Annotated in this window: 147 protein-coding genes (2 of these 147 running past the window's edge); 40 read left to right on the forward strand and 107 right to left on the reverse strand. The window is 42.7% G+C overall.

Going from position 1 to position 230,686, the window contains the following annotated elements; translation table 11 throughout:
* From GVK91_RS08000 to GVK91_RS08015, 4 genes are all read right to left on the reverse strand, one after another.
* Positions 1 to 224: the start of a FecR family protein gene (locus tag GVK91_RS08000; RefSeq protein WP_153847137.1), read on the reverse strand. The gene continues 877 nt to the left of window position 1, outside the view; only the first 224 of its 1,101 coding nucleotides appear in the window; its start codon is at positions 222 to 224; its stop codon lies off the left edge, out of view.
* A 70-nt stretch (positions 225 to 294) separates the two neighbouring features.
* Positions 295 to 873, reverse strand: coding sequence for an RNA polymerase sigma factor (locus tag GVK91_RS08005; protein ID WP_153847138.1), 579 nt, complete (start codon positions 871 to 873; stop codon positions 295 to 297).
* 125 nt (positions 874 to 998) lie between these two features.
* Positions 999 to 3,428 carry a hypothetical protein gene (locus tag GVK91_RS08010; protein ID WP_200845561.1) on the reverse strand — a complete coding sequence of 810 codons (2,430 nt, stop codon included), beginning with the start codon at positions 3,426 to 3,428 and terminating at the stop codon, positions 999 to 1,001.
* Between the two features lie 28 nt (positions 3,429 to 3,456).
* Positions 3,457 to 5,487: a DUF5054 domain-containing protein gene (locus GVK91_RS08015; protein WP_159727804.1), complete on the reverse strand. Its 2,031-nt coding sequence runs from the start codon at positions 5,485 to 5,487 to the stop codon at positions 3,457 to 3,459.
* A gap of 208 nt (positions 5,488 to 5,695) precedes the next feature.
* On the opposite strand from GVK91_RS08015, the gene GVK91_RS08020 reads away from it, so the two are divergent.
* Together GVK91_RS08020 and GVK91_RS08025 are read left to right on the forward strand one after the other, a co-directional pair.
* The gene (locus tag GVK91_RS08020; protein ID WP_153847140.1) at positions 5,696 to 7,885 is read left to right on the forward strand and encodes a hypothetical protein; all 2,190 of its coding nucleotides are present in this window, start codon (positions 5,696 to 5,698) and stop codon (positions 7,883 to 7,885) included.
* Between the two features lie 160 nt (positions 7,886 to 8,045).
* Positions 8,046 to 9,077: a TlpA disulfide reductase family protein gene (locus GVK91_RS08025; protein ID WP_235032814.1), complete on the forward strand. Its 1,032-nt coding sequence runs from the start codon at positions 8,046 to 8,048 to the stop codon at positions 9,075 to 9,077.
* Positions 9,078 to 9,232: 155 nt separating this feature from the next.
* Here the strand turns inward: GVK91_RS08025 and GVK91_RS08030 are convergent, their stop codons facing one another.
* From GVK91_RS08030 to GVK91_RS08050, 5 genes are all read right to left on the reverse strand, one after another.
* Positions 9,233 to 11,098 carry a RagB/SusD family nutrient uptake outer membrane protein gene (locus GVK91_RS08030; protein WP_153847142.1) on the reverse strand — a complete coding sequence of 622 codons (1,866 nt, stop codon included), beginning with the start codon at positions 11,096 to 11,098 and terminating at the stop codon, positions 9,233 to 9,235.
* Positions 11,099 to 11,122: 24 nt separating this feature from the next.
* Positions 11,123 to 14,284 (reverse strand): SusC/RagA family TonB-linked outer membrane protein, encoded by a 3,162-nt coding sequence (locus GVK91_RS08035; RefSeq protein WP_153847143.1) that lies wholly within the window; start codon positions 14,282 to 14,284, stop codon positions 11,123 to 11,125.
* Positions 14,285 to 14,517: 233 nt separating this feature from the next.
* The gene (locus tag GVK91_RS08040; RefSeq protein WP_153847144.1) at positions 14,518 to 15,366 is read right to left on the reverse strand and encodes a metallophosphoesterase; all 849 of its coding nucleotides are present in this window, start codon (positions 15,364 to 15,366) and stop codon (positions 14,518 to 14,520) included.
* 23 nt (positions 15,367 to 15,389) lie between these two features.
* On the reverse strand, positions 15,390 to 17,198 hold the full coding sequence (locus GVK91_RS08045) for a RagB/SusD family nutrient uptake outer membrane protein (protein ID WP_159727808.1): 1,809 nt from the start codon (positions 17,196 to 17,198) through the stop codon (positions 15,390 to 15,392).
* A gap of 19 nt (positions 17,199 to 17,217) precedes the next feature.
* A complete protein-coding gene (locus GVK91_RS08050; protein ID WP_153847146.1) occupies positions 17,218 to 20,472 on the reverse strand; it encodes a TonB-dependent receptor in 3,255 nt (1,084 codons plus the stop codon).
* A gap of 692 nt (positions 20,473 to 21,164) precedes the next feature.
* Here GVK91_RS08050 and mgtA point away from each other — a divergent pair.
* The 3 genes from mgtA to GVK91_RS08065 all read left to right on the forward strand — a co-directional run bounded on the left by mgtA (position 21,165) and on the right by GVK91_RS08065 (position 25,500).
* Positions 21,165 to 23,717: a magnesium-translocating P-type ATPase gene (mgtA, locus tag GVK91_RS08055; RefSeq protein ID WP_159727810.1), complete on the forward strand. Its 2,553-nt coding sequence runs from the start codon at positions 21,165 to 21,167 to the stop codon at positions 23,715 to 23,717.
* 376 nt (positions 23,718 to 24,093) lie between these two features.
* Positions 24,094 to 24,669: a Crp/Fnr family transcriptional regulator gene (locus tag GVK91_RS08060; protein WP_088162307.1), complete on the forward strand. Its 576-nt coding sequence runs from the start codon at positions 24,094 to 24,096 to the stop codon at positions 24,667 to 24,669.
* A 132-nt stretch (positions 24,670 to 24,801) separates the two neighbouring features.
* Positions 24,802 to 25,500: a type 1 glutamine amidotransferase domain-containing protein gene (locus GVK91_RS08065; protein ID WP_153847149.1), complete on the forward strand. Its 699-nt coding sequence runs from the start codon at positions 24,802 to 24,804 to the stop codon at positions 25,498 to 25,500.
* A gap of 122 nt (positions 25,501 to 25,622) precedes the next feature.
* Here the strand turns inward: GVK91_RS08065 and GVK91_RS08070 are convergent, their stop codons facing one another.
* The 5 genes from GVK91_RS08070 to GVK91_RS08090 form a co-directional block, all read right to left on the reverse strand.
* A complete protein-coding gene (locus tag GVK91_RS08070; protein WP_153847150.1) occupies positions 25,623 to 26,498 on the reverse strand; it encodes a hypothetical protein in 876 nt (291 codons plus the stop codon).
* Positions 26,498 to 27,688: a copper amine oxidase gene (locus GVK91_RS08075; RefSeq protein ID WP_153847151.1), complete on the reverse strand. Its 1,191-nt coding sequence runs from the start codon at positions 27,686 to 27,688 to the stop codon at positions 26,498 to 26,500. The genes GVK91_RS08070 and GVK91_RS08075 overlap by 1 nt, the downstream gene beginning before the upstream one ends.
* Positions 27,689 to 27,758: 70 nt before the next feature.
* On the reverse strand, positions 27,759 to 29,426 hold the full coding sequence (locus tag GVK91_RS08080; RefSeq protein WP_159727812.1) for a DUF5018 domain-containing protein: 1,668 nt from the start codon (positions 29,424 to 29,426) through the stop codon (positions 27,759 to 27,761).
* An 18-nt stretch (positions 29,427 to 29,444) separates the two neighbouring features.
* On the reverse strand, positions 29,445 to 31,148 hold the full coding sequence (locus tag GVK91_RS08085) for a RagB/SusD family nutrient uptake outer membrane protein (RefSeq protein WP_159727814.1): 1,704 nt from the start codon (positions 31,146 to 31,148) through the stop codon (positions 29,445 to 29,447).
* A 23-nt stretch (positions 31,149 to 31,171) separates the two neighbouring features.
* Positions 31,172 to 34,381, reverse strand: coding sequence for a TonB-dependent receptor (locus tag GVK91_RS08090; RefSeq protein ID WP_159727816.1), 3,210 nt, complete (start codon positions 34,379 to 34,381; stop codon positions 31,172 to 31,174).
* 313 nt (positions 34,382 to 34,694) lie between these two features.
* On the opposite strand from GVK91_RS08090, the gene GVK91_RS08095 reads away from it, so the two are divergent.
* Positions 34,695 to 35,924, forward strand: a complete 1,230-nt coding sequence (locus GVK91_RS08095) for an ROK family protein (RefSeq protein ID WP_200845562.1) — start codon at positions 34,695 to 34,697, stop codon at positions 35,922 to 35,924.
* Positions 35,925 to 35,961: 37 nt separating this feature from the next.
* Here GVK91_RS08095 and GVK91_RS08100 read toward each other — a convergent pair whose 3' ends face one another.
* The 16 genes from GVK91_RS08100 to GVK91_RS08170 form a co-directional block, all read right to left on the reverse strand.
* The gene (locus GVK91_RS08100) at positions 35,962 to 37,803 is read right to left on the reverse strand and encodes a carbon starvation protein A (protein WP_182331127.1); all 1,842 of its coding nucleotides are present in this window, start codon (positions 37,801 to 37,803) and stop codon (positions 35,962 to 35,964) included.
* A gap of 10 nt (positions 37,804 to 37,813) precedes the next feature.
* A complete protein-coding gene (locus GVK91_RS08105) occupies positions 37,814 to 38,980 on the reverse strand; it encodes an AGE family epimerase/isomerase (protein ID WP_153847155.1) in 1,167 nt (388 codons plus the stop codon).
* Between the two features lie 135 nt (positions 38,981 to 39,115).
* The gene (locus tag GVK91_RS08110; protein ID WP_159727818.1) at positions 39,116 to 40,054 is read right to left on the reverse strand and encodes a DUF4434 domain-containing protein; all 939 of its coding nucleotides are present in this window, start codon (positions 40,052 to 40,054) and stop codon (positions 39,116 to 39,118) included.
* Positions 40,051 to 40,770 (reverse strand): GDSL-type esterase/lipase family protein, encoded by a 720-nt coding sequence (locus GVK91_RS08115; protein ID WP_159727820.1) that lies wholly within the window; start codon positions 40,768 to 40,770, stop codon positions 40,051 to 40,053. The genes GVK91_RS08110 and GVK91_RS08115 overlap by 4 nt, the downstream gene beginning before the upstream one ends.
* Positions 40,767 to 41,456 carry a GDSL-type esterase/lipase family protein gene (locus tag GVK91_RS08120; protein WP_159727822.1) on the reverse strand — a complete coding sequence of 230 codons (690 nt, stop codon included), beginning with the start codon at positions 41,454 to 41,456 and terminating at the stop codon, positions 40,767 to 40,769. The genes GVK91_RS08115 and GVK91_RS08120 overlap by 4 nt, the downstream gene beginning before the upstream one ends.
* A 5-nt stretch (positions 41,457 to 41,461) precedes the next feature.
* Entirely contained in the window at positions 41,462 to 42,778 is a 1,317-nt protein-coding gene (locus GVK91_RS08125) for an MFS transporter (RefSeq protein WP_153847159.1), read from the reverse strand.
* Between the two features lies 1 nt (position 42,779).
* Entirely contained in the window at positions 42,780 to 44,207 is a 1,428-nt protein-coding gene (locus tag GVK91_RS08130; RefSeq protein ID WP_159727824.1) for a DUF5009 domain-containing protein, read from the reverse strand.
* Positions 44,208 to 44,231: 24 nt separating this feature from the next.
* Positions 44,232 to 46,082 (reverse strand): FAD-dependent oxidoreductase, encoded by a 1,851-nt coding sequence (locus tag GVK91_RS08135; protein ID WP_159727826.1) that lies wholly within the window; start codon positions 46,080 to 46,082, stop codon positions 44,232 to 44,234.
* 127 nt (positions 46,083 to 46,209) lie between these two features.
* The gene (locus tag GVK91_RS08140) at positions 46,210 to 47,001 is read right to left on the reverse strand and encodes an alpha/beta hydrolase family protein (RefSeq protein WP_153847162.1); all 792 of its coding nucleotides are present in this window, start codon (positions 46,999 to 47,001) and stop codon (positions 46,210 to 46,212) included.
* Positions 47,002 to 47,250: 249 nt separating this feature from the next.
* Positions 47,251 to 49,749 (reverse strand): sugar-binding domain-containing protein, encoded by a 2,499-nt coding sequence (locus tag GVK91_RS08145; RefSeq protein ID WP_200845563.1) that lies wholly within the window; start codon positions 49,747 to 49,749, stop codon positions 47,251 to 47,253.
* A 28-nt stretch (positions 49,750 to 49,777) separates the two neighbouring features.
* On the reverse strand, positions 49,778 to 51,691 hold the full coding sequence (locus GVK91_RS08150; RefSeq protein WP_153847163.1) for a family 43 glycosylhydrolase: 1,914 nt from the start codon (positions 51,689 to 51,691) through the stop codon (positions 49,778 to 49,780).
* Between the two features lie 109 nt (positions 51,692 to 51,800).
* The gene (locus GVK91_RS08155) at positions 51,801 to 52,478 is read right to left on the reverse strand and encodes a DUF3823 domain-containing protein (protein WP_159727828.1); all 678 of its coding nucleotides are present in this window, start codon (positions 52,476 to 52,478) and stop codon (positions 51,801 to 51,803) included.
* A gap of 12 nt (positions 52,479 to 52,490) precedes the next feature.
* Positions 52,491 to 54,341: a RagB/SusD family nutrient uptake outer membrane protein gene (locus GVK91_RS08160; protein ID WP_153847165.1), complete on the reverse strand. Its 1,851-nt coding sequence runs from the start codon at positions 54,339 to 54,341 to the stop codon at positions 52,491 to 52,493.
* Position 54,342: 1 nt separating this feature from the next.
* Positions 54,343 to 55,362 (reverse strand): hypothetical protein, encoded by a 1,020-nt coding sequence (locus GVK91_RS27365; RefSeq protein ID WP_200845564.1) that lies wholly within the window; start codon positions 55,360 to 55,362, stop codon positions 54,343 to 54,345.
* A gap of 49 nt (positions 55,363 to 55,411) precedes the next feature.
* A complete protein-coding gene (locus GVK91_RS08165) occupies positions 55,412 to 57,466 on the reverse strand; it encodes a SusC/RagA family TonB-linked outer membrane protein (protein ID WP_200845565.1) in 2,055 nt (684 codons plus the stop codon).
* A gap of 362 nt (positions 57,467 to 57,828) precedes the next feature.
* Entirely contained in the window at positions 57,829 to 61,905 is a 4,077-nt protein-coding gene (locus GVK91_RS08170; RefSeq protein ID WP_159727830.1) for a two-component regulator propeller domain-containing protein, read from the reverse strand.
* 292 nt (positions 61,906 to 62,197) lie between these two features.
* Here GVK91_RS08170 and GVK91_RS08175 point away from each other — a divergent pair, with 292 nt between their 5' ends.
* Entirely contained in the window at positions 62,198 to 64,489 is a 2,292-nt protein-coding gene (locus tag GVK91_RS08175; protein WP_159727832.1) for a family 20 glycosylhydrolase, read from the forward strand.
* Positions 64,490 to 64,574: 85 nt separating this feature from the next.
* On the opposite strand, the gene GVK91_RS08180 is transcribed toward GVK91_RS08175, so the two are convergent.
* Positions 64,575 to 67,019: a PIG-L deacetylase family protein gene (locus GVK91_RS08180; protein WP_159727834.1), complete on the reverse strand. Its 2,445-nt coding sequence runs from the start codon at positions 67,017 to 67,019 to the stop codon at positions 64,575 to 64,577.
* Between the two features lie 540 nt (positions 67,020 to 67,559).
* Here GVK91_RS08180 and GVK91_RS08185 point away from each other — a divergent pair.
* A complete protein-coding gene (locus GVK91_RS08185; RefSeq protein ID WP_153846202.1) occupies positions 67,560 to 67,799 on the forward strand; it encodes a hypothetical protein in 240 nt (79 codons plus the stop codon).
* Between the two features lie 13 nt (positions 67,800 to 67,812).
* On the opposite strand, the gene GVK91_RS08190 is transcribed toward GVK91_RS08185, so the two are convergent.
* A complete protein-coding gene (locus GVK91_RS08190; protein ID WP_153846203.1) occupies positions 67,813 to 68,526 on the reverse strand; it encodes a LytTR family DNA-binding domain-containing protein in 714 nt (237 codons plus the stop codon).
* Positions 68,523 to 69,584: a sensor histidine kinase gene (locus GVK91_RS08195; RefSeq protein ID WP_070568077.1), complete on the reverse strand. Its 1,062-nt coding sequence runs from the start codon at positions 69,582 to 69,584 to the stop codon at positions 68,523 to 68,525. Before GVK91_RS08195 ends, GVK91_RS08190 begins: the two co-directional genes overlap by 4 nt.
* A 233-nt stretch (positions 69,585 to 69,817) precedes the next feature.
* On the opposite strand from GVK91_RS08195, the gene GVK91_RS08200 reads away from it, so the two are divergent.
* The gene (locus tag GVK91_RS08200; RefSeq protein WP_153846204.1) at positions 69,818 to 70,795 is read left to right on the forward strand and encodes a hypothetical protein; all 978 of its coding nucleotides are present in this window, start codon (positions 69,818 to 69,820) and stop codon (positions 70,793 to 70,795) included.
* Here GVK91_RS08200 and GVK91_RS08205 read toward each other — a convergent pair.
* The 8 genes from GVK91_RS08205 to GVK91_RS08240 all read right to left on the reverse strand — a co-directional run bounded on the left by GVK91_RS08205 (position 70,779) and on the right by GVK91_RS08240 (position 81,366).
* Positions 70,779 to 71,465: a class I SAM-dependent methyltransferase gene (locus GVK91_RS08205; protein ID WP_075993530.1), complete on the reverse strand. Its 687-nt coding sequence runs from the start codon at positions 71,463 to 71,465 to the stop codon at positions 70,779 to 70,781. The genes GVK91_RS08200 and GVK91_RS08205 overlap by 17 nt on opposite strands.
* Positions 71,466 to 71,672: 207 nt before the next feature.
* Positions 71,673 to 74,411 carry a DNA ligase D gene (ligD, locus tag GVK91_RS08210; protein WP_159727837.1) on the reverse strand — a complete coding sequence of 913 codons (2,739 nt, stop codon included), beginning with the start codon at positions 74,409 to 74,411 and terminating at the stop codon, positions 71,673 to 71,675.
* A 224-nt stretch (positions 74,412 to 74,635) separates the two neighbouring features.
* A complete protein-coding gene (locus GVK91_RS08215; RefSeq protein WP_159727839.1) occupies positions 74,636 to 75,847 on the reverse strand; it encodes a GTP-binding protein in 1,212 nt (403 codons plus the stop codon).
* 128 nt (positions 75,848 to 75,975) lie between these two features.
* The gene (locus tag GVK91_RS08220; RefSeq protein ID WP_159727841.1) at positions 75,976 to 76,554 is read right to left on the reverse strand and encodes an RbsD/FucU domain-containing protein; all 579 of its coding nucleotides are present in this window, start codon (positions 76,552 to 76,554) and stop codon (positions 75,976 to 75,978) included.
* Positions 76,551 to 79,265 carry a GH116 family glycosyl hydrolase gene (locus GVK91_RS08225; protein WP_159727843.1) on the reverse strand — a complete coding sequence of 905 codons (2,715 nt, stop codon included), beginning with the start codon at positions 79,263 to 79,265 and terminating at the stop codon, positions 76,551 to 76,553. The genes GVK91_RS08220 and GVK91_RS08225 overlap by 4 nt, the downstream gene beginning before the upstream one ends.
* A 217-nt stretch (positions 79,266 to 79,482) precedes the next feature.
* Positions 79,483 to 80,079, reverse strand: coding sequence for an outer membrane beta-barrel protein (locus GVK91_RS08230; protein WP_159727845.1), 597 nt, complete (start codon positions 80,077 to 80,079; stop codon positions 79,483 to 79,485).
* A 25-nt stretch (positions 80,080 to 80,104) separates the two neighbouring features.
* A complete protein-coding gene (locus GVK91_RS08235) occupies positions 80,105 to 80,722 on the reverse strand; it encodes a hypothetical protein (RefSeq protein WP_159727848.1) in 618 nt (205 codons plus the stop codon).
* Positions 80,723 to 80,916: 194 nt separating this feature from the next.
* A complete protein-coding gene (locus tag GVK91_RS08240) occupies positions 80,917 to 81,366 on the reverse strand; it encodes a protein-disulfide reductase DsbD N-terminal domain-containing protein (protein ID WP_075993535.1) in 450 nt (149 codons plus the stop codon).
* 349 nt (positions 81,367 to 81,715) lie between these two features.
* On the opposite strand from GVK91_RS08240, the gene GVK91_RS08245 reads away from it, so the two are divergent.
* Positions 81,716 to 82,240, forward strand: coding sequence for a ClbS/DfsB family four-helix bundle protein (locus GVK91_RS08245; protein WP_276521427.1), 525 nt, complete (start codon positions 81,716 to 81,718; stop codon positions 82,238 to 82,240).
* A 53-nt stretch (positions 82,241 to 82,293) separates the two neighbouring features.
* A complete protein-coding gene (locus tag GVK91_RS08250; protein WP_112376008.1) occupies positions 82,294 to 82,446 on the forward strand; it encodes a lmo0937 family membrane protein in 153 nt (50 codons plus the stop codon).
* Between the two features lie 92 nt (positions 82,447 to 82,538).
* On the opposite strand, the gene GVK91_RS08255 is transcribed toward GVK91_RS08250, so the two are convergent.
* The gene (locus GVK91_RS08255) at positions 82,539 to 83,045 is read right to left on the reverse strand and encodes a pyridoxamine 5'-phosphate oxidase family protein (RefSeq protein WP_159727850.1); all 507 of its coding nucleotides are present in this window, start codon (positions 83,043 to 83,045) and stop codon (positions 82,539 to 82,541) included.
* A 182-nt stretch (positions 83,046 to 83,227) separates the two neighbouring features.
* On the opposite strand from GVK91_RS08255, the gene GVK91_RS08260 reads away from it, so the two are divergent.
* The gene (locus GVK91_RS08260; protein WP_159727852.1) at positions 83,228 to 84,481 is read left to right on the forward strand and encodes a putative DNA modification/repair radical SAM protein; all 1,254 of its coding nucleotides are present in this window, start codon (positions 83,228 to 83,230) and stop codon (positions 84,479 to 84,481) included.
* Complete coding sequence (locus GVK91_RS08265; RefSeq protein ID WP_159727854.1) at positions 84,481 to 85,239, forward strand: TIGR03915 family putative DNA repair protein; 759 nt, start codon at positions 84,481 to 84,483, stop codon at positions 85,237 to 85,239. The genes GVK91_RS08260 and GVK91_RS08265 overlap by 1 nt, the downstream gene beginning before the upstream one ends.
* 32 nt (positions 85,240 to 85,271) lie before the next feature.
* Here GVK91_RS08265 and GVK91_RS27370 read toward each other — a convergent pair whose 3' ends face one another.
* The 10 genes from GVK91_RS27370 to GVK91_RS08310 form a co-directional block, all read right to left on the reverse strand.
* A complete protein-coding gene (locus GVK91_RS27370; RefSeq protein ID WP_167512259.1) occupies positions 85,272 to 85,445 on the reverse strand; it encodes a hypothetical protein in 174 nt (57 codons plus the stop codon).
* Positions 85,446 to 85,951: 506 nt separating this feature from the next.
* Positions 85,952 to 87,703, reverse strand: coding sequence for a RagB/SusD family nutrient uptake outer membrane protein (locus GVK91_RS08270; RefSeq protein ID WP_153846214.1), 1,752 nt, complete (start codon positions 87,701 to 87,703; stop codon positions 85,952 to 85,954).
* A gap of 2 nt (positions 87,704 to 87,705) precedes the next feature.
* Positions 87,706 to 90,939: a SusC/RagA family TonB-linked outer membrane protein gene (locus tag GVK91_RS08275; protein WP_235032815.1), complete on the reverse strand. Its 3,234-nt coding sequence runs from the start codon at positions 90,937 to 90,939 to the stop codon at positions 87,706 to 87,708.
* A 178-nt stretch (positions 90,940 to 91,117) separates the two neighbouring features.
* The gene (locus GVK91_RS08280; RefSeq protein WP_159727856.1) at positions 91,118 to 92,323 is read right to left on the reverse strand and encodes a FecR family protein; all 1,206 of its coding nucleotides are present in this window, start codon (positions 92,321 to 92,323) and stop codon (positions 91,118 to 91,120) included.
* A 143-nt stretch (positions 92,324 to 92,466) separates the two neighbouring features.
* Complete coding sequence (locus GVK91_RS08285; RefSeq protein ID WP_159727858.1) at positions 92,467 to 93,033, reverse strand: RNA polymerase sigma factor; 567 nt, start codon at positions 93,031 to 93,033, stop codon at positions 92,467 to 92,469.
* A 249-nt stretch (positions 93,034 to 93,282) separates the two neighbouring features.
* On the reverse strand, positions 93,283 to 94,149 hold the full coding sequence (locus GVK91_RS08290) for a helix-turn-helix domain-containing protein (RefSeq protein ID WP_159727860.1): 867 nt from the start codon (positions 94,147 to 94,149) through the stop codon (positions 93,283 to 93,285).
* Positions 94,150 to 94,189: 40 nt separating this feature from the next.
* The gene (locus GVK91_RS08295; protein WP_153846218.1) at positions 94,190 to 94,576 is read right to left on the reverse strand and encodes a hypothetical protein; all 387 of its coding nucleotides are present in this window, start codon (positions 94,574 to 94,576) and stop codon (positions 94,190 to 94,192) included.
* A 9-nt stretch (positions 94,577 to 94,585) separates the two neighbouring features.
* Entirely contained in the window at positions 94,586 to 95,077 is a 492-nt protein-coding gene (locus tag GVK91_RS08300) for a cytochrome c family protein (RefSeq protein ID WP_153846219.1), read from the reverse strand.
* Between the two features lie 42 nt (positions 95,078 to 95,119).
* The gene (locus tag GVK91_RS08305) at positions 95,120 to 95,974 is read right to left on the reverse strand and encodes a FixH family protein (RefSeq protein ID WP_153846220.1); all 855 of its coding nucleotides are present in this window, start codon (positions 95,972 to 95,974) and stop codon (positions 95,120 to 95,122) included.
* Positions 95,975 to 96,057: 83 nt separating this feature from the next.
* Positions 96,058 to 96,435 (reverse strand): hypothetical protein, encoded by a 378-nt coding sequence (locus GVK91_RS08310; protein ID WP_153846221.1) that lies wholly within the window; start codon positions 96,433 to 96,435, stop codon positions 96,058 to 96,060.
* A 134-nt stretch (positions 96,436 to 96,569) separates the two neighbouring features.
* Here GVK91_RS08310 and GVK91_RS08315 point away from each other — a divergent pair, with 134 nt between their 5' ends.
* Entirely contained in the window at positions 96,570 to 97,274 is a 705-nt protein-coding gene (locus tag GVK91_RS08315) for a hypothetical protein (RefSeq protein WP_153846222.1), read from the forward strand.
* Between the two features lie 221 nt (positions 97,275 to 97,495).
* The gene (locus GVK91_RS08320; protein ID WP_159727862.1) at positions 97,496 to 98,182 is read left to right on the forward strand and encodes a class I SAM-dependent methyltransferase; all 687 of its coding nucleotides are present in this window, start codon (positions 97,496 to 97,498) and stop codon (positions 98,180 to 98,182) included.
* A 168-nt stretch (positions 98,183 to 98,350) separates the two neighbouring features.
* Here the strand turns inward: GVK91_RS08320 and GVK91_RS08325 are convergent, their stop codons facing one another.
* The 3 genes from GVK91_RS08325 to GVK91_RS08335 form a co-directional block, all read right to left on the reverse strand.
* Complete coding sequence (locus GVK91_RS08325; RefSeq protein WP_159727864.1) at positions 98,351 to 99,244, reverse strand: HAMP domain-containing sensor histidine kinase; 894 nt, start codon at positions 99,242 to 99,244, stop codon at positions 98,351 to 98,353.
* Between the two features lie 366 nt (positions 99,245 to 99,610).
* A complete protein-coding gene (locus GVK91_RS08330; RefSeq protein ID WP_159727866.1) occupies positions 99,611 to 100,000 on the reverse strand; it encodes a hypothetical protein in 390 nt (129 codons plus the stop codon).
* 41 nt (positions 100,001 to 100,041) lie between these two features.
* Entirely contained in the window at positions 100,042 to 100,398 is a 357-nt protein-coding gene (locus GVK91_RS08335) for a PKD domain-containing protein (protein WP_159727868.1), read from the reverse strand.
* 180 nt (positions 100,399 to 100,578) lie between these two features.
* Here GVK91_RS08335 and GVK91_RS08340 point away from each other — a divergent pair, with 180 nt between their 5' ends.
* Genes GVK91_RS08340 through GVK91_RS08350 form a run of 3 tightly spaced genes read left to right on the forward strand, consistent with a single transcriptional unit; the run spans position 100,579 to position 103,966 of the window.
* Positions 100,579 to 101,673, forward strand: a complete 1,095-nt coding sequence (locus tag GVK91_RS08340) for a zinc-binding dehydrogenase (protein ID WP_153846226.1) — start codon at positions 100,579 to 100,581, stop codon at positions 101,671 to 101,673.
* Positions 101,673 to 102,956: an MFS transporter gene (locus tag GVK91_RS08345; RefSeq protein WP_227550191.1), complete on the forward strand. Its 1,284-nt coding sequence runs from the start codon at positions 101,673 to 101,675 to the stop codon at positions 102,954 to 102,956. Before GVK91_RS08340 ends, GVK91_RS08345 begins: the two co-directional genes overlap by 1 nt.
* Complete coding sequence (locus tag GVK91_RS08350) at positions 102,953 to 103,966, forward strand: metallophosphoesterase (protein ID WP_159727870.1); 1,014 nt, start codon at positions 102,953 to 102,955, stop codon at positions 103,964 to 103,966. The genes GVK91_RS08345 and GVK91_RS08350 overlap by 4 nt, the downstream gene beginning before the upstream one ends.
* A gap of 134 nt (positions 103,967 to 104,100) precedes the next feature.
* Here GVK91_RS08350 and GVK91_RS08355 read toward each other — a convergent pair whose 3' ends face one another.
* Positions 104,101 to 106,524 (reverse strand): mechanosensitive ion channel family protein, encoded by a 2,424-nt coding sequence (locus GVK91_RS08355; RefSeq protein ID WP_159727872.1) that lies wholly within the window; start codon positions 106,522 to 106,524, stop codon positions 104,101 to 104,103.
* Between the two features lie 167 nt (positions 106,525 to 106,691).
* Positions 106,692 to 107,708: a zinc-binding alcohol dehydrogenase family protein gene (locus GVK91_RS08360; protein ID WP_153846229.1), complete on the reverse strand. Its 1,017-nt coding sequence runs from the start codon at positions 107,706 to 107,708 to the stop codon at positions 106,692 to 106,694.
* Positions 107,709 to 108,221: 513 nt separating this feature from the next.
* Here GVK91_RS08360 and GVK91_RS08365 point away from each other — a divergent pair.
* The gene (locus tag GVK91_RS08365) at positions 108,222 to 109,085 is read left to right on the forward strand and encodes an AraC family transcriptional regulator (RefSeq protein ID WP_159727874.1); all 864 of its coding nucleotides are present in this window, start codon (positions 108,222 to 108,224) and stop codon (positions 109,083 to 109,085) included.
* 44 nt (positions 109,086 to 109,129) lie between these two features.
* Here GVK91_RS08365 and GVK91_RS08370 read toward each other — a convergent pair whose 3' ends face one another.
* The 14 genes from GVK91_RS08370 to GVK91_RS08435 all read right to left on the reverse strand — a co-directional run bounded on the left by GVK91_RS08370 (position 109,130) and on the right by GVK91_RS08435 (position 132,262).
* Positions 109,130 to 111,181: an alpha-glucuronidase gene (locus GVK91_RS08370; protein WP_200845566.1), complete on the reverse strand. Its 2,052-nt coding sequence runs from the start codon at positions 111,179 to 111,181 to the stop codon at positions 109,130 to 109,132.
* A 23-nt stretch (positions 111,182 to 111,204) separates the two neighbouring features.
* A complete protein-coding gene (locus GVK91_RS08375; RefSeq protein ID WP_159727876.1) occupies positions 111,205 to 112,176 on the reverse strand; it encodes a glycoside hydrolase family 43 protein in 972 nt (323 codons plus the stop codon).
* Positions 112,163 to 113,335, reverse strand: a complete 1,173-nt coding sequence (locus GVK91_RS08380; protein ID WP_235032817.1) for an endo-1,4-beta-xylanase — start codon at positions 113,333 to 113,335, stop codon at positions 112,163 to 112,165. The genes GVK91_RS08375 and GVK91_RS08380 overlap by 14 nt, the downstream gene beginning before the upstream one ends.
* A gap of 13 nt (positions 113,336 to 113,348) precedes the next feature.
* Positions 113,349 to 114,761 carry an MFS transporter gene (locus tag GVK91_RS08385; protein WP_153846232.1) on the reverse strand — a complete coding sequence of 471 codons (1,413 nt, stop codon included), beginning with the start codon at positions 114,759 to 114,761 and terminating at the stop codon, positions 113,349 to 113,351.
* Between the two features lie 170 nt (positions 114,762 to 114,931).
* Complete coding sequence (locus GVK91_RS08390; RefSeq protein ID WP_200845567.1) at positions 114,932 to 116,995, reverse strand: hypothetical protein; 2,064 nt, start codon at positions 116,993 to 116,995, stop codon at positions 114,932 to 114,934.
* Positions 116,996 to 117,112: 117 nt separating this feature from the next.
* Positions 117,113 to 119,014, reverse strand: a complete 1,902-nt coding sequence (locus GVK91_RS08395; RefSeq protein WP_200845568.1) for a sialate O-acetylesterase — start codon at positions 119,012 to 119,014, stop codon at positions 117,113 to 117,115.
* Between the two features lie 11 nt (positions 119,015 to 119,025).
* Positions 119,026 to 120,402 carry a glycoside hydrolase family 43 protein gene (locus GVK91_RS08400; RefSeq protein ID WP_159727882.1) on the reverse strand — a complete coding sequence of 459 codons (1,377 nt, stop codon included), beginning with the start codon at positions 120,400 to 120,402 and terminating at the stop codon, positions 119,026 to 119,028.
* A gap of 6 nt (positions 120,403 to 120,408) precedes the next feature.
* Positions 120,409 to 121,968, reverse strand: coding sequence for a glycoside hydrolase 43 family protein (locus GVK91_RS08405; RefSeq protein WP_235032819.1), 1,560 nt, complete (start codon positions 121,966 to 121,968; stop codon positions 120,409 to 120,411).
* A gap of 28 nt (positions 121,969 to 121,996) precedes the next feature.
* Positions 121,997 to 124,453: a glycoside hydrolase N-terminal domain-containing protein gene (locus GVK91_RS08410; RefSeq protein WP_159727884.1), complete on the reverse strand. Its 2,457-nt coding sequence runs from the start codon at positions 124,451 to 124,453 to the stop codon at positions 121,997 to 121,999.
* A 120-nt stretch (positions 124,454 to 124,573) separates the two neighbouring features.
* Entirely contained in the window at positions 124,574 to 125,407 is an 834-nt protein-coding gene (locus GVK91_RS08415; RefSeq protein WP_153846235.1) for an esterase family protein, read from the reverse strand.
* A gap of 70 nt (positions 125,408 to 125,477) precedes the next feature.
* On the reverse strand, positions 125,478 to 126,440 hold the full coding sequence (locus GVK91_RS08420) for a transketolase family protein (RefSeq protein ID WP_153846236.1): 963 nt from the start codon (positions 126,438 to 126,440) through the stop codon (positions 125,478 to 125,480).
* Positions 126,441 to 126,468: 28 nt separating this feature from the next.
* Positions 126,469 to 127,326: a transketolase gene (locus GVK91_RS08425; RefSeq protein WP_200845569.1), complete on the reverse strand. Its 858-nt coding sequence runs from the start codon at positions 127,324 to 127,326 to the stop codon at positions 126,469 to 126,471.
* Positions 127,327 to 127,333: 7 nt separating this feature from the next.
* Complete coding sequence (fsa, locus tag GVK91_RS08430; protein ID WP_153846238.1) at positions 127,334 to 128,002, reverse strand: fructose-6-phosphate aldolase; 669 nt, start codon at positions 128,000 to 128,002, stop codon at positions 127,334 to 127,336.
* Positions 128,003 to 128,182: 180 nt separating this feature from the next.
* Positions 128,183 to 132,262, reverse strand: coding sequence for a hybrid sensor histidine kinase/response regulator transcription factor (locus GVK91_RS08435; RefSeq protein WP_159727886.1), 4,080 nt, complete (start codon positions 132,260 to 132,262; stop codon positions 128,183 to 128,185).
* Positions 132,263 to 132,702: 440 nt separating this feature from the next.
* Between GVK91_RS08435 and GVK91_RS08440 the strand changes: the two genes are divergently transcribed.
* From GVK91_RS08440 to GVK91_RS08475, 8 genes are all read left to right on the forward strand, one after another.
* A complete protein-coding gene (locus GVK91_RS08440; RefSeq protein ID WP_227550196.1) occupies positions 132,703 to 135,885 on the forward strand; it encodes a SusC/RagA family TonB-linked outer membrane protein in 3,183 nt (1,060 codons plus the stop codon).
* A gap of 10 nt (positions 135,886 to 135,895) precedes the next feature.
* Positions 135,896 to 137,791: a RagB/SusD family nutrient uptake outer membrane protein gene (locus tag GVK91_RS08445; RefSeq protein WP_120332425.1), complete on the forward strand. Its 1,896-nt coding sequence runs from the start codon at positions 135,896 to 135,898 to the stop codon at positions 137,789 to 137,791.
* A gap of 27 nt (positions 137,792 to 137,818) precedes the next feature.
* Positions 137,819 to 140,698: a SusC/RagA family TonB-linked outer membrane protein gene (locus GVK91_RS08450; protein WP_159727888.1), complete on the forward strand. Its 2,880-nt coding sequence runs from the start codon at positions 137,819 to 137,821 to the stop codon at positions 140,696 to 140,698.
* Positions 140,699 to 140,719: 21 nt separating this feature from the next.
* Positions 140,720 to 142,483 (forward strand): RagB/SusD family nutrient uptake outer membrane protein, encoded by a 1,764-nt coding sequence (locus GVK91_RS08455; protein WP_227550197.1) that lies wholly within the window; start codon positions 140,720 to 140,722, stop codon positions 142,481 to 142,483.
* A 16-nt stretch (positions 142,484 to 142,499) separates the two neighbouring features.
* Positions 142,500 to 143,525 (forward strand): DUF5627 domain-containing protein, encoded by a 1,026-nt coding sequence (locus tag GVK91_RS08460; protein WP_153846241.1) that lies wholly within the window; start codon positions 142,500 to 142,502, stop codon positions 143,523 to 143,525.
* A gap of 23 nt (positions 143,526 to 143,548) precedes the next feature.
* The gene (locus tag GVK91_RS08465) at positions 143,549 to 145,234 is read left to right on the forward strand and encodes an endo-1,4-beta-xylanase (RefSeq protein ID WP_153846242.1); all 1,686 of its coding nucleotides are present in this window, start codon (positions 143,549 to 143,551) and stop codon (positions 145,232 to 145,234) included.
* A 31-nt stretch (positions 145,235 to 145,265) separates the two neighbouring features.
* Complete coding sequence (locus GVK91_RS08470) at positions 145,266 to 146,996, forward strand: RICIN domain-containing protein (RefSeq protein ID WP_159727890.1); 1,731 nt, start codon at positions 145,266 to 145,268, stop codon at positions 146,994 to 146,996.
* 71 nt (positions 146,997 to 147,067) lie between these two features.
* A complete protein-coding gene (locus tag GVK91_RS08475) occupies positions 147,068 to 147,919 on the forward strand; it encodes a sialate O-acetylesterase (RefSeq protein ID WP_159727892.1) in 852 nt (283 codons plus the stop codon).
* 123 nt (positions 147,920 to 148,042) lie between these two features.
* Here the strand turns inward: GVK91_RS08475 and GVK91_RS08480 are convergent, their stop codons facing one another.
* The 7 genes from GVK91_RS08480 to GVK91_RS08510 all read right to left on the reverse strand — a co-directional run bounded on the left by GVK91_RS08480 (position 148,043) and on the right by GVK91_RS08510 (position 158,370).
* A complete protein-coding gene (locus GVK91_RS08480) occupies positions 148,043 to 149,185 on the reverse strand; it encodes a TlpA disulfide reductase family protein (protein WP_153846245.1) in 1,143 nt (380 codons plus the stop codon).
* A 36-nt stretch (positions 149,186 to 149,221) separates the two neighbouring features.
* On the reverse strand, positions 149,222 to 150,673 hold the full coding sequence (locus GVK91_RS08485) for a PKD-like family lipoprotein (protein WP_153846246.1): 1,452 nt from the start codon (positions 150,671 to 150,673) through the stop codon (positions 149,222 to 149,224).
* Entirely contained in the window at positions 150,674 to 151,486 is an 813-nt protein-coding gene (locus GVK91_RS08490) for a DUF4843 domain-containing protein (RefSeq protein WP_153846247.1), read from the reverse strand.
* A 12-nt stretch (positions 151,487 to 151,498) separates the two neighbouring features.
* Complete coding sequence (locus GVK91_RS08495) at positions 151,499 to 152,992, reverse strand: RagB/SusD family nutrient uptake outer membrane protein (RefSeq protein ID WP_120332417.1); 1,494 nt, start codon at positions 152,990 to 152,992, stop codon at positions 151,499 to 151,501.
* Between the two features lie 43 nt (positions 152,993 to 153,035).
* A complete protein-coding gene (locus GVK91_RS08500) occupies positions 153,036 to 156,407 on the reverse strand; it encodes a SusC/RagA family TonB-linked outer membrane protein (RefSeq protein ID WP_159727894.1) in 3,372 nt (1,123 codons plus the stop codon).
* Positions 156,408 to 156,519: 112 nt separating this feature from the next.
* Entirely contained in the window at positions 156,520 to 157,716 is a 1,197-nt protein-coding gene (locus tag GVK91_RS08505) for a FecR family protein (protein ID WP_159727896.1), read from the reverse strand.
* Between the two features lie 66 nt (positions 157,717 to 157,782).
* On the reverse strand, positions 157,783 to 158,370 hold the full coding sequence (locus tag GVK91_RS08510; protein ID WP_153846251.1) for an RNA polymerase sigma factor: 588 nt from the start codon (positions 158,368 to 158,370) through the stop codon (positions 157,783 to 157,785).
* Positions 158,371 to 158,655: 285 nt separating this feature from the next.
* On the opposite strand from GVK91_RS08510, the gene GVK91_RS08515 reads away from it, so the two are divergent.
* Positions 158,656 to 160,344: a trypsin-like peptidase domain-containing protein gene (locus tag GVK91_RS08515; RefSeq protein WP_159727898.1), complete on the forward strand. Its 1,689-nt coding sequence runs from the start codon at positions 158,656 to 158,658 to the stop codon at positions 160,342 to 160,344.
* 20 nt (positions 160,345 to 160,364) lie between these two features.
* On the opposite strand, the gene GVK91_RS08520 is transcribed toward GVK91_RS08515, so the two are convergent.
* The 3 genes from GVK91_RS08520 to GVK91_RS08530 all read right to left on the reverse strand — a co-directional run bounded on the left by GVK91_RS08520 (position 160,365) and on the right by GVK91_RS08530 (position 166,977).
* Entirely contained in the window at positions 160,365 to 161,999 is a 1,635-nt protein-coding gene (locus tag GVK91_RS08520; protein WP_153846253.1) for an alpha-L-fucosidase, read from the reverse strand.
* A 250-nt stretch (positions 162,000 to 162,249) separates the two neighbouring features.
* Positions 162,250 to 163,854: a RagB/SusD family nutrient uptake outer membrane protein gene (locus GVK91_RS08525; protein ID WP_153846254.1), complete on the reverse strand. Its 1,605-nt coding sequence runs from the start codon at positions 163,852 to 163,854 to the stop codon at positions 162,250 to 162,252.
* A gap of 15 nt (positions 163,855 to 163,869) precedes the next feature.
* Entirely contained in the window at positions 163,870 to 166,977 is a 3,108-nt protein-coding gene (locus tag GVK91_RS08530; protein ID WP_159727900.1) for a TonB-dependent receptor, read from the reverse strand.
* Between the two features lie 597 nt (positions 166,978 to 167,574).
* Between GVK91_RS08530 and GVK91_RS08535 the strand changes: the two genes are divergently transcribed.
* Positions 167,575 to 167,787 carry a hypothetical protein gene (locus GVK91_RS08535; protein WP_153846256.1) on the forward strand — a complete coding sequence of 71 codons (213 nt, stop codon included), beginning with the start codon at positions 167,575 to 167,577 and terminating at the stop codon, positions 167,785 to 167,787.
* A gap of 88 nt (positions 167,788 to 167,875) precedes the next feature.
* On the opposite strand, the gene GVK91_RS08540 is transcribed toward GVK91_RS08535, so the two are convergent.
* Positions 167,876 to 168,799 carry a hypothetical protein gene (locus GVK91_RS08540; protein WP_153846257.1) on the reverse strand — a complete coding sequence of 308 codons (924 nt, stop codon included), beginning with the start codon at positions 168,797 to 168,799 and terminating at the stop codon, positions 167,876 to 167,878.
* Between the two features lie 235 nt (positions 168,800 to 169,034).
* Between GVK91_RS08540 and GVK91_RS08545 the strand changes: the two genes are divergently transcribed.
* Entirely contained in the window at positions 169,035 to 169,514 is a 480-nt protein-coding gene (locus GVK91_RS08545; RefSeq protein WP_153846258.1) for a hypothetical protein, read from the forward strand.
* Positions 169,515 to 169,589: 75 nt separating this feature from the next.
* On the opposite strand, the gene GVK91_RS08550 is transcribed toward GVK91_RS08545, so the two are convergent.
* Positions 169,590 to 172,991, reverse strand: a complete 3,402-nt coding sequence (locus GVK91_RS08550; protein WP_159727902.1) for a family 43 glycosylhydrolase — start codon at positions 172,989 to 172,991, stop codon at positions 169,590 to 169,592.
* Positions 172,992 to 173,245: 254 nt separating this feature from the next.
* On the opposite strand from GVK91_RS08550, the gene GVK91_RS08555 reads away from it, so the two are divergent.
* From GVK91_RS08555 to GVK91_RS08565, 3 genes are all read left to right on the forward strand, one after another.
* Positions 173,246 to 175,975 carry a DUF5695 domain-containing protein gene (locus tag GVK91_RS08555; RefSeq protein WP_200845570.1) on the forward strand — a complete coding sequence of 910 codons (2,730 nt, stop codon included), beginning with the start codon at positions 173,246 to 173,248 and terminating at the stop codon, positions 175,973 to 175,975.
* Between the two features lie 405 nt (positions 175,976 to 176,380).
* The gene (locus GVK91_RS08560) at positions 176,381 to 179,425 is read left to right on the forward strand and encodes a SusC/RagA family TonB-linked outer membrane protein (RefSeq protein WP_159727904.1); all 3,045 of its coding nucleotides are present in this window, start codon (positions 176,381 to 176,383) and stop codon (positions 179,423 to 179,425) included.
* Positions 179,426 to 179,446: 21 nt separating this feature from the next.
* Entirely contained in the window at positions 179,447 to 180,988 is a 1,542-nt protein-coding gene (locus tag GVK91_RS08565) for a hypothetical protein (protein ID WP_153846261.1), read from the forward strand.
* A 109-nt stretch (positions 180,989 to 181,097) separates the two neighbouring features.
* Here GVK91_RS08565 and GVK91_RS08570 read toward each other — a convergent pair whose 3' ends face one another.
* The 5 genes from GVK91_RS08570 to GVK91_RS08590 all read right to left on the reverse strand — a co-directional run bounded on the left by GVK91_RS08570 (position 181,098) and on the right by GVK91_RS08590 (position 188,531).
* A complete protein-coding gene (locus GVK91_RS08570; protein WP_159727906.1) occupies positions 181,098 to 181,754 on the reverse strand; it encodes a response regulator transcription factor in 657 nt (218 codons plus the stop codon).
* Between the two features lie 84 nt (positions 181,755 to 181,838).
* Positions 181,839 to 182,666 carry a protein-glutamate O-methyltransferase CheR gene (locus GVK91_RS08575; protein ID WP_159727908.1) on the reverse strand — a complete coding sequence of 276 codons (828 nt, stop codon included), beginning with the start codon at positions 182,664 to 182,666 and terminating at the stop codon, positions 181,839 to 181,841.
* A complete protein-coding gene (locus GVK91_RS08580; protein WP_235032821.1) occupies positions 182,663 to 183,016 on the reverse strand; it encodes a response regulator in 354 nt (117 codons plus the stop codon). Before GVK91_RS08580 ends, GVK91_RS08575 begins: the two co-directional genes overlap by 4 nt.
* Before the next feature lie 41 nt (positions 183,017 to 183,057).
* Complete coding sequence (locus GVK91_RS08585) at positions 183,058 to 186,678, reverse strand: response regulator (RefSeq protein ID WP_159727912.1); 3,621 nt, start codon at positions 186,676 to 186,678, stop codon at positions 183,058 to 183,060.
* Positions 186,679 to 186,815: 137 nt separating this feature from the next.
* Entirely contained in the window at positions 186,816 to 188,531 is a 1,716-nt protein-coding gene (locus GVK91_RS08590; protein ID WP_159727914.1) for an FAD/NAD(P)-binding protein, read from the reverse strand.
* 207 nt (positions 188,532 to 188,738) lie between these two features.
* Here GVK91_RS08590 and GVK91_RS08595 point away from each other — a divergent pair, with 207 nt between their 5' ends.
* Together GVK91_RS08595 and GVK91_RS08600 are read left to right on the forward strand one after the other, a co-directional pair.
* Positions 188,739 to 189,206 (forward strand): PA2169 family four-helix-bundle protein, encoded by a 468-nt coding sequence (locus GVK91_RS08595; protein ID WP_183043821.1) that lies wholly within the window; start codon positions 188,739 to 188,741, stop codon positions 189,204 to 189,206.
* 556 nt (positions 189,207 to 189,762) lie between these two features.
* A complete protein-coding gene (locus tag GVK91_RS08600; protein WP_159727918.1) occupies positions 189,763 to 190,635 on the forward strand; it encodes an AraC family transcriptional regulator in 873 nt (290 codons plus the stop codon).
* 49 nt (positions 190,636 to 190,684) lie between these two features.
* Here the strand turns inward: GVK91_RS08600 and GVK91_RS08605 are convergent, their stop codons facing one another.
* From GVK91_RS08605 to GVK91_RS08655, 11 genes are all read right to left on the reverse strand, one after another.
* Positions 190,685 to 192,175, reverse strand: coding sequence for a tetratricopeptide repeat protein (locus GVK91_RS08605; protein WP_159727920.1), 1,491 nt, complete (start codon positions 192,173 to 192,175; stop codon positions 190,685 to 190,687).
* A 446-nt stretch (positions 192,176 to 192,621) separates the two neighbouring features.
* Positions 192,622 to 192,969 (reverse strand): hypothetical protein, encoded by a 348-nt coding sequence (locus tag GVK91_RS08610; RefSeq protein WP_200845571.1) that lies wholly within the window; start codon positions 192,967 to 192,969, stop codon positions 192,622 to 192,624.
* Between the two features lie 584 nt (positions 192,970 to 193,553).
* Positions 193,554 to 193,721: a hypothetical protein gene (locus GVK91_RS08615; protein ID WP_159727922.1), complete on the reverse strand. Its 168-nt coding sequence runs from the start codon at positions 193,719 to 193,721 to the stop codon at positions 193,554 to 193,556.
* Positions 193,722 to 193,771: 50 nt separating this feature from the next.
* Positions 193,772 to 195,337 carry a fimbrillin family protein gene (locus tag GVK91_RS08620; protein ID WP_159727924.1) on the reverse strand — a complete coding sequence of 522 codons (1,566 nt, stop codon included), beginning with the start codon at positions 195,335 to 195,337 and terminating at the stop codon, positions 193,772 to 193,774.
* Positions 195,338 to 195,781: 444 nt separating this feature from the next.
* Complete coding sequence (locus tag GVK91_RS08625) at positions 195,782 to 196,660, reverse strand: SMP-30/gluconolactonase/LRE family protein (protein WP_159727926.1); 879 nt, start codon at positions 196,658 to 196,660, stop codon at positions 195,782 to 195,784.
* A gap of 85 nt (positions 196,661 to 196,745) precedes the next feature.
* A complete protein-coding gene (locus GVK91_RS08630; RefSeq protein WP_159727928.1) occupies positions 196,746 to 197,537 on the reverse strand; it encodes an SDR family NAD(P)-dependent oxidoreductase in 792 nt (263 codons plus the stop codon).
* Between the two features lie 12 nt (positions 197,538 to 197,549).
* Positions 197,550 to 198,716, reverse strand: a complete 1,167-nt coding sequence (locus GVK91_RS08635; RefSeq protein WP_159727930.1) for a mandelate racemase/muconate lactonizing enzyme family protein — start codon at positions 198,714 to 198,716, stop codon at positions 197,550 to 197,552.
* Positions 198,717 to 198,728: 12 nt separating this feature from the next.
* Positions 198,729 to 201,635, reverse strand: coding sequence for a glycoside hydrolase family 2 TIM barrel-domain containing protein (locus GVK91_RS08640; RefSeq protein ID WP_159727932.1), 2,907 nt, complete (start codon positions 201,633 to 201,635; stop codon positions 198,729 to 198,731).
* Positions 201,622 to 202,329, reverse strand: coding sequence for an RraA family protein (locus GVK91_RS08645; RefSeq protein ID WP_200845572.1), 708 nt, complete (start codon positions 202,327 to 202,329; stop codon positions 201,622 to 201,624). Before GVK91_RS08645 ends, GVK91_RS08640 begins: the two co-directional genes overlap by 14 nt.
* Positions 202,330 to 202,351: 22 nt before the next feature.
* A complete protein-coding gene (locus GVK91_RS08650) occupies positions 202,352 to 203,983 on the reverse strand; it encodes a sodium/solute symporter (protein WP_153847857.1) in 1,632 nt (543 codons plus the stop codon).
* Between the two features lie 10 nt (positions 203,984 to 203,993).
* Entirely contained in the window at positions 203,994 to 206,963 is a 2,970-nt protein-coding gene (locus tag GVK91_RS08655) for a glycoside hydrolase family 2 TIM barrel-domain containing protein (protein WP_159727934.1), read from the reverse strand.
* Between the two features lie 216 nt (positions 206,964 to 207,179).
* Here GVK91_RS08655 and GVK91_RS08660 point away from each other — a divergent pair, with 216 nt between their 5' ends.
* From GVK91_RS08660 to GVK91_RS08670, 3 genes are all read left to right on the forward strand, one after another.
* Positions 207,180 to 208,058, forward strand: a complete 879-nt coding sequence (locus GVK91_RS08660) for an AraC family transcriptional regulator (protein ID WP_153847855.1) — start codon at positions 207,180 to 207,182, stop codon at positions 208,056 to 208,058.
* A gap of 449 nt (positions 208,059 to 208,507) precedes the next feature.
* Entirely contained in the window at positions 208,508 to 211,624 is a 3,117-nt protein-coding gene (locus GVK91_RS08665; RefSeq protein ID WP_153847854.1) for a TonB-dependent receptor, read from the forward strand.
* A 12-nt stretch (positions 211,625 to 211,636) separates the two neighbouring features.
* Positions 211,637 to 213,199, forward strand: a complete 1,563-nt coding sequence (locus GVK91_RS08670; protein WP_153847853.1) for a RagB/SusD family nutrient uptake outer membrane protein — start codon at positions 211,637 to 211,639, stop codon at positions 213,197 to 213,199.
* An 80-nt stretch (positions 213,200 to 213,279) separates the two neighbouring features.
* On the opposite strand, the gene GVK91_RS08675 is transcribed toward GVK91_RS08670, so the two are convergent.
* Positions 213,280 to 214,191, reverse strand: a complete 912-nt coding sequence (locus tag GVK91_RS08675) for a S9 family peptidase (RefSeq protein WP_235032822.1) — start codon at positions 214,189 to 214,191, stop codon at positions 213,280 to 213,282.
* A 46-nt stretch (positions 214,192 to 214,237) separates the two neighbouring features.
* Positions 214,238 to 217,144, reverse strand: coding sequence for a glycoside hydrolase family 2 TIM barrel-domain containing protein (locus GVK91_RS08680; protein WP_200845573.1), 2,907 nt, complete (start codon positions 217,142 to 217,144; stop codon positions 214,238 to 214,240).
* A 295-nt stretch (positions 217,145 to 217,439) separates the two neighbouring features.
* On the opposite strand from GVK91_RS08680, the gene GVK91_RS08685 reads away from it, so the two are divergent.
* Complete coding sequence (locus GVK91_RS08685) at positions 217,440 to 217,805, forward strand: lipocalin family protein (protein ID WP_153847852.1); 366 nt, start codon at positions 217,440 to 217,442, stop codon at positions 217,803 to 217,805.
* Between the two features lie 186 nt (positions 217,806 to 217,991).
* Here GVK91_RS08685 and GVK91_RS08690 read toward each other — a convergent pair whose 3' ends face one another.
* The gene (locus tag GVK91_RS08690; RefSeq protein WP_153847851.1) at positions 217,992 to 220,241 is read right to left on the reverse strand and encodes an alpha-L-fucosidase; all 2,250 of its coding nucleotides are present in this window, start codon (positions 220,239 to 220,241) and stop codon (positions 217,992 to 217,994) included.
* A 328-nt stretch (positions 220,242 to 220,569) separates the two neighbouring features.
* Complete coding sequence (locus GVK91_RS08695) at positions 220,570 to 221,256, reverse strand: hypothetical protein (RefSeq protein WP_235032824.1); 687 nt, start codon at positions 221,254 to 221,256, stop codon at positions 220,570 to 220,572.
* 196 nt (positions 221,257 to 221,452) lie between these two features.
* On the opposite strand from GVK91_RS08695, the gene hepC reads away from it, so the two are divergent.
* The gene (gene hepC / locus GVK91_RS08700; protein WP_159727938.1) at positions 221,453 to 223,447 is read left to right on the forward strand and encodes a heparin-sulfate lyase HepC; all 1,995 of its coding nucleotides are present in this window, start codon (positions 221,453 to 221,455) and stop codon (positions 223,445 to 223,447) included.
* A gap of 121 nt (positions 223,448 to 223,568) precedes the next feature.
* Here the strand turns inward: hepC and GVK91_RS08705 are convergent, their stop codons facing one another.
* From GVK91_RS08705 to GVK91_RS08720, 4 genes are all read right to left on the reverse strand, one after another.
* Positions 223,569 to 224,579, reverse strand: coding sequence for a LacI family DNA-binding transcriptional regulator (locus GVK91_RS08705; RefSeq protein WP_153847848.1), 1,011 nt, complete (start codon positions 224,577 to 224,579; stop codon positions 223,569 to 223,571).
* Positions 224,580 to 224,711: 132 nt separating this feature from the next.
* On the reverse strand, positions 224,712 to 227,390 hold the full coding sequence (locus tag GVK91_RS08710; protein WP_153847847.1) for a DUF4962 domain-containing protein: 2,679 nt from the start codon (positions 227,388 to 227,390) through the stop codon (positions 224,712 to 224,714).
* A 21-nt stretch (positions 227,391 to 227,411) separates the two neighbouring features.
* Positions 227,412 to 228,770: a sulfatase gene (locus GVK91_RS08715; protein ID WP_159727941.1), complete on the reverse strand. Its 1,359-nt coding sequence runs from the start codon at positions 228,768 to 228,770 to the stop codon at positions 227,412 to 227,414.
* A 155-nt stretch (positions 228,771 to 228,925) separates the two neighbouring features.
* Positions 228,926 to 230,686: the 3' portion of a RagB/SusD family nutrient uptake outer membrane protein gene (locus GVK91_RS08720; RefSeq protein WP_159727943.1), read on the reverse strand. 120 nt of this gene lie beyond the right edge of the window; only the last 1,761 of its 1,881 coding nucleotides appear in the window; its start codon lies beyond the right edge, outside the window; its stop codon occupies positions 228,926 to 228,928.

The raw sequence follows: 230,686 nt of genomic DNA on the forward strand, positions 1-230,686 counted from the left end.
ATACTCATCCATCTTATTTTAGTTTTTTTGGCAACCTGCACTTCAATCCCCGCTTTGATTCGGTCTTTCATTGCTTCCCGATAGACATTATCCTTCCAGTCCCAGGAATCTCCAGCAGGATATTTTAAGATCAAGTGTTCCAGCTTTTTTATTTCTTTCACAGACAGACGCTCTGAAGCGTAGTCGGATAGAACTTTTTTAAGTTGTTCATCTTTACTCATCATCTCTTTTCTCAGATTTTTTAGGTCTATATAGAAAAGAGCCTTAAGTGGCGGTTAGGTAGTAGAAAAAAAATTAAAAAAGTAAATCGGTAAGCAAGATTGCCAAAAGTAGCGGTTGGTACTCCTTATCCACCTTAAGACGAATAAGCTTCAAAGCATTACTAATCTGCTTCTTAACTGTTTTATCCGATATATTTAATTTTTTTGCAATTTCCGAATAAGTCATCTCAGCATGGCGGCTCAGAATGAAAATCTCCTTCATTTTATGAGGCAACTTATCAATTTCCTTCTCGATCAGATCATCCAGTTCCTTAAACACAATCCATTCTTCAATTAAGGAAGATGCTTCTTTGTATTGGTTTGCGTAAAAGTCACGATAATTATCGCTGACAAGTTTTCGTCTGAGCTTTTTGAATGCTAAGTTCCTGCCCATGATAAAAAGAAAAGATTTGACCGATTTTATTTCGGGAATCTTTTCTTTCATTTCCAGCAGATCTAAAAATGTTTGTTGCACCACATCAGCCGCTTCATCTTCATCCAAAAGAATGCGCATCATCTGTTTGAATAGGCTCTCCCAATACTCCTCATAGAGTACCGCGACATCAAATTCAACAGTTGATTCGGCTTTGTCAAGGATGGTAGATCGGCGCATACTGCGAATGAAATTTTTATTGGTTACAGCACAATCTTAACAAACAAAATTTTCATTTCAAAATCAATTTTCATATTCCTTATTTAAAACTCCTCAATACTCCAACCTTATTTCCACTCAACGCCCTACTTCCGTACTAAATTCAATGGTTCTCCTGTCATGCGAGTATTGTACCTTACAATGACCTCTGGTTTTTCCTCGCCGTGTGTATCACAAGAAAATGCTACTGCGGAACCACCTTTTGGCAGCATGGCCGTCCCCTGTACAGTCAGATCAGCAATAAAACCATAATTCTTGTCTGTCAATAGTGCTTTTCCTTTATGATCCAATAGGATATACTGGTCCTTTTCTAATTTCCCTAAGATTTTAACAATCCCTTTATCGGTTTTAAAAGATGGGTTTTCGATGATACCGTCACCTTCTACTTTTATCCGTAGGGCAAATGAACTCTCTTCCGGAGACTCCCAAGACCAGTCTGCTCCCCCTGGTTGTCCCGGCTGCATCGAAGATAGATCACAATGGAACCGTTTAGAGACATATAAAGGATACAACATGAATTTGGTCTCATCCATCTTCTCCAAATGCCATTCGGTCTTTGGATCCTTCAACCTGAGCTTTTGTTCGGCCGTAAATACATCGGTAAGCCGCAATTGATCCCAATTTTTCATACTTTCCAGGAGCTGATCGATCTGTCCATGCTGCTGTAAAGTCTTCATATCGATACTCATGGCATATCCTGAGTCAAAACCTGCAGATTCGGAAAGTGCCCATTCAAGATCTTCAAGAGAAGTAGCCTCAAATTTACGATCTGCCAAACGCACCAAAAACCAGCCCAGCATGCGCGGAAACAGATTCCGCTGAAAGTAAGCCTGATTCTTGATCCGATTTTCGACCTGCCCTGCACGCATTTCTTCGCCCCAAGGCTCTCCCCAGTTCATCCGGGTATGGATATGCCATAGGTAATGATCGAGACGACTAGCATCATTGATGAGACCAGTTTTATTTTCAAGACCCTGATAGAAATCAGAAACAAATTTACCCGTTGCATAGTAATCCTGTCCGGTATACATACAGCCTTCAAGACCATCAAATGAAATCTGCTTCACTCCCGTTTTATTAAAAATGGCCGCTAATCTCTTAGCGTACTCATCCTGAAGCGTTACATCTGGGAATAAGGTCTTATAGGGATAGTCCCACAATTTATAAACGACTTTTTCTACCCCGTGGCTTGCCTTATGGGTACCAAAAGCACCCCGTACACAATTTGTCAATACCCATTGTTCGCCTTTCTTTTCGGCCTTAGCATAGGTAATCAGTTCATCTTCGATCTGGAGTGTATTGAGTGTCAAAGGCAGCGAAAATAACTCGCTATGTTGAACTATAATCTGCTGTTGGCTATCATCCAGTGCAGTCGTAAGCTTTAATTCGCCCTGTTTAAGCAAATGCTTGCTGGGGACTGGTGTCACATAAGGATCGTTTGTTGTCGTAAAATTAGAAAGTGTATGTATACCGATATTGATTCCTTTCTGTGCCGCCCTATCGACTAACTTCTTCATACCCGCATCGGATTCTGTGCTCAATTCTTTGCGCCATTCAAAATGCCCCCAGTTCAGGAAGGGATCGGGATGGTAGAGATTTTTAAATCCCGCACGTTTTGTTTTTTCCAGTGCAAAATCCAGATTGGCCGCAGAGAAATTGGTGATCAGATAGGAGCCCATAGCGTTACGAGATACCTTAGCCCATTCTCCTGCCATCATTGGATGGGGTAAGCCCTGCTCCACTTCAACTTTTCCTATCCGTGACAATATCTGACTTCTCTTATCTCCGAAAAGTGCCACTTTGGCTCCTACAATTAATCCATCGGGACCTTCAACAGGCAAGGTCATCATATTGTTCAATCCTTTCACCTGTTGCAATTCCCTCTCACTCCGGTTTTTGGCAGACAACTGAAATACAGCTCCGTTCCCAGCATCTACTGCTGCAAAATGATCAAAGGAAATACTGGCCACCGAAAGATTACTGTTCTGTCCTTCGTAGCCAAATTTTGTACTGTAGGCCCCAACACAATCTTCTGGAATACCTGCTACAGTTTTAACATGTAATGACTGCATACCGAATGCGAGATCCTCCCCTTGAGCTACACCGACCACTTCACCCACCACTTCATGAAGCTTGATCTTAACCGGCCCAAATACCAACAATTTATAGGCAGGTGACACCTTTACGACCTCATATGTTATTGCTTCCTTTTGTTGGCCCACCTTCAGTTCCACAGATTGCCCATCTTCCATAGTGAGCGAAAAGCGATCACCATTAACCTTTAGTGCTTTCGGTTGTATAATTTTTTTGTCTTTATAGACCGATACGATCGGGTATTTACCCACCTCCAAAAGCTCTTTACCATCTACCTTAATGGAGGTATAAAATCCCTGTTGGTCAAAATGTACCTGTGTCAGAGTTGTTTTTACTTCTTGCGCCAAGACAGAATTACCAAATCCAGCAATCAATAGGCCAGCGATCAGTGTACTTTTTTTTATCGTAACTAATTTATTCATTTGTAAATAACCATTCATAGTGTTTGTTTCAATTGGATGATAATTGTATTGTCGTCGATTTGCTGTTATTCGGTATCAGTTCAACATCGAACCTATAATTCACTGTTCCACCAAACCACATGCTAAAGTTTGTTCCCCAAACATTGTTATACAGACAAAAGTGCAGGCCTCCATGTAAATCAGGTTGGTCTGTGGAATAGTTCAACAAATCCCGTTTGCCAATTGCGACCAGCAAGGCATCTTTGCTACGGATACGAATTTTACCTGCATCCGTTACAATATCCACATAGTGATCTAATCCATGCATCTGTCTATTCCCGCCTTCAACAACATCCAGTACACGAACAGGCTGGCCTACTTTCTCAACGAGCATGTCCACCACCCGTTCCGGATAGAAGCTTAACCAATAAGCTTCCGGGAGACGATTGGCAGGTTTATCCACCAAAGTATAACTCAGTTCGATATGCTTTGTTGTATCGTCGAAACGGTAACTGCTATAGATTTGTTTAGGAAGAACCTGTTGTTCAATTTTCCCAGCCCCAGTTAAACTCAATTGGCCATATAGCTCATTTTTAGCTTTATTATAGACTGATTTTTGAAGGGTGGCCACCAAGGTACGGCTTTCCGCCATATCCAGAGTCAAGCCCGGTTTTCCAAAATCCCGGATTGCCCAGTCTACTTTTTGGGTGATATAGGAATCCCTGAAACGTTCAAAATCTCCTGTCGAAAAACTCTGATAGCTGAGCTCTCCCATTTTCATCTGAAAACCTTTTTTATTTAGTTGAAACGATCCGTCTTTTGAAAATCGCTGTGACGCATCCACTCCTTCAAATGTAGGCTTAGGAATCAATGCTAGTTGCTTTAGGATACTTTCCGCCTCCGCGCGCAGATCTTGAGGCAGATAGTGTAGCGATTGATTGATATGAGCTTCCTTTTCGGCCCAGGAGGTTTCTATTTTTTTAAACTCAGGTAATGCTAACGCTTGCGTAAAGTCTGAAAAACGATACTTATCCCAATGTTGCAAATGTGTCTTGACATCCAATCCCCAGGTATGTTCTGCAACCAGCCCCAAGTTGATTGCAAATTGAATTGCAGCATCGCTATCCGGTTTTATACGCCCATCTTTCACCCAGGTTTCATAACATCTAGCCAATGCCCTAAACCGGGCCATCATCAGGGGAGAACTACCGAAACCATGTATCCAGGTATCACCAATCTCTTGTGTCACCAATGGCAGTTTATCCTTCATGGGACGCAAAACCGCAGCTACATCACTCAATGTCGAAGCTTGCAATGTAGCATTAGGGTAGCGTTTCTGAATAGAGGCATAGATTTCTTTAACCTGTTGTATAGTATGTGGTCCGTGGTTATCCCCGGTGAAAGCAATGACCACAGCCGTCTTTCCATCAGGCAATAGCATATCACTACCATAATCCTTTTGGTACATCAACGTCACTTCACTACCATCAGGACTTTTCCAGCGACACAACGCTGGTACATTAGGAACCTTACTTGCGGGATTCACACCGATCTGCAAAAAATCTATTCCATTCTTTCGAAGCAAGGGAACAATCCCTCTTGTATGTCCCGGAACATCGGTCATCTTTGCGGCGCTTGTTTGTTTACCATACTTTTGATCCAGCTTCTTGGACAATTGCAACATTGTCCCAAACAAGGCTTTGTTGAGGGATTCCGATTCTACGGTGTAGGGAATTGCATTCCAGACAATATCTCCGCGACCAATCGCAGCCTCCAATTTTGCTTTATTTTCCGGACTCGCCTGCTCCAAATAAGTCGCAATCAACCAAGAACCTGTGGTCCAGACATACCGCTCTTTGGCTCCTGAATTCCGAAGTTCTTCCGCCACAGCAATGGCTTTGGGAATAAATTCGTTCATATAACGCTGCTCTACAACAGAACTAAGTTCGGTAAATCCGATATCGAGATGTGTCTTGAAGATCAGGTGTACCTTTTGCACAGCATCATTCGGTGTCTGTCCAGCGGCAAAAAAGGTCGTGAGCACAAAGAAACAAGAACAATAAAATTTTCTGCGTTTCATGGATAATAGTAGGTTTATCTTAATATCAACTATCGATTATTTCTTTTGAAGACGACCGAATATCGCCTATCCCTAGTCAGAAAATAAGAATAATAGAAAAAAGCGCTCTTTTACCTCTCAATTTCAAGGTTCGCACTAGGGATATGCCGCGTTCAAACGACTCATCATATAGGCTTTAACATCAGAAACATTCCTTGTATAAATCAATATGAAACGTATTAAAATATTATTCTTTCTATCGGCATTTTTTTGTCTTTTAAGTGCCAACGCAGCATCTCGCCCTCTGTACAGATTCAGCACGAAATACATGACCTTAACCATCGATGAGCGAGGTTACATCGTTAATATTATCGGAAAAGGCAACAAAAAAGATTACGCGGTAAAGGGACACGCCTCCCCGCTCCTTACGCTGGACAAAAATGGTAAACGTTTGTTCCCCCAGACCGCCAATTATGAATCCACAAAAGGAATACTAACGTTGAATTATCCCGATTCCTATAGGGCAACAATAAAAATTGACCAGCAGGGTGATTACCTAAAATTTCAATTTCAGTCGCTGAACACTGGGGCTGAAATTAACAATATTATATGGGGACCCTATCAGACCAATATCCATAAAACAATTGGCGAAATTATTTCTGTCGCACGGGACGATGAATACGCTGTGGGGATTATGGCATTGGATGACAATACGACGAGCGGGCCTCCAGTTGCCGGAGATATGGGACAAGGTTCTTATATCATCCATAGCCCCGACCCTGTTAAATTTCCGATTCCATCTTCGTTGAAAGCAGGACAACGATTTCGCATCGGCGGTGATGGGATCAATGACGTAGCTTTTTACTCCCATCCCGAAGAATACTATCGATTTATGAACGGCAATGGTGCTGAATATATGCCGGAATATGGAATCTCGCTCACCTTGCATTCGCGCAATAGACGTAAAAAACAAACCATCTTCTTCCCTCACTTCAATGATTTCCCATCGATAAAATCACCTAGGCATATGGATGTTGAACCCATACCTGTTGATTTCAGCACATCTGGAATTGCGTTCTACGCATGCCCTGATACAAAAGGATTGGATGTCATCGAGCAGATTGTACTCAACGAAGGGCTACCTTATGTTACACGCAATGGAAAATGGGTACGCCGGCCAGAGAATTTTAAAGTTGACCTCGCCTGGTTCGGCAAGCATGACAGCTTAGTTTCTTATGCCAATCAACTCAATCTAAAGGCAGTGCAGGACGAAGGTTTAGGCGAATATTATGTTAATCCAGCGGATCCTTGGGCGGGCAAGAAAGTGATCTTAGAGGGCAAAAAACAGCCTATTACTGCACTAACAGCACAAACCAATCCCCAAGGGATTGCCTATGGCCTGCATACGCTGACAGAATTTATCCAACCCCATAGTAGCGACGTACATCCTTATGCCAATGACAGCCTTTGCACCGTACTCAAGACCATATTGGCCGTAAATATTGGCCCTAATGATAGCTCAATTATAGTCCAAGATACCTCCTATCTCAATGAACATGGCGGTTGGGATGATAATGGCACCAACGTACTAAAAATCGGCAAAGAACTACTGAAATATAGAGGAGTAACGCGAAAACCGCCTTATATGCTGACCGGAGTTGAACGCGGAGCCTTCAAAACCATTGCCACAGCACATCAACAGGGCGATACCCTCGCGAAATTACAAGTGAATTGCTATTCAGGATTTATCCCCGACATGAGACTGCAAGACAAGTACGCGTACTTTTACGCAAAACTGCTTCGCGATGGCGGAATGAACTATATCGACTTTGATGGTTTTGAGAGCTTCGTCTACACAGGACATGGGCAGTATGCCTTCAAGCGGTTTATGCGCAAACTTTTCGATGACTTTAAGTCTTTGGGTGGCGACTACCTTCAGGTGATGGGATCTTGTGTGTTTGAAGGTAACTGGCATTACATGACCACCTGCAATATTGGTGGCGGCGACCACATGTTCAATCCCCGCACCAATAAATGGGGTATTGAAGGAAAAGATATCCGGTATTCGTGGGCTTCTAATTACTTTCCGCCGACTTTCGGCATACAATACCTTAAACCGGACTGGACTGTGCAAATGGTCGAAAATCTACAGGCAAAAGCCATTGCTTGGGATGCGACTTATATGTTTGGGATCAGCGAGGATGTTGTCGAAAAAAATCCACATAAGAAGGAGATTTTCACCACATTCCGCGCATGGGAAAACGCACGTGAAGCAAACGTGTTCTCTCAAAAACTTAAATCCGAAATGCAGAAAGAGGAAAACCAATACCATTTGGAGCAGATCGGTACCAAGGTATGGAAACTCTATTTGGTAGACAGCTCAGGAAAATTCCATTTAAAGAGTCATTTAAAAAAATAGTTTATACGCTAATTGCCAGTAAGAATGCTGATCTATCCGCATTCTTACTGGCAATTTCAAGAGGTGATTCCTAATTAAAAATCTTAAAATAATGCGAAATATCATCCTATTGTATTTTCTCTCGATGTTTATCAGTAGCCCTATTTTGGCACAGACCCAAATGTATTCTATCAAAGGAGTACTAAAGGGTTTAGGAAACCAGAAAGTCTATCTAACAAATAAAAAATCGGGATATTCCAACGCTACAAAACTAAAAATTATTGATTCCTGCTACAGTCAAAGTGACACCTTTTATTTTAAAGGAAGCGTATCAGGGCCAGATTTCTATTCGATAGAAGTGCCATCAATTAATAACAGCTGGGCAACTTTTATTCTGGAAAACTCCAATTTCACCATAGTCGGTGAAATTGATTCATTATACAAAGCATCAATTACAGGTGGTCCTCAACAAATCGCTTATCAAAATTATAAAAACTTAATTGATAGACCATTTTACAAAAACTACTTTTCATATAACGAGAAAGCGGCGAATGAAAAATCAAACGTCTATAAAGATTCCTTGGATATACTACTAAAAAAGTTTAACGAAGACTTTTTAGGCTTTGTGCAATCTAATCCAGATATGTTTATTGGACTTCATGAACTCTATTCCTATGCTGGTATGAAAATGTTATCCCAGTCAACGCAGCTATCTTCCTTTAAGTCTTTAAGCCCAGAACTACAAAAAAGAGGAGTAGAGAATGGAATCGACGTCCTTTTTAATGGTGGATTGAAAGTTGGGGACTATCTACCAAATTTTACCATGAACGATAGAAATGGTAAAAAATTCAAACTATCGAACAACTATCGTAAATATGTTTTAGTTGATTTTTGGGCAAGCTGGTGTGGACCTTGTATTGAGGAACTAAATAAGGTAGCGAAATGGTACAATCGGAAAAATTCTAACACCTTTGAGATCATAGGTGTTTCCATAGACGTTAATCGAAAGCACTGGGTTAGCGCAATTGATACCCATCAATACCCTTGGTTACATGTTTCAGACTTAATGGGATCTAGTAGTAGCTTTTTTAATCAATGTGGAGTTAGATCGATTCCACAAAACTTTTTGATTGATCAAAACGGAAGAATCATTCGAGTTAATATTAAGTCGGAAGAACTATTAATTTTTCTGAAAGAACAGCGAGTATACTAACTTTAATTTATCGTTAGAGAATATAAAAATCTACTATTCATCGCATACGAAAAGGGCTTGTACAACTGACATGTACAAGCCCTTTTATTATTTTGAAATTTGATTTCTATGAAGCGATACTGAATCTATCCAAATTCACAGAAGATAAACTGTTGCTATTGTAAAGGATCGAAGGTTCCCCCCCATTCTTTATTTTGCGGCAGCTGATCCGGTTCAATCGAAATCTGTGCTGGGTTTAGCGAATTGAACCAATGATTGAGGCTAAGCTTATAGGATTGATTCGTTGAGCCCGTTTTATCTAAGTTTTGGATAAGGACGGCTGAGAACTTCGCTCGCACAGTAGCGGTCATAATGTTATCAGTGTTCCCTGGTAGCGCTTCACCTTTATTTAACATCAATAATAATCCTTTTCTTGTGTTCTGAGCATTCAAAATATCATAACGTTTCCATCTTCTCAAATCACTGTATCTAAACCCCTCAAAGGCAAGTTCAACCTGACGCTCATTGATGATTACGTTACGGATGTCTCCTTGCCCAATTGCACTGATTCCATAATTTGTTGCTGCTCCCGGGGCAATTCCAGCCCGTTTACGGATAGCATACAGTGCGTTTAAAGCTTCGTTACTGCGTCCCGTCTCATTAGCCGTTTCAGCAAGATTTAAAAGGAGCTCCGCATATCGCATTGGTGAAAACCAGCTTTTGGCGTTAGCGGCTACACCAACAAGTGCATTTCTGTCCAATAAAGTATCTAAGCCCTTACGCTGGAAAAATCCCGTTACACCATTTTCATCCCCATTTTGAACCAATGGTGAAATTCCTGAAAACATATTAATATCTCTAGCTGGGAGCACAGTATTGGGCGTTGCTGCCGACTTCCAGGTCCAGGCTTGCCAATATGTACGCGACCGAGGTGCGGTCATACCAAGCACATTAACATCAGGAGTTGGGTATACCGTACCGCCACACCAAATCGTCGCGTAAAAACGATCGTCGCGATTGGTATAAAAATCTGTTAAAAATTGCTTATTATAGGCAGGATCTGATAATTGATTTTGATCAAATTGCATTGGGCTACCATCCCTTTTGGGATAAGCAATCAATAGCGGAAAAATAGGCTGATCATTATTTGTACTTCCATTTGTAAATGAGAGCGGTCTAATTGGAGCGAAATTCATGTAGTTATCCGGGTAATAATATTGTTTGGTCATAATCTGTTCTTTATTTCGTGAATACCAGATTAACCTATAATTTTCAAACAAGCCAAACCCTCCAGCATCTGCCGCCTGTACTGCCGCCTTAGCCGCGTTATAGGCGTTGGTCCATCTCCCTTGATCATTTGTCGCATTAAATAATGGACTAGCATACCATAAAAGGATTCTCGCTTTAAGACCTAAAGCTGCAGCACGATTAATTCTACCATAGTCTGCCCCACTATAATTTGGAGGTAGGGCAATAGCAGCCTCATCTAAATCCTTTATTATCTGTGCGACACATTCAGAAGTCTTACTACGTGGAACTCGCAGTGAATTGATATCACTTCCATCCTGTGTGTGCAAGATCAACGGCACTCCTCCAATTGAACTGACCATATCCCAGTATTTCCAGGCACGCCAAAATTTAGCTTCGCCTATAAGCCTACTTTTGGTGCTCCCACTGATTACGGTTTCTGGTAGATCCGCTAATTGATCCATAAAATAATTCGCTTTGTCAATATACGTATAATCCAACCTTGTAAAATTGGTTGCAACATCGACGATTCCTTGTTGAAAACTACCGAGATTCCCTCCAGATCCATTGATACCTTCATCTGCACCGGCTCCACTTCCGAGAGGCCAATTTGGCATAAGGCCGCCATATATATCGTTCAAGTAAGCCTTGATCAATACCGAATCTGTCCAGACATTTTTTGGATTTATAGCACCCGTATTCTCATAGTCCAGTCCTTTTGTACAAGATGAAGCTCCTAACACCGTGAGTAGAACCCCATAAAAAGCCAACTTAAATTTATTTACATATTTCATTTTAATTTCCTTTAATGTTAAGATTTAGAATGTTACACTGACCCCAGCATTGAATGATTTAACAATCGGGAATGAAGTCCCTCCATCCATCTCCGGATCATAGAATTTCTTATTGAATTTACTGATCACGAATAGGTTAGAACCCGACACATAGAATCGGATCTTATCCGCGTACTTTTTATACCAATGTTGTGGAAGGTTGTAGGCAATATTCAAAAATTTCAAACGGACAAAACTGGCATCAGCCAACCAAAAATTACTTCCACTTGTGTTGACAGTCCTTACATCATCATTTGCACTATAGCGATAAGGCAACCAAGCACCCGTATTTTCAGGACTCCAAGATTCATTTGCCCAAGGACGCCACATCCGGTTCCATTCTACGCCGCCACTCAAATTATTAAACGATTTTTTATACCCCAATGAACCGTTAAAGTTGGCGGTAATACTTAAGCCTTTCCAATCCGCACCTAGATTTAGTCCAAAGACTTTAGGATTATTGCTTTTATTCAATACCGTGATATCATTCTCGTTAATGGTATTATCACCATTAAAATCTTTGTAGGCAAATTGTCCAGGTTTAGGCGCATTACCCTTAAAATTATATCCTGGATGAGCAGCCAACAGCGCATCAACATCGGCCTGTGTCCGAAGCATGTGATCTACCGTATAACCCGTAATCATATTTGCCGACCGACCGTTACCGATCAAATTCTCATAGTCATAGGTGATATTTAAATCTCGTATCGTATACCATGAATTACCATACGTAAAGTTTAAACCAACATTATAATTCAAATCTCCTGTTCGGTTAAAATAGTTTAAACTAAGATCTATGCCATTCGCTTTCATTTCCCCATAATTGACGGACGGTAGCGGTCGGCTGAATGTCGGTGGAGTAGACTGGATTCTCGTGCTTAAAATATCATAGGTACGCGTAGCCCAATATTCAGCCGTGGCATTGAAATGTTTCAAGAAACTAATATCAACACCGAAATTTTTGTTCAGATATTTCTCCCAGGTAATATCTACATTTGGTAGAACATCATATCTTATCCCTGGATTAAGTGTCGGCGTCTCACCAAAAAAAGCACTGTTTCCACTTACATATTTATCTTCATATTGCCAACGCTTGGCATTTGCATCATCTCTTCCTCCATTTGGATCAATTGCGACAAAATCATTACCTGTCAATCCGACCGATGCTCTTACTTTCAACGATTCGATGCCATTTACATGACTAAAGAAATTTTCTTTAGAAATCACCCAAGCTGCAGAAACAGAAGGGAAAAATCCCCAACGTTTATCTTTTGGAAAGTTGGCCGAACCATCATAGCGATAGGCAAAATTAGCGACATACTTATCTGCATAATCGTAGGCAAATTGTCCGATATAGGATTTACGGCCCACTGTCGGCAGAAAACCATACGTGTTACTAATGCTCTTGGTAGGAGTACCATTTACAACTCCCGATCCCCCCGTAGAAGCCCACCATTGATCCGTCATATAGATTGGAAAACCATTGATGGTTGCATTTATACCATCATAGCTTCTTTCCTGGCGTTCGTAAACCAATGCCGCGTTAACATGGTGTTTCCCAAAATCTCTTTCAAAATTCAGTTGTAAGTTTGTCTGCTCTTCTTGATTCCAGGAAGCTAGCTTCTGTATACTCGGTGTGTGATAAGTAAGACGCTGCCCTACGATAGTATTCAAATCCCATATGACAGGTTCTATCTGTGCTAATTGGTAATAGGTAAAAGGGTGTGAATATATTTTCTGATTGCTGTTATTGAAGGTTTTGATATATCCTACTTTAGCGCTTAAGCCTTCAAGAAATGGCATTTTATAGGTTAGATTCAAATTCGCTATCGCTTTCAAACTTTCCGATCTATTATAGCCGGAGAGACCTTGTGCTTCACCAGATTTATTGGAAATCCAGAAATAATCTACAGGTAAACCGGTTGCTGTGAAGGAAGGCATATAAGGTTGCCATAGTAGCAATTTAGGATACATATCTCCAGACCAGTCACCTTCAGGCGCGTTAAATTTATTATTGTTTAAGCTTAAGCCTGCAAACACAGACAGGTTTTTGGTTAAATTTCCTGTGATATTACTTCTAACATTGTATTTTTTTTCGTTCGTATTCTTGATAAAAGTCTCTTGATTTACATAAGAAGCTCCGATAAAATATTGAAGTTTGTCTGTACCGCCAGTAGCGCTTAAGTTATGGGTGGTGGTAGAAGGATTAACATACACATCTTTTAAGTGGTCAAAACCATATCCCACACCGCCACCAAAATCTGTATCTTTAAAATAAGCTTTTGCAGTTTCAGTCCAAGGCGTATTTGCTGGTCCTCCTGCCTCGCCCCAGATTCTGTTTTGGATCTGTCCCCACTCCATAATATTGGTTAGTTCCATATTTTTCCCACGGACATCCTTTCCTGTATTTACGGAATAATTAATGGAAACTCGCCCGGCTTTACCACGCTTGGTCGTAACCAAGACAACACCTGCACCTGCACGGGCACCGTATGCTGCTGTTGTTGCTGCGTCTTTTAAAATAGAAATTTCTTCAATTTCATTGGGACTTAGATTATTAAATTCAGCAGCATCAATGGTTACTTTCCCATCAATCACATAGAGGGTTGGTGAAGCGTTCCATGAACTTGCAGTTCTAATTTTAATGTTCGGTTGTTCTCCAGGCTTACCACTCGGTGTAGATACATATAAACCGGCCATACGCCCCGCCAATAGGTTTCCAACTGATGTTGTCGGAATCTCCGCATCTGTTTCCTTAAATTTAACAGAAGCCACCGATCCCGACAGAAGTCCTTTCTTTTGGGTTGTGTAACCAACAACTACCGTCTCATTTAACTCAATAGTAGATGCAACCATTTCAATAACGACACCTTGTCGAGCCGTTACAAGCAGTTCTTGATATCCAAGCATGGTTGTTTTGATATTTGAACCATCCTTAACAGCAATGGTAAACTTACCGCTTTCATCAGTTTTAACTGAATTATTACCCTTCCCAACATTGGTAATAGTAGCACCAGCAAGGGGAACTTTTGATTGGGAATCGATTACCGTACCCGATATTTTAACCTGAGAAAAAACAGGATAGGCATGCAGTAACATGAAAACAATTCCGAGCAACCGCAGATGCTTTTTGAAGATTTCTTTCATAATTTTTAGTTTTTGGTTTAAAGGCTCATATTTTATAATATGTCCATCAAAGCAAAGAAAGGCTGAATCTCTTTCCTAAACCACGCTAATCTTATCAAAGACCTATGTTATTTTTACCTATCAGAGAGCACATTACTGTCGGATTTTTGCCGCTATTGCAAAAAAACGCCCGCCACACATTGAAGTGGGCGGGCGATCATTTTAAACTACCTACCTAATATATGATCATCTTTTTATTTCCCTTTTACCGTCCAGCCGTAATCAATGTATTCCCATTTAAACTGGTCGCCATTGATATCAACCTTGAGGTAACCTTCCTGGGTACCGTTGAAGGCTCCACCCCACCAACTCGCACAGATCGCTCCCGCAGTAATAAACTGTACACCTTTCACCTTGATTTCTTCATAGAGATGCTGATGTCCTTGTAAAACAAGCTTCAAATTGTGACCTGCAAATAGATCCAAAATCGCTTTTTGGTTGGTAAATGTATCTGCATCCGTATAGTGTCCATCCAATACAGGATAATACAGAGACAAGAACGGTACGTGTGCAACAACAACAATAGGTTGCGTTTTTGGGGTTTCATCAAGCACCTGTTTCAGCCAGGCCTGCTGTTCTTCACTCACACAGTATTTGCCATTGCATATTTCCGTAGAGTTTAACACGATAAAACGCCATCCCTTATGCACAAAGCTGTGGTAGCTCTTTCCAAAAACCGATTCGAAAAGTCCAGCTCCATCTTTTCCGTCATAATGCCAGAAACGATCGTGATTGCCAATGGCATAATACCATTTCAACTTCGATGCATCAACCTGATCCTTATACTTTTGAAACATACTCTTCGCTAAAGGCAACTGTTCCGCCTTATAAGCGTCTACATCCACATTGTCTCCACCGTTTAGGACGAAGTCTACTTTTTTGCTTTTGGCATTTTGAATTGCTTTATCAAGACCTTCAAAACAATGTGTTTCTGCACTGGTGTTAAGGTGTAAATCGGTAAAAAACGCGAATGAAAATTTCTGTTGAGCATGTACTAAGACTGTTGTAACGAACAGACTTATCGTTAAAAAAATTGATTTCATGTATATTGTATGTTATTTATATATTACTTCCAACCAAATACCTGTTTAAGATTTGGATTGAGAATGATCTGTTTTGCAGGAACCGGACGATAATAATACATCGGTTCTACAAATCGACGGACATTGACATCTGTTACCATTGTTCCACCATTGACCCCATTTTTAAGATAAACACCGGCATTACCACCAAAATTTCCAATGGTATAGTAAACAAGTGGTACGCCCAGTGAATTCTTTTCTCGATCGCTAGGAATAGTCTGTCCATCAGGAATCAATTTGATATCGGCAACACCATCCCCTGTCATGTCGTAATTACCCACTCCCGGAAAATACATACCTTCCGGAATACGTTCAAGCAACTTACCCACATTCCAGCGCATTAGGTCATCATAACGCGAATTCTCAAAGGCAAACTCAACACGTCTTTCGCGTCTAATTTCAAAAATCACCCCCCGGAAGGCTCCCTTCACATTCGGGTAATCAGCAGCCAATTTAGGATCAGGATTTGCATTTGCTACATCCATTTTAAGCTCGGGCATTCCTACTCTTCTTCGCAACAAATTAACAGACTTGTCGAGATCAGCTTGTGTCAACGTTCCTAGTTCAGCCTTTGCTTCAGCATACATCAATAGAACCTCAGCGTAACGGTGCACTGGAAAATCAACTCCATTCATAATAATTTGATCGGATGAATTGACATAGCCTTTCAACTGGTGATAGCCTGAAAAGTTTTTGTTTAACTTTTGCACGTAATTTGATTTATCGGGCTGTCTCAACCATTGTGGATAGACCAAAGTTTGCATCAGACGAGGATCACGATTTTCAAATTCCTGAACATACAGTTTCTTATCGTAGTTAGGAACATCCGTAAAACGCGAACCATCTTTCATCAAATAGGTCTGTATCAAGTCTCGTGAAGGCGATTGTTCATAATCACCAAAAACATAACCGTTAAGCGCCTGCCCTCTATTTTTGTTTTGATCAAAAGCATTCAATAAGATCACTTCTTTATTTTGGGAAAGATCTTGTGATTCAAATAATGCAGCATAGTCCTCGTTCGGCTTTCCGGTAGAATAAATACTATATTTATTGGTAGCGATGATTTGTGAAGTTGCTTTCTCTACAATGTCAAAGTAATTCTTTGCCGTTTTGTCTAAATTTAACTCACTGTGGTACAATCGATAGGTCCCTTCATGTAAGGCAATCTTAGCCTGCATCAACAATACAGCATCTCTACCTGGCGTTCCAAGCGCGACTTGTTCTTTAACATTTTTTGTCGCAAAGTCCAAATCCGCCATGATGCTATCGACAACCAATGTACGAGGAGACTGCGCATCGCGTAAAGCTTCATCGCTTGGGGTTAATGTTTTGCTATACCAAGGCACATCCGAATACTGCTTTACCATGCCATGGTAAAAAATAGCGCGATAGTAACGTGCCAAACCTGCATAGTGGTTTTTAACATCCGCAGCTACATTCGCACGCTGATAGTTTTCTAAAAAGTAGTTTATTGTGCGTAAACGTCCCCAGGACCAATCGCCTCCAGCTGTTTCTGATGTTGGCTCTGTTTTGCTGGTCATCATTGTCTTAAGCGTTACGGCTGCGGTTGTAGCCGCATTGTCCGAACTCTGATCTCCTACATAAGTCCAACGATCGTTCATACTCAACATCCCATTGATATACAGCGAAAGATCCTCTTCGGTATTAAAGAAAACCTCAGGTGTAATCGAAGTTTGGGGAAAGCGATCCAAAAAATCCTTTTGGCAAGCTGTCATTGTTAATATAAAACCGCCGCTTATAATTCCCAATATTATTTTTGATTTGACATTCATCTCTGTGTACTGCTAATTGTTAAAAATCTAAGTTTAAACCAACTGAAAACTTACGTTGGAATGGATAGGCCCAGGCACTACCATCGGTTCCGTTGTTGATCGCTTCGGGATCCACATATTTTTTGATCTGTGAGAATTCAAATAAATTTTCTCCCGAGAAGAAGACGCGCAAACGTTGAATTTTCCATTTTTCCAACAACTCATGTGGCAAAGTATACCCGAAAGTGATGTTCTTCAAACGTAGATAAGAGCCATTCAACATATACTGCGTATTGGGAATAGCCAATCCTTTTCCATCATTGACATCGGCTAACCAAGATTGTAATACCGGATAGCGTGCATCATGATTAGCATCTGCTAAGCCTGCATTTAAGTATGCCTGGGAGTGTTTTGCACGTTCTTCTGGTGTATCACTGGTTTCTCTATAAAAATCCAAATGCCATGGGTATATATTTGCGTAAGGTTGCTGATAAGGTCCCCAGAACAAATAATGCCGCGGATAGAAATCTCGTTTTAATACCCCCTGTAGAAATACAGAGGCATCAAATCCACCCCAGTTCATGTTGAGGTTAAAACCGACACGATAACGATCTGCAGAATTACCAATTACCTGAAGATCTTTCAAATTCGTTTCAGTCAGCCCTCTTTCAATTTTACCATTTCCGTCGATATCCTTAAATTTTGGCCAACCATTCACAATATTTAAAGCTCCCCAAGGTACTATGCCTGATTCATCCAATGCTTTGATTTCATCGGCACTTTTAAACAGCCCATCTCCTTGTAGACCATAGATTGTACCGAATTCATAGCCATTGAAATACGTCGAAAGAAGACGTTCATCATTTTTGAATTTTGTAATCTTAGCACGGGAATCAGACAAAACAACCTTTGCATCAAAAGAAAAAGGCTTATTTGCTAATTCAAATTGATCCTTATAAGTCACTGAAAGCTCCCAACCCTTTGTACGCAAATCAGCGGCATTCTGCCTTGGCACGCTTGTTCCCAATACACCTGGAAGCTCCTGCCCTGCAGTCAACATTCCGGTTGTATTGCGGATATAATTATCGTAGCCCACAAAAAACTTATCATTGAATAGCCCCAAATCTGCACCGAAGTTTAAAGTCGACACATTTTCCCATGTATATGAGTTTGGATCAATTGTCAACGGAGGCGCCCCATTCACGACATATTGTTGATTTCCATTAATGAGATACCCCGAAAGGCTGGTTCCCATCGTCTGGATATAAGAGAAGTCGCCTACATTTTGATTTCCCAAACTACCGTATGATGCTCTTAACTTAAGATTGGATACTTTCGGTTTTAGTGATTCGAAAAAGGATTCATTACTAACGATCCAGGCCCCTGAAACGGACGGGAAAAATCCCCAGCGACTTGCCTTAGGAAAACGGGAAGAACCGTCGTAACGACCTGTACCTTCCAAAATATAACGCTCATTAAAAGTATAATTCAATCGCCCAAAATAGCTTCGCGTCGCATAAGAACTATAACCAGCATTGAGTGTCATTTCTCCCGTCGTCAATCCCAAATAAGGTAAAGTAGAAGAAATTAGATTATTTCGGTTGACATAGGTAGACGAATAAATATATTCTTCTTGGTTATACCCCACCATTGCACCAAAATTATGTTTGCCAATTGTTTTGTTGTAATTCGCATATAGATTAAATACCGTATTTTTCATATCGGCTCGCGATTCATTCACATAGCCGGTTCCCCCCTCTTCACGGATGTCGTTCGGACCAAAACCAATCTTGAATTTTTTAGCATAACCATTGCCTTTGTAGTATTCCCTTTTAATACTTGCATCGCCAGAGATTTTTAGATCGCCGTTTAAAAATGTGCCTGTCGCATTGAACGTATTTTGGAAACCAAACATGTCTCCATTACTTTTTCCGCCATCAGATAAACGAGCTGCTAATCGTCCCGCATCTGTATTTGCCCACGTGCCATCTGGATTTTTAGCAACCTGAATAGGTGTTAAATAATAAATATCGGTCAAACTTGCCGCTGGACTCTCTCTGTGGGTATTGTACAAATTAGTATTATTATCCAATTGCAACCATTTAAATGGTGCAATATTTATCTTTCCACGTAGTCCTTTGCGTGTCCAATAGTCGGCTGCCAATTTACTCAAACCGTTTTCCTTCGTATAATCACCGGACAAATAATATTTAAAAGGAAGTTCATTCACCTTCGCTCCACCTGAAAAAGTCAAATTGTAGGACTGAGAATGTGCAGAGTTATTTAGAAAATACTTATTCCAATTGTTATTTCCCATATAAGCCCAACGCTTTGGATCTTTGGGATCTATACGCACATCTTCTATACTAGGGTTATCAGAACGTTCCTTTGCCCACTGATAATGCTCATCACTATAATTGACATAGTCCCAGGGGGTATTATTTGTCGATAATTCCAAAAGTTTAGAGAAGATATACGGATCAGTGACTGGATCGGGCATTTCTGTTGGTTTTCCCCAAGCCGAATTTGTATTAAAAGAAACGGATTGCTTACCTAGTTTTCCGGATTTAGTGGTAATCAAAATCACACCATAGGTCGCTCTGGCACCATAAATTGCTGATGAAGCTGCATCACGTAATACCGTGTATGATTCAATATCAGTGGGATTTAAGCGAATTAAATCATTAGCATCAGTAGCTGGAATGCCATCAATTACAAACAAAGGTGATCCACCATTAATGGAAGTAGTTCCACGAATATTGATATTTGGAATTCCCCCTGGTGTACCATTACCATAGGTAATATTCAAACCCGGACTTACCCCCTGTAATCCTTGCATCACATTGGAAATAGGCCTAGATTCCAATACTTTGCCCGAGATCTGATCAACAGCACCTGTAAGGTTTTTCTTTTGCTTTGTACCAAAACCAACCACAACAACCTCGTCCAAATTAGCCAAATCTTCCTCTAACTGTACATTCAGTTCTTTCTGCCCTTGATAGGTTAACTCTATACTTTTATAGCCGACCGAAGTAAATAGCAACACTTGATTTTTTTTGAGTTTATTCAACTCGTAGGTTCCTTTGTTTGACGTCGACATACCCGAATTCGGAATGTTCTTTATGGAAATCGTCACCCCTCGAATGGGCTCTCCTTTTCGATCCGTTACCTTACCATGCGTTTCAAGGTCCTGTGCATGAACCACGCCTGCAAGACAAACAGCTCCAACTACCAGCCCCAGCCGATACCTGAAATTGCGATTCCTCCCTAAGGATTGAAATTGTTGTTTTTTCATAAATATTTGTTATTATTAATTGAAAAGCAAAATAAATATACTAATATTAAATTAATATTAATCAAAGGTTATATATTGGTTTAAATTTAGTTTTCTACAGGTAATATTTAGTAGATCGGCACCCAGGTCTATCTTCCTTAATTGAGTAGACGACTGAAGGACTGGCATCCCTAATCCGTTTTGTGTTTTTTTTTTAATATTTTATGTGGTACAAAAACGAGTACAGCGACGCTGTTCAAAAAAATAGATGAACTTTACTGAATTCGTCCCAAAGAAAAGAAAGGCTTTGTATCTACAAGGAAGAGCAATCGCCCGGTCAGAGCCACCTCGATTATGTATTGAAGACCGATTTATAAATATCCCGACCTATGTTGTTAAAATTACTTGGAGGTATTCTAGGATCGTGGAGAAGGCAAAAAACAAAAAAAAACACCCGAAAGCATGGGGTACTCCGGGTGTTTTAGCCATATTATTAACCTATTTTATGAAAAGTGCCCTTGAATGGGCAACACTAAAATAGAAAATAACTTTGTATAAACAAAATAAAATCAAAAAAAAAACATTTTTTCTAAATCACTAAACCGGTTAAACATTGATTTGGCCATCTGAAATACCCGTTAAGATAATTCAATATAATTCCCTAAATTCAGGTTAAATAACCTGTATACTCTTACATCACTAACAAGGCCACGATGATAGAAAAGAACCAAGGTACACGTAATAGCCATTTAGATTCCTTCTGGAGCAAGTCATCCGAAGAACTACTTCATGAACTCAATGCGAAGGAAAGCGGTATATCCGAAAACGAAGCCAATTTGAGGATCACCAAATATGGTCCCAACAGACTGAAAGAAAAAAATAGTTCAAGTGCATATTTATTATTTTTTAATCAATTTAAAAATCCCATTACACTTATCTTAATCGCCGCAGCTGTTCTTTCCTCTTTGCTTCAAGATCGCACAGATGCAATCATTATTCTGCTCATTGTAGTCATTAGCAGCTGCTTGGGATTTTGGCAAGAATATGGAGCATCCAATGCCGTTGCCAGATTACTAAAAATGGTACAGGTGACAGTGACAGTTATTCGAGACGACCATGAGATAGCAGTAAGTATAGAATCAATCGTTCCGGGGGATGTCGTCGTACTGTCTGCCGGTGATATTATTCCTGCCGACTGTATCCTTTTGAACTCCCAAGAGTTGTTTGTTGATGAAGCTGCATTCACAGGAGAAAGTTATCCCGTTGAAAAACAAAAAGGGAAACTAGAAACAAATACGCCTCTTTCCAAACGTTCTAATACTTTGTTTATGGGGTCAAGTGTCATCAGCGGAAAAGCGACCGCGCTAGTCATTGCAACAGGATTGAATACCGAATTTGGGAAAATATCCGCACGCTTAAGAAACAACGCGCCCGAAACTGAATTTGAAAGAGGTATCAAAAAGTTCGGTTTTTTGCTCATGCAAATTACCTTGATACTGATCCTGGTCATATTTGCATTGAATGTATTTCTCCATAAACCAGTTCTTGATTCCTTTCTATTCTCCCTGGCCCTTGCGGTTGGACTTACACCACAATTACTTCCAGTTATTATTACGGTCAATCTTTCTACTGGAGCAAAAAAAATGGCTGCGCAGAAAGTCATTGTCAAACGCCTTTCCGCAATTGAGAACTTCGGCAGTATGAATATCTTATGTTCAGATAAAACCGGCACAATCACTCAGGGGAAAGTAAAGCTTTACAAAGCGTTCGATATTAATGACACTGAAAATGAACGCGTAAGCAACTATGCGCTCTTCAATGCCGCTTTACAAACAGGCTTCAAAAATCCTATTGATGCAGCAATTATAACCGGATTAAAAAGTGAAGGACAACAATTTCCCGCTATATTGGACGAGATTCCTTACGATTTTATACGTAGACGGTTAAGTATTTTGGTTGAGCTTCAAGGATTCAAGATGATCACCAAAGGAGCCTTTCAGGAAATCCTCGCCATATGCAATCAAGTGCAAACTGGCAGCGATAGCATTGAACCACTAACCAGCGAACTAAAACAGACCCTAATGCAACTCTACGAACAGTATAGTAGAAAGGGTTATCGTACATTAGGAATTTGCTGGAAAACCACAACAACAAACTCCATTTCAAAAGAAGAGGAAAGCAGTATGATTTTTCTTGGCTTTGTTACCTTCTTCGACCCGCCCAAGGAAAGTGCTATTGCCGCAATAAATAACTTGAATTCCCTGGGTGTCAAGTTAAAAATAATTACCGGCGACAATGCGCTGGTAGCCGAAAGTCTTGCTAAACAAGTGGGAATCGAAACCCCTATTGTTGTCACCGGAAGTTCATTGCGAGGAACCAGCAGTGAAGCCCTCGCAACAAAGGTATTGCAAGCTGATATATTTGCTGAAGTGGAACCCAGCCAAAAGGAACAAATTATTCTAGCACTAAAAAAAACAGGACAGGTAGTTGGTTTCATGGGGGATGGCATCAACGATGCCTCGGCACTACATGCAGCCGATGTAGGAATATCAGTAGACACCGCAGTAGATGTTGCAAAAGAAGCCGCCGATCTTGTATTAATGGATCAGGATCTTGATGTACTCGCCAACGGTATAAAGGAAGGACGCAGAACCTTTGCAAATACAATGAAATATATCTTTATGGCAACGAGTGCCAATTTTGGGAATATGTTTAGTATGGCCGGAGCATCCTTATTGCTGCCCTTTCTACCGCTTTTACCAAAACAAATTTTATTAACCAACTTACTTACAGATGTTCCTGAAACGACCATAGCAACAGACAATGTCGATGAAGAGTACATCAAAAAACCGCATCGCATTGATATTGGTTTTATCAAAAAGTTTATGTTTATCTTTGGTTTACTGAGTTCGGTATTCGATTATTGTACATTTGCGGTACTGATTTTAGTTCTGAAAGCCAATGAACAACAATTTCAGACAGGTTGGTTTCTAGAATCCGTTGTATCTGCCGCACTTATTGTCCTTGTCGTTCGCACCCGACTGCCCTTCTTTAAGAGCAAACCGAGTAAAGCTCTTCTATTTTCGAACTTAATCGTGATTTCATTTGTTTTACTTCTACCTCTCAGCCTATTGGGTGATATATTTAGTTTTGTGAGGTTGCCATTTCAATTCTATGTTTATATGGTGTTGATTGTTGCTGTCTATGTATTTACAGCCGATTTTGTAAAGCGTTGGTTTTACAAGAAAATGGCGTCGGGATATTAGGTACCTGATATCCCCCATAAAGTAGGACTAAAATATTCCAGGCGATCCCTTCGGCTCAATCTCAAAGAGGACCGAACGAGTAAGGATTGTGAAATTCTATCTTTTTTAGGAAGTTCCCTTTTTGTTTGGGCACAAGTTAAAATCTAATTGATATTATCTTAATATATTACAGGGAGATTACAGGGGGTTAACAGGGGGTTAACAGGGGTATAACAGGGGGTTATCAGGGGTATATCCCCTACTAACCCCTTGTTAACCCCCTGTAAAAGTAGTGTTATTCCCCTCTTAATTTTGAATCTGAGGGGAACTTGATGCAGGCCTTCGCTATCATTGTGAGATTTTGTTTAATTTTAAATCGATCAAGTAACTATTAGCTATGACCGAGCGTGAAATTCTGAGACAACATATCGACAAGACCGTCCAGTTAAACGACGAACAATTCGACTACTTCTTTTCTTTTTTTAAACCGATCTCCTTTAAAAAGAAACAAATGATTATCCGTCAAGGAGACCTTGTGGAACAAGAGTATTTTGTGCTCAATGGCTGTCTAAAGACCTATTTCACCAATGATGAACAAAAGATGCATATCTTACAGTTCGCCACAAAAACCTGGTGGGCTTCCGATTATAATGCATTGCATAATCAAGGCCCAGCTACGGTCAATTTAGATTGTGTCAGCGATGCAGACACTCTTTGCTTATCGAACGAGGACCGTGAAAAAGTATGTAAGGAAATTCACGAAGTTGAAACCTTTTTTAGATGGCGTTCCAATAAAGGATATATTGGGCTACAAAAAAGAATCATGTCACTGCTGAACAACGATGCTCGAAGCCGCTACGAGGAACTCATGCAGCAATATCCCGAACTCTATAATCTCGTTCCCAAACATTTGATTGCAGCATATCTGGGTGTTTCCCGCGAAACACTGAGCAGGCTATACCAAGCCAAATAATGTGATCTATATCACAAAAGCAAAACCATTCGCTAAATTGTGATGTATATCACATAGGGCTCTGGCAATTTATCCCCTACTTTGTACTATCGTTTTAAACATATAATTTTTTAACAGACTTGGTTATTTAATATGAAAAAAGACAAATTAAAAGTATTGGTTGTATTGACATCACATGACCAATTGGGAGATACAGGAGAAAAAACAGGTTTTTGGATAGAAGAATTTGCAGCGCCTTACTATGTTTTACAAGATGCAGGAGTGGACGTTACAATCGCATCTCCAAAAGGAGGACAGCCACCGATAGACCCTAAAAGTGCACTTCCGGATTTTCAAACTGAAGCAACCAAACGTTTTGATGCCGATAAGGAGCTTCAAACAAAATTGGCAAATAGCATTCCTTTGGATCATATCAATGAGCAGGATTATGATGCTGTTTTCTATCCTGGGGGCCATGGCCCTTTGTGGGATTTAACCAACGACAAGACATCCATTGCATTGATCGAATCATTTTGGGCCCACAACAAACCTGTCGCTGCCGTATGCCATGCCCCAGCTGTATTTCGCTATGTCAAGGATAGTAATGGTCAGCCACTAGTCAAAGGCAAAAAAGTTACCGGATTTTCAAATAGCGAGGAAGAAGCGGTTCAACTAACGGATGTTGTTCCCTTTTTAGTGGAAGATGAACTCGTAAAATTGGGTGGTCAGTACAGCAAAGGGGAAGATTGGCATAGTTATGTAGTCAAAGATGGTCATTTCATTACCGGGCAAAACCCTGGGTCTTCGGAAGAAACTGCTAAAGCTTTGTTTGCGCTATTGAGCAAGGTATAATAAACAATTAGCTAAAATCAACAAGGTTATTTCCTTTCAAGGAAATAACCTTGTTGATTTTTATATAGGTAGCAGCAAAGTACAAACTGGCTTTGGCCGTTTATATTTTTTGCGAGCAATATTTAAAAACCAGCTCCATTTATCTGTACATTCTCCCCTCCCTTTTTGAGGTTGGCTGCATCCTGTTGGATTTTAAAATATTGTGCTTCTGGGCAGGCCATCTGCGTCATCCGTCCCGCATGCATAGGCACTTCGATCACTTGCTTTGCATCATAGCGGAGTAAAGTGGTGTAGGACCAAATCGCTTCCAATACTTTCGTTTTTGTTGCCTGTACAGGTTTGCCTTCATTGGCCACCTGATCGATAGCGTTCACCCGCTTAAACTCACCCAATCCACCCAAGGTATATCCTGCACTTTCAAACGTAGCTTCATATTTCTTGCCGTTACCCTGTATAGCAAATTTTAACATCCCTGGACCAACAATTTCCAATGTCATCAGCACCTTTTCTCCAGGATACCAATAATATTCGTCCTGTGCGGGTGCATTTTGGTAAAGACTTGTCTGGCCAGAGCTATGTGCAGCTCTTCGTAAAAATGGTCTGAAAGCCCGTCTGTCTTCGGTCACATTTCCTTTTTCATCCTTAACAACTTCCCAGGTAAGACCAATATCAGTTTCCTGTCCCCCCATGTTACCGCCCATATAAACGGAGGGATTATCCAGGTATTGCTTGGGTTTGCTCGGGTTCAACCGCGCCGGATCAAATTCCATCTTTGGTAAGGTAACTTCGGCCTTAATGCCGACCCAAACATCTGTACTGGAAACGACTTTTCGATAGTAGGCTCCTTGAAAACAAGCTTTTGAAGAAGCCGGACGCACCTCATTTTTGAGATACTCATTCCCATCAACACCAACAACCGGAAATTCTGGTTTAACAAATTCATTTTTTGCACTACAGGCGGTCAAGCCTAGTAAAAAAAGTAAGAGTATGTGTTTCATTATTTCTTCGGATCAATGGGTACAAAAATTAATGGGGTCGGTAAGCAGGAAGCTCCCGGAGGAGAATAGGTAAATTCAATTTCCTGTATTTCCTTCTTCGGGTCGGGCCAATAAGTTTCGATGAGAATTGCCTCTGGATAACCTTTTGTAATCAGCGCATTTTTGGGATATTGCATCACTGTCTTTTGACCGTCTTGCCCCACAAGTTCCATTGTCAGCCCCATACCACCACACCATTGGTTGTCACCAGATCGGCTGTTCCAGCTGACCAAAGCCAATCCTTTTCCGTCTGTACTCTTCCATTTGATCTTTGTTTTATACAGCACACCGTAGTTTCCGGCATTCTTGGCAAATTCCTTTTTCGCACCAATCGTTCCCGTGATCCATGGATCGTCCTGCCCGTCGGCAACAATCAGCTGCACTGCTCCCTTTTTGGTGTCAAGCGTATCTTTCGGATTAATCTGATAATTGGAAATTGGAAAAATACCACGCCCAGCGTTTGCGTGACTATGTGGAATCAGCGTCTTTATCCGCGGAAACACTTTTGGTCCAGACTCATTTGGGGCAAATTGTATGACAGAGATCTGCGCCGGCTGGTCCACCACAAATTCATAGAATCCATGGACAAGTTCATCGTATTGTACCAGCTGTTTTTCCAGTTTTTCATCGATAGCCATCACTTCCCCCGGTTTAAGCACTTTCACCTGATTGTTTACAGCAGATAAAAAGTAGTCCTCAAGCCCCTTCTTTCCAATTTCAAAGTAGTTTGAACTCGGTTTTTGTGAAGCATACTTCAACATGCGAAAATGCATATTTTCATGCCCCAGGTTTTTTATGACCGCCGAAATCTTACGGGGCATTTTTTGAGGTTCTTTGACACCATTGACGTTATAGACATACAACCTAACTGCTCCGGGATCAACCGTCTCCTGTAGTGCAATGGCTTCCGGAACACGGATATACTCGGGATCATCAGATATGATATACTGCGGCCCCGGTAATACGGTCTTTGTGTAAGGCAACTTGGGGAAATCCGTTTTTAGAAAATCCTCCAACAAAACGATATCGCCTTTATTTGCGCTGACAATCTTTTTGGACACGCTACTTAAATCATTTTTTTGTGCAAATCCAACTTTACACGAAACTAAACCTAACATCAACAATAAGCTTGTTTTGATGTGCTTGTTCATAATTTTATTTTTTTACGAATGAATACAATGTTCCTCCACTGCACACAAGCTGCGTGAAGGAACGATTATTTTAATTTGAATCGGCATAAATTGTAAACTCCTGCGCAACGAGATAACCAAAGGTCGTCAACATATACACCTGAAGCCTTTGTCCATTTTCTGAAGTTCCCATACAGATGTCGCTGGTTGCATTACCATTGGTACCGCCAGTAAACAGTTCGGACTCATAAACACGTAATTGGTTATAGGTAGGTGAACTCAGTGTGGTACCAATGCGGGCTCGATCGCTAATATCATAAACATACATCTGACCAATCTCATTGCTTCCAAACAATTTGACCTGAGCCAAAATATCTGCATTGTTAAAACGCTGAAAGGCGATACCACCATTCATAGCAGTACCTGTAATTGCCGGGAATGCTGCTAGCCGCCCCCATGTAATTCCCGAAACATAAGCAAGTTCGGCGTTAGTGCTCGCGATCAGTTCGGCGTTAGCGCCGACCCCTAAAGGAAGATATTCCGGTAGGAAGCCTAATGATGCCGCACCATCCTTATATTCCAGGACATCGGCAGCGGTAGATTTTATCTGGCCATTTTCGACTGTCCAACGCAGGAGGTAACGACTGGTTGCAACCGAAGCGAGTAACTGACCGTTTCCGTCCATATCCCCTACCCAGTTAAGTTTACGACCGATATTGCCATCGCCGGCAGCTACCCCAGCAGGTTTGCTATAAGGTAGATCCAATAGCTTGGCAGGACTGGTATCAAAAACATCTTTGTATTTGTATAGCACAAAGCTCTGTCCATTCGGCGTATAAGTTCCTAACATAAATCGACCTTTTTCATCGCTCACGCCTTGGAAGATCAAACGGCCTGCCGGGAAAGGATTTGTTAGGTTATGGGAATAAGCTCCTGTGAAACGGTTGTACACCTTAAATACAGATGGTGAAGTCCGGCTCACAATCACCAAGTAATCGCCACTCACAAAACAGGACGTTTCACTATTAGCCGTGAAGCCCAAGTCTGCCGCTTTCTTCAGGAACAAGCGCCGGTTAATGCCCACCCCTTTATCAAGTTTGACAGGTTCTTTGACAACCAATTTGAGCTGCCGCTTGATATTTCCGGCTCCAGAAATCGTCAGGGGTACTTCTGCACCGTTGGCTAAATTGACCTGAGCTCCGCTTGCTATAGAACCACTGGAATGTTTATTAATAACGTAACTCAGCGTAGATTGTGAAAGATCCATACCCGGCACCACATAAAACGTCACCGTATTCCCGTTTAAGATCCCCTCAACCTCATTTTCCTTTTGTTCGCTGTCTTTAAATGTAATTTTGATTCCCGAAATATCCGTATTGCCTTTCTTCTCGGCAATGACCACATAATCCTTTGCGTCACCGTTTCCCGCGGTAACAGTAATTTTCTTGGGTGCCGTCAAGTCTGTAAATCCATTTAATCCCGGCGTCACCTGGGCATCAGCCGGAACGGAAGCACGCAACATCAGTCGCGAAAGATCTACTTCATTGTCCGAATCGATCGGATAATAATAATCTACGTGCAAATACACCGTATCATTGCTGATCGTACTCAAGAAGAGGCGATCTTGCCCTTTCCCATCAATCGTAGCGTAAAAATCCATCAATTGATTTTTCACATTCCGCTCCAGATAATTAGGTTTTTGACATCCTCCCAAAAGGATCGCACAGGCCCATAAACTGTAAAATTTTATTTTGTCCATTGCTAGTCTTTCATGTTTTTACCAACCTTTAATTTGAGTCAAAGCGCCGTTCAACTGCACTTCATTTTCAGGTATGGGCAGATAATATAATTTTGTACTGAAACTTCTGTTGGTTGCGTCTGCTGAGACAACTTCATACGTTAATCCTGTTGCGTTCGGACTGATCTTATGCCCTGTAAACTTCACATTATCCAACAGGAGGTGAGCTTTTCTCCAACGGCGCAAATCCCAGAAACGATGTCCCTCAAAAGCCAGTTCAACTTTGCGCTCGTGCTCCACTGCAGCCATTGCCTGATTATTGTTGGCAAGGCTAAGGGCATTAAGTCCACGCTTCTGGCGAAGCTGATTGATGTAGGTAGTTGCAGTCGCAAAATCGCCCAATTGCGCTTTCGCTTCCGCCATAATCAACAAGACCTCGGCATAGCGCATTTCGATCCAGCTTTGTGTACTCTTATTTTGAACGAATGTGGTATTTGTAGGATCAAGCATTTTGCGTACATAGTATCCCGTAACGGTACGTTTGGGGTCGCCACTCGCGCCAAATGTTGTAAATCCTTCTATCGCATCGGTCGTCGACGTATTCAGCGTTCTTCCTTTCCAGGTTGCACCATTGTATAAGATCGTCGCATAGAAACGAGGTTCACGATTTGTATAGGGAGCCGCTGCCTGCGCAGCATTCTGCCAGGAGAATTTGGATCCGTCGGCCATTTCAAATTCATTGACCAATTCCGCGGTTGGTACACCATAAACCAATGTATTACCCTGAGCATCTCGAGGTGGGGCATAGCCCAGATCGTATTGATGCGTGACATCAGGTGCTGCAAAATCTACCCGGAAGATTGCTTCCTTTGTATTTTTATTGGTAAAAATGCTTGCAAAATTATCGTCCAAGGCATAGAGTCCCCCATTAGCCATATCGATGACTTTCTGCGCTGCATCGGCTGATTTTTTAAAATACTCCGCGCTCCTCGCCTGTGAAATGCCCGTCAAAGGATCCTGATTGAACTGCTTGAGATCATATTTAGCAATAGAGCCTGCATACAGTCCTACACGTGCCATCAAGGTATAGGCCGCGCCCTGGGTAGCCCGACCGGCAAGATTATTGAGCGGAAGATGATCCGCCGCAAATTGGAGATCCTCCAGGATAAAATCATAAACGGCTTCCTCACTCGAGCGTTCGTGATCTTTTTCAGTATACTGATCCATACTCTTGAATAGAATCACGCTTCCATGGATCTTTGCCAGCCAGAAATAGGCATATGCTCTCACGAACCTGCCCTCAGCCTCATAAACCTGCTTTTGCGCATCGGAAAGGCTGGACTTGGTGTTAATCCCATTGATCATTTCATTGATACGACGGATACGTTCATATCCGCTCGCCCAATAATTCAGCCCCACGCTTGCGGAAGAAAACTGGTTTGAGTTGGATACAAGAATATTGACGGTACCATTCCCAGCCGTATTTGAGGTAAATTTCATTCCATCGGCTAAGGCATCCATTGCATTGTCATAGCCTAAATTGGGAAATTGACCAAACTGGAATTTTTTAAATTCAGCATAGATACCCGACACATATAGTTCGGCCGAATTGGGGTCAGCCCATACTTTCTCTTCTGCGATCCGGTCCTGTGGAATTAGATCGACAGAACAACCTTGCAACGCCATAAACAACAGGCCTAAAAATGAAAGCTGCCGACAGCTGGTATATAGAGTTGATTTCATCTGTAATAATAATTTTTAGGAGATTAAAAAGTAACGCTTAAACCAAATTCAAAAATCCGTTGCTGCGGATAAAATCCATTATTGACATTTGGCATTTCGGGATCGAGGTATTTCAAGTAATCCCATGTGAAAAGGTTTGAGCCCGAAGCAAACACGCGTACATGTTCAATCTTCGCTGCATTCAGCAATCCTTTCGGGAAAGTGTAGCCCAACTGCACGGATTTAAGACGCAGATAATCTCCTTTTCTGATCCATCCTGAATTGGCATTTGCATTGTTCGTCGACATACCTGTTGCTTTATAAGCACTCATACGTGGAAATTCGGCATTCGGATTGTCTTCGCGCCATGAGTTTTCAACCAAGAAATAAGGGGAGTTTCCATAGTTATAAAAAGGTCGCGTAAAAGGTGTATTATCCTCTACCCCTGAAGTTCCTGACGATCCTTCGTAGGCTCCTGCTAGGGCAACATCAACACGTGCAGCACCTTGCAACAATGCTGAGAAGTCGAAGCCTTTATAAGCCATATCTAAATTCAAACCGAATGTTAATTCAGGCACATTGGAGCGTCCAATATAGGTCATATCATCTGTTCGGGTAATCCGGCCGTCGCCATTCAAATCTTTAAATTTGAAAAAACCGGGAGCCATAAATCCTGAACTTGGTGAAGGTGTATTGCGTGCTTCCTCCCAGGTCTGTACCATCCCCTCTTTGACAAATCCAATTTTTGTTCCGATAGATTTGCCAATGAGACTCTGCCAAGAAGGGATGCCGTTCGCTTCATCCAGTTTCAGATACCTGTTTTTCGCCCAGTTGATATTGCCGGTTACGCCCAGTTTGAATTCACCAAAACGGTCGTTATAACGCAATTGAGCATCAAAACCGCGGTTATCAACTTCGCCAATATTGGCCAAACTCGGAAAATAACCACCCATCGACGCTGGATAAAGGTTTCCTACCTGTCCCAGAATACCGGAAGTATAACGGTAGAACCATTCGAAATCAAAACCAAATTTTCCATTTAAAAACCGTGATTCAAATCCAACATTGGATGTGGTGGATTCTTCCCATTTCAATAGTGGGTTTTGAGGTGCATTGGTATATAAGGCTTTGACCGGCTTGCCGTCTATGACAATGACTGGTGTTGTATTTTGCGAAAGGGTATTAATGTAAGGGAAACTACCCAGTTGTGCACGATCGTTTCCTGTACGCCCAATAGACCCTTTTAATTTAAGGAAATCTGCAAAAGGGACAGCTTCCTTAAAGAAAGACTCATTTGAGACAACCCAACCCAATCCAATGGCCGGGAAAGATTTCCAGCGATTTTCCTTGGCAAAGTTAGCGGAGGCATCCCAACGCGACACCAACTCCACCAAATAACGATCGCGGAAAGCATAATTCAGCCGCGTCACAAATCCCGCCCGTGCAGATTCTGGATCGCTGGAGCCTGTAGACTTGATAATGTCTTCCTGGGAAGCCGAACCATAGTTTATTTCCTGAATAATACTGATCGGAAAATTACTTGCGCCGGCACCAAATTGATTACCATGAGTTTTTGCATATTCATATAAACCTAACACACCGATGCTATGATCACCAAAAGTCCGGTTATAATTTAAACTGGCCTGCCAGGTGCTGCGATAGTTTGCAGCAAAGCTCTGACGAAGAGAAGTCTTCGTGATTCCAGGCAAAGTGGTCATGGCCACAAAGTCGCCTGCAACCTGGTCCCGCTGTCTTCCCATCGTCGGATAGGGTGTCAGCCAAGATTTGGATTCATCCGAATTATAGTCGTATGCGCCCTGGACTTTTGCCAGTAAACCTGTTACTCCTGGAACTCTAAAATCGATGTTTGCTGTTCCCTGAAAGATATTGCTTTTGAGCTTCTGGTATCCCGAATTTGCAACGGAAGCAATTGGGTTGACCCATCCTGCTCCGGCCTGATATGCTACCGGAAGTCCATTTGGGGCATACATAGGCAGATTCGGCAGCATTCGAACAGCTTGGTAAAATGGATTCATATAGGCCGAGTTATCGGGTGAAATACCGGGCAAATTGGTATTCTGATTACGCAAACCAATGTTCAAACCAACCGTCAGGTATTCGTTAAGCTCACTTTTAAGGTTTGTACGGATATTGTAGCGTTTAAAATTGGTATTGTCGATCACCCCGTCCTGGTTCATATGGCTGACCGAAGCAAAATACTGCGTTTTGCTCGCTCCACCAGAAATTGTTGCGGCATGATGTTGCGAATAGCTATTATTATCTGCCAATAGGCCAATCCAGTCTGTATTCCCAAATAACGGATTGGTATTGGTTCCATTTGCCACAGCATCGATGAGTTCCTGCGTGTAGATGTAAGGTGCTTCAGTTTGCTTCGTATTGCGGAGAAAATCATTGTCCAGTTCTGTTCCTTTGTTATACCAGTTCATATAATCCGGTCCATTGAGGAATTTTGGAAAGCGGGTATTTTGGCCAATGCTGTATCCAAAGTCATAGGTTACTTTGGTCTGCTCCTTTCGTCCATTTTTTGTTTTAACCAATATAATACCATTGGCGGCCTGTACACCATAAGCGGCCGTGGAAACTGCATCCTTTAAAAAGGAAATCGTTTCTATCTCACTTGGGTCAAGATAAGCCAAGGTAGAAAGCGGTCTTTCGATATCGTCGACAATCACCAAAGGACTTCGATTACCACCATAAGTTCCTACCCCGCGCAGATACAAGGTCGCATTATCTGCCCCCGGGCGTCCTGATTGTTGCAATGCCGTCAATCCGGGAACACGTCCTACAAGTGCATTGGTCAAATTCATCGACGGGGCTTTCTTGAGCTGATCACCTCCGATCTGTACGACAGATCCAACGACGTTGTTCTTCTTTTGCGTACCATAAGCCACAACAACGACCTCGTCAATCTGACGTTCATCGGACTGCAAAACAAAACTTTGTGTACCGGCAACTGTGATCTTCCGCGACTGCGACAAATAGCCGATATAACTAACCTGAAGTTCGGCCGGAAGTCGGTCTACCTGCACGGTAAAACTCCCTTTTTGATCTGTACGTGTTGTTACAGAAGTCCCCACTACTTTAACCGTCGCCCCAGCAATAGGCTGTTCATCGCGATTTCGTATGGTACCATTTACAATGGATTGAGCAAAGCTTATTGCGGATTGCATAAAAACAATAAGTAATCCCAATGCCTTAAAAAGATACCTGCGTTTTACATGTGTTGGTTTCATAATTTAGGAATGAAAAAATAGTGTTATGTTAAAAAAATAGTATTTATGGTCACTCGGTTACCTACACCATGATCAGACGTTTTCCATTGGATAAAACACGCAACGTTCTGACACGGACAAGGCAACGTATTTTGGCTTACAATTATTAGGTATATTATTTATACAACACTAAATAAGAAATAAAATTTTAAATATTCAAATTATTTCTAATTTTTTTTATTAATTCAAACAGACTAAAGAAGAAAAAACATAAACTTAATTTGCGATGATGAGATATTTACTATATTTACCCTGAAGTTAACGTAACAAAGTTATGGGTATAAAATTTTTGAGTGACTTACATGATGCGAGCTATAGCGGTGTAGCGTATAAAAACATTTTACTTAAAAAGGAAATTTTAACCTTTTTTGCGACCAAAGGTCCCTCGACAATTCCTGAGTTAAGTAAGGAATTCAACATTAGCATTCCCAAGATTAACGAATGCATCAATGAACTCATCGAAGACGCATTGGTACAGGACAATGGAAAATCGACTTCGGGAATTGGCAGAAAACCGAATTCCTACGGTCTACTTCCAAATGCAGCATTTTTTGTCGGTGTTCAAGTAAGCCATGATCATCTCAGTATCGTGGTCATGAATATGAAAAAAGACATTATTGCCAGCCAGGAGGAAATTCCACATCGTTTGGAGAATAATCAGGAATCACTCCAGAATATATGCCGGGAGATCAATCAATTTATTGCCACACATCAGATTCAAAAGGATAAAATATTGGGTGTAGGTATCAATCTTTCTGGTCGCATCAACTATCGAACAGGTTATTCCTACAGTTATTTTAATTTTTATGAAGATCCTTTATCGAAATATTTCGAACAGGAGCTGCAATTGCGCACCTATCTTGAAAACGATAGTAAGGCGCTTGCTTATGGCGAATTTTCCAGCGGAATTTTAAAGGACGAGAAAGATGCACTCTTTGTCAATGTAGACAACGGTATCGGGTTGGGTATTTTAATCAACGGAAAGATCTATTATGGGAAATCGGGTTTCTCGGGTGAATTTGGACATATTCCCATTTTTGACAACGATATCATCTGTCGCTGTGGAAAAAAGGGTTGCCTCGAAACGGAAGCATCTGGTTTTGCACTTAGAAACCGTGTAATAGCAGCACTGCAAAATGGCGCAACGAGCATCCTAACAAAAAAATTCAATGACCTGGAAGATATCCGGCTCAGCGATATTATCATTGCTGCAAAAAAAGATGACAATCTCGCTATTGAGTTGATCAATGAACTTGGGGAAAAATTAGGTCGTGGGCTTGCTACATTGATCAATATTTTCAATCCAGAAATTATCATCGTAGGTGGTATTTTAGCCAAGAGTGAGGAATACCTGATGTTACCGCTGAAGAATGCAGTCAATAAGTTTTCATTATCCATTGTCAACAAGGACACCAAACTTGCTTATTCAAATAATGGGGAAAAACTTGCGGCCTTTGGAGCTTGCCTTCTCATTCGGGACCGTCTGCTTTCTATTATCGATTAAGACATAAGGCGTGGATTTCAGTGAAATCCACGCTACTTTATCTTTCTACAATCTCCTTCACAACCTCTCCATATTGATCTTTCACCTGCTCTTTCCTTTGTGCAAGGTATATCCACTTCTTAAACGTTCCGATAAATACTATCGCCATCAATGACATCGCTGCTACGGCCAAGCCCGCCAGTAGGTACTGTCCTTTGGGCACATATCCTTGTACCACCTGAAGATAGCCGGCCCAAAATGTAATCACGGCCATAAAGACACCGGGAACGGCTGCAAACAAGACATATTTTCGTCTATTCATCCGGATGAGCATCGTTGTACATACAATCAGACCACAGGCGGCCAAGAGCTGATTGCTAATACCAAATAATGGCCAAATGCTACTTACGTTACCGGTATAAACCAAATATCCCCAGGAAAACGTAAACAGAGCGCTGCAAATCCATACACCTGGTTTCCAGTTTTTATCGCTAAATTTAGGAAAAACAGTTCCAAGCATTTCCTGTAGAAAAAAACGCCCTACCCTGGTACCTGCATCAATCGCTGTAAGAATAAAAACAGCTTCAAACATAATCGCGAAATTATACCAATAGGCCATTATATCGTTCATAAAAGGAACCTTATCGAAGATATGAGCCATCCCTACAGCCAACGACACTGCTCCGCCCGTCCGACCGTGCAGATCTACACCTATTCTGTCTATAAAATGCGGTAAATCCACAGCCGAAAGATGGGGGTGCTGCGCTAGAAACTGTGCATAATCGGCTACCGGCGTATTGATTGCAAAATAATCACCAGGCATCAACGTACAAGCTGCAATCAATGCCATCAAGGCAACAAAGCCTTCAACAAGCATGGCGCCATACCCCACAAACAAGATCTCGCGTTCATTACCGATCATTTTGGGTGTTGTCCCGGTTGCGATAATAGCGTGAAATCCCGATATGGCTCCACAGGCTATCACAATAAAGATAAAGGGCAAGACAGGTCCTGAAATTACGGGTCCGCCACCATGGATAAATGAGGTCAAGGCGGGCATCTGAATTGTTGGTGCAACAAAAAATATCCCTACCGTCAGCATAATAATTGTACCTATTTTGAGATAGGTCGAAAGGTAATCTCTCGGAACCAATAATAGCCAGATGGGCAATACTGAAGCGAAGAAACCATATACAGCAATACCGATAGAGATCGTTTTCACATCCCAGTTGAAAAGTGCATGAAAAGTTGGAAGCTGCATCAGGTGATGACCGGCTATAATACCTGCAATAAGCAAGATACCGCCAATGATACTCGCCAAGGTCACCGAGCCCTCCCGATAGCGCATCATCAAGCCCATTAAAATAGCAATGGGCATTGTCAGTACAATCGTAAATAAAGACCATGGTGCCTCGTGCATTGCACTAATACAGGCCAGCGATAATCCGGCCAACGTTAGGATCAAAATGAAAAGTACGGCAATACCAGCAATAGCGCCAATAGGTTTACTGACCTCCTTGGAGGCAATGGTTGCCAAACTTTCCCCTTTATGTCGTACAGAAGCGAAAAGCACGACCATATCGTGCACACCGCCACCTAATACACAACCAATTAATATCCACAGAGCGCCCGGCAGATAACCAAACTGTGCCGCGAGAACTGGACCAACTAGTGGTCCTGCAGCAGCTATCGCCGCGAAATGATGGCCAAACAACACTTTTTTATCGGTTTTCACATAATCATGTCCATCAGCAAACTCCACCGCCGGTGTCTGGCGACTTCCATTCAACCTGAGCAGCCTATTTGCTAGAAACAAGCCATAAAAACGATACGCGATCGCAAAGATCAATATCGCTGCGAAAACTAAGGTCAACGCATTTATTCCATTGAGAGCATCCATACCAGTTAAGTTACACGATTATTTTTGCTTTTTCAAACACCTCATATACCTTCCATAAGGCACGAGGCACATGAAAGCATCCCTTCCATTTTCCGCCTTTGAGATCGAGCAATACCTCACCTCTTCGATTGAGGTAGCCAAACCATTCGCCATGTTCGGGGTCCCTAAAATGCGTCCAGGTATATTCATGAACCCGTTCGAACCAACGTTTAGCCTCTTCATTTCCCGTTAGTACCCAAGCTTTCGCCATACACACCAGTGTTTCACAGTGCACCCACCATAACTTCTGGTCCCATTCCAACTGCTGGGTCGGTTTACCCTGCGCATCCATAAAGTAGAATATACCTCCATATTTCTCATCCCATCCATGCTCCAACATACGAAGACCAATACGCATGGCTTTTTCAATCAACGCTGGTCGCTGCAATCTTTCTCCCAGATCCATCATAAACCACATGGCCTCTATCGCATGTCCCGGATTGAGCAATCTTCCTTCAAAACTATCCAGCAATGAACCATTGGGACTTACATTTTCAAAGACAAGCCCCTGCTCCTCTTTATAAAATACATCCATTACCTCGACCACGATATCCTCGATCAATTCCTGCACCAGCTTAGGTTCCAATAAATGCTCCAGTTCAATGGAGAGATTGCTCAAGATCATAGGCAACGCAAAATTCTTTGATGGACGTGTCCCTGGAACAGCCTTATCGTATATGCCCTTGGTATGTGTTCGACGTTTCAATATATTATGAAAGGTATCTTGCGCAATTTCTGCGTAACGCTGCTCCTGAGTTGCTGTATACAGGGCACCAAATCCCATGGCAGCAAAGCAATCGGAAAAAATATTGTAGGGCTGCACAAGTGCCTTCCCTTGTCGATCAAGTGAAAAATACCAGTTCCCCTCTTCGTCACGTCCATGTTTTTCCATAAAGCTGGCACCATGAACTGCAATATCCAACCAGGATGACCGTGTTTCAATTTTGTTGTAAATACTCGAAAAGAGCCAAACTTGCCGCCCCTGCAGCCACATAAACTTATCCGTATCAAAAACTCCACCTCTTCTATCCAGACAGGTAAAATAGCCACCATACTCCCTATCGAGCGAATGCTCCGTCCAGAAAGGAAGAATATGATTAAATAATTCGTCTTTATAAATTGTACTATAATGATTCATATATAAATGAATTTGCTCTTTAAAGGCCATTTAAAATCTCTGGCCTACTCTTATCAATAATGCTATTTCTTGTTCTCTGACTTTTTCGAGATTGCTTTTGTCTTCATTTCGCGTGCTGTAAACACGCGATCCCTATCACCAATTGTGGTTCAGTGCATGTTCCCGGTACCGATTGTAAAGGTGTCCTGCCTGTAAATAAGCGGATTGTGGACTCATAAAGTGAGAAAATTCAAAAGTAATAGCCTTATCATAACCCGCCTTTGCTGCAGCCTCAAGTTTTAGCCTTAGTTTATCAAACTTGATCGGCAAGAATTTGATCGGCATATCCCGGTCAAAAGATTCGGCATTCGTCCAACAGGCCATACCATATTTATCAGCCAATTTCTTATTGACCTCAAAGAAATCGGGAAGCTCATCGTAATCAATGTGTCCATCCTGAAAGGCCACTGCGTCGACAGCTCCTTGTATACCTTCAAAAATTTCGCCCCATTCCCGTTCGTGTTCCAATACCGAAACTGCATCGGCTTTACTAAGCTCGGGAGAAGCGGCAAGCACAGCTTTTTTTCCATCAATCCAGGGTGATATAAATGTCGGCAAGCCCCCACTGACGGCCTTGCACTGTAACCCAAGTGTACGAAAAGCATGAACAGCCCCTTTGGTTTTACGACTGATTTCCGTACTGATATACCATCCACCGAAGCTTTTATAATGCCCATATTTAGCCCAAACCTCTTCAATTACATATTGATTGGCATCGATTTCGTGACTCAGATCTCCTGTCTCCCAATAAATACCGCTGTCATAAAGTCCAAAATAGAATTTCATCTCATACTTGTCTGCAAGCTGCAGATAAAGCTCTACAAGATCCAACGATGGTTTAAAACAGCCATATTTGTCCATCAGATAAGCCGATGGATAGGTTATAAATTTACGATAGCCACTGCGAATCATAATAACAGTGTCTATACCAATTGCCTTCATATATGCAAAATCCCGATCCCACTCTTCCGGACCCCAATTCTGGTGCGGAATATCGTGGGAAATCTCGTCAATAAATGTTCCTGTAATTCTCATAAATATTTCTTTTCTTTTAATAATTGCACCCATTTTATATAGGCACTGGGTATCAGATGCACACCATCAGCTGAGTAAATTGCGTTAAGTTTTCCCTCATTGTCCTGAAAAAGTGGGCAGAGGTCGACAAATGGAATATTTTCATCTGCTGCAAGCTGTCTTAGTTTTTCATTTAAGATCGGAACCAACACATTTCTACCTTTTGTATAAGGCTCTTTTGTTAATCCTTCATTGATCGGTAGAGCACTCTGAAGATAGATAAGGGTCTTTGGTGAGATCTTTTTTATTCGTTTAATGATACGCTTGTAGTTATTGACCGACACTTCCTGTGGAAGCTTTCGGAATTGGTCATTAATGCCATCCATCAGAAAAATTGCCCGCGGACGTCCGCGCAACACCTCATCTATACGCGCAAGAATCCCAAACGAATTATCTCCGCCTATCCCCCTGTTCAGTACAGGATATCTTGAATCTGCAAGCAATTCCTGCCATTCTGCCCGTTCAGTAATACTATTTCCCAAAAACACGACTGCTCCTTTAATTGTTGGACTTTGTTCGAAATAGGCCATTCGTTGTTGATAATACCAGTTGGCGTAACTGCTATCTATTTTAGTCTCCTGAGCTGAGAGGGACTGGGAAAATACCGATAGATATATTCCAATTAGGAAGCAACCTTGGAAAACACGATACAGCTTAAAAAATTCCAATGATCTCATAATAGTTTTTGCTGTTTTAAATAATTGGCCCAAATTAAATAGGTGGCTTGCTTCAGATGTAAGCCATCAATTGTTAGCTCAGCTTTTAGTTCCCCTTTACCATCCACCAATATCGGCTGTAAGTCTACAAAACGAACTTGATGTGCCGTACACAATTCTTTCAAAGCTTTGTTCAGTAGCACGATCTTGTCATTCCGAACCTCTTCATAGATTTTTGGCAGTAAAGATTCATTCACAGGTAGAAGTCCCTGCACAAAAAGCGCTGTATTTGGCGACTGCTTTTTAACCTGCTTTATTATCCTTTCTATATTCGTTGAAATAATGAAAAGCGGTATTCCTCTTTTCATGTCGTTCACCCCACAGAGCAGAAATATTTTTCGTGGTCTGGATGCTAGTATCTCGTCTAGTCGTGCTAAAATACCATAAGTCACATCACCGCTAATCCCACGATTGATCACATGCTTCCGCTGGAGGATTTCTTGCCATTTTCCACCTTCGGTAATGCTATTGCCAAGGAAAACGATTTCGTCCTTCTGATTGGGCATCGCTTTAAAAAACTCAAGCCTTGCGCGATAATGCTGATTATCAAACGTAGAATCAATACCCTTTGATTGTGCTAAAGTCAATGCCGGTAAAAAAAAAGGCAACAATATGGCCTTCCAGTTCCTATAAGAAAGTATGTTCATATGCATTAATTATTTTCGTCGGTATGCTCTTTTTCGGGTTTTCGCAATGGCACCCACCAGGAAACCAAAAAGGCTGGAATAGTAGAAATCAACACCCAGATAAAAAATTCTTTATAGCCCAAATAATCACTCAGCCAGCCGCTGATCATCGAAGGAATCATAAATCCCAGATTAACAAGTCCACTTCCGAAAGCGTAGTGTGCCATCTTATATTTGCCTGGGGCAATATTTTGCATGATAAAAAGAATAATTCCGATAAAGCCAAAACCATATCCAAAGTACTCGATGGCGACAGCAGCAGCTATGAGATAAAGGTTTGTCGGCAATGTGATCGCGAGAAATGCATAAGCTACAAATGGAACATTAAAGAAGGCACAAAGGATCATAAGTGTCCTCCGGTCTAAGCCCTTTTTGGATACAAAATGCCCTGCGACAATCGACCCCAATACAAAAGCTATGGCACCAAATACACCATAAAGCAATCCAATTTCCGAAGTACTGAGGCCCAGACCACCTTCGGTACGTTGCGCTTTAAAAAATAAGGGGGTGATCTTAATGGCCTGCCCTTCAGCAAAACGATAAAAGACAATAAAAAGTAAACTAAACCAAATATTCTTTTTCTGAAAAAAAGTTATGATAACGTCTTTAAGCGTATCCATTCCCTCCTTTAAAGAAGTGGATTTGGGTGCTTCATCGTGAGCAGGTAAAGCACGTATGCTGTACAATCCAATCCCCAACATAATAAATCCATAAGCAAACATCACCACCATCCACGCGGATTTAATGCCGATTTCCTGCTCCAATTGCCCCGCCAAATAAACGAGTACGCCGCCAGAAAACACTTTGGCCACATTATAGAAGGCACCTTGCCAGCCGACATATTTTGCCTGTTGTTTTGCATTCAGTTCATTCAAATATACCCCGTCGGCTGCGGTATCATGTGTGGAACCACTGAATGCGATCAGTGTCAATAAGGCAATGGAGAAGCTAAAGAAATGATCCAACTGTAGCGTAAGACCAAGCAGACCAAAGAGTAGCCCCGTGAGTATCTGCGTGGTATAGACAAAAAATTTCTTGGTCTTATACAGCTCCAAAAAAGGCCCCCATAAGGGTTTTATTGTCCAGGGCAGCATAATCAATGAGGTCCAAAAAGCAATCTGTGCGTCCGATACCCCCAAATTTTTATACATAATGGAGCTCGCACCCGAAAGGGCAACAAAAGGTAGCCCCATGGCAAACCATGTTGTGGAGATCCAAAAAATAGGCGGAAGTGCCTTACGCCCTTTGCGAAGCTCCACCGTTTGTTCTAATAATTCATTCATTTTATGACTTCCAATAAAGTTTTAACCGGCTGCTCACGATCGTCAACAGCGCCACGATTCCAGTGAATAATACACCGCGCATCACTCCCCCAAAAACACCCTGTGCCCCCATCTGATCAAGAGCGCTCTGTAGTCCCGTAAGCGCCAATAGTGGGATCAACAATAGATTTCCTGCGGTATAGGCGACCATCGGATTTTTACCAACCAGTGCTATACCTCGAAACAGCGATTTTCCAAAAGCAAGTTTCTCGATACAACACAGCATTGTTAGCGCATAACAGGCTAAGCCCGTACAGACAAAATAATAGCTGTATGTGGAATAATCCTTTTTTATTCCTCCCTCATACGCTTCGAAGATCAGTCCTAAAAAAAGCAGATAGCTTCCGAGCACAGCCATTTTTGCCTGCAGTGTCAGTACTTCGCCCCTCCGAAAAACACCTGAACAGAAGCATAGCGAAAAGATCAACATCAGGGTAAGTCCGATATTGATATCGAGATAGCGCATGTATAGATTGAAGACATTCAGCCCAATTAGAAGTGCACAGAGCAAGCCTTGTAATGCCAGTTGAGACCGCTGCATCCTGGGTTTGTCGGCCAACGACGTATCAGCAATAATCCACTCGCCGACAACTGTAGCCGGAAGGATAATAAAGAGGTATTTGAGGTAATAAAATTGATAAAGCCAAGTCGCAGGGCTGAGTTTGTAGATAAATTCGTTGATACTACCGACTTCTTTGGATCCCAAAAAAACGCCCATAATAAATGGTAAAATCGCCATACGTAACCAGATGGATTCTGCCGTCAGCCACCACCACAGCGTTCCAAACAAAGCCATATTGGCCAGTACCAGAATAATAATATCTGTCTTCTGGAGGGTAAATCTATCCGTTGGTGCATACAACAGATATAGCATCCCTACAGATAGCAACAGGGCCACTATGTGAACAAGTCTCGCGGTCCGCATCGACAAATAGGACTTTAAATCGGCATAGAGCGCAAAGAGCAGTGCAAACCCCACGATTGACAAGAGATACTGCGACGCAGCAGGCTCTCCACTCATAACCCAAGCGCGCATATAAAAAGAAAATAAGGCGAAAAAGAATAAGGCAACAAAACGCTTAAAAATTGCACCCACGATAGGCAAAGCGTTTAGGTTAGCCACTTTTTTCCGCATAGCCAATGGGATGGCCGCCCCCATCGTAAAAAGGAAAATCGGAAAAACCAGATCTACCCAGGTTATACCTGCTATACTGGGATCAAATACATGTTTGGGCGGTGGCACCTGTGCATGGTACATCCAGGCAGGAAGGTTTCCAAATGAAATGCTCGATGAAAGCACCATTAAAAGGATGGCAATTCCCCGCAGAACATCCAAACTATCGTTTCGCTGCTGTGGAGTCGCTTTGGAATTTGGTAAAATTGGTATCATCTCGTTTTTCTATGCGTTCGGAAATCAATTTTTTGTTGCTATAAATTGGCCGGTAAAATCCACCGGCCGTTCAAACGGCTTTAGGATATGATCCAACACAACCGCCACTTGAGCCCTTGTTAACACTTGATTTTCTTTTGCTGCAATGGCGGACCAGATTTTATCTTTATTCAAAGTGGGATCGACTTGGAGCAATAGAGCCGCAAAAAATTCTGCTGTGACATCGGCACCCGAGCCAGCAACTTTATCGGCCGCTGGATAATAACTACGCATACCGTCGATCAGGTCTACTTCGCTTATGCGGTGTTCGGGATAGAACCAAGTCTGATTGGCCCATTTGTAGGGCACCCCTTTTCCTTTAAGAATCCCGGTTGCTCCAATACGTTGGATTGCCTGAAAACGACTATCTTTTGGATCAACATCGATAAAGGGCATGAGATAGGCATGATTGTCCAAAAGTACTTGCTGTACCTCCCTTAATGAAAGATCTTTAGGAGTAACAGCTTGTTTTGCAGACAGCGCTGCCAGTACTCCAGCAGCTTGACCAATACCCAATACAACTGGCTGAAGGCGGGTGGCCCCAGCCACAATATTGCTCACACTGATGCTTTTTTCAGCAACAATAAAATCCGCTATTTTCTCAGGAATCAAACTTCCAAGGGGCACATTGTAAGATGGTACCCGAATCTTAACAAAATCAATTTTGGGTGCATCCGGGTTCTTCAGGTGATGATGATCGATGGTATAATCGCCTACTATCCCACCTGTGCGGTACAAAGGCAGCTCCTGCTGATAAGGGCTCTGCACATAAGGCAATGTAAGCTGCACCAAGCCTTTGGCACGTCTAGACTCGCGATGATAAGCAATAAAGGGAAGTTTATCGACCGTATCATATTCATCATCGGCAAGCCCCAAGTTTTTAAAACCAAGCTGATTTTGAAGATGATATACAAAACGTAAGGTATGATCTTTCGCCTTTTGCAATTCCACCGCCCTCGCCTTTGGCGACATTTCAATAATATTCAGGTAGATATCATTTCCATCTTTAGGCCAGTTTATCATGTATTTTCCATTCGGCAATTTGCCATAGGTAATCATTTGATCACAATTGATGATAGGCGTATTGCTGTGTGAAGCAGGATCTTTAACATCACAGGCATGTTCAAACTCTTTAGGATCATAACCTTGAGGTTTCTTTAGCAATCTCTTTGGATCGGCACCATAGTCTTTCAGGATAGCGACATAAGTAAGGTCTTGAATTATTGAATTGGCCTTTTCGGGAGCAAATTCTTCTTTCGTATCGTAGCGGCTATCCATACCGATGCTGTAAGCAACACCTGCACGCGGCAAGAGATCCCCTAATTCCGTCGCATCGACTAAAATAGAAGCGTTTACGGTTTTCTTTTTTCCTTCCTGTTCAATGGCAACGGTCCAGCCTTTAGGCTGTTTTTTCAGGTCTAAAAGGGTACTTTTATACCAAACGGCAATATTTTTTTCGGCTCCAACCATCTTTTTTAGCAAGCGGTTACCGACCGAAGGCTCAAATAGCGTATTGCTTACCCAACCTGTTTCCACTGCTTTTGGACCACCATAATAGGCATAAAGTTCTGCCCTAAATTCGCCCCATATTCCCGAAGGCATACGATGGTTACCATCAATAGCGGAGACCCCAGCGGCAGTGAGCATACCACCCAACCAGCTTGTCTCTTCCACCACAAGGACCTTACTTCCCAAACGGGCGGCTTGCAAAGCCGCAGAAACACCACTTGCTCCTCCTCCTACAATCAAGACATCGTATGAAGCAACAGCCTGCCCCTGCGAGGAGAGTGTGACAGAAATCAATAAAATAGAAAAAAAAGATTTAAACCAATTCATATGAAGTTAATTGCAGTAAATAATTTAAAAAATACGCACCAAATACCGGCGTAAGAACCACAGATACACTATTTTGTTGCCGGACTAAAGGATCAGTATAAGGTGAATAAAACATATAGGTTATCGATTAATGGATCAGACGATTAAAATATGCGAAATGAACCGGAATGGTTTTGGCCCAATAGCCAGAGGTATGAGCGCCGGGCTGCGCAATGTAAGTGGCTTTGATCTTGAGTACATCACAACTATCCCGAAGGGACTTATTGGCCCCATATAGATAATCTTCAGTACCACAATCAAAAATAAATGTCTTTTCACTCCCAGCGATCTTATGGACATTATGGATGACACTAAAACGATCGAATAATGGATTTTGATCGCTGTACTGACCTAAATGTTGGGCTAGACTTGTCTTCTTGAAAGCCGAATGTCTCAGATTGACAACTCCCGAACTGCTACCAGCACTTTTAAAAAATGATGGATAGTTAAAAAAGAGCCAAAGTGCACCATGCCCCCCCATACTCACACCCGTAATAAATGAGTTGTCCAGATCCGTATGATATTTGCCCTGTATGTAAGGCATTAATTCCCCTGTCAGGAACCGACCAAATTGTGCTCCGCCTTTTTGTGGACTGTCTAAAAACCAGCTCGTCCGAAGACCGTCAGGGCATACCACCACAAAGCCATATTGATCGCTCAATGCCTGAAAATCGACAAATTTTGAAAGACTTTTATAATTTGCCCCATGACTATGCAGCACATATACAACAGGTAAGGCACGGTTGTCCGGCTTCATCTTTGGTATATAGACGTAGCCGGAATCTACTCCAGAAAGATGAGCAGACTGTAACGTATAAAGCTCTTGTCCTTTGGCCAACATTGTACCAACGGCACATAAAAGGCATATGATTAAACGCATGGATATAATTGAGTCAGTCTTTAGATTTATAGTGAAGCTAAATTAATAATAAAATTTATAATAAAAAAAGTATTTAATAATTTTTTTTATTTAATAAGGTTGGATTACGTTATTTTATAAAGAACTATATAAAACCGTAATTTTTCCAATAGTGGAATGAACATCCGATAAGATTTTGGCATAAAAAAAGCACCGGATTTTTCCGGTGCTTTTTTTATGCCAAAAGTTCAATAAATACAAGTGAGTTAATTATTTTATGCTATAGGTTACGTTTGCCATAGTCAACCAAGGCGAGGTAAATCGTATATTAATTGTATCGCCCGATTTGCCCAAAGCCTGAACATACACGATCATTTTTCCATGATAAACGCGCTGTTTATTATCGGTATAGTCGCCCATATCTGCATTGTTCCCCGCTTCCATACCCAGTAATCGAGCATGTCCAGCAATATCACAAGTGATTTCATCTTCCGAAAGGACCACAGGAAGTCCCTTGTTATCCACCACTTGCAAGGCAACCTGCAAAATGCCATCGCTCTCAATCGCTTTCCCTCCTATCACCGTCGCCTGGATCGCCGCCGGACGTTCACTGGATTCGATAGTGTGCCGAACTACTTCTTTTTTATTCGTGTCCAGACCAACAACCTCTAGTTTACCAGCTGCATAGGGAATATCCCAAAAGATGATACCTGTCTTCTCATCGTAATTTTTCTCTTCGCCAACAACTTTACCATTGAGCTCCAATCGCGCCTGAGGGCTATTGGTGTAACAGACCACCCTGATTTGCTGTCCCTCCTGATAGTTCCAAATTGGCCAGGCATCCATGGAGGGCGCTTCATTTTTCCGTTGTCCTTGCTCGGATTCCAACGCAGACCAAACATCGGTAGTCGTTGCTCCGCCCTTCAATGGATAGGTTCCCAAATAAGCCATTGGTTTATCGGACCACAGCGATTGACGATAATAACCCCTCGGTTTAATAAAACCTGCGAAATCCAGCAGTCCTGAATAAAATCCACGTGAAGGCCAACGCCCCGACTCTCCGAGGTAGTCAATACCTGTCCACAAGAACTGGCCAAATATATGCTTGTTGTCACGCACCGCAAGCCATGCCGGAAGATCATGTCGATTTTCACTTCCAAAAATAACGCGTGCTGGATAACGCTGATGATCCAGTTGATAACGACTTTCGGTATAATTGTACCCTGCAATATCAAGTGCTCCAGGATAGGCTGTTTCATTAGACATAGCCACACCTGCGAGGCCTGCAGTAACGGCTCTGCTCTTATCGTATCTTTTTACTGTAGCAACCAGTCTTTTGGCAATATCCCCAAGGCGCATCGCATCTGGTGCATCCTTTTTGTATCCGCCATACGAAGCCTGTGTAAAACCACCCTCCTTTTTCTCGCCGTTAAGGACAGGATGTGAATAAGGGTCATTTGGATAATCCACTTCGTTCCCTATACTCCAGGCGAAAATCGAGAGGTGATTGCGATCCCGTTTGACCATATCTGCGAGATCCTGCTCGCCCCAACTTTCAAAAAAGTCATACGATCCCTCAAAACCGGGGGTCCCGACATTCCAGCCCTGCAGCCATTTCCGTTTTGGAAATTCCCATTCATCAAATGCCTCATCCATAACCAACAGCCCCAACTCGTCACATAAGGTGTAAAGCGAGGATGCTTGCGGATTATGACTGGTTCGAATGGCATTGACACCCAAAGATTTCAATGTCTGCAGCCGCCGACGCCATACCTCGGTATACATTTCAGCACCCAGCACACCGGCATCGTGATGTAGGCATACGCCTTTGACTTTCATCCATTCGCCGTTTAAAGCAAAGCCCTTGTTTGGATCAAATGTAAAAGTTCGGAAGCCCGTTTTGATTGCCGACTGATCAATTTGCTTTCCATTTTGCAATACGCTTGTCCGCAAGGTATATTGATTGGGTTGATCCAAGCTCCACAATTTAGGGTTTGCAACCGTCAATTGCTGCTGTATCGTCGCTTTAGCGGTAGCATCAATCTTCACTTTCTCCGATTTATTAGCGACAACCTTCCCTGCGGAATCAATCAACTCCTGCACAACGGTAACCGCACTGCCGTTGGACGTGCTATTGACAACGGTCACTTCGGTATTTAACATTCCTTTCCCTTGCTTTAGCTCGGGATAGGCATATACTCCCCATTGATCGATATGCAACGCATTTGCCTTTATAAGCCAAACGTCACGATAGATGCCCGATCCCGTGTACCATCTTGAATCGGCACTTTTACTGTGGTCGACCTTAACAGCGATGGTATTTTCTTTTCCAAACTCAATATATGGTGTGATATCATAAGAAAAGGATATATAGCCGTTGGGGCGTTTTCCAACAGATTTGCCATTGATAAACACCTCGCTTCGGTTGTATACGCCCTCAAAATAGATAAATATTTTTTTGCCCTGATCTGCCATAGGTATCAGGAGCTGTTTTTGATACCAGCCAATACCGCCCGGTAAATAGCCTGTCGCGCTGGCTAAACTTGGACTGAGCGGGTATTTTACGCCCCAATCATGGGGCAAACGGACCTGCTGCCACGCTCCACGCTTCGTTTCTGCACTGGCCTGCCCCTCGATATCACCCAAATGGAAACGCCAGTCTGAATTGATCGCTTCGGCCTCACCAAATCCAGCCTGTGCATATAGGCCACTGATGCCCATACCAATAGAAACAGCTAAGACTGATAGTTTTTTTATGAGATTATTCATTTTACTTTTTTGCATTAGGTTCAAGTGATTAAAGCGTTGGAACAACAGGCAACACATGGCCCTGATCATCAAAATACAAACGATCCATGCATACCTCCCGGTTAAATCCTGCTGCGTCGCCCATATCAATACCTTTGGGATAATTGAATCGATGGTAAACAATATACCATTCGTCTTTACCGGGAATCTGCAAAATCGAATTATGCCCAGTGCCATAGATCCCTTTCGCAGGATCTTTTTGTAAGACTAAATTATTAGCAGGAACTGTGATCGCTCCATCTGGGGAAGTTGCAGTTCCATAGCGTACCCGATAATTTTCACTCCGGGTATCGTCTTCTGACCAAAAGAAATAATAGCGTCCTTTACGGTAGACAACATAGGCACCTTCGCGGAATGTCTTATCCGGAGTGAGTACCTTGACTGTATTTTTTTTGATGGAAACCATATCTTTGTTGAGTTCAGCAACAGCTAGGTAACCATTTCCCCAATACAGATAGCTTTTTCCCGATTTGGGATCGTTAAACACCGCCGGATCAATCTCCTGCCCGCCATTGACACCCTCAGGCTTAAAATCGATCAGCGGTTTTCGCGAGTCCTTAAAAGGCCCGGTAGGTAAATCAGCTACCGCAACACCGATCTTTTGCGCTGCTGTAAAATAATAATAGTACTTATAATCGTTCTTGACTTTCTTTTCCGTGATTGTAGGTGCCCATGCATTTCGAGGTCCCCAGGCAACATCTTTTTTCAGGTCCAAAATCACCCCTTCATCTTTCCACTGATTGAGATCGGAAGACGAGAAGGTCTTGAAATAATAGCCCCCCCAGCCATCAAAACCATCACTCGTTGGATAGATATAGTATTTTTTTGTTTTATTGGAATAGAGTACATCCGGATCGGCATAAAAGCCATCTAAAACGGGATTCTTTCTGAATGCGAATTCCATATCTTTGGGTTTCCCCCATTTGGAGGTCAAGTCCAAAAGTTCTTGTCTTGAAATAGGAATAATGGTCCCATGACGTGGATGGAAATCCATGTCAATTTGATGGTCGATTACTTTAAAACGATCAAGGTCTTCGGAGGTGCAGAATTGGTACTTCCCTTTACCATAGACATCATACATAAGGATATATTGATCCGACTGATTGAGTTTAAAGACACTGGATCCTTCCACAGCATCATTGGTCTGCTGTTTATAACCCGGCTGTTCAATCCATTTCCCCGAAGTCAGTGAATCGGTTATCGCCAGCTTAATGCCATTGCCATGTCCTTCAGTTTTGTAGAAAAGGTAGAACAAGCCATTCTTTGCAATAATATCGCCATCGATACAGGATTTACCATTTTTTGGAAGAAACAGCACTTTAGGTTCGGTTTCAAAATCTGTAAACTCCTTATTAGCATAAGCATAGTAGATGATATCCGGACCATTTCCGTGCTGCATGGACCAGTATACCATGTATTTACCGACCGAAGGGTCATATATAGTCTGTGGTGCCCATACTCTCTTCAACGCTTCCTGGCCTTTGAAGCGCTGCTGGATATCAATTGCCTGATGAGACCAATGCACAAGGTCTTCGGATTTTAGCAGGATCAAACCCCGATTGGAATCCCAGCCTTTTGAGGAGGTCATGTCGGTGAGCACCATATAAAATGTTTTTCCATCTTCGCCACGGAGAATATGGGGATCCCGTACACCGCCAGTCTTGCTAATCACCTTCGAATCCAAGATGGGCTGGTTTTCATTCAAGGCTCTGTAGGTATAGCCATCTGTGCTGATCGCAAAACAAACAGCCTCATCTGCGACAGCATTACCTTTGAAATAGGCAAATAAATAACCTGCAAAATCTTTGTCCGTAGGTCCGCTGCGATAAGCCTGAGCAAAAACGCCGCATGTAGCATGTATTAAAAATAAGGTAACTAAGATTGAAATTTTGTTTTTTTTCATGAAGGTTTAGTAGAATAAATAAGCATTAGACCATTTTTTTGCATCGATGAAAGCCACGGAATATGATCCCGTGGCTTCGTAATCCGGCAATTTTACTTGCTATCAGCACCTATTTTAAAGCTATTTTTTGAACTGCTGTATAGTAGTACTCTCCGGATACCGTAGCTTTCACCCCTATTCGGGCAAACACATAATCGAGGTTTTTCAGGTTGTCCGGCAATTCACCGACGATACTTGTTGGTTGACCAAAAGCAACATTCGCCAAATTGGCATCCACACGCAGCTCGCGTTGTACCTGATCTGTTAAAACAGATTTACCGAGGTATAGACGCACAAACTCCAAATTTGCCGTACCTACTATTCTATTAACCGTAAAGCTAGCAGTAATACTGTTATTATTTTTTTGAAAAGACTCATTTGTCACCGTGAAATAGGGTGTTACAGGCACATCAATTGTCGTATTGCCCTTCACTTGCACCAATACCGTATCGGTTGCCTGTTGTAGCCATGGTGAATCTCCTTTCCGCACCAATTTGTATTCGCCATCAAAAAGACTAACAGAAAAAGAGCCGTCCTGATCAAAATATACGGGTATTGCTGAGCGAAGCGGATACCCATCCTGCCATAATTCCAATTGAGGCCCATTATTCCGAACGCCAATCGCCTTTCCTTCATAAACAACGCGTCCAGAAAGCGTTGATTTTGGGGCTTCAAAATTATCATATTTACAACCTACAACGAGTAGGCTTGCAAAAGCTACCAATAAGCTTAAAAATTTTATTTTCATGGTACAACTAGATTAATGGAATGGATTTCTAACTATTTTAGGATTTTTATTAATGACATCCTGACTAATGGACGCATAATAATTGGCCATACGGAAAAAGCGTGCCTTTCTGAAACGCGCAGGTCTTACCCGTTCATAGATATACTTACCGTCATCGGCATGCCCTGGACGCACGACACGATAAGCATATAGTCCATATACAACAGCGTTGGGATCATTTTCCGATCCGTCCCACACCAAATGTGCAATACGCCATCTTTTAAGATCATAGTAACGATGATCTTCGAAAGCAAGTTCGACACGGCGTTCGTTCCGGATAATATCCATTGTTAGGTTACTAACGCTATTGGCCGGAAATCCTGCTCTTTCGCGCAATTTATTGACGTAAGTTCTTGCGTCCACAGTCTGTCCCAGCTCAAATGCAGCTTCTGACGCGTTGAGATAAATTTCACCAAGACGAAACCACGGCCACCAGTTAGCAGCCGATGTACCCCGTGTACTGGCTGCCGGCGCATCACTGACAAATTTACGGATATAGAAGCCGGTGTTGCTGACGTCCTGTGCGTCATAAAGCGGTCCATCAAAGCCGGTCCACAAACCACCACTCGCATAATTCTGTCCCAGTTGTGGCGCTGCAGTAAACTGGTAAGCTCCATTCGTCCCCCAAGTTGCCACTCCAGCTTGAATACTCACAGCACGTCCGCGGAAAGAAGTTCCCGGATAAATCACCGTCCCAAACAAACGAGCATCTTTATTCGTAAAAATATCGTTGATATTTTGGTAGGCTACGTAATTTCCTGCGCCGTTTTTATCATGTAGTGTACCTTTGCTACCGTCTAGATAATCAAAACTTTCTACAAGACTCAATGAAGGAGAAATCGTCGATGATGACTCATTGTCTTCGGTCAGACTTCTGACGATATTGTCATAAGCAAAGCGGTGAACTTTTAAACTCGTGACAAAATCCTTGGCAAAGATGACTTCAGCACCAGTTTTCTTATTAAGCATATCATAAAAATTGGCACCTTTATCGGCATTCTCATTATAAAGCGCATAGGGGCCATTCATAATTTCCTTGGAAGCAGCCAGCGACTTGGTATAATACCCCGTCGCCATATTGGCTGGAATCCCCACTTCTCCTCCGGCAGTCGTTATCGGTGAGGCCATTAGATTATTATATTTCGCGATGGATGCCGCATAAAGCATTGCCCGACTTTCCAAAGCTAATGCCGTATACTTGTTGGCTCTGGTCTTACTGGCATTATAGACGGCAAGATCTTCCTTGATCTCTTCCAATTCTTTGTAAATAAAATCGTAGACTTCATACTCCTTGGCACGTGCCACCTGCAATGGTGTTGGATCACCGCTAAAGTCATAAATGAGCTGGGTTGTAACGATCGGAACCCCACCCATGCGTTTGACGAGCTCGAAGTAAACAAAGGCCCGGATGAAGCGTATTTCGGCTTTATACTGCTTGCGTTGTGCATCAGACAATTGTGTACTGAATTGATCGATATTTTCTAGGGAAAGATTCAGATCCCGAATCAGTCCATAATCCCAATAGCGACCGTAATCGTCACCAAACTGATAATCATTACGCCAGTTTTGATCGCGATGTCCCGACCACATGGCATCATCCAATTCGGTCATTCCTCCTGTATTGAAAACACCATGTAGCGTTGGCATTCTGTCGTAATAATTGGCGACGAGTGAAGTTAACAGTTTCGGGTCATTCCAAAGCTGTGCATCGGTAATCAATGATTTTGAATCCCGGTCAAACCAATCGTCGTGATTGCAGCTGCTCAACGAGGACAAGGTCAATAAAGCAACTCCTATATATGTAAGTTTAAATCGTAGTTTCATGTTAAAAAGTCATATTAAATCCAACCATAAATACCCTTTGCTGTGGGTATACTACTGCTGCTCTCGCTTCGATCTCAGGATCAATCTGGTAGTCTTTGACATTGTCAAACGAAATCAAATTTGAAGCATTGATATAGAACCGTATTTTTTCGGCCTTTATCTTTTGAATCCATGCTTTTGGCAGATTGTATCCAATCTCCAGATTGCGGACACGCAGATAACGTACATTAGTCAACCAAAAATCACTATTTCGACTATTGGGACCTGAGTTGCCGTTACGAATCGCAGGGTAGCGTCCCGGAATCCATTCACTGTTTGGATCATAAGGGTCTTTGCGATGCCATCTATCTTCAAGTAGATAGGCTGGAGAATTACCCCCACCGTGGAAGGCATTACGTAATTCATAATCCTGAAACCAGGATTGTATTGCACCACCAGCAAGATCGATATTCAAGTTGATGCCTTTCCAGTCGAGACCAATACGACCACCAAAGCTCATCATCGGTGCCCAGCCCGTTTGGTAACCTATTGGACGTTGATCCATATCGTTAATGACACCATCTCCATTTACATCTTTATAAATTAAATCACCAGGGAGTTGGGACCTATTGTTCTGACCATCATTATTGATCGGATGGTTGCGGATCTCTTCTTCCGACTGAAATCGTCCGACGACTTGGTATCCCCACCATACTCCACCCCAGCGATCCTCAATGGAATTGCGATACTCATTCCAGGAGTTGCTGAAACGAGGTTTATAGGTTTCTAACTCCCGATAACGTGAAAAAGTCATATTTCCACTGACAACATAGTTTAACTCGCCGACCTTATCGGTATAGGTAATGATACCTTCCGCACCATAATAGCCGTTCTTACCGAGGTTTTCATTGGGAAGGTCATAACCGATTTCGGCTGGTAATAGGACATCGTATCGTTTGCCAGGATATCCAGTACGGATAATTTTAAAGATATCGGCCGTCAATGTCAGCTTATTGTTCAGCAGTGTCGCATCGATACCCATGTTATAATTGGTATTTTTAACCCAGGAGAGGTTGCGAACTGGTAAACCTCTAGGCTGTACCCCGGGGTAAATAGGCTCCGTCTAAGACAGCACTTCCAGCCGCCCAATTATATCCGGCAAGGTAATCATGCATTCCCACGCCCTCTTCAAGTCCTGTTTGTCCGATCGAAGCACGGATTTTAAGGTCACTAACCACGGATTTTAAGGGTTTAAAGAATCCTTCATCCGAAATACGCCAACCTACCGATGCTCCCGGAAACAATCCCCAGCGCTTACCTTCATAATATTTAAAAGATCCATCATAACGGCCCAATACTTCCAGAAGATACTTGCCCTTGTAGTTGTAATTGATACGGCCAATATATCCAGCCCGAGCCTCGTAAGCCCATTCATCGGCCAAACTATTGAGCTCCGACAGTCTTAACAACGGAATATAATTGTTTGAAGGATTTGCGCCCAATGCCTTATACGTCCGGTCCCAATCTGAACGCTCATAGCCTAACATTCCCGCGAAAGTGTGATCGCCAATCTGCTTGTTATAATCGATCTGGAACTGTGCAAAGCGGGAAACAATCTCCCTCGTGGTATCGTAACGCCAGCCAGCATCACTTCCGCCAGTTCGCTTATAAGCATTATTTTCGTATCGATATACATCATAGGTATATTGGAAGCCTTCAAATTTATTGTTGGTATAATTGTAAGAAACAGTTCCTTTTGCCGACAAACCAAAATTTGTCTTATAGGCCGCAAAGAGATTCACATTTCCAGCAAGGTATTTATTGTCTTTATAGCCGGCAATATCGCGGCTAAAGAGAGCCGGGTTATAGGGAAAATCATTGGTATGATTGATATATTCCGGATTGTCATTTGCGTAGGGACCTACAGTCGGCCTATTTTTCATAATAGCCAAAATAGACGAGAAGTATCCATCCCCACCTGGTAAGCCAACATCCTGTGTTCCTTCATGTCTTCCTGAAATCTGTGTCCCGACAGTAAGTCCTTTGAGTACCTCAGCTTCCATATTGGCCTGGAAATTGGTTCGCTTATAATTGAAATCCTTGATCATTGCATCCTGATTGAGGTGGCCCAATGACAGGAAGTAATTGGACTTTTCATTTCCACCGGTGACATTGGCATTGATGTATCGCTGTGGAATATTCTTACGGATCACCATGTCATAATAATCATAGCCTTGGTAGCCGGGCTCTGTCCCTGCCTGCCATTTCGCCAACTCCTCGGGTGTATAAACCGTCTTCGGGTCGCGGTTTTCATTCTGTGCGGCCTCAACTAATCCACGTGTGTATTGTTTAGCGTTTGCCATGGTCGGAAAACGTGTCAAATTTTGCCAGCCTTGGTAGCCATTAATATTGATTTTTGCACTTTCTCCTTTTGCGCCTTTTTTGGTGGTAATCAATACAACACCTCTGGAAGCACGGAATCCATATACTGCTGCTGCGGCATCTTTCAAAATAGAGATACTCTCAATATCTTCGAGATTCAGCGAATTAAAGATATCTGCGCCGGAGCCATTCTGTGTACCAACCCAATCAGTACCTTCCTGACCTCCATAAGCAACACCATCAATTACATATAAAGGCGAGCCCATATTCCGGATTTCGATCGCTGCACCACGACCGGGACGTGCGTCTTTGGCACGCACTGAGATCCCCTGCACCTTTCCTGCCAAAGCCCCAGCAGTCGTCGTCGATGATGACCGTACAATATCCTCTGATTTAATATTGCTTACCGCCCCTGTAATATTACGTTTGGACTGTTTACCATAACCAACAACGACGACATCCTCCAATACATTTTCATCTGCCTCGAGCTGGATTTTTAAATTTGTTGTTCCATCCAATGGAACTCGACGAGTCTTATACCCAACAAATGACACGACGAGCGTTCCTTTGTTAGCATTCAGCTCAAATTTCCCCGATTTGTCTGTTGAGGTTCCCTTCCCCCCTTCAAGGAGGAGTACACTCGCACCAACGATAGGCTCGTTTGCTTTGTTGAAAACTTGTCCCGTAACCTTCTCCTGCGCATACAGCAAAGTTGGCATCACGCTCAACATGGTGTAAAAAGAAGCAATCTTTAAGTTTTTCATAAATTTCAATACGAATTAAACAGTAAATAATACAATCTAGCTGGACAAGACAATATGATGGTAAACTACGGTCTACTTTGGTTATTTCTTTTGCATCGTTGCCACCCCTACCTAGATTTATAATTGGATTAATACCTCAAACTTAGCCGATATTGCAACACTCCATCGTACACAAATCCGTCAAAAAACATATATTTTTTAGTCAAAAACAGCTTTTTAAACATATTTAAGGCATATTTTATGTTTTTTTTCAAACTGATCTCGTTTTGATCGAAGTATATTAGACAGCAGCTTTATACGAAAAAACTATGCCCCTATCTATGTTGAAATAGTAGGGGCATACTTATCTGATGCGGATTGTTTTAATACACTACGCGGGCTTTATTGTCGGATCGTTGATATTCGGAAGGTAGTTGGCCAAACTCCTCTTTAAAGCATTGCCGAAAATAAATCGCACTATTGATTCCGACCATAAATGACACTTCGGTCACGTTATACTTCCCAGTCCGAAGTAGATCTGCCGCCTTATGGATACGTATCTTACGTACGAGCTGATTGATATTTTTTCCTGTGATGCCTTTCAATTTCCGATAAAGGGTAGACTGACTCATATTCATGCGATCAGCGAGGGCAGCAGCATCCAAGACCTCATCCTGCATATGCTGCTCGACGATCTGCATAAAATCCTGAACAAATTCATTTTCACGCCAGAGTTCCTCCGGAGGCTTTTGTTCTAGTTCTATATTGGTAGTTGAAAAAGATGGTTTTGTATTTAAACTTTCCAAAATCAGTTCATTGATCTGTTTCTGTCGGCTCAATAGATTGTCAATACGTTTGAAAAGTAAAGCTGCTGTAACTGGCTTGATCAGGTAGGAATCTATCCCTAGATCATAACCTCGTTGCCGGTCTGCATCGGTATTTTTTGCTGTCAATAGCAACAGTGGGATATGACTTGTACTACGTTCCTGTTTCAATTGCTGTACAAGCTGAAAACCATCCATATCGGGCATCATAATATCACTGATCACCAAATCGGGCACCCTAGCCATCGCCATTTGATAGCCTACAGTTCCATTTTCGGCGAGCACCACGTCATATTGTCTTTGCAATGTACTTCCCAGATATTCACGAAGTTCCAGATCATCCTCAACCAATAGCACTAGCGGACGTTGCGAAGAAACAGGCAGCTCGCCATTCTCAACAGGTAATCGATCGGTTTTCAATTTTACCGTAAAGGTGGTACCAAGGCCAAATGTACTATTCACATCAATCTTTCCATGATGGATCGCCACAAGTTCTTTCACCAAGGCCAGACCAATACCCGTACCCTGAGTACCTGTGTTCGCAACCTGATAATATTTTTCAAAAATCCTACCGATATCTTCTTTGTCAATACCTACTCCAGTATCTTCTACAGACAACACCGCCCAATGATCCAAATCCGATTCTTCGTAATGCAAGCTTAGTTTAATATAACCTGACTCGGTATATTTATAGGCATTCGACAATAAATTATCTACGATCAATTGTACGATTTCGGCATCAAATAGCGTACGTGAATCCCTCACAGGGAGTTCAGACAACACCCGAAGACCAGGTTTGTGATTCAATGTTTTATATTTATGGGCAAGATCTACGAGCATTTCTCCCAAAGACCCAGCTTCCGGTACAAAGGGTTTAAACTGCGATTCTACCTTCCTAAATTCCAACAACTGGTTGACCAATGTGAAGAGTCTATTAGCGCTTTTCTGTACCGTCTGAACCAGTTCGCGATGTTTTTCAGTAAGCTGCTGCTCTTGGGACAGGTCGTCAAGGGGGCCTAGAATCAACGTCAAAGGTGTCCGTAGCTCGTGCGTTATATGCGTATAGAAATTCAGGCGTTCTGCATGTAACTGTTCGTCCTGCACATGTTGCCGCTCTTTCAGTTTTAGTTCGGATTCAGCTTTCATTTTTTTGAAATAGAAAGAAATGATAATATATCCAATTAGCAGCACAAGGAGCAGATACACGATCTTGGCGGATAAACTGAGATAAAAAGGTGGCGCAATTTTGATCAATAGATGCTGGTAGTCCTGCGACCATTGCCCATTTTTCATCCGGGTGCGAATCAGCAGCTCATGTTCACCATAGGGTATATTACGAAAATCGAGGTTGGTCTCGTTTCCCAGAAAAATCCAGTCATTATTAAGCCCTTGCAATTTATAGCCAAACTCGACCAAACCGTCTAGAGCAAAGTCCATAACAGCAAGTTCGATGCGAAAGCTATTTTCATCATAATTGAGTTCAATTGCCTTTGTCGGCGAGGGATATTTATCGACCTGTGTACCGGACTCTCCGGATCGAAAAACAATAAATCGGCTAATACTTAGGGGTGAGGTTGGTAAATTGGACGGGATTGTGGCTGGGTTGAAATAACACATTCCTTCCTGCATCCCAAAATACAGTCGACCTTCACTGTCTTTTCCTACACTTGCATTGATAAAACCTCCCAAAGGCAAACCGAAAGACTGGTCATATTGTAGAAAACGTCTTTCTTTCGGGACATAGCGTAACATCCCCGATTTGGTCGAACACCAAATATTTCCGGTCTGATCTTCTGCGAGTCCATTGACAAAAAGCCATGCATTCCCTCCCGGAGGCATCAATAGAGACAGATCACCAATCTTCTTACCCGCTTCCTGTACGGCCAGTCCTTGATTTGTAGCCACCCAGATATTGTTATTTCTGTCCCGCAACAAATGATTAATCGTGTTATTTTGCAAGCCATTACCCTTGTCCATTTTTCGAAGCAGTTTATGCTGGGGATCGTAAACATAGAGTCCTTGCCCATAAGTTCCGACCCACATGTTGTGTTGGCCATCTTCCATCAACGTTCGGGGTGCATAATCGCCAAGCATTGGTTTGTTGATCAAAAGCTTCTGGACATGCCCCTTTCCTTCATCATATATAAATACCCCTTGATGTGCTGCAAACCAGATCTGTCCTAAATGGTCCTCATAAATCGCCCGTACCTCCGTCAAAGGCTCACCTAAATCAATGGTTTTCCAAACGGACGATCCAGCATATTGAACGGCAATTCCACCTTTACGTAATCCGAGCCAAACATGTTGATGCTGATCCTTAAAAGCTGTTAGAAGGAAATCGTCTGCCCCACCATTCTTTTTGGTAATCTGCTTCAATAAACGCCCTTCCGCATTCATTTCGACTAGACCTGAGCCTTCAGTGGCCAAACGTATTGTCCGATTTTCACCCACCAATACATTGCTCACTGTTGCCAGTCGATCCGGCAGCATATTGTCTGATGGAAAGACACTAAAGAAGGGGGCAATATGACTAACAACTCCCAAGCCACCACCATATAACGCTAGCCAAACGTTTCCAAACCGATCGGGAGTAATATGCTGGACCATCGCATTATTGCCTTTCCCCAGATCAAAACGCTCTACATGCTGTACGGCCTCAATATGCTTATCATAACCATAGCTCGGCTGCAGTAAAAAGAGTTGCGACGATTCTGCCCCTATCCACAACGTATGACCAATTTCCTTAATCGCATATACAAAAGGTTCATTTCCATTTTTTGCCAATCCTGCCAAAGAAACCTGCTGTAGTTTACCGGAAGCTGGATGATACACAGCCAGCCCCTTTCGGGTCCCTATCCACATATTGCCGGCTTGATCACAAAACAAGACTTTAATTTCATTATCCGGTAATTGTCCGGAGGTATTGTGATTAGTTAGTCGTTTCAAAGAATGGCTAATGGGATCCATTATTGTTAAACCTTCGTTAACATGCCCTATGTAAAGCATTCTTTTTTGATCTTCGGCCAGAGACCAAATGCTATTTTCGGGAAGACCCGGAAAATTCTTTTTATTGAAATGACTAAATTCCCCCGTTACCGGATCAAAATGCTGCACCCCTTGATGGTAGGTCGCTAACCACAATTTCCCATCCTTGCCTTCGATCATATCCGTAATATCATTCGTGGCTATAGATTTTGGATTAGCTGCATCATGTGTATAATAACTGAATCTATTTGTGCCTAGGTCAAGCACATTCAGCCCATTGGATCTTGTTCCGATATACACTTTCCTGCCTGCATACAGTAGCGTATTAATTTCATTGCTATTGACCGATTGACCGTCCTGCTTATCGGCAGCATAATACGATTTAAAAGACTTTCCCGCATAACGGTTCAGCCCCAGCTCTGTGGCTACCCACATAAATCCTTCATCGTCATGCACGATATCCAGTACCTGCTGATTGCTTAAGCCATCTTGAAGGGAAAAAAAATGGGCACTATTGGGCTGTCCATAAACATGGGCCAACTGCCAAAAAAAACCAATGATAATGAGAAAATTTTTCATAGCTCCGCCACCACCTAATAAATTAACAACACCAACCTGTTCTCTTGGATGAGATCCTTTGCCGACTATCATTCGCCCCAACCCATTTGCAACTTTTTACAAAATTGTCGAACACCGCAACAACTATACAATGAAAATATTCAGGATATAAACACAACATAGGCCCATTCAAATAAAGGTTATTTTCAAGTTAAAGATAAGAATAAATATATAAATGTCAAACAAACATTTATAATAATACCAAGAGGAGTATTGCGCATAATCTCACGGAATATTGATCAACTAAAATTACCTGCCAATACCTGAAATATTGGTATATTGCAACAAAATCTAATAACACTTGTGAATCACAAAAAACACGTTCATGAATAAAATCTTCTCAACCTTACTCCTATCCTGTGCCCTGTACCTGCCGACACTAAATTTTGCGCAACAAAAAAATGCACTTCCTCAACTCATTCCATTTCCGCAGCAGTTGGAGGCTAAGCCAGGCCTTTTTCAGCTAAAGGGGCAAGAATTGGGTTACTATATTGATCCATCCCTATCTTCTAAATCATTATCGGGATGGATCGACCATTCCCTATTCGGGAAACTGAACAAAAAAAACGTGAAGCAAGCCAGCGCCACGTTGCAATTGATTAAAAATCAAGGGCTCTCAAATGAGGGGTATGAATTGATAATAGATCAAAAAGGTATCCAGATCATCGCCGCATCTGAAAAGGGTGCATTTTATGGATTACAGACAATCCAGCAATTATATTTACTCTCAGGAACAACAGCTAAGCTTGCTCTTCCCTATGTAACGGTCAAAGACGAGCCAGCTTTCCAATGGCGAGGTGTCGAACTCGATGTAGCCCGTCATTTTTTTCCAAAAGATTATATTTATAAATTTATCGATCTACTTGCAACCTACAAGTTCAACAAATTTCACCTGCACCTGACAGACGATCAAGGTTGGCGCATAGAAATCAAAAAATACCCCAAACTAACCGAACAAGGGGCTTGGCGGACGTATAACAATCAGGATTCTGCCTGCTTTGTGAAAGCCAAGGAAAATCCCGACTTTAATCTGCCCAAGGAACTGATCCGCACAACAAACGGAAAGGAAGAATATGGCGGTTTTTATACACAACAGGATATCAGAGACATTGTTGCCTATGCGGGCAGCCGACACATAGAAATCATTCCGGAAATAGATATGCCTGGGCATATGATGGTGGCTACAAAGGCCTATCCCGAACTCCTATTGGACAGTCAGTCCGCGGGCTGGGGAAAACAATTTTCTGTACCGATCAGCCCCTGGAAAGAAAGCAGTTATACTTTTGTTGAGAATGTACTAAGCGAAATCATTGAGCTATTCCCATCACACTATATTCACATTGGTGCCGACGAGGTAGAAAAAGATTCCTGGTCAAAATCAGCAGCTGCGCAAGCTTTTATGAAAGAAAAGCAAATACCTAACTTACATGATCTGCAAGGTTATTTCGTCAAAAGAGTGAACAATTTTATCCGTTCAAAAAATAAACAGAGTATCGGCTGGGATGAAATATTGGACGGCAGTTCCGATACCAGCATGATGGTCATGTACTGGCGTGGTTGGGTAAAAAATGCACCTATGGAAGCCGTTAACCGTGGTCACCGGGTCGTTATGACACCTACAAATCCGCTTTATTTTGATTACCTTCCAAATAGCAGCAGCCTAGATGCCGTGTACAATATGAGCGTGGTCCCTTCGGATATATCCAGCCAAAAAGCACATTTGATCCAAGGTGCACAAGCCAATATCTGGACAGAAATGATCCCCTCCACTGCGCGGTTAGAGTTTATGATCCTCCCACGTTTAAGTGCTTTATCGGAACGCGTATGGACCAACAAATCCCTCTATGATAGCTATAGAAATCGAGTAATTGCACACTTTGGACTCTGGAACAAAATGGGTTTACGGTATCGTATGCCAGACCTTAACGGTTTCGCTGAAACACAGGTAATTGTCGACGGACAATCTACACTAAAAGTTTCGAATGAACTTCCCCAAAATCCAATACACTATACTACCGATGGTAGTCTTCCAACAAAGCAAAGCCCAGTGCTTAACGGCTCTCTTGTCGTTAAAAAAGAAGGTCCTATTCGTTTTGCGACAATCTCGCCTTCGGGTGCAAAAAGTGAGCTCTATCAGGTTGATTTTAAAAATGATACTTGGAAAAAGGGTATAAAAGTTGATGAAAGCACCGTGGCCCCGGGCCTTACAGCGACATTTTTCAATGGAACTTTTACCAATACTTCCGCCATTTCGGGTCCCGAAGTGCGTCAGGAAGTGATAAGCAATGTAGCGCTAAGCGATACCATCAAAATGCCTTCTTTTGGTGCAAAAATAAGAGGATACCTCTACGTCAAAGAAAAAGGAATTTATAATTTCTACTTCACTTGTGATGATGGTGGTGTCCTGCGGATACATGATCAGCTTGTCGTTGATAATGACGGACAGCATGCACCGATTATGAAAAGTGGACAGATTGCGTTAGAAGCAGGCTACCACCCAATTGCTGTAGATTTCCTTGAAGCTGGAGGAGGTTTCACCTTAAAACTTCAATACAATGTCAATGATTCAAAAGTGATCGATATTCCCAAAGCGTCTTTTTTCCATAAAAAGGATTAAAAAAAATCGACATAAAATAGCAGTGATACCATCCCCAGTGCAGTCAATGCTCACTGGGGATTTTTTTACCCCACAAGATTCTGGTCTAACTCGAAGCTAGGGATAACATATTCGCAAAAAGACGATATGCCCCTGCTACTCCTGCTGGCAGTTGTCTAAACAGCGACAGGCTGTTATAGATATAATAACCTTTTCCTTTTTTGTGCAGTAGCAATAACCCATCTTCCGTACGATTATCTCCATTTTGCCCACGCAGTATCGGTTCAAAATCCGAAGCCCATTTTTGAGGTAAAAAAAGTGCCCGGTCCTGCACCCAATTTTGAAAATCATGCTGTCCGATTACATTAGGGTAGTTCAATATGCGATGGGAAGGGTTCAAAAATGATATATGGCTTTCTGTATCTGTAATTCTTTCCGGGGAAACCGCTAAAGGATAAGCCCCAACCTCCGTCAAATGCAAATCATACGGCGTATTATACTGCCCTATCAATACACCGCCCTGCTCAACATAGTCACGAAAAAGCTGATGAAATCCCGTAATTAGGGGATGGCTATTGTATATTCGTATTCCCAAAACCACTGCATCAAAGCCTGAGAGATCCATTCCCCCAATTGACTCAAATGGAATAATCTCCAAATGACCAACAAGCTGGCGTAAGCTCCCTGCAAGTTCATCGTTCACCCCCGAAATATAAGCAACTTTCTGGGCCGTAATATTCACGGGTAAATTTAGCACCCGCAATATGCCCTTGGGAAAGTAAGTTACTTGATTAACATGTGGATAAATAATACTTCTGGATGTGAACGGATACCGCCCTGTAGTCGTCTCAATCTCAAAGCCGATCTCTTGAATATATTCCTGCTGCGCATGCGACCTCAACTCAAACTTAAGCTTCTCGGTTACATTACCCGCTATATTGAGCTCAATTTCTTTCGGAAATACATCGAGCCCATCCGGTAGCGTAAGCTTAACCTTTATAGATAAGGATTCGGAGACATTAGATTGTAGCTCTAAAGCAATTAAACGTCTGGTCGCATTGGAGAGCACCACGATGTCCGAATCAAAAGTTGCTGTCACCGGAGGGGCCACCGCAACAGGACTACCAGCATGTTTCACAGGCAACTTAACCGCGATCGGCAAGCCGGCAAACTGCAGTTCCAAATGAACAGACAATTCAGTTCCAAATTGTGTCAATACAACATCAGCAGGCGATGCCGGCGCATAGTTATGTGCATCGCCCTCAGCACTAAGCCAAGTTGGAAAAGAAGGTAAAATCGTATCCAGAAGCTGACCATTTAAATGGATCGTCTTCGAAGGTGACAAAGTAAAGTCTTTTTGCTCTCCGTTACGAATAAATCGAACTTTCACCCTGGTCAGCTGTAGATTGGATTCCGATGGGATATGCGCATTCAGGACCATATTAACCTCGGTCCCTGGTACCCAAAGTTCCTCAATAGCCTGTACTTCCAAAGATACACCAGCAAAGTCGAGCAGAAGACGCTCTACCTCCGCTCGTTTTTCATGGATAACATGCCCCTCGGGAACAATCCTCATCCAAAATAAAATCGTTCCAAGCTCCAAGACAAGTTCTGCTGCATCTGACTCACATTTTGCAATGAGGTCGTCCACCAAGCGATTAAATACGAGTGAATAAGAATCTTGAGCAGTATATTGTGTAAAAATAGCGTGCTGTTTCTCCGAACTGATCGGTGTACCTTTTAATAATTCAAAATATTCGGTGCTAGGCTGATGCCGAACCAGACTTCCCATGGCCTGAGAGCGATGTCTATTACGGCTTTCTGCAGCAATCTCACCATAATGAAAGCCCAAAGAGCCGTGTCTCGCTGGAATATCCAGCGAAAAATACGCTGGCAAAGGCCTTACTTCTCCACCGATATCCTTAACACCACTGTCCTGATATACATTCCACAACAGCTGCCGAGCCTGCCAAGGCTCCAATTCGGATAGCTGTTCTATATAAGCTGATGGATCAGCGGCCAGATCAAAAGCCTTTGCCGCTAGAATTGCTGAGGCCTGATGATGTCCATGTGAGTCCGGGACATCCGGTGAAAAACGTGTTACAATTACAGTAGGGCGAAAATAACGGATGGTCCAAACCATATCGGCAAGTACACCGTTTTCATCCCATCGTGCCAGCGTTTCATCGACAGATTTTGCAAATCCAAAATCCTTAGCACGTGTAAAGAACTGTTTTGTTCCCTCAATTGCACGAGCGGCAAGTGATTCCTGCACCCGAAGTACACCCAGATCCAGTCCCTTTTCTGTGCCAATAAAATTCTGTCCTCCCTCACCACGCGTCACGGAAAGATAGGCCGTATCGACCAACTGGTGCTGAGCCAAAAAGGTCAACAATTTATTGTTCTCGTCATCCGGATGAGCACCGATATATAAAACACGATCAGACATTTTAAGCCTACATAACGCACGCATCATCATTTGTTCTTTACGCGAAAAAGCCTGATCTAAATGTTGTTCGTGTGTCTGTTGTGCTAAATATTCCAATGCCATATCCTTCCTACTAAATATTTCTACGGCTCAAATATAGGAATATTTTTTAATAAACTACTAAATAGGTAGATTATATATTTTAATAAAGAATTAGTATTAATTATAATGGAGGATTAGCGTTAAAAACAAAGATGTTGCTCGTAAAAAAACACTAATCTAATCGTGTCAATACACCTTCTTTATGGGCGTAAAATTCATAGCTGGCTCCTTTTCTAAACTGCATAACCTTTTCGATATGGATACTACTATGGTTTTTGCTGAGGGTAAAGTATTTTTGCCGGAGCTGAAAACTAAAAGCTACTTAACTGTAACACCTGACAAAGATGCCTCCCCTTTCTGTAGAAATTTAGAATTGATAGCCGCTGGTATTTATTTTTGAACTACATCCTGCGTACACTGCCTGCTCAATCTTGTTTTGTATAAAAATTAAATGCTTTCGTATAATATCGATTTCCCGGTGTCACCAGAAGCATAGATTTGTAAGGATAACTCAGGTGATTGGGGAATCAAATGATTTTGAACGCAAATAAATTAGTAGCGATGAAAGTTAGGCAAGTGATGATTTTTAAAAGTTCAGTGAAGACCAAAGACAAGAAAAATTTTTTGATGCAATTGGTCAAGACCCATCTTCCACAAGTACAAGATGCTACGGTTGATATTGATGATGAGGATGCTATTTTCCGGTTCGAAACAGAAGAGTGTTGTGTCGACTATCTGACAAATTTCCTACGTAGTTATGGTATCCAAGTTGATTTTCTGGATCGCTTTGTGATGGCTTAAATCAGCCATCAGATCAGAGGAGTCCTCCGGTATATTGTTTAAAGAAAGATTCTCTATAGATCTCACCAATCGGGATTTCAAACTTATCGATGTAAACAGTATGGTTATCAAAAGAATCAATAAACGATAAATTAATCAGATAGGATTTGCTGGTACGCGCAAACAGGCTCACCGGAAGTTTCTGGTGAATTGTCTTCAAATTCATTGCAGTAATCAGTTTATTGTTCCGGGTATAGATGACCACATAATCTTTGAGTGCTTCTATAAAGCGAATATCGGTAAATGCAATTTTATAGAATTTCCTATCCGATTTAATAAAAAGTGCGTCCTCACTGGCCTTCTCAACCGTACTTTGGTTTTCTTTTAACGCTAGTAATTTTTTATAGGCTATTGCTTTATCGATCGCTTTTGCCAAACGGTCTTTATTGATCGGCTTCAACAGATAATCTATTGCATCCAATTCGTAACTTTTCAGTGCATATTGCGCATAGGCAGTCGTCAGGATAACCAGCTTGTCATTGGGAAGAGACTGTGCAAAATCGAGTCCATTGACTGTCGGCATCTCGATATCCAAAAAAAGTAAGTCCACCGGGTTTGTCTTGATACATTCCAATGCCGATATCGCATTGGAAAATGTACCTACTATCTGAATAGACGAAATTTCTTCGATTAAATTTTTCATTTCTTCCCTAGCCAGGGGTTCATCGTCTACAATAATGCAATTCATAAGGGAATAGTAAGTTTAACGCTATATAATGTCTCAGTTGTTGACACAGACAGTTCATAATCATTTCTATACAGCAGATCCAGTCGTCTTTTGGCATTAGCCAATCCCAGTCCGCTATATTTGCTTCGGACAAATGAGTTGTCGGGATCTTTCGAATTTTCACATTCAAAACAAAGTTGTTGATCCGTCTCAGAAAAATGGATTGTGATGAAAGTATCAGCATCACCGGCGCTGAGACTATGTTTAATCGCGTTTTCAACAAAGGCCGTAAATAGATGCGGCGGTAGAAATACACCTTTTTTTTCCAATTCTATTGGGCAAGATATACGCGTTTTTAGGTTATCGCGACGTATTTCCTCCAATTTCAGGAAATTGCTTATAAAGTTGATTTCGGACTTGAGAAGTGTCTTATCATCGTTATTTTCATACAGCTGATATCTTAGAAAATCTGATAACTTCATGATGACCTCGGTAGCCATATTCGGATCTTTTCGAATTAAAGCTTTAACGTTGTTCAGCATGTTGAATAAAAAATGTGGCTGAATCTGATTTTTTAAGGAAACAAGCTCTGTGGTCAAAGCCAGATTTTTCAGTTCAGAAATACGCTTATTGTCTTCCAACCAACGTTTAAAAAGCTTAAATGTCGTGGTGGTTAGAATAATCGGAATACAGATAAATAATGCGGCGATTAGCCCCATAGAGTCCGACTCCGGTTTTTTTATAGCGGGAATATGAATGGAATAGATGTAATTTGCAATGTACATGACCACCAGCAAACTGGCCGTTACCAGCAGTATCAATGCTAAGACATATAACTCATATTTAGCCTTAAAGAAAAACTTGGGTATCAGTACATACATATTGGCGTAAAACATGCAGACGAATACAAACCATAGGATAATAGAAAAATAAAACCGATAACTACCCTGAAAATGAGAACTCGAATTTGCATTTGCAAAGAGCAACAGTAAACCGATCAGAAAAAACACATGTCGCAGTGGCCTGAATTTATTTTCTGTAAAATACCTTAAAACAATGCTATTATTGAAGTCTTGCATGCATTAGAATGATTTTAACCTAAATAACAAAAATAAAGCTTTTCTTGGCAAGAATCCGATCTCTTATACGAAGACCTGTTTTTTTTATACCAAAACTGGGAGATGATTTTTAACGTTCCTTTTCACTGTTCCCCTAAATTGGACTTTTGTATAAAAACAAGACCTGTTGGTCTAAAAAAAAAATACCACCTACAAATTTCGGCTATCCTTACAATGATTTTAATCATACATTTATGCAAAAAATACTTTTAGTGTTTGTACTATTGTTTCGTATATCCACTTCAATCGCACAGACTAAAGATAGCGTACAGCAAAAAGTGAGGGCTGTTGTTACTGACAAATTCCCCATAACACGGGTCCTCAATTTGACCTATGAATCCAATACAGGATACAGTTATTCATCAAAACTCCAAGGTCAGGATTTACCTAAAACAAAAGTAGAATCGATGTACCAAGCCGGAGGTAGTATCAACATTAATTTTTTAAAGAGCAGAACCTGGAACTTGGGTACCAATATTGGCTATCAGTTCACTTCTGTAAACTCCAATCGTTTAGACCCCATCGCACAATCCACCATACAGTCAACCCATCAATATCATTATCATTACGAATCACTTAATCTTACCCGTTATTCACGTTTATGGGGCAAAGTAGCATTTTATACCGCAACGATTGCTGCCAATGGGAGTGAAAAAGCAATAGAACGCATTAATGGGATATTATCTGCTACTGTGGTACTAAAAGCTACGCGGGAGATTCAAATGGCGGTGGGCCTCATCGGCTTTATAGATCCGGCAGCCATTATTCCGGTTTTCCCAACCTTTGCCTACAAGCAACAATTTGCCAATGGGATGATACTTGATGTCATCTTACCTAAAGGAGCCTACCTTCGAAAAGAGGTCTTGCGGAATGGCCGCGTTTCAATAGGTTCCGATTTAAATAGTACGATCTTTTACCTCTATAACTTTCAGGGCGCTGAAAAAGTATATACCTTCAGTCAGATGGAGATCAATTCGGGTCTGACTTATGAACATAACCTGGGCCGATCTTTTATTGCCACCCTTAAATCAGGACTAAAAACCATACCTCGTGCACGCGTATTTGAAAAAAACAAAACCCAGCGCGATTATGTATGGGAAGCAAATCCCGATCCTTCGTTTTATATTAATGCGGGGCTTTCCTTCAATCCCTTTGCTAAGAAAAGGAAATAATATCTTTTTTTCGGGTTATCCACCCCATATAAATCGATGATTGAAAGAATCGAACAGGAGGTTCAAATCCGGCTTCTTCACAGAGCTCGGCTAATCGTTCTTCCGAGACATGCAACAATTCATGCTCGATTCTTCGCAATCTTTGAGCGACCTGTGTTTCATCTATCCCCTTGGGCAGAAGAAGTCTCAACAACTGCAAGTTTTGTTGAATCTGCTCCTTATTGCCCGTAATATCTAATAATAACAAGGGTGCTTGCGACATCATTCTCTTGGAAATATCTTGGAGCATAACCAATTTTTCGCCATTGTCTTCTAAAAAGTGTAATACAAGCAAAAGCGTCGCAGCACCATATTGTTTCTCCTCGTCCAAATCACTTACCACACCTTCGACAAGATGAACATTTTCGTCCGCTTCAAATTTTTCCAGGGCCTGACTAATCATCTCAGGCGACGGATCTACCCCGGTTATTGTCCAAGATTCTGCTGTGTCAACAAAACGTTCTATTTCATTTCCTGTGCCACATCCTACCACCAATAAATCCTTATTTTCAGTTTCTCGGAGGAGCTTCGGCAGCTGATCTAAAAAATAATGGTAATTGGGAATCCAGCTCTCAACAAATTGGTCATAGCCACTTGCGCGCTCATTTTCAAACAGTTCTACTTTATTCATCTAGCTAACAATAATCGTTCAATATAAAATCAGTATGCAGTTAAAAGCTATACCTTTTCTGCTTTCCAAATATACATCCAAAGTCATCTATTTAAAACTATTCTAAATAACTGATGATTATTCTGACAATCTCGTTACTTATATTTCACCGAATAGATCGGTCAATGAGTTTCTATATTCAGGTTATATCAATACTATTTTTTTGAACTATTTTTTTGAGAGTGTATCAATTACTTTTTTCAGATCGATCCCTTTCCCCAATACAGGTTTAAAGATATCCCCCAGCTCATGCATTCTTTCAATCGCATTAAACAAGGTGAAATCACTAATTTTCAACCCTTTTTTAACTTCATCCCAATGTAATGGCATGGACACTGTCGCTCCAGGCTTGGGACGTACTGAATATGCTGCAGCAATGGTAGCATGTGGTCTATTTTGAAGAAAATCAAGATATATTTTACCTTTCCGATCACGAACAGTTCGCTCTAAACTGGTATATTCGGGTAGCTCCGCATGAATCAGGGTGACAATAATATGCGCAAACTCCTTGGACTGATCGTAATTATATTTATTTCCTAATGGTATATATATGTGAAGTCCCGTGGAACCACTTGTTTTACAATACGAAGGTACCCCCATATCATCTAAAAGTTGTTTGGTGAGCCGGGCGGTTTCAATAACCTGATCAAATGTATTTTTATCCGGATCCAGATCAATGATACAAAAGGTCGGATTATCCGGTTTTCTGACGGTACTACTCCAGGGATTCATTTCGATACAGCCAAGATTAGCCATATATAACAATGTAGCCTCGTCTTTTCCGACCAGATAATGCCGATCACGGCCATCGGCCTCACTTTGGTAAAGATAAGTTTCTGCCCATTCCGGTACTGTATCAGTAACATCCTTGAAATAGAACCCTTCTTCTTTGATACCATTTGGGTATCGATTCATGCTTTGTGGTCGATCTTTAAGGTATGGTAAAATAAAAGGTGCAGCCTGCTCATAGTAATTAATTAAATCGCGCTTGGTGATCTTTTCGTCAGGCCAAAATAGTTTATCGAGGTTGGTAAATTTTAACTCATGTCCATTTACCTTCTGAACCTGGGTTTTGTCTTTGGGGTTTAGCATTGTTTTATAGTTTTTCTTATCCGAACTGCCTTCCTTACTATTCTTTCGCATCCCATCTCCCTCTTTTGATTGTTTGCCAATAATCTCATTAACGGCCTGCTCTTCTTCCAAAATCACTTTTTTGGCATTTTTATCGTTACGCATGCCGTCAAATGAGGGATGTCGCATAACGCCGTCAACGGTCATTTCTGTAAAGCTCACTTCGCAAACCAGGTTGGGATGTAGCCAGGTGACAGCGGTATGAGGAGGGCTGGGTCTAAATCGTGAGGATTTGTTGATATCGGGTTCGTCATCAAACGGGCTATTTTTTGTGACCAAGGGTTTGAACTGCGCCATCAGCTCTTGTTGTAATTTTGCACTGAATCCTGTTCCGACCTTTCCGGTATAAATAAGCTTTTTATCTTCATATAGGCCTACCAATAGGCTACTAAACAGCTTACTGGAGCCTTCGTTCTTTGTAAAACCGCCAATAACAACCTCCTGACGCCTATTAGCCTTGATTTTCAACCAGTCAGATGAACGCTCATGTATATGGTAAACGCTTTCCTTGCGTTTGGCCATAATACCCTCAAGACCGAGTTTTTTGGCTTCATTCAAAAATTCAACGCCCGATGTATCGAAATGTTCACTCAATAAAATCAAATCGTTTTGCGGCATTACTTCCTTTAAAATCGCTTTTCTTTCCAATAGCGAAAGACCTTTTAGATCTTTTCCATCGTACCAAAGGATATCAAATACATAATATACCAAATCGCCATCCGCCTCACTTCTCCAGTTTTGTAGGGCCGCAAAATTGGCCGTTCCATTTTTTTCCAATACAACGATCTCACCATCGAGTATGGCATTGATCGCGATGCTTTTCAGGGTATCATATACTGGATAAAACTTTTCATTGAAGCTTTTGTCATTTCTGGATTTTAGTTCAATTTTGCCATTTTTGATAAAGGCAACAGCACGATAACCGTCCCATTTCACCTCGTATACCCAATTTTGATCATCAAAAGGCTTGTCGATCAGCGTCGCCAGCATGGGCTGCACCGCAGTATAAAAGACTTGCTTCGGTGATTTCTTTAGCAAGTCGGTGATATTATACGCTTGTTTCAGCGTCTCAGCCGTTTTCTTTTTAGGCAGTTCTTCCAATTGGCCGCTGATTATTTCAGCAGCATTCCAACTTTTCTTGCTTTTATTTTTTGATATACTATTCTTTTTAACAACAGGCTGTCCATAGACTTTATCGGGCGATTTTTCCATTTCTGCTATCGTCTTTCCCGACAATACGGATTTATCCTTTGCTATAACATCCTTGCTTGTTGCATATTGATCTTCCAACTTCATCAGTAGCCATTCATTTCCTCCTCTTCCGTATGCTTTTACCAAAGCAAATTCTCCCTTCAATTTTTCTCCATACAATCTGAATTTGAGCTTTCCGCTATAAAGCTGATGTCGAAGATTCTTATCCATTTTTGCAACATCATTGGTTTCAGGAGCTAAAGCTTCATAGCTCCCTTCATCCCACACGATAACTGTACCACCACCATACTGTCCTTTTGGTATGATACCTTCAAAATTCCGGTAATCGTAAGGATGATCTTCAACCATCATGGCCAAGCGTTTGACAGATGGGTCCATAGATGGCCCCTTAGGAATCGCCCAACTTTTGAGCACCCCGTTCATTTCAAGCCGAAAATCATAATGCAGATGCGAAGCATCATGCTTCTGCACGACGAACCACAATTCCTTTCCGCTTGATCTACCTCCAAAGGGTTCCGGTGTTTTTCCTGCGGAACGCTTTTCGCGATATTTTGACAAACCCATACGCCTGTTTTTAATCGTAGCTAACTTTCTATCTTAACACAACCATAACACAAAAAAAGTTTGTTTTTTTAAATGTTCGGATTGATAAAGGTTCAGCATAGTTTTCGGGCAAGATCTGACAAATCAGCATAAAAAAGGCCAAGAAATCAACCCCTGGCCTTCGAAAAATACAATATCTAACCTACATTACTTACTTTTTTAACCGATGCAGATCGCAAATAGTTTTAAATATTTTTAGGAAATTCGTCTTTCCACCAGGTAAAACGCCAGTCATCGCCTTCTTCTTCGGTCAACAGGCATTCTTCCAGCTCCGCCAGATATTTTTCTTTATCCAGATCCTGACCTATAAATACCAATTCATTTTTTCGATCTTCCCATTCCGGATGCCAACGTTTAAGAAGTTCAGCTCTGATTTCGGCATAACTGGGATACTGATAGCGCTGCTCTTCGGGCATGCTACTCCACCATGAGCCTGCACTTTCCAACCTTACGCTACCACCTGCCTGACTAAAACTGATGGCCAAATGCGGGCGGGAGGCCAACCACAGGAGACCTTTGGCCCGTATGATATTGTGCGGGTAGCGCTCGTTGAGGTAACGGTGCAGTCGTTGTGGATGGAAGGGCCGTTGCGATCGAAAAACAAAAGATGAAATACCGTACTCTTCTGTTTCGGGTGTATGTTCATTTTCAAGTTCCCTGATCCACCCTGCCGAAGATGAAGCTTCATCAAAATTAAAAGAGCCCGTACCCATAATTTCCCGGGGATCGACGCGTCCAAATTGTGTACGGATACGCTTTGCACCTGGATTGAGCCGCCCAATTGCAGCCTCCAGGGTACCCAAAGTTTCCTCAGATACCAGATCGGCCTTATTCAGGAGGATAACATTCGCAAACTCGATCTGATCAGTCAACAGATTTACGATCGCCCTATTATCACAGTCGTCGTCCGTTAATTTTCGATCTAATAAGGTGTCGGCGCTTCCAAAATCTTTGGCAAAGTTGAAACAGTCCACAACTGTTACCATGGTGTCAATATAGCTGAATGTAGACAGGTCAATCGCATTATCATTACCAACATAACTGAATGTCTGGGCAACAGGGATAGGCTCCGAAATACCAGTACTTTCGATAAGAAGATAATCAAAACGGTTTTCTTTCGCTAGTCGCTCCACCTCCACCATCAAATCCTCTCTTAATGTACAACAAATACATCCATTGCTCATCTCTACTAATTTTTCTTCCGTTCGTGAAAGTACATTTTCGCGCTCAACAGCCTGTGCATCGATGTTCACTTCGCTCATATCATTGACAATGACGGCCACCTTCTTACCCTCCTTATTGTGTAAAATATGATTCAATAGTGTTGTTTTTCCTGCGCCTAAAAATCCACTTAAAACGGTGACAGGCAATTTAGTTTTTTGGGAAATGCTGCTCATAGTAATTTCGTTTTCACAAATGTAAAAACAATAATACTTAAATGCAACACTGTTGCTTTATTATTGTACGCACTAAACAAAAAGTCTTCCAAATGCCATTAAAAACTTATCAATGATTAAGATAAGTTTCATTTCACCTGATCAGCAAGACGTTGCCTTAAGATACGTTCACGATCAGCATCCCAATACTTGCAGTCCAGTTCGATAAACAAGGAACTGTAAGGCAGAGTTGACTCGGTCTTCAGTACGACAACACCAAAAAGCTGTGCTGCTTTATCCATTTTCGCAAATACTTCTTCGTGCATCAGCGGGGTTAATTTTATGTTCGGAAGTAATTTCTTTAGACTCTCCTGATATGCTTTTAAGCCTGGCGCGATGGTTTCATCTAAGTATCCAAGCTCCTTATCTTGGTAAAAAACAGGCCTTATATGTGTTTGCTTATCGAGTAGTCGCAATGCGGTATCCAATACCTCAGGCATCTTTCTTCCCGTATTAATAATCAGCATATTTTTGGTAGCAGGAGCCGGATAGGCCTTATCAACAATCAATATCCAATTGCGGTGACCTAACAAAGGTAATTGCTGCGAAAATAAATCCTTCCAGTCTGGTTTTAACGGCGGATCACCCAAATGACGTGGCGATGATTCACAAGCGACCATCACAGCAAGCATCATGAAAAGAAGCAAATTATTTATCCATTTTTTCATAGCCATTGTATTATTAGTGTATCTCCATTTTTTAGCATGACTTGCTCCTTAAAACTAAGGATCAGACGTCCATCAGTGCGTTTCAGCGCAACCAGTTCAATCGACCTTTCATTTTGCTTTACAATGAGTTGTTTTTTATTGAGCGATAGGTCATCCGCATCACCTAGATGAAATTCATGAAGCATCAATTGACCATATTTCAAGGTCAGTGTACACTGACATACCCCTTTAGTTTTTCGCTTCTGGGCATATGTCCCCCATCCTTTTGCTGTTGTGAAAGGCGCCTTGAAATCTGCTTTTCCTAACTTAGGGGCAAATCCAATCTGCCCTTTCGGCCCATGATAACTAAAACCGCAGGCGCTGATAAAGGTTCCATAGCTTGCCATGGCACGTGCATAATGATCGCTGCATTCAATCTCATTAAAAGGATTTCTCTTGGCAGCATGATGGCGATCGTGGATCACCCTTGTCAATGTTAAACTTTCGTCAACCATGCCTTCAGCCATCATATGTGCAGCGACCTGATGTTCAAAGCCACTCATACATTCATGGAAATAACCTAATTGCCAGGTAGTATTGTCGCCATAAGCCTTGTCTTCATTTTTTGGATTAGTGTTCATAACCATGCCCCCCTCCCCAGCCAAGGCATAAGGCCTTCCGCCAAGATGCGTTTTTATATAGGGGCCAACATCCATGGTAAAGTTATATTTCCAGAGTGCTTTCAATGCAGACACCACGTTCTCCTGACGATTGACCCCCGGCATGTCCACTTGTCTGCACCAGGCCTGACCATACACCTGGTCAATATGACAGGTATTATAAGAGCCTAGCATCTTTCGCCCCTGCAGCATATCGGGACGATGAATATAATACTCTCCATTAAAGAGTTTGCTATCCATATTTTCAGATCCCTTCCTAACGTATTCCAAACACAATTTTTGAAACGTTTTATCACCTACTTCCTTCGCCATCAATGCAGCAGCCTGTATTGCTGCGAGACATAATCCGACAATCCAGGCAATTTCACCTTCCCAGACCGCATCAAGTGTATTTTCCATTGGCGTATCGGTCATACCATCCTTGTTTTTATCCTGATCAAGAACAAATTGGACAGCCTTCTTAAGTTTAGGCCAGTTTCGCTCAAGAAATGTGCTGTCGCTGCTCATCTGATGATCGCGATAGAAGCGTAGAATAACACCAGCCTGCCCATCAATAGCCGGTCTTTTTTCATATTCAGCACGAAAGATGATGGCACCGGTATCAGACTGAAAGCCAACACCTAGATCCGTCACTTCACGTAGATTACGTTCAAGATCCGGAAATATCCTGCCCATGGACTGCCCATATTGCCAAACGTGCGTACAGGTACCGGCACATGCCCCTACTCCTTCCCAGCCCCAAAATCTTCCCGAAGCAAAACGCATGGTGTTTGCTGTGGCCAGTGTGCCTATATTGACAAAAGTGCGATCCATAAACCAGTACGGCAGTGTTGTATCATTCCAGGTCTGCTGCCATGACATGGTTTCCCTCTCGAGTTTTTCACGATTGTTCAAATAATAATTGATTACTTCGGCCGCATTACTAAACCTGGCACCATACCAATAACCCGATTGCGCATCCTTGAGGTGAAGTTTCAGTTTAGGGTGTGGATTGTTAAAATACCAGGATATTGCATAAGAAATTTGGCTTGTCGCCTTCGCTTTTATTGTCCGTTTTACCGTAAAGGCACCTACTTGCAAATCCGAAAAATCGACGGTCGAATCCACCCTATCTGCCTTTACCTCCTGCGGTTTTACAGGCCATTCCTGTAACCTCGTCGTGGGTTGCGCTTCTATATCAATACAGGTAAAAGCCATTGATCCATGGTCGCCAGCTTCCATGGCTTGAGTAGGAACCTGATCGCAACTAAAAAGCAACACTTGAGTATCGGCATGTTCCGCGAGGAAAGAGCGTTTGTGTACAGTATCAAAATCTTTCCGTCCTTTATGTACACCATTTTCCATCCAGCCCGTGACCGTTACATCGACCGGCGCGTCGCCCTTGTTCTGCAATTCGATATGTATGGTGGTAAGTGGCAAAGAAGAGTTATCCTGATCCAAAGGAATAAATGGTGAATAGGCTACCAACACCACATCCAATGGAAAATCGATACTGCTATAGGTTATTAGACATGTTGGATATGTTGCTTCAAATGCAACCTCATCCCAGTGGTTTTCCCTAAGCTCCTTGATAACCTGCTTTCCGTCGACTAAGGTCGAAATCGCAAAGCCCTGTTCCATACTCCGCAGGTTGTCTGCTATAGCAGGCTCAATATAAGCAGATCCATCCCTCGGCCGTACAGTGACCAATTCTTTTCCATTGTTCCATTGCACATTTTTGGGCTCTATCCCCTCGCGCTCACCATCATAAGCCGTATTAAATATCTGCCACAGCCATAGCCGACCATCACCTCCTATATAGACCGTACCCGAATGTAAACCACCTACAGGCATTCCAATGTACCGAAGCTCGTTTTTACTTTTTCGATAGGTGATTTTTTCTCCCTTTTCATACAGCGAATCAAACCATTGCCTGCTGAGACCTTTTACCTCTGGAATGTTGTGAACAGGTTTTTCCCAGGCAAATACGGTATTTGACCATACAGGAAATTTGCTGACCAATACGCTCAGGCTAACTAAACTGGCTTTCTTAAAAAAACTTCTTCTGTCCATTCGTTTATAATTTATTGCCGTCCCGAATTGAGTGGAAGGAACTATTGGTTTGTCTGCACAAGATATTGAAATATCCTTGATATCCAGCAATAAACATCCCCACAACAAATAGTAAATCATTAAAAAAGTTAAAGCCGCCTGATGTAGCAAAATCAGAGCGGCTCAGCTTACAGCACAGGAAAGTCTGTAAAGGTTACCTACCAGTGGAACTATTAGCTTAAAACAAACGCACTTTAAATCCCAGTTGATACTGGTCAATATGTGCATCCCAGTTGTCTACGATTTTATTATTCTTTTTGAACTGTCGGTATCTAAAATACAGCGCGCCAAGGTCTATCCCTAATGCGTAGCCTATCCGTGTACGACTGTTGAACGCTGGTTTTCCATCATTGAGTTTATAAGCGTCGTCATTGAGCAACATATTAAGGTCTAGACCGCCCAGGATGGAAAATTTTCTTGTAAAATTAACTTTAAGGTACACCGGAGTGTTGAGATATTTCAGCGAACGAGTCCCTTTGGACAAACCTCCGGAAAGGGAAGCTGTGTTGTCATTAACACGTATTCTGGTTAAATTATAACTAGGTTCAACTTGAATATCCATTTTGCTATTAAGCCCAAATATCAAATCTCCACCCAATTGATATCCCATTCTATTGGCGCCAAATGCATTCCCACTTGCACGCGAAATATTACCACCAACCCGAAGTCCAAACCCTATTTGTCCGTAACATGCGGTCTTGAAACCGAACAATCCCACGATCAAAAAACAAACTAGTGTACAATGTTTCAACTTTAATCGATCTATCTTTATCATTTTTACCATAAAACACATCATTACATTAGACCAATAACTGTTTTCCTGTAATTTGCAACTTCACAAAATAGGCTATATTATTTTTCTTTATACTTTCCTTCAATATTCGGGCTTCCAGTGTAAAGTAAGCATGATTTCGCAAGAAGACTAGGGTAAGAGCATACCAGATGCGCTCATCGACCACCTGATTTTTCCTATAATTTACCTCCAGATACATCCTTTGATTAAGGTCAACAAAACTTTTACTCCCCAAATGAAATGAGACCGCATCCACAACTATTTCCTCCAGCAGATTTTCTGGCTTTTTCGAGGGCCTTGTTGCAAAAATGCACATTTCAACTTTTTTGATTACGGACTCTGCAACCAAATGTTCCTGTAAAAAACACCTTGCTGCAGATGCGCTCCTCTGACGGGTTCCTTTTACCCCTTCAAATAGATAACCTATATCCTGAAAATAAGCGGCACAATTTACGACGAATTTATCTTCGACCGTCAAGCTATACTTTTCACTCAGGATAACTACCGCATTTACAATATCACGAACCCTATCAATCGTGTGAAAACACAGTTGTGGATTGTGGTTCTCGCGGTAACTCTGCACTAAAAAAAGATCTGCCTGCTGAAGTAAGTTTGTGTAATCCATTTAAACAAAACTAAAATTCCGTAAAAAATAGATTTAACATATTATACCAAAGGGGCTATTTTTTATACCAAAGGGCCTTTAAACAAAAAAGGCCAGGTAATCATACCTCGCCTTTATCCTTAAATTTTCCTTTTTCTATCAATTATCCCAAGCACCAAATCGCTTTAGATGGTTAATTGCTGTTATTTATGACATTATTTGATCGTTACAGCAAAAGCATATTCATCGGGAGGAAGACATTGTGAAGCGTCACAAGCTTGCCATTCCACTGTACCTTTTACTGTTGCAGTTCCTTTGTTGAGCGAAACTTTTTGCTGAAAGATCACTTCATTTGTAAAGTATCCTACATCCATTTTGAAAACCTCTTCGTGTTTAATCTTTGGTTTTGGTTCAGCAGTCTTACCTACCAACGCATAATCAGCGGCTTTACTGAAATTGAAAGATGTTGGAATTGGTCCTCCGTCTTTTACATTTTGAGAGTAAATGTGCCAACCATCTTGAATGGTAGCCTTCACGTAAACCATAGCTTCCTTGTTGTTCAATTTTTTGCTGGCCACAGTCCATTTTACAGGTTTATGGATCTGAGCGAATGCGCCCGAAACGGCGAACATAACCACGGTCACTAACAATAAAATCTTTTTCATGTTTGTATCAATTTTTCAGTTTATTATTTCATCGGCAGCACATTTCATACGTATTTTTTCTATAAAAAACACCACTTAAATGCTTACAACAATATTCGCTATAAACAGAATAAAACACAACATGATCACAATAAAACAATAAATTTTATCAAAAAAATACTAATTAAACCATATTTTTTACACTTTTAGAGGCTCAGTTTTTTCAATTCCAGTAATATATTCAAAAAAGGCTATCAGACTAAAACAAAGGGCATTGTCAAACATTGTCTGTTGCGAGCTTGTGAACGCGTTCTGCTCTACAACTCCATCCCGAGCTAATCAATTTTACATAATAATCTGTATCTTATGCATGATTCACATTTATGCCATGGCTATACCAACCACAAAAGACGAACTCCTTCAAGCTATACGTACAAATTACAGCAAGCTTGTCTGTGAACTTTCCGATATTCCAGTCGATCAAACTAATCTTCTTATACTCCAGGGTCATGCTAAAGGAACAGTAATGAGTATAAATAATCTAATTTCCTATTTAATTGGCTGGGGTGAGCTGGTTCTCAAATGGAATAAGAAAAGTGAAGATGACAAAGAAGTTGATTTTCCGGAGACTGGTTTTAAATGGAATGAGCTAGGCAAACTGGCTCAAAAATTTTATCAGGATTATGCCGACCTCGATTTTACGACTTTGTGCGCAAAACTAGATCAAACTGTTTTAACAATTGTGGAACTCCTTGAGCAAAAAACAAACATGCAGCTGTATGGTGTAACCTGGTATGGAAAATGGACCTTAGGCAGAATGATTCAATTTAACACCGCTTCACCTTATCAAAATGCAGTCGGGAGAATCCGCAAGTGGAAAAAAGAGAAAAAATAGTAAACCATCGCTGGATAAATATTGTTATTCAATAAACACATATAATCATTACTATGGGAAATCTATTATATACTATCGCTGTTATTTTGGTCCTGATATGGGCAATCAGTTTTTTTGGCGGATTTGTTGGCGGAGGGCTAATTCATATTCTTTTGGTTATCGCTATCATTGCAGTGCTTCTGCGTGTAATTAAAGGAAACGCGTGAAGAGTGTAAGCAGTTTATTGATTACGATAAAAAGCTCCTCATTTTTAATGCTGAGGAGCTTGTATTTGCTGTAAATTCTTCAGCTAAGCAACTTAAATATTCAGATCTCCTTCTTTACCTATATCTTCCGTTTCACCTGTTAGTCTAACTTTTAGCATCTTAAACAGGTTGACAATCATATTGGAGTCTGAATCCCAATAATGAGCATCTTTAGGCGTAACACGCAACAATCGGATATTGGGATCCTCCTTACCTTTCTCAAACCATCCTTCCATCATTTTGTTCCAGTAACGATTTATCCTTTCCTGATCTCGCGAAAGACTCGCTTTACCATTTATACTTAGAAAGGTGTAGTGTTTTGGGTCCGCATAAAATAAGGAAGCTTTTGGGTTCTGTGCAATATTCTTAAAGGTATCGCTCTCAGCAGAACAAATAAACCAAATATCTCCATCTTCGTCTACTTCTTGTCTACTCATTGGAACCCCATGTGGATACTCCGATTCAGCTGGGAATGAACACACTGTTCCCACATCGATTTGGTCTACAATTGCTTTAAGCTTATCTAAAGCTTCTTTGTTATTTAAATTATTCTCTGCCATAATATGTCGTTTATTAAGGAACAGTATCCTGTAGAAAATCGTTTATTTTTTTAGCAAATTCAGGCTATCTTCAGCAGTGAAAGGGGAAAAGTACGAATAAAAAAAGGCAAATCAAGTAATTTTACGCACTTTTAATACTAATAATATTAGTAATTTTACATCGGAATATTAGAGAATAAATCATGTTTGGTTTTGATGATAAATTGCAAATATTAGCTGATGCCGCTAAATATGACGTAAGTTGCAGCTCAAGCGGAAGTAAACGAAAAAATAGTGGTGGTATAGGTGATTCATCGACTAGTGGCATTTGTCATACCTACACCGAAGATGGTCGCTGCGTCTCCCTGCTAAAAATTTTAATGACTAATTATTGCATCTACGACTGTTCATTTTGTGTGAGCCGACGAAGCAATGACGTACAACGGGCAGCATTTTCGGTGAAGGAAGTTGTCGAATTGACCATGAACTTCTACCGTCGTAATTATATTGAGGGTCTTTTTTTAAGTTCGGGTATTTTCAAATCTGCCGACTACACCATGGAACGCTTAATGTTGGTCGTCAAGAAACTTCGGACGGAAGAACGGTTTAATGGTTACATCCATCTCAAGGCCATTCCGGGTGCGAGTGAATCGTTATTAAAAGAAGCAGGCCTATATGTTGACCGGATGAGTGTGAACCTCGAAATTCCCACTGAGGAGGGACTCAAGCTAGTTGCTCCCGAAAAGGATCATCAATCCGTTCGCGAGCCTCTAGCGATTATTAAAAATGAAATCCTCAACCTTCGGCAGGATAGAAAAAAAGACAAGAAAACACCCTTGTTTGTACCAGCAGGCCAAAGTACACAGCTGGTTATTGGAGCAACTCCAGAGAGCGACCTACAGATTATGCAGGCCGCCAATACATTCTATAAAGATTACAATCTCAAACGGGTTTATTATTCGGGTTATATTCCAATCAACGCGACCGATTCCAACCTTCCCCAAATTGGGACATCACCACCTCTTGTACGTGAAAACAGACTTTATCAGACAGATTGGCTACTTCGGTTTTATGGTTTTTCGCTTCATGAAATACTCAACAGCACGCATCAACATCTCGATCTAGAAATAGACCCTAAGCTTGCTTGGGCGTTACGCAACCCGCATTTTTTTCCCATCGACATCAACAGCGCTACGTATGAGTGGATTATCCGAATCCCCGGTATTGGCAGGCAATCCGCAAACAAAATTGTACAGTCACGCAAATATGGAAAATTAAAGGAATATCAACTTCGAAAAATAGGAATTGCCTATAATCGTGCCAAATATTTTATGGTTTGCCAGGATACACTCATCGCTGGAGGCTTCCACTATCCCGAAAACATCAGAAAGTCTATTCTTGAAACTAATCCCCGTGCACAGGTCACGGCTTCCAATACCCAGCTAACACTTTTCTAATGGACTATATTTTTGACGGAAGTTATTCCGGATACCTCTGTTGTGTATTTGAGGCCTTTGAACGGAAAGAATTTGATAGCATTCCTACAACAGAAAAGTCTATGGAAATTAATATTTTTTCGGAGAAGCGACAGGTTCATACTGATGTAAAAAAAGCCATGCGCATTTTAGTGGGAATGGAAAAGATACTCGGAGCACAAGAAACAAAAATTTTTTATCTTAACTTTTTGTCCGATAATCAATCGGAATGGCTCAATGGATTTCGACTGATCGTTGAACTTTTTCGAAGGGGAAAATTGGATATACGCAATTATGGATACCCACCTATACTCCGTATCCATCAGACGATCAAAAAGATCAGCCGCGAACGACACCGCATGAAAGCTTTTATCCGATTTGTCAAGTCTAACGATAATCTCTACACAGCCATCGTTGAACCCGATTTCAATGTGATTCCTCTGGTTGTAGACTTCTTTAAAAATCGATTCGCCGACCAGTGCTGGTTAATTTATGATATACGGCGAAACTATGGCTTCCATTATGATGGCAAAAATATCTTGGAGGTATCCAACAACAATACACATGAGGCTCAAGATCCATATCAGCTAGAAGTGGATCTCGACCCTCAAGAAAAAGATTATCAGCATCTCTGGAAGACTTATTTTAAGAGTACCTCTATTGAATCACGCAAAAACCTGAAGCTTCACTTAAGACATGTTCCCAAACGTTACTGGAAATATCTCGTCGAAAAACAATAAGTCCCGAATTAGCGAAAATCCTATTCATATCATTATTTTGATCCGCCAAACAGCTTGCTCACCAACCAAATGACAATAGCGACGACGACAACAACCAATAGGATGCCCGACCACACACCAGCTTTAAATATACCTTCAATTGCTGCACAGCTCGACACGAGCACCAATAAACTCGACATGAGCGCAAATGGAATTATCTTTTTCATAAATACCTGTTTTAATTATTAATTGGAAGTATGACAATACTGGCCTTGAAAATGTTTTACAGCAATGACGTTCATGTACTTTTTACATCTCACTGCGGATACGTCCGATACGTTCACTGCATTAAATACTTGAGTAGTCCGTATTTTTTTGTCATAAAGTGAATGCGCTACGTTATTTACACCCTAAAAATACGGTTAAGGGACCAAGGGAAGCTTTTGGGTACAGCATTTGATTCTGTTTACCCAAATAGCAAATTAGAATTTAAACAATAATTAACTAAAGATATGGACACTATACACCAAAAAGCACAAAAAATAGGATTGGAAAAAGGTTATTATCTATTATTAATGGCTATATTGGATTTACCTGTTGATGGTAAGGAAAAATCGGAAAAGAAAAAATAAGGTTGGTTCACCAAGATACACAAAGGAAATCCAGCGGTCTCAATAGTATTTGATACTCCCCTATTAAGGAATAGGGGAGTATTTTATTAAGGACCCCGTTTTTAATAACCTTCGTTCTGTTTAAAATCCTTCGTCACATCCATGACACTTTGTGGAATGGGAAACAGACGCCTGAACGGTTGTGTTGCCGGTTTGGCACTATAAGGCAGATCATACTTTCCGAAACGTATCATTTGTGGGCGGCGAAGCAGCTCCCAGTACGTTTCAAAAGCAATTTCACGGTAAAGATCGCCCGCATTTAAAGAGGAAATTGTCTTCCCAGGTTCACTTCCATAGAGTGACTCCCTCGTGCGTGATGAACGTAATTTATTAATATCATTGAGCGCCAAATTCACTTCTCCTTTTCTGAAATAAGCTTCGGCACGCATTGTGTAAATTGCACCAAGGCGCACCAATGGAATATCGACATTACTTGAGCCATTGCCGTCTCCGGGATCGTATTCATATTTAAAAACCCGAACACCACGATTGATTTGATCTTGCTTAAAGACAGCCTGTTTGGGATCGTCAAAATTGAGTTCTGGAGTAAATACCATCTTTGTACCAGCGCTTTTCTCCATAGACAATTGCGATACCTTAATACGTCCGTCTGCGGTCATTTCAAAAGCCCCATTTGCAGTCAGCTTTGGCCCATACTGTTGGCCTTCAATAATCCCGCGGTTAAAATGAAACCACATCAGATTTGTCCCCGGTACAATATCTGTCGATGGAACACTTTGCTCCCGATCATTATAAAACCAAGTACCGTCGCCATATTGATACTTTCTTGAGAAACGTGGATCATCATGATTTCCATTCCACGTCGCATAAAATTCAGGTGTGATACAGGCTGCATTGGTACCACGATTTACCGGAGTAGGTCGCTGGTTACGTTCGACGCAGACATAAGCAAAAGAATTGGATCCATTTCTGATCTTATCGATTTTCTGTGTAATTACCCAGATTAGCTCTGGGCCTTTCTCATTTTTAATGGAAAAGCTATTAAAATAGTTGCTTTCCAAACGGAATTTTGAAGAATTGATCAGCAGTGAAGAATAATAGATGACCCTATCCATATCTGTTCCATCACCAGAAGCAGCTTTCTCGGTAAATTCATAGGTATTTGCCATCCTGTTTTTAAAAACAGCGCGATTGAGATACATCTGTGTTAATAAACCGTAGGCTGCTTCTTTGGTAAATCGACCATTGTGGGTGGATTGATCGCCCAATGAAGCCAAATCAGGAAGTAAGCTCTCGACTTCTACAATCAGTTCATCAATAGTGGAGGCCGCCTTTTTTATTTCCAAAGGTGCCCGTTCATTCAAAGGGTCTCTATAAGGAACCTGACCATACAAATCCAGAACCGTATACATATAGAATGCCAGTAGTCCTTTGGATTCTGCAAGAAAGAGCTTTTTTTGTGGGATATTTGACTCAGTCACAGCTTTAACCGCCGTCATTGCTCGTGTGATTCCATTGGTTAACATATTCCAATTGTCCGTGACAATGGCATTATCTGGTGTCCAGGTAAATTCATGCATCGAACGCCATTTACCGCCATCCCCCCAATCGCTTCCACGGGTTGCCAAAATAGCTTCATCAGTGGTATATTGCTGGAGGGCAAAAACACCACCATGATCAACAAAAGTTCCTTTTCCCAGACGATCATAAGCCGCGGCCAATGCGCCTTCGGGATTTGAAGCATCGTCACCAAGAACCTCATCGAGTACCTGTTCATCCAACTTTGTACAACTACCTAAAAGCAACATAAAGGATAGGCAGAGGATATATTTATTAAAAAAAATCTTTTTCATCACTAAAATTTAATCGTTGCACCAAATAAAAATGTCTTCGCCGAAGGATAGGCCGTATAATCAACCCCCAGTGACTGGTTGCCGTTACTTACACGCGGGCTGTTGATTAACGGATCATATCCCGAATATTTTGTTACCGTCCATAGGTTCTGTCCCGTTACGTACAATCCAACAGATTGAACCCATTTCTTGCTGACCAAAGGTATCGTATAGCCTAAACGAACAGAATTAAGACGAATAAAATCAGACTTTTCGAGGTAAAGCGTTGAAATCTGCGGGTTATTGGAAGGACTGATATTGGGCGCATAATACCTATTGGACACGTTTCTATCCGATGCCAGATTATTAATATTCAAGGCATTCATCGCCATATTATTAAAATTATAACCGCCCAACTGTCCAATAAATGAAAAAGAAAAATCAAATGCCTTATAGTACATTTGGCTGTTCAGACCGTAGGTAAATTTAGGTAAAGCCCCTTCGATAATTCGACGCTGGTCACTATATTGGTAATTACCTTTATCATCTACTCCTTCATAATCCCATAAATAAAAGGAGCCGGCAGCATATCCGCTCTTATAAATATTGACGTTCACACCAGATTGCCCCGGTCCTGCAATAGCGCCAGAAAGAATTTCGGATACTGGCAAATCTTGGATCTTATTTTGCAGTGTAGCGCCATTGACATCCACTGTCCAGCTAAATCCTTCCTTATTGATCAACTTTGATCCGAGTAAAAACTCAAATCCTTTATTCACCAATTTACCATCGATATTGACCCAAATATCGGCCGTAGGACTCAATACCTGCGAAGGGATATTTAATATTGCATCTGTGGTGGTTTTATTGTAGTATTCCAATGTTCCGTACAATTTACCTTTCCACAAATCAAAATCAACACCGAAGTTTGTTTGTGTCACAACCTCCCATTTTAAATTTGGATTGGGTGTACGATTGACAGATACGCCGTTGACCAGTGCAAGATCGTCATTCATGTAATAGCCATTGCCAGCTGCCAAGGAATAACTCGCTTTGGTGATCTTATTCTGCACTTCTTGATTACCCGTATTCCCCCAACTGGCCCTGAATTTCAAGTCAGTCAGCCAATTGGTCTCTTTCAGAAAGTTTTCCTTCGCGATATTCCAGCCCAAGGCAAATGAAGGAAAATAGCCATATTTGTTATTCTTTCCGAACCGGGTCGATCCATCGGCACGCAAGGAAGCTGTCAACAGGTAACGATTGTCATAACTATAGTTTACACGTGTAAAATAGGACTGCAGTTCATTCACCTGAGAAAAACCTGTCGCTGTTGTTGGACGCCCAGCGTAGCCCGGATTATTTTCAGGAAGTACACCTTCCCCCTTATTTGCGATACCATCAATGGTATAACCATTTCCTCCATTATCAAATTTCTGATAGGAAAATCCCGCTAAAGCTTCAATTTTATGTTTATCGATCAGTTTACTATAATTCAGGTAATGCTCGAGCAGAGTATTTTTCGAATTCTGATTATATTTCATGAATCTTCCTCGGGGATTGAGGTCGGTAATATTGGGGAAAATAGTGGTATTCCGTTCACCCATGGCGCGGTCAATTCCCAAATTGAACTTGTATACCAGCCCATCGATAATGCGAAAAGAAATATCCAAATTACCCAATGCACGCAGTGTCCGCGTATTATCCCGATAGATATCCAACAGATACATCGGGTTGTAATGCGCATTCATATTAAAATTTGTAAAATTCCCTTTGTCATCAAATACCGAACGGGTGGGATTAGCCATCAAGGTATGTGTAATCAATTGGCCAAATGCCCCCGTATTGTCGCTTGTCGGTACACCAATATCTTTGGTTTCACTAGCCGTAAGGTTAAATCCAACCGTAAGCCTTTTATCATCCAAAAACGATTCGGAAGCATTAACACGAGCAGAAGTTCGTCTAAAATCACTGTTCTGTACAATCCCCTGCTGGTCCATTTGTGCGGCAGACACATAATAATTACCTGTACTACTTGCTTTTGAAAAGGAGAGGGAATTGTTCCTTGTTTTTGCCGTACGATAGACCACATCCTGCCAATCGGTGTTACTACCGTGATCAAAAGCCTTATCTTTTATTGCACTGCGGTATTGTTCGGCAGACATCACATCTACTTTATGAGCCACCGAAGAAAATCCCAGATACGAATCAGCCGTTAGATTGGCCTCCCCCTTCTTGCCTTTTTTTGTCGTAATAATCACCACGCCGTTAGAACCTCTCGCCCCGTAAATTGCCGCTGCTGAAGCATCTTTAAGTACCGTAATGGATTCGATATCGCTTGTATTCAGAAAATTCAGTGGATTTTTAGGTCTACTTGAACCAAAACCGATATCCTGACCACCAGGACTCACATTTTCATTGCTCAAGGGTACTCCATCAACAACAAATAGCGGTGTACTGCCACTGCGGATAGAACCTACCCCTCTAATCGTTACATCCACGCCACCGCCTGGCTCGCCGCTGTTCCCTACTACACGCACGCCGGGAACTTTACCTTGAATTAGATTATCGGCCGAGATGACCGCTCCCTGTCTGAAACTCTTTTCATCCAACTGATTGACAGAACCTGTTAGATCCTGCTTCGTCTGCTTTCCATATCCCACAACGACAACCTCATCCATTGCATTGATCACCGTATCCAATTGAACAGTCAATACATTGTTATTATTGACAGCGACATCTTTAGCCTGGTAACCTACGATCGTAAACTGAAGAACAGGATTTTGGCTTTGTACCTCAATTCGGAAGCTCCCATCCGCTTGGGTACTGGTCTTATTGCCCATTCCTTTTTCTGTTACCGTTACAGCAGCAAGACCCTTACCGTCTACCGATTTGACTATCCCTGTGAGCTGCCGTTTCTGAATATTCATCCGAATGTCTTCTGTTTTCGACAAGGCAACCGCGGTGCGATTCAATACAATATTATTATCTACACGCTTGTAATCGATCTTGTATCGCTTACAGATGTCTTCCAATACATCGTTAAATGGTACATTTCTATAATTTACATTGACAAGCCTATCTTCCGAAAAGATGGACTCGTTAAAGAAAATATTAACACCACTTTTCTTTTGTAGGTCTTTGAGAACGGTAGATAGTTTGGCATTTTTCATGGATAAACTTACCTTTTGCGCGTAAGTCATCGCTCCGACATGCATATTTGCGGCAAATAAGAGCGGCAAAGCAATAGACAATTTCATTGAAATTGGAATTTTAAAGCATACGTTTTCCTTCATCGGGAAAACGCGAGCCCGATTTTTTTTATAAATTTGCATTGGTTGATAAATTAATAATAAGCGACTTGATCTATCAATCTAGGATTTATCCAAAATCCATCAATTAGACAGGAGTGCTTCCAACACTCCTGTTTTTTTCCTGTTACATCACCTCTACCCTCCTTTCCTTCCGCTCAAAGCGGACACCCCCGGCTAGAGCGATTGTTTTCAACAGTTTATCGATATTTTCATATCGGGATATAGAACCCGAAAAACGAACTTTTTCCAAATTACCATGATAGCGGATTTCGACGTCATACCAGCGGCTAATTGCCTCCATCACCTCATAGATCGAAGCATTGTCAAAGGCAAAATTTCCATTTTTCCATGCCATGAAGTAAAAAGGATCAACCACAGCTTTGGTAAATACAGCTTTCTTGATATCGTATCGTGACTGTTCATTGGGTATCAGGAACTTCTCGCCAACTTGGGCTCCCGCATAGGTCAATTTCACTTTTCCTTCAGTAAGTGTAGTAACAACCTGCTGATTATAACTGGAGATATTAAAAGCTGTCCCTAGCACCTCCAACGACTGCCCACCCGTTTTCACTATAAAAGGAACGCGTTTGCCTCCATTCATGACCTTTGTGACCTCAAAGTAAGCTTCACCTTCCAGATCAACCTCCCGAATCTGCGCCCGAAAATTGATGGGGTAGCGAATTTTCGTCATAGCATTGAGCCACACCTGTGTACCATCGGGAAGCACCAATTTGTACTCACCGCCTTTAGGTGTCACAATCGTATTATACACCAATTTATTTTCAGCTTGCCCCTGCGGGAAATGGTAGGTAATTTTTCCGTCTTTGGTTTTACGAACAGTAAACGATGTGCGCACGATGGTAGTATCTCCAATGATTTTCTCAAGATCGACAGCGGTTCCATCATCAAATAGGATCTGAGCTGTCTGCCTTCCCGGTACCACGGCCGAATCTTGGCTGGCCAATCTTCTTTCGACAGTCTGTATAGAGGGTTGCTGCAAATAAAAATATAGTGAAGCTACAAAAGCGCCTAAAATAACAGAAGCTGCCACTTTAAGCCACAAACGCCTTGGCTCTACGACGCTATCCACGGCGGGAATAGCTCCAATTTTCCTATCCGCCCTTATACGGGATAAAATGTGCTGAAATTGTCGCTCTTTGTCGATAGCTGTCTCCTCGACAACATGCTCTCCCTTTTCCCACTGCTCTTCCAAAGCAGCAATAAACTTAGGGTCATTTACCAACTCCCGAATCCGTTTGATCTCCGCCGCATTACAAGAACCTCTTCTATATTTTTTGATCAGTTCGTTGTACTCCTTATTTTCATTCATGCTTTCTTTGCTCTTCTATACTAACTAATCGAACGAAAAAGAAAGATGTACCAATGGAATTGTAAAGTATTTAAAAAATAATAAAAGCGGCATCAACCCTTGGCTGTCCAGGTTACTATTACTTACGTTAAAGATGCTTTATGCTACAAAAAAAACAGAAAAATCTTGTCCAGACGAAGACGGACAAATTTACTTGCCAGGGCCAGATGATTGCGCACCGTATTTTTGGATAGCCCCACCTGTTCGGCAATATCTTGATAACTATGATCTTCCAGCTTATTAAGACGATAGATACGCTGCTGCTGTTCAGGAAGTTCTCCGATGATTTTTTCCAATTCTTGTTGAAGCTCACGGTAGTCCAGTTGTTGTGCCAATGCCTGTCCAGCTTCTTCCCAATCCGCATGTTGATCGAGTTCATATTGATCACGCAATACCTTTCGCCTAAATCCAGAAATAGCCATACGTTTGGCAACGCGATATAAAAAGGGATAAATTGATTCCGGAGTGTTTATTTTTTCACGATAACGATGTAACTGCACAAAGGCTTCCTGTGTAATTTCTTCTGCCTCTTCCAACTGACCTGAGAAATATAATGCGCGTGAAAAAATCTGTGGCTGATATTTTTCAAACACACGTCGAAAAGCCTGCTCATTTCCTTGCTGGAAAAGAGTGAACGTATTTATTTCAATAGGCATTTCCTTTAAACTCATCGGTTGTTTCTTATCGTAAAAAAATATGGATAAATAAACGATGTCCATTTAACTTTACTGTTAAGCGAACATAAATTTATCTCAATACTTTTTGGTAATAGAAGATAATTGGTTGAATCTTACTACTAAAATATAAAAAGGAAATGGAAAATACACTTTTATTCTTTTTGTGAAGATCCAGGAAGATGCTACAATGGAAAAATAAAGCCTTTTTCAACTACATGAAAAAGGCTTTTAGTCATATTTACATCAACAATTTTTCCTAAACTCCTCAGGACTCATTCCTTTATTTGCTTTAAAAAATGTACTGAAATATGGTACATTTTCAAAACCAAGTTCAAAGGCAATTTCTTTTACAGTTTTAAAAGTATGATAAAGCAGTCGCTCGGCCTCCAATAGTATGCGTCCACGGATAATAGTACCGCAGCTCGTCGATCTTTTTTTTCGACAAATCCGATTAAGATAGTTGATCGATATATTCAATTGCGCTGCATAAAATGACGGATAACGCTGCTGCGCATAGTGACTATCAACCAAAGATTCGAAACTTCGGATTTTATCGTCATCTTCCTCCTGCTTTACAGCCACATGATCGACCACGATTTGCCGTCCCAAAATCTGGAGCAGCATGGTTAAGTAGCGGCTCAATACACCGTGAGCACTCAACTTGACTGGATTATAAGCTGTTTCCATCAAACTTACTATATGTAGACAACTGATCATATCTTCTTTTGAGAGCACAAAAGCGTGCTTACATCTACTCCTTAAAAAATGAAAGAAGTTTCTTACGGCAGTGTTCTGCCTTTCCATGAAAAAAGATTCTGTAAATAAGACACTGTATCCTTCTACAGACGAACCTGCCTGAAAACTACACACACAATTTGAATTTATGCTGATTATATCATGGCCAGCTATAATCTGTACGCTCTGATCCGCTACCATAGACAGTTCACCACTCTTGATAAACAAAAGGGTATAAAAAGATCTTAGATGGAGCGTATTTTGATTTGCTTTAGCTTGTAAAAAAGCTGCTATAGGCATAATAACGATTCCCTTCGAAGCGGAATCAATATCTTCTAATTTTAGAAAATCTAGTTTCTCTTTTCGTATTACCATTTCTTTATGATTATTCTGTAAAAAAATATTTGTGGAATAATCAAATGATTGGCGGTCTAAAAATTTCAGGTAGTATACCTCCGAAGGTATCGGAGGCAAAGTCTTTCGGATAGACAGTCTTCACAGCAGGTACTATTGGAGAGCACAGCAAGATTTCCTTCACATACTGCACAAAGACCAATATTTCCATCCCCTTCATTTTGGCGAGCACATTGTTCACATCCTTTTGTTCAACTGTTTTTTCGCTAAGGAAACAGAAGCCTTTACAGCTCACTGCCGGTTCAAAACGATTGACACAGAGATTTTGCTCGATATACGTGCGATTGCACTCAAATTCAATAAATGCCCACAACAGATTGGTTGCCTGCACACATATTGCCCAAGCCATTGTCATACAAAACCACCATCTACAGCGCTGAGACTTCATTGATCCGATCTATTTTGTTGTGCTATTACGTTCGCGCAAATATTCTAAAATGGCACGTGCCTCTTCCTGCTTCAAGCCCAAACTAATCATTGGCGAACCATATTCCTTACTAAGTACTTTCGCGTCGGCATCCTTCTCCAGCATGGTTGCCGGATCCAGCATCATGTTCATAATCCACTCCGGGGTACGACGTTTGATGACAGCGTCCAGCGATGGGCCTACCAATGTGCGATCAAAACTATGGCACATTGCACATTTCGACACAAATAGTTCTACCCCCCTATTTGCAAGCTGCGCATCAAAGGGTTTGTGTTCAAAGGAGGTAATGGTTCCTACACCTTTGGATCCCTCTGTTTTATAATCGAGCATGGCCGCGGGCTCAGCTACGGAAGGTTGCTGGGCACCATCTTCTTTCTTGGCTTTTGTCCCCTCATTTCCGCTACACGCCAGTATAGCTACAAAACCGAAACAGCCCAGGATTACGTTGATTCTCTTTTTCATTTTTATTGTTTAAGTATATTGGTAAAATAAATTCTGTTTGTGTTAAGTGACCTGCACCAGATATTTTATATCATCCTGATTTGATTTTTTGCCCTCTTTCCATAGTTCGACAATGACTTCCCAACGACCAGGCATAGAAAAATTAACCGTGCCTTCATAGTAACCATTACCTGTACTTTCAGCAGCAAAATTTTCCGAAGACCCCGTTTCCGTAGTAGGCCTATTGGTCTTTAGTTTAATGACATAATGATCTAATACCGGAAAATGATGACCATCCATTTTATTCATTAAAAATCGGATCGGATGCTTTCCCTGCTTTACGCTATCAGGCAATAGGCAGGAAATAAATATGCGGCTATCATCTCTGGTTCCTGAGCTCATTGTTCGCATGGTTGCTGCTGCAGTAACCGGAATCTTGATGGCAACTGTATCTTTTATGCGATTGTGACTACGTATCGTATGTAATTGCCAGCCCTTTCCCATCTGCGGGATATCTGCCATAATAAAAACCATTGGGCCTCTATACCAGCCTTCGCCGAGCGCGACGGGATGTTCAAAGGGGCCACCATGCTTCATACGTCCCATACTCATTTCTGGATAGAAATCAAGGGATTTGTCATTGATCGGATTTCCCGAAGTATCTCTTAAACGCAGATAAATGGTATGATATTTATTGTTGAGTTTGGCATCCGCATATATGGTATAATTGGTAAAATCCCAAACCGTATCCGCTACACGGACCAGATCGGACTCCTTAGGCAGGATAAAATCCGTAGCATTCTTACCGTTCTTTTTTGAATGATCGGCAGTACAGGATGAAGTTGAAAAAGCAACTGAAAACGCGAGTAGCAGTAATATCACGCCCCCGACAGTCCCTACACGGGAATATAAATTCATATGTATTGATTTAAATCTTTTGAAAATAGACAGTACCTGCCATCAGTCAACATGCCGACAGCCCGTACGAAAAGCAAAATGACTTAAACCAAAGGTGGATGAAAAATAGTAAAGATTGGTCTATAGCTATAGTTTGTCTGATATGCTGGAAGTAAGGTCTCCGCAGCTGCTTCTTCAAAAAAAGCGATATCAAGGTTAAAACATTGCTGATTATTGATAAATACAACGTCGATTATACGAGATTCCAGATTCTTTTGTTCCTTCTCCTCATGTTCACGCATTTTCTTCATCAAAATACATTGTCCTCTACAGGAAAGTGCCTTTTCGTTGAATCGATTGATACACTCATTCTTAGCGATATAATCTCTGTTAAATTCAAAAACAGTCCATAGCCATACCGACGAGAAGCTCTGCAGGAGCATCAGCGGCAGTAGAATCCATATCAATTGTTTCGCTTTCATGTATCGCTAGTGCAGCAAATATACTAATTATTGACATACCAGCAACGAACTGCCTCTTTTCAAAACGCCCAAATGTTTTCTAAAACATCAAGAAGTTTTAGTACATTTAGCTAAAAATCACGTGCTTTGAGCAAATGAAGTTTAATCCTCTTTTAGTCATTAAATTATTACTTGGGCTGTTTATCTGCATCGGAATAGCTTTGACCATATTGATGATGGTTCATAACAGCAAAGTTGTGGGAGCTTATGTCGTTTCTGGACTTTTCATACTATTCCCAGGTATTATCCTGTACGGTATGACCGTTGGATTTCGAGTATCCGAGAAAACCATAACACAACAGATCGCCCAACAGGAAAGTGTAACATCCGATCATAAAGGCCTATCCTATCAAATCCCTTTGCTAAAAACAACCCAATTTATCTCCTGGGAAATTATCGAGACCATTATCTACAGCAACTACCACAGCGACGACCAGGCGCAGTTCAGCTTTTATCTGACACAACCGGCATTGCAAATCGCGTCAGAAAAGCCAGGATGGATAGCGAAAGTCCTTTTACCCTTGATAAAAACAAGTAAAAAGGTCGTTATTTACGAAAATTGCATCAATTTTCGCGAAATCCCGAAAATGCTAGAAAAACATTTTTCCTCCATCAACCCTGTTGACATAAACGAAGTCCATGGAAAAGGAACACTACTGAGCTCAAAGACCACCTTAAGGGAAAATACGGTTCAGATCGAAGAATATTGGAAACCTAATCCAAATTTTGAGCCTGAAAAAGTCATTTATGATCGATACAACCGGACGATTGATGAACTAAAACAATCAAAAAACAGCTAAAATTTGTTTTCCTCGGCAAAATCACCCACGTCATCGTGTAATATTCAACAGGTATTGCTTATTATTTATTACTACGTTGGTGCATTGGCTTGATGATATTTATGTTCGCAGCTGAGGCAAGCAGAATAAAAATCCAAAATAAGCTGATCGGAGATATGACATAAATTCCAGCAATTTTTGCTGATAAAATGGATAAATTTGTACCCGTTAACATTATTACGATGATTAAAAGAATAACAGCATATTGGAATGACCGTAGTAGTTCCTGGCGCAAGGAAAGGCATGAAGCTTGGTCCCGGCCGGAGACCGAACGCTGGCTTGCGTTTTTCAAGTCCATCCGTAGCCAGACTACGGGCAATAAAGTACTTGAGGTTGGTACTGCTACCGGATATTTTGCCAACATTATGACCCTTGCCGGTTTTGAAGTTACTGCCGTTGACCTCTCCCCGCAGATGATTGAATATGCAAAACTCGTCAGCCAAGAACTAGAACTTCGCGTAGACTATCGGGTCATGGATGCGCAAGTACTACAATTTGAAGCCAACACCTTTGACTTCGTCTTCACCAGGTTGATGACGTGGACCATCCCCGATCTTGAAACATGCTACCGCGAGATGGAACGTGTACTCAAGCCGGGCGGAAAACTGATCAACCTGGATGCCGATTTTGGGAAAACGGTCTTTAGTACCGAAAGGCACGATGAATGCCCATCGGGCGCTATCGATCAGATCAATGACATCAAATCGGCATTGGACATCAGTGCGCATCAACGTCCTGCTAAAGACGTCGAACTATTGGAAGCAGTTGGATTTGGTTCTATTGAAGTCGATATGGATGCCCAAAATCGTATTCTTGAACTCCCTTTCGAAACTGAAGGACTTTTTATGCTAGGGGCTATCAAAAAGTAAAATTTGTTCAACACCTTTGATGTGTTTTTCGTCTGGAAATGCTGGAAAACAATCGGTTTACTAACCTTTCATACCAACCGATCTTTCATGATAAACTAAGTTTGTCATTTAAATTTTCATAAAAAAAAGCCCGATATAGATCGGGCTTTTACAGTAAATTGATTGTTATCAAGAGACAGCCTGATAAGCCTTCCGCGGAAACGAGATCCGAACAGAAATGCCTGTACCATGCTGATTCTCGAACTGCATTTTTCCATCAATCCGTTTGATCAAATCCTTACAGAGGGAGATACCCAATCCTGCACCATTTTTGCTCTCAGATTTTTTACGGTCCCAGCTATTGACAAAATTTAGATTATGGAGGACTTCCGAAGTAAGTTCTTCGCCATCATTGCTGACGATAAGTTCCCATCGATCGCTCCGATCATCGATCAATTGCAGTGTAATGGTACCGCCGACTCGTCCATATTTAATGGCATTGCTGATCACATTTCTAAGTACAAAAGCAAAGATTCCCTTATGGGTATCCACCCAAAAATCCTGGCTCACTGAATTTATTATCTGTATATTGAAACGTTGGATTTCTAGCGTATAGATCCCTAATACCGCGTCAATTTGAGCACAAATATTGCAGTTCTCAGTATTTTCAAGCTTATCTCGAAGTTGTGATTCTGTCCAGAGTAAAACCTCTTCCAACATCGTACGCGATCTGGCCACCTGTCCTTTTAGATTTAAAAAGATAAGTTTGAGATCCTCCTTATCGACTAAAGAAATATCATCAATCGCCAACAAAATTTCGACCGATGCAAATGGTGCTCTGAGATCATGTGAGGCAATCGATAGGACTTTAGTCTTGAAACTCTCGGCAATTTTTAATTCCTCATTATAATGGTGAATACGAATTGCCTGTTCACTGAGGATACTGTTTGCGGTCGTCAATTTGAGCTGCTCGACCTTTAACAACCGATTTTTTCGGATTAAAAAGTAGATCAGTACGCCTATCAGCGTTTTACTGATGACTATTCCAACAATAAGTAAGGTAATAATAGTTTGGCTTTGCACAATTTTTAGGTAATAAATTAACAATAATGACTTATGGAATACCAAAGCTAAACAATCACATGCTAATTAAAAAATTTACCTTAAAAAAAATTACACTTACCTCGATTCTTTCTTAACTCATTCAAAAAAAAGGCTAGATCAATATTGACCTAGCCTTTACAAAAAACTATCCTCTAATAGACGTATACCTTATATACCTTTGGTTTAATGAACAATAGCTCAGTAAAATAGTTTTAAGTATTTGATTTTTGTTTATTCGCCAAATAAACCTATCTATTTTTAAATCCATTTCGGCGATGCTGCACTTTCAGCAAAGACTTCCTAAATTTCCAAAGCCTGCCTAAAGTCTACTGAATATGCTCAAAATTATTTGCAATTGGGTATGGCTGTCATCACATCAAGGGACATATCCATCGCTTTCTTGGCCCACTTTTTCAGATTGTCCAAATCAGCTGCTTTTAACGCCTTATTTCCAAAGATTACCGCATTAAGTGAATAATTTTTGGCATTCGCACAATTGCAATCTGGAATTATACTGTAGGCAGAAGCTTCTTTTGCTTTGCCTACAGCGTCTTTAAGCAATACTTTGGCATCATCCAGTGAACCAGCCTGATAGGCTTTTTTAAAGCTCATAAAGGCCATCTCGGCATAGGTAGATGCCATGCCGCAGCCCGTATTTACCTTTTTGTTCTCCTGGGCCATTACCGAAAAAAACATGCTCAGCAAGAGCATCGTAAAAAAATATTTCTTTTTCATGATAAGGGTATAATTATAGGGGTATATCTAACTTAAAAACGCTATTTTATCGTTACTGTTTCTTTAATATCGAAAGAGCAATGTCCATTGTTCAATCCTACCTTGGCAATGGCTGTATACGTCCCCGCTTTTGTGTAGGTATGACTCGCATCTCGTCCTGTAAAATCTTGCACCGTGCCATCACCAAAGTCCCATCGAACCGCATTGTCCACTGTCTCCTTGCCTGGATACGTAATGTTAAAATCAATCTTTGAAGCATTTGAGTCTGAAGCCTTGTGCTCGACATCAATTAGAATAGATTGACCGAAACAATCCACCACGCTCTTCTCAACTTTATCACCGCAGGCGGAAACTGCTATAAGCCCCAAAAACAGGAGGCTCTTTTTTACAAGTTCCATAGAATAATCTGATTACACTTTTTTTGACAAGATAACAAGATATCCGTCACAACGTTTTCACTTTGTCCATTTTTTGTCTTGAAAAAAAATGACACATAATTCACAAAAACTTAATCATTTAAAAATACAGTATAAATAAACTTTGTTTAGTATTACAAAACTTATGTATTTTTATATAAAATGAAAAACCTAGCAACATATTACGTATTTGATCGCGCCAATACAGCGCTCTCCAAAGTGATTAAACCTATTCCACCTTTGCAGGATGGTGAAATTTTGGTCAACATACGTTATACCACACTCTGTGGCAGTGATCTTCATACCTATTGTGGGCTGCGCAACGAACCACGTCCTACAATTTTAGGTCATGAGATTGTAGGCGTTATCGCCGCGATTTCTCCTGATCATAGCGGACTTGATACACGAGGCAATCAGCTACATATTGGCGACCTGATTACCTGGACTGTTTTTTCCAGCGATCCGAATAGTGTCAACTATCAGCCGGATATTCCGCAGAAAAACGATAAGATCTACAAGTATGGTCACCGTCAGATAACCGAAGCGGATGACCTTCATGGTGGATTGGCCACACATATCATCTTACGGCCGCATACCTGCATACGAGTACTTCCAAAAGATATCTCCCCCGCAGTAGCCGCCACCATCAACTGTGCTGTTGCCACTTCGGCCGGAGCCCTTCGCCTGGCAGGAACCATTACGAAAAAAAACATTCATGTCGCAGGCATTGGATTATTGGGTCTGGTTAGCATTGCCATGTGCAAGGAAATGGGTGCCAAAAGTATCATAGCTTCTGACATTAATCCTGCACGTTTAGAACTTGCCAAGAAATTTGGTGCGACTGCTACAATAGATCTGCGTGAAACCACATCCAGCACAGCATTACAAGCTACAGTAATAGATCGATTTATCGACATGAGCGGCTCGCCAGAGGCTATGGAACTCGGCATCGAAACTTTGGCGCTCCATGGAAATGCTGTTTTCGTAGGTGCTGTGTTTAAGCAGCGCGCTACTGGGATAGACGCCGAAAAAGTGATTCGAAAGATGCTCACGATTAAGGGGCTGCACAATTACAACTATACCGATTTCTCCGCGGCTGTAGATTTTATCATCGAAAACTGGCAAAAGTATCCCTTCGAATCATTGATCGAACGCGACTTTCCACTGGCCGAAGTCAATGAAGCGATAAGCTATGCATTAACGCACAAACCAATACGAGCAGGTTTATTCATCAACCCCTCAACGGAGCAGCTTTAATGGAAAGAAAATTTAGAAAAGACCAGTGGAAAATGTTGTTTGTAACCATGTTTTGCTACTTATTCTTTTACACAGGGCGACACAATTTTGGATGGGCAGCAAGGGGTATTGCCAAAGAGCTAGACATCAGTTTTCAGCAAGTAGGCTGGATCAGTTTTGCAATGTTAATGGGCTATGCGATAGGCCAGCTCATCAATGGAAATCTCGCAGATCGATGGAGTCCCAAGATTATGATTGTCGCTGGCGGGGGGCTATCTATTCTCTGTAATCTCGCCATCAGTTTTGCCAGCTCCTATATTGCTATTTTGGTCCTTTGGACATTAAACGGCTATTTCCAGTCCATGGCCTGGGGCTCTGGAGGTAAGCTTATTTCCAACTGGTGGAACAGTTCCGAACGTGGCAAGGCCTTTGGCTTTTATACCATGGCTGCCGGAAGCTCTTCTGTTTTGACCTTTTTGATGGCCTTGTTACTCGTCCAACAGGAACAAAGCTGGCGTACACTATTTCGCTATCCCATCTTATTTCTTGCCGGGTCATTAGTGGTCTTTCTATTTGTAGCATATAGCGATCCCAAACGAAAAGGATATACTTCTGCTGAAGAAAAAGAAGGAATAGCGAAGCAGGAAGACGCACAGGAAAAGGTTTCAGCATCGGAAAAACAAGACAACTGGAAGCAGTCCTATCTACACGTATTTCGGCATCGCAACTTTATGATCGCTTCGCTGGCCATTGGATTTCAAAGTATGGCACGCTACGGTTTAATCTTTTGGGTGCCGATCCACTTTTTAGGGAACAACTATAAAGAATCCTCAGGCAACATGTGGCTTACACTGCTCATCCCAATTGGAATGGCTCTCGGAGCCCTATCTTTTGGGTACATTTCAGACCTCGTCTTTAACAAAGATAGAGGTAAATCTATTGCCGCAGGTATGATGATCAGCTGCATTATTGCTCTTCTCATTTATTGGTTACCTATTCACAACCACCTTCTGATGGGTATGCTCATGTTTACCTCAGGTTTCTTTGTATACGGTCCACAAGCCAATTTCTGGACCTTGAGTCCAGACCTATTGGGAGCCAGGCTCGTCGGGACAGGCATTGGTGTAATGAATATGTTTGCGTATGTATTTGCTGCTGTCGGTGAACCTTTGTTTGGTAAGCTGATCGATTACACGGGCAATACTGCCAATATATTTCTTTTCGTTGCGCTAATATGTGCGATATGTGCAACAATCATTAGTTTTGTCCAAAGCCCAAAATCAATATCAATTAAAAAACCATGATAAACCGAAAAAAATTCCTAAAAATTGGCAGCCTGGGTATTTCGGGACTTTTAGTTCCCGCCGCATTCAGCTTTGCAAAAACACGTACAGACCTAGACTCTGCAGCATCTGAGAACTTGGGAGCGAGACAGCAAAACCTAAAATTCGGTATTATTGCCGACCTGCATTATGACCTTATGCATGATGGTGAACGTCGTGCTCAACTTTTTATCGATGCAATGAACCATGAACAACCCGACTTCATTATTTCCTTAGGCGATTTCTGTGTCCCAAAATCCGCCAACAAAAAACTGATGGCTATATGGGCACAGTTTAAGGGTAAAAAACACTACGTACTGGGCAACCACGATACCGACGGCGGATTTACCAAACAGCAGGCTTTGGCTTTCTGGGATGCAACATCCCCCTATTATTCTTTTGACGATAAAGGTTTCCACTTTGTGGTGCTGGACGGCAATGAAAAAGATCCCGAAAATAAGATTGAAGGCTATCCACGTACCATTGGAAAAGAACAGCTTAATTGGTTAAAACAGGATCTCCAACAGACAAAACTCAGAACGATTATTTTTTGCCATCAAGGGCTCGATAATACCATGGGCGGCTTAGATAATGGCATGCAGGTACGCTATTTACTTGAACAGATCAACAAGGAAGCGGGTTTCAACAAAGTCATTCTCGTTTTGACAGGACACCATCACCTCAATTATCACAATGAGATAAACGGCATCCACTACGTACAGATCAATAGCTCTTCGTACTATTGGGCAGGCGAAACCTTTGAGAGCAAAGCTTTTGATGCAGCGTTCTATAAAGATCATGGCATCTTAAAACGCACATTGGTTTATCAGGATCCCATTTGGGCAACGGTATCGATTGGTAAGAAAGATATTACGATTCAGGGAACGGAAACCGTTATAGCAGGCATTCCACTCGACCAAACCGGAATTGATGTTTACAAAGACGTCTATCCCATTACTTCCAAAGTCGACTCCCGTAAACTGATGTACTGATGCAACAATCAGTGAATAGCCTGGTAAAAATCCCCTGATCTAAAAAAAGAAGCCGCTTTCCATAACGGAAAGGCGGCTTCTTTGTACTTCTTTCTTTCGACATCTTCAAGCAGAGCAACCCTAATGATTGGGTTCTACTTTTGTTCGCTATCGGTCTGATCGAGGACTATCTGTTGAATCGGCAAAGCCATATCGATACCTTCATCAGCAAAAGCTGCATAAATTTTGGTTAATAATCCGCTCTTGACACCGCCACTATCTTTGGATATTCTGACCCAAAAATAGAGTTCGACCACCACTGCCTGCGAGCTCACCTGCACAAATTGCACAGCAGTGCCACCTGAAGAAAGAATCTGCTCGTCCTCGTCCATTATTTTTTTGAGCAGCTGAGTTACCCATTCAAGGTCTACCCCATATTTTAACTCAAGTCGAATACTGAGACGTTTTTTTGCACCACCCTGGCTCCAGTTCATCACATGTGCATTGAGCAGATCCCCATTCGGCATAATCAGATCGGCCCCCTCTGCTGTCGCAATTACACTGCTGCGAAATCCGATAGATTTCACTTTTCCCGATCGCCCACCGATCTCAATTAGATCATCAACATTCACAGGCTTTTCAAAGGCAATGATCAAACCACTCACAAGATTGTTGACAAGCGTCTGCAAGCCGAAACCTATTCCTACACCCAACGCCCCTACGATAATTCCGATCTGCTGAACCGGAATCCCCAGCGCAGAAAAGGCCAGAAAAAATCCAATCACGATAATCGTGATCCGAACGAGCAAAATCCAACTTCCCAGTCTAAATTTATGCTGAGCTGCCCCTTCCTTTTTCTCCCATTGGGAGTCCGCAGCAAAATAGGAAACGATCTTCGAAAGCACCGTTGCACAGACCATAATTAATAGAAACACCGCGAGGTTATTGACGGAAAACTGATAGTTACCCAAACGGTGTTCGGTTTCCAAAAAGTCTCTCAAGGGATCTGCAAGGAACCTGAATTCGTAGAAATTTCGGCCAAAGAGCACAAACCATCCAACAATCAATACCGCATAGAAAAAAACCGGGGCTCTTTTGCCCACCCTATTATAATTGATATAAAATAATCTTCTTTCCTGCTTCTGATAGACCGAAGAAGCCAATTGCAATCCCTCATTGACCAATCGAATCACCCACAAAAACAAAATAAAAACCACGGCATTTGTCAATCCCGCCACCAAAAGCACTTTACTAAGGTTAAAACGCCCAAAAAGGTTCATTATAATGGACGCAAATTCCAGGAAAACCATAAATGCAATTGGAAAAAGTATCCAGCGTTCTTTGATCTCGTCGCGACGTTCCTTATTCAAGAGCGCCAGCAGACCGACCAGGCAGGAAAGGCTAGCAATGGCAAGAATCAACCAACGTTCCGATCGCGAAGGTTGAAGCACGAGGTTATCTAATCCGGCTAAAATAAATAGGGTCAGAATGGAAAGCCATATCGCCATCCAATACCCTGTTATTGCCGGTCTAAAAACGAGGGATAAAAAGACCGAGGCAACAGTCAATATGGTGATCGTAAACACAAAAGGTGGCGCGGGAAATATAAATTGCATGACGCACAATCCGATGATTAACCCGCTCAGAAGCGGTCGGCGCAACAACAGACTTGACTGAACCATATTTTTATCGTTGATCCTCCTGCGCAATACATAGACATAGGAAACTACGACCAGGGTTGCCAAAAAAAAGAAAAGCAGTTTTCCCAGATGCGCTCTCAAATAATAAAAATAGAGCCATTTTGCTTTCACGAATGAGAAGAAGAGGATTTCATTCATCGGTCGTTCAAACTTACTTGGGAACCAAATATTGACAAAGTTGCGAGCTATCGTTCGGTTAGAGAGCCGGTTCTGGTAATAGAGCACCTCCTCCATATCCGATTCCAGCCGTGCCAGCTCGATATTAATTTTATTCTGCAGTTCGTGGACACTGTTGATCCGCTCTGCCAATTTCAGCGTAATGGGTGAAATCTCCCTTGCGATCACCCGAATCCTCCCCATATACCGGGCAAGATTAGCAGAATCCTTGGAGATGACAAAAAGTGCGGGGTCATTGCTCAACGAGTCGAGATCCAATTGATAATTTGTGATCCTATCCTGATAACGGTCCATATCGCGTTTTAAACTCCTTACCTCTATGGAAAGTGCGTTCAAGATGTTGAAGGTCACTGTAAGGTTGCGCGATGATTGGGCAGAACCCTTGTTTTCAAAGACACCATCTTTTGCAATATCATGTAAGACGATCAGCTCCTTCAGCCCCTGGTCCACGTTCAACGAATCGAAACCTTTGCGCAGAAAGGAACGCGATTGGCTCGCCAATAACTTAATATCCTCCAATACCCGATTTTGGCGGATGGCTGCACGGTCCATTTCCAAATCCCGGACACTCCTTTTAGCCGATTCTTTAAAAAATCGTTCCGTCTTGGCGACAAATCCCTGTTGAAGAGAATCTTGCGGATTACCAAATAGCACCTTTGAAAACAGTATGATGAAGAAACACGCTAAAAATTTCCTACTCATTGCCATTGAAGTTTATTTTTTTCCTTTAGGTATTTAAATTGTACTATGAACACCTAAATGTACATATATTGCTTTAATATTGTTTCATTATCCTTCATTTAACAGCAAGATATTTTATAGTTATCTCCCCCTCAATTCGATCTTTCACAAAGCCATAGCCGTTTCGGTCAAAACGCTATCAGTAGCCTAAAAACACGTCCGGGTTCATTTAACCATGATTCCAAGGCCAATTGCGCATCTTCCACCCGAAAAACACCCGTTATCAGTTCTTCGATCGGGCAGGTTTTCATTTTCAAGTAATTCATTACAGCAGCAAAATCCCTTGCCGTAGCATTGCGCGACCCTCTGATATCAAGCTCTTTTTTGACAAAAAATTGTGTATCAAAAGGAATCGCTTCCTTTGCATACCCGATATACAGCACTCTGCCTGTATATGCAGCGGCAGCAATGGCCGCCAGGTATGTTTCCTTTCGGCCAACGGCTTCGATAACAACATCAGCTCCCATGGACTGAGTCAACACATCCAACCTCGCATGCAGATCTTCCGTAGCGCTATTAATCGTATACTTTGCACCTAATTTTTTCGCTAGTTCGAGCTTTTCAGTACTCACATCCACAGCAATGATTGTAGCCCCCCGTAATACCGCCCGAATGATCGCCCCCACCCCAATCATACCACATCCAAATACCAATACAATATCGCTGTCTGTTACCGATGCTCGGTCAACGGCGTGGAAGCCCACACTCATAGGTTCCACTAGAGCCAATTCTTTGGATGAAAGTTGTCCCCCAGCGATGATCTTTTCAACAGGTAAGACAAGATATTCGGTCATGGCGCCATCGCGCTGCACCCCCATGGTCTCGTTGTAACGGCAAGCGTTGGGCCTATTATTTTTACATGCGGTACAAACACCACAGTTGGAATACGGGTTTACTGTAACGTTTGTACCAACCTTAAGATCAGTTGTTACATTACTCCCCAATTCCACGACCGTTGCCCCAATTTCATGCCCTGGTATGACCGGCAAATTGACCAATGGATTCAACCCCCGAAAGGTATTCAGATCTGAACCGCAGAACCCAACATAATCTACCTTTACGAGGACATGCCCATCTTTAACAGTCGGCTGCGGAATATCCATGATTTCCACACGTCCTTCTTTCACTATTTTTATTGCTTTCATTTATAAATGGCATCAAGATTTAAATAACAATTGCGTTGATTATGAATTGGATCAAAGCTCATATCGGAATCGATGAGATTTCCTGTTTTGGAATCTTTACTAGTATCGTATAGTCAAAAATAATTATATAGAATGGAGAAAGGAACTACATTAGCGATAAAAACTAACACGATATCGATCCATCCCCATTATATATCACAAAACCTCTCTTTCAAAAATCTCAAATAAGGGAAGGTTATCAACGATCAGATAAATTGCTTTATGCTAAAAAGATATTTATCAGATAAGTTCAGCTACTCGTAAAGCTGTTATGAAACCATAGCCTTCAAAAAAAACAAAACTCTCGGAATAATTCCACAAAAAACATACAACGATCTCTTAGAAATGCGTTGCTTGCGCAAAAAAAACACATTATCGACAACTGTAGGTAAAAAGTGCTATTTTTTTTTGAGAAAACGAGTATTATTGTATCTGAGATTAATATAGTATGTAACTATTTTTCCGCTTCGCATAATGATAAATAACGAAAAGAATAAACTCGATTTTACACTATTGAATATTGGCTATGCGGAACATCTGGCAGATTGGAACTTTCAAAATATTAAGAGTCCCTTTGCAAGAATACATTATGTATGTGAAGGTGAGGCATCTATTATTTTAAAGGATGAAATCATTAAACTTCGACCTGGCCATCTCTATCTTACACCAGCCTATATCCATCATAGCTATGCCTGTTCAGCTAAACTCTCGCTCTATTACATCCATATCTATGAAAATCCCGAAAGAAGGTCAAGTATTTTTGATCGTTACACTTTTCCAAAGGAGATCAAATCTGATCAGCTATTGGAGACTGTCATCCAGCATCTCTATGCCTCGAATCCAGGTCGTGAGTTAAAAATTTACGATCCAAAGGGCTACGATAATTCATCAGAATTAATGAAAAACATGGCACTTCAAACGGCTTCGCCTTTCGCCAGAGCCTCCGAAAACCAAGCGATCATTCATTTGTTGATGAGCCGATTTCTAGCAGAAGCGACCAACAAAATACCACAAGTAGAAAAACGACTTCTGCGTGTACTCGATTACATAGACGAAAATATCAATCATACGATTTCAATCGAACAACTTGCCAATCTGATTTTTATCTCCAAAGATCATCTGATCCGACTTTTCAAAAAACACATGAATGCCACACCGGTACATTACATCAATCAAAAAAAAATAGAAAAAGCACAGTTGATGATGTTAATCGATGAAGACAATATCCAACAGCTGTGCTTTAAATTGGGCTTTGAAAATATATCTTATTTCAACAGACTCTTTAAAAAAATAACGGGCGAAACACCTACGATTTATAAACGTCGAATAAGCAGATAAAGCAACCCATTATGAATAAGATCTTGAAGACATTGCTTTCGTTGCTAATTATGATGCCCCATCGGCAGCTTAATTTTCTTTAACTCCTCCAAATTATGTATTGGTCGCTCCAACTCGTAAGGAATCGGCTGACGCGAAAAACACTGAAAGTACTGTAGACAAGCATCTTTCCACCAAACTGCATCTCTAGCTTGGATTCTCAGTTTAGCTTGAACAGCCAAAAAACGTGGTCGATCAATATATTTTTCCATACGATCCCAAACTTTTTGAAACTCCCTCACTTTTTGGACACCGTGGTCATAACGGAAACATAATTCGGTCCAAAGCGTATTGCCGCTATTCATTCGATAATTCCAGGAAACATGATAAAACCACAATAAAAGATTTTCCGGACAGGTGGATATATTCCCATAAATCTTGTCCAATGGTGGATTATATTGTGTTACAGCACGACTTCCATTAACCGTTCGGTCAAAGCCCAATCCCACGCTATCCGCATTATGGTAATACCATGGCATCCAGTCTGGACGTCCCCCCGGAATATCTCCCCAAGGTTCTGGGCCGTAATGATGCTCAAAAGCAAAAAGGTGATGCAGGCCTAAAGGCATCATATAATCGACTGCTGCCTCCCGTGATTCAAGCATCAGCTTCTTTATAGGTTCTACAAACTCCTGGACTCCCGTAAAAGTCATTCTTATCCACTCATCCGCTATCTGAACCGACGACAGGTTATTGTTCCAAGCCAAACGACCAAAGGCATACCAGTTGGCTTGGGCAAAATGATGCCCCGTCCAATTGGTATCCAAACCAATATTGGCGACAGCAGCGATTGCAGTTTTACGTCCCAAATGCCCCCTACTGTCGGTCAATTTTGACACCGTTTGCCCTTTCCCATTGGCATAGGTATCACTATCCAATACTTCCTTAAACAAAGGAGCCAAATAGACCAAATGATTAGAAAAGCCTAGATATTCCTGTGTCAATTGAAATTCGAGCATCTTTGCTGTATTTGGCATCGCACCCAACAAAGGATTGAATGGCTCTCGGGGCTGAAAATCTATAGGCCCATTTTTTACTTGAAGAATAACATTGTCCCGGAACTCGCCATCAAGGGGAACAAACTCTTGATAAGCCTGTTTGGCACGGTCATCTTTAGTCGGATGATAGACAAAAGCCCGCCAAAACACTATACCACCATAAGGACTTAGCGCATCGGCAAGCATATTTGCCCCATCCGCATGGGTTCTTCCGTAATCTTGCGGTCCTGGTTGTCCTTCAGAATTTGCTTTAACCAAAAATCCACCGAAATCCGGAATTAATGCATAAATTTCTTTGACTTTGGATTTCCACCAGCGCTTAACTTCCTGATTTAAGGGATCTGAATTGGTTAAACCGCCTATGTTTTGAGGTGAGGAAAAATTGATTGAGACATATACTTTAATGCCATATTTACGAAAGACATCCGCCAATGCTTTAACCTTTTTCAGATAATCCGTCTTCAAGAGATCCGACGAAGCATTCACGTTATTCAATACCGTCGCATTAATTCCTATTGAAGCATTGGCTCGTCCATATTGTTCATATCGGGGTGAAAGTTTATTCGGCAACTCCTCCCAGTTCCATAATGAATGCCCGGCATAGCCGCGTTCTATTGTCCCGTCGAGATTATCCCAGTGGTTTAAAACCCTGATATCATAGGCAGGTATTTCAACCAATCCCGAGCGGGGTATCCCTGCTCCCGTTTCCTGAAGACGTAATAAATGATAAACAGCATATAATATACCCACAGATTGGCCTGCAATCATATAAACCTGATTTTCGTGTTGGCTTATCTGATAGCCATCTTTTAAATCCTTTCGGCTAGGATCTAATTTTAAGATGACATCCCCTCCCTTCCAGTAACATTGCAGTTCCTGTTTTGCCAATGCCAAGGTTACATCGGTTGATTTTCCTTTGATAACCTGGATGGTGCCTACAGGTTTTACCTGTTTTGAAAACCGCAGCCACAATTGGCTGCCATCCTCCGACCGTAAAGTAGCGGGGAAAATAAAAAGCAACGCCAACAATAAGAAATGGAAATACATAGTATACCTCATCCGTAAAAAAACAAATACATCTTTTAAGAAGACAATCCATCTATTGGCTTAATATGACCATTCTCATCATACGTCAACTCAATAACTTTCATGCTTCTGAGCCAGGTCTTTCCTCCAGATGGAACCGAGTCGTGATAAAATAGGTACCACTTGCCCTTGAATTCCACGATGCTGTGGTGTGTGGTCCAACCAACAACAGGCGATAAGATCACCCCTTGATAAGTAAATGGTCCATAAGGATTGTCTCCGATGGCATAACAAATCAAATGGCTGTCGCCTGTAGAATAGGAAAAATAATACTTACCTTGATATTTATGCATCCAGGAAGCTTCAAAAAATCGCTTTTCCGTATCCCCATGCTTTAATGGTTTGCCCTCTTTATCTAAAATAACTAGATCCCGCGGCTGTTCCGAAAACTCCAGCATATCAGCAGACATCTTGACAACCTTAGGCGACAATGCAGTTTCATCAGATTTTGGCAATTCATTGGGCGAAACAATCTTATTATTCCGATAAAATTGGAGCTGTCCACCCCATATACCACCAAAATATAAATAATAGGAACCATCTGTATCTTTATAAGCACATGGATCAATACTGTAGCTTCCCTTAATTGGATTATCCTGCGGCACAAATGGTCCATAGGGTTGGTCTGCCATAGCGACACCCAGTCTAAAAATATCGTTTTTGTCTTTCATGGAGAAATACATATAGTACTTCCCATCTTTCTCGGCTACATCGGAATCCCAAAGCTGACGACCGGCCCAGGGAATGTTTTTTACGTCCAATACCTTTCCATGATCAACAACCGCCGCATTGATATCTTCTAGGGAAAATACATGGTAATCCTGCATATCAAAATGGTCGCCGTTATCATTTTCGGGGATGCCGCTTTCCCTATCGTGAGAGGGATAAATATAAATTTTGTTTTCAAAAACATGTGCTGAAGGATCAGCCATGTAATCTCCCGGATATAAATACTTACTTTTGTTCATTTTTCTTATTTCTTTTTTTTTTTTGAGTCAACGCAATAATATCCTTTACAAAAGGTTTGGGCTGATAATTCCGGTCAAATAACAACGGATAGTCTGTACGTCCCGGAATAGGCCAGCCATTCTTCCATGAGTCTCCATCGCCAACACCCCACAATGTCACACGTGATATTTTATCCCGATGTTTGAGATATAAATTAAAAAACGCTACATATCTCGCTCCCAACTCATTCATTTTCGCTGCAGGAAGTCCTTTTTCGTACGGATTCATCGCTTTACTGTAGGCATGACGCTCCCCTATTTCCGCTCCCATATTGGGACGTACATGCGGTAGGACCGAAATATCCATTTCCGTCACCATTACCTTCGCACCAAGCCCCGCAAATCCGAGTATGGTTTTTTCGACTTCATCGACCGATGGATTGTCCAATGCATTATGTTCCTGCATACCAATTCCAGTGACCTGCCCACCGGCAGCCTTTACCTGTTGCACCATGCGCATAATACCCTTTCTTTTTTCGGGGATAGCAGTTGAATAATCGTTATAATATAATTCTGCATTTGGATCTGCCTCATGCGCAAATTTGAAGGCCAATTCAATAAATTGCGGCCCGATGATCTGGTAGAATTTGCTTTTACGCCATTCTCCATTATCCAATATGGCCTCATTCACCACATCCCAACCAAATACCCTTCCTTTATAACGGGAAACAACGGTTTGTATATGCTTCCGCATGCGTTCGATAAGTACCTCTCGGGTGACCTCTTTCCCATTTTTATCGACAAAAAACCAAGCTGGTGTCTGCGAATGCCAAATCAGCGTATGACCGATAATTTGCATTTTATTTTTTTCTCCAAATGCGACAAAGCGGTCCGCATCCTTAAAATCGAACTCACCTTCCCTTGGTTGCAAAAACATACTTTTCATACAATTCTCGGCAACTATGGAGTTGAACTGCGTTTTGACCACCGCGACCGCTGCCTGATCGCGCTCCCATATCTGATCAAGGTTTAATGCTGTTCCTATAAAAAATTTATCCTCAAATGCATCTTTCAAGGTCAATGAATCAGGAGCCCCCTTCAGGTTCTGCAAAGTGGCTGAAGCAGCAGGACCAAATAGTAAGGCTGCTACCGCCACAAAAATAGTTTTTAACATCTTCATGGTTTATTTTTGATTAATAAGTATGTCTTGATTCTATATCTTGGTTGATTTTGTCGATCGTTATATCATCCAGTTCGTATTTGGAGATAACATACATCGCGAGCACCAAAAGTACTGCAGGAATAACAGCCACCAACCATAGAATTCCCTTTTCAGCCAATGCAGATTGGCTTACGGCATTATCTTTATCAAATTCAACATAAGTCAGTACCAATCCAGGGACGACTCCTCCCAATGCCATTCCAGCCTTATAAAAAATACCTGTCAGTGCATTGACAATGCCCGAAATACGCTTACCGGTTTTATATTCGCCATAGGATATGACTTCAGGTACAAGTGCCCACATATACCCCGTAGCAACGATTACACCAGTTGATTTGATAAACTGAGCAGCCAATACCAGTCCAATACTACTCTTGAGTGTCTCGGCGGATGAAATTATGTACAACATGAGCATTCCAAGGATAGCGACAGTCAGAAAAACATAGAACATTTGCTTCTTTCCTATTGTACGTTTGATAGCCGGCACCAATGGCATAAAAATAAAAGCAGGCAGGGAGCCCAGAGCCATAAAATAAGGCAGCATATCCGGAGCATGTACATTATAGATCATGTAGTAGGATCCTGCCGAATTACCGATGGCCATCATCGCAAATGCTGTAATGAAAAAAAAGGCCAAAATACGCAAAGGCCGATTGTGCTTAAATTCTCGCCATAGATCAGATACGTGTACATTATCAGTATCCTTTTCATCCATAATAACCCGTTCTTTTGTTTGTGAGAAACAAAAAATCAGAAGGGCCAATCCGACTAAAGCATAGATCAGCATCGTTGTAAACCAGGCTTCGGCCGAAGCTTTTGAGTTTATCTTTCCATCCGGAGCGAGATACTGTACGACCAGCGGTACGCCATACCCAACAGCCAGCCCGCCCACGTTCGCCATAAACATGCGCGTCGATGTTAGTTTTGTCACCTCGTCCGTATCTCTCGTCAAAGAAGCATTTAAAGCACCATAGGGAACATTTACTAAAGTATAAAGCATTGATAGGCCAACATAGGTAATATACGCGTAGGCCAAAGAACCCGAAAAGCCATTCCAAAAACACAGAATTGCAAACCCCGTCAATGGAATTCCTCCCAACACCAAATAAGATCTGTATTTTCCCATCCGTGGATTTCTCTTATCGACAAATGCGCCTACAATGGGATCCCACAACACATCCACGATTCGGACAATGAGAAACATGACTCCTGCCGAAGCAGCAGAAATTCCATAAACATTGGTATAAAAAATCAGGAGGTACATCGAAACAGTCTGGTAAATAAGATTCTGTGCAAGATCACCAGCGCCAAACCCCACCCGTTGTTTCATTGAAAGTTTGTAAAAACCTTTAATAGGCTTTACCTCTGTTATACTTTGATCCATATAATTGGTTATTCGATTAGTTGAATTACAAGGGTAAAACTACAAGTAGCTTTCTACCGGGAACCAATACAAATGTTTTATATTCCAATAAAAATGTTTAAAAAAGGCTGTCCATTTTCATTGGACAGCCTTTTTCTACATGTTTGTAAAACCGCTTACCGGCTAACGATTCAATTCTTTACATACTTTACAAGATAGCTTTTGGTTTGCCCTTTGTAAACACAATCAATCTGTGCGTAATCGGTAAACGAGCTTCCTTGTTTAATTTTGATCTCAACTTCAGGGTTATTTGCCATAGCCTTCACCACAGGTATCTTCTTGTCGTTGGTTTCCATTGGAAAAGTAACTTCATAATGGTTGTAACCAACGATGCCGTTCTCATCGGTAGATCGCACAGGAATCGAAGGCAACATTAGTTTTTTGCCATTCACTGTAATCGTAACCGAAGGCGGTACCGGACGTTCAATTTTTTTGTCTTTCGAACTAAATCCCAATCCTATAAAATCAAAAAGCGGCTTGCCCTCTTCACCCTCAGCGACCAGAAACAAAGCATGTTTGCCATCCAAGTGATCGACATAATTAGAAACATCGACCGTAAATTGCTTTACTGTTGTCGCCGTATTTGCGGGAACTGTTATTTGAGCAATACGCTTTCCTTTCCAGGTTTCATTATCCCAAGGGCTATCCAGCCACACATTGACCTTAAATGAAGCTTGTGTTTTTGGTGTAATAAACAGATTGAAGGTCGTACGATTTCCTTTTTTTGTTCCCTCAAACGCCTTTAATCCAAATTTATCCTGTTTCAGGCCACCAAATCCAAAATATTTAAAACCTGCGATAGTTCCATTTTTCATATTTGTCACAGGCATATGGTTATCCCATACGTCCCATGAATCCTGTTGTAAACTGATATCTGAAAGATAACAGGCATATCCAGCCGAGTAATACCGATAGGGGTCTAATCCATAGAAATGGAATCCTTCCGATGTCACCTCTGCACCTTTATATTCTTTTCCCTGCTTATCTTTGATGGTTAAATTTTCTTGAAATGGGTCAAAAGCTCGGATAGCAACCATCCCACCATCTTTTACGCTTTTTTCATCCCACGAAACTCTGATAGGTTCTACTACCGCTTGACGTGCAAAGCCAAATCCGCGTGGCGGTCTATGGTAAAATACGTACCATTGTCCATTGATCAATTCGATACTGCCATGGGTATTATGCCCCGCATTGCTGGTTTCGATAGCCGATCCGTCTTTATTTAATACTGGAGCACGCGAATCGACCAAAACACCACCACTCTTCCAAGGCCCCAATGGCGAATCTGCCACCGCGTACCGCAAGGTTGAATTTGAGCTCCCTACCCCATATTCAGGACCTGAATACCCACTGTATACCGAAACATATTTGTTGCCGACTTTACGAATTGATGAAGCTTCAAAAAAATTAAAAGTTCCTAAATCCTCGCCCTTAAAAATATTAGGATAGGCGGTACCTTTTGGATCACGCAATTCACCATATCGTGCACTTGCTGGCAATAGATAATTAATAATTTCGGTACCTGGTCGTAGCGAATACATCGTTTTCTGATCTAACTGTGCCGCCATCGAGCGTTGAAAACCCCAAAAACCGTATGCCCGGAATCCAATTTCATAATCAGGATCTTTGGGATCCGTCACATATTCAATGTAAACGGCCGGATCAAACCCTAAGATACTTCCGGGCAAAGTACGCTTACCGTCTTCCGTGAGGTTTATAGGTTTAAAGGGGCCATTCGGTCGATCGCCTTTGACTACCATTGCTTCACGTTTATCTCCTCTGCTGTGTGGAAACAAGTAGTATTCTTTTTTTCCATCTTTACGTTTGACCTCTACAAGATCTGGGGCATACATCACATCCCATTTTCCATCAATCGGATAGCTAAAAATAGCACCCTCGTCTCGCCAGCTCGTTAAGTTTTCAATCGGCGCTGACCACATCCGAATGTCAGGCCCACAATAACTCGTAAAACGTAAATCATGGGAACCAATGATATATGCGCGATATTTCCCTGGCTGGTCAGGATCTTCAAAAACACGGGGTTCACCATCAGGGAGATGCTCCCAAAGTGGTAGGTATGGATTACCTATAGACTGGTGCACAAACCCCTTACTGAGATCCTTCACCATATTTTGCTGCTGCCCCAACGCCCGTGTTGTTGATAAAATTCCCGTAACGGATAATAACAATATCATTGTCCGTTTTTTTAAAACAATATTTAGTCCCTTCATAAATTGATTATATTAATTACTTAAATTGCTGAATTATATTTTACACTATTCAATTGATTTTTTTGCTTCGAACTACTCATGCTACCAATTATCGGTACGAAATGGCCCAGCTAGCATTCCTTCCTTGTTGACTAGATTTGCATCTTCGGGATTATTGCTCCATGCATAGCGGACTGCCTGTGGATTGCTGATCTTTGGATGACTCAATACAACCTCATTCCCACGTATAATTGCATTCGCCCATACAAATTTTCGGTCTGAACCTGCAATCGCAAAATGTTGCAATTTTTTACCATGACCGATAGCCAGTCCCTTTCCAATTTCGTTGAATGAAACGACAACTTGATTTCCATCGGTCCGCATATGTTTAAACCGTGGGCCGGAAGCGACTACTTGTTCGCCATACAACATCTTACGCGCGCATAGAAATAATCGCTTTGCCATATCCTTCTTATTTAGCGGATGTATATCGTTCCACTCACCAAGATCATAAGTCACGGCAAGCGCTGTTAAAGGAACCTCTTTGCTAACCTCAAATTGAGCCTCCCTGATCCTTGCCCAGTTAGACTCCGTTGGTAACGTATCTTTGGCCATAAAGTTGGGCAGCTGCACCATCAAAAAAGGAAGCTGAGGCTGACCAAATTGCGCGCGCCAATTACTGATCAAACTAGTAAGATAGCTTTGATAATAGGATGGATCACCCGCATTTGCTTCCCCTTGATACCAGAGAACACCTTTTATTCCATAGCCGCGCAATGGATAGATCATTCCGTTATACAGGCCTGAACCAACCTGCCCCAAATGCCGCAGGCGGCTTTTATACTTTTCAACTTCTTCCTGGTCGATCGCAATTTGCCAACGCCATTCGCCTGCAAGATCAATACATACATCGTCCAATCTAATCTTATAGGATTTATCGGGTGTAAATCCGCCATCCCCTCCATCCGATCGCAGGCGCACGGTTAAATTATTTCTTCCTGCATGAAGTATCCCTGCAGGAATATCGTAAATCCGCGGCGGGTAACGGTAGGCAGTAGAACCTACAAAATGACCATTGACATACACCGAATCGCTATCGATCGAAGTCCCCAAATACAACTTGGCATGCCGCCCTTCTTTAGCTTCCGGAACAGTGAAATTCTTACGGTAATAACGTACCCCTTTAGTAGTTCGCTGCGCTTTTTCCCAGTATTCAGGCACCAGCACCGTTGGCCAATCCGAATCGTTATATTCTTCTTCCGTCCAATAATCCGCTCCCAGATCTCTTTCGGCCAACCGAAGGCTATCGACAGCATGTTGATCTAGCAACAATTCGGGAAACTTTTTCAGATATTTCTGATCAATCCAGCGCTCTATTCCTGATCCGCCGAGACTAGATACGATCATTCCGACAGGAATACCATTATGCCGATAGGACTCCATAGCATAAAAATAGGCCAATGCCGTCCAATTCATAACATCAGAGGCGATTCCCGAATGCCATCGTTCACCAGAAGGTATATCTTCCTGTCTATCCACTATACTATTTTGTGTCGGCACCTTGAAATAACGGATCATATGATTATTCGATTCATTTATTTCAGGAAAACGTTCGACAAGCCGCTTAATCGGTGTCTCCATGTTGGACTGGCCCGAACAGAGCCAGACATCGCCAATTAACACATCCCGAATAACAATGTCATTGATCTCCATGAGATAAGGACCACCGTAATGCTGTGGCGGGATATGCACAGACCACTTACCATCCCTCCCTGCTTCTGTATAATAGTATGCACCTCTAAAACGAAGAGTAATCTTTTCGCCTTTCGCTGCCCATCCCCAAATATTGAGATCGATATCCCGCTGTAGAACCATCTGGTCCCCCAGGATTGCTGGCAACCGTACACTGGCAGCACATGGTAGTAGTCCGAGAAGCCAAACAGTAACCAGCGTTAGACGACTAAAAGATGAAAAACAAAAGAAATTTTCTATTCTAAAAAACATATTCTACCACTTTACCTTCCAAATTTCCAACAATCGAAAAACAGAATATTCGACGGAGCCTTGCCTTTAAAAACAAAGTATAAATCATGTATTCCCTTCACTTTATCGGCTAGTACGGTCTCCACTGTAGTCCACCGGTCATCGCCCCCTGTCATAGGAACTTGTATGGTAGCTAATAAAGCCCCGTCGATCGCTCCCGAACGAACCTCCATGCTGACTCCACCGTTATGTGTTGTTCCCACCCGTGCAAAAAAAGTGCGGGCACCTTTCTCACCAAAGTCAACATTTTTCACACAGGTATAAGCTCCATCTTTCCTTGCCTTTATAAAAACACCTACTTTTTCACGCTGATAGGATTTAACATGCTCGGACCAAGCAATCATTTCGGCCTGATGAAGTTCGTAAGGGTTTACGTTTGCTAGCCCCTGAGTAATTCCTGCAGTCATTTTCATCGGCGGGATACTGCCGTCTGGATTAAAGTTTAATTCCTGAACAGCAACAGAGCGCGTGAAACCTCCCCCGCCGGGTAAAGCTCCATTGTGATAAAAGAAATAGGTCTTCCCTTTAAAATCGACAACACCAGGATGGTTTGTAAATGCTTTTCCTTCGGCTGACATAACTACACCACCATACTTCCAGGGTCCTTCGGCTTTTTTGCTGGTCGAATACCCAATAACTTCAGGTAAAGGGCCTCCCGGCCAAAAAAGATAATACAAGCTGTTTCTTTTGTACAACCAGGGACCTTCCTCGTAGGTTGTAGGTCGTTTCGGATCTCCCGCTCTTTTTCCAAATGATGCTGCTGTCATCGGAACCTCAACGATATCACCCGCATAAGAGATCATATCTTCATTCAGCCTGACATATTTCAGCTGAGGATTCCCCCAGTACATATGTGCCTCACCATCGTCATCAATAAACACAGTCGGATCGATATCGCCCCATTCACTCTGTAGTAATGGTTTTCCCAAGGGATCATGAAAAGGTCCCAACGGACTATCAGCAACTGCAACACCGATCGCACCACGATTGTTGAGTTTAGAAATAACAGGCACATATAGATAAAATTTACCATTCTTTTCAACACATTGCGCCGCCCAAGCATCCCCTTTTGCCCATTCAAAATCTGTATAAGAGAGAATCGCACCATGGTCGGTCCAGTTCACCATGTCATTGGTTGAATACACCCGCCAATTGTTCATATTAAACCAGGTGGATTCTTCTTCATCCTGCGTGGTATAAAGATAAAGACGGTTATTATACACTAATGGTGCCGGATCCGCCGTATAGGATGTCTGTACGATCGGATTTTGTGCTTTTAACGTATTTATTGAAGGCAAAAACAGGAATTGGAATCCAAACAGAAATAACGTAAAAAATTGTTTTCTCATATCATCTTAATTTATGGTTAAATGGAAGTAATCAAAATCTACGTAGCCACTAGCCTCTTTACTTGCATAGTTAAAAAGTCCGAACCGATACCCCATAAAATGAGGAATGGTGTAACTCATTTTTAGCACGTTACCTATCATCTTCCAATGGTGTCCATCGGTGCTATAAAAAAATTGGGCCGTATCTTTTTTGTTTGAAAAATCGCAGTTTGCTTTAAGAAATATACGCTGCTGTTTGAGATTGATCTTCGCCAGTTCTTGTGGCGCCCCCGTCATCGCATTAATCATTACCAACGATTTTGTATTTCCTTCCATCCGGACTCCTACTAAACCATAGTTTTTTTGCAATAGCGATATTCCCGCAAAATCACCATCTTTCATGTTAGAAACCTCTATAGCAATAGCGGCGCTGCAGCTCGGGCCGATGGTGCGTTGCGTCAATGTATTTTTAGCTGAAAGAAAGTCATCAGTAAGGTCGCCGGTTCGCAGTCTCAAAAAGCCACTGCGTTCGGTCACTGACCAAAGATCAACAACTGGGTTATGGTTCCATTGCCATGCCAGGGGAAGGGCGGCTTGTCCGGCTTCCCGGTCAAAATCATCCGAGTCAACAATTCCGGGGCTTAAGCTTTTATTTGCGGGAAGATCCAATGTGGCCGGGACTTTTCCGTCAATACCAAGCACTGGCCATCCATCTTCCCATTTGACAGGAACCAAAAATGGAATTCGGCCTACAGCACCATAATCCTGAAAAAGATAAGCATACCATTTTCCGTTGGGCATATCAATCAGACCTCCCTGTGCCACACCCTGATCCTGCAAAACCACTTTCCCCTCATACGAACCTTCCAATTGGCTCGCCCGATGTACAATCACCGTGCGCATTCCTCCCGCTGGCCATGAAATATTAAAAAGATAATACATACCATTGATCTTAAACATTTGGGATCCTTCAGCAGGTAAACCGGCTTTGCCTTCTTTAGGCTTGGCGGGTAAAGAGGCATCGTCTATCAATACGCGTTGTGTTCCTGCTTTAACACCTGAAAAATCAGGCAATAATTCAGCAATATAGATACGTCCCCCACCCCAGATCATATATATTTTCCCCCCGTCAAAGAATAAGCTATGATCGTGCATCATCGGCTGAAATTCTTTCGAAACCCAGGGGCCATGTTCAATATCTGCTGTGTGGTAGACATGCGTTTTTCCTGTATTGGCCGAAAATGTACTGACATAGTACCGCCCCTCATGAAAGCGCAAACTGCTTGCCCAGGAGCCGTGCCCATACGCATTTTTATGGTTTGACAGATTGAGTTCATCCTGATCGCCAAGACGATCGTACGCATAATTAATCAACGTCCAATTGACCAGGTCTTTGGACTTCATAATCGGGACACCGGGGTTCATGTGCATGGTCGTACTGCTCATATAATAGGTATCACCGACGCGTATCATGGACATATCGGGCACGTCAGCAAAGATGATTGGATTATGGGCTTGCTGCGCCAATGCTCCCAAAAACGGGATCATTAAGGAGAAGACAAAAGCGCCGATTTTCATTCTTAACATATTGACAGGATTTATTAGTCGCATTAATTTAGTAAGCCTTAAATGTATAATGTTTTCCAGGCAAGGTTTGTACATCGTATTCATAATAGCTTGGTAATTCAATTCCTTTCAGCTGTGAATCTGCAGATTGAATACTTACTGGTGTTATTACAGGAGCTAAAAGGGTATTAGTCTGATCGCCTCTTGCGATTTGAAGTTCAGATCCTTTCAATGGCGAAGCTGTCCGTAGCCGCAAATTACCGCCTAAAGGTGAAAAGACCATTGCCTCCTTTATCTTCCCTTTTTTCCATTGCATTTCAATTTCAAATCCACCGCGCGCCTTGATACCCTTTACCCAACCCTCTTTCCATTGATCGGGAATCGCTGGCAGCAGATGCACAGCGCCATCGTGGCTTTGGACCAGCATCTCCGCAATACCCGCTGTTAAGCCAAAATTACCGTCAATCTGAAATGGAGGATGTGCCGTAAAAAGATTTGGATAGGTACGTCCATCGGGATGGTTTTCATCGGAAATGCTCAGCATTTTCTTTATAATTTCGTAGGCATGGTTTCCATCCAATAAACGGGCCCATAAATTTATTTTCCATCCAATTGACCATCCCGTCGCAAAATCACCTCGATATATCAATGAATTACGTGCAGCCTCAAACAATTTAGGCGTGCGGAACGGTGAAATTTGACTACCTGGAAACAATCCGTATAAATGGGATACATGCCGGTGTCGATTTTGAGGATCATCCACATCTTCCAGCCATTCTTGTAACTGATTAAATCGACCGATATGCATTGGTGGAATCCGCCGTGCCGTTGCCAGCAATGTATCCCTATACATTGCATCAACATCCAGCGCTTCTGCCGCCAAAGCGGTACGGGTAAGCATGTCGTAGCATAGTTGATTATCCATGGTCACGCCTGCCGCAAGTGGCCCTTGCTCGGGCGAAATTGAGGGACTCAGGACGAGCCATTTTTCAGCTGGATAACCGCGATGCACGACAAGCGCAGACAAAAGAAAGTCGCAAGCTCCCTTCATAACCGGGTAAAGTTGCCTCAAAAACTCTTTATCTCCCGTAAAAAGATAATGCTCCCAAAGATGTTGGGACAACCACAGCCCCCCACTTGGCCACATTCCGGCAGCCGCAAAATCAATCGGACTCGTCACGCGCCAGATATCGGTATTATGATGGGCCACCCAGCCACGCGCATGGTACAATGTCTTCGCGGTTTCTTCACCACGTTCACTGAGTTCTTTGATCATGGAAAATAACGGCTGAAGCGTACTGGAAAGGTTGGTGACCTCAGCAGGCCAGTAGTTCATTTCGGTATTTATATTGATTGTATATTTACTGTCCCATGCTGGTTGCATGGATCGGTTCCAGATTCCTTGTAGATTAGCAGGCTGGCCACCCTCTTGTGATGAGCAGATGAGCAAATAGCGCCCAAATTGAGCCAACAAGGTCACTAAGGCCGGATCCTGTGTACGGGCAAAGTCTGCAATACGCGCGGACAGCGGCAACTGTTGTTCGCTATTGGCATCCCCCAAATGCAGCTGGAATCGATTAAACTGTCTGCTGTAAGCAAGGGTATGCTGGTGTGAAGCCTGCTGATAGTCTTTGTCCATGGCCTTTTCCAATCTTTCTGCAGCCAGCTTATAGGGATCAGCTCCCAGTTGTTTATAATTTTGAAAATTACTCGCAATTGAAATATAAAGACAAACGGAACTTGCATCTTTTATATCAATCGATTCCTCTTTCACGACAAGCTGTCCATCGGTATGCTTTACTCCCGTATGAATCTGATAAACAACCTGCCCTTTAATACCCTCGTGATCGGATCCTCGTCCTTCTAAAATAAGCTTATCACCGGTTTTGTAAATAGTATGCTTCGACTCATTCTCATAAGTTAATGTGAAATTGAGTTTCCCCTTCTTGCTCGACTTTATTTTCATAACAATGGCATCATCAGCAAACGAAGTAAAAACTTCTCTGGTAAATGTTACCCCATCTACTGTATAACGCGACAACGCAACTGCCCGTTCAATATCCAGTTCGCGATAATAGTGCCGGTACCGTTCATGCCCAGGGAATCGCAGCAGAATATTTCCTGCCGTTTGATAGGGCATGCCATGTGTCTTAGTGAAGAAGGTTTCATTTGCAAGCTTATCGGCTTCAGCTGGTTTCCCATCGAATATATAATTCTGAATAGTTTTTAATGCCGCGCCGCCTTTCTTATTATCGTTGCGATAAGGACCTCCCGCCCAAATTGTTTCCTCATTAAGCTGCATACGCTCACAAGATGGAATTCCATAAACCATCGCGCCCAACCGACCATTTCCAAGCGGTAAAGCTTGTTCCCATACCTTTTCGTCTGCAGGCCGATCATACCATAGGGTCAATGCCGATCGCTTTTGGGCAAACAACACTGTAGTATGCAGTGACAAGATCGCAATGAATAGGCTTATGTACTTCCAAATAAATTTTTCAATCATTTTTCTTGATAGTATTTTTTGCAGTTTCGGAATTAATTCCCAGAGCTAACAAACTCATTTTAAGAACGGCCAAGGCAAACCTTCGAATTGTTTATTGCTATTATCAAATTAGTAAGGCCTTTATTTCTTATCCTTAAATAGCAATTGCGAAACATTATAGAGATCATTTCTCCATACATTGAAATCATGCCCGCCCGACTCCAGATAGTAAATATGAGGCACCCCATGTTCCGAAAGGTACTCATGTGTGCGCTTACTTATATTGAGCAAACCATCCTGGTCACCACAGGAGATCCACAGCAGTTTTAATTTATCTTTAGCTTCTTTCGGAACAGGCAGTAATTCCTGTGGCATCTTGGTATTGGGCGCGGAGGAAAAGCCGCCCACCCAGGCAAAAGTATCGATATGGCCAAGTCCAAAATTCAGGGCCTGTCCACCGCCCATAGACAATCCAAAAATCGCGCGGTGCTCGCGATCCTTGATAACGGGAAACTGCTTTTCAACAAATGGAATCAGGTCATCGAGCAGATCTTTTTCAAAAGTTGAAAACGCCGCTACCCGATCCGGTGCCATCACATTTCCACCAGCACGGTCATCTTCCATGGCGCGGCCATTGGGCATAATCACCAACATAGGTTCCATTTTTCCTTCTGCATACAGGTTATCAAAAATAACCTGAGGATTTCCATGTCTGAACCATTCCCGTTCATCACCGCCAATTCCGTGCAAGAGATATAATACGGGATATTTTTTTGCGGCACTGTATCCCGGCGGGGTATATAGCAGTGCTTTCCTCTTAACTCCTACAGTTTTTGAAGGATAAACAAGGGAATCTATTTTCCCAGTTGATGTCAATTTTCGCTCAACATCAAATCCCTGTGGGGCAGTCTGCTGCGCCTGGGCCACTAGGCTGGCGGAAAAAACGCACAACATGGTGCAGATCATCTTTTTCATATTATAATTGGTTTAATAGCAAATAGATAGCGAGGCTATCACCCATGACGGGACAACAGCCCAATTTCAACTAAATCACCACTTTCCTTTTGAGTACTCTTAATACCGCAGCTACAATAGCATCGGCGTTTAAGCCATATTTATCCATCAGCGCACTTGGCGGTCCCGATTCACCGAAGCTGTCGTTTACAGCCACATATTCCTGCGGAGTAGGCATTTTTTTTGCCAACAGTTGCGCTACACTATCTCCTAGTCCACCGATACGATTATGCTCTTCGGCTGTAACAACACAGCCCGTTTTAGCGACAGAAGTCAGTACGGCTTTCTCATCTAGTGGCTTGATGGTATGGATATTAATGATTTCGGCATCAATACCTAATGTTTCCAATTCTTCCCCGGCACATATGGCTTCCCAGACGAGATGTCCAGTTGCCAAAATAGTCACAGTTGTACCCGGATTGAGCATCAGGGCTTCGCCGATCACAAATTCCTGATCTTCCGGGGTGAAAACCGGCACCACGGGTCGTCCAAACCGCAGGTAGACTGGCCCCTTGTGTTTGGCAGCAGCTAGCGTTGCAGCCTTCGTCTGATTATAATCGCAAGGATTGATAACCGTCATCCCTGGAAGCATTTTCATCAATCCAATATCTTCCAATATCTGATGGGTCGCCCCATCTTCACCCAACGTAAGGCCGGCATGCGAAGCCGCTATTTTCACATTTTTATCCGAATAGGCAATAGATTGACGAATCTGATCGTATACCCGACCCGTTGAAAAATTGGCAAATGTACCAGTAAAAGGTATTTTTCCACCGATGGTAAGTCCAGCTGCAATACCCATCATATTTGCTTCGGCAATGCCGATCTGAAAAAAACGTTCCGGAAAGGCCTTGATGAAATCGTTCATTTTGAGCGAACCGATCAGGTCTGCACAGAGTGCAACCACATTTTCATCTTCCTTTCCTGCTTCCAGCAAACCGGCACCAAATCCAGAACGTGTGTCTTTTGATTCTGTATATGTATATTTTTTCATGTTAATCTATTTCAAAATCGTCCTACGATTAGGCGATATAATCACCCAATGTTTCTGCATTCTGGTTTAAGGCCATAGCTAGTTGTTCATCACTGGGTGCTATGCCATGCCATTTATGTGAGCCCATCATAAAATCAACCCCATTTCCCATTTCGGTATGTAGCAACACCATTACAGGCATTTTAGTTCCGGTCGAAGCTTGGGCCTTTCGTAGTCCTGAAATCACAGAACCAATGTCATTACCGCGCATAACCTCTATAACCTTCCAGCCGAATACCATCCATTTGCGGGGTAGGTCGCCCAGCGAAAGGACATCGTTGGTAGCCCCATCAATCTGCGCACCATTGTAATCTACAATAGCAATCAAATTGTCCATTTCGTTGTGAGCTGCATACATGGCCGCTTCCCATACCTGCCCTTCCTGCAATTCGCCATCGCCCATAAGCACATAAACCATGCGGTTATCTTGATTTAGTTTTTTGGCTTGAGCAGCACCAATAGCGACAGAAAGACCTTGCCCCAAGGATCCCGAAGCGACACGGATACCTGGCAGTCCTTCATGCGTAGTCGGATGTCCCTGCAGTCTTGAATTGAGTTTTCTGAAGGTGGCAAGTTCATCGATTGGAAAATAACCTGCTCGCGCCAACACACTATAAAATACCGGAGAGATATGACCATTGGAAAGGAAAAACAGGTCTTCCCCGAGGCCATTCAAATCAAACTGATCGTTTCGCTGCATCAATTCAAAGTATAAGCAGACCAACAATTCGGTGCAGCCCAACGATCCTCCCGGATGCCCCGACTGGCAACCATGCACCATGCGGAGTATATCCCTTCGGACTTGCTTAACAATCGCTTCTAAATTATGGATACTATGTCTTGTCATGACCATCTCAATTGTTACTTTGTGCGGCAACGCGTTTATGATCAGCTAAAAATTGAGCAAGGCCACTGTCCGTCAACGGGTGTTTTAAGAGGGAAAATATCGCCTGCAAAGGTCCAGTCATCACATCCGCACCAATTTTGGCACAACCCAAGATATGCGCACTATGACGTACCGAAGCCGCAAGAATCTGGGTAGGGAAAGCATAATTATCGTAGATCGTCCGAATTTCGCGAATCAGGGCCAGTCCATCGACAGAGATATCATCGAGCCTACCGACAAAAGGAGATACATAGGTTGCTCCGGCTTTGGCGGCCAAGAGTGCTTGCCCGGCAGAAAAGACCAGGGTGCAATTGGTTTTAATTTGTTTTGTACTAAAATATTTAATTGCTTTAATGCCGTCTTCAGTCATTGGAACCTTAACAACAATCTTATTGTCTAAGGCCGCTAAAAGCAAACCTTCCTCAATCATCGCGTTAAAATCAGTTGAAATCACTTCAGCACTTACATCACCGTCTACAATATCACAGATAGCTTTGTAGTGCGCATGTACAGGAGCTGTTCCTGTAATACCCTCTTTGGCCACCAGCGAAGGATTGGTCGTTACACCATCTAGGACACCTAAATTTTGAGCCATACGAATCTCACTGAGACTTGCCGTATCGATAAAAAATTTCATTTTTTTTAGTTGATTAGTTTTGAATTCGCTAGATCTCCAGCGATTGGTTATAAGACAAAACTATAGCTTTCAACCAGATAGGATTGCAACAAATAAAAAAAAGAAGGGTAAAAATGTTTAAAACAGATTACCCTCCTAAAAAACTGACCTAAAACGACCTTTTAAACAACAATATTATGCTTAGTGCACGGATGTATTTTTATGCGATTGGATATATTCACTTGGCGTCATTTGATATTTTGCTTTAAAGACTTTTGTAAAATAGTTTGGATTGGCAAATCCCGTCTCATAAGCAATTTCAGAAATAGACTTATCGCTTTTTTCCAGCAAACCTGCCGCCTTTTCTAGTTTCACAGAGCGTATAAAATCTACGGGAGACATGCCCGTCAGTTCCAGCAGCTTATTGTAAAGGGAGGCTCGGCTCATCGAGGTGTGGGCACTTAGCGCTTCGACCGATAACTGCGGATTATCGATATTATCGTGTACATAATTGAGTACTTTTTGTAAAAATTTATCTTTTTCGGACCTGATCGTCATTTCGGGCGCTAAAATAGACACCTGTTTACTATAGACTTCCCTGAACGCCTGGTTCAGCTGAAGCAAACTGTTAACCTTCGCTACCAGTACATCCATATCAAAAGGTTTGGTCAGATATCCCACCGCACCCGATTCAAGCCCGCAAACAAGACCATTATCGACCTGTGAGGCCGTCAGCAGTACAACAGGAATATGTTTTGTCCGTTTATCCTGCGCCAGCTTCTGTGAAAATTCCATACCATTCATATATGGCATCTGAACATCGCTCACCACAAGGTCAGGGTGATGAAAAAGTGCTTTTTGCCAGCCATCCTTTCCATTAGTAGCCTCGATAATCTGATAATACTCCTTTAAAGACTCGCTGAGGTAATATCTAAAATCTTCATCATCTTCAATAACCAACACAAGCGGGCACTGTCTAAGCTCCACAGGTTGTATCTCCGTAACTACCTCTGGTTCAACCCCTCCCTCATATACCGACTCAGCTTGATCCAGCCATAGATCAAATTTAAAGGTACTTCCGCTGTCGGGTTGACTGTTAACCGAAATCTCGCCATGGTACATCTGAACAAATGACTGTGCAATTGACAGTCCAATACCTGAACCCTGACTTGCCACCTTGCCCTCAGTATCATGCTGAAAAAAACTCTCAAATATCGATTGTTGCAGTTGCTCGGGAATTCCGATACCAGTATCGCGCACTTCAAGGGAAACATGCAGTTTCTTGTCGACAAGGCTTATAGATGATATACTTACAGCGATATCCCCACCCTTTTTGGTAAATTTAAAAGCGTTATAGATTAAATTAAATAGAATGCGCTCAACCTTATTTCGGTCAAAACGACAATACAATTTTTCCTGGCATGGAAAAAAAGAATAATCGATACCTTTTTGCAGCGCCATATCCTGAAATGAACGGTATACTTCCTGTACAAAAGATACCAATTCACCATCTTCATCCTGCACTTTCAATTCATGGTATTCCATTTTACGAAAATCCAGTAATTGGTTGACCAAATTTAAAAGCCGCCGCGCGTTACGGCTTACCAAATTTAGTTGATCGCCCAGTTTGCTATCTTTATTTTTGGCAATCAAAGCATCCACGGGCCCTGTGATCAAAGAGATTGGGGTTCGGAATTCATGACTTAAATTTGTTAAGAATCGGATTTTCATTGCATCTATTTGATGCTTTGTCTCGGCATCTCTCTTTTGCTGTTCAATGAGCTGCCTCGCCTGGATACGCTCTTGTTCAATCGCAAATTTTTGTTTTAACTTTTGAATCCCGCGATGTCTGATCCACAGCAGCCCCCCCAATACTGCTAGCACATAAAATAGATAAGCATAAATGGTGCGCCAAAACGGTGGAGCAACATGTATCGCAATCGATTTGATTTCCTTGTTCCAAATACCGTCGTTGTTGCTTGCGCGAACCTCAAAAACATAATCTCCCGGATCCAAATTTGTATAATAGGCACTATTTTCCTTTCCATTTCGAATCCAATTTTTGTCAAAGCCGACAAGTCGGTACTCGTATTGGTTATCCTCAGGTACAGTTAGATTTAGCGCGGCAAAAGAAATTGAAAAATTTTGTTTGTATTTCAGGTTGATGCGATCGGCAGTCAACAGCGACTGCTGTATTGGCCCCTTCTCCGTGGGCTGAGCGATCACATTGTCAATTTTTAAATCCGTCAGTGCGACCTTCGCAGGATTGCCATTTGTTTTTAAATGAGCCGGATAAAAATGGTTAAACCCTTTCTGCCCACCAAAATAAATTTCTCCATCGTCCGTTTTTAGTGACGCACCGAGCATAAAAGCACCTTCTTGCAATCCCACAGCATTAGAATAGTTTTTGAACTTATTTTGCACCGGAGAATAACAACTCAATCCTTTGTTTGTTGAAAACCAGATCCTCCCTTTATCGTCCTCGATAATACTCTGAATAGCACCATTTACTAATCCATCTTTCTCAGAAAGTGTCTCAAATAGTGTTTTCCCTTTTCGCAGCAAACCTACTCCATTGCCATTTGTTCCAACCCATAAATTTCCATTTTTATCCGTATGCACGGCTAATATATAATTGCTTGGGAGCTTATTTTTTGCTTTGTCATACAGTGTAGTCTGTTGTTTCAAAGGGTCATACATCACCAGGCCCGAGCCGTAAGTTCCAATCCACATATTATGTGCCTGATCTTCCGCTAGCGCACGTATAAAATTTCCAGGTAGCTCTATTCCATCGTTTGAGTGCTCTTCCCTCTTGTATTTTTTGACGATAGCGCTTCCTTTTTGAATGATGTTCACGCCGCCGCCATTTGTCCCAACCCAGGTATTCCCCCGAAAGTCTACTTTTAAACAAAAAATATCGTTATTATTCAAATTATCTTCCCTGTTACCAACAGTATATCTTTTTAGATTTCCATTAAGCAGATCATAACAGATAACCCCTTGCTGGTAGGTACCGATCCAAAGCTGATCGTGTTTTCTTTCCAAAGTCAACACCGTTAGATCTTTAGGTAAGTTGGCCGAAAGTTCAACAGACGACAGTTTATCTGTCAATCGGTCATATTTCCAGATACCACCACCATCAACGCCCAAAAAAATCTTATTCTGATAAGCCGCGAAAGAAGTTACTATAGCTGGGTCACCGGTCATACCCTCCAAAAAATCTAAACTTTTTAATCTAAATTGGCTTAAATTGGTATCGAATTTATTTAGCCCTCCCTGAAAGGTACCTATCCAGTAAATTCCGCTATTATCGACAAAAATAGACCGTATCGATTTATGAGAAAGACTATGAACATTACTTGGATCCGGCTTAAAGGTCCGAACTGTTAAATCCCTGGTATTAAGCACATCCAGACCATTGTCCGTTCCGATCCATAAGTCCTGCTTTTGATTGTAACATAAGGTGTAAATGCGGGGACTGCTTAAAGCTCCTTTCCCTTCTCCTGCGCTAAATTTATTGAACTGCGAATCGCCCGGATTCAAATATTTAAGGCCAAGCATAGATCCGACCCAGATACGGCCCTGATCATCTTCAACAATGGAACTAATTTCAATTCCATTTCCATATCCTTCCTTTTCCGAAAGAACTTCAAAACGTTTTATGGTCTTTAGGTCTGCCGATATGCGGAATATGCCATTCTCTGATGACACCCACATGTTGTTCTTTCGGTCACGAAAAACACTGCCCGTTACTTTACCGGCAAAAGCTTCTACAATACGTCGATAAGTTGGATCCATTCTCTTTTGTAGATCATTGACGTCCAAAATATACAAAGCACCATATGAAGCGATCCAGATATTTCCACTTGCATCCTTATCAATTGCATTAATTGCGGTACTGAGCCATTTACCATCTGGGGTAAGATTGTACGACCTGATCCGGTCTGCTTCCCGATCATAATAACTTAATCCCCCTCCATTTGTACCTATCCATATTCTTCCCTTCCTGTCTTCACATAAGGCCGAAATATGGTTTGCCATTAAACTATTCTCTTTGTTGGCATCATAGCGGTAGACATTGTAATGACGTCCGTCGAAGCGATTAAGCCCATCCTCTGTTCCTAACCAAAGAAAACCATAACTATCGCGGTAGATACTATAGATTGTATTGGAAGAAAGTCCATCCTTTGAAGAATAGCGTTGAAAAGTTACAGGCTGGCTTTGTCCATAAGAAAAAAACGTCAGCATCATCCAGGTGAATACCACTAAAGTTCGTATCATATATTTAGGTATGTAATCTTCAATACAAAAAAATCTGTATTGAACTGTCAACTAAATTATCAAATTAATCCCTACTAAACTAGTCTCTACAATCATTTGACCCATGTAAGCGGTATTTTTTGACATTCTTATCCTTCATTTAAACATTCTTGCTATCCACCAAATTTTCCAATGGCTAGCTTTGGTATACAATTATAAACTGCTTTGAAAGGCATTTCCAATATAGGGAAAACTATATGCAAACAATGCAACCGGTTGCTATATAGTTATAAAAAATTTAACCAATTATTATACAGCATATGACAGTACCTGATGATCCATGACTGTCCCTTAGATTTTTTATCAAAATGAACAAAGGGAACACCGATACAAACGTATCTAGCCAATTAGAGAAAATTTAACCAAGAATTCTTCAACCTATTTATCAATCCACAAATGCGATGATGATTACATGTACAATCACACGAGTAAGGCATTGGAAAAAGCTATGGGGTATAGCTAAGCCATTCACTTTACTGCTGTTCCTGCTTTATGTGGGACAGGCAACACTCTATGCTCAGGCCAAAAGGCAGATAAGGGGCATTGTCGTCGATAGTAACCATAAAAAAGTGAGCGGTGCATCCATCAGGGTAAAAGGCACCTCGCTAGCCACGGCTACCGATGAAAATGGAGCTTTCACGATCCAAGTCCCTACAGATAATAATTTGTTGACTATCTCCAAGCTAGGATATGGCCAACTCGAAGTGGATATCCACAATAAGAACACGGTAGAAGTACAACTGAGCGATAAGTCTATCGAGATCGAGGAAACCGTTGTCGTCGGTTATGGTCGTCAGAAAAAAGAAACCGTTGTAGGTGCCATTGCGCAAACTTCGGGTAAAATCCTCGAACGCGCAGGGGGTGTTTCCAGTGTAGGAGCCGCATTGACCGGTAACGTGCCCGGGGTTATTACCACGGCCAGTACAGGTATGCCCGGCGAGGAAGATCCTCGTATTGTGATCCGGGGGCGCAGTACCTGGAATAATACCGACCCTTTAGTCATGGTGGACGGAGTGGAACGACCACTATCTGCCGTTGATATCAGTTCCATCGAAACTGTTTCCGTCCTCAAAGACGCCTCTGCAACTGCTGTCTATGGTGTTAGAGGGGCCAATGGCGTTATTTTAATCACCACCAAGCGGGGTAAAGAAGGGCAAATGCTGATACGCGGTACCGTCAACAACATTGTAAAAACCGTTTCCCAACTTCCGGGAAAAATGGATTCGTACGATGCTTTGATGCTACGCAACAAGGTTATCGAATATGAGTTAGGCATTTCTCCTTCCAGTTGGGCCAACTATCTTCCACAAGACGTCATCAATAAATACCGTTTTCCCGCTGACCAGACGGAACGCGAACGTTATGTGAATACCGACTGGGCAAAGGAATTATTTAAAAGCCACGCTTTTTCACAAAATAGCAGCGTCAATATTGCTGGTGGTACACCCTTTGTCAAATATTTTGCCAATGCGGATTTTCTTTACGAAGGCGATATGTTCCGCCAGTTCGAAAATGCTCGCGGTTATAAAGCAGGCTATGGTTTTAACCGTCTGAATGTACGGTCCAATTTAGACTTCCAGCTTACTCCCACAACCAAATTTTCAACCAACCTGGCAGGGTCTCGCGGTGTCAAAAAAAGTCCATGGGGCGGCGGCAACGATTATTCCTATTGGATCGCTGCCTATACGGTAGCTCCAGATGTTATTTATCCACGCTATTCAGACGGTACTTGGGGTTACTATGCCTTAAACACACAAGCCGGAATAAACTCTGCCCGTGTGCTGGCACTAAGCGGAACCGAATACATCACCACAAGTCGTATTACAACAGATTTTACGCTCGAACAAGATCTTAAGTTTTTAACGAAGGGGCTTAACGTTCGTGGGACAATCTCACTGGACAACACGTTTGTCGAGGGCGGCCGCGGTATCAATGATGCCAACAACAGTACACAAAGTAAATGGATCGATCCCAATACGGGATTGCCAACCTATCAGATCGCTTTCGATGGTACAAATAGATTTGACTTCGTCGAGGGCATAAACTGGACAACCGGTGCCGGACAGGTCAGAGACTGGTCTACCTATCGAAGATTATTTTATCAATTGCAGTTAAATTACGCAACGACCATCGCTAAGAATCACAACATCACTGCCATGGGTTTATTCAACCGCAATCAGACCGGAACAGGGAGTATGATTCCCTCCTATCGCGAAGACTGGGTATTCCGCACCACCTACAACTACAAAAATAAATATATGCTCGAGTACAATGGAGCCTATACGGGATCAGAAAAATTCGGTCCTGACAATAGATTTGCCTTTTTCAATTCCGGTGGGATAGGCTGGCTAGTTACTGAAGAAGAGTTTATGAGGCCTATCTCGTTTCTCAATATGCTCAAGTTACGTGCGTCCTATGGTGACATCGGTGACGATAGTGGCGGCCGTCAATTTCTGTACCTAACCCAATGGGCATATGGGGGCACCGCTGGCATGGGGGTTGAAGGCCGCTACTCCTACTCCGACGGCAATACCAGTCCTTATATCTGGTACAAGGAAAGTGCGCTTGGCAATCCAAATATCCGCTGGGAAAAAGTTAACAAATTTAATATCGGCCTCGACTTCGGTCTGTTCAATAGCCAGATAACCGGTAAAGTCGACTTTTTTAGAGACCGGCGGACAGATGTTCTGATTAGCGGCGCCAACCGAGCCATTCCTTCCTACTTTGGGATGGAGGCACCTACAGCCAACCTAGGTAAGGTACAGAATAAAGGGTTTGAAGTAGAACTGAAATTTAACAGACAGCTCAATACCGACTGGAGAATATGGGCTGATATCAATTTTACCTATGCCAAGGATAAAGTTATCAATGCCGATGCACCCGAGTTGCTGCCCGAATATCAGAAACCGGATAACAAACAAGTGAGTCAAACCTATTCTTATGTTAGCTCCGGATATTACAATACTTGGGACGAACTTTATTCGAGTACCGCGCACGAAAGCAATGACCTAGCGAAACTACCCGGCAATTATCATATACTGGATTATAACGGGGATGGTATTATCGATGCTAAGGACAATATTCCCTACGCCTTTCCTTCAGTTCCACAGAACACTTATAATTATACCATTGGATTTGATTGGAAGAATTTCAGTGTCATGACCCAGTGGTATGCCGTAAATAATGTCACCCGGCAAGTTGTTTTCAACAGCTTCTCGGGCCAACTTAACCTCGCTTATGACGAAGGTTCCTATTGGTCAAAGGACAATGTCAACGCAGACGTACCACTACCACGCTGGTTATCACAGTCGAGTACTTATACACCCGGTAGCCGGTATATGTTTGATGGTTCCTACATTCGATTGAAAACAGCCGAAATTGCCTACAATTTTAATCGAGAATCCAGCGTAATCAAACGACTTGGGCTTCAAAACCTTCGCATTTTTCTAAATGGCAACAACTTAGTTTTCTGGTCCAAAATGCCAGACGACCGTGAATCCAATTATGCCGGTACGGGCTGGGCATCACAGGGCGCCTACCCTACGGTAAAGCGGTTTAATCTAGGTGCAAACATTACATTTTAATCCTACCACTATGAAAAAGTATTTCAAGGTAATCTTTATATCTACTGTGATCTGGTCTTCAACATCCCTACTCTCGTGTAAAAAATACCTGGATAAAGAAGAACAGTCCAATGTGTCCTCCAAAGAAGCATTTAAAAACTTTATTAACTTTCAAGGTTATACAGAAGAGTTATACAGCTGTGTTGTCAACTTCAGCAACAACTACTGGACCAACTCGTGGAACTGGGGTGAAGATGAAATGACCTCAACGGCTGGCAATTATCATTTCGTTCACAAAATCGACAATGGTAATTTTTGGGGTTGGCAAAGAGAATCCGACGGCTGGGGCTCCGGCTGGATGGATCAGGGTGATTTTACCACCATCAATGGGGATGTATTTGCCAACCGTGCCTTCCGCGATTTATGGAGCGCGGCCTGGTTTGGCCTGCGAAAAGTCAGTCTCGGACTAGAAAATATCGACAAATTAACCGAAGCCACCTCCGAAGAAAAGAACCTGATCAAGGGGCAATTGTTATTTTTCCGAGGTTGGTTTCACCACCGATTGATGGAATATTTTGGCGGGATGCCGTACATCAATTATGTACTTCCAAGTGACGAAAAGCTGCGGTTGCCAAGATTGAGCTACCATGCCTGTGCGGATCTTGCTGCGGCCGATTTTAGAGAAGCGGCCAATCTATTGCCGATCGACTGGGACAATACCACTGCCGGAAAACGTACCCTGGGTAAAAATCAATTGCGCATCAACAAAATCATGGCCCTTGCTTATCTTGGCAAAAATTATCTTTGGGCGGGAAGCCCTTTGATGAATTTTCAGTCTACCGGGAATAAAACCTATCATACTGACTATTGTAAAAAAGCAGCCCAAGCCTTTGGTGAACTACTTTCACTTGTCGAAAGCGGACAGACAAATTACGCCCTTGTTCCTATGGCCAATATTCACTTGAATTTTTACACAACAGGCCAAAATTGGGCCATGCCTGGCAGTACAGAAGCTATATTTAGAGGGCCCTACATTGACGCATGGGTATCGAATTATGGTACCAGTAAACAGTACATTCCGCTGGTCGTCTCCGACGGAGACGCATTGAAGTTTATTCCAACAGCCAATTATGTCGACTACTATGGCATGAAAAACGGTTTACCGATCAAAGACATTACCCAGTCTGACGCAGAATCAGGTTACAATGCCGAATACCCTTGGAAAGATCGCGACCCACGCTTTTATAAGGATATCATTTTCGATGGAACAAAAGTCGTCCAAGGAAATACACAGGACGAAAAAAATCGATACGCTAACCTTTACAGTAATGGAAGCTATCGAGATATCCAGTCTGGCAGCCAGACAGGCTACGTGTTACGTAAATTTGTCCCTATAACAGCCAACAAATATGATCAAGCCTATAATTATGGATCCAATCTTCATATTTACGTGCCCTATATGCGTTTATCTGATGTCTATCTGATGTACGCCGAATCCGCCATGATGGCTTCCAACTCAGCTACAGGCAAAGCGGACAATTACGGTAAAACAGCAGTTGATGCGATCAATATCGTTCGGGATCGGGCTGGCGTGGGTCATGTAGATGCCAAATTTCTAGGTTCGGCTAACGCATTGTTACCTGAATTACGGCGGGAACGAGCTGTGGAGCTCGCTTTTGAAGGTCATCGTTTTAATGATCTTCGACGCTGGTTGCTGTTGACCGAATCACCTTACACCTTAAAAAAATCGGTTGTTTTTGATCGGGCAGGAACCTTCAACACCGTAGATCCATCCCAAAACCGCGTCGTCAACATTAAAGAAAATGTGCTTTTGGAACGGAAGTTTACAAGCAAACATTACTGGTTGCCCCTAAAGGTCAGAGATGTCAACATGTATCCCGAGTTCTATCAGAACCCAGGCTGGTAACAAGTTTTTCATTTAATCATTTAAAAAATGAAGTACAAAAAATTAAGAATAGCACTATGTCTTGGATTAAGTTGGATAGCTACCGCTGAAGGAATGGCGAAAGAATCACTTAATCCAACCATTAGACAACATAAAAATATTTTTCCGGAGCGCTCGACATTTGTTGGTCCGGACAGTATTGGCACCGATAGTACGACACTTGTACAGGTCGCTTTCCGAAAAGTTCAGAAGAAGGACCTCATGGGCAATGTACAATCCATCAATGTTCCACAATTGCTCGACAAGAGTTACAACACCAACAGTCTGGAAAATCTAGATGCCTTTATTCCGGGATACAACGGTAATATTTGGGGTATGGGTGGTTATTTGGTATTAGTGGACGGATTTCCGCGTGATGCCAATAACGTTATGCCAACAGAAATCGATCAGGTCAGTGTATTGAAAGGCGCCAATGCCATCGCTCTTTATGGTAGCCGAGCAGCCAAAGGCGTAATTAGCATCACGACAAAACGCGGAAAATCCGGAAGTCAACAGATAAAAATTAGAGCCAATAGCGGTATCAATGCGGCTATGAGCTATCCGCAATATCTTGGCTCCGCAGAATATATGACATTGTATAACGAAGCTCGACAAAATGATGGATTATCACCACTCTATAGTGCCGAAACAATCTACCAACATGCAGCCGGAACAAATCCTTACCGTTATCCCAACGTGGATTACTATTCATCGGACTATATCAAAGATCACTACAATCGCTACGATGCCACCGCTGAAATCTCGGGAGGCAATCAACGTGCACAATATTATACCAACTTTGGATTTTGGTCTGAAGGGTCCCTCCTCAATTTTGGACAGGCGAAAAAAAATGGTGGCGCCAATAGATTCAATATGCGCGGTAACATCGATGTGAAAGTCAATGATCTGATCTCCCTGAACGTCGATGCAGCAGCCAGTTTTTATATTTCCAAAGGGGTAAATGCGGACTACTGGGGTGCAGCGGCAACCGTGCGGCCACATCGCTTCTCTCCACTCATTCCTATTGATATGATCGAAGAAGGTGACGTCAACTCGATGGTGTATGTCAACAACAGCAATTTTCTCATCGATGGCAAATATCTCCTTGGGGGAAGTCAGCTGGATCAAACCAATGCCTTTGCAAACGTTTATGCCGGCGGCACAAACCGCTATCTAAATCGGCAGTTTCAATTTAATACGGGTTTAAATTTTGATCTAAAAAACATCTTGGAAGGTCTGGTTTTCAAAACCAACCTGGCTGTGGATTATCAGTCAAATTACAACCAATCCTATAACAACAATTATGCTGTTTATCAGGCATCGTGGAACAACTATGATGGAAAAGACCTTATCAGTAGCCTCACAAAATATGGTGACGACCGTATTTCAGGCATCCAAAATATCAGTGGCAGTACCTATAGACAGACCATCGGTCTCAATGGGTCCCTAAACTTTAACCGTACCTACGGTAATGACCACCATGTATCGGCAATCCTATTGGCCAATGCGTTCCAGATCGCTGCCTCCGGCAGCTACCACAAAACCAGCAATGCCAACCTAGGGCTGCAGTTGGGCTACAATTATTCAAGCAAATATTATGTTGACTTTAGCAGTGCTTACAGTCATTCCGCCAAATTACCACAAGGGAATAGAAGAGCCCTATCTCCTACTTTAGCGCTCGCCTGGCGTCTATCTAAAGAAAATTTTTTGGTCGACAGCAAAGTCGTCAATGAGTTAAGATTATCCGCCTCGGCAGGTATATTAAACACGGATCTGGATATTAGCGACTATTACCTCTATCAGGGGTATTATACCTATAACGACGCAGCATGGTATAGCTGGCGCGACGGTGACCTCGTCCATACCTTTGACAGACGCAGGGGTGACAACCCCAACATGAAATTCCCGAAACGCAAGGAATTTAATATCAACCTCGAAGGTGGGCTCTACAACAACCTGATCACCTTTAATACGTCCTACTTTGTTAATCGGATGAGCGGCGGGTTGGTACAGGCGGCAACACAGTACCCAATGTATTTTATGACTTACTGGCCGGTTTATTCTGACCTTCCCTATGTCAATTTTAACTACGACGAACGCCGGGGTGTCGACTTTGGCATCAACCTGAACAAACAGATCAACAAAACCTTCGTATCACTGGGTTTCAACGGGATGTACTATACGACCAAGGCGGTAAAAAGGGACGAACTCTATGAATTTGCTTACCAAAACAGAGCCGGAAAACCACTAGACGCCATCTGGGGCTTACAGCATGATGGTTTTTATAACAGTCAAAGTGAAATTGACCAAGCTGCCTTTTCAACATTTGGAGAAGTCAAGCCTGGAGATATCAAGTATAAAGATCAGAATGGTGATGGTACCATCGATACCCGCGACGAAGTATACTTAGGCAAAGGCGGATGGGCCGGTGCCCCACTGACATTAGGTTGCAACCTGACAGTCAAATGGAATAATTTCACATTATTTGCCGCGGCAACGGGACAGTTCGGAGCCAAAGCGATGAAAAACAGTTCTTACTTTTGGGTAGATGCGGAAGATAAATATTCAGTGGTCGTACGTGACCGCTGGACAGAATCGACCAAGGAGACCGCAACTTATCCGCGCCTTACCACCTTTAACAGTGACAACAACTTTCGAAGCTCAGACTTTTGGCTCTATAAGACCGATCGCATCAACCTATCCAAAGTGCAGCTGTCTTACGATTTCCCAAAGCGTCTATTCAATGCTAAGTTTATACACGAACTGGGTATTTATGCCACGGGATCCAACCTACTAACCATCGCCAAAGAAAAGGAAACGATGCAATTGAATATTGGACAAGCACCACAAATGCGTTTTTTCAACATCGGACTGAAGGCACTATTTTAATCTTTACTATCTAAGACGAGAATGATGAAAAGAATACTAACCATAGCCATCCTAAGCAGCTTACTATTTTCTTCCTGTGAAGATATGTTTGAGCCGGCTCTTGAAAATAATCTTGAAATTGAAACAGCCAATAGTCGCCCCCTTTACGCACAAGGGCTACTTTTAAATGGATACAACCGGGTTCCGGCTAATAGCTATAGCTTTGATGATGTCGCCACAGACAATGCTGTGAGCAACGATAAAAGCAATACTTACCTTAAAACAGCAACCGGACAATGGACAAGCATCAACAATCCTTTCGACCAATGGCGCAATAGCTATGCAGCCATACAGTACCTCAACAATTTTTTATCCCTAAGTGATAAAGTAGAATGGGCCTTGGATCCCAAGGTCAGTACGATGTTTAACGATCGCATGAAAGGTGAAGCTTATGGTCTCCGGGCACTATTTATGTTTCACCTGTTGCAATCCCATGCCGGAAAGTCGAGTACCGGTGAGATACTTGGTGTGCCTATCCTGCTGACTCCCGAAGATGTCAATTCGGATTTTAACCACAGTCGTGCACCGTTCGAAGCCTGCATGCAGCAACTTTACGATGACATCAAAAAAGCAGAAGACCTGTTGCCTATGGATTACGAGGACATCGGTGCAGACAGTCAAGTTCCGGTCAAATACGCAGGCACAATCAATAAAGACGACTACAACCGTGTATTTGGAGCCTATTTCAAACTCCGCATGACCAAGCGCATCGCGCAGGCAATTCGTGCCCGAGCAGCGTTAATGGCGGCAAGTCCGGCATACAGCGAGGGCAGCAAAACAACCTGGGAGCAAGCCGCCACCTATGCGGGGCAGGTCATCCAGGCCAAAGGCGGACCAAGTGGTATTGATCCTAAAGGATTCACCTGGTACAATAAAGATGTGGTCGATGGCTTAACCTCCGGATCCAATCCGGCCGAAATACTTTGGCGCACCGACAAAGGAAATAGCAACAGCATGGAACAGGACCATTTTCCGCCAACATTGTTTGGCAGAGGACGTCTCAATCCAACACAGAATCTGGTCGATGCCTTTCCCATGGAAAATGGCTATCCCATTGACGATGCCAATTCGGCTTACAATAAAACCAATCCGTACGACAAGCGGGATCCCCGATTGAAGACTTACATTATTGTCAATGGTGCCACAGCAGGCGTAAGCAACACGGCTATCAATACCGCTGCCAATAGTCCAACAAACGATGGGTTAAATAAGGTCGAGACATCTACTCGGACGGGCTATTACCTGAAAAAGCTGCTGCGCCAGGATGTAAACCTCAACCCTTCATCTTCTACACAACAAATGCATTTCAATACACGTATACGGATGACAGAAATGTATCTGGCCTATGCCGAAGCCGCAAATGAGGCCTGGGGGCCTACTGGCATGGGTACTTTTACCTTCTCGGCCTACGACATCATCAAGGCTATTCGCAGACGGGCGGGTGTAGGAGCCAACAATGGCGATCCTTACCTAGAACAGGTAAAAAACAACAAAGAGCAAATGCGGCAGCTAATCCGCAATGAGCGGAGACTAGAACTTTGTTTTGAAGGGTTTCGGTTTTGGGACCTGCGTCGCTGGAAGTTGGATATCAACGTTGCTGCAAAAGGAGTCAGTATAAGCAACAACAGCTATACCGAGATTCCGGTAGAGAATAGGCTTTATGAAAACTTTATGTACTACGGTCCGATCCCGTACAGTGAAGTACTCAAATACAGCAATCTTGTACAGAATACGGGATGGAATTAACATTAATACACGCATAATGAAAAAGATCAATCTTCTTTACGCCATGGCTTTGGTAAGCCTGGCGTCTTGCAAAAATAACGACTGGGAGTTCCCAGATTTCGAATTTCAATCGGTATACTTCGCCTATCAGACACCAGTCAGAACGGTAACCCTAGGCGAAGACATTTTTGACAACAGTCTCGACAACCAGCATAAGGTGAAAGTCATGGCAACCACTGGAGGAGTATACAACAATGCAAAAGACATCCGTATCGATTTTGTTGTCGACAACAGCCTTACGAATGGCCTTAGCTATCCAAACGGCCAGGCAGTTTCCGCATTGCCCAACAATTACTACCAGCTTGGCAGCAATCAAATTAACATCCCAAGTGGTAGTCTCACAGCCGGTGTTGAAGTGCAACTGACTGACGCATTTTTTGCCGACCCAAAATCCTTGGAAACCTATTACGTACTTCCTCTAAGGATGACAAAAGTGGTTAACGCCGATTCCATCCTCTCCGGTAAAACTTCGCTACAGACTGCCAATAGGGCTATTGTATCCGATTGGGATGTCGCACCAAAAGATTTTATCTTTTATGCACTCAAATATATCAATCCCTGGCACGGCAATTACCTGCGTCGGGGTACCGACCAAATTGTCGGCAAAGGTGCCAATAATAGCTTGACAAAAAATATCGTCAGACATCAGGCCTACGTAGAAAAAGACGAAGTCAAAAGCGTCACGACGGCAGCGCTAAAGAAATCGATCTTACCCCTTTCTTTTAAAGGAACTGATGATGTCAATATCAATGTCAATCTGAACTTAACTTTTGATGACGACAACAATTGTAGCATTAGCTCGGCAAGTGCTGGCATCTCCGCTACAGGAACCGGTAAGTTTGTCAAACGGGGCGAAAAAAACAGCTGGGGTAATACAGACAGAGATGCACTTTATCTTTCCTACACGATCGATATGACACAAATGAGTGTCACCAGCAAGGATACCCTCGTGATGCGGGACAGATCTGTAAAAATGGAAACATTTACACCCATCAAAAAGTAGTATCAATTCTATAACGAACAACGATGAAAAAAATCAATAAAACTATCGTCATCCTACTTTCGCTCGGCACCGCCTGGAGTTCCTGTTCCAAATATCAGCCACTGGATTACGCCGTCGATAAACCGGAGAAAGTACTGACGCAGGAAGATATCAATGCTTACAACCCATTAAAAAGTTATCTGGATAAGCAAGGCAACCCCGGATTTAAGCTCGGTGTTGCGCTCAATATGAACGATTATTTTAACAAAGGAATCCTTTACCGCTTAGCTAACCGAAATTTTGAAGAAATGGTCATGGGCTATGAAATGAAACATGGCTCCATTGTGCAGGCCGACGGAAGTCTCAATCTATCACGGGTCGAACAGCTTATCACAGCCGCACAGGAAAACAACATGGCGCTATATGGCCATACCCTTTGCTGGCACTCGGGACAGAATGCGGCCTATCTCAATAAGTTAATTGCCCCTGTGGTGATACCAGGTTCGGGAGGTCCAGCCCTGGCGGGGCACGCTTTAAAAATGAGTAACCCCTCTGTTGTCAATGCCTGGGAAGCACAGACCGCCTATGATATCAACCCGACGGAAGTGGGTAAAGAATATGTATTGAAGATTGTCGCACGAGGCAATAAAGCGGGCAACATTGACATCGATCTGCAGACCACCGCCAATTACACCGGCGACAACATGGGCTCATTAGCATTAACGACAAGCTACAAAGAATACGAACTTAAAGTGACTGCAACTGCCGCGCGTAACCGTTTTATTATCAATTTTGGCCAATACGATGGAACAATCTTCATCGACAAGGTTGTGCTTACAAAAACTGGCAGTTCAACAAGCCTCATTGCCAACAGTGATTTTGAAAACAATATTGACGGTTGGTTCGGTTGGGGAAATAATTCATCCCGAGCGCAGTCCGCCAATGGTGAAGGATATGGCAGCCCGGGAGGTAGCACGATTGAGAAAACACCTGCCGAGAAAGACGCCATACTCACAAAAACTCTTGAGACGTTTATTGCTGGCATGCTCGAAAAAACCAAAGGTTATATCAAAGCCTGGGATGTGGTCAACGAGCCCATGTCCGACTGGCCCGATCAATATGCCTTGAAGACAGGAGTTGGAAAAACCGACCTGGCTGATGATGAGTTCTACTGGCAGGATTACTTAGGTAAAGATTATGCCGTGAAAGCTTTCCAATTTGCCCGCAAATATGGCAATGCAAATGACCTCCTTTTCATCAATGACTATGGTTTGGAAGGCAGTGGCAATAAATGTAAAGGACTGATCGCGTATGTCAGCTACATCGAAAGCAAAGGCGCCAAGGTGGATGGGATCGGTACCCAGATGCACATCGACATCAACACAAGCAAAGACAATATCGTCAGTATGTTTAACCTATTGGCCGCCACCGGCAAGCTGATCAAAGTGTCTGAGCTCGATATTGGTTTGGGAAATGGCATAAAGACTAGCAATGCAACGACTGAAATGTATCAGCAGCAGGCCGACATGTACAAATTTGTCATTGAAAAATATCTTGAGATCATTCCCAAGGATAAGCAATATGGTATTACCATATGGAGCCCACTGGACAGTCCGGACCAAGAGAATTCATTTTGGAGACGTGGGGAACCCATCGGTTTATGGACCGAAGGATTCGTTCGAAAGCCAGCCTATCAGGCGGTTGCTGAGGCATTGTTAGCTAAAAAATAAGATCATTAATCACCCTTTAAATATGTAAATTATGAGAACAAACAACATGTGGTTATTGCTGATCTTTTTATTAGCTATTTTTTCCAGCTGCTCGCGGCTGGAAGAAAAAACATTGACCAGCGAATCCGAAAGAAGTCTTAAATCCAATGTTTCCGCGCAAGCCGTTACAAGCTGGCCGCGGCCAACCCCGACCCTACATGTCGGAGGCAAGTACCTCAAAGATCCCTGCGACAATAATATTGTCCTGCATGGGGTAGCCATTACGCCAAGCCCTTGGTTCAATGGCTGCCAGTATGGTGCCAACTCCGGTTACTGCACCTGGGATAATTACAATGTTCAGGGTGCGCTCAATTACAATAAAGCAGTCGTTGACAAACTCAGCAGCGCGGCCGACGGTTGGTATCTCAATTATATCCGTCTGCACATCGATCCGTATTGGACCAATGATCCAGGCGCTCCTATTCCTGAAGACGACATCTCAAGATTTAACTATAATCGCTTGGTTACCTATACTGATCAGGTCATTATTCCACTAATCAACCATGCCCGCAGCCGGGGCATGTATGTGATCTTGCGTCCTCCTGGCGTATGTCCACACCGTATCGCAGTCAATGATGCCTATCATACCTATCTTAAGACCGTATGGACTTTTCTATCGCAGCACCCATCACTAAAGAATGCAGACAATGTGATGTTTGAATTGGCTAACGAACCCGTTGAGATTCTGGGAACAAATGGCAACTGGGGGACGACCGGCAACGAGCATTTTGCTGCGTTGAAAAATTTCTTTCAGCCCTTGGTCAATATCATTCGTAATAACGGTGCCAACAATGTATGCTGGATACCAGGAACTGGCTGGCAGTCCCATTATCAAGGCTATGTCAATAATCCGATTACGGGTGGCAACATTGGCTATGCAGTACATATCTACCCCGGGTATTGGGGTGGTGTCAATACCTATCAAGCTTTTCAAAATGCCTGGAATACAAATGTTAAACCTATTGCAGACATTGCACCCATTGCCATTACAGAGACAGACTGGGCTCCACAGGGATATGGCACATTTGGTACGGGATCAACCGGTACCGCTGGCGGAAACGGTTTTGGTGCAAATTTAAAATATATTGTGGATCAGTCCGGCAATGTAAGCTGGAACCTTCTCGCCCCCGACGATCTGCTCCACAAAGGGGATCCCAACGCCGGGACAGCTTTTAACAATGATTGGGAAGCCTGTGCTGCTCCCGCTAAACAGTGGTTTCAGCAGTATGCTGCCTCCAATTACCCCATGTCTAACTGTACAGTTACTAGTCTGGTCAATAATGGCATTTACGAAATCGAATTCCAGACCGATGCCAACAAGGTACTTGATTTAAAATCAGGTGAAGATGCCAACGGTGCAGTGCTCAGACCGTGGACCAGAAATGGCGCAAATGCACAGCGCTGGGTCGCTATAGATGCCGGTAACGGATACTGGCGCTTTGTTTCAAAAGCAAGTGCAAGCAATCGCTGCATTGATCTGACGAGTAATAGCAATGCGCTCGGAACTGCCATCCGGCTTTGGCAGAACTATAGCAATGATGCTCAGGCCTGGAAGGTAACTGCTGTAGCCAATGGCTATTACAAAATTACCTCAAAGGTAGATGCTACACGCGGTTGGGATGTACCCAACTGTACCATGGACGGCAATTCCAATCTTCAGCTTTGGGATTACTATGGTACCTCCTGTCAATTATTTAAGTTCAAATTTATTGCCATGAACTAAACACTATCTTTTCGCGGTAAGCCATACTTACCGCGAAATAGGTTAATTTTAAAAACATAAAAAGCTTCACGATGCGACAAACACAATTTAAAATGCTGCTACTGATCTTCTTGGTATGTTGTTTTACCGGAACAACAGCTTGTGCCCAAGACAAGAACTTCCATATCTACCTTTGTTTAGGACAATCCAATATGGAGGGACATGGACAATTCGAACCTCAGGACACCATCACCAACAGCCGGTTTCATGTGCTGGCGGCAGTAGATTGCCCCGAATTGGGACGGCAGTACGGTAAGTGGTATCCTGCCCGGGCACCACTTACGCGTTGCCACACAGGCCTTACACCTGCAGATTATTTTGGCAGAACGCTTGTAGAAAAGCTTCCCAAAAATATCGAGATCGGAGTCATCAATGTTTCGGTAGGTGGTTGCCATATTCAATTATTTGATCAAGATAGCACGTCAAGCTATGTCGCAAAGGCACCCGAATGGATGAAATCCATGCTTGCAGCTTATGACAATAATCCTTATGAAAGGCTTGTCGTCCTGGCCAAGATGGCACAGCAGAAAGGTATTATCAAAGGTATTTTACTTCACCAGGGGGAATCCAATACCGGCGATCGCGAATGGCCCAATAAAGTAAAAAAAGTCTATGAAAACCTCTTGCACGATTTGCACCTGAAAGCCGAAGATGTACCCCTACTTGCTGGTGAACTCCTATCGGCCGAAGCAGGGGGTAAATGCGCAAGCATGAACAGTATCATCCAAACATTGCCCGCTACTATCCCAACTGCACATATCATTTCTTCTGCGGGTTGCCAGGGTATCGGCGATGGACTACACTTCAGTCCTGCCGGATACCGGCAGCTGGGTAAAAATTATGCGGCAAGCATGCTTAAATTGCTGACGAAAATAAAAAAATAAAAAAAGCTAGGGAGTCAATCCCTAGCTTTGAATGACAAGCAGCTAGCCGCCCGAATCACTAAACCGTTCTTTTCTTATAATTTCCTTCGTTATCTTTAAAAGAGATAACAAAACGCTCGATCATTAATTTCCAAAAATTTTGGCCAACTCCTGGTGTAACAGTTCACCTTTTATATTGATAGCGACAATGTTTCCTTTAGGATCCACTAAATAATTTTGTGGTACAGCACGTACGCCATACAATACCGCAGCCTCATTGCTCCAGCCTTTTAGATCTGCGACATGGATCCATGGCAAACCATCATCTTTGATGGCTTTTAACCAGGCATTTTTTCCTTTGGTATCATCTAGCGACACTGCAAGGACCTCCAATCCTTTACTTTTGTATTTGTTATAGGCCTTTAATAAGTTGGGGTTTTCAGCACGGCAAGGACTACACCAGCTTGCCCAAAAGTCGATAAGCACATACTGGCCTTTAAAATCGGATACTTTGATCATTTTCCCTTCCGTATCCGGCTGGGAAAAATCGGGTGCCTTATTGCCGATTTTTACACTTCTCTCCGCTAGAAAACGCGCTTCCAACTGTCGCGCATTGGTCATTTGACGCACTTCTTTGGACAGCTTCAAAAACAAAGGTTCGATCTCACTGAGCTTTCGTTTGTTGGCCGCATCAATAAGGGCGTCCACCGCAAATATTGAATTGGGATTTTTGGCAGCAAATGCAAGCTCTTTTACCCGGCGAGCTTCAAAACGCGCCTCAAACCTTTCATGAATAGCCTTATACTGCTCGCTGGCATCGGGAGCATCTTGCTTTACGGCCGCAAAGGCCTTATTCCCCGCATCAATGATATCCATGAAACCACCACCAATTTCATTTAAATAAGCGACATAGGCGTTATGCAACGGCGACCCTTTTATGGCAGCAGTACGCAATGAATCCTTGATGGTCATATTGTAAGTTTCATTGCCTAAATAGAAGTATAAACGGTCGCCAATATTCTGTGCGACTAATTTCCCCTTACTGTCTTGATCAAAAACCATCCTGGAGTAAGACGGCTCCTCTACTGTTCCTTTGAAACTAAATCTGCCGTCCACGATAGCCGATGAATCCGATGCCGGAAATCCATCTCTTATATAATCCAGATACACTTTCTTGCCATTGAAAGCTTTTGGTGCACTTCCCTTGATCTGGAAGCTAGCTTGCTGCGCAAAGGATGTCATAGGCAAAAATGCCAGTGCTAAGGCAACTATTTTTAAATTTTTCATATTTTTTTGTTTGGTTCAATTTTTATATTATTCCTTTTAGTTACGCCAGGTCATATCCACAGGATTTCCGGGAAGACCCTCAATTGTTTTGAGCAACTCGCCATTTTTCCCAACACGGATATCCATATAATACAGCGCTCCTTCTGCCCCAGCAATCAGGGTATTCTCATCGTCCTCTAATTTGAGCATGCTTATATCCGATTTGATGGTTGTTTTCAATAGATCGACTTGCTGATTGAGCGGGTTGTAGCGAAATACCTGATTTTTGTAGGCCACATAAATATACCCATTTCGGGTCGCCACCAACTTTGTTTCCGCATTGATCCATTCTTGTTTTATAAAGATCTTCTTATGTATTGCGGTGATCATAAATGGTCCATTAAAATTTGCATTGAACTTCAATTCATAAATATGACCACTCCCGTCCTTCGTATAAGCATAGGTATCCGTATTATTGATCTGCACCATTTTGATCAGATCCATGCCTACCTGTGTTGGATCAAAAATTTCAGTACTGACGGGACTATACTGGGTACCAAAATACATAGGGCTACCGTAAATATTGATTCGGACAAACTGCTTTTTATTTTTTTCGAAAGCGATTACGCTATAATTATTGTCTACTGTTGTCAATACTACTTCTGGTGCTAACGCGTAGTCCCCATCCGCATAAGTTCCAAACATGCCGTAGGTGTTCGATTGATCCCAGGTGTTTGTAGTTCCCCCATAAAATTTGTCATTGATTACCCCCATCATTACCCCTTGAGGATGGGCGAACAAACTTCCCACAGCAATCGTTGACGGTGCCAAAAAAAAGTTATCGTGCAGGGTACCGGGTTTTACCGCCTCCTTAACAAGATTGTTTACATCTAACCGCACGCCGGCCTGTTTTGATATAATCCAGTAACCCAAGGGGGTATTTCCCGTAAACTGGTTTTTTAAGTAATGGATATGCATAGGATCCACCGGTAATGGTTCGCCGTTGATCGCCTCATAAATATTGGGCTGTACAGTATTATCGGGCTTTATAAACGAGAGTTTACTAACCCCGTTTTCGACAGATAACACAAGTGACCCACGCGAAAAAGCTGTCGTTCCCTGGATCTTAAAATTATAGAAATATTTCATCCCATTGCCCGTATTGGTCACCGTAAGGCGCGCCGTATATCTTTTGGCCTGAAGCCCGAAAACGATACGCAGCGCGGGACCTTCGTAGTGGTTAGCTTCGGGGACGAGTGCCTCTGGCACATCGATTCGCCAGTTACATTTCACTGAAGCCGCATCGATGCCGGTAATTTTTGGGGTTATAATAAGGCTGTCCCCCACCGATGCTTCATACAAAGTATCTAACCCTGTGATCTGCGGCCCATCAGGCATATCGATGGCATAATTTCCCTTGTCCTTATAACAGCTTTCGAAAGCCAATAGGGTTAAAGGCACAATAGCAAAAAATAGTATTGCTCTCAATCTGTTTAAATTTCTTTTCATCTATCTGACTTCCTTTCCTGATTCATCTATAAAATAATACTTACCCGAAGCGCTATTTTTCCTTAATAAGATGCTTCGGTTTGGATTGTCCACATGATAGAATTGGTAGGTCTGTCCATTATCGTTGCTGCTCAGCACGTATTTTTTTTCTGGATGATCCTTGACCCATTTAAATGGATCGTTGAGCATCATGAGCAAGAGATTTGCAAAGTAGAGATTTTTGGGTGCATCGAGCCCGACCGTCGAAAGCGAACGTTGTTCGGTGACAATTAGGAAGAGCTGATGTTTTACCCGCGAATAATTATCGAGCCACATGGTCCACCAGGCAGGCTGTTCCAATTGGGCCGAAATAATAATTCGCGCCCGTATCAGTGTTGGGTTTTCAACCCCAAAGTCATCACTAGCCTTAAGTTTTACGAGCAGTGATACAGATTGACTTTCAAGCGCGCTTATATTATGCACAACGATAGGCATAAAGGCCCGACCGGCATTACTTTCCAATGGATATTCTGATTTCAACGGATCATAGTGCAGGTCTGCACGCGCCGTTGATGAATCTTTTTCCACGAAAGCCTCAAAATGCCGAGTGTGCTGGTCACGGTATCCCATTACTTTGACAGGAACAAAAATGGTATCCTGCGCCTTGGTCATATCGTAGGCAAAAGTATATACAATGCTATCCCGATCAGCGTCGCTCAAATCAAAATAAACATTTGCCGACCTGTCGTAGGTCGCTAAAACTGCCTTTTTGCAAGAACACAACATCAGCAGTGGTAGTAGCAATAGCAGAAGTAATAAAGTATCTTTTTTCATTTTGGTTACGATTTACCGTTGTCCATAGATAATTTCATCATCCGGCAACGGCCATACATAAATTTGTTGACTGGCCGGAATTGTAGTGCCTTGCTGTCCGACAATTGGTTCATTGAGCCGTTTATACGCGAAAAACAATTGTCCTTCGGCAAACATTTCTTTCCGATATTCCTTCAGTAGTTCGGTTCGGAGTTTGGCGTTTGTCGAAATATCCACTTTCTGACCAATGCCTCGATGTTCACGGACCTCGTCAAGCCATGCTGCAGCCTGAGCGGGTGCTGTTTCGTAGCTACATTCGGCGGCGATATAGTAGATTTCACTCAAGCGGATCGCCGGAGCTACCAAATAATGAAGATTGGCAGCAAAACTGTCACCCAACGTATTCCGGCGATATTTGTGAATAGATGATATAAAGGAATTTCCAACGCTTACTGTTCCAAACCATTGTGTATAGCGCATGTCACCGCCACCGGCTCCTGCAACCTCGTAGATGGTTTTTGCCTCATCCTGATCCAAATAGATCGCGCTGTTGTTGTCCTGAAACCAGTCATTGTTATAGGTGTTGTTCATAGCCGGGATATACCAGGCAAACAACAGTTCTTTATAGAAAATCCGATCCTTTTTATCCGCATCGACAGCAAGGAAATCAGTGGCATTGGTCCATGGAAATTTTTTGGCATCAATCACTTCACGTGCGTTCAGCAATGCCTTTACTTTGTCTCCGCTGTAGAGATAGGTGCGTGCCAGCAGTCCACACACGGCATAATAGTTAAGCCGGTGCCTTCTATTCTGTAAAAAGAGGCTCTTGTCCTGTAGCTCCGAATTTTTCAACGTGTCACCGACAGTGGGATAACCAACCACATAGGATTTCAGGCGGATGGGGTCAACTTTCAGCAATTCTTTGGCTTCTTCCAGATCTCGGATTACTGAATCCAATAGTTGGGACACTGTGGACAATTTGGTAGACTTATTGGAATAGGTCGTTACATATGGAATGGCTTCGATTTTGTTATTTACAACCGGAGCCGGACCAAATAGGCGCAAGGCATCAAAATGCAGATATGCTCTCAAAGCCAGCGACTCACCTTTGATCAATTGATAATTGCTTCCCGTAAACAATTGTTTTTTACGGTCGATTTCCTCCAGTATCAGATTGGTATTAACAATACCATTGTATAGACCTTTCCAGATATTGTCCTTTCGACCAATAAAATTACCGTCATTAAATTTAAACAACTTTGTCTGCTGATAACGCAACGGATCATTGCTTGATAATGCATAGTTCTGGACCAATACCTCCGGTGTTCCAATGGTTAGCTCCTTACCATAGAGATCGTCTTTTGCACAACGCGTATATACCCCAATCAGGGCTTCCTTGAAACCATCTTCGGTGGAGAAGAGAACTGATTTGTCAATTTCGCTTTCTGGTTGTATATCGAGCCACTTGGAGCAAGAAAGCGTACTCAGGGCTGTGAACAGTATTAAAACTATAGTTAAATTCTTCATCTGTACATATTTTTTCCATCCTTCGGATGGGATTTACCATCTTTTATAATCCTGCCTGTAGGGTAAAAGTCACACTTCGGGCAAATGGATACGTAATTCCACGTTCCACTTTCACCGAAGACCAACGAAAGATATCATTTGCAACAAGGCCGACACGCAGGCTTGACAGCGCCAATTTTTTCGACAGCGCTTTCCCTGCATCATAAGAAAGATTAAGAGACTGTAGGGCAAATAAGTTGTCCGGCATAATAAAACGCGAGGACACTCTTGTCTGTCCCAAATCCTGAATACTTTTGTAAAAGGTAACATCGCCAGGATTTTTCCATTTTTCCTCCAGAACCCTGCTATCCACATTGTAGCGTGGATCGGCATTTTCGACACGGTCTACCAAGGTTTGGTTATAGGTTTTACCTCCTATCCGCGTTTGGAAATAAGCGACCATCATAAATTGCTTATAGCGAAGTGTCCCTCCGAAAAATCCTTCCATTGTTGGTGTAGCTACCCCAACGACATCAATATCCCTTGCATCCCAGTCATACGACAACGTCCCGTCTTTTTTAATAAAAACTTCCTTTCCATTCTCGGGATCGATACCCAAAGAAGGAACGGCATAGATAGCGTCGAGGGATTGCCCTTCTTTATAACGAAGCAAAGGAACAGCCATTAAATCAGTTCCCTGCTGAGCTTCGTCGACACGTTCGTTGTAGCTCTTCAATGCGTTTGAAATACGGACGATTTTATTTCTGTTCCGCACCAAATTCGCCAATAGACTCAGAGTCCATTTTTCGTTTTTAAGGGCAATCCAATTGGCATTGAGCTCAAATCCTTTATTTTCAAGGTCCCCCAGGTTTTCTTTATAAGAGCTAAATCCGGTAGAAGGTGCCAGGTTAATATCAGCCAAGATATCACGGGCTATCTTATGGTAGTAGCGTGGCGAAAGGGTCAGACGATCGTGCCAAAGGCCTAGATCAAGACCAACATCGGTACTTTGGGTCTTTTGCCAGGTCAGGTTTTCATTGCCATAGTTACGCACGATACTTCCCAGCCCCGATGAGTACCAATTGCTTTTATCGTAACTATAGGTTGTCCGCGACATGTAAGGATCGAACTGCACAGATCCCGTCAGCCCCAGTGTTGCACGCAGCCGCAGCTGGCTGACAACATCGTTGGCGAACCATTTCTCCTTGTGCATATTCCAGCCGATACCAGTCGACCAAAATGGTGCGGTGCGCTTATTTGCCCCAAATTTTGAGGAGCCATCAATTCGGACCGTTGCATCCATCAGATAGCGATTATCATAGGAATAGTTAGCACTTAAAAAAGCTCCAAACAACCTGGAGGCACCCAAACTGCTCGACGGGCTCGCATTCTCAGCATATCCCTTGGCAAATCCTACACTTGTAAACCGATCATTCGGAAATCCGATCGCTTGAAATGAACGCTCGTCATAGCTTTCTGTCCGTATATTGGTTCCCCCCACCACATTGAAGCTATGTCTATCAATCGTACGCATCCAATTGAGACGTATGTTTGCATCCCAGTACAATTCATTGTTTGTATAACTGGTATAACTACCCTTTTCGTCTGTTTGTGCCGTAGGATAGAAATAAAAGTCATTAGCTAAGGGCGAGCGGAAATTATCATCGGTATTCAAACGTTTCAACAAACTTACCTGTCCCCGGAGACGCAGCCCATTACTCAGGTCAAAATCCCCCGAAAAATTGTTCAGCAGTTCGGTATAGCCCAATTTATTGAAGCTATTCAATGTCGCATTATAGAGTGGATTCAAGACGTATTCCCGTTGTGCACTACCTGAGTTTGCAACCCTTGTCCATACATCCGCCTCCTGTATAATATTGCCCTGATCATCTGTCATGCGGTAGTAAGGATTCATTCTTACATAATCCGCAAAATTTCCATAGGGCGATTCACGCCCGTCTACCACGGTTACGGCAAGCTCATTCTGAAATCTAAATTTATCCTTTAGGTTATAACTAAAGTTTAGCCCACCCGAATATTGATTTCTTCCCGATCCCTTCATCACACCGGGTCTGGTCTGATAACGCATGTCTACGCCATAGCGGAAACTTTCCGACCCACCTTCTAGATAGAGACCATGCTTTTGTCCGACCGCGGTCCGTACTGGCTGTGACAGCCAATAGGTGTCAACACCGCCAAGCACATTTGCTAGTTTCTGATAATACAGCTCATCCAATGCATCCTGTGGTTGGCGCTGAATTGTTGCATCATACAACCCAGCCAGTTTTTCATAGGCCAATTTATCAGCAGCATGCAATACATCGTATCCTGTCAAATCCGGCATATTTATATTGCTCTCATGCGTATAAGTCAATTGCAATTTCCCGTCCCTGGGCATCTTAGTCGTTATTACCATCACACCATTGGCCGCTCTCGAGCCATATATGGCTGTAGCAGCAGCGTCTTTCAAGATCGTGACACTTTCAATACGGGTCATATCCAGATCGAGAACCTTCTGTACACTCACTTCGAAACCGTTTAATATAAAAGCCGGCATATTGATAGTTGTAGTGATATTATCCCTCCGCAGCACTTCGTTCCCGCCAGTAGGCAAAGATGAAGATCCGCGCACATTGATATTCGGCAAGGCATTGGGATTGGATCCAGCAAGATTATTGTCGAGCAATTTAAACGATGGATCGAATACCTGCATGGCTTGGAGGACGTTTTGCGGATTTACCTGTCGCAGCTCGTCGCCACTTTTCGTAATCGCCGTTCCTGTGTAGGAATCTTTTTTTAGCACTTGGTACCCCGTTACAACGACCTGCTCAAGAGCATTCGCTTCTTCCTCCATCACTACACTGTACTCATCCTTGTTTTCGGCCAAAGCGAGCGTGAAGTTTTTATAGCCAACCCTACTGAATGTAAGCGGTTGCATAGTACCGACAAAAGAAAAATGCCCATCTTTATCGACCACTGCGATGGTATTGCCCACCTGTGAAATATTCACGTCGGAAAGCGGCTTTTGGTCTTTCCCAAGGACTTGTCCACGAATCTGCTTCTGGGATGGTTTTTCTACCTGGGGGAGGCTTTTGGGCTCGGATTTCCGTGAACTGGCTTTCCTTTCGAGAAAAATTGTCTTTGATTCAATCGTGTAGCCGATTTCCTGCTGACTTAAAATTTTATCAAGAAATAATTTAAGGGGCATTTTGTCCGCTTTAATTGAAATTGACTTTGCCGATTCCAATATCTTTTTGGCTCCGAGCACCTCATAGTTCGTCTGAAGTTTGACCGCCTGCAGCACATCCATCAGTGGAACATTGTGCCCGGCATAGGTAACGGTTTGCGCATTTACCTTATGGCCCAGCTGGAGTAAGACAGCAAAAACGAGCCATAAAAGGGGTTTGGTCGCTTGTGAAAAACAACTTAATTTCATTAATTCTAGTTAGTTTAGTTAGGTTAGATTGCAGGATCCACTGATTAGATGAAAGGATCCACTGTCCAATTTGTTAATTCATATCGTTTGGTGAAGTATAATTTTTCGTTCTTTATTGCCCTCCTTTCTGTGCTTTAGGATCATTTTTTTCAATAATGAGTTTCCCATTTTCCGTCAAATGGTACGACAGATCCTGGTCTTTTAATATTTTAAGGATAGTTGATAACTTGCTCGTTCTGAATGTTCCACCGAAAAAGGAAACATCAGGCACATCGCCCTTATACACGACATCTATGGCATACCATTGGGACAGTTCATCCATCACTTGTCGAAGTGATTTTCCGTCAAAATTAAATTTGCCATATACCCAAGCCATTTCTTGTTGTACGTTTACCGGATGTTTGGTCAACTCTGTACCTGTGTTGACAGACTGATCGCCGGGCAATAAGGTTACTTTTTGACTTCCAAGCAGCGTCGTTACCATTACTTTACCTTCTAACAAAGTGGTCTTTGTAGGTACCGATGTCTGATAGGCATTGATATTGAAGTGCGTTCCAAGTACTTGTACTTGCTGGTTTTTGGTATGAACTATAAAAGGCTGATCCTTCTTTTTTGCAACTTCAAAATAAGCCTCTCCACGGAGCGTTACCTCGCGTTTATCTTTAGCGAATACTGTCGGATAAGAAAGTGTCGTCCCGGCATTTAGTTTAACCAGGGTTCCATCGGGCAGAGTGACTTCGTAGATACCACCCCGTGGGGTTTCGATTCTGGCAGACACCGCAGCATTGATCGGTGCAACTTCATGTCCGTCTTCATAGCGTATGCCGCCGCCATCGATAACAACTTGTTTTTCGCCTTTATTCAAAGCATATTGCCTACCGTCCGAGAGTGTGATAACAGCCTGATGGGAAGCTGGAAGCCGATCATTTACAACCTCCCGCTGCGTTTCAACCAGCCGGTTGCTATCCTTATTCCAATACCAAACCACAGAAAGAGCCAGCAGCACACTGGCGGCAGCAACGTAAGGCAATAGACGTTTCAGGAGCCCAGGTCCTTTCTTTGAAGTATGGAAGGAAATTTTAGCTTTTAATGACTCAAAATTACGTCGCGTTTCAAAATCCTGTAGACGCGTATAAGCATCACGCTGCAGCTTCTCATCAAGACAACGTTGATAGATCTGTTTGTTCCTTTCGGATTCCTGTAGCCAACTCTCCAAAAAAAATCGATCTTCGCCTGTTAGCGTTCCCTGCATTTTTTGGAGAATGAGTGCACTGATACGGATGAGTTTTTCTTCTTCTTTAGGATCCATTTTGAGCTATTTCATCTATAGATACCACACCGATTGAAAAAAGTACCAAAAACAATTAAAAAAAAATTAAATTTTCCCAAAAAGAACGATTAATGACAATAGGTAATTAAAGGAATCTCGTCTCAAATGCTGCCGCAGCAGACCCAGGGCACGTAATTTTTGGTTTTTTACCGTCTGAATATTAATCTGCAGTAGATCAGCAATCTCCTGATTACTGTTGCCTTCGAGGTAGCTCAGCTGTATTATTTCCCGTGCTTTGGGTGGAAGTTTTTGAATGGCATCGTAGAGTTCGGCCATTGTTTCGGCATAGACAAGCTCATGCAAATGGGATTTTTGATCCTGTTCCTGCTGCTCCACATAGCTATCGACCCGATTTATCCTTCGCTGCCGGGCAGTCTGCTTATTGAGTCCTACATGGCGGGTGGCCTGATAGAGTGCCGCTTTCAGATGGGATAAACTTTCAAAACTTCGTTTGCTCTGCCATAACCGTATAAATCCCTCCTCGGCAATGTCTTCAGCTTCTTTGCTTTCCTCTACAAAGCTCGATGCATATAAACAAATACGACTGAAATAACGGTTATATACATAAGCGCAAGCGCGCTCCTCCCCATTTAGGAAATCTTCAAGCAGCTCTTTCTCGCTCGTATACTTCATGGGTAGATTCGTTTAGCTAGCGGTTAATCTTTTCGTGGATAAAGATAACTAAAAAGAATGGATACTTCCTATGATTGGCCTATCCCTAAATTCTTCCTACTATTTTTTCAAAATTTCCACTCGTAAACCATAAATTTTTCGGCAAAGCGCATTAAAAACTAAGTAAAATCAATAATATATCCAGAACTAACCACTTACCCTTGTTTGTTTATTAACAATTCCACTAACTTTGAACCGTGGTCTTCTAAAACCAAACCTAATCCGATAAATCAACCTATTCGCAATATGATACCTCGTTCCAAAAAATTCGCTATAAGCACATTTCTCCAATATCTTATTAAGACAATATTATACTTAATTACCTGCTCCACCTACTGCTTTGCGCAGACGGGGCGGTCAGCAGTTCATGAGATACCGAGATCTGTCATTGAACGTGTTCAGACGGCTTCCATAAAGATGTTTGGCATTGACAGTTTGAGCGGACAGCAAAACAGTGCTCCCTTTAGTGGGGTAATTGTCCATTCGGACGGAACAATTCTTACTGTGGCACATGCTACAAGGCCCGGCAATTTCTATCGCGTTATTTTCTCCGACGGAACGCAAGGGATTGCCAAAGCGCTCGGAAGGCTAGTCGTTGATCAACAAAGTAACTTGCCCGATATTGCCATGATGAAAATGCTAGGCCAGGGCCCCTGGCCTTATGCTGAAATGGGCTGGTCGTCATCCATCACTGAAAACCAGCTTTGCTTTGGGCTATCGTATCCCGAAACACTACCTTTCAACATTCCTTTTCTACGGACGGGACGCATTCTAAAGAAATTGGACAACTTTGGGTTTATTCAAAGCAGCAGCATAATGGAACCCGGTGATTCCGGAGGTCCATTATTTGATGCCCTGGGCCGTGTAATCGGTCTTCACAGCCGTATAGATGGTGCTGAAGGCATCAATTTTGAGGTTCCTATAAACAGTTACCGGAGTTATTGGCAGTCGCTGACCAATCCAGTTGTTATCAGCAGTTATCCTGTATCAACCGATTCAATCGGTAAAGATCCTCAGCAAAAAAAACTATTTAAATTGGGGATCAAAAAACCTGCGAAACATCCGAAAACAAATTTTCAGCCCATCCAGATTAGCAGTACATTAGATGGCGACAGCATACTGCTATTAGGTACAGCATTTAATTTGGGAAACAATAAACAGGTCATCTTATCCAAAAGTAGTCTTATTGGCGAAGCACCAATCGTCAAAATAGGTAACAGGATTCATGTATTAAGAATTCTGCTCAGAGACGAAAAAAGCGACTTGGCAGCGCTCGTCAGTGATCATCAATTTCCGTCAGTCGATGTATCGAAGGTAGCCCGGCAAAGTATTTCTGATTCTTTTGTTGGTTTAAACCTGTGGTCGCTTCTTGGAGACGATCAGCGTAAATTCGGTGTACTGGGCATGTCATCCCAAACCTTCCCACGTTTACCTGTTCCCGGAACTTTCGATGCACAAATGCAGGAAATAGAAGGCCTTCCGACCTTAACAAAAGTAGATAGCATGGGTGCCGCAGCCCGGGCTGGACTTCGTGTCGGCGACCGTATGCTTACACTAAATAATCGCGATGTGTCAAGCGCCATCAAAATAAATGCGGTGATGCAGCAATTTTCTGCCGGCGATACGCTGCAGGTTCAATACCGACGTGGAGCTGCAGATCTATACACAAATGTAATTCTTTCTAATTGGCCCGTCAGGGAAAATCCACACCCTGCAAACAATATTCCAAAAGGAAAGTCAGTTCGCAGGGATAATTTTTTGCGTGTATTTCTTCATGACTCACGCATTCATGCCGACGAATGTGGAAGTCCGGTAGTCGATAGCAAAGGTAACTTTATCGGGCTCAATATAGCCCGATTTAGTCATACAGCTTGCCTGGCGATCCCAAGAGATACCATCCTAGCCTTTTTATCCACAGTCGAACACATGCTCTAGCACAAGAAAAGATAAAGTCATTAGGAAATTTTTAGTACCGTTGCGATACTGTTTTGAACAAAACTATCGGGTATGGAGACCACTAGATCATTATCGAGTTGTTGAAACGCTATACGATCGTTAGTTCCGAGTAACTGTACCTGACCAACTTTTCTCGAATTGGGGGCTAAACGACCCAATGACTTTATTCGGAGCTGCTTTTTGGTCAACGTTCCCATTATAAAAGCGTACATGACATTTCCTTTTGTCGTGAAACGCACATCATCGCCGGTAAAAGCTTTTCCCTTCCCTTCATTAAAGCCCTGCACATGCAGTGAAGGAGCTTCCTCCTGTGCAGGCCCCTCACCAAAAATATGCCATGGTCTTGTTCCTATGATTGCTTCACTGTGAACTGCCATCCAGCCTCCTATTCCCGTTACGACCTCCTTTGCACGGTCGTCGATGGAACCGTCACCGCGTAATGGTACACTTAACAATAAGTTGCCGTTTTTACTGACGACATCAATCAGCATATGAATTACGGTTTTAGCCGATTTATAGTGATTATTCTCATAAATCCGGCGATCATAGTGCCAAGAACCGATACAGGTACAGGTCTGCCAGGGCTGCGGTTCAATGGTGTTGCTCTGTCCACGTTCAATATCCCATACCAGGCATTTTCGTTGTTGTTCATTCAGGATTTTTCCATTGATTACCACATCAACCTTGCCTTTATTTGCCTGCACGCTTTTATTATAAAAATCGGCTGCGATCTCCAGGCCAACATTGCTTATTGGATAAAGTGGCAGCACCGTATCGTCAAAATAAACGATATCGGGTTTGTAATTGTTGATCAATTCCAGGGTCCGGGCCTTAAAGTTTTCGCAATAGGCCTTTGTTGGCACACTTACCCCTGAATTTACATCCCAATGCCATTGCCGATGAACGGTGTTATCATCCTTACTATCCAAACTAAGCGCATGATCCTGTGCATAAAGCTCCTGCGGATCGTATGCTGCCCACCATTTTCCTGCGCCATCCTTTTTCGTTAGTTTCCCATCATAGGGTATACCGGCAAACTTACCTTCTTTATCACTCCGTTGTGCCGTTTCATACCAGGTCCAGGCATGTGCCGCGTGTACGCTGACACCAAATTTCAGCCCTCTTTTTTTTGCAGCGCTTTCCCAACCCTTTATAATATCTTTCCTGGGGCCAACATTTACACTATTCCATTTATGGTGGCTGCTGCGATAAAGGTCCAGATTATCATGATGATTGGCCAAAGCCATAAAATACTGGGCTCCGGCATTTTGATACAGTTCCATTAACTCTTCCGGATTCCAATTTTCGGCTTTCCACTGATGGATAACATCTTTAAAACCAAACACCGAAGGGTGTCCATATTTTTCGACGTGATAATTATACTGATCGGATCCCTCCTGATACATACCCCGCGCATACCAATCGCCGCGCTCGGGCTGACACTGCGGGCCCCAGTGCGCCCAGACACCAAATTTGGCATCCCTGAACCAATCAGGTACCTGATAATTTTCAAGTGAGCGCCAGTCGGGATGAAAAGGTACTCTTCCCAAATAGGTGTGTGCAGCGCTAAATTTGCCAAGGAAAAGCGTCGGAATAGTTGCACCGAGAAATTTAATTGCTGTTCTTCTGTCCATTATACAATGATCTTCGATCAGAATGCCTCGACACAAATTGCACGACAAAGGCATCCGGTTTATAATTTGTTATCTACTTGAATACCAAAAATACCTGTATTGGATCAGGAAAGAAACTACATAATCGATCAATACTAGTACAATATCGACACAGGATTCTTTTTGTTCAATGGAACAAAAAAAGGTGCCCTAAAAAGGACACCCCACCTAAAACTAACTATGAATAAATAAAAACATCTATTTTCCCAGATCAATTGTTCATGTCGTTCCCTTTCAAATTTTTGTTATTGTCCAGTTCGGCCTGTGGGAAGGGATAATACATGGCTTTTGCCGACCAGCCCGCTTTCTTTAAAGGCTCAAGCCAGGTAGGGTCAGCCATGCCCCAGCGCAAAAGGTCAAAATACCGCTGATATTCTCCCAAAAATTCGACAAATCGTTCATGCACGATAATACTTTTTATAGTATTCAACGCAACACCGTTTTTCACCAAACCTTTTGCAATCAGTCCATCTACGTCGGGAATTGTCCCGTTGGATTTTTGATACCAGAGATGCGGTTGCTCATCGGGGACGATATTATTGGCTCGTTTACGCACAAGATTGATGTATTGCTTTGCTCCAGCGATATCGCCACGTTCGTTAAGGCACTCCGCATAAAGAAGCAGAACATCACTATATCGGAAAATCCGGTCGTTGTTGCCGTTATCAAAATCCGCTATCTGAACATCGGGGCAGTATTTTCTCGTACCATAGAGATCCTTATTGGTCGCCAGATTTTTCATCCAGTCAGTATATGTGCTCACCTTACCGTCCAGCTGAGTAAATTTTGCACCATTCTCGCACCACAGCGTCATAAACTTTCTAGGATCTCCATCTTCAAATTCATCGTGGGCCATTTTATTGGGGGCCAAGTTCCACCAGGCACCACCCGTTCCGTCAAACATTCCGATTTCCTGCCACCGCCATGAACTCGATATATCGTCCCCTAGCCAACCTGGGCCATTGTAAAGTTGCACCTCGAAAACCGATTCTTGATTATTCTCTTTCTTTTCCAAAAAATTATCGCTGTATGCGGACATCAACTGATATTCCTTGCTATCAATAACGCTTTTCAATTGAATCTCGGCATTTGCAAAATCCGCTGGCTGTCCTTTTGCCAAAATCGGTTTGTACAGGTAGGTTTTAGCCAAGTAAGCCTGTGCTGCACCTTTGGTTGCCCGACCGATCATTTTACTGTCGGCATAGAGTGCTGTCCGCGTTGGCAACAATTCCGATGCCCTCTTAAAGTCATCCACGATTAGGGCATATACGGCCCCCGCCTGTGCATTGCCGGGATAGTAATCTTCGTTGGTCTCGACAGGTTTATTGATCAGCGGAATGGTTTCGCCAAACAACATGCTCAGGTGCAAATAGTTCAGTGCTCTCAAAAAATACGCTTCCCCCAAGAGTCTATTCTTTCTATTTTGATCTATTTCGCCTTCAAATTTCTGAATCCGATCGATGGCTAAATTAGCCGCAAACACCCCGTTCCAAAAATCTCTCCAGGTCTGGGCTGCCATCCCATCGCTCGCAGGGGTATTGTAGGTATCCTGATACATGGGTTCCCATTTGAAGGTATGATTATAATCATCCCCAGGAGCCAAGAGCTCGAAATACAAACTGCGCGCATATCCACCCTGTGTGCGGCCGATTAACGCTTGGTAGGCCGGTATGACCGAATTTTCCAATTGATCTGCTGTTTTATAATAGGTGTCTGTCGACAATTCCTGCGGGTTGGAGAGATCCAGATTCGGTTTGCAGCTTGAAAACTGTATCAGCAATGCAGCAGCTGCGAGTTTTATATATTTTCTATTCATGATGTCAATAAGGGATTAGAATGTAAATTGAATACCCATAAAATACTCTCTTGAATTTGGAAAGCTCAACCCCCAAGGCGTTTGCCCATCGATACCACGGCTTAGATTGGAGCGTGTATCGCCCGAGCCCACTTCAGGATCATAACCTGAATACTTGGTAAAGGTCAGTAGGTTTTTTGCGCCTACGTAAAACCGCAGTCGGTCGATCTTCCAACGTTCAAGTCTAGGACTTGAAAAACTGTAACCAATGTTGACGACTTTGAGCCGCAAATAAGAACCATCCTCCACAAACCTGTTGGATGCCCTTAAATTTTGATTCGGGTCGCCGAGTACTGCACGTGGAATATTGGTATCTGTATTTTTGGGATAGATGGTCGTTTCACCGGATATGGGATTTTTGAAGACAAGCTCCTCCGCACGATAACGATCCAGAGTCGATGCAAAATTATTGTAGTAATGGTACATTCCCTCGCCCCAATAGCGGCTATTGTTGTAGATGTCGTTTCCTTTACTTCCCTGCCACATCATCGACAGATCAAATGTGCCAATCGAACTGTTGTAGTTTACATCAGCATTGAAGCCGTAACTAAAATCAGGTATTGGGCTTCCCAAAAAATCCTTATCCTGATCATTTAAGACCTTGTCGCCATTTCGGTCATTGAAGCGTACATCGCCCAATGCTGCGTGGGGTGCAAAAGCTTTATCGGCATCCAATTGTGCCTGACTGGTATATAAACCGTTGGTGGTGTAGCCCCAAAATTCCCCTACCGAACGACCAACTGCTGTTCTTGTGACGTTTTCACCCCCAGGAGAGATACTTCCCCATAAAATTTCATTATTGTTGCCCAGACTCAGCACGCGGTTTTTCACAAAAGAAATATTGGCGCCGATACGATAGCCAAAATTACCGACCTGATCTTTGTAGGAAGCCAGGATATCCCAGCCCCGATTCCGTATGCTACCGGCATTCAGCACGGGAAAGTTGTTACCATAGCCTGCGGTAAACGAAATGGGTACATTGATCAGCATGTCCTCGGTCTTTTTATTATAGTAATCAACTGTCAAAGCCAATTTATGATCAAAAAGCTCCAGATCGAGACCAAGATCAGTTGAATACTGACTTTCCCATTTTACATTCGGATTCGAGGGAGTCTGTGGCAGGGCCCCCGTGACCATCACATTGTTCAGGTAATACCAGACATGGTCGAAACTAACTGTCCGTTGATACTGATATTGTGCAATATCCGAATTACCCAGAAGCCCGTAACTAGCTCGGAGCTTCAATTCGCTGATTGCAGGAAACGCTTTCATAAAGGATTCCTGGCTGATGCGCCAGCCTGCAGATACCGAAGGGAAATTTCCATAGCGGTATTGATTACTGAAGTTGGCCGATCCATCCCGCCGCATGTTAAAGGTCAACAGGTAACGATTGTCATAATTATAGTTGATACGCCCCAGCATGGAATACATGGCCGACTGTCCCACACCTGACCCCACAAGACGGGAACTCGCCAGGGATGCCGAATTAAGGATCAAAACATCCGGACTCGGCAAACCACGGGCCCCAGCATTGACAGCATTATACCGGGATTCTTCTGAAGTGATTCCCGCCAAAGCCGAAATCGCATGCTTACCAAAGTTATTTTCATAAGTCAGCGTGTTTTCAAATAACCAGCGGTTATTCTGACTGCTGGAAATATTGAGTTCATCCGGATTATGGTTCTGATATTGTCCGACAGAGTAGTTACCTATATACCCCTCATTCCGCACCCGGCTAAGGTCGATCCCCATATTAAATTTGTAAACCAGGCCTTTTATAATCTCATAAGTAGCCCAGGCATTGCCGTTTACCGAAAAGTTGTCATTGACGTTTTTATTGAGGTATGCATTTGCCAATGCACTCTGAACATCCGTTCCATTGCCAGCTCCGGCAAAACCAGTGCTGCTGTTGGCATCGTAGAGCGGTAATGTCGAGGACCACTTTTGCGCATCGATGATATTTTTGTCGCTCCAGTTGCGGCGGGTGTAACCTAGGGAAAGGGTTTCGCCTATCTTGAGTTTTCCTTTGGTAAAATCAGAGATAAATTGGGCGCCATAATACTTATTTTTATCTTGAATAATAATGGATTTGTCTGTCGCATAGATACCGCTAAGCCGAAAATTGGCGTTTTGAGATCCGCCGGAAACCGAGAGATTATGCCGTTGATAATTGCCCGTCTGCAGCAATTCGTCCATCATATTATACCCGTGCCCGATGTCGGAGGGTTTAGACAGCGCGGCCAGATAATCTTTGCGCGAAGGATCCTTATTGTACATTTCCTCATTAATCAATTCGGCCAGTTGCTGTCCGTTCAGCAGAGGTATATTATGGGAAATATTTTTGATGCCGGCGAAGGCATTATAATCGAGCTTCACCTCTCCGGCTTTACCCCGTTTTGTGGTGACCAAAATAACGCCATTGGCCCCACGGGAACCATAGATGGCACTTGATGCGGCATCTTTCAAAACCTGAATGCTGGCAATATTATTTTCATCCGGCATAGCTCCGCCGATCATCCCATCCACGACATAGAGCGGATCGGTTCCGTTAATGGATCCAACGCCACGGATACGGATAGCGCCATTGGTTACCTGCACTCCAGGCACGGCGCTCTGAAGCGTAGCAATTGTACCACCAGGTACTTTCACCAGATCTTTGGTGTCCACAACAGCGATGGAAGAGGTCAGATCGACCTTCTTCTGTTTACCATAGCCTACCACCACAACTTCATCCACGGCAATTTCTGCGGCAACAAGTGGTATACTGATTTCCGAAGAATTACCGATTACATATTCTGCCTGATTATAACCCACATTGGATACAATAAGGACTTCTCCCGGATTGAGCTTGAGTACAAATTCGCCTTTCTCGTTTGTTGAAGTACTGAGGGTTTTGTCCTTCACTTTGATCGACGCCCCAATAATTGGTTTTCCTTGATCACTGATGATCTTTCCATGGATCACTTTTTCCTGAGCAGACAGTCGTCCAATGGACATTAACATGGAAGCCATTAACAACCACTTCACTTTCCTATTCCTTTCTTTAGGAAAACAAAAGAAAGAAGACACATAATTTCTGTTCATAATCTTTATTTAAGATAAATGTCTTTTTGCCCCTTGAGGCGAGTACTTGGTTATTTATTTATACAAATTGGTTATTTATTACTTATATGCTAACTGTGTGTGCTCACCGCTATGTGCTATCAGGTCACATATTAAGCTCGTTTCAACAGGCGGCATCCCTTAAAAATTCACTATTGCATTTACTCGATCATTTATTTAAAATGAACTGGCTTTTCGCCAATTGGTTACAAAGCAAAGCTATTGCTTTCAACAAAATCGCTTTGCAACGAATATTTAAAAGAAGGGTAAAAATGTTTAAAAGCTCTTATCGAAGACGGATGCCATTACTTTACGATATCGATCCAGAACCTGTCTTGAGACCAAAACAGAAAACCTATTGGGAGATCATTTTGAGAGATCTATTGAAATGCGGTGATCAGGTCGCCAAGCGAAAACAGTTTAACGCAAAAAAAAGCAATATTAATTTATAATCTTTTGAAGAAATATTAAAAATATTTTACATCTTTGAATTGACTTATGCAATCGATTGAATTAGCCATTTAACGCATATTTTGGATAGTTTATCCGACCTATTTTTTAAAGAAAAAACCAAACTTAATGGAATATTTTTCGCTATTGAAACACCATTCCGATGAAATCATCAAATTCATCGCTAATTGCGGTATATTTTCCTTACTTCTCAAAAATGGTAAGGTGATCCATTTTATACCGGACGACCCGGATCATTTTACCGAATGGCTCCATAGGAAAGGCATCAAAAATATTAAAAAATCACAATCTGTCGCTACTGAGGAGGAAATAGCCGTATAAGCGAATAACGAATGTTCACAATCCTAGGTAAAAGGAAGTTTCTTATCGACCAAAAATAGTACAATATTAACCAATTGAACCCTTACCCTCATTCCAGTGTATGAATGGCCAGTATTAAACTTCGCATGTCCTGCTGAATAGAACGTATGGTCGCCTGCAATTCATTGTGCATATTGGCCAGATCGTGCAGTTCCTGGGCAGCAAAAGTTCCACCATTCTTAAAATAAAGCTGCAGCAGGGGACTATCCGGTTCATCGTCCAAACCATATTGCAGCCAGCGCTGCCGCATTGTTTCTATCAATGACGAGTTTTCAGCGTTGCTAAAGTTTTTCTCGGATAAAATCCCCCAAACTGAGCTTGGGTAGACCTGCGCCTTATTATTTTGATACCAAATACTTTCAAGCATATTACGTTGCAGCTGCATCTTGACCTTTTTGCCTTTTGGGTTCAGTGTCATAAATCCCAATACCGCCGTACCGACCCCGCCAGCGATGCTCAATCCATTGTTGAGTCCATCATTTTTGACCGTGGTCGCCGTCACCGCTGTCACCGCTCCCAGAAGTATAGAAGCCACCGTCAAACGCGTCTGCGTTTTCGCATTCAGTTCGTCTATATATCCTGCGAGCTTATCGATACGCTCACCGTTACAGTCTAACTCTGCTGCAATGGCATTCAGTTCTGTCTCAAACAGCATGTACCTTTCGGTCATCTTTTGCCTTGCCGCCAATTTCAGCGTAGCATTATTCGCAGTCCCCAAATACTGGATAATGGGTTCTGCCAGATTGAGGTATTTGATCAGCACAAAATCATGGTAAGAAAAAATTTTCCTTATCTGAATACTGTCCGAGGCAGTGATTTCCTGTATTGGAATTGATGTATAGGCCACATTTGGCACACAGTAGTTTGTTGTCAACGTATGTACCTGAACATTGTTGATCAAGGTCGAACAGGCTGTCAACAGCAATACGGACAAAAAGAGAAAGGATCTGATCGTTAGAAGAATTATTTTCATTATCTGAGGTTATGCCTTATTTTTTACAACAATAACCTTTTCAGAATGTTTTTGCCCCCCCTTATTTACTTTTTTGGAAAACAAAAAGCAGGCCCTATATTTTTTTGAAAATCCGCACAACAGGTCGATCACTCCATATTTTTTTAATATATTTAAAATGAAAACAGGAACCCATTGTAGACAGATACAATGCGGGTGCAAAATATACGAGCCTAGCAACATCAAAAGACCATTTATGAACAAAACCCTTTTTCGTAACCTATTTATTGTATTATCCTTCGTTGTGATACTCTTGCCCATTTACCCATCTATTCGGTCGTATTTCAGCAAAACATGTATTATTGAAAAATATGGAGTCAATTACAATGGGCAACGCAAAAAGCTGGGACTGCATCCTCTTCCAGCTAGCTGGGGCAGAAGAAATCTCGATTCGTGCATCATTTGGTATAATCCGAGCGGTAATACAGGACATCGCTGGAAAAACATCTATTTTAAAGGCTGCAGCATCAAAAAAGAACTCGATCTTTTTGCTTTCGGATATGATGCCGAAAAAAGACAATATACCAAGGTATTGGAAGTAACGACAGATTATGATTTACAGGAGAAAGTGTTGGATATCCGTTATAAAGTGCTGACCGCATCATACAATAAACAAATCGAAAAAGCAGAAGCTGACTCATTGATCAGCACTTTAGCGCTAAATGACTCCAAGTAATCCATCATCAGTAAACTTTCGATAAAAAACGGCATTGAACAATGTTCAATACCGTTTTTTATGGACATATCATTTTTACTTCCAGATACGAAGTCTTTCAAATTCACCATAACCTAACTGGTTGTTACCGGCAATCTGATAAAGTCCAACGCGCAGTCTTTTGCCGTTCAAATCGGGGCGTAGAAACGGTGTTCCGGGAAGATCCTTCCAGTCCATGCCATCTCCCGAGCAACGCAAAAAGAAATAATTACCGATCTTCTGAACCTGAAGGTAGGGCGAAAAATTTAGGCCGGTTCCTGTATTCTCTTCCTGAAAAATCTGTGGGCCGATGCTCCGCGAAAGATTGCCCAGGTTCCATCCCGTCAAAATACAATTGGTGATGTAGGCATCCTTACTATCCATGCGTTGAATCATGATACCGGCTTCATTTGATGTGCGTACTTTACGGGCTAAGCCTGCCACATCGCTTACCTTAACCTCTAGCGTGAAATCTCCCTCCAGCTCTTTATAAACAAAGGGGGCAAGAAGGTCTGCATCACCCCATTTTGTATTTTTAGACTGGATTTTCCAGGTTCCATTCAAGTAGGAAAGCGCTGTCTGCGTACTGTCGGTTCTTTCACTATATTGATAACCATCCCAGAAAGGAATTTTCTGATCCTTGGCCGAATAGCTTTCATTGTGTGCTGACTGTACCAATTGTGGCTTTTGCACCAAAATCCCTTCCACTACCGGCTTACTGACATGGCCAAAGGCATCCTTCGCCAGAACTTCGATAGATTTTCCAGATTCGAATGATTTAAAGAGATGGTAAGACTGTTGCTTCCAGCCTGAGCTCTCACCCTCAGAACGGAATAGATACCACATTCCCGGCTGTTTTTCGACCTGTGCAAATACCTGATCGGCATTGATCAGGTGCGGTGGAGAAAGCACCTGCGGAACATACCCGTCCAGCCCATTGGCCAAGCCAGCCTTCCACTGACTGAACTTCGCGGTTACCTCATCCGATGTTAAGGTGCCAGAATAGGCGCGAAAGAAATAAAATGGATAAGTCAGTTCGATGCTAGTCTTATTTACCCGCAGCAATTTGTCAGAAAACACCCGCTTTTCAGCCTTCCCATTGCGATAAAAGCGCTTTTTTCCTTTATCATACACAAACACAGCATGCTGCCAGGCAGCGCCATCGTACCAGTCAAAACCCAGCGTATACTGTTGCTGTCGGAGAATGTCTGTTAACGCCGCACTTTCAAAAGCCTTACCTTTCAATGCCAATCTATTTCCCGCTACCATGACCTCCGCATCGTCAAGCGTCACTAAGGTATCCATTGCTGTTCCTTGGTTCCGCAAAGTGCTGAGCTTTCCGAGATTTAAATCGTCAGTTTGCAGCGCAAAGAAATCCGATTTCGGGACTTCATTGGCCAAACTGGCCACTTCCTCCTCATCCAAGCTCGTATTATATACCTGCAAACTGGATACATAGCCCGAAAAATGTTGATCCAGCACATCCGAAGCCCCTAGGACAAAAACATCCCCGGGCCTGACAAACAGCATCCTATTTTCCTTGCGCTGCAGCTTTCCGTCCACATAAATAGACTCCTTATAGCCGTCAAAAGAAAATACAATATGATGCCATACATTTGCGCCCGGAACCGATGCATACCCCAAATCAGGCCAGGAGCCATGCGTGATGGCCCCACGTCCGGAATCTGTACCATAACCAAAAATCGCTTTACTGAGATCCTGCTGCCCCGACGACCAGGCAACCAACGGTTCAAACCGGGCAATGTCCGGATTATTAACCCATAGCGCAATACTATAAGAACTATTTGCAGCCAACGACTGTGGCACAGCGAAAGTCGAGCGCAACGCGGTAGCTCCATCAAAGAAGAATGCCTTTTTACCCTGATAATTTTTAACGGCCAAGGCATGTTCTGTACGGAACATCCCCCCGAGTAGCCCTTTATTCTGAATACCTTTTACCTGTTGCCCCTCCTGGTAATTGGCCGCATCGATATGGATTAAATTACCCAATGTTATTTCCTTGACGGGCATCGTTTGTGCTGCAGACCACAGCGTCTGTTGCGCAAGCTTTTGTGCATACACTTTCATGTTCCAAACGCCACGAGGAAGTCCATTCACTTGCGTGTTCAATACATGTAATCTAACATATCTTGCCATAGCTTTGCCGTGTTCAACAATAGGACTTGCCCAACGGTCATTATTCGAGCGATCTACAAAGCTTTTCCAGACAAGACCATCCACAGAAGTTTCGAGTCGATATTGATAGGCATAAGTTGGGTATTCAAACTGAATGGATATGGTCTGTATATCCAGCTTCTTACCCAGATCAATAGTTACCCAGGCCGGTCCTTGATTATTTTTGGCCCGCCATAGTGTTCCATTGTTGTTGTCGACTAAGAATGCAGGCCTAAAATCTGCGTTGTAGTAAGAGGAGGCCTGCACCGTTTTCCCAAAAGCCAAATCTACTGGCCCTGTAACTGTTGGAAGCAAATCTGGCACACCAGCATGTGTGGGCCGCACCTGCTCAATATCGCCGTCAGGCGTAAAGAATAGCTCGTCCATGGCAACCTGACGATGGAATCCGCCCCCAGCATGTGGATTGTTATGCCTGTGATAGACGATGAAATAACGATTATCCTGTTCAAGAATACTATGGTGTCCCGGACCGTGAATACTGCCATCCTCGTTTGTAATCAATATTGGATTGGTCGATGGAAATTCAAAAGGTCCCATCGGACCGATTTTACTTTTAACATATTGCACGCGATAAGTACCATCTTCACAATGCCCCGAGGAGTACATCAGGTAATAGATACCCTTACGCTTAAACATATAGGGCGCCTCAAAAAAGTCCTTTGCCACCGTATTGGGAATCAATGCTGTCTTTTCGAACGTTTTCATATCCCTGTTGAGTATTCCCACCGCACATCCATGATCGGGGTAGATTCCCCAGGTTCCCCAAAATAGATAAATACGGCCATCATCATCCCGAAAGGTTTGCCCGTCCAGAGTAATTACGCCTGGAATCATATAATTAGGGATCATCGATTTGCCTTCGGCTACCAAAGGTTCCCAGGGTCCCGTTGGGCTGTCGGCCACTGCCCCAAAAATTTCTACAGGCTGACTATAATAGAGGTAATATCGTCCGTCGTATCCCTGCGTCATATCAGGAGCCCAGTACCAGTGTGTATTGGGCCAGTTCATGGGTTGAATGGTCCAGTTCTTAAAATCCCTGGATGTCCATACCTGTGATGGCCCTGCTCCCCAGCCATTACCATCGGTGGTCGCATAGATATAATACGTATCCGCAATTTTCTTGATGCTCGGGTCCGCAAAATACCCGGGCAGCAGTGGATTCAATACATTAGGCTGTTGGTAGGGTTTCAACGACTGTGCCACCAGCCCTGTAAGCGACATAACCAGTACAGCCAAAATAGCGAAAGAAAAATAATGTTTCATGATAACACAAAGTTTACAGGTACATAAAAAACGATATCGCCATTCAATTGACTTTATAACAAATAAAATCTACGATAAATGTCTATTTAACATTAAATTTATAACTTCGATCATCGCATTACAAATTTTGAGGGCTAATAGGTTAAAAATGGGCTATTGAAGGTTAAAATCTACCCATAAATCGAGGGTACAATCCTTCATCTTTGTAAGAACAATGATCTTCGGCGTATTAAATGAGCAATAACATGTCAAAAATGAATCTTAAAAAAAGCTATTGGATCCTATTTGCGCTCGTATGCACACAGTTGCCAAGCAGCGTATATAGTCAACAGGACGAACACCCCGTATGGAAAGCAGTCAAAGCACAGCAAGCCACTTTAGGTGTTGAAGAGGGTGCCAAAAGCTTTACCCTCAAAAACCTCCATGTAGCTATCCTCAATGCATCGCAGACGCTATCTTCTTTTCGCCCCAACGGCGGCGAAAAAGATTTTGACTATACACCTGTTGAGCTCCTGAGCAAAAGAGACCGCAATAAGTTTTTTCATATCGGTGATATCAATATCAGTTTGCGCCGTCAGGGTGATACCCCCTGGACTTCCTACTCATCGGCGGCAGACCGTAAGCATGTCATCCCGATAAATCCGGCGAAAAACGATCTTGCAAGTGCAGATATCAGCCCTACGCTCAACAATATTCCGTTGAAGGTTGTACGCAGCTGGCGAGATGACGGAGGCGATCTGATCCTGAGTTTTGAGGTTTCAAATCCCAACGATTATCCCATCGAAATCGGCGCGCTGGGTATCCCACTTCCCTTCAACAACAACATGGATTGGAAAAATCTCGATCAGGCACATGCACAGAATGTCTTTTTCGATCCCTATATCGGCCAAGATGCGGGTTATCTACAGGTCAACCGCCTACATGGCAATGGGCCGAGTCTGTTGGTATTGCCCTATAAAAATGCAGGCTTTGAAGCCTACAATCCGCTCAATACAGACCCTACCCCCCGAAGTATTACCTTTGAGGGATTTCATGAATGGATGATCCACAGTAAGGCCTATGCCGAGACTGATTGGAAAGGCGTAGAACAATGGAATACACCGACTTCTACCCTCTTGAAGCCACATGAATCAAAGACCTTTGCCTTAAAATTTGTCCTCGCACCAAGTATCCGGCAAATTGAATCGGAGTTATTGAAAAACAATAGGCCTGTCGCTGTTGGACTTCCCGGATATGTTGTCCCCATGGACAATCCCGCCAAACTCTTTGTTAAGCACAACAAAGCGGTCAAAAGTGTCAGTGTCTATCCCGAAGGTGCATTGACCCTGACAAAAAAAGGAAGCACAGCTCAGCAATGGACCGAATACGAAGTGAAGGGCAACCGTTGGGGACGTGCACGGCTTACCATCAACTACAGGGATGGCATTACGCAGACGATCCACTATAAAGTAATCAAATCCGAAAAAGAAGTTGTACGGGATCTGGGCCATTTCCTCACCACCAAGCAGTGGTATGAAAATGACAAGGATCTCTTTGGCCGTTCACCATCTGTCATATCCTATGACTATGAAGAACAGCAGCCCATCACCCAAAATAGGAGCGCCTGGTTTGCAGGCCTCAGCGATGAAGCCGGAGCAGCAAGCTGGCTTGCCGCCCTGATGAAACAAGTACTGCAGCCCGATCAACAGGAAATAGCCAAATTGAAACGTTTTGTCAATGAGACCCTATACGGTCATATCCAGCATAAAGAAGGCGACAAGAAATATGGTGTTGTCAAAAGCCTTTTTTATTATGAACCAGATTCAATGCCAGCCGGTACCTACCGTTCGGATATCAACTGGAAAACCTGGTCTGCCTGGCCCAAAAAGGAAGCCGATGACATTGGACGATCCTACAATTATCCACATGTTGCGGCAGCACATTGGGTGATGTACAGGCTCGCCCGCAACTACAACAATCTGGTCAATGAGGAAACCTGGGACAAGTACCTCGAACGGGCTTACCAGACCAGTATCGCCATGGTCGAAAAAGCGCCTTATTACGCGCAGTTCGGTCAAATGGAAGGCAGTATCTTCCTTATCGTCCTCAATGATCTCCGTAAGGAAGGATTAACAACGATGGCCGACAAGCTTGAAGCCGCCATGCGCAAGCGAGCAGAGCATTGGAAAACCCTCAATTATCCATTCGGGAGTGAGATGCCATGGGATTCTACAGGTCAGGAAGAGGTATACCTCTGGTCGCGCTTTTTCGGCTTCGACGAAAAAGCTCAAGTGACGCTCAATGCCATCATTGCTTACATGCCTACCGTGCCGCACTGGGGTTACAATGGCAGTGCACGTCGTTATTGGGATTTTGTCTATGGCGGCAAGCTCTCCCGTATCGAGCGGCAGCTGCACCATTATGGTTCGGCCCTCAATGCCATTCCTGTCCTTACAGCTTATCGCGACCATCCGGACGACTTCTACCTGCTCCGTATCGGACATGCAGGTATGATGGGGGCCTTGGCCAATGTCACAGCCGACGGCTTTGGCCCGGGAGCGTTCCACTCCTACCCGTCCACACTAGCCAATGACGGCATCTCGGGCGATTATGGAACCGGCTTTTATGGTTATGCCGTAAATTCGGGGACCTACATTGTCGAACATCCCGAATTTGGCTGGCTGGCTTTCAGCGGTAATCTAAAAACCGAAAAACAACAGGTCAAGGTTGCCCTGACTACAGCCTCCAAGGGACGTGTCTTCCTGGCAAAAGAAAATCTTTGGTTGACCACAGATGCCGGAGAAATTGCCGAATTGCACTACGATCAAAAAGACCGCAGCGTCACCCTGATCTTTAATAATGAGGCAAAACAAAATAGCGCGAATATTCTGCTCAATGTAAATCCCGAAAGCCATTATGAGGTGGAAGGAATAAACAAAGATCCGTTGAATCGCTATGTAATACCCCTATCAACAAAAACAGTAAAATTGAAAAAGCTGAAGTAGAAAAGAATGCAGACAATGGCCTACTAAAACATGGGCTATATCTTCGCCAGCCTCCATGCTAGAAACACAAGCGATTATAAGACTTCAAAAAGCGGGCTTTCATTTACATGGAAGCCCGCTTTGGTTTCGTAGCAGCAGCGCAGTTCAATTTATTTAAAAAATAATCTACTAAATTTATAGACTTTATTTTTTATTCCCTATATTTGCTTATCGTATTCAATCAACTAAACTTTTTTAACATTTAAGATCCCTTATGAAAAATCAACAATTCCACATTGCATCCATGCGAATGTGTTGCTAACAAAAAACTACAGTGTTCTGCTGTAGAAACATTCCCCTAGAAATCCTGCAAGTAATCAATTGGCGTTGGCACTTGTTTAATTTTTAACTATTAATCCAAATTTTATGAAAAACATTGGAGTACGGCTGTATTCTATCTATTTTCTATTGTTCTTTTTTTGGGTACAACCCACTTATTCACAGAACAAGCCCAAACCTATCGTAAACGCTACCCTTGAGGGCCATATCATTGACGCTTCTACAAAACAGCCTATAGAAGATGTCACTGTGCAATTGGATGCTGTTACCCACTCTGTGAAAACCGATCGGGAGGGTAGATTTCAATTTGTTACTGGACAGAAGCTTCCCTTTAAGGTTAGGCTGACGCATCTCAACTACAAGTCACTCTCCCTTGTTATCGACAAAAGTCCCATTGTTATTGAGCTTAGCCCAGCAAGCAAAGACCTGGAAGAAGTCGTGGTAACAGGTGTTGCACAAGGCACAAGCCGCAAAAAGCTATCCTTTGCATTAACCAAAGTAGACCAGGAGCTGATCGGTACCGTTCCTGCTCTCGATGCTTCCACGAGTTTACGCGGAAAAGTCGCCGGCCTTCGTATCGACCAGTCGGGTGGCAATGCCGGAGCATCGGTATATCTCCGTGGATCAAAGTCGGTAACTGGAGAAATCGAGCCTTTGATCGTGGTGGATGGCTTCGTCACAGCCCTCCGTCTTTCAGATCTTAATCCCAACGATATTGAGAGCATCGAAGTTGTCAAAGGAGCTGCAGCCTCGGCCTTATATGGAACCCGCGGCGAGGGCGGGGTCATTCAGGTGTTGACAAAAAACGGTAAAAAGGAAGGAAAACTGAATATCAGTATAGATAACGAACTTGGTTACTCGAGCCTGTTATTACTTCCACCCCTATCCTATCAGCATCATTTCAAGGTCAACCCAGACGGATCTTTCCTGTTGGTTAATGGAGCTCGGGTGATCGACTACAAGGAAAATGGTTTTTCGGTCAATCTGCATCCCTATAAAGACTATGTGGACAATACCAAAAATCTATTGGGCCGGACCAGCTATTTTACCAATTCCATCTCGGCCGCAGCAAGTGGTGAAAAATACAACATCTATTTATCCGCACAAAACCAACATAAAGGCGGTGTTTCACCAGTGGTCGATGCAGACAAAAGACAGAACATCCTGTTCAATCTTGGTTACCGCGTTTCACCCAAAATTACAGCCGATCTAACCACACAGTATAGCTTCTTCAATACACCTTCGAGTGCTGTATCCAGCCGTTCGGATGGACTGCTTTATTCGACTTTACTTGTCGAGCCTTTTATCGATCTCAGTGAAAAGAATGAATCGGGAAAATATGTCTACCTACCCAAAGGGAGCAATCTTTCCGGTCAGCAATGGACCAATCCTTTCTATCGACTGAGCAATGAGGAATACGCCTATCAGACCGAGAATCTGCTGCTGGGTGGAAAACTAAAATATGCAATTACCGAACACCTGAGTGCCGAAGGAGCCCTTTCCTTACAGACAAAACAATATAATACCGAAGAATACTACCCTAAAGGTTATCAGACCATTGTCCCGGATGTCAGTCTGAATAATGGGAACTATGCTTTAAGAACCTCTAAAAGCACCAGCAAAAATGGTCAGCTACAATTAAATTACAACCGCAGGACTGGCAATCTGGATTGGGGGCTTACTGCCAAATATGTGTATGAATTTGCATCGCAGACAGGTTTCAATGCTTCCGGTCGAAATCTTACGGCCCCAGTCAAAAGCCTGGATGTGACAGAACCGAGCACGAGGGTCATTTCATCCAATTGGGAAAAAACAGTTAACCATGGCTATTTCCTCAACGCCAAGTTTGCCTGGGCAGATAAACTATTTGTAGATGCCTTGGGCCGGCTCGATCAGAGTTCACGGTTTGGCCGCGATGTAGGAACAGCCTTTTTCCCCCGCATTTCTGCCGCCTACCGTTTGACGCAGGATATCAAGCTCGATCCATTGACAGAGTTTAAGCTACGGGTGGCATATGGAAAAGCGGGAAGCCTTCCTCCTTTTGGAGCCAAAGACAGCCGCGTCAGCATCACCAATACAGGGGGTGTCAGCTATACACAAAATGACAATACCGACCTGAAGCGGGCAGTTACCGCGGAAACGGAACTTGGTTTTGATGCCGTCTTATTTAAGCGACTGAATGTACAGTTCAACTATGCTTTTTCAAATAGTACCAACGATTTTATTTCTGTCCCAGCCTTTACACCGATTTCGGGCTCAGCAAGCATCTACGACAACCTAGGCGCTGTAAAATCAAATTCTCTCGAACTGGAGGTCAATGGAAAAGTGCTCGAGCATAAAAAGTTTAGTTGGTCATCAGGCCTTACTTTCAGCCGCGTCAGTAGCCGGATTACATCACTGGGCGATGTTCCCGAGTTTACATACAACGGTTATCGAAAAGCTGTCGGTGCCAGTACCACCGCAATTTATGGGTACAGTATCCACTCGGATCTCGCGCAGTTGCAAACCAATGCCGACGGTTTTGTCATCAATGCCGGTAACGGTACCAAACGGGTTGAAGACTATGTGGTAAATGACTTTGGTGTTGTGGTCGAAAAAGCCACATTGGGTACGGCAAATGAAGCGCCCGTATTTTATGTCAATGCTGCAACTGGCAATGCCAAAATTATCGGCGATGCCAATCCAGATTTTTTACTGGGCTTTACAAACACCTTTAATTACGGGCGTTTTTCACTTTACAGCGTGCTGGATTGGCAACAAGGGGGACAGAAATTCAATGAAACCGCACAATATCTGACCTATGTCTACCGCTCGGAATTTTCTGACCGGAGTGCCGCCGCAGGCAAACCGCTAAACTTCACCACCCAGGTATTCAACGCCTCACAAGTGACAGATTATTGGATCGAAAAAACGACCTATTTGGCCCTTCGCGAGCTTTCGTTATCCTATAAACTCCCAACAGAAAAACTAGGTCTTTCCAAGGTTCTGAAAAATGCCAATCTATCCCTTATCGGCAGAAACCTCTTTATCTGGACAAACTATAAGGGAGTTAATGTTGATGGAATCGGACAGGATGGATTCAACTACCCTACCTACCGTATTATTTCAGGGAAACTCACCTTCAATTTTTAACCTAATCAGACAAAGTAAAACATGAAGAAGATATTTTTTGGTTTAGCCGTTCTTTTCTCACTAGGCTCATGCGAATCAATCGGATTCGATGACCCCTCGACATTGACGAATGCCGAAGCCATAGAAAAGATAAAAAGTTTGGGTTATGTACTCACAACAAGCAGTGTGCAAACCGCCTTTAATACCACGACCAATAACGCTGGTGGCTCCCATTTTAGTCTTTGGGCAGACCAGTCAACCAATACCAACGGCAGCCAGTCCTGGTGGGATTTTGCGAACGAACCGCGGTTACGTTTGAACAACAATTCCGCTTACCGCGGTAATGCAGCCGTTCGTGAAGTGTATTCCAATTTCTATCAGTCCAATCTGGATGCCACCAAAGTGATCGACCTGATCGAGAATCAAAAGTTGACGATCTATGATGACAAGGGTGCCGACCGGACCAAAGACTGTCTTATTGGTGCCTACTATGCAAAAGGTGTCTCCCAAGGTTACCTGGGCGCAATATTCGACCGCGGACTGATTGTCGATGATGTCAACCTTAAACTCAAGGAGTTTCCCAATTCCTATAAAGAGCTGATCGAGAATGGCATCAAACATCTTGATAAGACCTTGCAGCTTATTGCCGAAACACCTAACCTGAATTTCGATTTTTTAAAGGGTGTCACCATTTCCAAAGGCGATCTCGTATTGCTGATCAATTCGCTTTCTGCTCGGATCCTTTCCTCCGTAGCACGGGATAAGGCCGAAGCAGAAAATCTGGGTTCTCCTTATTGGAACAGAGTTCTTGCCTATGCCAACAAAGGCTTTACCACCGATTACACCATCACCACTACCGTGGGTGGCTACTACAATGCCTTGGTCGATGTACTCGAACGCCCGTACGGAACAGCCTCTTATGTTCCTGCAGATATCAAAATCGCTTATCTGGCGGATAAAACAAAAAAAACGCCCACAGCCTACCCTACAAACAACAGCGTTATCTTGGGTCCTATTGAATCTGACGACAAACGCTTCTACCAATATTTTACTTACACAAGTAACTTCGGTATTTTGCTTGAAGCCAGAGGAAGGGGGCTTTTCAGCAATTACATGCGTTCCCGGTGGATGTATCCCAAATTGTCTACCCTCAATGTTGCTGGCGCTGTCAATCCTTACTTTTTGGCCGAAGAAACACGCTTATTGCGGGCAGAAGCAAAATACTGGTTGAAAGATTACGATGGTGCTGCCGCTGAGCTGAATGCTTCGACAGCCTCCCGCAAACAAAAAGGAGGTCTTCCTGATGTGATAGCCAACGCCAGTGCCCTACGCGATGCCATTCATTATGAATATGCCATAGAAATAGATGGGGCGGGTGGTACTTTTGTACCCTTCACCTTTATGCGGAGAAATGATCTGCTACAGGGCGGCACGCCGACCCAGTTTCCGATACCACAGATCCAACTGGAACTCATCGGAGAACCTGTATACACCTTCGGTGGGAATGAGTCTGCTGGTGAAAAAGGCAAATTTGGTGAGCTTGGTACAGCCCGCGACAATGGCTGGAAGCCAGCTTCAAAATAATCAAACAGAACAACCATTCTGTCGAACTAACCCCGTTTATATATAAGCCTTCTGTTTTCCGCGCTGCACACAGCAGCGTGGAAACAAAGGCTATTTTTTACGGCTCTATTTAGCTCAGCAGCTTTTGCTGAAACGCAAAACGGATCAGATCGGCCGTGTTTTTGCTTTTTGTCTTATCCATCAGATTCTGACGGTGCCCTTCGACAGTCCGTTTGCTCAAAAAGATTTTATCCGCAATTTCCACAGCGGTGAAACCCTGCGCAATGAGTTCCAGTACGGCAAATTCCCTTTCTGAGATTTCATACTGCGACAGCCGTGAAGTAACATCAACATTCGCACTATTCTCAACATCAAAGTTTTCCATAAACCGTAGACCGAAATTGGTCATCAGATATTTATGCCCCTGAGATAAACGTAACAATCCAAATAAGATTTCATCATAGTCCCCTCCTTTAGATAGATACCCGTCTGCACCACTCCGAAAAGCTTCGGCTACATCAACCGGATCTTCAATCATGGAAAGCGCAGCAAACCTAAGATCAGGATATATTTTTTTGGCCATTCGGATGAAACTCACACCATCCATGCCCTGCATATTCAGGTCCGTTAAAACCAGATCTGGCAATGCATTTTGTTCAAGATAGATTAATGCATCCTCTGCACTGTCTACTTCTCCTACCACCGAAAGCTTGTCGTGGGTATCAATGATCAAGCGTATCCCATTTCGCACAAGTCGATGGTCATCAACTAAAAGAATTTTAGTCATTTTTCCTCCAATCCTACCAAGATAATCTATTTTTTTTATTAAGTTATTTTTTAAAATTAGTTCACGTAAAAATCCCATCCAGTTCTACTTGACCTTTCGCCATATCTTTTCATTGCCCACCTGATTATAGTGGGGTGCCAGTGCAGAAAAGCGCAGTGTCTCCTGACTGCCTAAGGCGAGGTAGCCGAATGTTTCGAGGCTTTCATCAAAAAGGGACAATACCCTGGCCTGCAGCTCTGTGTCAAAATAGATCAGCACATTGCGACATAGAATCAGCTGAAAAGCATTAAAAGAAGCATCACTCACCAGGTTGTGAGAAGCAAAAACAATACGTTCCCGCAAGGTGGAATTGAATTTTACCCAGTTATAGTTCGCGGTATAGTACGATGAAAAATCAGCTTTACCGCCCGAAAGCTGATAATTTTCAACATAGGATTTTAGGTTTGCCATCGGGATAACAGCCTTCTTTGCCTGCTCGAGCACCGACGGGTTGATATCGGTGCCATAGATCAATGATTTGTGCAATAGATTTTCTTCTTGCAATAAAATTGCCAGCGAGTACGCTTCCTCACCTGTTGCACAGCCCGCTATCCAGATGCGGATAAACGGCGAAGTACGCAATTTTGGAAGGATTTCATGACGAAGATTTGCGAAAAAGCTTGGGTCACGAAACATTTCGGTTACGTTCACTGTCATCTTTTCGACAAATCGCTGCATGTATTCCGGATCGTGAACAACACGATAACGTAGTTCGGCGAAACTCGCAAAATTATCCAGCAGGCAAAGCTGGTTTATCCGCCGCGATAAGGATGCTTTCGTATAGTGGGTAAAGTCGTAACCATAGAGACGCTCCACATCCTCCATCAGGATCATGACCTGCTCTTGGCTGACAATTTTTTTCCCTGTGGTCATCCCGCTATTTCTCTTATCATCTGCACAAGCAGTTCAATGTCGATCGGTTTCGAGATATAGCCGTTTGCCCCCGCAGACAGACATTTTTCACGATCGCCAGTCATAGCCTGTGCCGTCACGGCGATAATAGGCAATTCACTTGCGTTCCATGACTGACGGATCAGCTTGGTGGCTTCATAGCCGTCTATCTCGGGCATCATCATATCCATGAGCACAATACCTATGCCGCCATGATCCCGTAACTGAGCAAGTCCTTCTTCTGCAGACAGACTGCCCATCGCCTGAAAACCTCTTGACTTCAAGGCCAATTTCAACGCAAATATATTGTTCTGATCATCGTCGATGATCAATATGGTTTTGTTTTTATCCATGCTCCTTATTTATTGCGTTATTATTCATACAGCCATACGCGCAAGAGGGACAATAGCTGATCGATATCCACCGGTTTGGATATATAGTCAGACGCTCCTGCGGCAATACATTTTTCCCTATCCCCCATCATTGATTTGGCTGTAACAGCAATAATGGGCATATTTTCGTATAGCTGATCTTTTCGGATCGAAGCAATCGTTTCGTAACCATCCATTTCGGGCATCATCATGTCCATCAGGATCACAGCCACATCCGGATTATCTTCCAACTGTTTCAGCGCATCTTTTCCGTCCGTTGCCGGCACCACGGTCATCTGATATTTTTCGAGCGCTTTGGTGAGCGAGAAAATATTTCGGATGTCGTCATCCGCTACAAGTACCTTTTTTCCCTGCAGAACATCCTGCAAAAAGCCAAGTCTACCCGGCGATTTGGTAGAAGGACCATTATTTTCCTCTACAAGATGTAGAAATAGACCGACTTCGTCCAAAATACGCTGATAGGAATTAGCCGTTTTTACAATGATAGAATCCGCATACCGTTTTAATTTCATTTCCTCTACCTGCGAAAGGTTCTTACCGGTAAATACAATAATCGGCAAATTTTCAAGGCCTTGGTTTCGTTTTACGGCTTCCAATGTCTCGTAGCCAACACGGTCTGGAACCCCCATATCAAGGATCACACAGTCGGCAGTGTCTGAGCTCAGCGCCACAATGCTATCTTCTACATTGCTCTTGATCTCCGAGGCAATGTCAAAACTATCGAGGAAGAGCGACAGCGCCGCAGCATGTTTGGGATTTTCTTCAACGATCAGTACTTTTTTGGGATGCCGCGTGAGGGCATCTTCTATTTTACGGAACATATCGCCCATCTGCTCCAATGCCATCGGTTTATTGATAAAGTCTATGGCGCCCTGAAGCAGGCTTTCTCTTTTAACCTGTAAAGAAGACATAATATGCACGGGTATATGACGAGTCTTGGGGTTTTCCTTGATCTCAGCCATTACCTGCCAGCCATCTTTGAGCGGAAGCTGAATATCCAGCAGGACCGCCAGCGGCATATAACGTGCCACCATCTCCGCCGCAATATCACCACGGACTACCACGATACCTTTGTAGTTTTGCTGACGCGTATATTTCAGCAGGATCTTTGCGAACTCAATATCATCTTCAACAATCAAGATAAAGCGGTCGCCTGCGACGATGCTATCGCGATCATCCGGGATATCGGCTGGGATAGGAATCTCAGGCATCCTTTCCACTGCCGGCACTGCCACTTGTGAATCTTGTCCCACTACTGCGGGCCCCACTGTTTCAAGGTCTGTTTCGCGGGTCATTGGCCGCTGCAATTCCACAGCAAATGCGGTCGGAATGTCTCCCGAAATTTGCTCCGGAAGGATCAGCCGGAATACACTGCCTTTGTTTTCTTCGCTATCCAGCAAGATTTCGCCTCCGAGCAGACGCGCCAGTTCACGGCTGATCGAGAGCCCCAGTCCAGTACCGCCAAATTTGCGGCGTGTAGAACCATCTGCTTGTTGAAAAGCCTCAAATATCAGATGCTGCTTGTCTTTTGGTATTCCTATTCCCGTATCGCGCACTTCAAATATGATACGGCTTCTCTGCGATTGTTCGCGGTCAATATGCAGGGTAACCTTACCCGAAGCTGTAAATTTGATGGCATTCGACAATAGATTACGTAAAATCTGATCCAGGCGCTGCTTGTCTGTTTCGAGCTGCATCGGCAATCCCTGCGCGGCGCTCATTTCTAATCCGAGCTGCTTATCCGCTGCGATTGGTCCGAACATAGCCGTCAGTCCATTCAGTATATCGGTAAAGAATACAGGCTGTACATCCAGATCCATTTTTCCGGATTCTATTTTGGAAAGGTCCAGAATCTCATCTATCAAGGTCAGCAGGCTCTTTCCCGAACTTTGGATCACAGCTGCCGATTCCATCTGTTCTTCATTCAGGTTGCCATCCGAATTTTCGGCCATCAAACGGGAAAGTAACAGAATTGAATTGAGCGGTGTACGCAGTTCATGCGACATATTGGCCAAAAATTCAGACTTATAGCGTGTACTTTGTTCCAGCTCTGCCGCCTTTTTCTGAATTTCCTGATTGCGTTCGGCAATTTCAACATTTTTATCTTCCAACAGTTTTGAGCGCTCCTCCAATTCACGGTTAGACTGCACCAGTTCTTCTTGCTGCACGCGGAGTTCCTCCTCCGATGCCTGCAATTTATGGGTATGCATTTCGAGGCTCGAATTAAGGGATTCCAATTCGGTATGCTGTGCCTGCAGCTCTTCAGTTTGCGCCTGGGTTTCTTCCAATAGATTCTGCACCACCAGTCTGGCCTGCGCCGCCGCAAGTGTAGTACCTACCTTTTGCACTGCATCCCTAAAAAATGCCAGCTGTATGGAAGAAAAAGGCTGTAGTGCCCCCAGTTCCATCACACCGATACATTGGTTACCATCAAAAACAGGCAAGATAAAAAGGTTGTTCACCTGCACCTTTCCAATAGCAAAACTGATAACATAACTGCTATTTTCGAGGTTTTCGAATAACTTTTCTTTTCCGTCCTTAAAGACCTGGCCAACCATACCCTCCCCCGGCACGAAGCGTTTATGGTCGGGATCTTCAAGTCCATAGGATCCCCTTAAGACAAGTTCATCCTGTTCCATCAGATAAATGGCACCATTGACACAGTTGCCATATTTTGTCAGATGGCCCAGCGTAACAGCTGTAAGCTCTTCCTGCTGTTTATTACCCATCAAGAGGTTGCTCAGCTGGGTTAGTCCGGCTTGGTGCCAGTTGTTATTATTGAGTCCATCAAAAGATGTTTTGAGCGACCTAGCCATTTCATTGAGGGATCCCGTCAAGCTGCCCAAATCATCCTGTTCGGCATCCTGAATCTGCATCTCATAATTGCCGGCAGCAATCTCCCGTGCTATACGCTGGGTAATGCTCAATCTGCGTTGGATCTCTTCATCTTTGCGCTTTAGGTCATTCTGCAACTCCTCGCGCTTAAAGAAATCTGCCCTAAGGCGGAAGTAAAAAAACAGCGTAATCAGCAACGAAACTGCCGCAGCCAATAAAACAAATATGGAGGTGTAGCCCGAAGACCGTGTAAGCTCATCCGAACGTCGATTGAGCAACGATTCTTCTTTATCTATGATTTTGCTGATCAGCAAACGGCAACTGTCCATATAGGTTTTGCCTTCTTCGAGCTGGGCAACAGAGACCATACCACCTCGTTTTTTGATGTTCACCAAATTCTCTAATCGATCCAGTCGAGACTTAACAAGTGTTGACAGGGTATCAATCACCTGCTGCTGAGCTGGATTATCAGCCGTAAGATCATGCGCGCGGCTCAGCGATTGAGGTAAGGACTGAAGACCATTTTTGTAGGGATCGAGAAACTTTTCCATCCCCGTCAGCAAGTACCCACGCTGGCCCGTTTCAGCATTCTGCAGATCCTGCAGAATTTTATTGACACGGCTCATGACACGGCGGCTGTGATCAACCATCGTACTATTGTGGATCTGCTTACGGATACTCACATAAGAAGCCGTTGAACTCGCTAACAGGATCAACAGTGAAATTCCAAAACCTATCTGCAGGTTTCTTAAAATAGTTTTAGGCATGCTTTTCAACAATTGAGTTAAGACAATGCCAACTGATGGTCTAGATGGCCGCCAAATATAGCAATAGGGAGCTTAAATTAAATCCCGTGTCGCCCGGCCCCAACCATCTTACCGTATTTTAACAAAAACTTACGTATTTATCCCCCTTCAGCAATTTTGCCGGCAATGATAGCCGAGGTAGCGGCGCAAAAATCTAGCCCCGAATAATCCGGATTATAGCCGCCCATATAAGGTACAGCCATCATGAAAAGACGTTGACTGGCGTTGCCGCTGTGGTCTACAAGCCGGAAGCTGTCGTCTATCTTTACACCGGGTACCTGCAAAAAAATGGCACCATCCGGAGCCACAAACATATGGTCGTTGCCTGCCAGCATTTGTTCTTTGGCCTGTTCCACTGAACGAAATCGCAGGTAAGCTGGACTGACATTGCCATTGTCGACTAAACTCTTGAAAGGAAATTCTTCAAAGTTCAAGGGTCGCTGTCCTACACAATCCACAAATGTCTTATAATGGGTTTTTACTTCTATCCCAGATTCATCGGTATAAAAATAGTTAGCGCCGCGGTCGCTCGCAGGTTCAATCCGACTGTCCGTACCAACATTGACCACTTCCAGCCGACCAGCATCGTGTAGTGCGAGGAGCTCACGACTGGAACTCTGCGGCACAAAAGCGATGACAATGGAAATCAACGGCATCAGTACTTTTTTTAACCGCAGCATATCTTCGGCAGACATATATTTGGCCGGGTAATTCAGGGTAAAGCTCAAGGCAGAAAGCACTTCTTTCCAATAGATAGACTGACGCCTTCTGATAGATTTCAGCGCTTGTTCGTGCTCCTGGCGAAATCCCTCGAAGGCATCTTTCTGTTCCCTTAAACTGAGTACTGCTTCTACAAAGTCTTCCAGGCTGAGCTTTTCCACGATCGCATAAAAATCGGGATCCTTTTCTTTAAACTGCGCTTTAAAATTACGATCGAACAGAAAATCCAACGACACGAAACCTTCATTTTCAAGTCTGTTAAGCATGAGTTCCTCTTCGGAGATCAAGAGCTTATTGGCTAGGAAAGGTTCTTCCTGATGGAATCGGATCGCAGGCAGAAGACCACTGCGGGTATGCATCAATAACTTAAAATTTTCACTTCCCGGGTCGATCTGATACCTTAACTCACCTGTCTCCAGCGCCTCAAAAGACCCATTGTGGCGTGCCAGTGTACGGATAGCATCGATTGCCGTGAGCGAAGCGCCACGCAAGCCTACTGCATGATCTGTTTTTAAGGCGAGCTTTGACGGCGGATAGGGTGATTCAAAATAATGTTCTACATTGCCCTCATACCTGGTTGGCCATTTATGTCCGGTACAGATGATAACCTTGTCTACAATATAGGTATCAGTGCTGCCCACCATGATTTTAACCTGCGTCTGGCTTTCAAGATCAATGATATCACTGACCTGGCTGCCGAGATGAATCTGTGTTTCTATCCCCTTTTCATCCGCCATCCGTTTCAATAGCATAAACTGCTCCGAAAGGTAGCGGCCAAGGAGCAATCGTGGCACCACTTTGTAGCGATTAAAATCGTCAACATCGATTCCATAGCTTCGAAGCGTGGTTTCCGATAATGATTGAACATAATCCTCAATCGTGGAGACCAGTGCGGGAATTTCATGATCCGAGACATTAGTTAGATGCTCAGGTGTAGCACCTTCGTAGCTATAAGGCATCCCTGCCCCCAATTGCTTGCGGGACTCGAAAATAGATACTTTGAGACCGGCTATATTCTTTTCGACCAATCTCTTGTACATAAACAGGCCACTGGGTCCACCCCCGATAATGGCTACATGAATGTTTTGTTGCATAGTTTTCGTTGCGCTGCCTAAAGGACAGTATTCGGTTCTAAGAACAAGGGTAAATTGCAGAAAGTTTTAGGCCTATTTATTCCCAGACAATAAAAAACGGGATAAATACGGACTACGATTTAAATACCTGAATCTCGGATTCTGCAAACGATCGTTTGGTGCCTGCTGTTTTTCCAATAAACAAAAATGATTACAAAGAACAATATTATGGAAAACAACATCAATAATCCGGAAATCATCAACGACATTATCAAGATCAACAACGACCGCATCGAGGGTTATAAAAAAGCTATTGATCTGGCAACAAGTCATGGCTTAGATAAACTCATTCCAACATTTCAAAAATTCATCGGACAGTCGGAAGAATTTATTGCCGAGTTGACACCTTATGTTGAACTTGAAGGCAAAGAGGCAACAGATAGCACCATGCTGAGCGGCAAACTTTTCCGCGCCTGGATGGGCATAAAAGTGAATATTACGGGAGACGACGAAAGAAGCCTGCTAGAAACCTGTGAACAAGGGGAAGATGCCTTCAAATCAACTTATCAAACAGCTTTGGCTGAAGGATCGGAAGAACTTTCGCAAAATGTGCATAGCTTGATCAATACACAGCTCAGCAAGCAGCTTGAAGCGCATAATATCATCAAAATGCTACGCGACAGCAAAACCATCTAACATTGAAATAGTAGTTTTTCTTTTTCACGAAAAATACCGAAGTGTATATTACTTCGGTATTTTTTATTAAATCATATTTTCAGATCAACTTTTTCTAAATCCTTACCGTATAGTCAAAAATAAGGACACCCATTTGCCCAATTACACTTTTGCTCTTACTCGGCTCAATGTGGATCGCGTTATCCCTAAATACGAGGCCACAATACCTAATGGTCTACGTTTTAATACTTCAGGATAGCGTTCAATGAGATTTCTATACCAATTAAATTCGGGGACTATATGAAATACATCAAATACAGTTTGATCGCCTTTTCTATTTTAGTTATCGTCTGCCATCTTCCCTTTATTGGAGTATCGATATTAAGTGAAATCGACCGGATTTTTAGCGGGCCCATAAAATTCGACGAACAGGATCAAAAAGTAATATTTTACATGATTTTAAGCTTTTAATACATGAGTTTTGGTATTTATTACGCTTCCTTTGAGTGACAATTATAAATCAATCGGAAAGCTGGACATCGGTCGTCCTGCTTTTAAATAAAATAGTAGCGCATTTATGAGACCGGTTTATACGAAAGCACTTTCAAATTTAGGAAACAGGATTTTTGAAATTCGACGAGAAAATCGCGACAAATACCTCTCCGAATATCATTTTCACAGTGAATGCCAATTCACCTACATCTTTAGTGGCAATGGCCAACGCTGCATAGGAGATCATCTGGAGGAATTTGAAAGCGACGAACTGACATTTATCGGCCCGGGCTTGCCACATGTTTGGTACAATGCGCATGGTGATACCAGCCACGAACCTAGCGCACAGTCTATCACCTTACATTTCGATCCAGAAGCCCTACTATCTTTTTGCCCCTTATTAGTTGAAACGGCCCCGCTGCATGACTTCCTGGAAAGATCGCGACAGGGGATGTTATTTTATGGACAAACAAAAGATACACTCAAAAAAATACTACGAAAAATGGTCGGCGCCTCCGATATGCAAAAAACAGCCTATCTATTTGAGTGCTTAGCTACCCTTCTTCACACAGAAGAATATGCTGTACTATCCGATAAATCCTATAGCAATGGATCACCGCGAAAGGATGGAGAAATTATTTTTAGCATATACAATTATGTTTTTGAAAATTTCAACAATGAAATTTCCTTAGAAGAAGCAGCTAAATTGGCGAACTTGACCAAGCCATCCTTTTGTCGCTTTTTTAAAGCACATACACGAAAAACATTCTCAAAATTTGTCAATGAAGTGAGGATCAATGAAGCTTGCAGGATGTTGGTTCAGGATGAAAACCAGATAACAAATATTGCCTATGCATGTGGATTCAACTCTCTTCCCAACTTCAACAAGTTCTTTAAATCGATTAAAGGGATTACGCCTTCCGATTATAAAAGTAAGCTTTTGATGAATAAAGATTAACGAGCAGTGCCCCCCTTGTAAAAAAAGAGCTGTTAACACAGCTCTTTTTTTAGTCCTCAGGTGCCAATGGGATAGTCTGCGTTCCAGCGAGCTCACGCATCCAGTTATTGAAATCCACATCCGATGGTATGTCGAACTTTTTGCGCAGTCTATTTTTGCGGACCTGCACCGCCCTGATCGTCACAAAGGTGTATTCCGAAATATTTTTTGTCGAGAAGTTGAGAAAGGCCATGGCACAAAACTCTAATTCTGTACTTCGCAGATTAGCGTCAAATGATTTGAGCGCCTGGATAAACTGTGGATACAATTCAGTAAATAAGATCAAAAATTCAGGATTGTTGCTTTTGGCCAGGTCTATCAATGTATTGAATTTATTTTCCCCGATCTGTTCGGTCAGTTCCTTATTGATTGTTTCAGTTTCCTGCAATGCCTCTTCTTTCTGTACCAATATCTTCCTGTTGTGCTTCGACCGCCAAACAAAAAACGAAACCGCAACAAGCAGCAACAATAAGGCGTTAAGTGCAATTGTTCCTGCCTTTGACACCTTGGTATTCGATTCCTCATCTTTTAGTTTCAAAATCTGGTTGAGCACTTGATCGATTACCTGTCTATTTTCACTTTCCAGCGAATCATTGAGCCGGCTGAAGGCCATTTCATATTGATTGGCTTTAGCATTATCTAGGTTGGTTCTTCGATAAAAATCAGCTAAAGATCGATACGAGTTTTGCATGCCTATTCTGCTACCGGCTGCCCGCCTTCTTACCAAGCCCTCCTCATAAAAAGCTGCAGCCTTTTTTAAGTTTCCTCGATTTTCCTCCAAGATAGCTAAAGCATCATACGTATTCAGAACGACAGGAATTTTATATTTCTTTATGAGTTCAATTGATTTGTCGAGGTATAATTGTGCTTTTGCCAAATCGCCTTTCTGCGCATATAATTTTCCGAGGTTTTCATAAACAATTTGATAACGCATGGACGCATCCTTTTCAGCAAATACCTTCAAGTTATCCAATTGTAGCTCCGTATATTTTTGCATCGAATCCAGTTGCTCTAGGCGCTGAAAAACGACACTTAAATTTTCATAATTAAACTGGAGGGCTTTTACTTTCTTTTCACCGGTCAGCTTTTTGATGAGCTCTTGCTGTAAGTGAAACTCCCGAAGGGCCTGCTGATTGAGCTGGAGCCCACCATAAGCCCGGCCGCGTAATCGATGGACTTCGGATTGCATAAAAATTTCATTCTTATAATAGTCCGTAGTCTCAATACGATCCAGCTGTTTCAGCCCTTCCTTAAATAAGCCTGCAGTCACAAGTCCTTCTGCTACATAAGAGCCCGATTTTGCTTTTCCTTCGTCATAGTCAGCAGCATTAGCGATATTAAGGGCTTTTATTGCCGTTTCGATATAGGTGACCAAATTCCCTTTACTGGCAAATTCCATCGATTTTGCTAAAAGTGAATCCACCTCCTGCTTAACGCGATCCGCTGCAATTGTTTTGAACGTGAGTAAACATAAAATAAAAAGTAAAAATTGCTTCTTCATGGTAGTACTAGGTCATTATTTAGGCATCTCTCGATTGTCTCCATTGCCAGGTTCTTTAGATCTTCCTATAGCGCGTGCAAAGCTAGCTATTTTGAGAAATTAAACCACGATTAAATCAATACAAAATCAATTTAATTTCCAATACTCTTCCGTTCATATTCTTAAAAGAAAGACAGTTATCATTCTGACCAAGGCACTATTGCCATCACATTTATATAAATAAGCTGTAATAAATGGCAAACTCATTGGTTGGAGAAATACAATAAACAATCGTATTGAATTACAATAATTTATTAAAAACGAAGATAAACAATTGTCAAACAACTGGGGAAAACCCAGCTATCACATAAGTATCACACATTTAATAAAAATACCGACCACCCGATTGTTTTTTTGGATATACCCGAGTTATATACATCGGGAGCAAAGTACAAAAGCAATTTATTTTAGATCGTTTGAACAGAACGCTCTTGTCTAGCATGGGGAGTGCGGTGAATCTGATCGCGCATCCAGTTGTTAAAATCTATATCAGAGGCAATGTTAAACTTTTTGCGCAATCTATTTTTGCGTATCTGGACAGCCCGCACCGTTACAAAGGTATATTGAGCAATGTTTTTGGTCGAAAAATTCAGAAAGGTCATAGCACAGAATTCCAATTCGCTGCTGCGGATTTTTGGATTTATTGTCTTTAATGAGGCGATAAATCCGGGATAGATTTCATTAAACAAAGCCAAAAACTCGGCATCATTATTCTTCGCTAAAGCAATTAGATCAGTAAAGTTATTCCTTTCCATTGTATATCGTATTTCAGTAAGTTTTGTTCTTATATTCTGTCCCTGAACCAAATTAACGCCTTCCAAAACTGACAACTATTTTCGATCAGCTGAGGGAAGAGCAAATAAACTCGACGGGGCTCCATCTTCCCCATCGAGTAAATCCAAATATATTATCACAGACCTTCACGCAAATTGGTCCGGGCGATAATTCATTATTATCATTATCAGGAAACTTTTATCAGCGCATTTTCAGCTATGAATTTATCTGCCAATTTCTTTTCCGAAATACCCTTCCTGATTATGGTGACAAATATTTGGATTAAAAGAAAGAAACAAAAAAAACAGCCTTTCACATTGCTATCACACTTAATAAAAAACTGAAAAACAACAAGTTAAAACCAATACATCGATATAGACCGTCAATTTCTCACACAATTCAGTATGCACCCTATCGTTGAATTTTCCACCGTTGTAAGCCGAGCGTTGGTTTCTTGCATCGTTGTGTACAGCTCCCCTCCAAAAAAAACTCGGCTGAGATCTTTTAAATCCCTGCCGAGTATATTTACTTCAACTTAGCTTCTGTCACCTGAGACAGCACTACCTTACCAATTAATGGTTCGATTATCGTCACCCGCATTGTCCCATGACTCCTGCGGATCGGTACTATGGATCGTATCAGGAGCTGAACCCGCAGCGATACCTTGTTCCAACTCTACTGTCGTTGTTTCAACACGTGGACTTATATAAACCTTCTTTTCTATATTTTTCATGATTTGATCTTTTTTTATTGGTACTCCAATGAATATATTATACTGTCAGATTAGGGACAAGCAATCTTTTTTCTACCGCTACCGGCGCCAAGCATTGTTGTTTTTCCTTGTACTACCTGAGTAATTTTCACCGTATTTGAAGTCGAACTCCAAGGCACAATATTAAATGTACCAGCTGTTAAAACCAATGGATACAGTTCGCCACCATTACTTTTACTACCATACATACTTACCTGACCATCACGAGCAATGACAACACGAATAATTGGATGAGTTGCTGTACCAACCATGTTATAAATCTGAGGAATATTAGCCCCACCTTCGGCGTTCGCTCCATTATAAATACTTCCATCAGCAAATTGAACATTCCGCGGTGCGATGGCGATGCCAGCTTCAAACTGAATCTCCTGGGTCGCCAGTTTTATTCCATTGACCTCCATATTAAAGGAATTGTCCATCTGCTGAATATCAAATACAAAACCATAGTCAGCACCTGGAGCTGTCAACGTTTGCTCAACGGTATTACCACTTGGAACTACTACACCATTTACAATGGCACCATTTCCTGATGCCAGATAATTCCAGTTCAGATTGGCACCCCCTGTTACAACTTGTGTACAGGTTTTAAAGTTCAAATTGAGGTTATAACGTTGCCCCGGAACAATATTTAAACCTGCTACCGATACATTATTCTTCGTTTCACCATCGATTGTGATGGATCCAAAATTAAAGACACCATTTGTTGCACTTGGATGAATCAATACTGTTGGTGTACTGGACACAGTACGTAACCCGGCAGCTCCCAATCCCGGAAATACAACATTGGCTGTAGCTGTTGATCCATTGTAGGTAATTGTACCATCTGCCAATTTTAGATTGGCATTTGGATGTGTTGGGTTAATAGTTGTCGCCGCCAGGTTTGTAATGGCACCAGTCATTTCTGTCGCCATGCTCAGATTGGTCGTTACTTCGCTGTATTGATGCTTTAAGACAACATCAAGATTATTGTCACCAGCTTGAACAGTAAGATCCTTCTTAAAGTACATCAGGTCAGCACTGATATTATCCAGACTGGCTGTTGTCAAATCTGTTTGTGCCGTCACCGCAGGTACCGTAGAGGTACTGTTCACCGAATAGGCTACGAAAGTGTAGGCTTGTCCAGCATCCAGCGTGATGTCGCTCGTGTTGTCTACTGTGTTTGTATAGGTCTTTTCAGTCACATAATCACCGCTGCTATTGTAAACAACGATTTTGTATTTGACATTATCGCCAAGTGGAGTACGCTCCTCGGTTACCGCAGCGCGATTTCCGGACGAGGCCCGCAATAGGTTGCCACTTGTTGCGGACGACTCGTTCGTCAACGTTGCTTCAAAAGAACTTGTCTTCGTAAACGGTACTACAATGGTCTGATTGGATGCTGTCGAGCTACTTCCGTTGCTCGCTTTCTTTGTTGTGACGACAGGATTTTCTACCCCGAGTAAATGAATGCTTACATTCGCTTTGCCACTCTGGGCTACACTGTCTTTACTTTCCTTACATGCGAATAAAGAACCGCAGATAAGTGCCGAAAAGGCTAAAGTTTTCCAACCGCTTGTTGTTCGAAATTGTGAAATCATTTTGGAAATGGTTAATTAAATATTAATGTATTTTTTATGATTTTAGAATGAAATACTTCGATTCGATTACATGTCAACAACGCCAGGTTCTTTCATGCTCAAAACGTTGCCACAAAGATTAACATTCGAGCAAAAAAATAAAGAAAAAGCAGCTATCACATCGCTATCACACTTTGTTTTACAAAACACAAATCACTAATTATCAATAATATAAACCAATATAAAGCAAGTTAACTTTAGGTTATATTGAACACGAGAAAAAATTAGATTATTAATAAGGAGGGTAAATATTATCCATTTATTACCGAAACCACGGCATTGATCTTCTGACAGCGTAAGATCAATAGGGTATAAAAACTAAAAGGCCAATCCTTTTGGACTGGCCTTTTCAAGCTGTTATTAAACCTATCGTTTTTTGAAGTTTTTCGTTCAGGTTGGTTCGGTTTAGCGCTGCCCTGAAAGGTTCACGTGAAATACCTTTCCGCTATCGGGATAGCGCTGCAGTTCTGCCGCTTTGAGTCCTTCCCTGGCCGTACTAATAAACAGCTCGGCACCTGTAGCGCCGCCAAAACAACAGGAAGTCACATGCGGCGCATTCACCCTTATTTTATCCAACAATTCGCCTGTTTCAATATGCCATTTGCAAACGGCAAAACCACCCCAATGGGCTACCCAAAGATGCCCATCGGGTCCCATACACATACCATCAGGCATGCCCAGCTCATGGGGTACGCGTACCAATGTGCTGTAGTGCTGCCCTCCTGCTGTCATCGATTCACCTATATTATGCCTAGCATAACGACGGATTTCGCGGGTATAGGTATCGATAAAGTAAAAATAAGGACTATCGCTGGGCCACACAATACCGTTGGGAATCGTTACTGCCGGAATAATTGTATCCAAAACTCCGTTGCAGAGACGCATAAGTTTCCCCTGATCGGGCAAAGCTTGCATGTGCATCGTGCCGAACCAAAAATTACCCTCGGGATCTACTCCGCCGTCATTGGTACGGACTTGTCCACCCCTAGCATCTAGCTCAGCTACGATCGTCAAATCTTGCGTTTCCTTTGTCCAAATAGCCAACCCTTGCTGCATGGCCACAAGAAATTTACCGGATCCATCTGGCCAGGGTACGATCTTGCTCACATAACCTGGTAATTCCCAGTAAGCCGACTTCTTGCTTTCCAACTGATAGCTATGAATACGCTTGTGCAAAATATCCACCCAATACAAACTGTTATCGCGCTGGCTCCATACCATGCCTTCCCCCAGCAGACATTCGGTATGCAATAAGACTGCTGCTTCTTTTAAATTATTCTTCATCACCATTTTGCTATGCCCGACCTGATAGGCAATTTCTTCTTGAGATTAATATTCTAGTATTAAATAGGCAAGCTCACGTTGGGGTTTAATCCTCTTGCATCAGTGCACTTCTTCCACCATCAATTAAATAGGTACTTCCACTTGCAAAGGAAGCGTAGGTACTGGAAAGAAAAACACACCAGCCACCGATCTCTTCAGTTGTACCTAATTTTTTGACTGGATGTCTATCGACTGTTTTCTGTCTTTCGGCATCGGCATCCGGAAAACTGTCAAACCATTTTTGATTGCCGGGTGTATCGATAAACCCAGGTGCAAGTCCGACCGTGCGGATCGCTGGGCCCCATTCGATAGCCATGGCCCTCACGAGTGAAAGGAGCGCCCCTTTGGTTACATTATAAGGAAAGCAGCCAGGTATGGAGGCATAAGCATGGTTGGAGGCCATAACAATAATCACCCCCGGCGAAGCTTGGGCCAACAGTGGTTTTAATGCCCGTGCCAGCAACCAATGTGATGCCAGGTTTAAGTTATTATTGTGATTCCAATCTACTAGCGTACACCCATCCAAGCCTTTGAACATATTCTGACCTGCATTCGAAAGCAGTACATCCAAACGGCCATGCTCCTGTTGAAGGAGCACAGCCAATTCCTGAATAGCAGCTTCATCGGACACATCAGCCGCATAATAAAATGTTCGCTGCCGATAAGGTTCCATTGCTGCAAAAAATGAAGCCACTGCCTGATCATCGACCGCCAATTCGGCACAGGCTATAACGGTCGCACCTGCCGATGCAAATTGCAGACTCGCTCCTAGCCCAATGCCCGAAATTCCACCTGTGATCAGGACAACCTTACCCGTTAAATCAATTGTAAATGCCATCTATTCCCAAAATTACACATAAAAACCTGGTCGTGGTTCCAGTACCCCAGGATGTTTGAGCATTTCTTCTTCGATCAAATCCACGCCCAATCCTGGTCTTTCGCTCAAGACCAAGTGCCCATTTTTCACCATATCCTTAATCGGATAGTCGATGACTTCATCGCGCCAAGGCACATCATTGAACATAAATTCCTGCCGAAAGAAATTGGGCACCGAAGCACAGACATGCGCACTGGCCAATGTGGAAAGTGGTCCGTTGGGGTTATGTGGTGCCAATAACACGTTGTATGCTTCCATCATCGTTGCCATACGCTTCATTTCGGAAGGCCCACCACAACGCGTAATATCAGGCATCATAATATCACAGATATTTTTTTCCAATACCGGTCGGATCCCATGACGGGTATAATGTCTTTCGCCAACGCAGATCGATACATTGGACGGAATGCGCTCCCGCATGGCACGCAGGTTGTCTGCATTTTCCGGTCCCGCAGGCTCCTCGTACCAGGTAATATTCAGTTCAGAAAGACGTTGCGCCATCTGTACGGCGACACGATAATTGAGCATGGCATGTGTTTCGATCATGATATCAAAATTGGGTCCAACTCCATCACGAACCGCTTTACTCACCTCAAACGCCAGATCCTGCTGTTCGGCAGTCAAAGTCAGGTTTGCGGCCAAATCTTCCCCATACAGATAGTTTGTATGGGCAAATGGGTCAAACTTTAAGCCTGTAAAACCGGCTTCTTTGACCGCTTGCGCTTGTCGGGCATAATCTTCGGGGTTATGTCCACCACCGGTAAACCAATAATTGGCATACAACAGGATCTCTTTACGGAAAGCACCGCCCAACAATTCATAACAAGGTACACCAAGCACCTTGCCTTTCAAATCCAATAGTGCCATGTCAATACCCGAAATAGCACACATGCTTGCACCATAAGGTCCGATCCAATTGAGATCGCGGTAGAGTTTGGTCCAGATAAAATCTGTTTTCATCGGATCCAGACCAATAATGCGCTGTCCCACATGCTTAGCGGCCTCATATACAATGGGACTGCCGGGCCAGTTGGTTGCTTCACCCACACCTGTATGCCCCGTATCGGTATAAATCTTGATTAAAGTCCAATTATATTTTACGCCTTCAACCAGCCAGACTTTAACATCTATAATCTTCATTGTTCTATTATTTTAATTTATCTTAAGAATAATCTGTCCACTTAACTTATCACCTTTTTTTAGCTTTTTGCGCCCATAACTGTGTGGCGATCCATAAAAAGGTTCCGAGCCATTATTCGAATAATCAGCGATCAACCATTGTATCTGCTGATCCTGTTTCCAGGCCCGTGCATGCTGCTGGCCATTCGACAGCACCTTTACCGTTGCCGCAGGGCTACGCAAGCTAGCCCAGTAAATGTTTCCTTTGGTCGACCTAAAGTCGTTCGAGCCCAATATATTGGCATCGTCTTTCCAATCTTTTGCCTGTGGCTTACCATGCTCTTCTACTTCATACAACGGCACGGCATGCAATACAGCCTCGCCCTCATTGCGTCCGATATGATTGGCGGGATAAGTGGAAAATGTACCCTTTCGCGACCAAGCCAATTTATCGTAGGATAAAGGCAATTCAAGCATCAGACCGGCCTGATAAAGATCCATTTCCTGCCCCTGCTGATAGACCATTTCATACTCCACCCGCAAAAGACCATTTTTAAGGAAAACAAATTTTTGTTTTCCGGTGCCATTCTGATACCGCAGGTCCATGCGAACACTTATACTGTCGCCTGTCTGACTGGCTTCTGCAGCATCCGCAAATAAAGTATACTGCTCGTACTGCTTCAATGGCGCAATGTTATTTTGATACGTCTCTCCCGCAACATTTGGCTTACCACCATCTTCCGCATTTGCTTCGATGAGCGCTACGGCCGGCCCCTTCGTCAGAATCAGCTCACCATCTTTGCGCACAGCAAGCAATTTGCCATAGGTTCGGCTGAATGTATAATCCACATTTCCCTGCTTTACATAAATATACGCCGAATCTTGTTTGAGCTGTAGTTCCGTAGCCGAAAACTTTTCCTGATTTTTGGCTACTTTCTCAAAGAGTTCATTTTCAACCTCATTTTGCTGATTGTCCATGGCAATAATCCGCAATGAGCCATATTCAGCTTGGATCGGTAAAATGATCTCGCCACTCGTCCGCGGTCCAATCGCTGCCCTAAAAGGAACTTCCTTACCATCTACAATGGCGACGAGTTTGAGCTGGTCAAGGGAAAGAAAATCGTATCTATTTTCAATCGTGACCACCACTTTACCTTTCTTCAATTGCGGTGTACCGATCCTGATTGGCGAATAAGCCTTCTTCATTCCAAAATACTCCGGTTTTGGTCTACGCCATCCATCAATCGGCCCCCAAGGTCCATAACCAACAATACGTCCATCGGGAAGGTGAAAGGTATCATCGATACCGCTCCATATCGCGCCACCCAAGTTGGCCGAATGCTTATAGATGGAATCCACAAAAGTAACCAGAGGCGCATTGTAAGCATCGCGTATACCAGGGTCGGTCAGCAACTCACGCCTGTTATACGTCGACAAATGGGCGTATTCACCAAATAAAGTCGGTCTTTTCATGGTATCGGTGGCCGCAGGGCCATTGATACCCGGATAATGGTAATTGGCAATATCCGCTTTACTTCCGCCATTATTAAATCCACCCCAGGTCTGATCATGGAAACTGGTTGGGCGCGTTGGATCCAAGGCCTTCACACGTGTATTGACCTCGGCCCACAGCGGGCTCCAATGCGACTCATTGCCTAGAGACCAGAATAACACCGAAGGATGATTGCGGTTGCTCAATACATTATCGATGTTTGCACCCAACATAACCGGTAAAAAACGCTTATCCTTGTAATCCCATTTGCGCCAGATTGGTGAAGCATGGTGCTGAATCCAGCTCAAAGCCGCCTCACTCTCCACATACATTCCCAACTCGTCTGCCGCATTCAAAAATTCTTCTGATGGCGGGTAGTGCGACGTACGGATATAATTGACATTGGCCTGTTTAAATAAAACAACGTCCTGCAGATCTATTGCCGGATCAGCAGCCCGGCCATTCAGTGGATGTACAGCATGCCTATTGACTCCTCTCAATTTGATGGGTTTACCATTTACCATCAGCTGATTTTTGAGAACTTCAATTTCACGAAATCCGACCTTTTGTTTATTGGTCTGTATCGCCTTGCCATCCACAATCAATGCCGTCTCCAGCACATAGAGATAAGGCGTCTCGGCCGACCATTGCTTCGGTTTTTTTACCGCTAATAGACTTTCGATCTGTTTATGGCTCCCTAATCCAAGCTGAATCTTGTCGGAGGATTTTTGAAGCACTGTTTTGCCCTCGGCATCTCGGAGCACATAGCGCAATTGGACCTGCTGCTGCTGATCCGAACTATTTTGCACCAGCCCCGCAAGTTTAAGTGTTGCATGGACATATTTTGAATCGAATTCTGTTGCAATCGCTGCATCCGAAATATGTACTTTAGGCACTGTAAACAAAGTTGCTTTCCGCAAAATTCCACCCACGGTATGCACCGCATACTGAGACACACAAGATAATATATCACTGATGGTATTTGCCTGAACTTCTACAGTCAGTTTATTTTTTCCTTTGTTGACTTTCCCTGCTAAGTCGACCTGAAAAGCGACAAATCCACCTTCATGTTCACCGACTACCTGATCGTTTACTTTGACGAGCGCATGTGAACTGACCCCGTCAAAGCGAATGTATACTGGATTGCCTTCCCAATCGTCGGGCATATCAAATGAACGCTCATACACTGCCGTTTCTCCCGCAGCGACATGCTGGCCTTGCATTTCCCATTCTCCCGGTACCTGAATGGTCACGGGCTTCGTATTGGCCACTTTGAAGTTCCACTGTCCATTCAACAGCATCCGACTGGTTTTACTTGTGGCCAACTGATCGGGCAGGGGCGTCAAAAATGGTCCAGCCTGTTGTGCCGACAGATTTCCAAAGGACGAACAGGCCAACAACAGCGCCAGCCAGCTGCCTTTGGACAATTTGAATTTACATAATTCCATATTTTTCAAATGCTTCTTTGGCACCCATGCCTTCCATAACCTTGTTCAATACTACTTTTTCAGCTCTGGCTTTTTCAAATGCTCGAGCGAAAACCTCCTGTTCATGTTCGCGCGGTACCACGCAGACACCATCAATATCGCCGATCAGCATATCGCCATCCTTGATCAGGACATTTCCAAAATGGATTGGCACACGCCAGTCAATAACCTTTCCTCTCGGCGCCTGATCCTGCGCATAACAGCCCATGGAGAAACAAGGAAACTCGAGTGCCAAAATCCCTACGGTATCTCTCGAGTAGCCATTGACAATCGCCCCATGTGCACCCAATGTTTTGGCCCGTGCACTCATAATCTCACCCCAAAGCGCATAGTCCGGCGAAGAGCCGCTGCAAATGTAAACCTCGCCCGGGCGCAGATCATCCAGGGCCTCAAGCATAAATCCAAATGATTTAGCCAATACAGGATTCTTCGACTGCTGTTCAGCATTTCCGCAAACATCGGCCTCCAATACCGTCATCGCCCTACCAATTAAAAACAAATCTGATTTTAACGGTCTTATACTCGGTGGCAGAAATTGATGGAACAATCCCATTTTGTCCATCACATCCCCAATGACAGCTGTAAAAAGTTCCTTACGGATCAGCTCAAAGAGCTCCTCATCATTTGCCCATTCCACCAGATAGTTTTCTTTCATTTTTTATATCAATTAAATCATGTTACCATAAAAAGACATACAGGGCTACCAATATCCCTAGGATGAATAAACTCACTAATTTGAAACCACTGGAGGTCACAAAAAGATTTCTATTCACGATTACTGTATCATTACGATAGTTTCGATTGCCCAGCAGGCTGACCAATACCATCGTTGCTACCGTACATATAAACACCACAAGAATGCGATTCATAAAGGGGCTTTGATCTAACCAGAAATTTTTAAAGAGCAAAGAATAGGCAAATGTAGAGATGGCACCAGCAAATGCTGCGTTAGGTGTTGTCCACGTAGTAAAGATACCCATCAGAAAAATCGCCAATACTCCTGGTGTGATAAAACCTGTAAATTCCTGAATAAACTGAAAGCCCTGATCCAGATGCTGCAATAGCGGAGCCAAGGAAGCACCAATGACCAAGGCGATCAGTACAGTTACTTTGCCCAGCTTCACCAACGCTGTATCGCTCACGGCATCGCCTTTTATATTCTTATAAATATCCAAAGACACGATGGTTGCTATACTATTGACCTTTCCAGCCAGTGAGGCCACGATAGCAGCCGTTAAAGCTGCAAAAGCCAATCCTTTAAATCCCGTCGGTAAAATCGAGAGTAGCAGCGGATAAGCTTTATCGGGCTTCACGGTACTACCTTCAAGCATCCCTTGTGCAAAACTGAGATTCGAACCTTCTTTATATAAATAGTAAGCAGCAATGCCGGGCAACACCACAATCAAGGGCATAAACAGCTTCATAACGGCTGCAAACAACATCCCATTTTGGGCTGTTTTTAGATTTTTGGCTCCAAGTGCACGCTGGGTAATATATTGATTGCATCCCCAATACGATAGATTGATCACCCACATACCGCCCAATAGAACCGACCATCCGGGCAGATCCATATAAGCATCGGTACCATCGGGTTTTATCAGCTGTCCTTTTTCGATAAAAAGATGAAAATGCTGTGGCACTTCCGTTTTCAAGATAAGGAGTCCATCTAGCCAATGTCCCATGCCCTTTGTATGCGCCACGAGATCGAGGGCGATATAAGTCGTCGTGAGCCCGCCTATAATCAACAAGACCACCTGGATTACGTCGGTGTAGCCAATCACTTTCATCCCCCCTAAGGCGATAATCAAGGCCAATGCCGCCAACAACCAAACCGCTAAAACCATGGGAATCCCCGCAATCGACTGAATGGCCAAACCACCCAGATAAAGTATCGAGGTCAAATTGACAAACACATAGACCAAAACCCAGAATACCGCCATCACCATACTCACCCGCGGATCGAAACGCTTGCGCAGAAACCCAGGCATGGTAAAAATCTTATTCTTCAGATAAATGGGTAAAAACACCACCGCCACAATAATTAGTCCGATAGCAGCCATCCATTCATAGGATGCAATGGCCAGCCCCAGTGCAAAACCCGACCCCGACATCCCTATAAATTGCTCGGCAGAGATATTCGAAGCAATAATAGAAGCCCCAATGGCCCACCAGCTTAAGGAACCTTCCGCCAGAAAATAGTCATGCGTTAGTGAACCGGAACTGTGTTTGCGTCGATAAATGTAATAGCCATAACCACCGACAACAATAAAATACAGCAGATAAATGATTTGATCAATCCAAGCCAACATAGCGATATCATTAGAATTTTAATGTGATAGATCCCTGACAGGGTGAAGCTTCCAAGGTCTTACAATAATTGCCCCAGGCAATTTCAGGATAATCCCATTTGTTGTTTACATACAAAACCAGTTGCTCATTTTCCAGGCGATCCATACGACAAGCATTGTCTGCTTGCTGTGAAACCACATGCATCAGATTCTTTGTGCCACTGCCCAAAGAGTAATAGTATATATTCTCTTTCATTCCCTTCGCCTGCTGTGTTAGTGGATGCTTACTACGCGCTCCTTTATCGGCCCAATAGTAATAGTTGTGCGTATCCATATACCACGACTGTTTAGGCTCCTGACCGTACGGCGTCTTATCTACATAAGACAAGCTTGCTGTTCCTTCATTACCCGCAAATGATTCTTGGGGATAATCGTTCCAATAACCATTTCTGCTCCAGGTAATACGATCAAGTTCATTGCTGAGATAATACTTTAGCCCAATTTCACGCAGGTAGCCATTGGGTTCACCCTGGGTATGATATAACGTCTTCATTTCTCCTTTACCATCGATAGTCAGATCAAACTGAATGGATAAACTGCCATTTTTTCCCACAATCGATACCAGGGCCAAATTGTCTTTGATGCGTACATCCAATTTGTTCAATTGCCAATTTTTATCTTCGAGCAGGTATTTGCTTGCACTTTTGCGTACTTCTGCACCAGTCAGATGGTTGAGGTTGATGTCCATATTTAAGAAAGGACCTTTTTGGATCACCACTTTACCATCGATCAGCGCGTTTTCGATCAAGCCTGTTGTTTTTGAAATCGGAAAGGTGAAATTCCTTCCCCTGATCAGGTAACGATTAGGCTCTTCAACAAGCTGGATTCCTCCATTTTGAGTCGATTCAGGTATTCTGACCTTATGCTCACCCAAGAAATAACGATAGCTATCCAGCAGCATCCCCCTGCTATCCACAAAGCGCAAAGCCAGTTGCCCGCCCTGTTGCCAGGCTAAACCGGGTAGTTGAATATATCCTTTCTGATGCGGTGCGATATCGGGTAATCCTAAGGTATAGGTATTCCCGTCATACGTGTATTGCAGTTTAATTTCCTGGAGCGAAGTATGATCAAATCGATTGTATACCGGGATCGTCAGCGGCTGAAAGCAGGCAAAATCAGGTATAATCTTTCCTTTCAACGTGACCAATACAGGAGACTGCGCTTTTTTTGTTGACCAAAATTCAGGTTTCTTGCGCCGCCAAACATCGACGATCCCCCACTCACCGTAGCCTACCGCCTGCCCCTGAAAATCTTCGGGTTTGGCGGTATGAGCAAATTCCTTCCAAAAAGCAGTTCCTTTTTTGAGCTGTTGTGGAATCATAAATACTTCGTCCACATAGCCCCATATTGCACCACCAAGGCCGCCTTGCTTTGGAAACAATCCACCCCACATCATGTCCATGGAGATTCCCCAAAATTCACGGATATTCGGATCATCCTGTAAAGTTTTATAGGTATAACAGGCCGGATGAGCCCATTCATCAAATAAAGCGGGGATGCCATGGCCCTCAAAGTTACGCGTGGTCTTACCATACTGTGTCAAGTTACCATACACGTCCTGATAGTGCATACTCAGGATTTCATAAATCTTAGGTTCGGTGGTTTGCGAACCCGGATAACTCCAGATAATAGGTCTTGTCGGATCTGCACGCTTCACAAAGTCATGACTTTGCTTAAAGTTGTCGCCATAGATCGACTCATTACCGATGGACCAGAAAAGTACAGCCGGATGGCTTTTAAAGGTATTGACCATCTCGCGCGATTGGCTCAGGTATTGGTCCGTCTTTTTCGGATCATTTTGTGAAGCGCCAGGCGCATAATTTTTTTGCCTGTACGTATCCACAAAACAGATTGCGGTCTCCACTTCAACATAGATACCATATTTATTACAATATTCGACAAAACGCTCCGTCGGCGGATAATGCGAAGTACGAATGAAATTGATATTTGCTTCTTTAAACAATTGGACATCCAGGCTATCGTAATAGGCCGAAGCACTGCGTCCTAAGGTCGGGTGCATATCGTGTCGATTAGCGCCACGTAGCTTGACAGGTTTGCCGTTTACCATCAGCTGGTCTTTCACCACTTTTACTTCACGGAAACCGACCGATTTATGAAAGGCATACGTAGCCTTCCCCTGCTCTTTCACTTCCACATCCAATCGATAAAGATTGGGATGTTCGGCATCCCATTTTAGCGGTGCGGCAACACGGAATACGTGGCTGTTAGCACCATCTAAAATTGGTTTTTCAGGATTATCCAAGACAATACTTTTGTCGTTCGGATCAGTCAATGTATACGTAATCGTAGCTCCTTTGGCCATAAAACCGCCAAAATCCAATTTTAGCTGAGCGTCTGTATAAGACGCATCAAAGGCCGTTTCGAGATTAAAGTCGGTCAGCGGATGTGCAGCTGTTGCAAATAAGGTGACATCCCGCAAGATTCCACCTATCGGATGATGCGCATAGCCCGATGCGTACGAAATATCATCCAGCTGATCCTGTACCTCCAGTTCGATTTCATTTTGCTTTCCGAAGATCACATAGGGCGTAATATCTACTTCCCAACGCGTAAATCCACCATAATGGCTCGTGACAGCTTTACCATTGATGCTAAGTTTGGCGAAGCTATACACACCGTCAAAGCGGATGATTGTCTTTTTGCCTTTATACTGGCCAGGTACCAAAAATTTACGGCTATAAAAAAAAGAATTGTCGTGTTGAATACCATAGCCCTGCATAACCGCTTCCCCGGGAACCTGAATAGTTTCCCCGGCCGAACTACGGTCAAATTTGAAATTCCATTGGCCATTTAAGGATTGTACAGAAGCTTTCAGACCAGTCACTTTGTCCGGCAGCTGATAAGCCGCCTGTTGCGCCATTGCTAAACTTCCCATTACTCCCCACAAGGCCAACAACAACAGTTTTTTTAGTTTTTTCATATCATAATAGGTTGTAATTCCACCCGATTAAAACGCCATACTACGTTGTTACATTCTTTGTCAAAGATAGCTGCTCCCACACTTCAATACTACAACTGGTTATACAAAAACTAAAACTATTTACACCTTAATAGAAGACATTGAAATATTATTAAGTGAATATTGTTTGATATACGAGCAAATACTGTATTTTTGCAGCAACCAATGTAGCTATGTATGAACAAATTATCCAAACCTCAATTTATTGAGCTTACTCCACCCAGCGAAAAGACAATCCATGTCAAATTGGTCGATCAGGAATTTTTGAGCAATCCATTGCACTTTCATGAGCTCTGTGAACTGGTCCTGATCGTGGAAAGTTTCGGCAAGCGCATTGTAGGCAACAATGTGGCCACCTTTACAGAAGGAGACCTGGTCTTGATGGGTCCCAATATTCCCCATATCTGGCGCAACGACGATTTATTTCTGCAGCAGGACAATGATTTACGTGCACGCGCCATCGTTGTCTATTTTCCGGCCGATTTCCTACTTCGCCTGACCGACGAACATCAAACCATCCAGGCCATGCAACAATTTATCCGCAAGGCGCAACGTGGACTTCGTTTTTACGGCGAAACGCTCGATAAGGCACAGCGCTTAATGGAAAACCTCAGTGATAAAGAAGGATTTCCAAAAATCATCGAATTCCTCAACCTTATTCAGTTGTTACAGGAAACAGCTGAATTTGAAAGTTTAGCTTCCGACGGTTATCGCCCAACTTTCAGTGAGCAGGAGACCCAGCGCATCAATAAGGTTTACCTCTATGTAATGAGCAACTTTAAGGAGGAGGTTAATCTACAAGTTGCCAGCGACATGCTGAATATGACGCCCAACGCCTTCTGCCGTTTTTTTAAACGCCATACCCAAAAACCGTTTTCTCGCTTTGTCAATGAGATGCGTATCGGTCATGCCTGTAAACTGCTGATGGACCGGACACTTAGCATATCAGAAATTTGCTACGAATGTGGCTATCAGAACCTGACCAACTTCAATAAGTTTTTTAAATCCATTATGAACAAAACACCACGGGAGTTTCGTAAAGAGATGGACCTGTAAGCACACTCTAATATACTTGTTACCATAGTTTTCCTCTTCAAAATCTTCCACACCAAAGCGGTTTAGGTAAGTAGAGTAATCTAAAACACTCTCACTTACCAATCAAAAAAACATCCTTTTAAGAAAAGTCGAACTCAGAGTAGCCCGTCCAGTAAAAAGGCAGGCATATTTCTGTAAAAGTACTTTTCTATCATATTCAAACTACCAATCGACCCAAAGGAGGTAGAATAATTTCAATCTTGGATAGAATAGTTTTGGTTATCCGTCTTATGCCCGCCTAATTTTACAATACAAAATTAACGGTTTAACTATCGAAAGATAACCAAGCTAAAAACCAAAAATAAAAGCGTCACCTAATTCAAAAACCGCAACCTATTCATTTTCAAACATGAATAGGTGCATTACAGATATAACACTTACAAACGTTTTTATAAACTAAATTTTAATACATGAAAAGAAAGCTAAACGTTGACTTTCTAGGTGGCATGACCGCATTCTTACTTTTATTGGGAAACACATCCTTTACGAAAGCAAGCGCTTTGCACTACGCCTTAACAAATGCAAGCCTGGATATTCAGCATAAAACTATCTCGGGTAGAGTAGTCGATGCGGAAGGAAAGCCAATATCTGGTGTTAACATCAGTATCAAAGGAACTTCCACCGTAACAACAACGGACACCGACGGTAAGTTTACGGTAGTTGTTGCAGAGAATGGATCTTTAATAGCCAGTTCTATCGGTTTTTTACCGAAGGAAATCCTAATCACTAAAAACTCCTCCACACTTTCCATCATTTTGGAAACAGATGTGCATACATTGGAAGAAACCGTCGTTGTTGGCTTTGGGACACAAAAGAAAGCAACGCTAACAGGTTCAGTCAGTGTGATGAAAGGTGATGCTGTATCAAACAGACCCATTACCAATGCTACACAGGCGCTATCTGGGCAAGTTCCAGGGGTATGGGTAAACCAACAATCTGGTCAACCTGGTCGTGACGGTGCCAGCATTCGGGTACGTGGAATTGGCACACTAGGGACCAGTGATGCACTCGTTATCATCGATGGGATTGTAGGTTCCCTTGGAGCATTAAACCCAAATGACATCGAGTCAATATCTGTTCTGAAAGATGCTTCAGCAGCAATCTACGGTTCTAGAGCGGCAAATGGTGTCATTTTGGTACAGACCAAACGAGGAGCAAAAGGAAAGGTAAAAGTAGATTTCTCGACCTCCTATGGTAAACAGGCTGCAACAAAACTACCTGAAATGATAACCAACTCGGTAGATTACATGAATCTGTACAACCAGGCTCTTGTCAACCAGGGATCCCCTAAATTTTTTAGCGATGCCACAATAAATGAATACAAAAACGGGACAGATCCAATTATCTATCCCAATACAGATTGGCTAGACATGATTATGCGCAATGCAACTATACAAACCAATCAACTCGGTATTTCTGGTGGTGAAGGCAACACACAGTTCAATGTCTCATTAGGCTATATTAATCAAGATGGCATTGTTCAAAATGGGAATGCCAAACTGTATAATTTAAGGACCAATATTGACACTAAAATCAATGAAAGACTCGATATTGGTGTACGGTCAGGCATAAGATATCAAGATCGTAAAGAATCCTTTAACGGCTCCGGTAATCTATTTACGGAGCTTTATCGCACCTTGCCCTATTACGGCACCTATACGTCTACAGGCGAATATGCTTCTACTTGGGTAAACTCCATCAATGCACAATTCAGAAATCCGTTGGCTATGGTCAATGAAGGTAAAAATCAGAGCGCATATGGCAACATTAATACCAATGTTTTCCTGAATTACAAACTTCTTGAAGGACTTAAATTCAATGTAACAGCCGGGGTAAATTATTCGACCAACGATAATCAAACATTCGTTCCCAAGAATTTAGTTTACAATCCTAAGACCAATACAGTTACATCTACCATGAATGCATCCGGTCCCAATGCCAGCAATAGTTGGGACAAAACACTATACAAAACCTTGTTTAGTAGTCTGACTTACAACAAGACAATCGCCAAAGACCATGAGTTTACCTTAGCCGGTATCTACAGTCAGGAAGAAGAAGAATACCGCACCCTATCGGGTTCAATTATGGGCTTTGTCAATAACTCCCTTTCCGAGATAAATGCAGGTCTCACGACCCCACTGACAAATGGAACCACCTATGGCTGGGCACTACGATCCTATATTGGCCGACTTAATTACGCCTTCCGCGAAAAGTATCTCTTAGAGGGTATCGCACGCTATGATGGTTCTTCACGCTTCTCTCCAAAAAATAGATGGGGTTTCTTTCCCTCGATTTCTGTTGGCTGGCGTATTACTCAAGAGGATTTTATGAAAGATCAAACATTTTTTGATGAATTAAAGATTCGCGGTTCATGGGGCAAATCCGGGAATGACCGCATGGGATTCAACGATCAACGTGACCTTTATGCCTACATACCGACTTTGGCATTTGCCCGCTTCTATCCCATCGATGACAATATTGCGACTGGCATAGCGCAAATGTCAATTGTAGATGAAAATATTAAATGGGAAGTGGGTACAAAGAGTAATATCGGGTTTGACGCAACGGTCCTCAAGCGGAAACTCAATGTCACCTTTGATTATTTTATTGACAAACGTGAAGGGATTTTACGCCAGATTCAACTTCCAGATTTTGTCGGTATCCGCAATGCTCCTTTCCGAAATCTAGCTACTGTTAGTAATAAAGGCTGGGAGCTATCGGCAAATTATCATCAAAAAATTGGAGAACTGGATATCAATACAGGATTTAATCTAACGCATGTAAGAAATAAAATCGATTATATACCCGATCCACAAAAATCGCGAAACGCGTTGCTTCAGGGTGAACCAATCAATGCTTTTTATATGTGGAAATCGCTCGGTATATTCCAGTCCCAAAAGGAGGTGGATGAAAGTCCCAAACAGAATGCTGTGCCGACACATCCCGGAGATATCAAATTTGAAGATTTTAGTGGTCCTGAGGGAAAACCAGATGGTATTATTGATGCTTATGATAGACAAGTTGTGGGTAAACCGATCCCCACCTGGACCTACGGAGCCAATATCAATTTAGCCTATAAGGGGGTTGACCTACGCGTCAATTTACAGGGTGTCGCCGATGTCGAATCTTATGTAGGGAGTGAACTATTTTTCCCTTTCCTAAATGGGGCCGGTGTAGGCAAACAATGGGAGACAGGAAATACGTGGACGGTCGAAAACCCAAATGCAAAATTGCCTCGATTGGTACAATATAGTGCTTCAAGCAGTCAAAATTATGCAGACAATAGCTTCTGGCTTCAAGATGCCTCGTTTTTACGTGTAAAAAATATCCAAGTGGGTTATTCCCTTCCATCTCGTGTACTTTCCTCGCTCAAGGTTGCAGGCCTACGGGTATATGTTGATGCACAAAATGCCTTCACATTCACCAAATTCGAAGGCTTGGATCCAGAGCGTAATCTGACAAATTCTTCTCCTGCCCAATATCCGAATGTGAGAATCATCACCGCCGGTTTAAATTTAAAATTCTAAAAAAAGTATCTCATGACCAAAACAAAATATTTCAGCATTGGACTGGCAGCAATATCCCTGTTTGCCGTCTCTTGTCAAAAAGATTTTCTAAATAAGCTTCCACAGGACTCCGTTTCGCCGGAAGTCTTTTGGAAAACAGAGGAAGATGCCAAGGCAGCCAATATCGGTTGTTATTCGGCGCTGTGGGATGTGACTACCGAGGTGCTTCCCTATTTGGATGTATTAACGCCAAATGCTTACAGCAACTACCCTTGGGAAGGATGGAAAAATATTTCTTTAAGTGCACAAACGCCGAGTGACTTGGGTGGAATGGGCGGAATCTATACCGGCGCTTATGGCGGAATATCCGCTACAAACAACTTCTTAGCAAACATCGATAAAATTAAGATGAACGAGGAACGGAAAACTGTTATGAAAGGAGAAGCTTACTTTCTGAGAGCCTATTATTACTCGTTACTTGTCAATTATTGGGGTGGAGTTATTATGATATTGGATTCGCCCAACATCGATCAGATCAATACCAAGAAAAGTACAAAAGAGGAAGTGTACGCACAGATTGAAAAAGATCTAAATACTGCAGCTGGCATGCTTCCGGTCGAACCAGCAGAAAAAGGTCGCGTAACCAAAGGTTCAGCTTATGGATTACTGACACGTGTCAGTCTTTACCAACAAAAATGGAATGAAGCGACCAAGGCAGCATCCGAAGTAATGAAATTAGGCTACGAATTGTTTCCAAGTTACCGGGGAATCTTTTTAGAAGGTAATGAAAACAATAGCGAGGTGGTCTTTGATGTACAGTTTTTACAACCAAGATTTCCAACCAGCTGGGATGTATACTTAGGTATTTATCAGCCAACAAACGCACCAGGCTGGAGCTCAATAGAGCCTACGCAAGATCTTGTGAACGAATATGAAATGAAAGACGGGAGCAAATACAGTCCGAATAACCCGCTCGTAGATCCTAAAGATCCAAATAATAACAGGGATCCAAGACTCGACCAAACCATGTTCAGAAAAGGTGTTTTATATAATTCTGTTCCCTATCCGGTGACCGAGGATGGTTGGCCTGGGGTATATACAGGCTATAGTTATAAGAAATATACCATTTATGACAATAATACCAGTCTTTCCAATGCGATAGGAGGCACTGGTCTTTCTCAGATTAACGGTATTGTAATTCGTTATGCAGATATCCTATTAATGTATGCCGAAGCATTGAATGAACTATCAGGGCCAACCGCAGAGGTCTATAATGCGATCAACCAAGTACGTGCACGTCCATCTGTTAAAATGCCGGCACTTCCTACCGATTTGAGCAAAGAACAAATGCGTGAACGCATTAGACATGAAAGAAGAGTTGAATTTGCAGGTGAAGGACTGTACTACTCTGATGTACGCCGCTGGAAAATCGCAGAGGAAGTGCTCAACAGATCAATCGTACTAAATGGTGGGCAAACCAAAGGTGCGGTAGAAAAAAGAATATTCCGAAAAGAAAAAGATTATCTCATGCCTTTTCCGCAGAAAGATATTGATAATGCACCCAATATGAAGGATCAACAAAATCCTGGCTATTAATTTTCGAAAATACCCCTACATGGAATACACGTTTATAGAATCTATAAACGTGTTTTTTTTTGCCCATTAAATATTGGTCGCTACCTGTTGCTTGCTTTCAGTATAAAATCGATAATCGGACTTGGGTCTACCAGACAATGCGGATGATGGCCGACCTCGGGTTTATGGATGATCTCAATATGACCACCTGCGCGACGAATCTCCTCCGCAAATGGCAAGGTATTTTCGGCAATAGGCACGACATCGTCCTTATCGCCGACAACATGCAGCAATGGTATTTTGAAACCCGCAATGATTTTGGCTTTATCAATGGGTGCATCCGCAAATGCCCAAGCCTGTGTTTCGGTCAATCCATAGTCTTTCTTAAAAATCTCCCAATCCGGTTTACTTCCTTTTCCTGTAGTTTTGCCGCCGGGCCAACTTTTAAAATCCAATACGGGCGCATCGGCATAGATCACATTTACCCGATCAGGATAACGTAGGCACCAATTGTAGATATAGACACCACCCCTGCTCATTCCCTCCATAGCCGATTTTTTACTGAGCCCACCTTTCTGTAACTTTCGGTAAAATCCATCCCAGATTGTTATCGCTTCCTCATTACCAAAAAGCTCGGCGACATCACAGTATACCACATGGTAGCCGCGCTCGAGCAGGCCAATGTCTACCTGCGGTTCGTGCCCCCAAAAGCGGGCCCGCCATACCCAAGGATGCCCTACCGCTGTCACTTTTGGACGGATAATCTTGGCCTCACGTCCCTGAAATAAAAAACTATAGCCCTCAAAACCGTGGAAATCTAAGTTTGAGGCACCCAATTTCATATTTTGGGCCAGGTTGAAATCGCCCACTCCATTTTTCCCTAAGGTGATCCCGTCGGTACTCGATTTTCGCTGCCCTATACTTTGCCCTGCAATAGTCAACAATAAGACAAATAAGCCGTACTGTAGGGTACGGCTTAGGTAAGAAATTTTATATTTCACTGCTTTTTTCATGCTTGTTTTAGGTTCCTAAAAAGTTCAATACCATTGATTCCTAAATTTAATTAAAATTGAGCGTTATCGATCCACTCACCTGATCATTTCTTTTAAGCGGCCTATAATCCAATTCGGCATGCGAACTCAAAAACCCTTCTCTACCGGCGTTAATATAATCAGCGACCAGGAGTTTATTGGCGTCGGTATGGACATCCCGCCATGTCCGGAGATGTTGCTGCCCATTACTTAAAACATTGATTTTTCGTCCATCGCCCGCAACTAAGCTTGCAGATCTGATATTTTGTTTGGTTGCCCTGAACAGATTTGTCCCGGCCGTGGTCTGATCTTCGGACCAGTCCCAAGTTGGTTTTTCGGAAGGTCCTGCCGAAACAGAAATCGGCCGCTGCGGATTGAAAGCCTTTGCCCTTCCTTGCAAGGCACCCAGATGCTGCTGCGGATAATAGCTCCAATAGCCCACACGATCCCAGCTAAGTTCATCCAATTCTTTTGGAATGTCAAAGACCAGTCCGATCTGTCTTGGGCTGACATCCTGTAGCAATTTAAAATTATAGGTAACAGTGAAGGTACCATCATTGGAAACAGTATAGTTCAATTTCCCTTCGGCCTGGGCATAAGTGCCAGTCACTTCAATCACGACCTTATCTGCAGAAGATTCTTTCAGCAGAATGGATTGAGCTACCCAGTTTGAGCAAAGGGGATTGTAAGGCTCAAAATTCTGATCGTCACCCAACATCTGAATGCCACGACCTTCCGAGTTGAGTGGAAGCAACATCAAATTGGCCCCCGACTGGATAAGCGTTGTTCCCTTAGCATTTGACACCGTAACTTTACCGTTCGACTTATCAAAGACAAAGCTGTTTTGTTTGGTAGACACCGTAATATTAGCTGTAGATGCTTTGGTCACTAACGTAGTCTTTAGCGATTTGTGTACCTGTAAGGCTTGAGGTTTTACGGTAAACAGATATTCATCGACCACAAAACCTAATGGCGAAATGACCTTCATATACAACTGACTATTTGGTTCGTCGATGCCATGGAGGTCGAGTTCGAAAGCACCCGTTTTACGCGGTTCGATTTGCGTCTGCGCAGTGCCCTCCCTATCACCCCATTTCCATACGATCTGACAGGCCGCTGTATTTGTAAAATTATACCTGTTTTCTAGCTCAAATTTCAGTTTCCCGTGGGCATCATGGTTTGCTACCTGGGTTATACGGACAGTGCTATAGGCCTTTTTCACATTCCAATATTCGGGTTTCTCGCGGCGCCAGCCATCCAGTGGCCCCCAGGTACCATAGCCGACCACTTTATGGTCCGGTAAGAAAAACGTATCATCTATCCCCGCCCATATCGCACCACCCAGCACTGCTTTACTGTTGTACATAGCGGTCCACATCCGATCCAAAAGCGGGCCCCACATATCGCGGATGCCAGGGTCGGCAGAAAGCTCAAAGCGGTTGTAAGAATTGACATGGATATATTCATCAAAGGTAATTGGTCTTTTGAGATCCCGGTATTTATCGGGGCCTGTCGGTCCGGGATAATGGTGGTTGGTAATTTCCAGTTCACCATCATCCGCATCAGGTCCCCATTGGCTGAAAATACGTGGCCGCGTGGGATCCATCTGTTTGACCACCTGGCCCGCCCGTTTAAAATACTCTTTGTATTTGAGTGATTCATTTCCGAGCGACCAGATAATCACCGAAGGATGGCTTTTATCCCGATTGACCATTTCAACATGCTGATTAACCAACAGCGCTTCCATTTTATCGGCCGGTACCTCGGTCTGATGGGCCCAGCAGAAAGGGGCTTCCACTTCGACAAACATCCCCAGTTCATCGCAAGCATCCAAAAAACGCTCATCGGGCGGATAGTGTGAGGTACGGATATAATTAACATTTGCGGCACGGAATAATTCGACATCCTTTTTCCAGATATCGTCCGTCAACGACCGGCCACGGAGTGGCATCACCTCATGGCGGTTGACGCCATGCAATTTGACCGCTTTGCCATTGACCAAGAGCTGGCTACCCTCCACTTTCAGTTCACGGAAACCGATTTTTCGGATTGTACGATGCAGCAACTTGTCGCCATCCATCAATTCGGCCTGCAGGGTATACAGGTAAGGATCTTCCGAGGTCCATTGCTTTGGCTGATTGACCGGTATAGCAAATTTGAAACTTTTGCTTTCTTTGAGCGACAAAGGGTCGATTGTTTGTATTTCATTTCCGATCGGTACGACCTGGGTATCTTTATTCCATAGCGTAAATTTTACGCGGAGATTTTGTTGTTTTTGATTCGACTGATTGGCTACTTCGAGTTCTGTATGCAGTATTGCATTACGAAAGGCCTCATCAAAATCAGTTGATACATGAAAGGAAGATATATTGGTCGATGCCACTGCAAATACGAATATATCACGGCTGATTCCACCTAGATTATGGGCTGCATATTTGGATGCACTGGCCAAAGAATCCGCCAAAGTCTCGCTTCGTACCGCTATGGCGATATCATTGGCCCTATCCCAGTGGACAAGATCTGAGATATCAAATTCAAAAGGCGTAAAACCACCAAGATGGTACCCCACCCGCTTTCCGTTCACATAAATCGTACTTTCGCTAAACACGCCATTGCATCTTATTTTGATACGTTTACCGCGGTAGCTCTCCGGAAGCGTAAATGTACGCGCATAACCGGCCGGTTGCCCCGCTGGAACCTGCTTCCCCTGCATAATCCATTGTCCAGGGACCTGTATATTTTGAGTGTTGCGACGGTTGAGGTTTGTCCAGAAGTCTGGTTTAGGGGATGCATCAAAATTCCAGCTTCCATTGAGATCAACTTTAGTTTGGATGATATCTTTGGGTAAAGCTGTCAGTGTCGGAATGCTGTAATCCTGCCCTCGCGATAGGAAGCAATTGAAGATCAAGACCAGCACGATAAATGGTACTTTCATCAGGTTCATTTTTGAAAATAAAATCATAAAAATCGAAGGTATAAGAAATACCCTTCAAAAAATTAAACTATACACACCGTTCGCACAACTATTTATACCGAATCCCTCCCATTTATACCCAATCCTTTCCCGTTTATACCGAATTCCTTCACACATTATTTGCTATTGAAAAAACGGAGGGGATTTATGAAGATAGATTTATCCTAAATTTAATTTTAATAAGACAAACAGTACTCCAATATGCGCTGATATTTCCTAAATTTAAGCTATACGTTACAACACAATCAAACACAACATGAAAACATTCGTAACACTTATTTTGGTCCTCTGTTCCTTTGTAGGTTATAGCCAGGCATCCAAAGACCTTATTGGCAAATGGCAGCTGGTCAAGATTACAAAAAACGGAGCTGAAAAATCCATTAAGGAGCAGTTCAAATCAGATCAGGTCTATCAGGTTTTTGAAGAAGACGGAAAATTTGAAGGTATTATTGCCGAAGAAAGCATTAACGGAAAATGGAAGCTTTCAAAGGACGATAAGATATTGACTGTGACAGTCAAACTGATCCCTGTCAAATTTAATTTAGAGTACATTGATGCGACCAAACGTATCATTTATCATAAACAATTGGGCACCCTCGAATACAAAAAAGTGCAAGAATAACAGCGTAAAATAATTCCTATTGGAAGCAATGAATTATAAAGCCCGGCATGGATCTCCATCGCCGGGCTTTTGTCTGCTTTATCCTGAGCAATCATCCATTCAGCTACAGCTGTCAGGGTATGATGGCTATTTTTTGGTACCATAAATCAACACCTAGCTCTAGTTATAAGGCAATTGAATCGACCATTATGGCGTAAAAAAATCAAGCTCTGCTATGGCCAGTGACTGCGATTTCCCGGCAATTACTGTCGATTCTACCTTTATAAAACGTGCTTTTTTAGCATTTTTTAAGTGATAGGTGCGTGTCGAGGGATCATTAATTAAATTGCCAAACTCAAAGCTGCCTGCATCTTCCCAATGCGTGCCATCCAGACTTACAGAAAGCTTACCTGACTGCATCATGCCTTCCGCATTTTTACGCTGTGGAGTGTAGCTGAATGTGGCAATTGAATACTCGGTTCCTAGATCGACAACCAGCTCCTGCACCGGGCCAGTTGCTTTCGATTGCCAGTATGAATCAACGCGCTCGTCAAAAGCTTCACGCCCATTCTTTCCATCTAAGGAGCTGCTTGCAGCAACTAGATTCCAGCGTTGTTTAGGAATTCCCATTTCTTTCTGTGTTATGGCACCTTTAGCGCCATCCTTGTCAATTGCGATCGCTTTAACGAGTTTACCTTTACTTTCAAATGCACCACTGTATTTTAGAGACGCAGCGGAAGGCGTTGTACCATCTTCGGTATAATAGATTTCAAAAGCGTTATTGAGATTTTTGAGAATATCCTCATGGTGTGGTTTCCAACCAAATTCGCTTTTTGCGGGATAAATGCTGACTTTACCTTCTGTATCCCGAGCGATATCCAATTGCGGTGGTCGTGTTGGAACATAGTAGGCACCGAGACTAGCCAGCACCGGTGTTGCACGACTAGCCAATACGCGTAATCGAATGCGGTCTGTTTCTTTTGCCGGAAAGCGCAAAATGCGTTTGTACCCTACATTGGTAGCTGTCGCCACCTGATGCCATTTTCCGCCTTGCCAGATGTCAAGCGCATGCTGTTCAATACGTTCACCGTTGCTGTGCACCGCCTCCTGAATCACCAAGCGATTCAATTTAACTGGATGTGGCAAAGAGACGATCAGTTCACCTGTCTCGGCAGGAAATGTCTTATTCGTTTTATCATTATTGTCTAACAAGGATTTGTCCAGATTACTTCCGGTCAGCAAATTGTTTTTATAGCCCAATTCAATACGTTCGCCTACAGCGTGTAGCACGTTTACATCTTCATCAGAGAAGCGCCCCTCTCGGTTGGGCGGAATATTTAAAAGGAATGTTGAATTACCACCAACAGCACGTTCGTAAATATCGAATACGTCGTCCGCCGATCGCACTTTTTGATACACGTCATCGCGGTAAAACCAGCCCTCCCGTATAGATGTATTGGTTTCGGCCTGCTGGTAATGGAGAAATTTTGCGCTATACAACTTTTCCCTGCTGCCCAGATCCTCATCCGTCAGATCTCGAAAACCCTCCATCTGAACAGGATCTGCATAAAATGGAATCACATTCCACTCTGTACTGCGGGTCTTACCGGCCTCATTACCACACCAGCGAATATCTTCCTTACCAAAAATAACCGCTTTCGGCGCCAAATTGGAAATTAAATCCCGCCAGGCGGCATAGTTATATTTCTGTCCACCTTTTGTTTTTGGATGCGCGCCATCAAACCACACCTCATGGATAGGGCCATATTCTGTCAGTAATTCAAAAAGCTGATTCAGAAAATAGGCATTATAATCGTCTACTTTATAGCGGAAAGTTCGCTTATCCTTAAAGGGCCTTCCCGACGCCTTTTCCGGTATAGTTCGCTCCGTATAAACACTTTGATTCCCATAGATTCCTTTCTCATTTTCAATCTGATAAAGATCCGCCGGAGAAAGATAAACCCCCAATTTGAGCCCATATTTTTTACAGGATTGTGAAAGATCTCTTAAAATATCGCCCTGTCCCTGCTGAAATCCCGTCGACATTATACCATGCTTTGTATAGCGACTTTGCCAAAGAACGAAGCCATCATGATGTTTGGCCGTAAAGATCACCTTCTTCATCCCGGCAGATTTCATCGCAGCACACCATTGGTCGGTATCGAGATTTTTTAGGTCAAATATTTTTGGATCTTCTGTTCCGCTGCCCCATTCCATTTTGGTGAATGTATTGGGGCCAAAGTGAATAAATGCAATGAATTCATCCTTTAAGGCCTCATACTGCTTGTCCGTCGGTATAATATGGACTGCCTTGGCAATAATGTCTTTCTTACTATCCTTTGCTTCGATAGCGTAGGTGTTTTTAAATACCAATGCATCGGAGTTCATTTGTTTCTGCGCATAGATAGGTGTAAAAAAACTACTTACACATAGCGCAAACATCAATTTCCTTTTCATAATTCGTTATTTATTCTAAAAAGCTCGCTTTAAACTGGGCAAATATCTTTCGGAAACCAATAGATCAAAACAGACCAATTTCGCAAAAAATAGCAGGTGTTTAATTTAAGTAAACTTTTGTTTACATACATACAGATTTTGTAAAAATACAAGAATTAAAAAAGAGCAAAAAGAAGATTATCGATCAATCATTGCACATTATCGACTTGCTGAATACCGTCTTAGGCTTTATCCTAAAACAGTATTTTGCTATCAGAAAGATATTATAAACCCAAAACTTTCAAATACTATAGCTAAGAAACAGTCGGGCAAAATTTATGGTGGATCCCTATTCAATGGCCATGGCAGTTTCAATCTCGTTGGAACGGCGCCAATGTGCATCCTGAAATTTATACTCCATCGATTCTCTGTCGCTAAGCTCCCAATTGTCCAATCGCTCTTCCAGATCAAAATAATAGATTACTCCCCCGTCATCTTTCACCAGCGCCATCTGCACCAGAGGATTCAGCAATTGCTTACTTTTGAGCAGCCCCCACTTTACATCAGGTGATGCCTTTGATTTGAGGTAATCGCCCATTACCGCAATATAATTCAGTTTATATTTTTCAAAATTCTTCTTGTCTGCTACAAAGGCATAAATCTTATCGATCTCAGCTGCAGTAACTACCTCGGATTCAATTCCAGCCGCTTGCAGGAGCTCTTCTTTCAGTACAGGGATAAAGGTATTTAAATGATCCATTTTTTCTCTGTTATTGAAATAGAAACGGTTCAGTGTGCCTTCCATGGGAAATATTTCCTTCTGGATCCAGTTTTCCATCAATACGCTGTCTTTGGTTAAGATCGCTTTGCTGAATGGGTTGAGCGGCATGATAATAAAGGTCTCCTTATATTTATAGACCTGAGCATTGTTAAATGCTATCGATTTCAGGAACGATCCTCCCTCTTTTGAGGACATATCATTGGCCGTGGCCCAATCGACCATCTTATAACTTGGCAATTGTGCAAATGATTTCATGGTCAGTAAACTGAAAATGCAGAAAAGAAGTCCAAACGCTTTCATAAAAAACAATACGATTTAAAATAGAGTAGATTTAAATTCAATTGAACAATTTTAAAAGTTTTTAATCGAAATTTAAAAGCCTAATCTTAAATTTTCCGATAAATTCACCCTCTATTTAAAGACCATAAAAAACATAATTTATCAAACAACTATGATGACTCTTAATAAGAAAGTACGCTATTTATATTTTCTCTTTTGTCTCCTATGTTTATTCAAGGGGGTGGTACAGGCGCAGCAAAAAATAGATAAGTCTAGCTTTACCAACATCAACCTCGATTACCCAGGTCTAGAAGCAGTAAAGAATGCTGTAGAGAGCAACAGATTTGATGTAGCAGCTGCCGCTTTATTAAAATACTATAAAACAAAGCTGCATGCAAACGAACCTGACTTTAGCAACATGGAAACGGCTGTCGATACGGTAGGGCCACTTAGTGCTGCAACGCGCGAAACTGCAGACAATGCCCTCAGACATCTTTTTAAAACACAGGAAAGCTATGGTTTTTTTGATTTTGGACAGGATATCAATTGGCAGTTATGGCCAGTCAAGGACAATGAAGTCCGTTGGCAGTTACATCGAGTTAAATGGTGGTTGTCTATGGCACTCGCCTATCGTAAAACCAAGGACGAAAAATATGCCAAAGAGTGGATATATCAATTTGACGATTGGGTAAAAAAGAATCCTTTGGGACTATCTGCGGATAATGATCGATTTGCGTGGCGGCCATTAGAAGTATCCGACCGAATCCAAAGCTTAGTACCGGTAATCAGTATTTTTCTTCAGTCGCCACATTTCACACCTGAATTCCTTATTCGCGTTTTAAACAGCTACCACCAACAAGCCGACTATTTGCCAACTCATTATGCCACAGCAGGCAACCATCGTTTATTTGAAGCTCAGCGCGTCCTTTTTGCCGGTGGTTCTTTTCCAGAGCTAAAACATGCCGATAATTGGCGAAAAAGTGGAATTGACGTTCTTAATACCGAAATAAAGAAACAGGTTTATTCCGATGGTGTTCAGTTTGAATTATCTCCGGTATATCATGCCGCTTCGATTGATATTTTTACAAAAGCCTACAGAAGCGCACAGCATTTTGGCCTTGAGCACGAGTTTCCCACCAGTTATAAAAGTACCATTGAAAAAATGGTACTGGCTTTTATCAACATTACTTTTCCAAATTATAACCAGCCTATGTTTGGTGATTCTTGGATCCGAAAAAAAGAGTTTAAGCTCAAACAATTTTCATCCTGGGCTCAGTTATTCCCAAAAAATCCTTTTATCCAATACTTTGCCAGTGACGGCAAACAAGGAAAGGCGCCCACCTGGTTGTCCAATGCCTCAAGTAAAGCCGGATTCTATACCTTTAGAAATGGTTGGACAAATGCTGCAACCATCCTGATGCTTAAAGCAAGTCCTCCAGGTGAATTTCATGCTCAACCTGACAATGGAACGTTTGAGTTATGGGCCAATGGACGAAATTTTACACCCGACGCGGGTTGTTTTGTCTACAGCGGCGATGCAGCGATCATGAAAAAAAGAGATTGGTTCAGGCAGACACGCGTACACAGTACCCTCACACTGAACAATGAAAACATGCTCATTAATAAAGCGCAGCAAAACAAATGGACAACAGGTAAAGACTTAACCGTATTAACCTATACCAACCCAAGTTACACCAATCTGAAGCACCAACGTACGGTTCTTTTTGTCGACCAAAAATACTTTGTAATTATCGACCGGGCCATCGGAGACGCTGTAGGCAAAATAGGCATCCATTATCAGCTTAAAGAAGATAGCAAACCAGATTATAACAGTAAAACAAATGCCGTTAACACAACATATTCAGATGGAAATAACCTCCTGATTCAATGCTTTAACCGCAAGGCCGGCCTCAAGCGGGAAGAAGGGAAAGTCTCCTATAGCTATGGCGAAGAAATTGATCGTCCTGCATTTGTATTTGAAACAACTAAAGGTAGTCATGAAAATATGAGCACTTTGGTGAGTATCCTATACCCTTATCAAGGAAACAGGGTGCCGAAGATCTCGCTCACCGAAAACAAAGACAACAATTATCAGGATGGTCTACTTGACATCAAACTAACACTAGATGGCAAAGTCAAATCATTAAAACTAGATATCAACCAGTAAAAATCAATTCAGGAAAGCTCCTGAATCCTCTATAAAAAGAGTGTTCCCTTTTTATAGAGGATTCAGTTACGCTTGTCCCACCCGACCATCTACCTCGCTACTGCTAATACAAGAATCTTTTTTATCCCGGAATTATATCCAAAAAGACAGTGTTATACGTTGGGGTGATCTGTAATCTTTTATAGTTAATTAATTCCAATATCGTTTCATAACACTTTATCGCCATTTGGCGTGAAGGCTGTGTAAAAACAGTCCAAGTGGGGTTAAGGATCCTTACATAAGCGGTATTTGAAAAACCGATAACCTGAACACAGTCAGTAAGCATTCCTTCATAGGTTAATAGCAAGGGCAAAACTCTTGTTGTTAATGTATCCGTTGTTGCAATGATACCATCATACCATACCCCCTCCTTCTGTTCTTTCAAGAGTCGAAGAAGTTGTTTTTTCAAATCTTCATTCGGATGATTGTATTCAATTTCAAGAACAGCCCAGCTATATTCTTGCTCTTGCTTACCTAAAAATGCACTCCTTATGCCCGCAATTCGTGCATCATTCGCACCGATACCTTTACAGCAGAGAAGCAATATATTTTTACAACCTTGTTTTAACAATTGTGTAGCAGCCATAGCGATTTCGCGTTCATGCCGTACCCCAATTTTATTGGCTTCCAATTGATGGTTAGTTCGATCAAAAAGTACCACTGGACACACCTGTTTTTGAATATAGGCTAGTTTTGAACCGTTGGAATCATCGTGTACAGGCGAAATAATAATGGCTGCCACCCGATTCTGGATCGCCACATCCAAAGCTTCACATTCTTTTATCGAATTATTAAAGGTCTGCAAAAGAATAACATTGTAATCTGTCTTCGAAAACAACATCGTGATTTCCTCAAAAAAATCAACAAAAAAGGGGCTTGACAAGAATGGAACGACAACAGCAATTGAATTAGAAGTACCCGTTTTTAGTGCCTTTGCAGCCAAATTGGGAATATAATTAACCGAGGAAGCATAGTCCCTCACCAAGGTTTTAGTCTTCTCGCTGATTTGATAGTTATCGTTTAAAGACCTCGATACCGTAGAAAAAGACAAATTTAGTGCTTTAGCGATTTCCTTTATCGTCACATGTTGCATGCTGAACTCGTTTTTAACTCAAAAAATAACCAATGCACAAAGGTCAACCCAATTAAAATCGAGTTGATCTTAGTCAGGAAAGACCTTTTATGCAATTGATAACCAAAATGAAGATTTTCTATAGAGGAGCCATTACCTGACAGCATCGTATTTCACCACATCCGGTAGGACATCGATCGTTTCATATTGCTGAACTTTCCCTTTAGAGCCCTCCATTAACAATGTGCTACCTTCCTGTTTTCGCGTGTATTTTTTACCTGCAAAATCGATTACCATTCCCCCCCCGTAATCAAAAACTGATGCAGCATCACCGATCTGTAGCTTTGCAGGTTTCAAACCATCAAGCTGGACAGTTATCTGCCAATTACCTACCTGCAATACCGTAAGGCCGTCGCCAGTATGGATACTTTTAATTACCTGCGGTTTACCATCTTTAACCTGTATGACTGTCAAATATCGCATCTTCTGCACCGCAGTAGAGGTAACCCCGCAATGCCATTGATCTTTAAATTCTTTAATATCGCCATTGACGTCCTTTACATTGGCCCAATTGACAGCTGGCTCAGAAAATTTATTATGGATCTTCATCCCTATTGGGACAGCCGCAAAAACGCTGGCCGTTGCATGCCCTCCTTCCATCATTACTTCAAAGTTTTGGACTTTACTGTCCATTGCTGGCAGGGCCTTCATTGCATAATAGGGTGCATGAAATTGGGTGGTCCATTTTATTGGCTGTTTTGCTTCAAGCTCGTCATACAGTACGATTATTCCGCCCTCCAGCTGTACCATGTGACGACGATATTTTTGTACCCCCACATCACCATATACACCCGTTGACTTAGGATCAATTCCTAACTGGTCAAACCTATTCAACCAAAAACTACTTTCAATAGCACCATAAGCATTACTTGCATCTCCTAATGCGTATTGAATCCGTTCGCCACTTAGCGCACGAGGAATCCATCCATACCCTTCCTCTCCAATTTTTTGGCTCAGGCTATCCACCAATATTGTGCTATATGCTCTTGAAGTACGGTAGTAGAGTAAATTATGTTGATCACTAAAATTACCGTAATAACCCGAACCTCCAAAAACCGTCTTTCCCTTAAAGTTGACTGTTATCGCATTTTGTGAAGCACTTCCATGTCCAGATGAACCAAATGGGTTACTCATCAAATAGCTACTCAAATCTTTTTTTGTATCTGCCAAATTGGAATGTATGGCCGCAACACCCACATCAGCAAAATTTCGCAGCTTAGGGAGATCCTCTGGCGACTGCTGAGGCAGCTTCCGGTAAGGATTATAATTAAGTAGCCGATAAAAAAGATAATCATCAGAAGGCCTTGTAAAATACTCGGGATTGTCTTTTTTTATCGTTGCTACATACCAATTTAAATAAGGGTTTTCGGCACGATAAGCAAAGGCATCAGCAAATAATCCTTGCTGTCTGGTCATAAAAGGCGTGTTCTCCCACATATCTCCATACGCAGTTGTTGCCGATGCAGGTGGATGCGTATACATCAGGTAAAATGGAAGATTCTTCATCCAAGGAAGCTGGTAATAATCAACCCCAGAAAGATCGCCGAATAATTGACTTAGGTAAATCATAGATTTATAGTTGACTTTGAAATAGCCATTGCCCTCATGCCAACCGCCATCTGTTGTCCCCAATACAGGATAACGCGCACTCCACACCTCGTAGAGATACGACAACCATTCTTTCGCTTCTGGAACATCCCCTATAACCGCTACAGTGGCAATGGTCAAATTACGCATGGTAATTTGCCAAATATGGTTATCACTGACATGTAATTCGAACCTATTGGGCAAATGGTCATATACGCGCTTCGCCCGTAATCTTATTATCTGTTGCAATAAGCTCTTCTCCTTTTCTGTCAAGATGTGATATCCTGTATCATAAAACCAGCCCAAAGCTTCAAGCACTGCTCCACTTGTAAAATCGTCACCCGTTGCGAGTCCATTGGGATCCATTTGCGCGATATTCAAGGCTCGTCGTTTGGCATCGCGTAAAAAGCGTTCGTCTCTGGTCAACTGGTAAGCAATACACAGATTGCTGATCGGTGTCCCCACCGCATCCCCAAAACCATGGTACATCGCCTCGATAATCTTCTTCTTTTCGAGCGGCGTCTTACCCGTAGTATCGATGACGCGCATTGGCTTTTCCACTGGCAAAGGTTCCTGCATCAGCTTTTCAGCGTAGGCAATAAAATGATGTGCTTCAGGATTGTTCCGGTTATTTTTATAAAACACTTCGCCACGTGTATGCATATCCCATAATCGCGGATGGGCCACTTGGTTACGTGCAAGCACCTCACTTACAGGCGGAGATACTTGTTGACCTTGCGTCTTCGCATCGATGACAAAATCATACACCTGCGACCATGTCCAACTGTCGCTTCCATTCTTTGCATAGGCATATTTCCAATACCAGGAACCTGGGGCCAAGGACTGATGTAACGGATACACCGCCCAGGCCTGAACATCACTTGCGATGACATTTTTGGTAAATTTGCTATCCCTAGCTAAAACAACTTTGTACCGTACATCAGCAATACCTGGATCCTGCGGTACTTCACTTCCACTTTCCATCGGCAGGACCATCTGCGTACCATTTGTAGCAGGCCACATCAACGCCGGAGCATTGGAAGAAACAACCGTCCCCCCCATTGGATAAGGCCACTCACGTACACGTGCATGCAGTTTATCCTGGCTCAGTTTAATCACTCCAGCCTCCTGCGCCGATACATTCAATGCGACAACGGTTGAAAAAAGATATAATAAAGTTTTCATAGTTATGAATGTGTTACCATCTTATAAAACATGTTGTTCAAAAGCGTCACCATTATTTTTACACCAAGATTTAAGGTACTGACGCATAGACTTTAATTTTGCTTTATAAGCAGGCACTACTGCCAGATTGTTTGTCTCTCCTGGATCCTTAGCAAGATCAAATAGTTGCTCCCGTATCTTACCTTCGCTGTATACAATATACTTCAGACCATCGGTAATAACTGCTCTGCCACTGATCCCCAAGAGCTCTTCATTATCTGCAAAATCAGTTTCCACAACCAAGGTATCGCGCAGGTTTACGTGGGTTGCTGACAACCTTTTGCTAATATCCAATCCCTTTAAATACGAAGGAGCCTTTACCCCCGTAAACCCGCATATTGTTGGTATAATATCTGTACCATTACAGATCAACATATCATCGACTCGAGGTTTAATTTGCCCTATTTGTGAAATAATAAAAGGTACTTTGATCGATTCTTCATAGAGGACCTGCTTTTGGTTCCAACTATGCCCAGCGTAGCCATCACCGTGATCAGAAGTAAAAATGATAATCGTATTTTGTTCAATACCATACTTTTTCAAAGATGCCAGTACCATCTCAATATAATTATCAACCTTTTCCACTAACCTATTATAGGCCCAGCGGTACTGACGCCATTGGCCTTCTGTCCAATTGATGCTCGGATAGGTACGAAAATTAGACTTTTGTTGCTCTCGCACCATTTCTGGCTCATGTGCGGGTTTTTTCCAGTTCATGGGTAAGACAGGGCATAGTTCGGGTGCTGGAGCATCTTTGAGAACATCCATTTTCAATTCTTCATCCCGTGCCCATTCACAGATATCATGTGGATTCAAAAAAGACGCAACCAGCAGAAAGGGATCTTTTTTATGATCACGGATAAAGCGCGCACAATAGGAAGGCGTCGCAGCATCGTTGTAATCCAAAAAATCTGTGTTTTGAATATATTCAAAACCATGCTGGCTTATCTTTGAGACGGGGATTGACAGATGCCATTTCCCTACATAGCCTGTTTTATACCCCCCTGCCTGAAAAATCTTCCCCATCATCAGAAGGCTATCCGGCCAAAGACCATCTTTTTCCGGAACATTACCTACAAAACCCGTTTCGTGTGGCCGACGACCACTGAAAATCGCCGTACGTGATGGAGCACACAAGGGTTGCACGCAATATGCTCTCCTAAATCTTACACCATTGGCAGCCAGCTTATCCATGGCCGGAGTATGCAGATCACTATTTCCGGCAGCACTCATGGCATCTGCCGTTTGCTGATCGGTCATAATAATCAAGATATTTGGTCGTTGCTGGACTTGGGCTTCAGACCTGCCTAAAAGTCCTATAAACAACAGCACTATGATCATTATATTCCTTTTCGTTTCGGTTCCGAAACCTTTACGAAAAATACGCGTCCTATTCATTCCTGCTTTTGAATTGTTCAGTAATTTGATCTATAATTTTTTATTTACTTTTTGGGTATTAATTCCACAAGTATCGAACTTCCTTTTTGCTGCACGACTTAAAAGCCTGGATTCTGTCTTGTTATCGCCTTATTGACATCTGTTTCATTTTGAGGGAATGGATACAATTCATGTTTCCCAGGCACAAAATTATCAAAGGCAGGATAAGGGTAATTTGCGCGTATAGCTTTTACTTTAGTATTGGTTTCTGCAATCGCACTGGACAGTTTATTCCAGCGGATCAGATCTGCGCGGCGCATTCCTTCAAAACAAAGCTCTTTTGCTCTTTCATCGATAATAAGATCGAGGAATGCAGCCTGGTTCAAACCAGGTTTAACAGCAATCTGCGCTGTCGTAGCCTTCGGTAAAAATGCAGCGGTAACAACGGCACCGGAACCTGCCCCCCCGGTAATCGATACGCTAGGAACAGCTGTATATCCCTGTCCCACATTATCCACGACAAGGGTCTTTAAACTATTTGTGCCTGTATTTCGCGCAGTAATTCTTGCCGCCGCAAAATTGCCACCACCGCCAGATACTGTAACGATCGGATTGGCCGTGTACCCTGCTCCGCCATTAACGATCGTTAAGCTAAGGCCATAATTCATGTTATCCAGACCATACGCTCTTCTCCGCACCTGATTGATTGCATCAATTGCAATCTCATTTGGACCACCATTCAATTCATTTTCCACTTCTGCACGCATAAGCAACAGATCCGAGTAGCGCATCACGACATGATTGATATACGTGAAGCTGGCTTCCAAAGCATCATTTGACTGGTATTCCCTACTCCATTTACCAACCGCCCAATTGGCTTCGTTGTTTCCCGTTAAATAAGTCCGTGCTCCTGCTGCATTAATGTTGTATTTTGCAACGACAAAATCTTTTCGTTGATCATTATCCTGAAATAGATCGTAAAATGGCCGCATCACGATGTACCTTGGATTTGTGGGCTGAAAAACACCCTTTGCAGTCGTTGGCGCATTCCAAAACCCGATCCACGAACCGTTACCGCGCGTCCCTGATGGGTTAGCGAAAGCAACCTCAAAGATATTTTCAGTGAACTCTAATTTATGCATGCATTGGTTTTTGAATACCTGTATATAATCCGGGTTGAGTTTATAGACACTTGCTCCTATCACTTCATTGATCTGTTGCTGTGCCAAACTATAGTATTCCTTGTATTTGTCAGGCCTTTTCATCGTTCCTTCGGCATTAAGGGAATAGCCACCGGCAAATAAAGCTACCCGCGCAAGCATCGCCTTACAGGCCCATTTATTAATACGTTCGTTTGTTGGCATTGCTGCAGGAAGAAGTTCAGCGGCTTCCTGCATATCTTTTATGACTTGCCCATAAATCTCGTATCGGTCGGTCAAGCCAACGGTTAAATTATCTCCCGCTTTGGAGGAAGAAATTTTAAATGGCACATCACCCCAGAGACGTATCAATTCCGAATAATAGAAACCTCGCAGAAACTTGGCTTCCCCTAAAAAGCGATTCAACTGTGCTTTCTGATCTTGCGAGCCACTTTTAAATTGATCCATCTGCTGGATATTTTCGATCACGGTATTGGCCCGATTTATCCCCGTATAAAAAGCGCTCCAAACCGTATAATAAACATTTGTTTCTGGCATAGCTTTATAATGCGGTATCACCCGCCACGCATCGCCCGTATCACCCGAAATTTGACCAATATCGGTATCCGTGTCAAAGACCATAGGCAGATTCCAACCATAGACATCGACCGCAGACATAACTTCATAAACGCCCAATATTGCCATATTGGCTTCATTGACATCAGCAAAAAAATTATCACT

The organism is Sphingobacterium sp. 18053 (assembly GCF_902706145.1).
GTDB classification, from domain to species: domain Bacteria; phylum Bacteroidota; class Bacteroidia; order Sphingobacteriales; family Sphingobacteriaceae; genus Sphingobacterium; species Sphingobacterium paramultivorum.

Excerpts from the sequence above, each read along its gene's own strand:
- GVK91_RS08005 (WP_153847138.1), bottom strand. The coding sequence starts at position 873 with ATGCGCCGATCTACCATCCTTGACAAAGCCGAATCAACTGTTGAATTT.
- GVK91_RS08010 (WP_200845561.1), bottom strand. The coding sequence starts at position 3,428 with ATGAATAAATTAGTTACGATAAAAAAAAGTACACTGATCGCTGGCCTA.
- GVK91_RS08015 (WP_159727804.1), bottom strand. The coding sequence starts at position 5,487 with ATGAAACGCAGAAAATTTTATTGTTCTTGTTTCTTTGTGCTCACGACC.
- GVK91_RS08020 (WP_153847140.1), top strand. The coding sequence starts at position 5,696 with ATGAAACGTATTAAAATATTATTCTTTCTATCGGCATTTTTTTGTCTT.
- GVK91_RS08025 (WP_235032814.1), top strand. The coding sequence starts at position 8,046 with ATGTATTCTATCAAAGGAGTACTAAAGGGTTTAGGAAACCAGAAAGTC.
- GVK91_RS08030 (WP_153847142.1), bottom strand. The coding sequence starts at position 11,098 with ATGAAATATGTAAATAAATTTAAGTTGGCTTTTTATGGGGTTCTACTC.
- GVK91_RS08035 (WP_153847143.1), bottom strand. The coding sequence starts at position 14,284 with ATGAAAGAAATCTTCAAAAAGCATCTGCGGTTGCTCGGAATTGTTTTC.
- GVK91_RS08040 (WP_153847144.1), bottom strand. The coding sequence starts at position 15,366 with ATGAAATCAATTTTTTTAACGATAAGTCTGTTCGTTACAACAGTCTTA.
- GVK91_RS08045 (WP_159727808.1), bottom strand. The coding sequence starts at position 17,198 with ATGAATGTCAAATCAAAAATAATATTGGGAATTATAAGCGGCGGTTTT.
- GVK91_RS08050 (WP_153847146.1), bottom strand. The coding sequence starts at position 20,472 with ATGAAAAAACAACAATTTCAATCCTTAGGGAGGAATCGCAATTTCAGG.
- mgtA (WP_159727810.1), top strand. The coding sequence starts at position 21,165 with ATGATAGAAAAGAACCAAGGTACACGTAATAGCCATTTAGATTCCTTC.
- GVK91_RS08060 (WP_088162307.1), top strand. The coding sequence starts at position 24,094 with ATGACCGAGCGTGAAATTCTGAGACAACATATCGACAAGACCGTCCAG.
- GVK91_RS08065 (WP_153847149.1), top strand. The coding sequence starts at position 24,802 with ATGAAAAAAGACAAATTAAAAGTATTGGTTGTATTGACATCACATGAC.
- GVK91_RS08070 (WP_153847150.1), bottom strand. The coding sequence starts at position 26,498 with ATGAAACACATACTCTTACTTTTTTTACTAGGCTTGACCGCCTGTAGT.
- GVK91_RS08075 (WP_153847151.1), bottom strand. The coding sequence starts at position 27,688 with ATGAACAAGCACATCAAAACAAGCTTATTGTTGATGTTAGGTTTAGTT.
- GVK91_RS08080 (WP_159727812.1), bottom strand. The coding sequence starts at position 29,426 with ATGGACAAAATAAAATTTTACAGTTTATGGGCCTGTGCGATCCTTTTG.
- GVK91_RS08085 (WP_159727814.1), bottom strand. The coding sequence starts at position 31,148 with ATGAAATCAACTCTATATACCAGCTGTCGGCAGCTTTCATTTTTAGGC.
- GVK91_RS08090 (WP_159727816.1), bottom strand. The coding sequence starts at position 34,381 with ATGAAACCAACACATGTAAAACGCAGGTATCTTTTTAAGGCATTGGGA.
- GVK91_RS08095 (WP_200845562.1), top strand. The coding sequence starts at position 34,695 with ATGGGTATAAAATTTTTGAGTGACTTACATGATGCGAGCTATAGCGGT.
- GVK91_RS08100 (WP_182331127.1), bottom strand. The coding sequence starts at position 37,803 with ATGGATGCTCTCAATGGAATAAATGCGTTGACCTTAGTTTTCGCAGCG.
- GVK91_RS08105 (WP_153847155.1), bottom strand. The coding sequence starts at position 38,980 with ATGAATCATTATAGTACAATTTATAAAGACGAATTATTTAATCATATT.
- GVK91_RS08110 (WP_159727818.1), bottom strand. The coding sequence starts at position 40,054 with ATGAGAATTACAGGAACATTTATTGACGAGATTTCCCACGATATTCCG.
- GVK91_RS08115 (WP_159727820.1), bottom strand. The coding sequence starts at position 40,770 with ATGAGATCATTGGAATTTTTTAAGCTGTATCGTGTTTTCCAAGGTTGC.
- GVK91_RS08120 (WP_159727822.1), bottom strand. The coding sequence starts at position 41,456 with ATGAACATACTTTCTTATAGGAACTGGAAGGCCATATTGTTGCCTTTT.
- GVK91_RS08125 (WP_153847159.1), bottom strand. The coding sequence starts at position 42,778 with ATGAATGAATTATTAGAACAAACGGTGGAGCTTCGCAAAGGGCGTAAG.
- GVK91_RS08130 (WP_159727824.1), bottom strand. The coding sequence starts at position 44,207 with ATGATACCAATTTTACCAAATTCCAAAGCGACTCCACAGCAGCGAAAC.
- GVK91_RS08135 (WP_159727826.1), bottom strand. The coding sequence starts at position 46,082 with ATGAATTGGTTTAAATCTTTTTTTTCTATTTTATTGATTTCTGTCACA.
- GVK91_RS08140 (WP_153847162.1), bottom strand. The coding sequence starts at position 47,001 with ATGCGTTTAATCATATGCCTTTTATGTGCCGTTGGTACAATGTTGGCC.
- GVK91_RS08145 (WP_200845563.1), bottom strand. The coding sequence starts at position 49,749 with ATGAATAATCTCATAAAAAAACTATCAGTCTTAGCTGTTTCTATTGGT.
- GVK91_RS08150 (WP_153847163.1), bottom strand. The coding sequence starts at position 51,691 with ATGAAAAAAAACAAAATTTCAATCTTAGTTACCTTATTTTTAATACAT.
- GVK91_RS08155 (WP_159727828.1), bottom strand. The coding sequence starts at position 52,478 with ATGAAAATAAAATTTTTAAGCTTATTGGTAGCTTTTGCAAGCCTACTC.
- GVK91_RS08160 (WP_153847165.1), bottom strand. The coding sequence starts at position 54,341 with ATGAAACTACGATTTAAACTTACATATATAGGAGTTGCTTTATTGACC.
- GVK91_RS27365 (WP_200845564.1), bottom strand. The coding sequence starts at position 55,362 with ATGGGTATCGATGCGACACTGCTGAACAATAAGCTGACATTGACGGCC.
- GVK91_RS08165 (WP_200845565.1), bottom strand. The coding sequence starts at position 57,466 with ATGAAAAACTTAAAGATTGCTTCTTTTTACACCATGTTGAGCGTGATG.
- GVK91_RS08170 (WP_159727830.1), bottom strand. The coding sequence starts at position 61,905 with ATGATAGTCGGCAAAGGATCTCATCCAAGAGAACAGGTTGGTGTTGTT.
- GVK91_RS08175 (WP_159727832.1), top strand. The coding sequence starts at position 62,198 with ATGAATAAAATCTTCTCAACCTTACTCCTATCCTGTGCCCTGTACCTG.
- GVK91_RS08180 (WP_159727834.1), bottom strand. The coding sequence starts at position 67,019 with ATGGCATTGGAATATTTAGCACAACAGACACACGAACAACATTTAGAT.
- GVK91_RS08185 (WP_153846202.1), top strand. The coding sequence starts at position 67,560 with ATGAAAGTTAGGCAAGTGATGATTTTTAAAAGTTCAGTGAAGACCAAA.
- GVK91_RS08190 (WP_153846203.1), bottom strand. The coding sequence starts at position 68,526 with ATGAATTGCATTATTGTAGACGATGAACCCCTGGCTAGGGAAGAAATG.
- GVK91_RS08195 (WP_070568077.1), bottom strand. The coding sequence starts at position 69,584 with ATGCAAGACTTCAATAATAGCATTGTTTTAAGGTATTTTACAGAAAAT.
- GVK91_RS08200 (WP_153846204.1), top strand. The coding sequence starts at position 69,818 with ATGCAAAAAATACTTTTAGTGTTTGTACTATTGTTTCGTATATCCACT.
- GVK91_RS08205 (WP_075993530.1), bottom strand. The coding sequence starts at position 71,465 with ATGAATAAAGTAGAACTGTTTGAAAATGAGCGCGCAAGTGGCTATGAC.
- ligD (WP_159727837.1), bottom strand. The coding sequence starts at position 74,411 with ATGGGTTTGTCAAAATATCGCGAAAAGCGTTCCGCAGGAAAAACACCG.
- GVK91_RS08215 (WP_159727839.1), bottom strand. The coding sequence starts at position 75,847 with ATGAGCAGCATTTCCCAAAAAACTAAATTGCCTGTCACCGTTTTAAGT.
- GVK91_RS08220 (WP_159727841.1), bottom strand. The coding sequence starts at position 76,554 with ATGAAAAAATGGATAAATAATTTGCTTCTTTTCATGATGCTTGCTGTG.
- GVK91_RS08225 (WP_159727843.1), bottom strand. The coding sequence starts at position 79,265 with ATGGACAGAAGAAGTTTTTTTAAGAAAGCCAGTTTAGTTAGCCTGAGC.
- GVK91_RS08230 (WP_159727845.1), bottom strand. The coding sequence starts at position 80,079 with ATGATAAAGATAGATCGATTAAAGTTGAAACATTGTACACTAGTTTGT.
- GVK91_RS08235 (WP_159727848.1), bottom strand. The coding sequence starts at position 80,722 with ATGGATTACACAAACTTACTTCAGCAGGCAGATCTTTTTTTAGTGCAG.
- GVK91_RS08240 (WP_075993535.1), bottom strand. The coding sequence starts at position 81,366 with ATGAAAAAGATTTTATTGTTAGTGACCGTGGTTATGTTCGCCGTTTCG.
- GVK91_RS08245 (WP_276521427.1), top strand. The coding sequence starts at position 81,716 with ATGATTCACATTTATGCCATGGCTATACCAACCACAAAAGACGAACTC.
- GVK91_RS08250 (WP_112376008.1), top strand. The coding sequence starts at position 82,294 with ATGGGAAATCTATTATATACTATCGCTGTTATTTTGGTCCTGATATGG.
- GVK91_RS08255 (WP_159727850.1), bottom strand. The coding sequence starts at position 83,045 with ATGGCAGAGAATAATTTAAATAACAAAGAAGCTTTAGATAAGCTTAAA.
- GVK91_RS08260 (WP_159727852.1), top strand. The coding sequence starts at position 83,228 with ATGTTTGGTTTTGATGATAAATTGCAAATATTAGCTGATGCCGCTAAA.
- GVK91_RS08265 (WP_159727854.1), top strand. The coding sequence starts at position 84,481 with ATGGACTATATTTTTGACGGAAGTTATTCCGGATACCTCTGTTGTGTA.
- GVK91_RS27370 (WP_167512259.1), bottom strand. The coding sequence starts at position 85,445 with ATGAAAAAGATAATTCCATTTGCGCTCATGTCGAGTTTATTGGTGCTC.
- GVK91_RS08270 (WP_153846214.1), bottom strand. The coding sequence starts at position 87,703 with ATGAAAAAGATTTTTTTTAATAAATATATCCTCTGCCTATCCTTTATG.
- GVK91_RS08275 (WP_235032815.1), bottom strand. The coding sequence starts at position 90,939 with ATGAAATTGTCTATTGCTTTGCCGCTCTTATTTGCCGCAAATATGCAT.
- GVK91_RS08280 (WP_159727856.1), bottom strand. The coding sequence starts at position 92,323 with ATGAATGAAAATAAGGAGTACAACGAACTGATCAAAAAATATAGAAGA.
- GVK91_RS08285 (WP_159727858.1), bottom strand. The coding sequence starts at position 93,033 with ATGAGTTTAAAGGAAATGCCTATTGAAATAAATACGTTCACTCTTTTC.
- GVK91_RS08290 (WP_159727860.1), bottom strand. The coding sequence starts at position 94,149 with ATGGTAATACGAAAAGAGAAACTAGATTTTCTAAAATTAGAAGATATT.
- GVK91_RS08295 (WP_153846218.1), bottom strand. The coding sequence starts at position 94,576 with ATGAAGTCTCAGCGCTGTAGATGGTGGTTTTGTATGACAATGGCTTGG.
- GVK91_RS08300 (WP_153846219.1), bottom strand. The coding sequence starts at position 95,077 with ATGAAAAAGAGAATCAACGTAATCCTGGGCTGTTTCGGTTTTGTAGCT.
- GVK91_RS08305 (WP_153846220.1), bottom strand. The coding sequence starts at position 95,974 with ATGAATTTATATTCCCGTGTAGGGACTGTCGGGGGCGTGATATTACTG.
- GVK91_RS08310 (WP_153846221.1), bottom strand. The coding sequence starts at position 96,435 with ATGAAAGCGAAACAATTGATATGGATTCTACTGCCGCTGATGCTCCTG.
- GVK91_RS08315 (WP_153846222.1), top strand. The coding sequence starts at position 96,570 with ATGAAGTTTAATCCTCTTTTAGTCATTAAATTATTACTTGGGCTGTTT.
- GVK91_RS08320 (WP_159727862.1), top strand. The coding sequence starts at position 97,496 with ATGATTAAAAGAATAACAGCATATTGGAATGACCGTAGTAGTTCCTGG.
- GVK91_RS08330 (WP_159727866.1), bottom strand. The coding sequence starts at position 100,000 with ATGAAAAAGAAATATTTTTTTACGATGCTCTTGCTGAGCATGTTTTTT.
- GVK91_RS08335 (WP_159727868.1), bottom strand. The coding sequence starts at position 100,398 with ATGGAACTTGTAAAAAAGAGCCTCCTGTTTTTGGGGCTTATAGCAGTT.
- GVK91_RS08340 (WP_153846226.1), top strand. The coding sequence starts at position 100,579 with ATGAAAAACCTAGCAACATATTACGTATTTGATCGCGCCAATACAGCG.
- GVK91_RS08345 (WP_227550191.1), top strand. The coding sequence starts at position 101,673 with ATGGAAAGAAAATTTAGAAAAGACCAGTGGAAAATGTTGTTTGTAACC.
- GVK91_RS08350 (WP_159727870.1), top strand. The coding sequence starts at position 102,953 with ATGATAAACCGAAAAAAATTCCTAAAAATTGGCAGCCTGGGTATTTCG.
- GVK91_RS08355 (WP_159727872.1), bottom strand. The coding sequence starts at position 106,524 with ATGAGTAGGAAATTTTTAGCGTGTTTCTTCATCATACTGTTTTCAAAG.
- GVK91_RS08360 (WP_153846229.1), bottom strand. The coding sequence starts at position 107,708 with ATGAAAGCAATAAAAATAGTGAAAGAAGGACGTGTGGAAATCATGGAT.
- GVK91_RS08365 (WP_159727874.1), top strand. The coding sequence starts at position 108,222 with ATGATAAATAACGAAAAGAATAAACTCGATTTTACACTATTGAATATT.
- GVK91_RS08370 (WP_200845566.1), bottom strand. The coding sequence starts at position 111,181 with ATGAGGTATACTATGTATTTCCATTTCTTATTGTTGGCGTTGCTTTTT.
- GVK91_RS08375 (WP_159727876.1), bottom strand. The coding sequence starts at position 112,176 with ATGAACAAAAGTAAGTATTTATATCCGGGAGATTACATGGCTGATCCT.
- GVK91_RS08380 (WP_235032817.1), bottom strand. The coding sequence starts at position 113,335 with ATGAAGATGTTAAAAACTATTTTTGTGGCGGTAGCAGCCTTACTATTT.
- GVK91_RS08385 (WP_153846232.1), bottom strand. The coding sequence starts at position 114,761 with ATGGATCAAAGTATAACAGAGGTAAAGCCTATTAAAGGTTTTTACAAA.
- GVK91_RS08390 (WP_200845567.1), bottom strand. The coding sequence starts at position 116,995 with ATGATATTGTTATTATCCGTTACGGGAATTTTATCAACAACACGGGCG.
- GVK91_RS08395 (WP_200845568.1), bottom strand. The coding sequence starts at position 119,014 with ATGTTTTTTAGAATAGAAAATTTCTTTTGTTTTTCATCTTTTAGTCGT.
- GVK91_RS08400 (WP_159727882.1), bottom strand. The coding sequence starts at position 120,402 with ATGAGAAAACAATTTTTTACGTTATTTCTGTTTGGATTCCAATTCCTG.
- GVK91_RS08405 (WP_235032819.1), bottom strand. The coding sequence starts at position 121,968 with ATGTTAAGAATGAAAATCGGCGCTTTTGTCTTCTCCTTAATGATCCCG.
- GVK91_RS08410 (WP_159727884.1), bottom strand. The coding sequence starts at position 124,453 with ATGATTGAAAAATTTATTTGGAAGTACATAAGCCTATTCATTGCGATC.
- GVK91_RS08415 (WP_153846235.1), bottom strand. The coding sequence starts at position 125,407 with ATGAAAAAGATGATCTGCACCATGTTGTGCGTTTTTTCCGCCAGCCTA.
- GVK91_RS08420 (WP_153846236.1), bottom strand. The coding sequence starts at position 126,440 with ATGAAAAAATATACATATACAGAATCAAAAGACACACGTTCTGGATTT.
- GVK91_RS08425 (WP_200845569.1), bottom strand. The coding sequence starts at position 127,326 with ATGACAAGACATAGTATCCATAATTTAGAAGCGATTGTTAAGCAAGTC.
- fsa (WP_153846238.1), bottom strand. The coding sequence starts at position 128,002 with ATGAAATTTTTTATCGATACGGCAAGTCTCAGTGAGATTCGTATGGCT.
- GVK91_RS08435 (WP_159727886.1), bottom strand. The coding sequence starts at position 132,262 with ATGATACGAACTTTAGTGGTATTCACCTGGATGATGCTGACGTTTTTT.
- GVK91_RS08440 (WP_227550196.1), top strand. The coding sequence starts at position 132,703 with ATGATGATTACATGTACAATCACACGAGTAAGGCATTGGAAAAAGCTA.
- GVK91_RS08445 (WP_120332425.1), top strand. The coding sequence starts at position 135,896 with ATGAAAAAGTATTTCAAGGTAATCTTTATATCTACTGTGATCTGGTCT.
- GVK91_RS08450 (WP_159727888.1), top strand. The coding sequence starts at position 137,819 with ATGAAGTACAAAAAATTAAGAATAGCACTATGTCTTGGATTAAGTTGG.
- GVK91_RS08455 (WP_227550197.1), top strand. The coding sequence starts at position 140,720 with ATGATGAAAAGAATACTAACCATAGCCATCCTAAGCAGCTTACTATTT.
- GVK91_RS08460 (WP_153846241.1), top strand. The coding sequence starts at position 142,500 with ATGAAAAAGATCAATCTTCTTTACGCCATGGCTTTGGTAAGCCTGGCG.
- GVK91_RS08465 (WP_153846242.1), top strand. The coding sequence starts at position 143,549 with ATGAAAAAAATCAATAAAACTATCGTCATCCTACTTTCGCTCGGCACC.
- GVK91_RS08470 (WP_159727890.1), top strand. The coding sequence starts at position 145,266 with ATGAGAACAAACAACATGTGGTTATTGCTGATCTTTTTATTAGCTATT.
- GVK91_RS08475 (WP_159727892.1), top strand. The coding sequence starts at position 147,068 with ATGCGACAAACACAATTTAAAATGCTGCTACTGATCTTCTTGGTATGT.
- GVK91_RS08480 (WP_153846245.1), bottom strand. The coding sequence starts at position 149,185 with ATGAAAAATTTAAAAATAGTTGCCTTAGCACTGGCATTTTTGCCTATG.
- GVK91_RS08485 (WP_153846246.1), bottom strand. The coding sequence starts at position 150,673 with ATGAAAAGAAATTTAAACAGATTGAGAGCAATACTATTTTTTGCTATT.
- GVK91_RS08490 (WP_153846247.1), bottom strand. The coding sequence starts at position 151,486 with ATGAAAAAAGATACTTTATTACTTCTGCTATTGCTACTACCACTGCTG.
- GVK91_RS08495 (WP_120332417.1), bottom strand. The coding sequence starts at position 152,992 with ATGAAGAATTTAACTATAGTTTTAATACTGTTCACAGCCCTGAGTACG.
- GVK91_RS08500 (WP_159727894.1), bottom strand. The coding sequence starts at position 156,407 with ATGAAATTAAGTTGTTTTTCACAAGCGACCAAACCCCTTTTATGGCTC.
- GVK91_RS08505 (WP_159727896.1), bottom strand. The coding sequence starts at position 157,716 with ATGGATCCTAAAGAAGAAGAAAAACTCATCCGTATCAGTGCACTCATT.
- GVK91_RS08510 (WP_153846251.1), bottom strand. The coding sequence starts at position 158,370 with ATGAAGTATACGAGCGAGAAAGAGCTGCTTGAAGATTTCCTAAATGGG.
- GVK91_RS08515 (WP_159727898.1), top strand. The coding sequence starts at position 158,656 with ATGATACCTCGTTCCAAAAAATTCGCTATAAGCACATTTCTCCAATAT.
- GVK91_RS08520 (WP_153846253.1), bottom strand. The coding sequence starts at position 161,999 with ATGGACAGAAGAACAGCAATTAAATTTCTCGGTGCAACTATTCCGACG.
- GVK91_RS08525 (WP_153846254.1), bottom strand. The coding sequence starts at position 163,854 with ATGAATAGAAAATATATAAAACTCGCAGCTGCTGCATTGCTGATACAG.
- GVK91_RS08530 (WP_159727900.1), bottom strand. The coding sequence starts at position 166,977 with ATGAACAGAAATTATGTGTCTTCTTTCTTTTGTTTTCCTAAAGAAAGG.
- GVK91_RS08535 (WP_153846256.1), top strand. The coding sequence starts at position 167,575 with ATGGAATATTTTTCGCTATTGAAACACCATTCCGATGAAATCATCAAA.
- GVK91_RS08540 (WP_153846257.1), bottom strand. The coding sequence starts at position 168,799 with ATGAAAATAATTCTTCTAACGATCAGATCCTTTCTCTTTTTGTCCGTA.
- GVK91_RS08545 (WP_153846258.1), top strand. The coding sequence starts at position 169,035 with ATGAACAAAACCCTTTTTCGTAACCTATTTATTGTATTATCCTTCGTT.
- GVK91_RS08550 (WP_159727902.1), bottom strand. The coding sequence starts at position 172,991 with ATGAAACATTATTTTTCTTTCGCTATTTTGGCTGTACTGGTTATGTCG.
- GVK91_RS08555 (WP_200845570.1), top strand. The coding sequence starts at position 173,246 with ATGAATCTTAAAAAAAGCTATTGGATCCTATTTGCGCTCGTATGCACA.
- GVK91_RS08560 (WP_159727904.1), top strand. The coding sequence starts at position 176,381 with ATGAAAAACATTGGAGTACGGCTGTATTCTATCTATTTTCTATTGTTC.
- GVK91_RS08565 (WP_153846261.1), top strand. The coding sequence starts at position 179,447 with ATGAAGAAGATATTTTTTGGTTTAGCCGTTCTTTTCTCACTAGGCTCA.
- GVK91_RS08570 (WP_159727906.1), bottom strand. The coding sequence starts at position 181,754 with ATGACTAAAATTCTTTTAGTTGATGACCATCGACTTGTGCGAAATGGG.
- GVK91_RS08575 (WP_159727908.1), bottom strand. The coding sequence starts at position 182,666 with ATGACCACAGGGAAAAAAATTGTCAGCCAAGAGCAGGTCATGATCCTG.
- GVK91_RS08585 (WP_159727912.1), bottom strand. The coding sequence starts at position 186,678 with ATGCCTAAAACTATTTTAAGAAACCTGCAGATAGGTTTTGGAATTTCA.
- GVK91_RS08590 (WP_159727914.1), bottom strand. The coding sequence starts at position 188,531 with ATGCAACAAAACATTCATGTAGCCATTATCGGGGGTGGACCCAGTGGC.
- GVK91_RS08595 (WP_183043821.1), top strand. The coding sequence starts at position 188,739 with ATGGAAAACAACATCAATAATCCGGAAATCATCAACGACATTATCAAG.
- GVK91_RS08600 (WP_159727918.1), top strand. The coding sequence starts at position 189,763 with ATGAGACCGGTTTATACGAAAGCACTTTCAAATTTAGGAAACAGGATT.
- GVK91_RS08605 (WP_159727920.1), bottom strand. The coding sequence starts at position 192,175 with ATGAAGAAGCAATTTTTACTTTTTATTTTATGTTTACTCACGTTCAAA.
- GVK91_RS08610 (WP_200845571.1), bottom strand. The coding sequence starts at position 192,969 with ATGGAAAGGAATAACTTTACTGATCTAATTGCTTTAGCGAAGAATAAT.
- GVK91_RS08615 (WP_159727922.1), bottom strand. The coding sequence starts at position 193,721 with ATGAAAAATATAGAAAAGAAGGTTTATATAAGTCCACGTGTTGAAACA.
- GVK91_RS08620 (WP_159727924.1), bottom strand. The coding sequence starts at position 195,337 with ATGATTTCACAATTTCGAACAACAAGCGGTTGGAAAACTTTAGCCTTT.
- GVK91_RS08625 (WP_159727926.1), bottom strand. The coding sequence starts at position 196,660 with ATGAAGAATAATTTAAAAGAAGCAGCAGTCTTATTGCATACCGAATGT.
- GVK91_RS08630 (WP_159727928.1), bottom strand. The coding sequence starts at position 197,537 with ATGGCATTTACAATTGATTTAACGGGTAAGGTTGTCCTGATCACAGGT.
- GVK91_RS08635 (WP_159727930.1), bottom strand. The coding sequence starts at position 198,716 with ATGAAGATTATAGATGTTAAAGTCTGGCTGGTTGAAGGCGTAAAATAT.
- GVK91_RS08640 (WP_159727932.1), bottom strand. The coding sequence starts at position 201,635 with ATGGAATTATGTAAATTCAAATTGTCCAAAGGCAGCTGGCTGGCGCTG.
- GVK91_RS08645 (WP_200845572.1), bottom strand. The coding sequence starts at position 202,329 with ATGAAAGAAAACTATCTGGTGGAATGGGCAAATGATGAGGAGCTCTTT.
- GVK91_RS08650 (WP_153847857.1), bottom strand. The coding sequence starts at position 203,983 with ATGTTGGCTTGGATTGATCAAATCATTTATCTGCTGTATTTTATTGTT.
- GVK91_RS08655 (WP_159727934.1), bottom strand. The coding sequence starts at position 206,963 with ATGAAAAAACTAAAAAAACTGTTGTTGTTGGCCTTGTGGGGAGTAATG.
- GVK91_RS08660 (WP_153847855.1), top strand. The coding sequence starts at position 207,180 with ATGAACAAATTATCCAAACCTCAATTTATTGAGCTTACTCCACCCAGC.
- GVK91_RS08665 (WP_153847854.1), top strand. The coding sequence starts at position 208,508 with ATGAAAAGAAAGCTAAACGTTGACTTTCTAGGTGGCATGACCGCATTC.
- GVK91_RS08670 (WP_153847853.1), top strand. The coding sequence starts at position 211,637 with ATGACCAAAACAAAATATTTCAGCATTGGACTGGCAGCAATATCCCTG.
- GVK91_RS08675 (WP_235032822.1), bottom strand. The coding sequence starts at position 214,191 with ATGAAAAAAGCAGTGAAATATAAAATTTCTTACCTAAGCCGTACCCTA.
- GVK91_RS08680 (WP_200845573.1), bottom strand. The coding sequence starts at position 217,144 with ATGAAAGTACCATTTATCGTGCTGGTCTTGATCTTCAATTGCTTCCTA.
- GVK91_RS08685 (WP_153847852.1), top strand. The coding sequence starts at position 217,440 with ATGAAAACATTCGTAACACTTATTTTGGTCCTCTGTTCCTTTGTAGGT.
- GVK91_RS08690 (WP_153847851.1), bottom strand. The coding sequence starts at position 220,241 with ATGAAAAGGAAATTGATGTTTGCGCTATGTGTAAGTAGTTTTTTTACA.
- GVK91_RS08695 (WP_235032824.1), bottom strand. The coding sequence starts at position 221,256 with ATGAAATCATTTGCACAATTGCCAAGTTATAAGATGGTCGATTGGGCC.
- hepC (WP_159727938.1), top strand. The coding sequence starts at position 221,453 with ATGATGACTCTTAATAAGAAAGTACGCTATTTATATTTTCTCTTTTGT.
- GVK91_RS08705 (WP_153847848.1), bottom strand. The coding sequence starts at position 224,579 with ATGCAACATGTGACGATAAAGGAAATCGCTAAAGCACTAAATTTGTCT.
- GVK91_RS08710 (WP_153847847.1), bottom strand. The coding sequence starts at position 227,390 with ATGAAAACTTTATTATATCTTTTTTCAACCGTTGTCGCATTGAATGTA.
- GVK91_RS08715 (WP_159727941.1), bottom strand. The coding sequence starts at position 228,770 with ATGATCATAGTGCTGTTGTTTATAGGACTTTTAGGCAGGTCTGAAGCC.